Annotated in this window: 213 protein-coding genes, 1 tRNA gene and 1 pseudogene (2 of these 215 only partly in view); 133 read left to right on the top strand and 82 right to left on the bottom strand. The window is 62.4% G+C overall.

Annotated features, from left to right (window positions below; all coding sequences use genetic code 11):
* Together J0O65_RS01815 and J0O65_RS01810 are read left to right on the top strand one after the other, a co-directional pair.
* On the top strand, positions 1-1,384 hold the 3' portion of the coding sequence (locus J0O65_RS01815; protein WP_251373225.1) for an alpha-amylase family glycosyl hydrolase. Its footprint begins 497 nt before the window's first position; only the last 1,384 of its 1,881 coding nucleotides appear in the window; the start codon falls outside the window, past its left edge; it ends in the stop codon at positions 1,382-1,384.
* A complete protein-coding gene (locus J0O65_RS01810) occupies positions 1,381-2,709 on the top strand; it encodes an MFS transporter (RefSeq protein WP_215403499.1) in 1,329 nt (442 codons plus the stop codon). The genes J0O65_RS01815 and J0O65_RS01810 overlap by 4 nt, the downstream gene beginning before the upstream one ends.
* 55 nt (positions 2,710-2,764) lie before the next feature.
* On the opposite strand, the gene bfr is transcribed toward J0O65_RS01810, so the two are convergent.
* Positions 2,765-3,241, bottom strand: a complete 477-nt coding sequence (gene bfr, locus J0O65_RS01805; protein ID WP_152250661.1) for a bacterioferritin — start codon at positions 3,239-3,241, stop codon at positions 2,765-2,767.
* 422 nt (positions 3,242-3,663) lie between these two features.
* On the opposite strand from bfr, the gene J0O65_RS01800 reads away from it, so the two are divergent.
* Complete coding sequence (locus J0O65_RS01800) at positions 3,664-4,344, top strand: Fe2+-dependent dioxygenase (protein WP_035822772.1); 681 nt, start codon at positions 3,664-3,666, stop codon at positions 4,342-4,344.
* A gap of 222 nt (positions 4,345-4,566) precedes the next feature.
* Here J0O65_RS01800 and J0O65_RS01795 read toward each other — a convergent pair whose 3' ends face one another.
* Complete coding sequence (locus tag J0O65_RS01795) at positions 4,567-5,268, bottom strand: energy transducer TonB (RefSeq protein ID WP_215403497.1); 702 nt, start codon at positions 5,266-5,268, stop codon at positions 4,567-4,569.
* Between the two features lie 17 nt (positions 5,269-5,285).
* A complete protein-coding gene (locus J0O65_RS01790) occupies positions 5,286-5,501 on the bottom strand; it encodes a (2Fe-2S)-binding protein (protein ID WP_152250664.1) in 216 nt (71 codons plus the stop codon).
* Between the two features lie 414 nt (positions 5,502-5,915).
* Between J0O65_RS01790 and J0O65_RS01785 the strand changes: the two genes are divergently transcribed.
* The 4 genes from J0O65_RS01785 to J0O65_RS01770 all read left to right on the top strand — a co-directional run bounded on the left by J0O65_RS01785 (position 5,916) and on the right by J0O65_RS01770 (position 8,621).
* Positions 5,916-6,200: a FeoA family protein gene (locus J0O65_RS01785; RefSeq protein WP_131688439.1), complete on the top strand. Its 285-nt coding sequence runs from the start codon at positions 5,916-5,918 to the stop codon at positions 6,198-6,200.
* A 2-nt stretch (positions 6,201-6,202) separates the two neighbouring features.
* Positions 6,203-8,104, top strand: coding sequence for a ferrous iron transporter B (gene feoB / locus J0O65_RS01780; RefSeq protein ID WP_215403495.1), 1,902 nt, complete (start codon positions 6,203-6,205; stop codon positions 8,102-8,104).
* A 9-nt stretch (positions 8,105-8,113) separates the two neighbouring features.
* Positions 8,114-8,395 carry a hypothetical protein gene (locus J0O65_RS01775; protein WP_215403493.1) on the top strand — a complete coding sequence of 94 codons (282 nt, stop codon included), beginning with the start codon at positions 8,114-8,116 and terminating at the stop codon, positions 8,393-8,395.
* A gap of 64 nt (positions 8,396-8,459) precedes the next feature.
* Entirely contained in the window at positions 8,460-8,621 is a 162-nt protein-coding gene (locus J0O65_RS01770) for a hypothetical protein (protein WP_193316615.1), read from the top strand.
* Between the two features lie 35 nt (positions 8,622-8,656).
* Here the strand turns inward: J0O65_RS01770 and J0O65_RS01765 are convergent, their stop codons facing one another.
* Positions 8,657-9,577, bottom strand: a complete 921-nt coding sequence (locus tag J0O65_RS01765) for an AraC family transcriptional regulator (RefSeq protein WP_215403491.1) — start codon at positions 9,575-9,577, stop codon at positions 8,657-8,659.
* A 138-nt stretch (positions 9,578-9,715) separates the two neighbouring features.
* Between J0O65_RS01765 and J0O65_RS01760 the strand changes: the two genes are divergently transcribed.
* On the top strand, positions 9,716-10,696 hold the full coding sequence (locus tag J0O65_RS01760) for an oxidoreductase (RefSeq protein WP_215403660.1): 981 nt from the start codon (positions 9,716-9,718) through the stop codon (positions 10,694-10,696).
* 45 nt (positions 10,697-10,741) lie between these two features.
* On the opposite strand, the gene nagZ is transcribed toward J0O65_RS01760, so the two are convergent.
* The 4 genes from nagZ to J0O65_RS01740 form a co-directional block, all read right to left on the bottom strand.
* On the bottom strand, positions 10,742-12,283 hold the full coding sequence (gene nagZ / locus J0O65_RS01755; RefSeq protein ID WP_215403489.1) for a beta-N-acetylhexosaminidase: 1,542 nt from the start codon (positions 12,281-12,283) through the stop codon (positions 10,742-10,744).
* Between the two features lie 180 nt (positions 12,284-12,463).
* Positions 12,464-14,074, bottom strand: a complete 1,611-nt coding sequence (locus J0O65_RS01750; RefSeq protein WP_215403487.1) for an FMN-binding glutamate synthase family protein — start codon at positions 14,072-14,074, stop codon at positions 12,464-12,466.
* Positions 14,075-14,178: 104 nt separating this feature from the next.
* Complete coding sequence (locus J0O65_RS01745; RefSeq protein ID WP_215403486.1) at positions 14,179-15,192, bottom strand: M48 family metallopeptidase; 1,014 nt, start codon at positions 15,190-15,192, stop codon at positions 14,179-14,181.
* A gap of 1 nt (position 15,193) precedes the next feature.
* Positions 15,194-16,246, bottom strand: coding sequence for a YjgN family protein (locus tag J0O65_RS01740; protein WP_353056142.1), 1,053 nt, complete (start codon positions 16,244-16,246; stop codon positions 15,194-15,196).
* Positions 16,247-16,410: 164 nt separating this feature from the next.
* Between J0O65_RS01740 and J0O65_RS01735 the strand changes: the two genes are divergently transcribed.
* From J0O65_RS01735 to J0O65_RS01725, 3 genes are all read left to right on the top strand, one after another.
* On the top strand, positions 16,411-17,082 hold the full coding sequence (locus tag J0O65_RS01735; protein WP_215403482.1) for a glutathione S-transferase: 672 nt from the start codon (positions 16,411-16,413) through the stop codon (positions 17,080-17,082).
* 71 nt (positions 17,083-17,153) lie between these two features.
* The gene (locus J0O65_RS01730) at positions 17,154-17,927 is read left to right on the top strand and encodes a 5'-3' exonuclease (RefSeq protein ID WP_215403481.1); all 774 of its coding nucleotides are present in this window, start codon (positions 17,154-17,156) and stop codon (positions 17,925-17,927) included.
* A gap of 45 nt (positions 17,928-17,972) precedes the next feature.
* Positions 17,973-18,380 (top strand): response regulator, encoded by a 408-nt coding sequence (locus J0O65_RS01725; protein ID WP_034779039.1) that lies wholly within the window; start codon positions 17,973-17,975, stop codon positions 18,378-18,380.
* On the opposite strand, the gene mnmA is transcribed toward J0O65_RS01725, so the two are convergent.
* Both mnmA and J0O65_RS01715 read right to left on the bottom strand, forming a co-directional pair.
* Complete coding sequence (mnmA, locus tag J0O65_RS01720; protein WP_215403479.1) at positions 18,377-19,498, bottom strand: tRNA 2-thiouridine(34) synthase MnmA; 1,122 nt, start codon at positions 19,496-19,498, stop codon at positions 18,377-18,379. The two genes, J0O65_RS01725 and mnmA, sit on opposite strands and share 4 nt — an antisense overlap.
* A gap of 29 nt (positions 19,499-19,527) precedes the next feature.
* A complete protein-coding gene (locus J0O65_RS01715) occupies positions 19,528-20,007 on the bottom strand; it encodes an NUDIX hydrolase (protein WP_152250675.1) in 480 nt (159 codons plus the stop codon).
* A 412-nt stretch (positions 20,008-20,419) separates the two neighbouring features.
* Here J0O65_RS01715 and J0O65_RS01710 point away from each other — a divergent pair, with 412 nt between their 5' ends.
* From J0O65_RS01710 to J0O65_RS01700, 3 genes are read left to right on the top strand one after another with little or no spacing between them, the layout of a single operon-like run.
* On the top strand, positions 20,420-21,532 hold the full coding sequence (locus J0O65_RS01710; RefSeq protein ID WP_215403477.1) for a Re/Si-specific NAD(P)(+) transhydrogenase subunit alpha: 1,113 nt from the start codon (positions 20,420-20,422) through the stop codon (positions 21,530-21,532).
* A 24-nt stretch (positions 21,533-21,556) separates the two neighbouring features.
* On the top strand, positions 21,557-21,871 hold the full coding sequence (locus J0O65_RS01705; protein ID WP_035822749.1) for an NAD(P) transhydrogenase subunit alpha part 2: 315 nt from the start codon (positions 21,557-21,559) through the stop codon (positions 21,869-21,871).
* A gap of 8 nt (positions 21,872-21,879) precedes the next feature.
* Positions 21,880-23,334 (top strand): NAD(P)(+) transhydrogenase (Re/Si-specific) subunit beta, encoded by a 1,455-nt coding sequence (locus tag J0O65_RS01700; RefSeq protein ID WP_215403657.1) that lies wholly within the window; start codon positions 21,880-21,882, stop codon positions 23,332-23,334.
* Between the two features lie 48 nt (positions 23,335-23,382).
* Here J0O65_RS01700 and J0O65_RS01695 read toward each other — a convergent pair whose 3' ends face one another.
* From J0O65_RS01695 to J0O65_RS01675, 5 genes are all read right to left on the bottom strand, one after another.
* A complete protein-coding gene (locus J0O65_RS01695) occupies positions 23,383-24,336 on the bottom strand; it encodes a GGDEF domain-containing protein (RefSeq protein WP_215403475.1) in 954 nt (317 codons plus the stop codon).
* 110 nt (positions 24,337-24,446) lie between these two features.
* On the bottom strand, positions 24,447-25,589 hold the full coding sequence (locus J0O65_RS01690) for a UbiH/UbiF/VisC/COQ6 family ubiquinone biosynthesis hydroxylase (RefSeq protein ID WP_215403473.1): 1,143 nt from the start codon (positions 25,587-25,589) through the stop codon (positions 24,447-24,449).
* Positions 25,590-25,598: 9 nt separating this feature from the next.
* Positions 25,599-26,921: an aminopeptidase P N-terminal domain-containing protein gene (locus tag J0O65_RS01685; protein ID WP_215403655.1), complete on the bottom strand. Its 1,323-nt coding sequence runs from the start codon at positions 26,919-26,921 to the stop codon at positions 25,599-25,601.
* On the bottom strand, positions 26,921-27,649 hold the full coding sequence (gene murU / locus J0O65_RS01680; protein WP_215403471.1) for an N-acetylmuramate alpha-1-phosphate uridylyltransferase MurU: 729 nt from the start codon (positions 27,647-27,649) through the stop codon (positions 26,921-26,923). The genes J0O65_RS01685 and murU overlap by 1 nt, the downstream gene beginning before the upstream one ends.
* A 74-nt stretch (positions 27,650-27,723) precedes the next feature.
* Positions 27,724-28,791 (bottom strand): aminoglycoside phosphotransferase family protein, encoded by a 1,068-nt coding sequence (locus J0O65_RS01675; RefSeq protein ID WP_215403469.1) that lies wholly within the window; start codon positions 28,789-28,791, stop codon positions 27,724-27,726.
* Positions 28,792-28,889: 98 nt separating this feature from the next.
* Between J0O65_RS01675 and J0O65_RS01670 the strand changes: the two genes are divergently transcribed.
* The 4 genes from J0O65_RS01670 to rsmA all read left to right on the top strand — a co-directional run bounded on the left by J0O65_RS01670 (position 28,890) and on the right by rsmA (position 34,525).
* Positions 28,890-31,127: an LPS-assembly protein LptD gene (locus J0O65_RS01670; protein WP_215403467.1), complete on the top strand. Its 2,238-nt coding sequence runs from the start codon at positions 28,890-28,892 to the stop codon at positions 31,125-31,127.
* A gap of 103 nt (positions 31,128-31,230) precedes the next feature.
* Entirely contained in the window at positions 31,231-32,625 is a 1,395-nt protein-coding gene (locus tag J0O65_RS01665; protein WP_251373223.1) for a peptidylprolyl isomerase, read from the top strand.
* Between the two features lie 19 nt (positions 32,626-32,644).
* Positions 32,645-33,694: a 4-hydroxythreonine-4-phosphate dehydrogenase PdxA gene (gene pdxA / locus J0O65_RS01660; RefSeq protein ID WP_251373221.1), complete on the top strand. Its 1,050-nt coding sequence runs from the start codon at positions 32,645-32,647 to the stop codon at positions 33,692-33,694.
* A gap of 51 nt (positions 33,695-33,745) precedes the next feature.
* Positions 33,746-34,525, top strand: a complete 780-nt coding sequence (rsmA, locus tag J0O65_RS01655; protein WP_215403461.1) for a 16S rRNA (adenine(1518)-N(6)/adenine(1519)-N(6))-dimethyltransferase RsmA — start codon at positions 33,746-33,748, stop codon at positions 34,523-34,525.
* A 14-nt stretch (positions 34,526-34,539) separates the two neighbouring features.
* Here the strand turns inward: rsmA and J0O65_RS01650 are convergent, their stop codons facing one another.
* Entirely contained in the window at positions 34,540-35,457 is a 918-nt protein-coding gene (locus tag J0O65_RS01650; RefSeq protein ID WP_034778821.1) for a LysR family transcriptional regulator, read from the bottom strand.
* Positions 35,458-35,682: 225 nt separating this feature from the next.
* Here J0O65_RS01650 and J0O65_RS01645 point away from each other — a divergent pair, with 225 nt between their 5' ends.
* The 7 genes from J0O65_RS01645 to J0O65_RS01615 are packed head-to-tail and all read left to right on the top strand — an operon-like array spanning position 35,683 to position 42,610.
* Entirely contained in the window at positions 35,683-36,798 is a 1,116-nt protein-coding gene (locus tag J0O65_RS01645) for a porin (RefSeq protein ID WP_251373220.1), read from the top strand.
* Positions 36,799-36,855: 57 nt separating this feature from the next.
* On the top strand, positions 36,856-37,878 hold the full coding sequence (locus J0O65_RS01640) for an ABC transporter substrate-binding protein (protein ID WP_251373219.1): 1,023 nt from the start codon (positions 36,856-36,858) through the stop codon (positions 37,876-37,878).
* 21 nt (positions 37,879-37,899) lie between these two features.
* Positions 37,900-38,739 (top strand): ABC transporter permease, encoded by an 840-nt coding sequence (locus tag J0O65_RS01635; protein WP_215403459.1) that lies wholly within the window; start codon positions 37,900-37,902, stop codon positions 38,737-38,739.
* On the top strand, positions 38,736-39,515 hold the full coding sequence (locus J0O65_RS01630; protein ID WP_215403457.1) for an ABC transporter permease: 780 nt from the start codon (positions 38,736-38,738) through the stop codon (positions 39,513-39,515). The genes J0O65_RS01635 and J0O65_RS01630 overlap by 4 nt, the downstream gene beginning before the upstream one ends.
* A 13-nt stretch (positions 39,516-39,528) precedes the next feature.
* The gene (locus tag J0O65_RS01625; RefSeq protein ID WP_215403455.1) at positions 39,529-40,560 is read left to right on the top strand and encodes an ABC transporter ATP-binding protein; all 1,032 of its coding nucleotides are present in this window, start codon (positions 39,529-39,531) and stop codon (positions 40,558-40,560) included.
* An 18-nt stretch (positions 40,561-40,578) separates the two neighbouring features.
* Positions 40,579-41,523 (top strand): nucleoside hydrolase, encoded by a 945-nt coding sequence (locus tag J0O65_RS01620; RefSeq protein ID WP_251373218.1) that lies wholly within the window; start codon positions 40,579-40,581, stop codon positions 41,521-41,523.
* 25 nt (positions 41,524-41,548) lie between these two features.
* Complete coding sequence (locus J0O65_RS01615; RefSeq protein WP_215403453.1) at positions 41,549-42,610, top strand: adenosine deaminase family protein; 1,062 nt, start codon at positions 41,549-41,551, stop codon at positions 42,608-42,610.
* Here the strand turns inward: J0O65_RS01615 and J0O65_RS01610 are convergent.
* Complete coding sequence (locus tag J0O65_RS01610; protein WP_215403451.1) at positions 42,607-43,992, bottom strand: short-chain fatty acyl-CoA regulator family protein; 1,386 nt, start codon at positions 43,990-43,992, stop codon at positions 42,607-42,609. The genes J0O65_RS01615 and J0O65_RS01610 overlap by 4 nt on opposite strands.
* A 157-nt stretch (positions 43,993-44,149) precedes the next feature.
* Here J0O65_RS01610 and J0O65_RS01605 point away from each other — a divergent pair, with 157 nt between their 5' ends.
* The 5 genes from J0O65_RS01605 to mmsB are packed head-to-tail and all read left to right on the top strand — an operon-like array spanning position 44,150 to position 49,658.
* Entirely contained in the window at positions 44,150-45,658 is a 1,509-nt protein-coding gene (locus J0O65_RS01605; protein WP_215403450.1) for a CoA-acylating methylmalonate-semialdehyde dehydrogenase, read from the top strand.
* A 9-nt stretch (positions 45,659-45,667) separates the two neighbouring features.
* On the top strand, positions 45,668-46,828 hold the full coding sequence (locus J0O65_RS01600) for an acyl-CoA dehydrogenase family protein (protein ID WP_215403448.1): 1,161 nt from the start codon (positions 45,668-45,670) through the stop codon (positions 46,826-46,828).
* Positions 46,825-47,610 carry an enoyl-CoA hydratase gene (locus J0O65_RS01595; protein WP_215403446.1) on the top strand — a complete coding sequence of 262 codons (786 nt, stop codon included), beginning with the start codon at positions 46,825-46,827 and terminating at the stop codon, positions 47,608-47,610. Before J0O65_RS01600 ends, J0O65_RS01595 begins: the two co-directional genes overlap by 4 nt.
* Positions 47,603-48,733, top strand: coding sequence for an enoyl-CoA hydratase/isomerase family protein (locus J0O65_RS01590; RefSeq protein WP_215403444.1), 1,131 nt, complete (start codon positions 47,603-47,605; stop codon positions 48,731-48,733). Before J0O65_RS01595 ends, J0O65_RS01590 begins: the two co-directional genes overlap by 8 nt.
* 22 nt (positions 48,734-48,755) lie before the next feature.
* Positions 48,756-49,658, top strand: a complete 903-nt coding sequence (gene mmsB / locus J0O65_RS01585) for a 3-hydroxyisobutyrate dehydrogenase (protein ID WP_215403442.1) — start codon at positions 48,756-48,758, stop codon at positions 49,656-49,658.
* A gap of 187 nt (positions 49,659-49,845) precedes the next feature.
* Here the strand turns inward: mmsB and J0O65_RS01580 are convergent, their stop codons facing one another.
* Positions 49,846-50,427 (bottom strand): hypothetical protein, encoded by a 582-nt coding sequence (locus tag J0O65_RS01580; RefSeq protein WP_215403440.1) that lies wholly within the window; start codon positions 50,425-50,427, stop codon positions 49,846-49,848.
* Positions 50,428-50,463: 36 nt separating this feature from the next.
* On the bottom strand, positions 50,464-51,063 hold the full coding sequence (locus J0O65_RS01575; RefSeq protein WP_215403438.1) for a hypothetical protein: 600 nt from the start codon (positions 51,061-51,063) through the stop codon (positions 50,464-50,466).
* A gap of 244 nt (positions 51,064-51,307) precedes the next feature.
* On the opposite strand from J0O65_RS01575, the gene J0O65_RS01570 reads away from it, so the two are divergent.
* Together J0O65_RS01570 and hrcA are read left to right on the top strand one after the other, a co-directional pair.
* Entirely contained in the window at positions 51,308-52,033 is a 726-nt protein-coding gene (locus J0O65_RS01570; RefSeq protein ID WP_215403436.1) for an HAD family hydrolase, read from the top strand.
* Between the two features lie 101 nt (positions 52,034-52,134).
* On the top strand, positions 52,135-53,151 hold the full coding sequence (gene hrcA / locus J0O65_RS01565; RefSeq protein ID WP_215403434.1) for a heat-inducible transcriptional repressor HrcA: 1,017 nt from the start codon (positions 52,135-52,137) through the stop codon (positions 53,149-53,151).
* A 39-nt stretch (positions 53,152-53,190) separates the two neighbouring features.
* Here hrcA and fur read toward each other — a convergent pair whose 3' ends face one another.
* Positions 53,191-53,622 (bottom strand): ferric iron uptake transcriptional regulator, encoded by a 432-nt coding sequence (gene fur, locus J0O65_RS01560; RefSeq protein ID WP_071075246.1) that lies wholly within the window; start codon positions 53,620-53,622, stop codon positions 53,191-53,193.
* A gap of 216 nt (positions 53,623-53,838) precedes the next feature.
* Here fur and J0O65_RS01555 point away from each other — a divergent pair, with 216 nt between their 5' ends.
* Genes J0O65_RS01555 through J0O65_RS01545 form a run of 3 tightly spaced genes read left to right on the top strand, consistent with a single transcriptional unit; the run spans position 53,839 to position 55,611 of the window.
* Positions 53,839-54,447: an outer membrane protein assembly factor BamE gene (locus tag J0O65_RS01555; RefSeq protein WP_353056141.1), complete on the top strand. Its 609-nt coding sequence runs from the start codon at positions 53,839-53,841 to the stop codon at positions 54,445-54,447.
* A 19-nt stretch (positions 54,448-54,466) separates the two neighbouring features.
* Entirely contained in the window at positions 54,467-55,276 is an 810-nt protein-coding gene (gene dapB, locus J0O65_RS01550; protein ID WP_215403432.1) for a 4-hydroxy-tetrahydrodipicolinate reductase, read from the top strand.
* Between the two features lie 8 nt (positions 55,277-55,284).
* Positions 55,285-55,611, top strand: coding sequence for a barstar family protein (locus J0O65_RS01545; protein WP_215403430.1), 327 nt, complete (start codon positions 55,285-55,287; stop codon positions 55,609-55,611).
* 37 nt (positions 55,612-55,648) lie between these two features.
* Here the strand turns inward: J0O65_RS01545 and J0O65_RS01540 are convergent, their stop codons facing one another.
* Together J0O65_RS01540 and J0O65_RS01535 are read right to left on the bottom strand one after the other, a co-directional pair.
* On the bottom strand, positions 55,649-56,896 hold the full coding sequence (locus tag J0O65_RS01540; protein WP_215403427.1) for a CaiB/BaiF CoA transferase family protein: 1,248 nt from the start codon (positions 56,894-56,896) through the stop codon (positions 55,649-55,651).
* Positions 56,896-58,074 (bottom strand): acyl-CoA dehydrogenase, encoded by a 1,179-nt coding sequence (locus tag J0O65_RS01535; protein WP_215403425.1) that lies wholly within the window; start codon positions 58,072-58,074, stop codon positions 56,896-56,898. The genes J0O65_RS01540 and J0O65_RS01535 overlap by 1 nt, the downstream gene beginning before the upstream one ends.
* A 159-nt stretch (positions 58,075-58,233) precedes the next feature.
* Here J0O65_RS01535 and J0O65_RS01530 point away from each other — a divergent pair, with 159 nt between their 5' ends.
* Positions 58,234-59,139 carry a LysR substrate-binding domain-containing protein gene (locus J0O65_RS01530; RefSeq protein ID WP_215403423.1) on the top strand — a complete coding sequence of 302 codons (906 nt, stop codon included), beginning with the start codon at positions 58,234-58,236 and terminating at the stop codon, positions 59,137-59,139.
* Here J0O65_RS01530 and J0O65_RS01525 read toward each other — a convergent pair.
* Complete coding sequence (locus tag J0O65_RS01525; protein WP_251373217.1) at positions 59,136-59,537, bottom strand: VOC family protein; 402 nt, start codon at positions 59,535-59,537, stop codon at positions 59,136-59,138. The two genes, J0O65_RS01530 and J0O65_RS01525, sit on opposite strands and share 4 nt — an antisense overlap.
* A gap of 49 nt (positions 59,538-59,586) precedes the next feature.
* Entirely contained in the window at positions 59,587-60,375 is a 789-nt protein-coding gene (locus J0O65_RS01520) for a helix-turn-helix transcriptional regulator (protein WP_251373216.1), read from the bottom strand.
* Positions 60,376-60,524: 149 nt separating this feature from the next.
* Here J0O65_RS01520 and leuS point away from each other — a divergent pair, with 149 nt between their 5' ends.
* From leuS to J0O65_RS01385, 27 genes are all read left to right on the top strand, one after another.
* Complete coding sequence (leuS, locus tag J0O65_RS01515) at positions 60,525-63,164, top strand: leucine--tRNA ligase (protein ID WP_215403421.1); 2,640 nt, start codon at positions 60,525-60,527, stop codon at positions 63,162-63,164.
* Positions 63,165-63,166: 2 nt separating this feature from the next.
* A complete protein-coding gene (locus J0O65_RS01510) occupies positions 63,167-63,766 on the top strand; it encodes an LPS-assembly lipoprotein LptE (RefSeq protein WP_215403419.1) in 600 nt (199 codons plus the stop codon).
* Positions 63,767-63,776: 10 nt separating this feature from the next.
* Positions 63,777-64,793, top strand: a complete 1,017-nt coding sequence (holA, locus tag J0O65_RS01505) for a DNA polymerase III subunit delta (RefSeq protein WP_152250703.1) — start codon at positions 63,777-63,779, stop codon at positions 64,791-64,793.
* 23 nt (positions 64,794-64,816) lie between these two features.
* Positions 64,817-66,088: a glutamate-5-semialdehyde dehydrogenase gene (locus J0O65_RS01500; RefSeq protein WP_215403417.1), complete on the top strand. Its 1,272-nt coding sequence runs from the start codon at positions 64,817-64,819 to the stop codon at positions 66,086-66,088.
* 70 nt (positions 66,089-66,158) lie between these two features.
* Positions 66,159-66,596 carry a CopD family protein gene (locus J0O65_RS01495; protein ID WP_034745744.1) on the top strand — a complete coding sequence of 146 codons (438 nt, stop codon included), beginning with the start codon at positions 66,159-66,161 and terminating at the stop codon, positions 66,594-66,596.
* Between the two features lie 10 nt (positions 66,597-66,606).
* Positions 66,607-67,224, top strand: a complete 618-nt coding sequence (locus J0O65_RS01490; protein ID WP_215403415.1) for a 2-hydroxychromene-2-carboxylate isomerase — start codon at positions 66,607-66,609, stop codon at positions 67,222-67,224.
* Positions 67,225-67,505: 281 nt separating this feature from the next.
* A complete protein-coding gene (locus J0O65_RS01485) occupies positions 67,506-68,708 on the top strand; it encodes a THUMP domain-containing class I SAM-dependent RNA methyltransferase (RefSeq protein WP_502793529.1) in 1,203 nt (400 codons plus the stop codon).
* Between the two features lie 180 nt (positions 68,709-68,888).
* The gene (locus J0O65_RS01480) at positions 68,889-70,169 is read left to right on the top strand and encodes a multidrug effflux MFS transporter (RefSeq protein ID WP_215403413.1); all 1,281 of its coding nucleotides are present in this window, start codon (positions 68,889-68,891) and stop codon (positions 70,167-70,169) included.
* Positions 70,170-70,372: 203 nt separating this feature from the next.
* A complete protein-coding gene (locus tag J0O65_RS01475) occupies positions 70,373-72,544 on the top strand; it encodes an HDOD domain-containing protein (protein WP_251373215.1) in 2,172 nt (723 codons plus the stop codon).
* Positions 72,541-74,745: an EAL domain-containing response regulator gene (locus J0O65_RS01470; RefSeq protein ID WP_215403411.1), complete on the top strand. Its 2,205-nt coding sequence runs from the start codon at positions 72,541-72,543 to the stop codon at positions 74,743-74,745. Before J0O65_RS01475 ends, J0O65_RS01470 begins: the two co-directional genes overlap by 4 nt.
* A gap of 2 nt (positions 74,746-74,747) precedes the next feature.
* A complete protein-coding gene (locus J0O65_RS01465) occupies positions 74,748-76,337 on the top strand; it encodes a tetratricopeptide repeat protein (protein ID WP_215403638.1) in 1,590 nt (529 codons plus the stop codon).
* A 181-nt stretch (positions 76,338-76,518) separates the two neighbouring features.
* Positions 76,519-77,223, top strand: a complete 705-nt coding sequence (locus J0O65_RS01460) for a DUF4197 domain-containing protein (protein ID WP_215403409.1) — start codon at positions 76,519-76,521, stop codon at positions 77,221-77,223.
* 380 nt (positions 77,224-77,603) lie between these two features.
* Positions 77,604-80,537: a YjbH domain-containing protein gene (locus tag J0O65_RS01455; RefSeq protein ID WP_215403636.1), complete on the top strand. Its 2,934-nt coding sequence runs from the start codon at positions 77,604-77,606 to the stop codon at positions 80,535-80,537.
* A gap of 301 nt (positions 80,538-80,838) precedes the next feature.
* Positions 80,839-82,509 (top strand): SLBB domain-containing protein, encoded by a 1,671-nt coding sequence (locus tag J0O65_RS01450; protein ID WP_215403407.1) that lies wholly within the window; start codon positions 80,839-80,841, stop codon positions 82,507-82,509.
* 109 nt (positions 82,510-82,618) lie between these two features.
* On the top strand, positions 82,619-83,830 hold the full coding sequence (locus tag J0O65_RS01445) for a GNVR domain-containing protein (protein WP_215403406.1): 1,212 nt from the start codon (positions 82,619-82,621) through the stop codon (positions 83,828-83,830).
* 71 nt (positions 83,831-83,901) lie between these two features.
* Positions 83,902-84,681 (top strand): glucose-1-phosphate cytidylyltransferase, encoded by a 780-nt coding sequence (rfbF, locus tag J0O65_RS01440; RefSeq protein WP_215403405.1) that lies wholly within the window; start codon positions 83,902-83,904, stop codon positions 84,679-84,681.
* Positions 84,682-84,715: 34 nt separating this feature from the next.
* Positions 84,716-85,960 carry an oligosaccharide flippase family protein gene (locus J0O65_RS01435; protein ID WP_215403404.1) on the top strand — a complete coding sequence of 415 codons (1,245 nt, stop codon included), beginning with the start codon at positions 84,716-84,718 and terminating at the stop codon, positions 85,958-85,960.
* Positions 85,961-85,962: 2 nt separating this feature from the next.
* On the top strand, positions 85,963-87,063 hold the full coding sequence (rfbG, locus tag J0O65_RS01430; protein ID WP_215403403.1) for a CDP-glucose 4,6-dehydratase: 1,101 nt from the start codon (positions 85,963-85,965) through the stop codon (positions 87,061-87,063).
* Positions 87,051-87,488 (top strand): dTDP-4-dehydrorhamnose 3,5-epimerase, encoded by a 438-nt coding sequence (locus tag J0O65_RS01425; RefSeq protein WP_215403401.1) that lies wholly within the window; start codon positions 87,051-87,053, stop codon positions 87,486-87,488. Before rfbG ends, J0O65_RS01425 begins: the two co-directional genes overlap by 13 nt.
* On the top strand, positions 87,485-88,351 hold the full coding sequence (locus tag J0O65_RS01420; protein ID WP_215403399.1) for an SDR family oxidoreductase: 867 nt from the start codon (positions 87,485-87,487) through the stop codon (positions 88,349-88,351). The genes J0O65_RS01425 and J0O65_RS01420 overlap by 4 nt, the downstream gene beginning before the upstream one ends.
* Before the next feature lies 1 nt (position 88,352).
* Positions 88,353-89,621, top strand: a complete 1,269-nt coding sequence (locus J0O65_RS01415) for a protoporphyrinogen/coproporphyrinogen oxidase (protein ID WP_215403397.1) — start codon at positions 88,353-88,355, stop codon at positions 89,619-89,621.
* A gap of 62 nt (positions 89,622-89,683) precedes the next feature.
* Entirely contained in the window at positions 89,684-90,622 is a 939-nt protein-coding gene (locus J0O65_RS01410) for a glycosyltransferase family 2 protein (protein WP_215403396.1), read from the top strand.
* A gap of 103 nt (positions 90,623-90,725) precedes the next feature.
* On the top strand, positions 90,726-91,862 hold the full coding sequence (locus tag J0O65_RS01405; RefSeq protein WP_215403394.1) for a glycosyltransferase: 1,137 nt from the start codon (positions 90,726-90,728) through the stop codon (positions 91,860-91,862).
* A complete protein-coding gene (locus J0O65_RS01400) occupies positions 91,862-92,557 on the top strand; it encodes an acyltransferase (protein ID WP_215403392.1) in 696 nt (231 codons plus the stop codon). The genes J0O65_RS01405 and J0O65_RS01400 overlap by 1 nt, the downstream gene beginning before the upstream one ends.
* The gene (locus J0O65_RS01395; protein WP_215403390.1) at positions 92,554-93,807 is read left to right on the top strand and encodes a hypothetical protein; all 1,254 of its coding nucleotides are present in this window, start codon (positions 92,554-92,556) and stop codon (positions 93,805-93,807) included. Before J0O65_RS01400 ends, J0O65_RS01395 begins: the two co-directional genes overlap by 4 nt.
* A gap of 84 nt (positions 93,808-93,891) precedes the next feature.
* Entirely contained in the window at positions 93,892-95,031 is a 1,140-nt protein-coding gene (locus J0O65_RS01390) for a glycosyltransferase family 4 protein (protein ID WP_215403388.1), read from the top strand.
* A gap of 41 nt (positions 95,032-95,072) precedes the next feature.
* The gene (locus tag J0O65_RS01385; RefSeq protein ID WP_353056144.1) at positions 95,073-95,495 is read left to right on the top strand and encodes an NAD-dependent epimerase/dehydratase family protein; all 423 of its coding nucleotides are present in this window, start codon (positions 95,073-95,075) and stop codon (positions 95,493-95,495) included.
* Here the strand turns inward: J0O65_RS01385 and J0O65_RS01380 are convergent.
* Positions 95,490-95,705 (bottom strand): hypothetical protein, encoded by a 216-nt coding sequence (locus tag J0O65_RS01380; protein WP_215403384.1) that lies wholly within the window; start codon positions 95,703-95,705, stop codon positions 95,490-95,492. The genes J0O65_RS01385 and J0O65_RS01380 overlap by 6 nt on opposite strands.
* Positions 95,706-96,003: 298 nt before the next feature.
* On the opposite strand from J0O65_RS01380, the gene J0O65_RS01375 reads away from it, so the two are divergent.
* The 3 genes from J0O65_RS01375 to J0O65_RS01365 all read left to right on the top strand — a co-directional run bounded on the left by J0O65_RS01375 (position 96,004) and on the right by J0O65_RS01365 (position 100,417).
* Complete coding sequence (locus J0O65_RS01375) at positions 96,004-96,921, top strand: glycosyltransferase family 2 protein (RefSeq protein WP_215403382.1); 918 nt, start codon at positions 96,004-96,006, stop codon at positions 96,919-96,921.
* A gap of 537 nt (positions 96,922-97,458) precedes the next feature.
* Positions 97,459-99,009, top strand: a complete 1,551-nt coding sequence (locus J0O65_RS01370) for an alkaline phosphatase family protein (RefSeq protein ID WP_215403380.1) — start codon at positions 97,459-97,461, stop codon at positions 99,007-99,009.
* The gene (locus J0O65_RS01365; RefSeq protein WP_215403378.1) at positions 98,993-100,417 is read left to right on the top strand and encodes a class I SAM-dependent methyltransferase; all 1,425 of its coding nucleotides are present in this window, start codon (positions 98,993-98,995) and stop codon (positions 100,415-100,417) included. The genes J0O65_RS01370 and J0O65_RS01365 overlap by 17 nt, the downstream gene beginning before the upstream one ends.
* Before the next feature lie 58 nt (positions 100,418-100,475).
* Here J0O65_RS01365 and J0O65_RS01360 read toward each other — a convergent pair.
* From J0O65_RS01360 to J0O65_RS01315, 10 genes and pseudogenes are all read right to left on the bottom strand, one after another.
* A pseudogene (locus J0O65_RS01360) lies at positions 100,476-101,356 on the bottom strand (IS3 family transposase); the annotation flags it as partial.
* 158 nt (positions 101,357-101,514) lie between these two features.
* Positions 101,515-102,060 carry a dTDP-4-dehydrorhamnose 3,5-epimerase gene (gene rfbC / locus J0O65_RS01355; RefSeq protein WP_215403374.1) on the bottom strand — a complete coding sequence of 182 codons (546 nt, stop codon included), beginning with the start codon at positions 102,058-102,060 and terminating at the stop codon, positions 101,515-101,517.
* 23 nt (positions 102,061-102,083) lie between these two features.
* Positions 102,084-102,977, bottom strand: a complete 894-nt coding sequence (rfbA, locus tag J0O65_RS01350) for a glucose-1-phosphate thymidylyltransferase RfbA (protein WP_215403371.1) — start codon at positions 102,975-102,977, stop codon at positions 102,084-102,086.
* Entirely contained in the window at positions 102,977-104,053 is a 1,077-nt protein-coding gene (rfbB, locus tag J0O65_RS01345) for a dTDP-glucose 4,6-dehydratase (protein ID WP_215403369.1), read from the bottom strand. Before rfbB ends, rfbA begins: the two co-directional genes overlap by 1 nt.
* Before the next feature lie 50 nt (positions 104,054-104,103).
* The gene (tmk, locus tag J0O65_RS01340) at positions 104,104-104,760 is read right to left on the bottom strand and encodes a dTMP kinase (RefSeq protein ID WP_215403367.1); all 657 of its coding nucleotides are present in this window, start codon (positions 104,758-104,760) and stop codon (positions 104,104-104,106) included.
* Positions 104,750-105,355 carry a sugar transferase gene (locus J0O65_RS01335; RefSeq protein WP_215403365.1) on the bottom strand — a complete coding sequence of 202 codons (606 nt, stop codon included), beginning with the start codon at positions 105,353-105,355 and terminating at the stop codon, positions 104,750-104,752. The genes tmk and J0O65_RS01335 overlap by 11 nt, the downstream gene beginning before the upstream one ends.
* 58 nt (positions 105,356-105,413) lie before the next feature.
* Positions 105,414-106,343, bottom strand: coding sequence for an NAD-dependent epimerase/dehydratase family protein (locus tag J0O65_RS01330; protein ID WP_215403363.1), 930 nt, complete (start codon positions 106,341-106,343; stop codon positions 105,414-105,416).
* Between the two features lie 322 nt (positions 106,344-106,665).
* Complete coding sequence (locus J0O65_RS01325) at positions 106,666-108,081, bottom strand: mannose-1-phosphate guanylyltransferase/mannose-6-phosphate isomerase (RefSeq protein ID WP_215403361.1); 1,416 nt, start codon at positions 108,079-108,081, stop codon at positions 106,666-106,668.
* 250 nt (positions 108,082-108,331) lie between these two features.
* Positions 108,332-108,688: a diacylglycerol kinase gene (locus J0O65_RS01320; RefSeq protein ID WP_215403359.1), complete on the bottom strand. Its 357-nt coding sequence runs from the start codon at positions 108,686-108,688 to the stop codon at positions 108,332-108,334.
* 302 nt (positions 108,689-108,990) lie between these two features.
* Positions 108,991-109,230: a hypothetical protein gene (locus J0O65_RS01315; protein WP_215403357.1), complete on the bottom strand. Its 240-nt coding sequence runs from the start codon at positions 109,228-109,230 to the stop codon at positions 108,991-108,993.
* A gap of 299 nt (positions 109,231-109,529) precedes the next feature.
* Here J0O65_RS01315 and J0O65_RS01310 point away from each other — a divergent pair.
* The 3 genes from J0O65_RS01310 to galE all read left to right on the top strand — a co-directional run bounded on the left by J0O65_RS01310 (position 109,530) and on the right by galE (position 111,545).
* Positions 109,530-109,603: transfer RNA gene (locus J0O65_RS01310), tRNA-Gly, on the top strand.
* A gap of 92 nt (positions 109,604-109,695) precedes the next feature.
* Positions 109,696-110,376: a tRNA (guanosine(46)-N7)-methyltransferase TrmB gene (gene trmB / locus J0O65_RS01305; protein WP_152250712.1), complete on the top strand. Its 681-nt coding sequence runs from the start codon at positions 109,696-109,698 to the stop codon at positions 110,374-110,376.
* Between the two features lie 149 nt (positions 110,377-110,525).
* Positions 110,526-111,545: a UDP-glucose 4-epimerase GalE gene (galE, locus tag J0O65_RS01300; protein WP_215403355.1), complete on the top strand. Its 1,020-nt coding sequence runs from the start codon at positions 110,526-110,528 to the stop codon at positions 111,543-111,545.
* Between the two features lie 16 nt (positions 111,546-111,561).
* Here galE and rfbD read toward each other — a convergent pair whose 3' ends face one another.
* From rfbD to J0O65_RS01250, 10 genes are all read right to left on the bottom strand, one after another.
* The gene (rfbD, locus tag J0O65_RS01295) at positions 111,562-112,434 is read right to left on the bottom strand and encodes a dTDP-4-dehydrorhamnose reductase (RefSeq protein ID WP_215403353.1); all 873 of its coding nucleotides are present in this window, start codon (positions 112,432-112,434) and stop codon (positions 111,562-111,564) included.
* A 274-nt stretch (positions 112,435-112,708) separates the two neighbouring features.
* Positions 112,709-113,995: a Glu/Leu/Phe/Val family dehydrogenase gene (locus J0O65_RS01290; protein WP_215403351.1), complete on the bottom strand. Its 1,287-nt coding sequence runs from the start codon at positions 113,993-113,995 to the stop codon at positions 112,709-112,711.
* A gap of 162 nt (positions 113,996-114,157) precedes the next feature.
* Positions 114,158-115,135: a LysR family transcriptional regulator gene (locus J0O65_RS01285; RefSeq protein WP_215403349.1), complete on the bottom strand. Its 978-nt coding sequence runs from the start codon at positions 115,133-115,135 to the stop codon at positions 114,158-114,160.
* Positions 115,136-115,179: 44 nt separating this feature from the next.
* Positions 115,180-115,674, bottom strand: coding sequence for a hypothetical protein (locus tag J0O65_RS01280; protein ID WP_215403347.1), 495 nt, complete (start codon positions 115,672-115,674; stop codon positions 115,180-115,182).
* Positions 115,674-117,497 carry a DNA helicase RecQ gene (recQ, locus tag J0O65_RS01275; RefSeq protein WP_215403345.1) on the bottom strand — a complete coding sequence of 608 codons (1,824 nt, stop codon included), beginning with the start codon at positions 117,495-117,497 and terminating at the stop codon, positions 115,674-115,676. The genes J0O65_RS01280 and recQ overlap by 1 nt, the downstream gene beginning before the upstream one ends.
* A gap of 6 nt (positions 117,498-117,503) precedes the next feature.
* Positions 117,504-118,349, bottom strand: a complete 846-nt coding sequence (locus J0O65_RS01270) for an undecaprenyl-diphosphate phosphatase (protein ID WP_215403343.1) — start codon at positions 118,347-118,349, stop codon at positions 117,504-117,506.
* Positions 118,350-118,517: 168 nt separating this feature from the next.
* Complete coding sequence (locus J0O65_RS01265) at positions 118,518-119,666, bottom strand: MFS transporter (protein WP_215403341.1); 1,149 nt, start codon at positions 119,664-119,666, stop codon at positions 118,518-118,520.
* Between the two features lie 33 nt (positions 119,667-119,699).
* The gene (locus tag J0O65_RS01260) at positions 119,700-120,470 is read right to left on the bottom strand and encodes a DeoR/GlpR family DNA-binding transcription regulator (protein ID WP_215403339.1); all 771 of its coding nucleotides are present in this window, start codon (positions 120,468-120,470) and stop codon (positions 119,700-119,702) included.
* A 91-nt stretch (positions 120,471-120,561) separates the two neighbouring features.
* The gene (locus J0O65_RS01255) at positions 120,562-120,834 is read right to left on the bottom strand and encodes a YkgJ family cysteine cluster protein (RefSeq protein ID WP_215403337.1); all 273 of its coding nucleotides are present in this window, start codon (positions 120,832-120,834) and stop codon (positions 120,562-120,564) included.
* Between the two features lie 71 nt (positions 120,835-120,905).
* Positions 120,906-121,775: a head GIN domain-containing protein gene (locus J0O65_RS01250; protein ID WP_215403335.1), complete on the bottom strand. Its 870-nt coding sequence runs from the start codon at positions 121,773-121,775 to the stop codon at positions 120,906-120,908.
* A gap of 303 nt (positions 121,776-122,078) precedes the next feature.
* Between J0O65_RS01250 and J0O65_RS01245 the strand changes: the two genes are divergently transcribed.
* The 4 genes from J0O65_RS01245 to J0O65_RS01230 all read left to right on the top strand — a co-directional run bounded on the left by J0O65_RS01245 (position 122,079) and on the right by J0O65_RS01230 (position 125,359).
* Complete coding sequence (locus J0O65_RS01245; RefSeq protein ID WP_215403333.1) at positions 122,079-122,729, top strand: TetR/AcrR family transcriptional regulator; 651 nt, start codon at positions 122,079-122,081, stop codon at positions 122,727-122,729.
* 169 nt (positions 122,730-122,898) lie between these two features.
* Complete coding sequence (locus J0O65_RS01240; protein WP_215403331.1) at positions 122,899-123,549, top strand: protein-L-isoaspartate O-methyltransferase family protein; 651 nt, start codon at positions 122,899-122,901, stop codon at positions 123,547-123,549.
* A 13-nt stretch (positions 123,550-123,562) separates the two neighbouring features.
* A complete protein-coding gene (locus J0O65_RS01235; protein ID WP_034745954.1) occupies positions 123,563-123,886 on the top strand; it encodes a rhodanese-like domain-containing protein in 324 nt (107 codons plus the stop codon).
* Between the two features lie 141 nt (positions 123,887-124,027).
* Positions 124,028-125,359, top strand: a complete 1,332-nt coding sequence (locus J0O65_RS01230) for a TolC family outer membrane protein (RefSeq protein ID WP_215403329.1) — start codon at positions 124,028-124,030, stop codon at positions 125,357-125,359.
* A gap of 68 nt (positions 125,360-125,427) precedes the next feature.
* On the opposite strand, the gene J0O65_RS01225 is transcribed toward J0O65_RS01230, so the two are convergent.
* On the bottom strand, positions 125,428-125,592 hold the full coding sequence (locus J0O65_RS01225) for a DMT family transporter (RefSeq protein ID WP_215403327.1): 165 nt from the start codon (positions 125,590-125,592) through the stop codon (positions 125,428-125,430).
* Between the two features lie 17 nt (positions 125,593-125,609).
* On the opposite strand from J0O65_RS01225, the gene J0O65_RS01220 reads away from it, so the two are divergent.
* The gene (locus J0O65_RS01220; RefSeq protein WP_215403325.1) at positions 125,610-125,900 is read left to right on the top strand and encodes a type 2 periplasmic-binding domain-containing protein; all 291 of its coding nucleotides are present in this window, start codon (positions 125,610-125,612) and stop codon (positions 125,898-125,900) included.
* 4 nt (positions 125,901-125,904) lie between these two features.
* Here J0O65_RS01220 and gloA read toward each other — a convergent pair whose 3' ends face one another.
* The 3 genes from gloA to J0O65_RS01205 form a co-directional block, all read right to left on the bottom strand.
* Entirely contained in the window at positions 125,905-126,312 is a 408-nt protein-coding gene (gene gloA, locus J0O65_RS01215; protein ID WP_152250728.1) for a lactoylglutathione lyase, read from the bottom strand.
* A gap of 114 nt (positions 126,313-126,426) precedes the next feature.
* Positions 126,427-126,849 carry an OsmC family protein gene (locus J0O65_RS01210; protein WP_215403323.1) on the bottom strand — a complete coding sequence of 141 codons (423 nt, stop codon included), beginning with the start codon at positions 126,847-126,849 and terminating at the stop codon, positions 126,427-126,429.
* A gap of 106 nt (positions 126,850-126,955) precedes the next feature.
* Positions 126,956-127,222, bottom strand: a complete 267-nt coding sequence (locus J0O65_RS01205; protein ID WP_215403321.1) for a hypothetical protein — start codon at positions 127,220-127,222, stop codon at positions 126,956-126,958.
* 256 nt (positions 127,223-127,478) lie between these two features.
* Here J0O65_RS01205 and J0O65_RS01200 point away from each other — a divergent pair, with 256 nt between their 5' ends.
* From J0O65_RS01200 to can, 7 genes are all read left to right on the top strand, one after another.
* Positions 127,479-128,450, top strand: a complete 972-nt coding sequence (locus J0O65_RS01200) for an NAD kinase (protein WP_226939476.1) — start codon at positions 127,479-127,481, stop codon at positions 128,448-128,450.
* 50 nt (positions 128,451-128,500) lie between these two features.
* A complete protein-coding gene (gene recN / locus J0O65_RS01195; protein WP_215403319.1) occupies positions 128,501-130,168 on the top strand; it encodes a DNA repair protein RecN in 1,668 nt (555 codons plus the stop codon).
* A 135-nt stretch (positions 130,169-130,303) separates the two neighbouring features.
* A complete protein-coding gene (gene hemH, locus J0O65_RS01190) occupies positions 130,304-131,413 on the top strand; it encodes a ferrochelatase (protein ID WP_215403317.1) in 1,110 nt (369 codons plus the stop codon).
* A gap of 352 nt (positions 131,414-131,765) precedes the next feature.
* Entirely contained in the window at positions 131,766-132,287 is a 522-nt protein-coding gene (grpE, locus tag J0O65_RS01185) for a nucleotide exchange factor GrpE (protein WP_215403315.1), read from the top strand.
* A 90-nt stretch (positions 132,288-132,377) separates the two neighbouring features.
* Positions 132,378-134,321: a molecular chaperone DnaK gene (gene dnaK / locus J0O65_RS01180; RefSeq protein WP_215403313.1), complete on the top strand. Its 1,944-nt coding sequence runs from the start codon at positions 132,378-132,380 to the stop codon at positions 134,319-134,321.
* Between the two features lie 162 nt (positions 134,322-134,483).
* A complete protein-coding gene (gene dnaJ / locus J0O65_RS01175; RefSeq protein WP_034745985.1) occupies positions 134,484-135,617 on the top strand; it encodes a molecular chaperone DnaJ in 1,134 nt (377 codons plus the stop codon).
* A gap of 136 nt (positions 135,618-135,753) precedes the next feature.
* A complete protein-coding gene (gene can / locus J0O65_RS01170) occupies positions 135,754-136,425 on the top strand; it encodes a carbonate dehydratase (RefSeq protein ID WP_215403311.1) in 672 nt (223 codons plus the stop codon).
* An 18-nt stretch (positions 136,426-136,443) separates the two neighbouring features.
* Here can and J0O65_RS01165 read toward each other — a convergent pair whose 3' ends face one another.
* Positions 136,444-136,929: a tetratricopeptide repeat protein gene (locus J0O65_RS01165; RefSeq protein ID WP_215403309.1), complete on the bottom strand. Its 486-nt coding sequence runs from the start codon at positions 136,927-136,929 to the stop codon at positions 136,444-136,446.
* A gap of 212 nt (positions 136,930-137,141) precedes the next feature.
* On the opposite strand from J0O65_RS01165, the gene J0O65_RS01160 reads away from it, so the two are divergent.
* The 4 genes from J0O65_RS01160 to J0O65_RS01145 are packed head-to-tail and all read left to right on the top strand — an operon-like array spanning position 137,142 to position 140,788.
* Entirely contained in the window at positions 137,142-138,026 is an 885-nt protein-coding gene (locus J0O65_RS01160) for a TauD/TfdA dioxygenase family protein (RefSeq protein WP_215403634.1), read from the top strand.
* A 32-nt stretch (positions 138,027-138,058) separates the two neighbouring features.
* On the top strand, positions 138,059-139,072 hold the full coding sequence (locus J0O65_RS01155; RefSeq protein WP_215403307.1) for an ABC transporter substrate-binding protein: 1,014 nt from the start codon (positions 138,059-138,061) through the stop codon (positions 139,070-139,072).
* A 1-nt stretch (position 139,073) separates the two neighbouring features.
* Positions 139,074-139,919, top strand: a complete 846-nt coding sequence (locus J0O65_RS01150) for an ABC transporter ATP-binding protein (RefSeq protein WP_215403304.1) — start codon at positions 139,074-139,076, stop codon at positions 139,917-139,919.
* A complete protein-coding gene (locus J0O65_RS01145) occupies positions 139,916-140,788 on the top strand; it encodes an ABC transporter permease (protein WP_215403302.1) in 873 nt (290 codons plus the stop codon). Before J0O65_RS01150 ends, J0O65_RS01145 begins: the two co-directional genes overlap by 4 nt.
* On the opposite strand, the gene J0O65_RS01140 is transcribed toward J0O65_RS01145, so the two are convergent.
* Complete coding sequence (locus tag J0O65_RS01140; RefSeq protein ID WP_215403300.1) at positions 140,789-141,682, bottom strand: HTH-type transcriptional regulator ArgP; 894 nt, start codon at positions 141,680-141,682, stop codon at positions 140,789-140,791.
* Positions 141,683-141,820: 138 nt separating this feature from the next.
* Here J0O65_RS01140 and J0O65_RS01135 point away from each other — a divergent pair, with 138 nt between their 5' ends.
* From J0O65_RS01135 to J0O65_RS01115, 5 genes are all read left to right on the top strand, one after another.
* Complete coding sequence (locus J0O65_RS01135) at positions 141,821-144,256, top strand: penicillin-binding protein 1A (protein WP_215403298.1); 2,436 nt, start codon at positions 141,821-141,823, stop codon at positions 144,254-144,256.
* A gap of 4 nt (positions 144,257-144,260) precedes the next feature.
* On the top strand, positions 144,261-144,884 hold the full coding sequence (locus tag J0O65_RS01130; protein WP_071075300.1) for a trimeric intracellular cation channel family protein: 624 nt from the start codon (positions 144,261-144,263) through the stop codon (positions 144,882-144,884).
* A gap of 100 nt (positions 144,885-144,984) precedes the next feature.
* Positions 144,985-146,898, top strand: a complete 1,914-nt coding sequence (locus J0O65_RS01125) for a beta-propeller domain-containing protein (protein WP_215403296.1) — start codon at positions 144,985-144,987, stop codon at positions 146,896-146,898.
* Between the two features lie 49 nt (positions 146,899-146,947).
* On the top strand, positions 146,948-147,514 hold the full coding sequence (locus J0O65_RS01120; protein ID WP_251373212.1) for a sigma-70 family RNA polymerase sigma factor: 567 nt from the start codon (positions 146,948-146,950) through the stop codon (positions 147,512-147,514).
* Positions 147,511-148,149: a hypothetical protein gene (locus tag J0O65_RS01115; protein WP_215403294.1), complete on the top strand. Its 639-nt coding sequence runs from the start codon at positions 147,511-147,513 to the stop codon at positions 148,147-148,149. Before J0O65_RS01120 ends, J0O65_RS01115 begins: the two co-directional genes overlap by 4 nt.
* A gap of 6 nt (positions 148,150-148,155) precedes the next feature.
* Here the strand turns inward: J0O65_RS01115 and J0O65_RS01110 are convergent, their stop codons facing one another.
* Positions 148,156-149,544: an MFS transporter gene (locus tag J0O65_RS01110; protein ID WP_502793528.1), complete on the bottom strand. Its 1,389-nt coding sequence runs from the start codon at positions 149,542-149,544 to the stop codon at positions 148,156-148,158.
* Positions 149,545-149,583: 39 nt separating this feature from the next.
* On the opposite strand from J0O65_RS01110, the gene J0O65_RS01105 reads away from it, so the two are divergent.
* The 9 genes from J0O65_RS01105 (at position 149,584) to J0O65_RS01065 (ending at position 159,665) form a co-directional block, all read left to right on the top strand.
* Positions 149,584-150,351 carry a gamma-glutamyl-gamma-aminobutyrate hydrolase family protein gene (locus J0O65_RS01105; RefSeq protein WP_215403291.1) on the top strand — a complete coding sequence of 256 codons (768 nt, stop codon included), beginning with the start codon at positions 149,584-149,586 and terminating at the stop codon, positions 150,349-150,351.
* Between the two features lie 67 nt (positions 150,352-150,418).
* Positions 150,419-151,789 carry a glutamine synthetase family protein gene (locus J0O65_RS01100; protein ID WP_086137893.1) on the top strand — a complete coding sequence of 457 codons (1,371 nt, stop codon included), beginning with the start codon at positions 150,419-150,421 and terminating at the stop codon, positions 151,787-151,789.
* 12 nt (positions 151,790-151,801) lie between these two features.
* The gene (locus tag J0O65_RS01095; RefSeq protein WP_215403289.1) at positions 151,802-153,262 is read left to right on the top strand and encodes an aspartate aminotransferase family protein; all 1,461 of its coding nucleotides are present in this window, start codon (positions 151,802-151,804) and stop codon (positions 153,260-153,262) included.
* A gap of 137 nt (positions 153,263-153,399) precedes the next feature.
* The gene (locus J0O65_RS01090) at positions 153,400-154,548 is read left to right on the top strand and encodes an ABC transporter ATP-binding protein (RefSeq protein WP_215403287.1); all 1,149 of its coding nucleotides are present in this window, start codon (positions 153,400-153,402) and stop codon (positions 154,546-154,548) included.
* Positions 154,549-154,555: 7 nt separating this feature from the next.
* A complete protein-coding gene (locus J0O65_RS01085) occupies positions 154,556-155,497 on the top strand; it encodes an ABC transporter permease subunit (RefSeq protein ID WP_251373211.1) in 942 nt (313 codons plus the stop codon).
* A complete protein-coding gene (locus J0O65_RS01080) occupies positions 155,494-156,345 on the top strand; it encodes an ABC transporter permease (RefSeq protein ID WP_215403285.1) in 852 nt (283 codons plus the stop codon). The genes J0O65_RS01085 and J0O65_RS01080 overlap by 4 nt, the downstream gene beginning before the upstream one ends.
* Positions 156,346-156,375: 30 nt before the next feature.
* A complete protein-coding gene (locus tag J0O65_RS01075) occupies positions 156,376-157,863 on the top strand; it encodes an aldehyde dehydrogenase (protein WP_215403283.1) in 1,488 nt (495 codons plus the stop codon).
* A gap of 175 nt (positions 157,864-158,038) precedes the next feature.
* On the top strand, positions 158,039-159,331 hold the full coding sequence (locus J0O65_RS01070; RefSeq protein ID WP_251373210.1) for a type II toxin-antitoxin system HipA family toxin: 1,293 nt from the start codon (positions 158,039-158,041) through the stop codon (positions 159,329-159,331).
* A gap of 1 nt (position 159,332) precedes the next feature.
* The gene (locus tag J0O65_RS01065; RefSeq protein WP_215403281.1) at positions 159,333-159,665 is read left to right on the top strand and encodes a helix-turn-helix transcriptional regulator; all 333 of its coding nucleotides are present in this window, start codon (positions 159,333-159,335) and stop codon (positions 159,663-159,665) included.
* A 14-nt stretch (positions 159,666-159,679) separates the two neighbouring features.
* Here the strand turns inward: J0O65_RS01065 and panB are convergent, their stop codons facing one another.
* The 6 genes from panB to J0O65_RS01035 all read right to left on the bottom strand — a co-directional run bounded on the left by panB (position 159,680) and on the right by J0O65_RS01035 (position 165,128).
* On the bottom strand, positions 159,680-160,555 hold the full coding sequence (panB, locus tag J0O65_RS01060) for a 3-methyl-2-oxobutanoate hydroxymethyltransferase (RefSeq protein WP_215403279.1): 876 nt from the start codon (positions 160,553-160,555) through the stop codon (positions 159,680-159,682).
* 109 nt (positions 160,556-160,664) lie between these two features.
* Positions 160,665-161,141 carry a 2-amino-4-hydroxy-6-hydroxymethyldihydropteridine diphosphokinase gene (folK, locus tag J0O65_RS01055; protein ID WP_215403277.1) on the bottom strand — a complete coding sequence of 159 codons (477 nt, stop codon included), beginning with the start codon at positions 161,139-161,141 and terminating at the stop codon, positions 160,665-160,667.
* Complete coding sequence (pcnB, locus tag J0O65_RS01050; RefSeq protein ID WP_215403275.1) at positions 161,141-162,511, bottom strand: polynucleotide adenylyltransferase PcnB; 1,371 nt, start codon at positions 162,509-162,511, stop codon at positions 161,141-161,143. The genes folK and pcnB overlap by 1 nt, the downstream gene beginning before the upstream one ends.
* Positions 162,504-163,175, bottom strand: coding sequence for a histidinol-phosphatase (locus tag J0O65_RS01045; protein ID WP_215403626.1), 672 nt, complete (start codon positions 163,173-163,175; stop codon positions 162,504-162,506). Before J0O65_RS01045 ends, pcnB begins: the two co-directional genes overlap by 8 nt.
* Entirely contained in the window at positions 163,175-163,843 is a 669-nt protein-coding gene (hda, locus tag J0O65_RS01040; protein WP_086145907.1) for a DnaA regulatory inactivator Hda, read from the bottom strand. Before hda ends, J0O65_RS01045 begins: the two co-directional genes overlap by 1 nt.
* Before the next feature lie 202 nt (positions 163,844-164,045).
* Entirely contained in the window at positions 164,046-165,128 is a 1,083-nt protein-coding gene (locus J0O65_RS01035) for an AI-2E family transporter (RefSeq protein ID WP_215403273.1), read from the bottom strand.
* A 188-nt stretch (positions 165,129-165,316) separates the two neighbouring features.
* On the opposite strand from J0O65_RS01035, the gene purM reads away from it, so the two are divergent.
* A complete protein-coding gene (gene purM, locus J0O65_RS01030) occupies positions 165,317-166,360 on the top strand; it encodes a phosphoribosylformylglycinamidine cyclo-ligase (protein WP_215403271.1) in 1,044 nt (347 codons plus the stop codon).
* Between the two features lie 64 nt (positions 166,361-166,424).
* Here purM and J0O65_RS01025 read toward each other — a convergent pair whose 3' ends face one another.
* Positions 166,425-167,756 carry an MFS transporter gene (locus tag J0O65_RS01025; protein WP_215403269.1) on the bottom strand — a complete coding sequence of 444 codons (1,332 nt, stop codon included), beginning with the start codon at positions 167,754-167,756 and terminating at the stop codon, positions 166,425-166,427.
* A 126-nt stretch (positions 167,757-167,882) separates the two neighbouring features.
* A complete protein-coding gene (locus J0O65_RS01020; protein WP_215403268.1) occupies positions 167,883-169,499 on the bottom strand; it encodes a GMC family oxidoreductase in 1,617 nt (538 codons plus the stop codon).
* A gap of 163 nt (positions 169,500-169,662) precedes the next feature.
* Here J0O65_RS01020 and J0O65_RS01015 point away from each other — a divergent pair, with 163 nt between their 5' ends.
* On the top strand, positions 169,663-170,460 hold the full coding sequence (locus tag J0O65_RS01015) for an IclR family transcriptional regulator (RefSeq protein WP_251373209.1): 798 nt from the start codon (positions 169,663-169,665) through the stop codon (positions 170,458-170,460).
* Positions 170,461-170,506: 46 nt separating this feature from the next.
* Here the strand turns inward: J0O65_RS01015 and J0O65_RS01010 are convergent, their stop codons facing one another.
* The 5 genes from J0O65_RS01010 to J0O65_RS00990 all read right to left on the bottom strand — a co-directional run bounded on the left by J0O65_RS01010 (position 170,507) and on the right by J0O65_RS00990 (position 176,471).
* On the bottom strand, positions 170,507-171,733 hold the full coding sequence (locus J0O65_RS01010; protein WP_215403266.1) for a 6-phosphofructokinase: 1,227 nt from the start codon (positions 171,731-171,733) through the stop codon (positions 170,507-170,509).
* Positions 171,734-171,849: 116 nt separating this feature from the next.
* Positions 171,850-173,898, bottom strand: coding sequence for a sodium:solute symporter family protein (locus J0O65_RS01005; RefSeq protein WP_215403264.1), 2,049 nt, complete (start codon positions 173,896-173,898; stop codon positions 171,850-171,852).
* Entirely contained in the window at positions 173,895-174,221 is a 327-nt protein-coding gene (locus J0O65_RS01000; protein WP_502793527.1) for a DUF4212 domain-containing protein, read from the bottom strand. The genes J0O65_RS01005 and J0O65_RS01000 overlap by 4 nt, the downstream gene beginning before the upstream one ends.
* A complete protein-coding gene (locus tag J0O65_RS00995; protein ID WP_353056139.1) occupies positions 174,202-175,740 on the bottom strand; it encodes a sensor histidine kinase in 1,539 nt (512 codons plus the stop codon). Before J0O65_RS00995 ends, J0O65_RS01000 begins: the two co-directional genes overlap by 20 nt.
* Positions 175,737-176,471: a response regulator gene (locus tag J0O65_RS00990; protein ID WP_215403260.1), complete on the bottom strand. Its 735-nt coding sequence runs from the start codon at positions 176,469-176,471 to the stop codon at positions 175,737-175,739. The genes J0O65_RS00995 and J0O65_RS00990 overlap by 4 nt, the downstream gene beginning before the upstream one ends.
* A gap of 241 nt (positions 176,472-176,712) precedes the next feature.
* On the opposite strand from J0O65_RS00990, the gene recA reads away from it, so the two are divergent.
* The 7 genes from recA (at position 176,713) to J0O65_RS00955 (ending at position 183,791) form a co-directional block, all read left to right on the top strand.
* Entirely contained in the window at positions 176,713-177,816 is a 1,104-nt protein-coding gene (recA, locus tag J0O65_RS00985; RefSeq protein WP_215403258.1) for a recombinase RecA, read from the top strand.
* Between the two features lie 135 nt (positions 177,817-177,951).
* Positions 177,952-178,407, top strand: coding sequence for a recombination regulator RecX (recX, locus tag J0O65_RS00980; protein ID WP_100428358.1), 456 nt, complete (start codon positions 177,952-177,954; stop codon positions 178,405-178,407).
* A gap of 201 nt (positions 178,408-178,608) precedes the next feature.
* Positions 178,609-180,147, top strand: a complete 1,539-nt coding sequence (locus J0O65_RS00975; RefSeq protein WP_215403256.1) for a class I SAM-dependent methyltransferase — start codon at positions 178,609-178,611, stop codon at positions 180,145-180,147.
* 267 nt (positions 180,148-180,414) lie between these two features.
* Positions 180,415-180,975, top strand: coding sequence for a DUF2889 domain-containing protein (locus tag J0O65_RS00970; protein WP_215403254.1), 561 nt, complete (start codon positions 180,415-180,417; stop codon positions 180,973-180,975).
* A 72-nt stretch (positions 180,976-181,047) separates the two neighbouring features.
* Positions 181,048-182,217 carry an ADP-forming succinate--CoA ligase subunit beta gene (gene sucC / locus J0O65_RS00965; protein ID WP_076565928.1) on the top strand — a complete coding sequence of 390 codons (1,170 nt, stop codon included), beginning with the start codon at positions 181,048-181,050 and terminating at the stop codon, positions 182,215-182,217.
* A gap of 13 nt (positions 182,218-182,230) precedes the next feature.
* On the top strand, positions 182,231-183,112 hold the full coding sequence (gene sucD, locus J0O65_RS00960; RefSeq protein ID WP_076565931.1) for a succinate--CoA ligase subunit alpha: 882 nt from the start codon (positions 182,231-182,233) through the stop codon (positions 183,110-183,112).
* 214 nt (positions 183,113-183,326) lie between these two features.
* On the top strand, positions 183,327-183,791 hold the full coding sequence (locus J0O65_RS00955; RefSeq protein ID WP_215403252.1) for a pilin: 465 nt from the start codon (positions 183,327-183,329) through the stop codon (positions 183,789-183,791).
* Between the two features lie 21 nt (positions 183,792-183,812).
* On the opposite strand, the gene J0O65_RS00950 is transcribed toward J0O65_RS00955, so the two are convergent.
* Complete coding sequence (locus J0O65_RS00950) at positions 183,813-184,535, bottom strand: flagellar brake protein (protein WP_215403250.1); 723 nt, start codon at positions 184,533-184,535, stop codon at positions 183,813-183,815.
* A 175-nt stretch (positions 184,536-184,710) separates the two neighbouring features.
* On the opposite strand from J0O65_RS00950, the gene J0O65_RS00945 reads away from it, so the two are divergent.
* The gene (locus J0O65_RS00945; RefSeq protein WP_215403248.1) at positions 184,711-185,091 is read left to right on the top strand and encodes a DUF6713 family protein; all 381 of its coding nucleotides are present in this window, start codon (positions 184,711-184,713) and stop codon (positions 185,089-185,091) included.
* Here J0O65_RS00945 and moaC read toward each other — a convergent pair whose 3' ends face one another.
* A complete protein-coding gene (moaC, locus tag J0O65_RS00940; protein ID WP_034746095.1) occupies positions 185,092-185,598 on the bottom strand; it encodes a cyclic pyranopterin monophosphate synthase MoaC in 507 nt (168 codons plus the stop codon).
* Positions 185,599-185,796: 198 nt separating this feature from the next.
* Here moaC and J0O65_RS00935 point away from each other — a divergent pair, with 198 nt between their 5' ends.
* Positions 185,797-187,386, top strand: coding sequence for a M48 family metalloprotease (locus tag J0O65_RS00935; protein ID WP_215403246.1), 1,590 nt, complete (start codon positions 185,797-185,799; stop codon positions 187,384-187,386).
* Positions 187,387-187,389: 3 nt separating this feature from the next.
* Here the strand turns inward: J0O65_RS00935 and J0O65_RS00930 are convergent, their stop codons facing one another.
* From J0O65_RS00930 to J0O65_RS00915, 4 genes are all read right to left on the bottom strand, one after another.
* Entirely contained in the window at positions 187,390-187,980 is a 591-nt protein-coding gene (locus tag J0O65_RS00930) for a DUF2946 family protein (protein WP_215403244.1), read from the bottom strand.
* Positions 187,973-188,998, bottom strand: a complete 1,026-nt coding sequence (locus tag J0O65_RS00925; RefSeq protein ID WP_215403242.1) for an alpha/beta fold hydrolase — start codon at positions 188,996-188,998, stop codon at positions 187,973-187,975. Before J0O65_RS00925 ends, J0O65_RS00930 begins: the two co-directional genes overlap by 8 nt.
* A complete protein-coding gene (locus J0O65_RS00920) occupies positions 188,998-189,423 on the bottom strand; it encodes a YybH family protein (RefSeq protein ID WP_215403240.1) in 426 nt (141 codons plus the stop codon). Before J0O65_RS00920 ends, J0O65_RS00925 begins: the two co-directional genes overlap by 1 nt.
* Positions 189,424-189,498: 75 nt before the next feature.
* Entirely contained in the window at positions 189,499-189,693 is a 195-nt protein-coding gene (locus J0O65_RS00915; RefSeq protein ID WP_034780619.1) for a zinc-finger domain-containing protein, read from the bottom strand.
* Positions 189,694-189,951: 258 nt separating this feature from the next.
* Here J0O65_RS00915 and J0O65_RS00910 point away from each other — a divergent pair, with 258 nt between their 5' ends.
* From J0O65_RS00910 to J0O65_RS00860, 11 genes are all read left to right on the top strand, one after another.
* Positions 189,952-190,698 (top strand): AzlC family ABC transporter permease, encoded by a 747-nt coding sequence (locus J0O65_RS00910; RefSeq protein WP_215403238.1) that lies wholly within the window; start codon positions 189,952-189,954, stop codon positions 190,696-190,698.
* The gene (locus J0O65_RS00905) at positions 190,691-191,041 is read left to right on the top strand and encodes an AzlD domain-containing protein (RefSeq protein ID WP_215403237.1); all 351 of its coding nucleotides are present in this window, start codon (positions 190,691-190,693) and stop codon (positions 191,039-191,041) included. Before J0O65_RS00910 ends, J0O65_RS00905 begins: the two co-directional genes overlap by 8 nt.
* Before the next feature lie 77 nt (positions 191,042-191,118).
* Positions 191,119-192,330: a phosphoglycerate kinase gene (locus J0O65_RS00900; RefSeq protein ID WP_215403235.1), complete on the top strand. Its 1,212-nt coding sequence runs from the start codon at positions 191,119-191,121 to the stop codon at positions 192,328-192,330.
* Positions 192,331-192,443: 113 nt separating this feature from the next.
* Complete coding sequence (gene pyk / locus J0O65_RS00895; protein WP_215403233.1) at positions 192,444-193,904, top strand: pyruvate kinase; 1,461 nt, start codon at positions 192,444-192,446, stop codon at positions 193,902-193,904.
* A gap of 78 nt (positions 193,905-193,982) precedes the next feature.
* On the top strand, positions 193,983-195,047 hold the full coding sequence (gene fba, locus J0O65_RS00890; protein ID WP_010401625.1) for a class II fructose-bisphosphate aldolase: 1,065 nt from the start codon (positions 193,983-193,985) through the stop codon (positions 195,045-195,047).
* 107 nt (positions 195,048-195,154) lie between these two features.
* A complete protein-coding gene (locus J0O65_RS00885) occupies positions 195,155-196,048 on the top strand; it encodes a phosphoribosylaminoimidazolesuccinocarboxamide synthase (RefSeq protein WP_215403231.1) in 894 nt (297 codons plus the stop codon).
* 1 nt (position 196,049) lies between these two features.
* A complete protein-coding gene (purE, locus tag J0O65_RS00880) occupies positions 196,050-196,547 on the top strand; it encodes a 5-(carboxyamino)imidazole ribonucleotide mutase (protein WP_215403228.1) in 498 nt (165 codons plus the stop codon).
* A gap of 15 nt (positions 196,548-196,562) precedes the next feature.
* A complete protein-coding gene (locus J0O65_RS00875) occupies positions 196,563-197,771 on the top strand; it encodes a 5-(carboxyamino)imidazole ribonucleotide synthase (RefSeq protein WP_215403226.1) in 1,209 nt (402 codons plus the stop codon).
* Positions 197,768-198,790 (top strand): L-threonylcarbamoyladenylate synthase, encoded by a 1,023-nt coding sequence (locus J0O65_RS00870; protein WP_215403224.1) that lies wholly within the window; start codon positions 197,768-197,770, stop codon positions 198,788-198,790. The genes J0O65_RS00875 and J0O65_RS00870 overlap by 4 nt, the downstream gene beginning before the upstream one ends.
* A gap of 238 nt (positions 198,791-199,028) precedes the next feature.
* Entirely contained in the window at positions 199,029-200,423 is a 1,395-nt protein-coding gene (locus J0O65_RS00865; protein WP_215403222.1) for an SGNH/GDSL hydrolase family protein, read from the top strand.
* A 99-nt stretch (positions 200,424-200,522) separates the two neighbouring features.
* Positions 200,523-201,209, top strand: a complete 687-nt coding sequence (locus J0O65_RS00860; protein WP_215403220.1) for an OmpW/AlkL family protein — start codon at positions 200,523-200,525, stop codon at positions 201,207-201,209.
* Positions 201,210-201,248: 39 nt separating this feature from the next.
* Here the strand turns inward: J0O65_RS00860 and J0O65_RS00855 are convergent, their stop codons facing one another.
* The gene (locus J0O65_RS00855; RefSeq protein ID WP_215403218.1) at positions 201,249-201,755 is read right to left on the bottom strand and encodes a flavin reductase family protein; all 507 of its coding nucleotides are present in this window, start codon (positions 201,753-201,755) and stop codon (positions 201,249-201,251) included.
* Positions 201,756-201,932: 177 nt separating this feature from the next.
* Between J0O65_RS00855 and msrA the strand changes: the two genes are divergently transcribed.
* The gene (gene msrA, locus J0O65_RS00850; RefSeq protein ID WP_215403216.1) at positions 201,933-202,466 is read left to right on the top strand and encodes a peptide-methionine (S)-S-oxide reductase MsrA; all 534 of its coding nucleotides are present in this window, start codon (positions 201,933-201,935) and stop codon (positions 202,464-202,466) included.
* Between the two features lie 16 nt (positions 202,467-202,482).
* On the opposite strand, the gene J0O65_RS00845 is transcribed toward msrA, so the two are convergent.
* On the bottom strand, positions 202,483-203,730 hold the full coding sequence (locus tag J0O65_RS00845; RefSeq protein ID WP_215403213.1) for a class I SAM-dependent methyltransferase: 1,248 nt from the start codon (positions 203,728-203,730) through the stop codon (positions 202,483-202,485).
* A gap of 127 nt (positions 203,731-203,857) precedes the next feature.
* The gene (pdxH, locus tag J0O65_RS00840) at positions 203,858-205,075 is read right to left on the bottom strand and encodes a pyridoxamine 5'-phosphate oxidase (protein ID WP_215403211.1); all 1,218 of its coding nucleotides are present in this window, start codon (positions 205,073-205,075) and stop codon (positions 203,858-203,860) included.
* Between the two features lie 112 nt (positions 205,076-205,187).
* Between pdxH and tcdA the strand changes: the two genes are divergently transcribed.
* Complete coding sequence (gene tcdA / locus J0O65_RS00835) at positions 205,188-206,042, top strand: tRNA cyclic N6-threonylcarbamoyladenosine(37) synthase TcdA (RefSeq protein ID WP_251373208.1); 855 nt, start codon at positions 205,188-205,190, stop codon at positions 206,040-206,042.
* Here tcdA and thpR read toward each other — a convergent pair.
* A complete protein-coding gene (gene thpR, locus J0O65_RS00830; RefSeq protein WP_215403209.1) occupies positions 206,039-206,557 on the bottom strand; it encodes an RNA 2',3'-cyclic phosphodiesterase in 519 nt (172 codons plus the stop codon). The two genes, tcdA and thpR, sit on opposite strands and share 4 nt — an antisense overlap.
* 95 nt (positions 206,558-206,652) lie before the next feature.
* On the opposite strand from thpR, the gene J0O65_RS00825 reads away from it, so the two are divergent.
* The gene (locus J0O65_RS00825; RefSeq protein WP_215403188.1) at positions 206,653-207,117 is read left to right on the top strand and encodes an FKBP-type peptidyl-prolyl cis-trans isomerase; all 465 of its coding nucleotides are present in this window, start codon (positions 206,653-206,655) and stop codon (positions 207,115-207,117) included.
* 84 nt (positions 207,118-207,201) lie between these two features.
* The gene (cysK, locus tag J0O65_RS00820; protein WP_215403186.1) at positions 207,202-208,134 is read left to right on the top strand and encodes a cysteine synthase A; all 933 of its coding nucleotides are present in this window, start codon (positions 207,202-207,204) and stop codon (positions 208,132-208,134) included.
* Here the strand turns inward: cysK and J0O65_RS00815 are convergent.
* Positions 208,095-209,384: an SGNH/GDSL hydrolase family protein gene (locus J0O65_RS00815; protein ID WP_215403181.1), complete on the bottom strand. Its 1,290-nt coding sequence runs from the start codon at positions 209,382-209,384 to the stop codon at positions 208,095-208,097. The two genes, cysK and J0O65_RS00815, sit on opposite strands and share 40 nt — an antisense overlap.
* Before the next feature lie 99 nt (positions 209,385-209,483).
* On the opposite strand from J0O65_RS00815, the gene J0O65_RS00810 reads away from it, so the two are divergent.
* Positions 209,484-210,389: a LysR family transcriptional regulator gene (locus tag J0O65_RS00810; protein ID WP_215403180.1), complete on the top strand. Its 906-nt coding sequence runs from the start codon at positions 209,484-209,486 to the stop codon at positions 210,387-210,389.
* A gap of 89 nt (positions 210,390-210,478) precedes the next feature.
* On the top strand, positions 210,479-210,880 hold the full coding sequence (locus J0O65_RS00805; protein WP_215403178.1) for a ribosomal maturation YjgA family protein: 402 nt from the start codon (positions 210,479-210,481) through the stop codon (positions 210,878-210,880).
* Positions 210,881-210,882: 2 nt separating this feature from the next.
* Here the strand turns inward: J0O65_RS00805 and J0O65_RS00800 are convergent, their stop codons facing one another.
* From J0O65_RS00800 to J0O65_RS00790, 3 genes are all read right to left on the bottom strand, one after another.
* The gene (locus tag J0O65_RS00800; protein ID WP_215403176.1) at positions 210,883-213,717 is read right to left on the bottom strand and encodes a M16 family metallopeptidase; all 2,835 of its coding nucleotides are present in this window, start codon (positions 213,715-213,717) and stop codon (positions 210,883-210,885) included.
* A gap of 77 nt (positions 213,718-213,794) precedes the next feature.
* A complete protein-coding gene (gene traM, locus J0O65_RS00795; RefSeq protein ID WP_215403174.1) occupies positions 213,795-214,145 on the bottom strand; it encodes a conjugal transfer transcriptional regulator TraM in 351 nt (116 codons plus the stop codon).
* Positions 214,146-214,874: a P-loop NTPase family protein gene (locus J0O65_RS00790; RefSeq protein ID WP_215403171.1), complete on the bottom strand. Its 729-nt coding sequence runs from the start codon at positions 214,872-214,874 to the stop codon at positions 214,146-214,148.
* Between the two features lie 213 nt (positions 214,875-215,087).
* Here J0O65_RS00790 and J0O65_RS00785 point away from each other — a divergent pair, with 213 nt between their 5' ends.
* Positions 215,088-216,860, top strand: a complete 1,773-nt coding sequence (locus J0O65_RS00785) for a GGDEF domain-containing protein (protein WP_353056138.1) — start codon at positions 215,088-215,090, stop codon at positions 216,858-216,860.
* Here the strand turns inward: J0O65_RS00785 and J0O65_RS00780 are convergent.
* Entirely contained in the window at positions 216,850-217,332 is a 483-nt protein-coding gene (locus tag J0O65_RS00780) for a CinA family protein (RefSeq protein ID WP_215403167.1), read from the bottom strand. The genes J0O65_RS00785 and J0O65_RS00780 overlap by 11 nt on opposite strands.
* Positions 217,333-217,554: 222 nt before the next feature.
* Here J0O65_RS00780 and J0O65_RS00775 point away from each other — a divergent pair, with 222 nt between their 5' ends.
* From J0O65_RS00775 to J0O65_RS00765, 3 genes are read left to right on the top strand one after another with little or no spacing between them, the layout of a single operon-like run.
* Positions 217,555-218,160, top strand: coding sequence for a TOL_0243 family YfiR-like periplasmic protein (locus tag J0O65_RS00775; protein WP_215403165.1), 606 nt, complete (start codon positions 217,555-217,557; stop codon positions 218,158-218,160).
* On the top strand, positions 218,161-220,191 hold the full coding sequence (locus J0O65_RS00770) for a sensor histidine kinase, YfiR-like protein-associated (protein ID WP_215403163.1): 2,031 nt from the start codon (positions 218,161-218,163) through the stop codon (positions 220,189-220,191). It begins immediately after the preceding gene.
* The gene (locus J0O65_RS00765) at positions 220,188-222,764 is read left to right on the top strand and encodes an EAL domain-containing protein (RefSeq protein WP_215403161.1); all 2,577 of its coding nucleotides are present in this window, start codon (positions 220,188-220,190) and stop codon (positions 222,762-222,764) included. The genes J0O65_RS00770 and J0O65_RS00765 overlap by 4 nt, the downstream gene beginning before the upstream one ends.
* A gap of 3 nt (positions 222,765-222,767) precedes the next feature.
* On the opposite strand, the gene thiL is transcribed toward J0O65_RS00765, so the two are convergent.
* Positions 222,768-223,748 carry a thiamine-phosphate kinase gene (thiL, locus tag J0O65_RS00760; RefSeq protein ID WP_215403159.1) on the bottom strand — a complete coding sequence of 327 codons (981 nt, stop codon included), beginning with the start codon at positions 223,746-223,748 and terminating at the stop codon, positions 222,768-222,770.
* Positions 223,749-223,864: 116 nt separating this feature from the next.
* On the opposite strand from thiL, the gene J0O65_RS00755 reads away from it, so the two are divergent.
* On the top strand, positions 223,865-224,431 hold the full coding sequence (locus J0O65_RS00755; protein ID WP_215403157.1) for a hypothetical protein: 567 nt from the start codon (positions 223,865-223,867) through the stop codon (positions 224,429-224,431).
* Here J0O65_RS00755 and J0O65_RS00750 read toward each other — a convergent pair.
* Positions 224,428-224,949 (bottom strand): MarR family winged helix-turn-helix transcriptional regulator, encoded by a 522-nt coding sequence (locus tag J0O65_RS00750; RefSeq protein ID WP_215403155.1) that lies wholly within the window; start codon positions 224,947-224,949, stop codon positions 224,428-224,430. The genes J0O65_RS00755 and J0O65_RS00750 overlap by 4 nt on opposite strands.
* A 121-nt stretch (positions 224,950-225,070) precedes the next feature.
* Here J0O65_RS00750 and J0O65_RS00745 point away from each other — a divergent pair, with 121 nt between their 5' ends.
* Positions 225,071-225,128, top strand: partial view of an MFS transporter gene (locus J0O65_RS00745; protein ID WP_215403153.1) — the start only. Its footprint extends 1,136 nt past the window's final position; only the first 58 of its 1,194 coding nucleotides appear in the window; its start codon is at positions 225,071-225,073; the stop codon falls past the right edge of the window.

The following is a 225,128-nucleotide window of genomic DNA, read 5'->3' as shown; positions in this document are numbered from 1 at the left end:
CGGCATCAGCCTGTGCTCGGACCTGATCCTCAATCACGTGGCCGACGACCATGCGTGGGCGCTGGGCGCCAAGGCGGGCGATCCGCTGCTGCGCGACTTTTTCCACACCTATCCCGACCGCGCGCAGCCGGACCGCTACGAGCAGACCGTGGGCCAGGTCTTCCCGCAGGCGGCACCCGGCAATTTCACCTTCGTGCCGGCGCTGCAGCGCTGGGTCTGGACCACGTTTTACCCGTATCAGTGGGACTTGAACTATGCCAATCCGGCCGTCTTCGCGGCCATGGCCGGCGCCATGCTGGGCCTGGCCAACAAGGGTGTCGAGGTGTTCCGCCTCGATTCGACGGCCTTCCTGTGGAAGCGCGAAGGCACGGACTGCATGAACCAGCCCGAAGCCCACAGCCTGCTGCAAGCCTTGCGGGCGATTGCCGCCATCGTGGCGCCGGGCGTGCTGCTCAAGGCCGAAGCCATCGTGCCGACGTCCAAGCTGCCCGCCTACTTTGGCAGCGATGCCGCACCCGAATGCCATATCGCCTATCACAGCAGCCTGATGGCCGCCGGCTGGGGCGCGCTGGCGGAGGAAGGCACGGACTTGCTGCGCCAGGTGATCGCCGCCACGCCGCCGTTGCCGCCGGCCGCAAGCTGGCTCAGTTATGTGCGCTGCCACGACGACATCGGCTGGAACGTGCTGCTCAATGAGGCGGGCGCGGACGGGCCGGCGCGCCTGGCGCGCATCGCGCAGTTCTTTGCCGGCACGCCGGGCACCGGCAGCTATGCGCGCGGCGCCGCCTTCCAGAGCAGCAGCGTCGACAAGGCGCATGGCAGCAACGGCATGGCCGCCTCGCTGGCCGGCCTGGAAAGCGCCACCACGGTGCAGGAGCAGGAATACGCGTTGCGGCGCCTGCTGCTGCTGCATGGCCTGGCCTTGAGCTTTGGCGCCTTGCCCGTGTTGTACATGGGCGATGAACTGGGCATGACCAACGATGACAGCTACACGCAGCGGGCCGACCGGGCGATGGACAGCCGCTGGCTGCAGCGCCCCGCGTTCGACGACAGCCTGCTGGCATGGCGCCACGATGGCGTGAGCGCCAGCGGGCGGCTGTACCTGGCGCTGCGCCAGCTGATCGAGGCGCGCAGGCGCTTGCCGGCCCTGGCCGCCGCCGCGCCGCGCAGCGTGCTGCCGGCCGACACGCCGGCCGTGCTGGCGCTGCTGCGCGGCGACGCGTTCCTCAATCTGAGCAATTTCAGCGGCGCCAGCCAGCGTTTCACTTTACCCGCGGGCGAATGGCGCAACAGCCTCGATGGCAGCGTGCTGGCCGGCACGGTGGGCCTGCAGCCATGGCATATGCTGTGGCTGGAACTGGAGCAGAAACGGGAACAGTCATGAGCGACGCCAGCGCACACCGTCCGCATCTGTCGTTCTGGCAGATCGTCAACATGAACGTCGGTTTTTTCGGCATCCAGTTCAGCTTTGGCCTGCAGCAGAGCAGCATGAGCCCCATCTACAAATACCTGGGCGCCGACGAAGCGAGCCTGCCGTACCTGTGGCTGGCCGGCCCCATGACGGGGCTGCTCGTGCAACCGCTGATCGGCGCCATGAGCGACCGCACGGTGACGCGCTGGGGCCGCCGCACGCCGTACTTCCTGATCGGCGCCATCCTGTGCAGCCTGGGCCTGCTGGCCATGCCGTTCAGCCCCACCCTGTGGATGGCCGCCAGCCTGCTGTGGATACTCGACGCGGCCAACAACGTGACGATGGAGCCGTACCGCGCCTTTGTCAGCGATAAGCTCGACAAGAAGCAGCACTCGCTGGGTTTTCTCACGCAAAGCGCGTTTACGGGGCTGGGGCAAACGCTGGCCTACCTGACGCCGTCGCTGCTGGTCATGCTGGGCATGAACAAGGATGCCGTCAATGGCAGCCATATCCCGCATATCGTCATCGCCGCCTTCCTGATCGGCGCCGTGTTCTCGCTCGCCTCGGTGCTGTGGACCCTGAAGACGACGCCGGAAAACCCGCTCACGGCGGCCGAGCTGGCGGCCATCCGCAGCCGTCCGCCGGGCTGGCGGCATACGCTGGCCGATATCGGCGCGGCCCTGCGCGACATGCCGCCGACGATGCGGCAGCTGGCCATCGTCAACCTGTTCCAGTGGTACGCCCTGTTCTGCTACTGGCAGTACATTGCGCTGTCGCTGTCGGCCACCCTGTTTCACACGACGGACCCCGCGTCGCAAGGATTTCGCGACGCGGGCCTGCTGAACGGGCAGGTGGGCGCCTTCTACAATTTCGTCGCCTTTGTCGCCGCCTTCGCGCTGGTGCCGTTCACGCGCCGCTTCGGCCCCAAGCGCATGCACAGCCTGTGCCTGTGCGCGGCCGGCGTGGGCATGCTGAGCATCCCGCTGATCCACAGCCCGGCGCTGCTGTTGCTGCCCATGCTGGGCGTGGGCCTGGCTTGGGCCAGCATCATGGGCAATCCCTACATCATGCTGGCCGGCTGCATTCCGCCCGAGCGCACGGGCGTCTACATGGGCATTTTCAATATGTTCATCGTCATCCCGATGATCATCCAGATATTTACTCTGCCCCTGTATTACCGCAGCTGGCTGGGAGGCAATCCGGAGAACGTCATCCGGCTGGCCGGCGCCCTGTTGCTGTGCGCGGCGGTGGCGGTGCTGTTCGTCAAGCTGCGCCCGCCGCAGGCCATAAAGACTTGAGGACGGACGAAAAAAAACCGGCAGGTTGCCGGTTTTTTTATGCATGCCGAAAAAATTATTCCTCAATAGCCATTTGACTTTGCAGGTAATTCTGGATACCGACCTTGTCGATCAGGTCGATCTGCGTTTCGAGCCAGTCGATATGCTCTTCCGTGTCTTCCAGGATCATCAGGAACAGGTCGCGCGAGACGTAGTCGCCCGCCTTTTCGCTGATGGCGATGCCTTCCTTGACGGTGGTATGCGCGGCGCGTTCCAGCTTCAGATCGCATTCCAGCATTTCCGGCGTGTTCTCGCCGATCAGCAGCTTGTGCAGCGCTTGCAGGTTCGGCAGGCCGTCGAGCATCAGGATGCGGTCGATCAGCTTGTCGGCGTGTTTCATTTCGCCGATCGATTCTTCGTATTCCTTCTTGCCCAGCTTTTCCAGGCCCCAGTGCTTGTACATGCGCGCATGCAGGAAGTACTGGTTGATGGCCGACAGTTCGTTGGTGAGCTGTGCGTTGAGCATGCGGATGACTTCTTTATCGCCCTTCATGGGATGTCCTTTGTTCTGTGTCGCGTTCGATGATGAAACCGCAGGCTGCTGGCGTTCACTGCCGGGTGGCGCATGGCTGCCTGGTGGCGCGCAGGTTGCCGGTTTCGCTATGCCCGCATGATAGCGCAAAATGTCGGCGATTTCCGGTGCCAAACGGCCTTTTTCCGTCTTTTTAACGTAAATATCGTGCGAATAAAACCCATTCTCAAGTGGATTCTCCCATTGCGCCGTTTTTTATTTGTTAAGGAAAATGCGGGCCATTCTCATTCGCGTTCCTGGCGCTCTTTTGCAGCCGCCGGCGCGCCTGCACGGCCGCGCTGGAAAGGCGGGAAATGTTTGGCCATTCTTGCTTTTGTGTCTTCTTGGCCGTTGCCGGCGATGCGATAATCAGTCAGCGTTTTTTACTGAAAAAGGATAGCAAGATGATGCTGCACATACCCGGCGTGCTGACGCCGGAACAGGTCACGCAGTTTCGCCAGCGCCTGGCGCAGACGGACTGGGTCGACGGGCGCGCCAGCGTCGGGGCGCAAGGCGCGCAAGTCAAGCGCAACCGTCAGCTGGCCGAGGGCTCGCCGCTGGCGCTGGAATTGGGCGAGATCGTCAGCCGCGCGCTGATGGCCAATCCGCTGTTCTTCGCCGCCGTGCTGCCGCTGCGCATCCTGCCGCCGTTCTTCAACAGTTACGCGGGCGGCGAGCACTATGGCTTGCATATCGACGGCGCCATCCGCACGCCGAAGAACGGCATGCAGTCGATGCGCGCCGACGTCTCGTCGACCGTGTTCCTGAGCGAGCCGGACGAGTACGAAGGCGGCGAGCTGGTGGTGGTCGACGCGTATGGCACGCATGAAGTGAAACTGCCGGCCGGCGACGTGATCGTGTACCCGTCGAGCAGCGTGCACCAGGTGCTGCCCGTCACCAGCGGCGAGCGTATCTGCTCCTTCCTGTGGACGCAAAGCATGGTGCGCGAAGACTGGAAGCGCAGCATGCTGTTCGAGCTCGATCAGAACATCCAGAGCGTGCGCGCGGAGCACGGCGATTCGCCGGCGACGGTGGGATTGACGGGGCATTATCACAACCTGCTGCGGATGTGGGCGGAGATGTGATCGTGGCGGTGTCGGATTACGCGTGGCCTTTGGCCGCGCTAATCCGACCTACGATACAGCGTGAAGCACCGGCAAAAAAAAGTCTGCCTGGCCCGGGGATGTAGGCTGGCAGACTGAAACAAGCAGTTGCTTGACTGGTACAGAAAACAGGGCGCAAAAAAGCAAGCAGGGCACGGGGTGCGGTGCTTGCGGGCTGGCAGCGGCGCGCAGGCCGCCGGGAGGCTAGCTCAGTTGGAAGGTCAGCGGTACTAAAACGTAGACGGGCACGGGCTTGCCGTTTTCGATCATCGGCTTGAACAGCGCGCGCTGCGCGGCCTGGCGGCCCGCTTCATCGAGGTTGCCGTAGCCGGTCGATTTATGGATCAGGATTTGCTCCGGCAAACCCTTCTCATTGATCAGGATGCGCAACACCACGGTGCCGCTTTCGCCCAGACGGCGCGACAGATTCGGGTAGACCAGTTGCGGCGCCTTGATGTATTCGACGCTGCTGACGGTGCGCGGCGTCGATGGCGCCGGTGGCGTCGGCGACGGTGCCGCGGGGGCCGTCGGCGCGGCGGTGGCGACAGGCGCCGCTTCGGCGCGCGTCGGCTGCGGCGGCGTGATCGTCGGTTCGCTCGGCGCCACGGCGATCAGCGGCAGCGGCGGGATCACGGCGCGCGGCACGGGCGCGCTCAATTCCACGGTTTTCGGCACGGATGGCGCCGGCGGCTTGGGTGGCGCCGGCGGAGCGATGATGCTGATGGTGGTGATGGTCGGCATGGCGGCCGTGACGACGCGGCTCAACAGGCCGCTCTGGATGGCGTAAAAGCCGGCGACATGCAGGACGACGATGGCCATCAGCGGCGCGAATTTGTTGCGCTTCTTGTCGAAGTCGGCAAATTGCGGCACGGCCTGCACCGTTACGGGCGGGGGCATCATCGTCATGGCGTGTATCGCTTTCTTTAGTTTGTCAGTACGGCTCGCATCAATACGGTTTCTTGCAGCGCCACGGTGGCGGTCAGGTGATCGTTCAGCACTTCCCGCGCGCAGGTATGGCATTTGCCGCAGCAGGTGGCCACGCCCAGGTCGCGGCGCAGTTCGGCCATGCTGGACAGGCCAAGATCGACGGCTTGACGGATTTCACGATCAGATATGTTGTTGCAGACACATACAATCATTGATACACCTTCTGGCTGGAGGATGAACAGACACTAGTGCTATGAAGCATTGTTGCTAGTGTTTTAATGAGAATCATTATCATTACGTTTCATTGTCGCGCAAAGTGCGGGACAATGCAAGCGATTTTGATCAAGTGTGCGGCGCCTGGCGGCCTGGCGCCGCGGCTGGATATGCCGTTCGCCCGCATGACGCAGCCCTTGACGGGGGGCGGCTCTCCGGGCTAAATAAAAACTATTCGCATTCATGTTTATAATGCTGGTATTGTCTCGGACGGCCACCGTCTGGACACATTGAAAGGCCGCTTGTCGGTAATGCGCAACAGTTGCGTTTTACCTCACGACACCCACGTCAAACGCGATGCGCCACGCGCAGCAGTCTGTCCCCGGTGTTCTTAATTTGAACGGAATTTGCTCATGACCCTAGTTCCACCCCTGATGACGCTCGACGCGCTGGCAGTCGGCCAGAGCGGCACGGTATTGCATATCACGCCCCACGCGGCAGGACAGACGGAGGACGGCGTCGACCTGGCCCGCCGCTTGATGGAGCTGGGATTCGTTCCCGGTGAACGCATCCGCATGCTCAAGCGCGGCATACCCGGTGGCGATCCGCTGGCGATCAAGGTCGGCAATGCCACGTTCGCGCTGCGCCGCTTCGAAGCGGCGCTGATCACGATTCAACCGCTGCTTCAACCGGAATGACCATGGGCGCCGTCGAAACTATCGTCGATGCGGGCGTGCACAAGCCGTCGCATCAGCCACAAATTGCCTTGCTGGGCAATCCGAACTGCGGCAAGACCGCCCTGTTCAACCGTTTGACGGGCGCGCGCCAGAAAGTGGCGAACTACGCCGGCGTGACCATCGAGCGCAAGGAAGGCCATTTCACGTCGCCCGCCGGCAAACCCGTGCGCCTGCTCGATTTGCCGGGCGCCTACAGCCTGTCGGCCACCACGCCCGATGAAGCCATCACACGCGACGTGGTGGGGGGATTGCGCAAGGGCGACCCGCGTCCGGACGCCATCATCTGCGTCGTCGACGCCACCAACTTGCGCCTGAACCTGCGCCTGGTGCTGGAAGTCAAGCGCCTGGGCTTGCCCATGCTGCTGGCGCTGAACATGACGGACGTGGCGCGCAAGCGCGGCATGCTGATCGACACGGCCAGGCTGGCGCAGGAACTGGGCATGCCCGTGGTGGAAACCGTCGCGGTGCAGCACGACGGCGAAAAAGCCTTGTTGCATGCCATCGACGCCATGCTGCCGCTGCCGGCCGTGGACGCGAAACCGCTGGCGGCCATCGATGCCGTCAGCGTCGAAGAAACCCAGCGCGAAGTGCGCCGCATCCTGGCCGCCGTCAGCAATGACACGGGCGACAGCGGCAACCTGACGGAAAAGATCGACGACGTGGTGCTGCACCCCGTGTTCGGCCCCTTCATCCTGGCCGTGCTGATGTTCCTGATCTTCCAGGCCGTGTTTGCCTGGGCCGCCACGCCGATGGAAATGATCACCGATGGCGTGGGCCACCTGGGCGCCGTGCTGACGGCGAACATGCCAGACGGTCACCTGAAAAGCCTGCTGGTGGAAGGCATCATCGGCGGCGTCGGCAGCGTGCTGGTATTCCTGCCGCAAATTTTGATCCTGTTCTTCTTTATCCTCAGCCTGGAAGACTGCGGCTACCTGCCGCGCGCGGCCTTTCTGCTGGACCGCCTGATGGGCGGCGTGGGCCTGTCGGGCCGCGCCTTCATCCCGCTGCTGTCGAGCTTTGCCTGCGCCATTCCCGGCGTGATGGCGGCGCGCACCATCCAGAACCCGCGCGACCGTCTGGTCACCATCATGATCGCACCACTGATGACGTGTTCGGCGCGCCTGCCCGTGTATGCGCTGATCATCGCCGCCTTCATCCCCGAGCGCCAGGTATGGGGTTATCTGAGCCTGCAAGGCCTGGTGCTGTTCGTGCTGTACTTCGCCGGCATCATCTCGGCCATGGCCGTGGCCTGGGTCATGAAGCGCGGCATGGGCGTGCGCGGCAACCAGCCGCTGATGCTGGAACTGCCGGCCTATCACTGGCCGCACCTGCGCAACCTGGCCGTCAGCCTGTGGGAGCGCGCGAAGATCTTCCTCACGCGCGTCGGTACCATCATCCTGAGCCTGATGATCATCCTGTGGTTCCTCAGCACCTTCCCCGGCCCGCCGGACAACGCGATCCACCCGCCGATCTATTACAGCCTGGCCGGCATCCTGGGCCGCGGCCTGGAAGTGATCTTCGCGCCCATCGGTTTCAACTGGCAGATCTGCATCGCGCTGGTGCCGGGCATGGCGGCGCGCGAAGTGGCCGTCGGCGCCCTGGGCACCGTCTACGCGCTGTCGCAGACGGGCGACGCCCTGGCCTCGACCTTGGAACCGCTGATCGCCCATTCGTGGTCGATGGCCACCGCGCTGTCCTTGCTGGCCTGGTATGTGTTCGCGCCGCAGTGCCTGTCGACCCTCTCCGTAGTGAAACGCGAGACGGGCGGCTGGCGCTATCCGCTGCTGATGGCCGGCTACATGTTCGCCCTCGCTTACGCCGCCTCGTTCATCACGTACCGCCTCGCCCTGTTGCTGGGCGCTTAGGAGAAAACCATGTGGCAAACCCTCATCGTCGCCCTGATCGTCGCCGCCGCGCTGCTGCATTTCTCGACCAAGTACCTGCCGGCGGGCGTGCGCCGCGCCATCGTGCGCGGCCTGGTGCGCTGCGGCCTCGATGAGGCCAGGCTGTCGACCTTCTTCAAGGTGGCGCCCGGTTGCGGCAGCGGCTGCGGTTCCTGCGGCTCCTGCGACAGCCCGCCGCCGCCGTCCAACACGCCGCCGGCCGACGGCAGCAGCAAGCGCGTGATCCTGATGCAGGTGCAGCGCCAGGATTGATGTACGTCTGGCCACGGGCGCGCCCGTGGGCTACACTGGGCTTTCCGCATGGCAAGGAGTGGCAATGGCGATACTGTTGATCTTCATGTTTTTGTTTGCCGTCGCCACCTGGCTGCTGGCCAGCCGGCGCGGCCGCCACGGGGGGCTCTGGTTCGGCATCGGCCTGTTGCTCGGGCCCTTTGCCTTGCTGGCGGTGGCGGCCCTGCCGCCCGTGCCGACGCGCTGACCCTGTATTGTTACAACCCGCCATCGCGGGTTTTTTTACGCTTGCGCGTCCGCGTGGCGCAGCCGGTACTGGCGCGGCGAGCAGGCCATGACGCGCTTGAAGGCGTGGCTGAAGGCGCTGTCCGAATCGTAGCCCAGCGCCTGCGCGATCGACGTCACTGTCGCGCCACTATCCCTCAGGCGCCGCGTGGCCAGGCGCATGCGCCAGCGCAGCAGGTAGTCGAGCGGCGTCACGCCCACCCGGTTCTTGAAATGCAGGGCAAAGGCCGAGCGCGACTGCCCCGCGACGGCGGCCAGCTGCGGCAAGGTCCAGCGCCGCGCCGGCTGCGCATGCATGGCCTCGATGGCGGCGCGCAGCCGCGGATCGGCCAACGCGAACAGCCAGCCCACCGGATGCGACGCCTGTGCTGCCAGGTACTGGCGCAGCATCTGCAGCAGCATCATGTGGCCCAGGTGGCGCGTCATCAGCGCCGCACCGGGCGCCGTCGCCTGCAATTCCTGCGCCAGACGCTGCAAGGCCCAGTGCAGCACGCTGGCCTGGTCCGTATCGCCATGCACGTGCAGCAGCGGCGGCAGGCAGTCGAGCAGGATGGCCGCCTCGTCGCCAAAGCTGAAGCGTCCACCGATGAGGAAGAAATCGTGTTCCGGCGCGCCGTGACGGGCCACGCCCTGCTGCGCTTGCCGGTACACTTCCAGCGCCGGCGCGGCCGGCAAGCCGGGCGCGCTGGCCAGGGTAAACGCGCGCCCGGGCGCCAGCAGGAAGCAGTCGCCCGTCCGCAGCCGCACGGGCGCGTCGATGCCCGCGACCGTCAGCCAGCAAGTACCTTCGATCACGGCGTTGAACTTGATGCCGTCCGGCGGCGGGAAGTCGATGGCCCAGTCGCCGCCCGCCTTCAGGCCGGCAAAATAGGAGCTGCGCGTATCGAGCAGCGACAGTACATCGGAGAGCAAATCCATGGCGGGGTGCAATTCTGGACGATGGCGATAGTATTGCGGATTTTACGCCATTCACAGTCCTGTTCCTGGCACACACAATGTCCATCTCGCCAGCGATTCGGACTGGCGCCACTTGCAAAGGCAGACCCCATGGACAGCATCGGCAACAAACAAATTCCCCTGCACTCCGGCTTCGACGCCGGCACGACCGCCACCGAGGCGCTGGCCGGCCGCGACCTGTCCGGCGTGCAGGCCATCGTCACGGGCGGCGCATCGGGCCTGGGGCTGGAAACGGTGCGCGTGCTGGCCGGTGCCGGCGCCCGCGTGGTGGTGCCGGCGCGCGACCCGCATCAGGCGCAAGCGGCCTTGAATGGCATGGCCGGCGTGGAGGTCGCCGCGCTCGACCTGCTCGATCCGCAGGCCATCGACAGCTTTGCCGCCGCTTTTCTGGCCACCGGCCGCGCCCTGCACGTGCTGGTCAACGGCGCCGGCATCATGGCCACGCCCTTGCTGCGCGATGCGCGCGGCTACGAGGCGCAGTTCGCGACGAATCACCTGGGGCATTTCCAGCTGACGGCGCGCCTGTGGCCCGCCTTGCGGCAGGCGCGGGGCGCGCGCGTCGTGTGCGTGTCGTCGCTGGGCCACCGGCAGGCGGGCGTCGACCTGGACGACCCGCATTTCCTGCGCCAGCCGTACGATAAATGGCGCGCGTATGCGCAGTCGAAAAGCGCCAACGCCCTGTTTGCCGTGGAGCTGGACCGGCGCGCTGCGGCGCACGGCGTGCGCGCCTTTTCGCTGCATCCGGGCGCCATCCTGACGCCGCTGGTGCGCCACCTGGACCTCGACGACTTGCGCCGCGTGGGCGCGCTCGATGACGAGGGTCAGGTGAATCCGCCGCCGCAATCGGGTTTCAAGAATGTGGCGCAGGGCGCGGCCACGGCCGTCTGGTGCGCTGCCAGCGCGCAGCTTGACGGCATGGGCGGCGTGTATTGCGAGGATGGCGATATCGCTCCCTTGGTGGCGGACGACAGCATGGGGCCGGGCGTGCGGCGCTGGGCCATCGATCCCGAGCAGGCGCGCCGGCTATGGGCGCTGAGCGAACGGATGACGGGCGTGCGTTTCGATTGCGACGCGGCATAAAAAATGCCGGGCAATGCCCGGCATGTGCAGGAGGGCGGCGTGAACTTACGCCTTGCCCGCCAGCTTGTCGACCACCGGCACCAGCGCGGCCGGGCGGCAGCCGAAGGCGGCCAGGCGGCCTTGCGCGTGGGGCGCCAGGTCCAGGTCGTACGGCAGCCGGCCCGCCACCAGCCACAGTTTATCCTGCGGCAGGGCCTCGACCAGGCGGCGCTGGCCGTCGACGAACATGGCGTTATACGTCTGCAGCACGATCTGTTGCGCGCCTTGCGCAAAGGCGATGGCGGCGTCGACCTCGTCGTCCAGCGCCTCGGCCGACAAGGCATACTCGCGCACGTCGAGACCCGCTGCCAGCAGCGCCGGCAGCATGGAGCTGCGCGCTTCCTTGTTGCGGCCCAGCGCCACTTCGTCGATTTCGCTGCGCGAGCGCACTTCCACCGTCAGCAGGGTCACGGGCAGGCTGGGGTCGAGCGCGCGGTAGTCGCCTTGCACGCGCAATGCCGCTTTTTGCAGCAGCTGCGACAGGGCCATGGCGGCCGGCTGCATCAGCGCCGGCGGCGTGAGCGGGCGCGCGCGCCAGTCGCGCACGGCGCGGTTGCGCTTGAGTTCAGCCACGCGGGCACAAGCGGCGTCGATGCGGGAGAGCGCAATGTCGCCGCGCTCCACGGCGGCGATGACGGCGTCGATGGCCGCCGTCTGCTGCGCTTCGCGGTGCGAGATGAGGACGATGTCGGCGCCCGCCTGCAGGGTGGCGATGGCGCCCTGGGCGATGCCGATGCCGTCGGCGATGGCCGCCATTTCCAGGCAATCGGTGATGACGACGCCCTGGTATTTCAACTCGCCGCGCAGCAGGTCCGTCAGCACGCCTTTTGACAGCGTCGCCGGCACGCTGGTGTCGGCCTCGAAGGCGGGGAAGACCACGTGCGCCGTCATGATGGCGTCCACGCCGCCGGCGATCGCCGCGCGGAAGGGCGCCAGTTCCACGGCGCGCAGGCGTTCCTTGTCGTGCGGGACCAGCGCCATGGCGTAATGCGTGTCGGTGGCCGTGTCGCCGTGGCCGGGGAAGTGCTTGGCCGTCACGGCCATGCCGCTGGCGCGCTGGCCGCGCATGGCCGCCATGCCGTAGTCGATGACGGTGGCGGCATCCTCGCCATACGCGCGCACGCCGATGACGGGGTTGTTGCGGTTGTTGTTTACGTCCAGCACGGGCGCCAGCAGCAGGTTGATGCCCACCTGGCGCATTTCATCGCCGCTGATCTGGTTCATGCGTTCGCAATCCTCGATGGAACCGGCCGCCTGGAAGGCCATCGCGGCCGGAATCGGCGTGACGCCCTGCTCGATGCGCATCACCATGCCGCCTTCCTGGTCGATGGAGATGAGCAGCGGAATGTCGGATACTTCCGCGTTGATCTCCTGCAGTTCGCGGCACAGGGCCGACACTTGCGCGGGCGTGTGCACGTTGCGGCGGAACAGGATCACGCCGCCCACCTTCTTTTCGCGTATCAAGGTCTTGATATGCTCGTCCGCCTGCAGGGCGTCGAAGCCCACCATGAACAACTGTCCTACTTTCTCGCGCAAACCCTGCTCCATGCTGCAACTCCTCCGGTATGTATTGTGACGACGGCATACGTATTCTGGCACCGTGGTGGCGCATCGTGGCGGTCACCGGAAAGCTGCCTTGGTTTTGTACTTGTTTTGGTATTGTATTGGATTTGGGTTTTTGCGCAAGTGGTTATTAAGTGGTATTACTCCGCTGGCGCAAAGGCCGTATCAATCCAGGCGCTGGAACGATGCCGATTGCGCCTTGGGCCAGTACAGGCCGAACACGGGCGGCAGCTGCGGCAGCTGGCTCGGGTCGAGCAGCTGGCCCGCTTCCAGGAAGGGCAGCAGGGCCGACGCCAGCTTCACCTGGTTGGGCGAGATGCGCCGCACCAGGTGGTGCGGGCGCAGTTCCTGCGGATGCGCCAGGCCGGCGGCGGCGATCAGTTCGGCCAGCGCCTTCATGGTGTTCTGGTGGAAGTGCGCCACGCGCGAGATCTTGTCCGACACCACCAGTGCGCGCTGGCGCTGCGGGTCCTGCGTGGCCACGCCGGTGGGGCAGCGGTCCGTGTGGCAGCTTTGCGACTGGATGCAGCCCAGCGCGAACATGAAGCCGCGCGCCGAATTGCACCAGTCGGCGCCCAGCGCCAGCAAACGGGCGATGTCGAAGGCCGTGATGATCTTGCCCGAGCAGCCGATCTTGATGCGCTCGCGCAGGTTGGCGCCCACCAGGGTGTTGTGCACGAGCACCAGCGCTTCCTGCAGCGGCGTTCCCACGTGATCCGTGAATTCCAGGGGCGCGGCGCCCGTGCCCCCTTCGCTGCCGTCGACGACGATGAAGTCGGGTGTGATGCCCGTTTCCAGCATGGCCTTGACGATGGCGAAAAACTCCCATGGATGGCCGATGGCCAGCTTGAAGCCCGTCGGCTTGCCGCCGGACAGATTGCGCAGGCGGTCGATGAAGTGCAGCATTTCCAGTGGCGTGGAAAAGGCGCTGTGCGCGGCCGGCGAGACGCAATCCTCGCCCACCATCACGCCGCGCGTGGTGGCGATCTCGATCGTCACTTTCGGCCCGGGCAGCACGCCGCCGTGGCCCGGCTTGGCGCCCTGCGACATTTTCAGCTCGATCATTTTCACCTGCTCCGAGCTGGCGTTGGCGATGAAGCGTTCTTCCGAAAACGTGCCGTCCTGGTTGCGGCAGCCGAAGTAGCCGGAACCGATTTCCCATACCAGGTCGCCGCCGTTTTCGCGGTGGTAAGGGCTGATGCTGCCTTCGCCCGTGTCGTGCATGAAGCCACCGCTGCGCGCGCCGCCGTTCAGGGCCAGGATGGCGTTCGCCGACAGGGCGCCAAAGCTCATCGCCGAGATATTGAAGACGCTGGCCGAATACGGTTTGGCGCGCGGGCAGTCCGGGTGGTTGCCGATCTCGATGCGGAAGTCGTGGCCCGTCACCTTGGCGGGGGCGATGGAATGGTTGATCCATTCATAGCCCGCCTCATACACGTCGAGCTGGGTGCCGAACGGGCGCTTGTCCGTCTGCTCCTTGGCGCGCTGGTAGACGATGCTGCGCTGGCTGCGCGAGAACGGCGTCGCCTCGCTGTCGCTTTCCAGGAAATACTGGCGGATCTCGGGGCGGATGCTCTCGAAAAAGAAGCGGAAGTGCGCGAGGATGGGGTAGTTGCGGCGCAGGGCGCGCTTCGTTTGCAGCAGGTCGCTGATGCCGACCAGGGTCAGCGCGCCGGCCAGCACGGGCAGCCAGTAGTGATCGTAGTAAAACAGGGACAGGACAAAGATGGCTGCCGTCGCAATGAAGGTCAGGTAGCGAAATGGTACTAGGTGCATGGGCACTCCGGTGAAGTCAGACTGATAACTGATGAGTCTACCTTCGATTTGCGGAACGTGCTGGCGGGAAAGAACGCGGCGCCCGGCGGACGCCGCGTGGGTGCTTAGCGCTGAGCGGCGCGGATGCGTGCGACGCGTTCGGCGCTGGCCGGATGGCTCGACAAATAGGGTGTGCCCTCGTCCAGCTTGCCCAGGGCGACAAACACCTGCGCCAGGTGTTCCAGCGCGATGCCGTTCTGGCGCAGCATGGCGATCGCGTAGTCGTCCGCCTCGCGCTCGACGTCGCGCGAATATTTCAAGTCCAGCAGCAGCGGCGGCAAGGTCGCCACCACGGTCGATACGTCGCCGAACAGCAGCGCCGCGCCGGCGCCCACGGCCGAGGTCTGGATCAGGCGGCGCGTCAGGTGGCGCTGCTGCAAATGCCCCAGTTCATGCGCCAGCACGCCCATGATGGCGTCGTCGTCCGGCATCAGCTCCACCATTTCATCGGTCAGCACGATGTCGCCGGACGGCAGGGCAAACGCGTTCGGACCGATCTTGCTCTTGCGGAAAACGATGCGGTGCACGGGCGCGCTCTCGCCGGGCGTGGCCAGGCGCGCGAAGCGGGCGCGCAAGGCTTGCTGGCGCGCGCCATCGAGCTGGCTGGGCGCGAAGACATGGCGGTCCAGCATATCGAGCACGCCCTGGCCCAGCTGCCGTTCGACCGACTGCGGCAAGGCATACGCGATGCCCTTGGCCGCCAGCGGCAGCAGGTATTGATAGCTGAGCCACAGGGCCACGACGGTGGCCACGGTGGCCAGCAGGGCGCCGCGCCAGCTTTGCTGCAGCCGCACCACCCAGCCGTCGCGGTGGCCCGTGTCGTGCAGCATGTCGTTGAAGGCCGCCTGGTCGGCGATTTCCAGGTAGGCGCCATCGGCAAAGCTGATCTTGCGCACGGCGTGGCGGCTGCGTTCCGACACATGCAGCTCGCCCAGCGGGCAACTGCGTTCGATGTCGCCTGCCAGCACGGCCTGGCCATCGCGCACGCTGAGCGTGACGTGGTACAGGCGCGAGGTCTGGCCATCGAAATAGCGCGCGGGCACGCCGGCCGCGCCTGGCGCGTCGTGGTCGGGCGTCATGCTACAGCGACAGGTCGAAGTCCAGCAGGTCGACCATGCCTTCGCCCGTGGCCGACACTTGCTGCCCCGTGGCGGCGACAAACTCGTCCAGGCTGCCATGCACCAGCATCGAGGTCGCCTCCAGGCGGTACTTCAGCCAGCGCACGTGGGCGAATGGCGTAAACAGGCCCAGGGTGACGACGATGCCCAGCAGGTTGCTCAGCATGACGAAGGTGGTGCGGCCCCACGTCAGCTGCGACTGGAACTGGTGCTGCTGCAAGCGCGTATGGTTCCAGATCAGGTTCTGGATCATGGTCAGGAACAGCGGCAGCACGGTGAACGCCCACAGGTACAAGGCGCCGATGGCAAACAGCAGGCTGCCAATCTTGGTCTTGTCATTCGCATTGGCCGCGAACGAGGCGAACACGCTGCCGAAGACGACGAAAATCAGGACCAGCAAGCCGCCCAGCAGCAGCGCGAAGAACAGCAGATAGGTTTTATAGAAGCTGCCGACCGTGGCGTCAAAGCTGAAATGGGTGGCGCCGAAACGGCTTTGCGTGTGCTGGAAGCGCTTCAGGCGCTGGTGCAGGAAAGGCGTCATCAGGCCGCCCGTGAAGGTATTCAGGATGGGCAGCCACAGGAAGTACTTATAGGCTTCCCTGGCGCTGCCGCCGAAGCCGAAGCGGATGCCGCGGTAGCTGGTGTTGTACAGCTTGAATTGCAGGCTTTTCCAGACCAGCCACGGCAGGATGGCGGCCAGCAGCACGAACATCAGCAAGCCGACGATGGGCGAGACCTGGAAGGCGATGTTGTAGCCGGCGATCAGCACCACGGCGGCGATGCGGCCTTTCAGGATGGCCACGGCGTTGCCGTGATACTCGAAGCTGCCGCCGGCCAAATGGGTGCTGGAATAGAAATAGCGGTTGCGGCGCACCTTGGCCCAGGCGGAATAAATGCCCAGGGTGACAATGCTCAGCAGCAGGTTGACGATCCAGATACGGAAGTATTCGCTGCCGGTGGCGCTGAAGGTGATGGCTTCTTGTCTGGGAGGTGTGTTGTTTGCGTCGAAATCCACAGGGGTTTCCTTACTTATTGGAAACAAAGCACGATAAGGGAATCCTGAAAAGTTATCAATTGAAAATACTGTTTCTCGCAATTTTTCTTGCCGATCCGCTTGCGCCGACCCGATCCGACCGTCCCGGCTATACTGGAACTCAACCATTGCCTAACGGGAAAGCCATGATCGTCGTCCACCATCTGAATAATTCGCGCTCGCAGCGCGTGCTCTGGCTGCTCGAGGAACTGGGCCTCGACTACGAGGTCAAGCGCTACCAGCGCGACCCGAAGACCATGCTGGCGCCCGCCTCGCTGCAGGCCGTGCATGCGCTGGGCAAGTCGCCCGTGATCACGGATGGCGCCAACACCATCGCCGAATCGGGCGCCATCATCGACTATCTGGTCGAACGCTACGGCAATGGCCGCTTGATCCCGGCGGCCGGCACGCCGGACAAGCTGCGCTGGACCTACTGGCTGCACTTCGCGGAAGGCTCGGCCATGCCGCCGCTGCTGCTGAAACTGGTGTTCGACAAGGTCGAGTCGTCGCCGATGCCGTTTTTCGTCAAGCCGATCGCGCGCGGCATCGCCAGCAAGGTCAAGAGCAGCTTCATCATGCCCAATATCAACAGCCAGCTGGCCTACATGGAAGCGGAGCTGGAGAAAACCAAATGGTTTGCCGGCAATGAATTCACGGCGGCCGACATCCAGATGAGCTTTCCGCTGGAAGCGGCCGCCATGCGCGGCGGACTCGACGAGCGTTTGCCGAAGCTGACCGCGTTCCTGCAGCGCATCCACGCGCGCCCGGCCTACCAGCGGGCGCTGGAAAAAGGCGGGCCCTACGATTTCGCCAAATAAGGGGCATGCAAGCCCGATGTGCGGGGAACCATACGGTAAAATGCCCGATTCAACCAGCATCCACTTACCGCATGGCCAGACTCCTCGCTATCGACGGCTTGAATATCGTACGCCGCGTCTACGAAGCCAGTCCTGAACCCGATTCCGACCTGAAGGCGGAGATCGCGCTGCGCCATGCGCTGTCGTCGTTCCGCACCCTCATCAACGACCACGAGCCGACGCACATCCTGCCGGCCTTCGATTTCGGCGGCCCGACCTGGCGCCACGCCCTGTACGCCGGCTACCGCGAAGGGCGCCAGCCCATGCCGCAGGTGCTGCGCGACGCCTTGCCCGGCTTCTACGCCACCCTGGCCAGCTTCGGCATGCACGTCGTCAGCATTCCCGAGGTTGAGGCGGACGACGTGATCGGCACGGCCGTCATGCGCTGGCTGCACGAGGGGCGCGGCGCGGCCGTCATCGCCACCACCGACAAGGATTTGCATGGCCTGATCGCCCACGGCGCGCTGGTGTGGGACCACTTCAAGGGCGTCTGGCACGACCACGCCTGGGTCGAGAAAAAGTTCGGCGTGCCGCCGGAACTGCTGCCCGACCTGCTGGCGCTGATGGGCGACGTCACCGACAGTATCCCCGGCGTGTCGAAGATCGGCCTGAAGACGGGCGCGAAACTGTTGCGCGCCTACGGCAATATCGACGCCGTGATGGCCGGCGCGGGCATTTTGCCCGGCGCGCTCGGTGAAAGCCTGCGAAAAGAGCGGGAAATACTGTATCTTTCAAGAAAGTTGGTAGAACTCAAGACCGACGTCATTTTAGGCGTGACCTGGAACAAGCTGGCGTGGGAGAAGTAAGCGCCGGCGTAACACAAGAACAATCAAGCAAGGGATGTAATCATGATGTTAAAGACAGTCCTGATCGACAGCAGCGCCGTGGCGCGCGGCCTGCTGAACACGGTCCTGACCGATGGCGGCTACGATGTCTGCGGACAGACGCATACCAGCGCGCTGGGACTGGCGCTGCTGGTCAAGCACCACCCGCATTTCGTCTGCATCGCGCGCGAGCAGGTGGAGGATGGCAGCAACGTGGTGCAAACCATCCGCGCCCAGTATCCGAAGACGCTCATTTTCATGGTCTCGGGCGGCATCGACGCCGCCTCGCTGCAGGCGGCCCACGCCATGGGCGTGTCGGGCTTCATCGTGAAACCCTTCATGGCCGACACGGTCCTGAAAACCGTGCGCAACACCGTCATTGCCATGGTGCGCAAGCAGCAGGCACTTGCCGCTGCCGCACAAGGCAATTCCTAGACGCCAGCCAGGCCCGTCGCGCTGGCGATGATGCCGCCACCCAGGCACACGTCGCCGTCGTACAGCACGGCCGACTGGCCTGGCGTGACGGCCCATTGCGCCTGGTCGAACGCCAGGCTGAAATGTTCATTCCCATCAGGCAGCAGCTGGCACGCCACGTCGGCCTGGCGGTAGCGCGTCTTGGCGCTCAAGGCGCCCGCCTGCGGCGCCACGCCCGCGATCCAGCTGGCCTGGTCGGCCGTCAACGATGGCGACAGCAGCCACGGGTGGTCGTGGCCCTGCACCACCCACAGGGTGTTGTTGGCGATATCCTTGCGAGCCACATACCAGGCGTCGCTGCTGCCGTCGGCGTTCTGGTACGACTTCACGCCGCCGATGCCGATGCCCTTGCGCTGGCCCAGCGTATAAAAACTCAGCCCCACGTGTTCGCCCACCGTCTTGCCGTCGGCCGTCTTCATCGGCCCCGGCTTGTACGACAGGTAGCGGTTCAAGAATTCGCGGAACGGGCGTTCGCCGATGAAGCAGATGCCCGTCGAATCCTTCTTCTGCGCGTTCGGCAGGGCCAGTTGCTCGGCGATCTGGCGCACTTGCGTCTTCGGGATTTCCCCGAGCGGAAACAGGGTCTTCGACAATTGCGCCTGGTTCAGGCGGTGCAGGAAGTAGCTCTGGTCCTTGCTGGCGTCGACGGCTTTCAGCAGTTCATAGCGGCCCGCGTCCGTTGGCGCCTGGCGCACGCGCGCGTAATGGCCGGTGGCGATCAGGTCGGCGCCCAGGGTCATGGCGTGGTCGAGGAAGGCCTTGAACTTGATTTCGGCGTTGCACAGCACGTCCGGGTTCGGCGTGCGGCCGGCCTGGTATTCGCGCAGGAAATCGGCGAACACGCGGTCCTTGTATTCGGAGGCGAAATTGACGGCTTCGATATCGACGCCGATGACGTCGGCCACGCTGGCCGCGTCGATCCAGTCCTGGCGCGTGGAGCAGTATTCCGAATCGTCGTCATCTTCCCAGTTTTTCATGAACAGGCCGATGACTTCATAGCCTTGTTCCTTCAGCATCCATGCCGCGACCGAGGAATCGACCCCGCCCGACATGCCGATCACGACTTTCTTCTTGCTCATCTTGCTTTCCAGTGTACTTAATAATAATGCTATGCGCTGTTAAAAACGGACGCATGCGTGTGCAGCAGGGCCAGCGGCGCGCGCCGGCCCGCCAGGTATTCGTCCACGCACTGCAGCACCAGCGGGCTGCGGTGGCGTTCCTGGCACGCCGCCAGCTCGTCGCGCGTCATCCACAGGGTGCGGATGATGCCTTCGTCCAGCGGGCGGTCATGCTCGGCGCCGGCCGTGCCGCAAAAGGTGAAGCGCAAATAGGTCACGTCCTCGCCCGTGCGCTGTGACTGGTAGCGCGACATATACATGCCGACCAGTGCCGTGGGGATGAAATCGAAGGCCGCTTCTTCCAGCGTTTCGCGGATCACCGCCTGCTCCAGCGACTCGAACGGGTCGAGGTGGCCGGCCGGCTGGTTGAGCTTGATGCCTTCGCTGGTCTCTTCTTCAATCAGTAAAAACAGGCCGTCGCGCTCGACGATGGCGGCAACGGTGACAGAGGGTTTCCAGATTCTCGGCATGATTCCATCCTTGAAAGAGCCGACATTTTATCTTGTTCTGCGCGCGCGGTTTGAAGCCGGCCTTTTGTTGCGCGGACATATTGATAAATGACAACGTTTTAGCAAATAGCGGTGGGAGGTACTTACGTCTTTCCCTGGGAGCGCACTAGCATGGGGGCTTTGGCGGCAAGATGGCAGGAAGCGCCCGCTAATATAGGCTTTCCCTGTGGTCAAAACAAGCGCGCACGCTTGCCCGACTGTGGTGAGATTGACACAGCTTTCTCACAATATGGGCGCCGCGCCGCATGGTGAGACGAAGCGGGGGATGCTGGTGGAATTAGTGTCGTACGACTAAAAGTTGCTGGTTCACAAACGTTTAACGCGCTGCTTTCCGTGTTAGATTCTAGTCAGTTTATCAATTAGCGGAGGCATCATGAGGATAGGCATACCGGCCGAAACACGGCCTGGTGAAACACGGGTGGCAGCGACGCCCGAGACAGTCAAGAAGCTGGCAGCCAAACATCAGGTCGTCGTGCAGTCGGGAGCGGGCCTGCAGGCGTCGATTCCCGACGACGCCTATGCCGCCGCCGGCGCGCAGATCGGCGGCGCCCAGGAAGCCTATGGCTGCGCCATCGTGCTCAAGGTGCGCGCGCCCGATGCCGAAGAACGGGCCTTGATGGCCAGCGGCACGGTGCTGATCGGCATGTTGAACCCGTTTGACGCGGACAATATCGCCGCCATGGCCACGGCCGGCCTGTCCGCCTTCGCGCTGGAAGCCGTGCCGCGCATCACGCGCGCGCAGTCGATGGACGTGCTGTCGTCGCAGGCCAACATCGCCGGCTACAAGGCCGTGCTGGTGGCGGCGAATACCTACCAGCGCTTCATGCCGATGCTGATGACGGCGGCCGGCACCGTCAAGGCGGCCCGCGTGCTGATCATGGGCGTGGGCGTGGCAGGCTTGCAGGCGATCGCCACGGCCAAGCGCCTGGGCGCCGTCATCGAGGCGTCCGACGTGCGCCCGCCCGTCAAGGAACAGGTGGAGTCGCTGGGCGCCAAATTCCTCGACGTGCCTTTCCTCACCGACGAAGAAAAGGAAATCGCCAAGGGCTCGGGCGGCTATGCGCGCGCCATGCCGGCCGACTGGATGCGGCGCCAGGCCGAACTGGTGCATGAACGGGCGAAACTGGCCGACATCATCATCACCACCGCCCTGATCCCCGGCCGCGCCGCGCCCGTGCTCATTTCCGAAGAGACGGTGAAAGCCATGAAACCGGGCTCCGTCATCGTCGACCTGGCCGTGGAGCAGGGCGGCAACTGCCCGCTGTCGGAACTGGGCAAGACGGTGCTGAAGCACGGCGTCTACATCGTGGGCGAGCCGAACCTGGCGACCCTGGTGGCGGCCGACGCCTCGGCCCTGTATGCGCGCAACGTGCTGGACTTTTTAAAGCTCATCATCGACAAGGACGACCAATTGCTGATCGACCGCGAGGATGAAATCATCAAGGCCAGCCTGGTGTGTGCAGGCAGTGAAATCTTACGTAAATAACGCGGCGCCGGAGAGAACAACATCATGGAAATCAGTCACACCATCACCAACCTGATCATCTTCGTGCTGGCCATTTATGTCGGCTACCACGTCGTCTGGACCGTCACGCCGGCGCTGCATACGCCGCTGATGGCCGTCACCAATGCCATTTCCGCCATCATCATCGTCGGCGCCATGCTGGCGGCCGGCCTGACGCAAGGCCCGCTGGCGCAGGCGGCCGGCACCCTGGCCGTGGCCCTGGCCGCCGTCAACGTGTTTGGCGGCTTCCTCGTCACGCAGCGCATGCTCGAGATGTTCCGTAAAAAAGAACCGAAGGCCAAGCAAGGAGCAAAAGAATGAGTCACGCCATGAGCTTCGTCACCATGAACCTGGTGACGATGATGTACCTGATCGCCTCGGTGTGCTTCATCCAGGCCTTGAAAGGCCTGTCGTCGCCCTCGACGGCGCGCCGCGGCAATGTCTTCGGCATGAGCGGCATGGCCATTGCCGCCGTCACCACCGTGGCGCTGATCCTGAAACTGAAGGAACAGCAAACGGGCGGCATGGGCTTGAGCCTCGTCATCGTCGGCATCGTCACGGGCGGCGCCATCGGCGCCTACCTGGCGAAGACCGTGGAAATGACGAAGATGCCGGAACTGGTGGCGGCCATGCATTCGCTGATCGGCCTGGCGGCCGTCTGCATCGCCGTGGCGGCCGTGTCCGAGCCGTGGGCCTTCAATATCGCCAAACTGGGCGAGGCGCTGCCCATCGGTAACCGCTTCGAGCTGTTCATCGGCACCTTCGTCGGCGCCATCACCTTCTCCGGTTCGGTGATCGCCTTCGGCAAGCTGTCGGGCAAATACAAGTTCCGCCTGTTCCAGGGCGCGCCCGTCAGCTTCAAGGGCCAGCACATGCTCAACCTGGTGCTGGCGCTGGTGATGGTGGGCCTGGGCCTGGTGTTCTGCTTCGCCGACGGCGTGGAGCCAGCCTGGACGCCGTTCATCGTCATGACCGTCATCGCCTTTGCGCTGGGCGTCTTGATCATCATTCCGATCGGCGGCGCCGACATGCCGGTGGTGGTGTCGATGCTCAACAGCTATTCGGGCTGGGCCGCGGCCGGCATCGGCTTTTCGCTGAATAACTCGATGCTGATCATCGCCGGTTCGCTGGTGGGGTCCTCGGGCGCGATCCTGTCGTACATCATGTGCAAGGCCATGAACCGTTCGTTCTTCAACGTCATCCTCGGCGGCTTCGGCGGCGATGCGCCGGCGCAAGGCAGCGCGGGCGCGCAGGAACAGCGTCCCGTGAAATCGGGTTCGGCCGACGACGCCGCCTTCATCATGGGCAATGCGGAAACCGTCATCATCGTGCCCGGCTACGGCCTGGCCGTGGCGCGCGCGCAGCACTCCTTGAAGGAACTGGTGGAAAAGCTCACGCACAAGGGCGTCACCGTCAAGTATGCGATCCATCCCGTGGCCGGGCGCATGCCGGGGCACATGAACGTGCTGCTGGCCGAGGCGGAAGTGCCGTACGACCAGGTCTTCGAGATGGAAGACATCAACGGCGAATTCGGCCAGACGGACGTGGTGCTGGTGCTGGGCGCGAACGACGTCGTCAATCCGGCGGCGAAAGACCCGAAATCGCCGATCGCCGGCATGCCGATCCTGGAAGCCTACAAAGCCAAGAGCATCATCGTCAACAAGCGCTCGATGGCGTCCGGCTATGCGGGCCTGGACAACGACCTGTTCTACCAGCCGAACACGATGATGGTGTTTGGCGACGCCAAGAAGGTGATCGAGGATATGCTCAAGGCAGTTGAGTAAGGCAATGCCTTAGTCAACTGAAGATGGCCCGCCTTGCGCGGGCCGTTTTTATTGGCTGGCCGCCGCCGCGACGACCTGGTTGCGTCCCTGGTGCTTGGCCGCATACAGGGCCTTGTCGGCATCCGATATGGCCGCGTCCAGGCTGGCGCCTTGCACCAGTTGCGCCACGCCGATGCTGATGGTGACGTGCAGCGGACCGCCGTCGGGCAGCACGGTGACGGCCGCCGCCACGGCCGCGCGGATGCGTTCGGCCACCTGGTGCGCCTGCTGCAGGCTGGCGTCGGGGAACAGCAGGCCGAACTCCTCGCCGCCGAGGCGCGCCGCCACGTCGGTGATGCGTCCCGTGTCGCGCAGCGCCTGCGCCACCGTGCGCAGCACGGCGTCGCCCACGGCATGGCCATAGCGGTCGTTGATCTTCTTGAAGTGGTCGAGGTCGGCCACGCCCACGCTCAGGGCGGCGCCGTTGCGCGCCGCGCGCGCCATCGCCTGCGCGGCCTGCGCTTCATAGGCGCGCCGGTTCGGCAGCGACGTCAGCGCATCGTGCAGCGCCTGTTGTTCCAGCTGCGCCAGCAGGCTGGCGTTTTTCGCCGCCAGTTCGCGCCGCTCGCGCACGTCGAGCAGGAAGGCGCCGAAATAGCGCATGCCGCCGACCACGCCCAGGTCCAGCGCCTTCATTTCGATGGGGATCATCTGCGTGTCGCGGTGGCGGATGGCGAATTCGCGTATCTTGCCCAGCACGCTGGAAGTGCGCGAGCTGCGGATGTAGTTGATCACGTGCTTGTCGTGCTGCGCGCCGACGGCGTCGGGCAGCAGGCCGTTCAGGGTCTGGCCCAGCAACTCCCCGCTGGCATAGCCAGACAATGCCTGCATGGCGCCATTGATATAGCGGATGCGGCAATGTTCATCGATGATGATGACGGCGTCGAGGGAATCTTCCAGCAGGCGGGAAAAGAGTACTTCGGGAAGTGCGGCAGGCGGTGCTGCGGTCAAAGCATCTGTCATGGAACGGTCGCCGAAAGCCAGGTGACAGCCATTGTCGCATCCGCGGGCCGTTTACTCCATGCCGGATATCTCGCCTGTTTCTTTTTCGCCCGTGCCCTGATCACCGAGGTTCAGCGGCGGCCGTACATCATCAGCTCGGCGAGCGTCTTGCGCGCCGGGCTGACAACGTCCAGCAAACCCAGCGACAGTCCCAGCAAGCCTTGCGTGGGCGCGCTGCCCGTGAAGATGCGCGCCATGGTGTCGGTCACGCGCACGGTCAGTCCGCGGTCGGCCTGGCGCAGGCTGGCGTAGCGTTCCAGCCCGGCCGGGCTGCTGTCCTGCGCCAGCACGCGGGCCAGCACGGCGGCGTCGCGCAAGCCCAGGTTCAAGCCTTGTCCCGCCACCGGGTGCAGGGTTTGCGCCGCATTGCCGATGGCGACCGTGCGCGCCGTGCCGTTCGCCTGCGCGTTCAGGCCCAGCGGATAGGCCAGGCGCGCCGTCGCGTGGCTAAAGCGTCCCAGGCGGCTGCCGAAGGCGGCGCCCAGGCGCGCCAGGAAGGCCGCGTCGTCCAGCGCCAGCAACTGCTCGGCGCGCGTGGGCGGCACGCACCACACCAGCGCGTAGCCGTCGTCCTGCGGCAGCAGCGCCAGCGGGCCTTCGTCGGTGAAGCGCTCATACGCGCGGTGCGCGATGGGGCTAGTTACGCGCACGTGGGCGATGATGGCGCTTTGGCCATAGTCGCGGCTGACGGCGCGTTCCGGCTGCTGGCCGAACAGGCCGCCCTCGGCCTGCACCAGCAGGCTGGCGCGCAAGCTGGACGCGGCGCCGGCTTGCTCTATCTGCACGCACACGCCATCGGCGTCTTCGCAGCTAGCAGTCACCAGGGCCGGGCGCAGGCTGGCCACGCCCAGGCGCTCGCACACGTCGGCCAGCGCGCTGACGACGGCGCCGTAACGCGCCACGTAGCCGAGCGCCTCGACGCCATGCTCGCCGCGCTCCATCAGGCTGCGCCCGAACTGGCCGCGGCGCGAGACGTGAATCTGGTGGATAGGCGTCGCTGCCACGGGCCAGGCGCCCGCCTCCTCGAGAATCTGGCGGCTGCCGTGCGACAGGGCGATGGTGCGCGGGTCGCGCCTGGCGTGGTCGAGGGATTTGGCGTCGAGCAGGGCGATGCCGGCGGCGCGGCTGCCCCGCTGCGCCAGCAGGGCGGCCAGCGCCATGCCGACGGGGCCGGCGCCGCAGATGGCGAGATCGAAAGTGGACGGTGTTTGCATGCGGCGGCGTTAATCCTGTGACATCAGTTGTTCGATTTCAGCGACGCTTTTTGGCGCCGTGCTGAAGACTTCATGGCCTTGCGGCGTGACCAGCACATCGTCCTCGATGCGGATGCCGGTATGCCAGAACTGCTCCGGCACGCCCGCGCTCGGGCGCACATAGATGCCCGGTTCCACCGTCAGCACCATGCCTGCTTCGAGCGGACGCCACGGCTTGCCCGGCGCGGTGGTGTCGCGGTAGGCGCCCACGTCGTGCACGTCCATGCCCAGCCAGTGGCTGGTGCCGTGCATGTAGAACGGCACATAGCTCTTGTCGGCGATGACGTCCTGCGCGTTGCCGCTTTTCTGGCGGTCCAGCAGGCCCAGGTCCAGCATGCCCTGCGCCAGCACCTGCACGGCCGCTTCGTGGATGGCGCTGTGCGGCAAGCCGGGGCGCACCATATCCAGCGACGCCTGCTGCGCCGCCAGCACCAGTTCATACAGGGCCCGCTGCGGCGCGCTGAAACGGCCGTTGACGGGCCAGGTGCGCGTGATGTCCGAGGCGTAGCCATCGAGTTCGCAGCCGGCGTCGATCAGTACCAGCTGGCCATCCTGCAGGACGGCGTCGTTGGCGCTGTAGTGCAGGATGCAGGCGTTGCCGCCACCGGCCACGATGGAGGAATATGCGGGAAACTGCGCGCCGCTGCGCCGGAATTCGTACAGCAGCTCCGCTTCCAGCGCGTATTCGTGCATGCCGGGCCGCGTGGCGCGCATGGCGCGCACGTGGGCCGCGCTGGAGACGGCGGCCGCGCGGCGCATCAGGCCTTGTTCTTGCGTATCCTTCAGCAGGCGCATGGCGTCGAGCATGCCGTTGATGTCATGCGCGATGGCGGGCGCCGTGACGCCGCTGCGGGCCTTTTGCCGCACGTTGTGCCGCCAGACCTTGACCTGTGCATCGAGGCTGCCGCCCAGCGCATAGTAGATGGCGGGCGCGTCGGCCAGCAGGCGCGTCATTTCCACGTCGAGTTCCTCGATGGGGAAGGCGCCGTCAAAACCGAAGCTGGCGCGCGCCGCCTCGGGGCCGTGGCGGAAGCCGTCCCAGATTTCCCGTTCCGTGTTCTTGGCGCGGCAAAACAGGATGGCGCGCGCCGGCGCCGTGGCGCTGGCGGCCACGAGGGCCACGGCGCTGTCGGGTTCAGTAAAACCGCTCAGGTAATAGAAATAGCTGTCGTGGCGATACGGATAATCGCAATCGCTGTTGCGCGGCACTTCGGGCGCCGTGGCGAGGATGGCCACGCTGCCCGGCAGCATCTGCGCCAGCAGCGCCGCGCGCCGTGCCGCGTAATTGGCCATCATGCCGCGGGCGCCTTCGTGCCGGTGCTGGCGACGCCGTTAAGCACGTCGAGCTGCGCCGGCGTGCCCACATTCGTCCACTCGCCAGTATAGACTTCGCCGCCCACGCGGCCCAGGTCCGCGTACTGGCGCAGCAAATCGCCCAGCTTGGCGTGGCTGCCGGGTGTGATGCCGTCGAACATCTCGGGACGGTACACGCCGATATTGGCGAAAGTCCACTTGGTGTCGTCCGTATTGTTGATCGAGAACAAGGTCAGGCCGAAGTCGCCCTTGGGATGGAAGTCGGGATTGGGCACCAGGTACGTCCAGGCGATGTCGCGCTGGTCGGCCGGATATGGCGTGCCCAGCACATCCTTGTCGGCCAGCACGTCGAGTACCTGCTTGAAGTCGAAATACGGGCAATAGATGTCGCCGGAAATGGCGAGGAAAGGTTCCTCTCCCAGCAAGTGGCGCGCCTGGGCGATGCCGCCCGCCGTTTCCAGCGGCGTGGTCTCGGGCGAATACGCGATGCGCGCGCCATACGCGCTGCCGTCGCCCAGGGCTGCCTCGATCAGATGGCCCAGGTGGGAATGGTTGATGACGATGTCCGTGATGCCGGCGCGCACCAGGTTCAGCACATGCCAGACGATCAGTGGACGGCCGCGCACTTTCAGCAGCGGTTTGGGACAGGTATCGGTAAGCGGACGCATCCGTTCACCGCGGCCTGCGGCAAAGATCATGGCTTTCATGGTGGAACTCGTTTTCTGTGCAATAAGTGAAAGGCGGGGCCGTGGCCCCGCAGCGGACGGGTCAGGTGCGCCGATTAAAAAGTGTAGCCGACTTGCGGCGTTTTATTTTCGAGGGCATCGAGCAGACGCACCAACGGCTTGAGTTCCGTATAGCGGTTGGCTGTCTTGCGCACGTAATCGAGCACGGTTGGCAGGTCGCCCATGTACAGGTCCTTGCCATCGCGGTAATTCAGGCGCGCGAACAGGCCGAGGATTTTCAGGTGGCGCTGCAGGGCCGTGAATTCGAAATCGCGGTAGAAGGCGTCGATGTCGGGATTCACGGGCAAGCCCAGCTGCTTGGCCCGCTGCCAGTAGCGGATCACCCAGTCGAGCACCAATTCCTCATCCCACTGGATATACGCGTCGCGCAGCAGCGAGGCGATGTCGTAGGTGACGGGGCCGAAGACGGCGTCCTGGAAGTCGAGGATGCCGGGATTGGGGAGCGAACCGTCGTTGATATGCATCAAATTGCGCGAATGGTAGTCGCGGTGCATGAATACTTGTTGCTGCGACAAGATGTTCGCCGTGATGGCTTCGAAGACCTTGTCCAGCTGGGTTTGTTGCACATCCGTCAAGGTGGCGCCCAGGTGCTTGCCGATAAACCATTCCGGGAACAGATGCATTTCGCGCAGGATGAAGGCGCGGTCGAATTCGGGCAAGACGTCGGGCTGGCTGGCCAGCTGGATTTTCATCAGCGACTCGAGCGCTTCGGCGTACAGCACGCTGGCGTTATCATGGTTCAGGGCGTCGAGGTAGGTGGTCGTGCCCAGGTCGGAGAGCAACAGGAAACCGTTGTCCAGGTCTTGCGCGATGATCTCGGGCACGGACACGCCGGCGCCTTTCAGCAAGCCGGCGACCTTGACGAAGGCGGGCACGTTTTCGCGCTCGGGCGGCGCATCCATGGCGATCAGTGTACTTCCTGGCAATTTTTCATTGCCAGGCAGCACGTCGAGACGGTAGTAGCGGCGGAAGCTCGCATCGCTGGAAGCGGGGCGGGCGGATTCGGGCGCGACGAGGTTCAGCGGGGCCAACCAGGCTTTCAACAGGGTCAGGCGAGCGTCGGCGGAGGCCGGCGCGGCAGGGGAATGGGGGGAGAATGACATTAAGCGGCCTGTGGAATCGGGTTGATGGTGCAGATTCCCATATAATAAGGGATTCAAATCAAAAAATCGCCTGTCATGGTGCTTGCCCCTTCCAATTCATGAGCTGGTTTTCGGCCTCCCCCCCTTCGCAGCGCTGGGCTTTCGCCATCAGCGCGCTCGTCGCCGCCACGACGGTGCCTGTCCACGCCCAGAAAGCGCCACGCCCGGTGCATGTGGAAGATCCCGACGCGCCCACCGTCATGACGGCGAACAGCATGAACGGACGCCCCGAAAGGGAGCTCAATCTCGATCAGAATGTGGTGATTGAGCGCGGAAAAACCACAAAAATGACGGCCGATACAGCTTGTTACAAACAAGTTGAAGATGAGTTCGACGCCGAGGGCCACATCAAGATGTGGCGTTTCGGCGATTACTACACGGGTGACGTCTTGAAGCTGAACATGGAGACTGGCAAGGGTTTCCTGCTCAATCCGACGTACCGATTCGCCGTGGGTGGCGGCCAGGGCAAGGCCGAGCGCGTCGACTTCATCAATCCCGACGAAGCCAATGTCATCGACGGCACCTACAGTACTTGCGAAGGACCGAATCCGGACTGGTACCTGAAATCGAGCACCCTGAACCTCGATACGGGCCGCGACGTGGGCACCGGCAGCAAGACCATCATCTATTTCAAGGACGTGCCGATCCTGGGCACGCCGGGCATCTCGTTTTCGCTGTCGGGCGCGCGCCGCTCGGGCTGGCTGGCGCCCACGCCGGGCTTTGCCTCGAAGAACGGTTTCGAGCTGCTGATGCCGTATTACCTGAACATCGCGCCGAACCGCGACCTGACCCTGTTCCCGCGCTATATACAGCGGCGCGGCATCCAGCTTGGTGCGACGGGCCGCTACATGGGCGAGACGGATGCAGGCTTGTACCAAGGGGAGACGTCGTTTGAGTTTTTGCCTAACGACAAGCAGACCAAGACCAACCGCTACATGATCAAGTCCAAGCATGAGCAGGCGCTGGCCAAGGGCTGGAGTTACAGCTGGGATTTGCGCGAGGCGTCCGACAATAATTATCCGAACGATTTTTCGAAAACCGTCGCCACCGCCACCGAGCGCCAGTTGCTGCGCGAATTGCGCACCGATTACCGCACCGAGGACTGGAGCCTGACGGCGCGCGTGCAGAATTACCAGGTGCTGCAGGACCCCGATCCCACGGTGGTCGTGCCGCGCCCGTATGACCGCTTGCCGGCGGTGAACTTCCACGCTGGCAAATACGACGTCTGGGGCGGCTTCGACTGGACCTTCGACGCGGAAGCGACGCGCTTCGCCCACCCGACTCTGGTGCAAGGGTCGCGCCTCGTGGCCGTGCCGCAGGTGAGTTTCCCCATCCTGCGCCCTGGCTACTTCATCACGCCCAAGCTGATGCTCAATGCCAGCGCGTATCAGCTCGACAACGACGCCAGGACCAAGGCGAAGTTTGCGGAGACGTCGTTTACGCGCGCCGTGCCGACCTTCTCGGTCGACAGCGGCCTGGTGTTTGAACGCGACACGAATCTGTTTGGCGCCAAGGGCGGCACGCAAACCCTGGAGCCGCGCCTGTTCTACGTCTACACGCCGTACCGCGACCAGTCGCAATTTCCGAAATTCGATACGGCTGCCGGTACCTTCAACCTGACGCAGATCTTCACGGAAAACCGTTTTGTCGGCAGCGACCGCATCGGCGACGCCAACCAGGTCACGGCCGCCCTGGTATCGCGTTTCCTGCAGTCGGACGGCACGGAGCGCATGCGCCTGACCTTCGGCCAGCGTTTCTATTTTGCCGACCAGCGCGTGCAACTTGATTCGACCACGCCCGTCAACCAGTCGCGTTCGGATATCCTGCTGGCGGCAACGGGCCGCGTGTCCGAGACTTGGACCGCCGACAGCCTGGTGCAGTACAATCCCAGCGATCGCCAGTTAATGAGCTACAACTACACCCTGCAATATCAGCCTGGTGCCAAGAAAGTACTGAATTTCAGTAACCGTTTCCAGCGTGGCGTCCTGCGCAATGCGGAAGTGTCGAGCCAATGGCCGTTGACGGACCGCCTGTATGGCGTGGGGCGCATCAGTTACTCCTTGAAGGATCGCAGCATGCTGGAAAGCCTGGTCGGCCTGGAATACAAGGGCGACTGCTGGGTGTTCCGCATGGGCGCGCAGCGTTTCGTGACGACGACCAAGACGGTCTCGACGCCGATCTTCTTCCAGCTGGAATTGACGGGCTTGTCGAATGGCCTGGGTCTGGGCGCGAATGGCCTGGAAACTTTTACAAAAACCATCCCTGGTTACCAGACAGTGAGCCAGCCACTCCGTTAAGATAGGCACCGTTGCCGCCGCCGGCGTTCCCGGCGCTGGCACCAACCGGTTTTTTTATTCACCTGAACTCATGAGCGCTCTACACATTATGCGTAATGCCAGTATGCACCAACTCAAAATTGCAACGGTCTTGTTGTGCGCCATTTCCGGCGCCACGACCAGTAGTGTCTGGGCGCAACAGGCTGCGCCAGCGCCTGCGGCCAAGCCCGCTGCCGCCGCGCCAGCGCCGGCCAAGGGGTTCACGCCCCCCGCGTCGAGCAGTGGCCGGACCATCGACTCCATCGCCGTCGTCGTCAATGACGAAGTGATTACGCGCAATGAAGTGGCGGCCCGTATCAAGAGCGTGGAGCAGCGCATGAAGGCGCAGAACGTGCCCTTGCCCGATCCGGCCGACCTGCGTCGTCAATTGCTGGAGCGCATGATTGTCGAGCGCGCACAAATGCAGCTGGCCAAGGAAATGGGCGTCCGCGTGGATGACCTGACCCTGGACCGCGCCATCGGTCGTATTGCTGAACAGCAAAAGATGACGGTGCAAGAACTGCGCAACCAGATGGAAAAAGAAGGCACGCCGTTTGCGACCTTCCGCGAAGAAATCCGCGATGAAATCATCATGCAGCGCCTGCGCGAGCATGAAGTCGACGCCAAGATCCAGATTTCCGATTCCGAAGTGGATAACTTCCTGGAAGCGGAAAAAGCGGCCGCCAGCGAACAGGTGGAGCTGAACCTGGCGCAAATTCTCGTGCGCATTCCGGAAAACTCCAGCCCCGAACAGATCGCCGCGCGCCGCGCACGCGCCGAAGAAGTCAGCCGCCAGTTGCGTACGGGCGCCGATTTCGCCAAGATGGCCGCCACCTATTCCGACGCCAGCGATGCGCTGAGCGGCGGCGATATTGGCTGGCGCAACAGCGACCGCCTGCCGCCCCTGTTCACGGAGCAATTGCTGAAATTGAAGCCGGGCCAGATCACGCCTATCATCAAGAGCAACACGGGCTTCCACATCCTCAAGCTGGTGGACCGCCGCAGCGCCGCCGAGGCGCAAGCCGTCGCCGCCGTGCAGCAGACGCATGCGCGCCATATCTTGCTGAAGGTAACACCGACCCTGTCGGCGGCCGAAGCCAAGCGCAAATTGCTGGAACTGAAAGAGCGCCTCGATAACAAGGCCGCCAAGTTCGAAGACCTGGCCCGCTTGTTCTCGAACGACGGTTCGGCGGCCAAGGGCGGCGACCTGGGCTGGCTGTATCCAGGCGACACCGTGCCGGAATTCGAAACGGCGATGAATGCGCTGAAACCGGGCGAAGTGAGCCAGCCGATTGAATCGAGCTTTGGCTTCCACTTGATCGAAGTGTTGGAACGCAAGAGCGACGACGTCTCGAAAGAGAAGCAGCGCGCCGCCGCCCGCAACGCCTTGCGCGAACGCAAGCTGGAAGAAGCGACGGAAAACTGGGCGCGTGAAGTGCGCGACCGTGCCTACGTCGAATTCCGCGCGGATGACCAGTAATGCCGCTGATTCATTGCGCATGAGTAACTTGCCCCTTGCCCGCCGCCCGGCCATCGCCATCACTTGTGGCGAACCGGCCGGTGTCGGCCCGGAAATTTCGATCCGCGCCGCCTGGGCCATGCGGCATGAGGTCAACTGCATCTTGCTGGGCGACGCCGCCTTCCTGGCGCTGACGGCCAGCCTGATCGATCCGGACATCCGCCTGGCGGCGTTGTCGCTGCAAGCCGTGCGCAACAGCGGCCTGCCCCAGTTCGGCCCAGGCCGCCTGGCCGTGATCGATATTCCCACGGTCAACAATGTCATTCCTGGCGTGCTGGACAAGGAAAACGGGCGTTCCGTGCTCGCCACCCTGGACGCGGCCGTGGAAGGCATCGCCGCCGGCTGGTTTGGCGCCATGGTCACGGCGCCCTTGCAAAAGAGCACGATCAACGACGCCGGCGTGGCCTTTTCCGGCCATACGGAATACCTGGCAGAAAAAACCAACACAGCGCAGGTGGTGATGATGCTGGCCGGCGAACCCGGCCATGGCGAACCGACCCTGCGCGTGGCGCTGGCCACCACGCATCTGCCATTGAAGGACGTGTCCGCCGCCATCACCCTGGACAGCCTGGCCGTCACCCTGGACATTCTCCAGCGCGACCTGCAACGGAAATTCGGCATCGCCGCGCCGCGCATCCTGGTCACCGGCCTGAACCCGCACGCGGGCGAGGGCGGGTATCTGGGACGCGAGGAAATCGATGTCATCGCCCCGGCGATTGCCGCGGCACAGGCGCGCGGCATCGATGCGCGCGGGCCGTATCCGGCCGACACCTTGTTCCAGCACAAATACCTGGCGGACGCCGACTGCGTGCTGGCCATGTACCACGACCAGGGCTTGCCCGTGCTGAAATACGCGACCTTCGGGCGCGGCATCAATATCACGCTGGGCTTGCCGCTGATCCGCACCTCGGTCGACCACGGCACGGCGCTGGACCTGGCCGCGCAAGGGTTGGGCCTGGCCGACGGCCACAGCATGGAACACGCGCTGCAAACGGCGCTCGACATGCTGCTCGCCAGCACCGCCGCCTGATACCCACCGGTTTTACCCCGCTACACCGCCTCTAGAATAGAAAAACAGAATATGAAACACGTTGCCCGCAAACGCTTTGGCCAGAACTTCCTGCATGACCGCTTCGTCCTCGACGACATCACGGCCGCCATCGCGCCGCAGGCGGATGATGCCATGGTCGAGATCGGCCCCGGCCTGGGCGCCATGACGGAGCAGCTGCTGCGCCACCTGAAGCACATGCACGTGGTGGAACTGGACCGCGACCTGATCGTGCGCCTGGAAAAGACTTTCAACCCGGCCAAGCTGACGATCCACTCGGGCGACGCGCTGAAATTCGATTTCGCGCAAATTCCCGTGCCGGCCGGCCAGAAGCTGCGCATCGTGGGCAACCTGCCATACAATATTTCCAGCCCGCTGCTGTTCCATCTGGCGGACTTCGCGCCGCTGGTGCAGGACCAGCATTTCATGCTGCAAAAGGAAGTCGTCGAACGCATGGTGGCCGAACCGGGCAGCAAGGCGTATGGCCGCCTGTCCGTGATGCTGCAATGGCGCTATGACATGTCGCTGCTGTTCATCGTGCCGCCGACGGCCTTCGATCCGCCGCCGAAAGTGGAATCGGCCATCGTGCGCATGATCCCCGTGGCCGAGCGCCTGGCCTGCGACCAGGCCACGCTGGAAGCGGTGGTCATGAAGGCCTTCTCGCAACGCCGCAAGGTAATCCGCAACTGCCTGGCCGGCATGTTTACGGAAGAGCAGATCAAGGCGGCCGGCATCGATCCGACCCTGCGTCCGGAAACCGTGGGCCTGGAGCAGTATGTGGCGCTGGCAAATCTGTTGAAGGCGCCCGCCTAAGCCCCTGGTTTAACTTAAAACCACTGGTCGACCTGCTGCAGATCTTGCCGCAACGCTGAAAAGCAGTCGTCGACATGGTGGTTGCGGCTGATCTCATTGCGCCGCATCAAGGCGATCTTGCGCTTGCAGGTGGGCTGGCGCAGCGGCGCCACGTGCAGGTCCTCGTCGTTGAGGAAGGTCGTGTACAGGCTGGGCATGATGCCCACGGCGATGCCGGCGCGCACCACGCCGTACAGCGACTCGCTGTGGATCATCTGGTACAGGCTCGACGGGCTCAAGCCATGCTGGCGCAGGGCGCTCGAGGCGAACTCCCAGATGCTGCCCTTGGTAAACACGACGATTTCCTGCCCGGCCAGCTGCTCCCAGCGCACTTCCTTGAGCGGCGCCAGCGCATGGCGTCCCGCCGTCACCAGCACCAGCTCGTCCTCGAACAGGCCGACGCTTTCCAGCGACACGGAACCGGGCACTTCGATGCCCACGCAAAAGTCCAGCTGGCCCGAATGCAGGGCGTGCAGCAAGCCATCGTTGGGCATGTCCGACAGGACGATTTCCACTTCGTCGCCATGCTGCTCGCAGTAGCGCGCCACCACCACGGCCGTCATCGCCATGGCCGACGGGATGGCGCCGATGCGGATGCGGTGCCGGCCGCTGCCGATGGCGCGCTGGATATCGGCAAACGTGTTGCTTGCCGTATTCAACAAATGCGTGGCGTAATCGAGCGCCAGCTTGCCTTCGCGCGTCAGCTCCAGCTGGTGGGTTGTGCGGTTAAACAACTTTTTTCCCAGTTGATTTTCCAGCAGCTTGATCGAGGCGCTGAGGGCCGGCTGGGTCACGCACAATTCCTGTGCAGCCTTGCTGAAGCTGTTTACCCGGGCTAGGGTGGCAAACGCTTGTAAATGTCGTAAGGAAATTTTCTTGCTCAACTCATGCATGGCTTTGCTTATTAGAAAAAGTAATGGATTTATAAAAATAAACAAATTTTCTTATCCCGCAATTTACCATATTCTGGACTGGTCTTTACTTGTCTCGAAGGCAACAATCTTCGGAGAAGCGCTTGCCAGGCGGCGCCGGTACTCGCGGCGGTGCGCCAGGCAAGGGACGCATCAATCAAATAATTCCAAAAAAACTCAGGGTTTATTCTTTTTAGGGTGGCGGCGATGAACAAATGGATGACGGGAACGATGGTAGTGGGTGGCTTGCTGGCGGCGCAGGGCGCCGCGCAGGCGCAAAGCAGCGTGCAAGTGTATGGCTTGCTGTCGGCCGGTATCGGCTATGTGTCGGATGAGGGGAACGGCAGCCGCACGCATGCGCTGAGCGGCACGAACCAGAATCCCCGCATCGGTTTCCGCGGCCAGGAAGACCTGGGCAACGGCACCAAGGCGATCTTCGTGCTGGAAAACGGTTTTAACGTGATGACGGGCACGGCTTCGCAAAGCGGCCGTCTGTTCGGCCGCCAGTCGTATGTGGGTTTGTCCAGCAACGACAAGGGCACCCTGACCCTGGGCCGCCAGTACGAAGCCGTCAAGGATTTGCTGGGCCCGGTGGTCATCGCCAGTAACGGCGTGCACATCGGCGACAACGACAATGGCTACAACAACCTGCGCGTGCAAAACGCCGTCAAGTACGTCAGCCCGAACATCAGCAACCTGTCGTTCACGGGCTTGTATGGTTTCAGCGAGAACCCGGCCGATTCCAACCGCAACCGCGTCTACAGCATGGGCGCCGGCTACAAGGTCGATGCCTTCAGCTGGGCCGTCGCCTACACCAGGATGGACCACCCGAACAGCCCGGATGCGCCGAATGGCGCCATCGGCAATGACTACGGCAGTTCCCTGTTGATCTTCAACAAGAGCGCCGTCAAGGGCGCCGGCGTGGACAGCCAGGCCATCGCCGGCACGGGAGGCTTTTATAATGTCGGCAAGACCAAGTTTGGCGCGCTGTACACCAACGTGCGCTACCACTACCTGGATCAAAGCAATCTGACCTTGCAAAACGTGGACCTGAACGTGAACCACAAGCTGACGGAAGCGTTGAACCTGGGCGCGTCGTATTTCTTTACCACTGGTAAATATGACGTGATCAACAAGACGCCGAAATGGCATCAGGTCAATTTCCAGGCCGATTACTTCCTGTCCAAGCGCACCGATGTCGCCGTCACCTGGAGCTACCAGAAAGCGGCAGGCGATGCGACGTTCGCGCGCGTGTTCGGCTTCGGCGCCTCGGGCGGCAAGACGCAAAGCGTCCTGATCGTCGGCATGCGACATTATTTCTGAGTCTGATTCATCTTTACAGGCGCTGTCCCGCAGCGCCGTCCCCTGAAAGGAAGCATCTTGAAAAAGCACCTCATGTTGGCGTTGAGCCTAGGCTTGCTGGCTAACGCCGCCCACGCGGAAAAGCGCGAGCTGGTCATTTCGGCCTACCCGATTGCCCAACCCTTGTTCATGAAGTATGTGTACGAGCCGTTCAAGGCCAAATGCGGTTGCGACATCAAGGTGGAAACGGGGAATAACGCGGACCGCATCGCCAAGCTGGCGGTGCATGCGAAGAACCCGGTGATCGACCTGGTGCTGCTGTCCGATTCCGGCATGCTGGAAGCGGCGCAAAAAGGCGTCATCCAGCCCATGGATTACTCCAAGCTGAGCAATTACAAGGCCCTGTACGACGTGGCGAAAAACCCCATCGGCGGCAACTACGCCGTCGGCTACACCTTGTATTCGGTCGGCCTGGTGTACCGCAGCGACAAGATCGCCCCGCTGACGTCGTGGAAAGACCTGTGGCGCCCCGAACTGAAGGGCCGCGTGGCCTTCCCCGACGTGAGCACCACGCAGGGTCCCCTGATGCTGCGCATGGCCGATGCGGCCTGGGGCGGCAAGACGGACGACTACGCGACCGGCTTTGCGAAGATCGTCGGCATGAAGGGCAACGTCGTCACCTTCTCGAAAAACAGCGCGCAGCTGGCCGCCCTGTTCGCGCAGGATGAAATCTGGGCCGCGCCCGTGGCGCGCTTCACCTGGTCGCAGATGCTCAAGACGGGCCTGCCCCTGAAGTGGAGCATCCCGGCCGAAGGCCAGGCGGCCGGCATGAACGTGATGGGCATCGTCGCCGGCTCGAAGAATGCGGACCTGGCCTACCAGCTGATGGATTTCTGGCTGTCCAAGGAAGTGCAGACGCAGCTGGCGACCAACCTGGTCGACTCGCCCGTCAACAAGGACGTGCGCCTGTCGGTGGCCGCCGCGCAATTCAATACCTATGGCGCCGACCAGATCAATTCGCTGAAATTCGTCAAGCCGGAAACCATCATCAAGCAGCGCACGAATTGGATGACGCAGTGGAACAAGGCGATGAGCAAATAGTGGTGACGAGGAGAGAACACCATGTTTGCTGATCCAAAAAAGCGCCTGGGACTGCTGCTGGTCCTGCCGGCGCTGATCTTCATCGTCGTCTGCTTCCTGCTGCCCGTGCTGGCCTTGCTGGTCGACGCCTTCCGCGTCGGCGACGGCATGCAGTGGGGCGTGGACCGCTTCATTGAATTCTTTTCGCAGGAATTTAACCGCACCATCTTCTGGCGCACGCTGCGCATCGCCGCGCTGGTGACCCTGGCCTCCATCGTCCTCGGCTACCCGGCCGCGCAAGCCGTGGCGCGCGTGTCGCCGAAGTGGCGCGGGCTGGTGGTCGGCATGATGATTCTGCCGCTGATGGTCTCGCCGATCGCGCGTACCTACGCCTGGATCGTGCTGCTGGGCCGCAACGGCGCCGTCAACGCGGCGCTCGTCAACATGGGCTTGACGGAAGAGCCGCTGCGTTTGCTGTTCAGCGAATTCGCCGTCTTTGTCGGCTTGCTGCAATTGCTGCTGCCGCTGATGCTGATGTCGCTGGCGGGCGCGCTGGAAAACCTGCCGCGCGACGTGGAACCGGCCGCCGCCACCCTGGGCGCCAATCCCTGGCAAGTCTTTTGCAAGGTCACCCTGCCGCTGACGCAGGAAGGTCTGGTGGTCGGCGGCACGCTCGTATTCACGGGCTGCGTGACGGCCTACGTGACGCCGGCCCTGCTGGGCGGCACCAAGGTGCTGATGCTGGAAACCCTGCTGTACCAGAAGGTCAGCGTGGAGAGCGATTTCGGCGCCGCGAACGTCATCGCCGTCATCCTCGTCTGCATGACCCTGCTGGTCAATGCCGGCCTTAAACGTATTTCCTCGAGCCGGAGTTCCGTATGAAAGAAAGTGTCTTTTCGCGCGCCGTCCTGTGGCTGGTGTTCCTGTTCCTGCTGGGGCCTTTCGCCATCGTCGTGCTGGCCGGTTTTAGCGGCGGCGAAACGCTGGCCTTCCCGCCCGAGTCCTACTCGCTGCGCTGGATCATCGAAGTGTGGGCTGCGCCCGAGTTCCGCCGCGCCTTCCAGACCAGCCTGGAAATCGGCCTGATCGCCACCGTCATCGCGCTGTTGCTGGGCATTCCCGTCGCGTACGCGTTTTCGCGCATGCCGCCGCCGGGCATCGGCGCCATCCGGCAAATCCTGACGTCGCCGCTGATCATCCCCGCCATCCTGGTCGGCCTGGGCTTGCTGCACCACCTGGTGCTGACGATTAACGCGCCCGTCTACGTGGGCCTGTTGATCGGTCACGTCGCGCTGCTGATCCCGTACTCGGTGCGCGTCGTGTATGCCAGCCTGGTGAACCTACGCGTGGATATCGAGGATGCCGCCATCACCCTGGGCGCGTCGCGCCTGCGCGCCTTCTTCATGATCGTGCTGCCGAACATCCGCAATGCCGTGATCGCCGCCTTCTTCCTCGCCTTCGTCACCTCGTTCAACCAGGTGCCCGTCTCGCTGTTCCTGACGGGGCCGGGCATCAGCACCTTGCCGATCGAGATGCTGGGGCATATGGAAAACAGCTTCGATCCGTCGATCGCTGCCCTCTCGACCTTGCTGGTCTTGTTCACCATGGCGTTCGTGATGGTGACCGAGAAGGTGCTGGGCATTTCTAAATACATGTAAGAGGCAACACACGATGAGTTATCTGGAACTGCACAAGCTGAACCTCGGCTACGCCAAGAACACGACGTCCGTGAAAGACCTGGACCTGCACGTCGAGCAGGGCGAACTGATTTCCCTGCTGGGCCCCAGCGGCTGCGGCAAGACCACCACCATGCGCGCCATCGCCGGCCTGATGCCGCTGCAGTCGGGCCGCATCGTGCTCGACGGCCGCGAGATCGGCAAGCTGGCGCCGAACAAGCGCAATATCGGCATGGTGTTCCAGTCGTACGCGCTGTTCCCGCACCTGAACGTGTACGACAACATCGCTTTTGGTTTGCGCCTGCGCAAGGTGGCGCCAGCCCTGCTGAAAACGAAAGTCGAAGCCGTGATCGCGGCCGTGGGACTGACGGGTTTCGAGACGCGCCTGCCGGCGCAGATGTCCGGCGGCCAGCAGCAGCGCGTGGCGCTGGCGCGCGCCATCGTCGTCGAGCCGGCCCTGCTGCTGCTCGATGAGCCGCTGTCGAACCTGGACGCCAAGCTGCGCGTGCAGATGCGCGCCGAGCTGCGGCGCATCCAGCGCGAGCTGGGCATCACCATGCTGTACGTGACGCACGACCAGGAAGAAGCGCTGGCCCTGTCCGACCGCATCGTCGTCATGAATGGCGGGCGCATCGAGCAATTGGCCGCGCCGGAAGCCGTCTTCAACACGCCGTCGACGCGCTTCGTCGCCAACTTCATGGGTTTTGAAAACCTGTTCGACTACCGCGACGGCGCGCTGCACCACGCGGGCGCCAGCTTGCCGTACACGTCGCCCGTTGCTGCCGGCACCACGGTGCTGGGCTGGCGTCCGGACAAGGTGCGCGTCTGCGCAGCCGACGACGCCAACGCCCAGTATCCGGGCACCGTGCTGGCGCGCGGCTTCCTCGGCGACACCGTCGAATACCTGCTGCAAACGCCTCTGGGCCAGGTCAAGGGCATTTGCGCGGCCGGTGGCGCGGCCTGGCGCGAAGGCACGGCCGTGTCCTTCGTGCTGCCGTCCGACAGCGCCCTGTGCCTGGCCGCCTGACTTTCCTGTGAGAGCATCATGGACAAATCCTTGAAGAAGATCTGGCTCGATACCGACCCCGGTTTCGACGACTGGCTGACGATGCTGCTCCTGGGCAGCAATCCCGATATCGAGTGGCTGGGCGTGAGCGTGGTGGCGGGCAATGCGCCCGTAGCCATCACCTACGACAACGCCTTGCGCATCAAGGCCCATGATGGCTTGACGGTACCGATCTACCGCGGCTGCGAAGAACCGCTGGCCGGCGTCATCGAGACGGCGCAGCGCATCCTCGGCGACAGCGGCATGCCGACGACCGGCGACATCCTGCCGCCCGGCGCGGCCAGCGACGCTGCCGGCCACGCCGTCGACGCGCTGATCGCCGCCGTGCGCAAGCACCCTGGCCAGATCACCATCATGGCGATCGCGCCGATGACCAACCTGGCGACGGCATTGGCGAAGGCGCCCGATATCGCGGAAAAGATCGTCGAGATCATCCTGATGGGCGGCTCGACCGACCAGGGCAACCACACGGCGGCGGCGGAATTCAATATCTACGCCGACCCGGAAGCGGCGGCCCAGGTATTCCAGTCCGGCATCCCGCTGCGCATGTTCGGCTTGAACCTGTGCCGCCAGTTGCTGGTCACTACACTGGAAGTGGAGCAGCTGCGCGCCATCGGCACGCCGCGCGCGCAGCGTCTGGCCGGCTACCTGGAAGCGTATGTGCGCATCCGCAGTGCCGACGGTTCCGTGCCCATGCCCATGTACGACCCGGTGGTGGCGCTGTACCTGGAAGCGCCGCAGCTGTTCCAGTTCCAGAGCGCCCACGTGGCCATCGAATTGACGGGCGAACTGACGCGCGGCATGACGGTGTGCGAATTCCGCGTGCCGCGCCGCGCGCCCGTCAACACGCAGGTGGCGATGCTGGCCGATGGCCCGGCCGCCATCGAGCGCTTGATGAGCCGCCTGGCCGCCATTCTCGTCTGACCCACTTCATTACGAAACGAGCTTCATGTCTAATTCCCCCCTGAGCATCGAACAGTTTTTACGCGCCATGCCGAAAGTGGAGCTGCATTGCCACCTGTTCGGCACGGTGCGCCAGGCAACCTTCCGCGCGCTGGCCGCCAAGGCGGGCAATGCCGTCACCGCCGAGGAGATCGACGCGTTCTATACGCGCGGCGACAAGCCCGTCGGCGTGTTGCGCGTGCTGCGCGCGCTCGACGCGCACCTGATCGTCTCGCCCACGGACCTGTATTGCCTGGCCTACGAATACCTGGAAGACGCGCATGGCCACGGCGTGCGCTATGCGGAGTTTTTCTGGAATCCGACCGGCACCGTGCGTGTCTCGGGCATCCGTTACGATTCGGCGCAGGACGCCATCGTGGCCGCCATTCGCGACGCGCAGCGCGACTTTGGCGTCATCGGCCGCCTGATCCCCAGCATCGACCGTGAAGCCGCTCCCGCCGAAGCCATGCAGATGGTGGAATGGATGAAGGCGCACCGCGCGCCGGAAGTGATCGGCATCGGCATCGACTATCGCGAAAACGACCGCCCGCCGGAGCTCTTCATCGAAGCCTACCGCGCCGCGCGCGAGGCGGGCTTCAAATGCACGGCGCACGCCGGTGAATTCGGCATGCCGTGGATGAACGTCGAGACGGCCATCGAGCGGTTGCAGGTGGACCGGGTCGACCACGGCTACACGATCGTCGACAATCCTGAACTGGCGCGGCGCTGCGTGGAACGGGGCCTGGTCTTCACCGTGGTGCCGACCAATTCGTATTATCTGCGCACCCTGGCGCCCGAGCGCTGGGCGCTCGACCACCCGATCCGCGCCATGGCCAAGCTGGGCTTGAAACTGCATCCGAACACGGACGACCCGACCCTGCACCACGTGACGCCGACGGGCGCCTGGATGATGATGCGCGAATTCGGCTTCGGCCTGGACGACATGCGCGGCTTCATGTTGAATGGCCTCGACGCGGCCTGGATCGATGAATCCACGCGGCGCGACTGGCGCGCGCAATTTGCGCGCGAATTCGACGCCTTGCGCGCAAGGGTCGTCGACGCCTCCTAAGCCGATACGGGCGGCACTGCCAGCAGCAGCGACGGAAACGCCCGCTGCGGGCAGCTTTGCCGCTCGCATACCTTGCAGCCCGTGCCGATCGGCGTGGCGCTGGAAGGGTCGTGCAGATCGAGTCCCTTCGAGTAAATCAGCCGGTGCGCCTGTGAAATGTCGCAGCCCAGCGCCACGGCAAAGGTCTTGCCCGGCGCGCGGAAACCGGGCGAGGCCGTGCTGACCTGGCGCGCGATCCACAGATAGGTGCAGCCGTCGGGCATGCTGGCCACTTGCGTGAGCACCTGGCCCGGATGGCTGAAGGCGTCATACACGATCCACAGCGGACACGTGCCGCCCACCCTGGAAAAATGGAAGTCCGTGGCCGACTGGCGCTTCGAGACATTGCCGGCCCGGTCCACGCGCACGAAGAAGAAGGGCAAGCCCGCCGCCTCGGGGCGCTGCATGGTGCTCAAACGGTGGCACACGGCCTCGAAACCCACGCCGAACTGGTGCGCCAGGCGCTCGATATCGTAGGCGCGCGTTTCCGCCGCCTGCAAAAAGCGCTGGTACGGCATCAACAGGGCGCCGGCAAAGTAATTCGAGAAGGCCAGGCGCGCGCCCGTTTGCGCGGCTGCGCCGGACAGTCCCGCCGCCAGCACCAGGGCGTCGATCAAGTCGCTGTGTTCGAGCAGGCTGATTTGCGCCGCCATCTGGAAGGCGCGCTGGCCGCCCGTCAGGGTGTCGGGCAGCCACAGGATGTGTTGCTGGGCATCGTAGCGGTGCTTGCGCACCATGCCCGCGTCGCCATCGGACAAGCGTACCTCGATGCCGTGGCGCTCCAGCAGGCGGCCCTGCAGCGCGTCGAGTGTGCGCAGGGCGGGATCGAGTTCGCCCGCCACCAGCTCCGCCGCCCGGTCCAGTTCATCGATGTAGTTTTGCCGCCGGTTCAGGTATTCGCGCACTTCCTCGTCCGTTGACGGGGCCGCCGAACTGGCGCCGCGGCTGCCGTCGTCGAGGCGCGCGGCCAAAGTATCTGCCCGTTCCGCCATCACGCGGTAGCGCCGTTGCAGCAGCAAAATCGAGCGCGCCAGTTCCGGCATATTCTCCACCAGCATTTTCAATTCCGCCATCGAGGTGGGCGGCGCGTCGGGCAGCTCGCCGAACACGTCGCGCACGTCGGCCACCAGGCTGGCGCTGTCGTGTTCGGAAAAGATTTGCGGATCGACGCCCAGCACCGTGCCGATGCGCAGCAAGATCGGCACCGTCAGCGGGCGCTGGTTGCGCTCCATCTGGTTCAGGTAGCTGGGCGAAATGCCCAGGGACTTGGCCAGCGCCACCTGTGTCATGCGCCGTTCCTCGCGCAGGCGCTGCAGGCGCACGCCCATGAAAACCTTCGCCATCGCGTCTCCTCTTCCCCGGTTTGTGGAATCTGCAAATTTACAATCTTTGCAGATTAACAGATTCAGCTTTGCATTATCTCGCATTTTCACGCCTTGTTCGTGGCGGCGATTGTGCGAATAATGCAAACAGACCCATACCCACACAAGGAGACACCGAGTGACCACGCAAAACGCTATTCCGACCGTTCCCCTCTTGATCAACGGCGAGTGGGTGGAATCCCGCACCACCGTCTGGCGCGACGTCGTCAACCCCGCCACGCAGGAAGTGCTGGCCCGTGTGCCGTTCGCCACGCCGGACGAAGTCAATGCCGCCATCGCCTCGGCCCAGCGCGCTTTTAAAACCTGGCGCAAGACGCCGATCGGCGCGCGCGCGCGCATTTTCCTCAAACTGCAGCAACTGATCCGCGAAAACATGGCCGACCTGGCCGCCACCTTGACGATGGAACAGGGCAAGACCCTGCTCGACGCGGAAGGCGACGTCTTCCGCGGCCTGGAAGTGGTGGAGCACGCCGCCAACATCGGCACCCTGCAAATGGGCGAATTCGCGCAAAACGTGGCCGGCGGCGTCGATACCTACAGCGTGATGCAGCCGCTGGGCGTGTGCGCCGGCATCACCCCGTTCAACTTCCCCGCCATGATCCCGCTGTGGATGTTCCCGATGGCGATCGCCTGCGGCAATACGTTTGTCTTGAAACCATCGGAACAAGATCCGCTGGTGACGGAAAAGCTCGTGCGCCTGGCGTTGCAGGCGGGCATCCCGGCCGGCGTGCTGAACGTGATTCACGGCGGCGAAGACGTGGTCAACGCCCTGTGCGACCACCCGGACATCAAGGCGATCTCGTTTGTCGGCTCCAGCAAGGTGGGCACGCATGTGTACCAGCGCGCCAGCCTGAACGGCAAGCGCGCGCAATGCATGATGGGCGCCAAGAACCACGCCGTCGTCTTGCCGGACGCAAATAAAGAACAGACCCTGAACCAGCTGCTGGGCGCGGGTTTCGGCGCGGCCGGCCAGCGCTGCATGGCCGCTTCCGTCGCCGTGCTGGTGGGCGAGGCGCGCGAATGGTTACCGGAACTGGCGGCCAAGGCGCAAACCTTGACGGTGGGCGCGGGCAAGGACAACCCGGACCTGGGCCCCGTGATTTCCTGCGCGGCAAAGGAACGCGTGCACAGCCTGGTTGCCAGGGGTATCGAACAGGGCGCCGTGCTGACCCTGGACGGGCGCGACGTGAAGGTCGACGGCTATCCGAATGGCAACTTCGTGGGACCGACGATCTTGTCTGGCGTGAAACCCGGCATGGTCGTGTATGACCAGGAAATCTTTGGCCCCGTGCTGATCGTCGTCGAAGTCGATACCCTGGACGAAGCGATTGCCCTGGTGAACGCGAATCCGAACGGCAATGGCACGGCGCTGTTCACGCAAAGCGGCGCGGCCGCGCGTTACTTCCAGGAAGAAATCGACGTGGGCCAGGTCGGCATCAACGTGCCCATCCCCGTGCCCGTTCCCCTGTTCAGCTTTACGGGTTCGCGCGGCTCCAAGTTGGGCGACCTGGGCCCGTTCGGCAAGCAAGTCGTGCTGTTCTACACGCAGACGCAGACGATCACCCAGCGCTGGTTCACGGACGCGGCCTCGGTGGGCAAGGTCAACACCACCATCAGCCTCAAATAAGGAGCTGGCATGGACTTTGAACTGAGCGACGAGCAGCGCGAGTTCCAGCAGGCGGCGCGCGCGTTTGCCGACGGCGAACTGGCGCCGCACGCGGCGCATTGGGATGCGGAATCGATCTTCCCGGTGGAAACCATCGCCAAGGCGGGCGAGATGGGCTTTTGCGGCCTGTACACGCCGCAGCGCTGGGGCGGCCTGGGCCTGTCGCGCCAGGACGCGGCCATCGTCTTCGAGGAGCTGGCGGGCGGTTGCACCTCGACCACGGCCTACATCACCATCCACAACATGGCCACCTGGATGCTGTCGCGCTGGGGATCGGAAGCCCTGTGCGACGAATGGGTGCCGGCCCTGGCCGCCGGCCAGAAGCTGGCCAGCTATTGTTTGACGGAACCGCAATCGGGTTCGGACGCGGCCTCCCTGCGCACGAAAGCCGTCAAGGATGGCGATTTTTACGTACTCGACGGCACGAAGGCGTTCATTTCCGGCGCGGGCCAGACGGATATGCTGATCGTCATGGCGAGAACCGGCGGCGAGGGCGCGGCCGGCATTTCCGCATTTGCCGTGCCGGCGAATTTGCCCGGCATCGTGTATGGCAAGAAGGAAGAAAAAATGGGCTGGAACAGCCAGCCCACGCGCATCATCAGCTTCGACCAGGTGAAAGTGCCGGTTGGTAACTTGTTGGGCGCGGAAGGCGAAGGCTTTGCCATCGCCATGAAGGGCATCGATGGCGGACGCATCAATATCGCCGTGTGTTCGGTCGGCACGGCGCAGGCGGCCTTGACGCGGGCGCAGGCCTACATGAAGGAGCGCACGCAGTTCGGCCGCGAGCTGGCGCAATTCCAGGCCCTGCAATTCAAGCTGGCCGATATGCTGACGGAGTTGGTGGCGGCGCGCCAGATGGTGCGCCTGGCGGCCTGGAAACTCGACCAGGAAAGCCCGGACGCCACGGCGTATTGCGCCATGGCAAAACGTTTCGCCACGGATGTGGGTTTTAATGTCGCCAACGACGCGCTGCAACTGCACGGCGGCTACGGCTACATCCGCGAGTATCCGCTCGAGCGCCACGTGCGCGACACGCGGGTGCACCAGATCCTGGAAGGGACGAATGAAATCATGCGCCTGATCGTCGCGCGAGCGATCTTGAAAGACGGCGCCACGGAGACCTTACGATGACAAAAGTGTATACGAATTTGCTGCTGGAACGCCGTGGCCACACGGCCCTGGTGACCCTCGACAACCCGCCCGCCCACACGTGGACCCTGGCCAGCCTGCGCGCCCTGAAGGAGCTGGTGGCCGACCTGAATGCGGACCCGGACGTGTACGCTCTCGTGATCACGGGCGGCGGCGCCAAGTTCTTCTCGGCCGGCGCCGACCTGAACGTGTTTGCCGACGGCAACAAGGACACGGCCTTCGCCATGGCCGCCGCCTTTGGCGAAGCGTTCGAGGCGCTGTCCGCGTTTCGCGGCGTCAGCATCGCCGCCATCAATGGCTATGCCATGGGCGGCGGACTCGAATGCGCGCTCGCTTGCGACATCCGCATTGCCGAGGAACACGCGCAGATGGCCTTGCCGGAAGCGTCCGTCGGCTTGCTGCCGTGCGCGGGCGGCACGCAGCATTTGCCGTGGCTGGTGGGCGAAGGCTGGGCCAAGCGCATGATTTTATGTGGCGAGCGCGTCGATGCGGACAAGGCCCTGGCCATCGGCCTCGTCGAGGAAGTCGTACCAACCGGCAAGGCTGCCGCCACGGCGCTGGCGCTGGCCGCCAAGGTGGCGCGCCAGAGCCCCAGCAGCGTGACGGCGTGCAAGACCCTGATCCAGGGCGCGCGCAGCCATCCGCTCGTCGATTCCCTGCCCGATGAACGCACCTTGTTCCTGGGTTTGTTCGATACGCAAGACCAGAAAGAGGGCGTGCAGGCGTTCCTGGAAAAACGTGCCGCGGAGTGGAAGAATGGCTGAAAGCACCCTCATTGACACTGTAAAAATCGAGGAACGCGACTGTCCCGGCGGCATGAAGCTGGGCGTCATCACCCTCGACGCGCCGAAGTCCTTGCATGCATTGACCCTGGAGATGATACGCGCCATCGATGGCGCCCTCGTGCGCTGGGCCGGTGATGCGCAGATTGCCTGCGTGGTGCTGCAATCGTCGACCGACAAGGCCTTCTGTGCCGGTGGCGACGTGCGCAGCCTGCGCACGGCCGTCGCCGAGCAGCCGGACGTTGTGCCGAACCCGCAGGCGCTGGCCTTCTTTGCCGAGGAATACCGGCTCGACCACCGCATCCATACCTATGCGAAACCGCTGCTGGTGTGGGGCGGCGGCATCGTCATGGGCGGCGGCCTGGGCCTGATGGCCGGCGCCAGCCACCGCGTGGTCACGGAAAGCACGCGCATCGCCATGCCGGAAATCACCATCGGTCTGTTCCCCGACGTGGGCGGCAGCTGGTTCCTGGGCCGCATGCCGGGGCGCAGCGGCCTGTTCCTGGGCTTGACGGGCGCGCCGATGAACGCGGCCGACGCCCTGTTCGCGGGCCTGGGCGACTATTTCCTGCGCCAGGAAGAGCGCGCCATGGTGCTCGATGCGCTGGCGCTGGCGCAATGGCAAGCCAGCCCGGCGGCGAATCACCAGCAACTGAGCCGCTTGCTGCGCGGTTTCTCGGCGCCGTCATCCATGCTGCCCGTGTCCGAAGTGCGCGCCAACTTCGACGCCATCGCCGCCTTGACGCAAGCGCCCACCTTGCCCGAAGTGGTGGCCGCCATCGCCGCCTATGACGGCGATTCGGCCTGGCTGCAAAAGGCGGCCCACTCGCTGGAAAAGGGCGCGCCCAGCTCGGCCGCCCTCGTGTGGGCCATGCGTGTACGCACGCGCCACATGAGTCTGGCGCAAGTGTTCCAGCTGGAACTCATCGTTGCCGTGCAATGCTGCGCCCATGCCGACTTTTCGGAAGGCGTGCGCGCCTTGCTGATCGACAAGGACAACGCGCCGCAGTGGCAGCCGGCCAGCCTGGCCGAGGTCGGCGATGCGTATCTCAATGCCTATTTCACGGCGCCGTGGGATAGCCATCCCTTGCGCGATTTACATTAAAAGAACAACAGGAGACAGACACATGCAACATATCGCTTTTATCGGCCTGGGCAACATGGGCGCGCCGATGGCCCGCAACCTGGTGGCCGCCGGCTTCCACGTATCCGTGTTCGACCTGGCGCCGGCGGCAGTGGCGTCGCTGGTCGAGGCGGGCGCCACGGCGGCCGCCTCCGCCAGCGCGGCCGTGCAGACGGCTGACGCCGTCATCACCATGCTGCCTGCCAACAAGCACGTGCAGGAACTGTACCTGGCCGCAGGCGGCGTGCTCGATTCGGCCAAGCCGGGCGCCCTGTTCATCGATTGCAGCACCATTGCCGCCGACGTGGCGCGCCAGGTGGCGCAGGCGGCCAGCGAGCGCGGCTTTGCCATGATCGACGCGCCCGTCTCGGGCGGTACGGCGGGCGCGGCGGCCGGCACCCTGACCTTCATCGTCGGCGGCAGCGAAGCGGCCTTGCAGCAGGCGCGTCCCCTGCTGGAAAAGATGGGCAAGAACATCTTCCACGCGGGCGAGGCGGGCGCGGGCCAGGTAGCGAAGATTTGCAACAACATGCTGCTGGGCATTCTGATGGCGGGGACGGCCGAGGCGCTGAACCTGGGCGTGGCGCATGGCCTGGACCCGAAAGTGTTGTCCGACATCATGGCCAAGAGTTCGGGCCGCAACTGGACCCTGGAAGTGTACAACCCGTGGCCCGGCGTCATGGACGGCACGCCCGCGTCGCGCAATTACACGGGCGGCTTCGGTACGGCGCTGATGCTGAAGGACCTGGGCCTGGCGCAGCAGTCGGCCTTGTCTGCGAACGCGCCCACGCCCTTGGGCGGCCTGGTGCGCCAGTTGTACCAGATGCATGCGCAAGCCGGTTATGCGCAGCAGGATTTCTCCAGCATCGTGCAGATGCTGCAGCCGGGCTTGAATCAAGCCGCCTGAGGAATTTTTGGGCAAAAAAAAGCCCGCTGGTGAAAGCGGGCTAAATCCAATTCTTGGAAGAGTTGGAGGAGACAGATGCATTATGCTGCATCGCCACATATAACTCCAATTTATCTTTGGAATATCAACTATAAATTGCTGTGATATCTCTTCCCGGTAGCCGCGCAGCGGCTACCGCTCCCGCCGCTCAGCCTGGATTGCAGGCGATCTTCACTGCCGTTACATTCGCTTCGCCCATGGTGCCGCCGCCTGTGCCCGACTGTACGACGCACAGCAGACCCTTCGGCTGAACGGAGACGCTGACGCCATAGGTGTCGCCATAGGCGACTGAGCCGGCCATGGTAAAGGTCGTGGCGTCCTTGGCCACCGTTGTTGTTGTGCTACCGTTAATCAGCACCAGGCCGTCCACGGTCAGGCCGGAAATCGTGCCGCCCACGGTATAGCTGTTTTGCGAGCAAGTAACCGCGGCGCTGATATTGATGTAATGGCCAGCCGAGCCGGAACCACCGCTGATGCCGCAAGTCATGTGGGCCGGTTGTTGCTGGACGGTGATGTCGTACTGGGTGCCGTAGTCGATGCGCTTGGCAAAGGTGAACGACGTTTTTCCGGCAGGAATCGGCAGGGGCTCGCCGCCATTGGCGAGGATCAGTCCTTCATTGTTCAAGCCGGAGATCGTGCCGCCAACCTCATACGAGGCCTTGCCGCCGCAAGCGGCCAGTCCCAGGGTCAGCAGCAGCGCGGCGAGTGGGCGCAAGCAGGATAACTTCATGTATTTCTCCAAAAAATAAGTGACGGATCGCAAGGATTACTGCGGCGTGCAGTCAAGTGTGGCCGCGGTCGTGGCGGCAGAACCCATCGTGCCGACCGTATCGCTGCCGTCGGCACTCTTTGAACCCTGGAAGCGGCACTTCAGGCCCGTTGGCTGAGCCAGGATGGAAATACCGTATGCGGCGCCGTCATCAACGCTTTTGAATTCGTAGGTGGTGGCGCCAGTCAGCGGGCTGATGCCGTTGGAGCCCATTACCAGGCGCAAGCCATCGGCGCTCAAGCCCGTGATGGCGCCGCTCAGCGGATAGGAATTGGTCACGCAGCTCACGAAGGCCGTGGTCACGGTATAGCTCGATGCCTTGCCGGCGCCATTGGTAATCGTGCAGACGGCGCCCTTGGGCTGTTGCGCGATGGTGATATCGTAACGGTCATCGGTGCTGACCAGCTTGGTGAAAACAAAGGAAGTCTGGCCGGCGGAAACCGGCAAGTTTTCGCCATTATTCAGGAGAATCAGGCCATCTTTTGCCAGATTGGAGACTTGGCCACTCAGATACAGGTTGCCGCCGCTGCCGCCGCAAGCTGCCAGTGTGACGGCGCAAGCCGCCGCCAGCATCGAGCGCAGGTACAAATTTTTCATACATTCTCCAAGACGAATTAGGTTGGGTAGCGCAACGCGGACGCTGGCGCCGCATTGGAATGGCGCCTATTTTAGTCTATCTGGCAAGCTGGATGACCTTGCCTTGTATCACCCTGTAACAATTTTTCGCCGGGAAGCGCTGGCCCGGCCCCATTTCATGGGGGCGCAGCCATGCCGGCGGCGGCGATCGGTGCGACAATAGATGCAGGCTGCGCACTGTGGCGCGGCATCCACCGTGAGTCCCATGTCCCTTGCTCCTGTAAAACCTGCCGTGCCGCCCAAGGCCATCCTGTTCGACCTCGACGATACCTTGTGGCCCATCGCGCCCGTGATTGCCGCCGCCGAAACCCTGCTGCACGACTGGCTGGCCACGCATGCACCCAAGGTGGCGCAGCAGTTTTCCATCGAGCTGCTGCGCCAGCACCGTCTGGCCATGCTGAACGAACAACCGCATTTCCATGGCAACCTGATCGAGTTGCGCCGCGCGGGTCTGCTGGCCGCCTTCGAGGCTGCCGGCGAGGATGCCGCCCTGGTCGACGGGGCCATCCTGCAATTTTTGGCCGCGCGCCATCGCGTCCAGCCGTATGACGATGTCTTGCCCGGCCTGGCCTGGATGGGCCAGCGCATGCTGCTCGGCTCGATCTCGAATGGCAATGCGGACCTTGAAATTATCGGCCTGGCGCAGCATTTTAAGGTGTCGATTGCCGCCAGCGATTTCGGCGTGGCCAAGCCCGACGCCAGCATCTTCCTGGCCGCTTGCGCCGCGCTGGGCGTGGCGCCCCATGAGGCTGTGTATGTCGGCGACGATCTGTATTTCGATGTGACGGGAGCGCAAGGGGCGGGCATGCGTGCCGTGTGGATGAACCGCAAGGGCAGCGACGCCCACCTGGCCGCTGGCGTGCAGCCCGATGCCATCTGCGCCAACTTTGATGAATTGCTGTTGTGGCTGCAGGGGCAACTGGAAGATTGATCGCCGCCGGCCGGGCGAACGTGCATAATAGGCGCTGTTGCTGCACGTTCGGCCGCTTTCGTTGCCGCTTGCTTAACAAAATACTTGCCTAATTAAAAACCATGCAACTCGATACACGTGCCCAAACACTGCTGAAAGCCCTGGTCGAGCGATATATCGCCGACGGCCTGCCGGTCGGTTCGCGCGCCTTGTCGAAAATTTCCGGCCTCGACCTGTCGCCGGCCACGATCCGCAACATCATGGCGGATCTGGAAGAGCTCGGCTATGTGTCCAGTCCGCACACCTCGGCCGGACGCATCCCCACGCCGCGCGGCTACCGCATCTTTGTCGACACCTTGCTGACCGTCCGGCATCTGGACGAACACCTGGTGGAACCGCGCATGCGCCTGCAGACGCCGCAACCGCAAAAAACCATCGCCAACGCGGCGCAGATGCTGTCGTCGCTGTCGCAGTTTGCCGGCGTCGTGCTCAGTCCGCGCCGCGAATCCGTGTTCCAGCAAATTGAATTCCTGCGCCTGTCCGAAAAACGCATCCTGCTCGTCATCGTCGCTCCCGGCGGCGACGTGCAGAACCGTTTATTGCTGACGGAGGCCGACTATACTCCGGCGCAACTGGTGCAATCGGCCAATTACATCAACCAGAATTATGGCGGCCTGTCCTTCGACGCCGTGCGCCTGCGCCTGCAGGGGGAATTGCGCCAGTTGCGCGACGATATGGGCAGCCTGATGCAGGCTGCCGTGGAGGCGGGCAGCGAAGCGATGGCCGACCATAGCGATGACATGGTGATTTCCGGCGAGCGCAACTTGCTCAGCGTGAGCGATTTGTCATCGAATATGCATTCGCTGCGCCAGATGTTCGACATGTTCGAGCAAAAGACGGGCCTGATGCAGCTGCTCGACGTGTCGAGCAAGGCGACGGGCGTGCAGATTTTCATCGGCGGCGAATCGAACCTGGTGCCGATGGATGAGATGAGCGTGGTGACGGCGCCGTATGAAGTCAACGGCAAGATAGTGGGAACGCTGGGAGTGATCGGACCGACGCGCATGGCTTACGAGCGCGTCATCCCGATTGTCGATATCACGGCGAAATTGCTGTCCAGCGCACTTAGCCAGCATTGAGCGTGATGCCAACCGCCCCATGGGGGCGGCCGGCCTGGGTCAGGCGGTTTTGTGCGGGCAAGCCGTCTTGATGCAGTTGCCGTAGATGGCCAGCGCGTGTTCGGCGATCTTGAAGCCGCGCTCTTCGGCCACTTTTTGCTGGCGGATTTCGATGTCTTCGTCGAAGAATTCCTCGACCCGGCCACAGTCGAGGCACACCAGGTGGTCGTGGTGGGAACCTTCGTTGAGCTCGAAAATCGCCTTGCCGGTCTCAAAATGGTTGCGGTTGAGCAAGCCTGCCTGTTCGAATTGCGTCAGGACGCGGTAGACAGTTGCCAAACCGACATCCATATTGTCGGCCAGCAGAATCTTGTAGACGTCTTCCGCGGTCAGGTGGCGTACCGGGCTACTCTGGAAGATATCGAGTATCTTCAGCCGTGGCAGGGTGGCTTTCAGGCCGCTTGCCTTGAGATCACTAGGATTGTTACTCATGTTTGTTGCTCGTATGTGGGTCAGGTGCTTTATCATATAGCGTTTTGTCGGGGAGTGCCAAAATATGCATTTTCTGGCGGGCCGGTCACTCCTGGCGTTTTGTTCATCCAATTGAGGTCATTTATGCGCGTAACACCGGCTGTATTGCCATCTCTCTGGCACCGTATTTCATTTCGAGCACCAGTCGTGGCAGGCATGGTTTGTGTCGCGTTGGCCATGTCCGGCTGCGCCAGCCGTGGCATCCTGGGCGAAAAGCCGGCAGCCGCTCAAAAAGAAGGCAAGGAACTGGTGCCCGAGCAGGGCGCACAAACGACCACCATCACGCCGCTGCAAAAGTTCATGTGGTTTTTCTCGCCCTACCGTCCTGACATTCAACAAGGCAACTTTGTCTCCGAAGAGATGCTGGCCCAGTTGAAAGTGGGCATGACGCGCGACCAGGTACGTTTCGTCCTCGGCACTTCCTTGCTGACCGATATCTTCCATGCCGACCGCTGGGATTACCCATTCCGCCTGGCGCGGGGCAGTGGCGAAACCACCAGCAGCCGCGTGGTCGTGTACTTCGGCAAGGATGGCAAGGTGGAACGTTTCGAAGGCGGCAACTTGCCGACGGAAAAAGAATACATCGACCGCATCGCCGGCCCATCGCCGTTTGCCAAGGTCGCCAAGGCCGACGTGCCTGCCGCCGCCGTGCCGTCGCCCGTGGCGCCGAGCGCCGTGCCGGTGCCGGCCGATGCCGCGCCCGCCATTCCTGTGAGCAAGCCTGAAGTTGTGCCGGCGCCTGCCGCCGAACCTGCACCGGCACCCACTGCCGAACCCACCAAATAAGTTGCTGTAAGAGAATAAAATGACTGAACTGAAAATTGCCATCGCTGGCGCCAGCGGCCGCATGGGCCATATCCTGATCGAAGCGGTCAGCAATGCGCCGGACGCCGTGCTGGCCGGCGCGCTCGACCGTGCCGGTTCGCCATCGATCGGCCAGGATGCCGCCGCCTTCCTCGGCAAGCCGGCCGGCGTGCTGACGGAGTCCGACCTGGCGCAGGGCCTGGCGAACGCCGATTTCCTGATCGACTTCACGCGTCCCGAAGGCACCTTGCAGCACCTGGCGTATTGCGCCGAGCACGGCATCAAGATGATCATCGGCACCACCGGTTTCGATGAGGCGGGCAAGGCGGCGATTGCCGCCGCCGCCGAAAAGACGGCCATCATGTTCGCGCCGAACATGAGCGTGGGCGTGAACGTCACCATGAAATTGCTGGAGCTGGCGGCGAAAAGCCTGTCCGAAGGCTATGACATCGAAATCATCGAAGCGCATCACCGCTTCAAGGTCGATGCGCCGTCGGGCACCGCCCTGCAAATGGGAGAAGTGGTGGCCGGCGCCCTGGGCCGCGACTTGAAGGAATGCGCCGTGTACGGCCGCGAAGGCGTGACGGGCGAACGCGACCCGTCGACCATCGGCTTTGCCACCATCCGCGGCGGCGATATCGTCGGCGACCATACGGTGCTGTTTGCCGGCATCGGCGAGCGCATCGAGATCAGCCACAAGTCGAGCAGCCGCGTCACCTACGCCCACGGCGCCCTGCGCGCCGCGCGTTTCCTGGCCGACAAGCCGACCGGCCTGTACGACATGCAGGACGTGCTGTCGCTGAAGAACTGAGGAAGACCATGGCCACTGCCATCCTGAATGGAAAAGACATCACCGACGCGGCGAGCTTCCACGCGCAATGCGTGCAAGCCTTCGGCTTCCCCGCGTTTTACGGCAACAGCATGGACGCCTGGGTCGATTGCCTCAGCTATCTGCGCGACGATGAAAACATGACGCAGTTCCGCTTGAAGCCGAACGAAGTGCTCGACATCGTGGTGCAAGACGCCGCAAGCATGAAGGCGCAAGTGCCTGATTTATTGGAAGAAATCACGTTTTGTATCGCCGGCATCAACGAGCGCTATGAAGATTACGGTGAAAAGCCGGCGTTGAAGTTGACCCTGGAATAATTTCGGGGTCAGACCCGCCGGGTCTGACCCCAGCTTTTTACACCACCTTGCGTTCGCGCAAGCCGTCAATCTCCGCACGGTCCAACCCCAGCCACTGCTGCAGCACCTCCTGCGTATGCTGCCCCAGCAAGGGCGGCGGCAAACGGTATTGCACCGGCGAAGCTGACAGGCGCACGGGATTGGCCACCAGCGCCACCGTGCCCGCCGTCGGATGCGGCATTGTCACTTTCAAGCCGCGCGCCACCACTTGCGGGTCGGCAAAGACCTGGTCGATGCGGTTGACGGGGCCGCACGGCACGGCTTGTGCCTCGAAGGCGCTGATCCACTCGGCCGTCGTGCGCATGACCGTGGTCTGGCGCATCAGGGGGATCAGGATCGCACGGTGCGCCACGCGCTGCGGATTGGTCATGAAACGCTCGTCCTGCGCCCATTCCGGGTGGCCGGCGACGGCGCAGAAGCGCGAGAACTGCCCATCGTTGCCGATCGCCAGTATCATGTCGCCATCGGCCGTCGGGAAGTCTTGATAGGGCACGATGTTCGGATGCGCATTGCCCATGCGCTGGGGCACTTTGCCGCCGCACAGGTAATTGGCTGCCTGGTTGCCCAGCGCCGCCACTTGCACGTCCAGCAAGGCCAGGTCGATATGCTGGCCCAGGCCCGAACGCTCGCGCTCGCTGAGGGCCGCCTGCACGGCGATGGTGGCGTACAAACCCGTCAGGATGTCCGTCTGCGCCACGCCCACTTTTTGCGGCCCGGCGCCCGGCTGGCCGTCGGGCACGCCCGTGATGCTCATCAGGCCGCCCATGCCCTGGATCAAGAAGTCATAGCCGGCGCGCGCCGCGTACGGCCCGTCCTGGCCGAAGCCGGTAATCGAGCAATACACGAGGCGCGGGTTGAGCGCCAGCAAGCTGGCCGCATCGAGGCCGTATTGCTTCAAGCCGTCCAGCTTGAAGTTTTCCAGCAAGACATCCGCTTCGGCCGCCAGCTTGCGCACCAGCGCCTGGCCTTCAGGTGACGCCAGGTCGATGCACACGGAGCGCTTGTTGCGGTTGGCACACTGGAAATAGGCGGCCTCGGCCGTGTCGCGGCCGTCTTCATCCTTCAAGTAGGGCGGCCCCCAAGAGCGCGTGTCGTCGCCGCGGCCCGGCTGTTCAACCTTGACCACGTCGGCGCCCAGGTCGGCCAGCATTTGCCCGGCCCACGGGCCGGCCAGCACGCGCGACAGGTCCAGCACGCGCAAGCCGACCAAAGGCGCGGGCCGCAAGGTGGAAGCCGCGGTGTCCATCAGTTGAACGCGGCGATGCCGGTGATGGCGCGGCCGATGATCAGCGCGTGCACGTCGTGCGTGCCTTCGTAGGTGTTGACCACTTCCAGGTTGACCAGGTGGCGGATGACGCCGAACTCGTCGGAAATGCCGTTGCCGCCCATCATGTCGCGCGCCATGCGGGCGATGTCGAGCGCCTTGCCGCAGCTGTTGCGTTTCATGATGGAGGTGATTTCCACGGCGGGCGAGCCTTCATCCTTCATGCGGCCCAGGCGCAAACAGCCTTGCAAGCCCATGGTGATTTCCGTCAGCATGTCGGCCAGTTTCTTTTGCACCAACTGGTTCGCCGCCAGCGGACGGCCGAATTGCTGGCGGTCCATCGTGTACTGGCGTGCCTTCAGGTAGCAGTCTTCGGCCGCGCCCAGCGCACCCCAGGCGATGCCGTAGCGGGCGCTGTTCAGGCAAGTGAACGGACCCTTCAGGCCGCGCACATCGGGGAAGGCGTTTTCTTCCGGGCAAAATACTTCATCCATGACAATTTCGCCGGTGATGCTGGTGCGCAAGCCGACCTTGCCGTGGATTTCCGGCGCCGACAGGCCTTTCCAGCCTTTTTCCAGCACGAAGCCGCGGATCGCGCCTTCATCGTCCTTGGCCCAGACGACGAACACATCGGCGATGGGGCTGTTGGTGATCCACATCTTGGCGCCGGAGATACTGTAGCCGCCCGGCACCTTGCGCGCGCGCGTGACCATGCTGCCAGGGTCGGAGCCGTGGTTCGGTTCCGTCAAGCCGAAGCAGCCGATGTATTCGCCCGTCGCCAGTTTCGGCAGGTATTTCTGTTTCGTTTCTTCATTGCCGAAGGCATTGATCGGCACCATCACCAGCGACGATTGCACGCTCATCATCGAACGGTAGCCCGAATCGACGCGCTCGACTTCGCGCGCGGCCAGGCCGTAGCAGACATAGTTCAGGCCTGCGCCGCCGTATGCTTCGGGAATGGTCGTGCCCAGCAAGCCCAATTCTCCCATTTCGCGGAAGATGGCGGCGTCCGTGCGGCCATGGCGGAACGATTCGAGGACCCTTGGCACCAGGCTGCCCTGGCAATAGTCGCGTGCCGCTTCCAGCACGGCGCGTTCATCGCCCGTCAGTTGTTCTTCCAGCAGCAGGGGGGAATTCCAGTCGAATACGGTTTTGCTCATCACAGGCCTCGCAGGTGAGCGCCGGTGATCGGCGCAAGATTGAATAGGGCTCATGGTAGGTTTTTGCCTAGCCTTGCGCAAACGATTTATTTGCACCCAGACATGCGTGTGACGCATATCTTGCGGCATACTAGGGGTCTTTCACCGGCCGGATACCTCATGTCACGCAAAATCCCGATGCTGCAGGCGCTCAATTGTTTCGAGGCGGCCGCGCGCCACCAGAGCTACACGCACGCGGCGCGCGAACTGTCGCTGACGCAAAGCGCCGTGTCGCGGCAGATTTCGTCCTTGGAAAGCTTTCTTGGCGTCCAATTGTTCCAGCGCACGCGCCATGGCGTGCTGCTGACCAGCGCCGGCGCCGCGTATGCGCGGCAGATCGCGGCCCGCCTCGATGGCCTGGAGCGCGACACGCTCGACACCATGGCGCGCCAGGGCGGCGGCGGCGCCTTGCAGATCGCCTCTGTGCCCACGTTTGCCACGCGCTGGCTGATGCCACGGCTGTCGACACTGGCGGACTTGCACCCGGACATCGTCGTGCATATCGACGCGTATACAAAACCGTTCATGTTTGCCGATACGGAATACGACGGCGCCCTGTACGCGGGTACGCCCGAGCAACTGGCGCGCTGGCCCGGCACGCGCGCCACCTTGCTCATGCACGAAGAAATCGTCCCCGTCGCCAGCCCGCGCCTGCTGGCGGCGCGCAGCGACTGGCAGCCGCAGGACTTACTGGAATTGACCTTGTTGCAACAAAGTACGCGCCCGGGCGCCTGGCGCCAGTGGTTTGACGCCATGCAGGTCGAGGGAGAGGGGCGCGACGGAGCGCACTACGGCGCCCGCTATGAACTGTTTTCCATGCTGGCCATGGCGGCCGTGCAAGGGCAAGGCGTGGTCTTGCTTCCGCGCATGCTGGTCGAGGCGGAACTGGCGCGTGGCGAACTGCGCATCGCGTGCGAGCGCCCACTGCGCGGCCAGCGGGCGTATTACCTGATCACGCCCGAAACGGCGCATGAAAAGACGGCCTTGCAGCAATTCCGCCTGTGGCTGCAAGGCGAAGCGGCTTAAACGACCTTGGCCGTATCGAAATGCGGATTGTCGATCAGACCGATCTGGTTGCCGAACGGGTCGAGCAATTCCACCGTGCGGATGCCGTCACCCACGTCCGTGATCGGATGGTGCAAGGTGCCGCCCAGCGCGACGATGCGTTCGACTTCCTGTTCGATGCCGTCCACGCCCCAGTACGTCACGCTGCCCTGCGTGCCCGGCTCGCCACCGGGCATCAGCCCAAGCTCGAAGCCGCCGATGGCAAAGCCGACATAGAACGGCTGGTCGAAATACGGCGTCGTAGTAAACACTTGGCTGTACCAGGCCTTGGCCTGGTCCAGGTCGGGGACGGGATAGGTGACGGTGCGCAAGCCCTTGATCATGTTTTGCTCCTGGTGAATGAAGAATAACGCCATCATGCCACCGGCGCGCGCCGCGCGATTGGAAAAATGGAAGGTGCTCAGGTGCTCACGCGCGCCGGCCCGTCAGCCACGCCTCGGGCGAGCTGCGGGCGAAATCCTGGAAGTCGTGGATCAGGTGCGACTGGTCGAAATAGCCGTATTGCAAAGCCACGTGCGCCCAGTCCGCTTGTTGCGCCAGGCGTTTCAGTCCCTGGCTGGCGGCCCGGAAACGGCAGATGCGGGCAAACAGCTTCGGGCTGATGCCCACTTGCTGGCGAAATTGCTGCGCCAGGTGCTGGCGCGACACGCCCAGTTGCCGCGCCAGGCCCTCCACGCGCAGCATGCCCTGCGCGCCTTCGATGGCGGCAATGGCGTGCTGGGCGACGCCTGCAGGGCGCGGCGGAGGTCCCTGGCGCAGGCGCAGCAGCAGATAATCCTGCAAGATGGCAATGCGTTGCAGATTGGATAGGGCGTCGCTCCACAGCGCGTCGCCCAGGCGCGCCGCCAGTTCACGTCCCCATAGCTGTTGCAGGTCGCTGCGTCCATCGTTGAGCTCGCACAACGGCAGCTGGAAGAAGCGGGCCGCCGCGCCCGGCTTGAAGCGGGCCGCCACCGTCTGCACGAGGCCCTGGCTGACGACGGCGATCGGCGCCGTCATCATGCCGACGGCAAAGCTGGCGTCCTGCTGGTCCTGGCACAGGATGTCAATGCAATTGTCCGGCAAGACCTGGTGCGTCAGGGGCGTGGCGCCCGTCTGCACGCGGCACGTCCAGACGCAGTCCAGCCACGGCCGCAGGGCGGGGATGGGCGGATATTCCTGGTAGACGATCATGGTCGGCGTTGATGCAAAGAACAAGATTGTGGCATACGACACGGCATAATTGCGCGCCGGCCAAAATATGCGACACCGGGCCGCCGGCGCGCCATGCTATCGGGCGGCGACAACCAGTATAATGCTCGGTTCATATCCACTATTGGCCGGGCCACGCTGGTCGCACATCCATTATGCAAGATAAATATAGTCCCGCCGACGTCGAACAAGCCGCCCAATCGCACTGGAAGGCGATCGACGCCTATAAAGCCGTCGAACACGACCCGCGTTTCCCAAAAGGCAAGTATTTTGCCTGCTCGATGCTGCCTTACCCTTCGGGCAAGCTGCACATGGGTCACGTACGCAACTATACGATCAATGACGTGATGTACCGCTACCTGCGCATGAATGGCTACAACGTGCTCATGCCGATGGGCTGGGATGCGTTCGGCATGCCGGCGGAAAACGCGGCCATGGCCAACAACGTGCCGCCCGCGCAATGGACGTATTCGAACATCGCCCACATGAAGCAGCAGATGGAATCGATGGGCCTGGCCATCGACTGGTCGCGCGAAATGACCGCCTGCAAGCCCGAATACTACAAGTGGAACCAGTGGATGTTCCTCAAGATGCTGGAAAAAGGCATCATCTACAAGAAGACCGGTACCGTGAACTGGGACCCGATCGACCAGACCGTGCTGGCCAACGAACAAGTCGTCGACGGCCGCGGCTGGCGTTCGGGCGCGCTGATCGAAAAGCGCGAAATCCCCATGTATTACGCGCGCATCACCGATTACGCGGAAGAATTGCTGGCCTATGTGGACGACAAGCTGCCGGGCTGGCCCGAGCGCGTGCGCATCATGCAGACCAACTGGATCGGCAAGTCGACGGGCGTGCGCTTCGCCTTCCCGCATGACATCAAGGACGCGGATGGTGCCCTGATCGGCGACGGCAAGCTGTATGTGTTCACCACCCGCCCGGACACCGTCATGGGCGTGACCTTCTGCGCCGTGGCCGCCGAACACCCGCTGGCCATCCACGCGGCGCAAAGCAATCCCGCGCTGGCCGCCTTCAACGCCGAGTGCAAGCTCGGTTCCGTCATTGAGGCGGACATGGCAACGATGGAGAAGAAGGGTATGCCGACCGGCCTGTTCGTCACCCATCCATTGACGGGCGCGCAGGTGGAAGTGTGGGTCGGCAACTACGTGCTGATCACCTACGGCGACGGCGCCGTGATGGGCGTGCCGGCACACGACGAGCGCGATTTCGGCTTCGCCAAGAAATACAATCTGCCGATCAAGCAAGTGATCGAGGTCAAGGGCCAGGAGTTCTCGACGGACGCGTGGCAGGAATGGTATGGCAGCAAGGATGGCGTTTGCATCGCTTCCGGCAAATACGACGGCCTGCATTTCGCCTCCGCCGTCGACGCGGTGGCCGCCGACCTGGCGGAGCTGGGTCTGGGCGAGAAGAAAACCACGTTCCGCCTGCGCGACTGGGGCATTTCGCGCCAGCGCTACTGGGGCACGCCGATCCCGATGATCCATTGCGCCGACTGCGGCGTGGTGCCGGTGCCGGAAAAAGACTTGCCGGTGGTGCTGCCGGAAGACTGCGTGCCGGACGGCACGGGCAATCCGCTGAACAAATACGAAGCCTTCCTGCAGTGCGACTGCCCGCAGTGCGGCAAGCCGGCACGCCGCGAGACGGACACCATGGATACCTTCGTCGATTCGTCGTGGTACTACATGCGCTATACCTCGCCAGGCTCGAACGACGCCATGGTCGACGCGCGCAACGATTACTGGATGCCGATGGACCAGTACATCGGCGGCATCGAACACGCCGTCATGCACTTGCTGTACGCGCGCTTCTGGACCAAGATCATGCGCGACTTCGGCCTGGTCAAGTTCGACGAGCCGTTCGTCAACCTGCTGACGCAAGGCATGGTGCTCAACGAAACCTATTATCGCAAGGACGCGGCGGGCAAGACCACGTGGTTCAACCCGGACGACGTGCGCCTGTCGCTCGATGACAAGGGCCGCCCGCAGTCCGCCATCCTGGTGGCCGACGGCCAGCCGGTGGAAATCGGCGGCACGGAAAAAATGTCGAAGTCGAAGAACAACGGCATCGATCCGCAAGCGCAGATCGAGCAGTATGGCGCCGATACGGCGCGCCTGTTTACCATGTTCGCCTCGCCGCCGGAACAGACGCTGGAATGGTCGGGCAGCGGCGTCGAAGGCGCGAACCGTTTCCTGCGCCGCGTATGGAATTTCGGCTACGCCCAGTCGGCCACGATCCAGGCCGCGCTGGCTGGCGGCGCCGCACCGGCCACGGGCGACGCGCAGAAAAACCTGCGCCGCGAATTGCACAAGCTGCTGCAGCAAGCCGATTACGACTTGAAGCGCATCCAGTACAACACCGTCGTGTCGGCCTGCATGAAGATGCTCAACACCCTGGAATCTGCCAAGCTGGACGATAGCGCGCAGTCGAAGGCCCTGATCGCCGAAGGCTTCTCCATCTTCCTGCGCCTGCTCAACCCCGTCGCGCCGCACATCACCCACGTGCTGTGGCAGGAACTGGGCTACGCTGGCGTGCACGGCGACCTGCTCAACGCCGCCTGGCCGCAAGTCGACCCGGCCGCATTGGAGCAGTCCGAGATCGAGATGATGATCCAGGTGAACGGCAAGCTGCGCGGCTCGATCACGGTGGCCAAGGATGCGGACAAGGCCAGCATCGAAGCGGCCGCGCTGGCGTGCGAAAGTGTGCGGAAGTACGTCGAGACCACGCCGAAGAAAATCATCGTCGTGCCAGGCAAGTTAATCAGCATCGTGGTGTAATCATGACGACTTCCTCTCAAGTATCGCTGTTGGGCCGCCGCGCCGCGCTGGCGCTGGGCCTGACTGTTTTGCTGTCGGCCTGCGGCTTTCATTTGCGCGGTTCGAACGGCAGTTTCATGCTGCCGTTCGCGACGATGTACATCGACTTGCCCGACACGTCGCCGCTGGCGATTGGCCTGAAGCGCTATATCCGCGCCATTGGCGGCACGGAGGTGGTGGGCACCAAGGATGGCGCCGACGCCGTCCTTGAAGTGCTCAGCGACCCGGAGAGGAATCGTACCAAGACCATTTTGTCGCTGAATCCCAGTGGCCGCGTACAAGAGTACCAGCTCGGCTACTCGATCAATTTCCGCGTGGTGGACAAGGCCGGCAACCAGTTGCTGGCGCCGACGACCATCAGCCTGGTGCGTCCGATCACCTTCGACGAATCGCAGGTACTGGCCAAGGAAACCGAGGAAGCGGCGCTGTACCGCGACATGCGCAACGACCTGGTGCAGCAGATCATGCGCCGCCTGGCCGCCATCAAGCCGGTGCTGCCGGCCATGTCGGTGGCGCCAGTGGCGCCCGTGACGCCGGTCGCGCCGGCCGCCCCGCAGCAGTAACGGGGACGTCATGCAATTGCGGATAGACGCGCTCGATGGGCATGTGGCCAAGCCGCTGGCGCAGCTGTATGTGATCACCAGCGACGAGCACCTGCTGGCGCTGGAAGCGGCCGACAAGATTCGCCGCGCGGCGCGCGCGCAGGGTTACTCCGAGCGCGACGTGCTGACGGTGGAGCGCAGCTTCAAGTGGGGCGAACTGCTGGCGGCGAACCAGGAGCTGTCGCTGTTCGGGGACAAGAAAATGATCGAGCTGCGCATCCCCACCGGCAAGCCGGGCAAGGATGGCGGCGCGGCGCTGCAAAGCTATGCGAAAAACCTCAGTCCCGACAACCTGACCCTGATCACCTTGCCGAAGCTGGATTGGGCCACGCAGAAGGCGGCCTGGGTCGCCAGCCTGCAGCAGGCGGCCGTGTATATCGAGATCCCGAATGTTGAGCGGGCGCAGTTGCCGGCCTGGATAGGCCAGCGCCTGGCCGCGCAGGGGCAAAGCGCCGAACGGGCCAGCATCGACTTCATCGCCGAACGGGTGGAGGGCAATTTGCTGGCGGCGCACCAGGAAATCCAGAAACTGGGCTTGCTGCACGCCGCGGGCAAGCTGACGTATGAACAAGTGCAGGACGCGGTGCTGAACGTGGCCCGCTACGATGTCTTCAAGCTGTCCGAAGCCATGCTGGCCGGCGACCCGGCGCGCCTGGTGCGCATGCTCGAGGGCTTGAAGGGTGAGGGCGAGGCGCTGCCGCTGGTCTTGTGGGCCGTCTCCGAAGAAATCCGCACGCTGTTAAAATTGAAGGCCGGCATGGCGCAGGGGCGTCCATTGGGTGCGCTGCTGAAGGAATACCGCATCTGGGGTCCGCGCGAGCGGATGATGGAGCCGGCCCTGCGGCGCATTTCGCTACCCGTGCTGGAAGCGGCGCTGCAGCAGGCGGCGCAGGTGGACAAGATGATCAAGGGCTTGCGCGCCAAGGGCTACGCGGGCGATGCCTGGGATGCCATGCTGCAGCTGGGCCTGAAGATCGCCCGAGGCTAGTTTTTTACTATATGGATACGAGCATGGACATCACAGAATATATGCAGGACGTGGGCGCGCGCGCGCGCGTCGCCTCGCGCGCCATGGCGCGTGCCGACAGCGCCACGCGCAACCGCGCCTTGAGCCTGATCGCCGCCGCCATCGTGCGCGATGCCGACCTGCTGCGCGCCGCCAACCAGCGTGACCTCGACGCCGCGGCGGCCGCCGGCCTGGCGCCGGCCATGCTCGACCGCCTGACCCTGTCCGACGCCGCCATCGCCACCATGGTCGAAGGACTGACGCAGATCGTCGCGCTGGCCGACCCGATCGGCGAGATCTCGAACATGAAGTTCCGTCCGACGGGCATCCAGGTGGGCCAGATGCGCGTGCCGCTGGGCGTCATCGGCATCATCTATGAGGCGCGTCCGAACGTGACGGTGGACGCGGCCGGCCTGTGCATCAAGAGCGGCAACGCGACGATCTTGCGCGGCGGTTCGGAAGCGATCCATTGCAACCGCGCGCTGGCCAGGCTGGTACAGGAAGGGCTGGCCGGCGCCGGCCTGCCGGCCGATGCCGTGCAAGTCATCGACACCACCGACCGCGCCGCCGTCGGCGCCCTGATCACCATGCCGCAGTACGTGGACGTCATCGTGCCGCGCGGCGGCAAGGGCCTGATCGCGCGCCTGATGGCCGAGGCCACCGTGCCGATGATCAAGCACCTCGACGGCATCTGCCACGTCTACATCGACGCCAAGGCCGATATCAAAAAGGCGATCGATATCGGCTTCAACGCGAAGTGCCACCGCTACGGCACCTGCAACACCATGGAAACCCTGCTGGTGTCGCGCGCCGTCGCCGCCACCGTGCTGCCGCAGCTGGCCGAACTGTATTTGACCAGGCAGGTGGAACTGCGCGCCGATCCGGAAAGCCATGCGATCCTGGCCGCCGCCGCTTATCCGCACCTGGTGCCCGCCACCGAGGAAGACTGGTCCACCGAATACCTGGCGGCCATCCTGTCGGTGAAGGTGGTCGACGGCATCGACGAAGCGATGGACCACATCAACCGGTATTCATCGAAGCACACGGAGTCCATCATCACGGAAGACTACAGCGATGCGCTGCGCTTCCTGCGCGAAGTCGATTCCGCCTCGGTGATGGTGAACGCCTCGACGCGCTTCGCCGACGGCTTCGAATATGGCCTGGGCGCCGAGATCGGCATCTCGAACGACAAGCTGCATGCGCGCGGCCCGGTGGGACTGGAAGGCCTGACCTCGCTCAAGTACGTGGTCTTCGGCCACGGCGAAGTACGCAAATAGTCTCTTTCGCGGGCGGCCCACAAGGCGGCCCGCGCTCTCCTTTTTCGATACCTCTGACACTGGGAATCCCATGCTCTTTCTCTGGACCAAAGCCTTCCACATCATCTTCGTCATGTCCTGGTTTGCCGGCCTGTTTTATTTGCCGCGCATTTTCGTGAACCTGGCGATGGAGACGGAAACGGTGGCCACCGAGCGCCTGCTGCTGATGGCGCGCAAGCTGTACCGCTTCATGTCGCTGCTGGCGCTGCCGGCCATGGTGCTGGGCCTGGCGTTGATGTGGATGCTGTATGGCGGTGGCGAAGGCCGCATGAAGATGCCGGGCTGGATGCACGCCAAGCTGACGTTCGTGGTGCTGCTGCTCGGCTACCACCACGCCTGCGGTTCCATCCTGCGCAAGTTTGAAAAAGGTCTCAACAAGCGCAGCCACACCTGGTTCCGCTGGTTTAATGAAGTGCCGGTGGTGATGCTGCTGGCCGTCGTCGTGCTGGTCGTGGTCAAGCCTTTCTAAGGGAGTCGAGATGAGTGCAAGCCAGAGCAAAGTCGTGCAGTATTTCTTCGCGCCCCATTCGCCATGGACCTACCTGGGCCACGCGCGCCTGATGGCCATCGCCGCGAAAACGGGCGCGCAGATCGACGTGCGGCCCTTCGACCTGGGCAAGGTCTTCAGCGTCTCGGGCGGCCTGCCGCTGGCCAAGCGCGCGCCGCAGCGCCAGGCTTACCGCCTGGCCGAACTGGCGCGCTGGTCGGCCTTCCTGCAAGTGCCACTGAATCTGCAGCCGAAGTTTTTTCCCGTGTCGCCGGAAGCGGCGGCCAAGCTGATCATCGCCACGCGCCTGGCGCATGGCGTGGAAGCGTCGCTGAACCTGGCCCACGCCATCATGCGCGGGCTGTGGGCGGAAGAGCGCAATATCGGCGACGAAGAAACCCTGGTGCAGATCGCGCTTGACGCGGGCTTCGAGGGCCGCCAGTTGCTGAAAACGTCGGAAACGGCCAGCGTGCAGGCGGAATATGACGCCAACACGGAAGCGGCCACCGCCGCTTCCGTCTTCGGCTCGCCGTGGTACATCGTCGATGGCGAAGGATACTGGGGCCAGGACCGCCTCGATTTTGTCGAGCGCGCGCTGGAGAAATCGTAAGAAAGCAGGATGTAGGTCGGATTAGCGCCCCGCGCGTAATCCGACAGGCTCAGTCAGCGGCGCATGTCGGCTGGCAGTGAAGTAAGTCAGCATTAGTTTTAGCAGAGTAGTTTTTTTAATGCAGTAAAAGTAACGACACCCGCAGGCACCGTCGCGAGCGGATCGCCGCTTGTCCGAGAAGCGCGGCCGTACGAAGGTACGGCGAGCATCGCCGGGCGAGCGCCGTACCGCGCAGCAGGTGCCTGCGGGTGTTCACTACAACGGATAAAGGGTACACCACCATGGCTTCATATTTTTGCCCATGCCCACGCGGCATGGAAGCGGCGCTGGCCGAGGAACTGGGCGAGATCGCCCAGGATAGTTCGACCATGAAGGTCCATAACCAGGTACCGGGCGGCGTACACTGCTCGGGCGACCTGCTGGACGCTTACCGCATCAACCTGCATTCGCGCATCGCTTCGCGCGTGCTGATGCGCATGGCCCATTCCGGCTACAAGACGGAAAACGATATCTATGACCTGACCCTGGCGCAAGCCTGGGAAGACTGGTTCGGCGTGCACCACACGATCCGCGTCGACGTCACGGCCGTGAAGTCGCCGCTGCGCAGCCTGGAATTCACGACACTGAAAATCAAGGATGCGATCTGCGACCGCTTCCGCGACCAGTTCAACGAGCGCCCATCGGTCAACACCAAGACGCCGGACATGCGCATCGTCGGTTTCCTCGACGCGCACACCTTCACCGTCTACCTCGACACCTCGGGCGAAGCCTTGTTCAAGCGCGGCTGGCGCGAAGAGACGGGCGACGCGCCGCTGCGCGAAAACCTGGCCGCCGGCCTGCTGCGCGTGTCGGGCTGGAAGCCTGGCATGGTGCTGTTCGACCCGATGTGCGGTTCCGGCACCATCCTGGCCGAAGCGGCGCAGATGCTGCAGGGGATTCCGCCGGGCGCCTCGCGCCAGTTCGCGTTTGAAAACTTCCACGACTTCGATCCGGCGCCGTGGAATGCCATGAAGAACGCCATCAAGGTCAATCCGCTGCCGGCCGAACCGACCATTTTCGGCAGCGACATTTCGGGCGACATGGTCGCCATGACGCGCCACAACCTGCGCTGCGCCGGCGTGCGTTTCGAGGTGCCCTTGAAACAGATCGAGGCGCAGGAAGTCAAGCCGCCAAGCGAGGTGCCGGGCATCATGCTGACCAACCCGCCGTACGGCGAGCGTATCGGCGTGCGCGGCGACAGCACCATCCCGGAAGATGAACTGTCGACCTCTTTCTATTCGGCCATGGGCACGACCCTGAAGCAGCGCTTCGCCGGCTGGACCGTGTTCCTGTTCACGGCCGACCTGGGCCTGCCCAAGCTGCTGCGTTTGAAAGAAGCGCGCAAGACGCCATTCTTCAACGGCGCGCTGGAATGCCGTTTGTTCCGCTTCGATATGGTGGCGGGATACAACCGTAGAGAAGAAGCCAAACCAAAAAACATCTGATTAAACCTACTGCGCGTTGCCACTTGCGGCTTGCGATGCTCACCGTACTTTCGTACGGTTGCGCTTCTCGGCCACAATTGGCGGCCGCTCGCTACGGTTTTCTCAGATGTTTTACGCGCTAAAAAATGCTGTATCACGCGCGCGGACTCATGCCGGTCCGCGCGCCACCTTGGACCCACCATGTTTCCCACCCCTCCGGCCGATGTGCCGCCCGACCCGGTCACGCCCGTTCCGCCTCCCACCCCGAGCCACATGGCGCCGCTGAGCCGCGGTGCGCTGGCCATGATGCTGGCCGGGCTGTCGATGCTGGGACCCCTGTCGATCGACACCTACCTGCCCGCGTTTGGCGCGATCCAGGGTTCGCTGCAGGCGTCGCCGCTGGAAGTGCAGCAGTCGCTGACGTTCTACATGCTGGCCTTTGCCGGCATGGTGCTGTGGCATGGCGCGATCTCGGATACCTTCGGCCGGCGCAACGTCATCCTCGTGTCACTGCTGATGTTTGCCATCGGCTCGCTCGGCTGCGCTTCGGCGCACACGGTGCACTATCTGTGGTTCTTCCGCATCATGCAGGGCGTCTCGGCCGGCGCCGGCGTGGTGATCAGCCGCGCCATCATCCGCGACCTGTATGCCGATGCGGCGGCGGCGCGGCTGCTGTCGCTGGTGACGATGATCTTTTCCATCGCCCCGGCCGTGGCGCCGATCCTCGGCGGCTGGATCGTCATCTGGTTCGACTGGCGCTCGATCTTCCTCTTCCTCGCCTTTTACACGGTGGTGCTGCTGGCGTTTTGCTACTGGCGCCTGCCCGAAACCCTGCCGATGGAAAAGCGCCAGCCGTTCAATCCCCGCTTCCTGGCGTCGAGCTATGGCCAGATCCTGCGCTCGCCCCTGTTCCACATCAAGGCCGGCATCGTCGCCCTCAATTTCGCGGGCCTGTTCCTGTTCATCACGGCCGCGCCGGAAATGCTGCCCAAGCAGCTGGGCCTGGGGCCATCGCAATTCGGCTGGCTGTTCATTCCCTGCGTGAGCGGCATCTTCATGGGCGCCGCGGCGGCCAACCGCATCGCCGGCAAGGTCACGTTCGCGCGCCAGATCGGCATCGGCTTTGCCTTCCTGCTGTGCGCCGCCAGCGTCAATGTCGTGTACCACCTGTTCCTGCCGCCCTCGCTGCCCTGGTCGGTGCTGCCCCTGTTCTTCTACACCTTCGGCATGTCGCTGGTGGGGCCGGGCGCGACCCTGCTGGCGCTCGATCTGTTCCCGCATATTCGCGGCACGGTGGCTTCATGCCAGTCGTTTGCCAGCACCTTGCTGGGCGCCGTGGTGGCCGGCGTGATCTCGCCGCTGCTGTCCGGTTCCGTGCTGTGGCTGGCCTCGGGCCAGCTGGCGTTTACGGGCCTGGCGCTGGCCATGTGGCTGATGTCGCGGCGCTTCCGCCACCGTTTGCTGGGTTCCTTCAAGGCATAAGTTTCCATCGCAGAACGCTGGATTTATTTCAACTTAATTTTCTATATTGCAAGTAATATCCGGCGCTTATGATAAGATGACTTTTTCCCGGCATCCTCTCAGGCGATTTTTTTTTTGGGTTACAGGAGTGGAGGATTCCTCTGAACGTGGCCGCGCTTCGCTGCTGAGCGCTCATCCTTTTTGAACCGGCACTGCCTGATACGATGCATCAATCTGATCAAGATATTCGCAATCGCCTGCTGATTGCCCGCCTGCCGGCCATGCCGCAGATCCTCATCAAGCTGATCGCCCACCTGCAGGCCGACGATGCCGGCATGCCGGAGCTGGCCGCCCTGATCGCCAAGGATGCCGGCATGACCAGCAAGATCCTCGGCGTGGCCAACAGCTCGGCCTACCATCGCCAGGGCAAGGTCGTCAGCCTGGAGCAGTCGCTCGTGTCGCTGGGCACGGACATGATCAAGACCCTGGTCATCAGCGAATCCGTGTTCCAGACCTTCAACAGCTTTCCCCATTCCGGCAGCACGGATTTGCGCGCCTTCTGGAAAAGCTCGCTGTCCGCCGCCGTCATGGCGCGCGCGCTGGCCAAGGCCATGGCGTATCCGCACGTCGAGGAAGCGTATCTGGCGGGCTTGCTGCACAACGTGGGCCGCCTGGCCTTGCTGGCCACGGCGCCGAAGGAATACGCGTTCAATTTCACGGCGCGCGACGATGCCGCCCTGTGCGCGGTGGAGCAGCGCACCTTGCAGATCACGCATGCCGAAGCGGGCGCCTGGCTGATCGAGCGCTGGCATCTCGATTCCTTCCTGGCCGACAGCGTGCTGTATCACCATGAACCGCTGGCTCGCCTGGAAGCGAGCCATCCCCTGATTCGCATCGTGCGCCTGGCGCACCTGCTGTGCTGCCACGCCGACGATGCGGACGAGGCCGAGTCCATCGCGCAGGCGGCAAGCCTGTGCGCGCTGGACGTTGAAGTACTGCAAGACCTGGCCGGCAGCGTGGCGCGCCAGGTGGCGCAGGCCGCGCAGCACCTGGGCATCGACCTGGCCGGCGTGGACGATGTCGCCACGCCGCCCGCATATGCGCCGCCAGCCGTCGATCCGGTGCAGCAGCGCCTGTCCGACGAAGTGCGCAACATGGTACTGGTGTCCGAAGTGGGGCAGACCTTCGCCCGGCAGCAGGACGAGAGCAGCCTGCTCGAAGCCATCACGCGCTCGGCGCGCATCCTGTTCGATTTCGACACCGCCGTCATCCTGCTGCAAAACCCCACCGGCCATGCATTGGTCGGCGTGGCGGCGGGAGAACATCAGCAGCGCCTGGCCGGCTTCTCTATCCCGCTGGCCAAGGGCGGCCCGCTGGCCGCCTCGGCGCTGGAGTGCCGGCTGGCGTGCCTGAAACGCGACATGCCGGCGCTGGGCATCGTCGAGGAACAGCTGTTCCGCATTCTCGGCACGGACAGCCTGGTCTGCGTGCCTTTGGCGTCGGGCCAGCGCAGCCTGGGCGTGTTGATCGGCGGCGTGGCGGCGTGGCAGATTCCCGCTTGCCAGAAGCGCGAGGGTTTCCTGCGCGCCTATGCCAACCAGGCCGCCACGGCGCTGGAAGCGGCCATCAGCGCGCGTGGCCTGGCACGGCGCCAGCTCGATCACGTGGCCGAGGAATACCGCGCCGCATCGCGCCGCGTCGTGCATGAAGTGAATAACCCGCTGTCCATCATCAAGAACTACCTGAGCGTGCTCGATCACAAGCTGGAGAAACAGGAGGCGGTCACGGGCGAGATGGCTATCCTGAACGAGGAAATCGACCGTGTCGGCCAGTTGATCGGCGGCCTGGCCGATCTGCAGCCGGTGGCGGCCAGTGGCGTGACCGATTGCGCGCGCGTGGTCGACGATGTGCTGCGCCTGTTCCGCGCCACCGATTTCCTGCCGCCGAAGGTCGAGGTGCTCACGCGCATGCAGGACGCGCCATGCGAGGTGGAGGCCGATGCCGACATGCTCAAGCAAATCCTGCTCAACCTGCTGAAGAACGCCGTCGAAGCCTTGCCCGATGGCGGGCGCATCGAAGTGGCGAACCGTGGCCACGTCAACCGCGACCGTCGCCTGTATCTGGAACTGTGTGTCAGCGACAATGGCGCCGGCCTGGCGCCCGAAGTGCTGGCCAATCTGTTTTCCCCTGTGCGCAGCAGCAAGGAAGGGGCGCATCATGGCCTGGGCCTGTCCATCGTGCATGACCTGGTCACCCGCCTGCATGGCGTGATCGGCTGCCGCAGCGGCAAGTCCGGTACCGCGTTTGAAATTCTGCTGCCCGTTCCCGTGCCGGCGAGCGCTGCGGCCGCGCTGCCCGCGCCCGGCAATACCGCCTTGTCTTCGCAACGTCCATGAATTCCTCCGCCATTCCATTCGACCTGGAAAACAGCCCGCGCATCCTGCTGGTCGACGACGAGCCCCGCCTGCTCGCTTCCCTCCACGAATTGCTGAAGGACCGCGGCTACCAGCTGTACACGGCCACCTGCGGCAGCGAGGCGCTGGCGCAGTTGTCGAAGCTGCGCTTCGACCTGATCCTGCTGGACTTGCGCCTGCCCGACATGAGCGGCCATGAAATCATGGACCACATCAACCGGCGCGGCATCGAGGGCGACGTGATCGTCATGAGCGGCGACGTCGGCATCGAGGCGGCCATCGGCGCCTTGAAACGGGGCGCCTACGATTATCTGCGCAAGCCGTACAGCCGCGAGGAGCTGCTCAAGACGGTGGAGAACGCGCTGCAGAAGCGCAAGCTGGCGCTGGAAAACGAGCGCATCGCGCTGCAGCTGGAAAATTCGGAAAAGATGTACCGCTACCTGGTCGACAGCTCGCCCGACATCATCTATACGCTGAACCACGAAGGCCGCATCACCTTCATCAACGACCGCGTGCACCAGTTGCTGGGTTTTAGCCGCGAGGAACTGATCGGCAGCCATTATTCCATCCTCGTGCACGATGAGGACCAGGAGCGCGCGCGCTATGCCTTCAATGAGCGCCGCGTTGACGAGCGCGCCTCGCGCAATGTGGAGCTGCGCCTGAAGTGCCACAGCGGCAGCGGCAGCGACCGCACCTTCAACAACACGCTGATGACGATTCCGCTCAACTCGATCGGCGTGCACAGCGACGATCACGAAACGAAGAAGCAGGAATACTTCGGCACCTACGGCGTGGCGCGCGACATCACCGACCGCAAGCGCGCCGAAGAAGTCATCTCTTACCAGGCCTACCACGACATCCTGACGGACCTGCCGAACCGCATGCTGTTCAAGGACCGCCTGGGGCTGGCCGTGATCCAGGCGCGGCGCAAGCTGACGGAACTGGCGGTGATGTTCATCGACCTCGATCGTTTCAAGCTGGTCAACGATACCCTAGGCCACGTCAAGGGGGACGAGTTGCTGCAGCAGGTGGCGCTGCGCCTGAAGGATTGCCTGCGCCGCGGCGATACCCTGGCGCGCCAGGGCGGCGATGAGTTCACCATCGTGCTGCCGGAACTGCGCGACCGCCAGGATGCGCGCCTGATTGCCGACAAATTCCTCGAGTGCCTGCACCAGCCCTTCGACCTCGATGGCAACCAGGTGCATATTTCGGCCTCCATCGGCATCGCCATCTATCCGGGCGACGGCGAGACCATCGACGAGCTGCTGCGCCACGCCGACATCGCCATGTACCAGGTCAAGGCGCTGGGCAAGAACGGCCACAGTTTTTATCACGAGTCCATGCTCGATGTGTCGCACCAGAAGATCGCGCTCGAACAGAGCCTGCGCAAGGCGCTGGAATTGAACCAGCTGGAGATGTATTACCAGCCGCAGGTGGACGTGATGACGGGCCGCATCGTCGGCGCCGAAGGTTTGATGCGCTGGAACCACCCGCAGCGGGGCTTGCTGACGGCCGGTGAATTTTTGCCGTTCGCCGAGGAAAACGGCCTGATGCTGCCGATCTCGGACTGGATGCTGGGCGCCCTGTGCCGCGACCTGCTGCAGTGGAACGCGGCCGGCGGCGAAGCCGTGCGCCTGTCGCTCAATTTGTCGCCGCAATACCTGGACCGTGGCGACTTTTTCGAGAAGATGCGCGGCGCGCTGACGCGCTATGGCATCGCGCCGGAAAAGATCGAAGTGGAAATCACGGAAAACATCTGCATCCGCAACCCGCAGTATGCGATCGAGCAGTTGAACAAGCTGTGCCAGTTGGGCGTGTCGGTGGCCATCGACGATTTCGGCACCGGCTATTCCTCGCTGTCGTACCTGCACCGCTTCCCCATCCACACGATCAAGATCGACCAGTCGTTTGTGAAGGAAATCCACGACGAGCACGGACACTATCCCGTCATCCTGGCCATCATCTCGATCGCGCGCGGCCTGGGCCTGCACCTGATCGCCGAGGGCGTGGAAACGGAAGGCCAGGCGCGCTATCTGCAGGACAAGGGCTGCACCACGATGCAGGGTTACCTGTATCACCGGCCCATTTCGCTGGGCAGCTTCATCGGCGTGCTGCAGGAGCAGAATCGCCTGATCGCCGATGCGGCTCCCGCGCTGTCGCCAACGCTGGCCATCGAGGCTTGACCGTGCCGCCTGCCGCTCCCCGCTCCGCGGCCGCGCATTCCACGGCTGCGCATTACACAGCCGATTACCTGCGCCTGAAAGGGCTGGCCGAGAAGGGCAATGCGAACGCCCAGCACAGCCTGGGTTTCATGTATTTCAATGGCCAGGGCATCGAACAAAGCTATGCGCTGGCGCTGCACTGGTATGGCCTGGCCGCCGCGCAGGGGCTCGAACACGCGCAATACAACCTGGGCGTGATGTGCCAGAAGGGGCAGGGCGTGGCGCAGGATTTTGCGCAGGCGGCGCACTGGTACCAGCAGGCGGCCGAGCAGGGCTACGCGGCGGCGCAGTACAACCTGGGCTGGCTGTATGCCAAGGGCCAGGGCCTCGCGCAAGATAGCGGGCTAGCCATGCTGTGGTTCAGCCGCGCGGCGGAACAGGGCGACGCGGGCGCGCAAAACAATCTGGGCATGATGTATGACAACGGCAAGGGTGTGCCGCAGGATTTCGTGCAAGCCATCGCCTGGTACCGCAAGGCGGCCGAACAGGGTTATGCGCGGGCGCAGTTCAACCTGGGCCTGCGCTATGACAATGGCCAGGGCGTGCGCCAGGACCGCCAGCAGGCGACGGCCTGGGTGCGCAAGGCGGCCGAGCAAGGCTATGCACCGGCCCAGTTCAACCTGGCGCTGCGCTATGAAAATGGCGACGTGCTGCCGCAGGACAGCCGGCAGGCGATCAGCTGGTACCGGCGCGCGGCCGAGCAGGGCCACGCCAGTTCGCAGTTCAACCTGGGCCTGATCTACGACAATGGCCAGGGCGTGCCCTGCGATAAACAGGCCGCACTCGCGTGGTACGTGAAGGCGGCCGGCCAGGGGCACGCGGCGGCCCAGCACAACCTGGGCCTGCACCATGAACATGGCGCGCAGGACTATCCCCGGGCGCAGATGTTCTACCGCCAGGCGGCGGAGCAGGGCTTTCCCGCCGCGCAGTATCAGCTGGGACTCCTGCATGAGCACGGGCAGGGCATGCCTGCCGATGCGCAGGAAGCCATCTTCTGGTACCGCAAGGCGGCCGACCAGGGGCATGTGCGGGCGCAGTTCGACCTGGGCCTGCGATATGAACATGGCCAGGGCGTACCGCAGGATCTGGCGCTGGCGCTGGAATGGTACCGCCGCGCCGCCGAGCAGGATTACGCGCCGGCGCAATACATGCAGGGCGTGCTGCACGACCGCGACGACGGCCCGGCGCCCGACAGCCAGCTGGCCTGCGCCTGCTATTGCCGCGCCGCCGCGCAAGGCCACAGCCTGGCCCAGTTCGCGCTGGGCCTGCGGCATGACAATGGCCAGGACGTGCCGCAGGACTATGCCGCCGCCTGGGACTGGTATGCGCTGGCCGCGCGCCAGGGGCATGCGCGGGCGCAAATGAATCTGGGCCTGATGGCGGCCAGCGGCCAGGGTGGCCCGCTCGATTTGCAGCAGGCGTATATCTGGCTGTCGATGGCGGCGGCGGCCGGCGTGGCCGGCGCGGAAAAATCCTTGCGCCAGACGGCGGCGCGCATGCGCGAGACGGATCTGGCGCGGGTGCGCGAACAGCTGGCAGCGATAGCAGGCTGAACCACACCGCCGGCGTTAGCGTGCGCGGATACAACAGCCGGTACGGTATAGTCCTTCCCCTCCGCCATCCGCGGACCCCCTTGTTTGCCCCGGACACAAGAAAAAGCTGCAGTATTTGCGGTTTTGATGTGCTAAGGTTCCAGCAGAAGGTGGTCTGTCTATTCTTTAGAAGAGGAAAACCATGTGCCTGAACCTGTTCCCTGGCCGTCCGGCCGCCATCCTGTGTGCCTTGGCATTGCTGTCGTCTGGCGCAGGCACTGCCGGTCCCCTGGATGCCCTCAGCAACCAGGATGCCAGCAATGGCTTGAAAGCGGCGCTGGAAGCGGGATCGGCCGCCGCCGTGGCCAAGTTGGGCGTCGAAAATGGTTTCCTGAACAATGACAAGGTCAAAATCAAGCTGCCCGGCATCCTGGAGCAAGCCAAGCCCCTGCTGAAAATGACGGGCCGCGGCCAGCAATTGGACGACCTGGTGGTGGCGATGAACCGTGCCGCCGAGTCGGCCGTGCCCATGGCTAAGCCCTTGCTGCTCGACGCGGTCAAATCGATGAGCGTGAGCGACGCGAAAAATATCCTGTCCGGTGGCGATACTTCGGTGACGGACTTTTTCCGCCAGAAGACCTCGGCACCCTTGGCCGTCAAATTCCTGCCCATCGTGAAATCCGTGACCGACCGTTCCGGCCTGGCCAGCAAATACAACAGCACCATGAGCCAGATCGGCAAGACGGGACTGGTGCCGCAGCAGCAAGCGACGGTGGAAGGTTACGTCACCGACCGCGCGCTTGACGGCCTGTACCTGATGATTGGCGAGGAAGAGAAAGCCATCCGCAGTAATCCGCTCGCGTATGGCAGCAAGATTATCGGCAAAGTATTTGGCAGTTTGAAGTAACGACTCCCGCCTGCCGCAGTGCCGCAGGCGGTGTCTGCGCCGCATGGGCAAGTGTGGCGCAAGGGAAACAAGTTAAGCATTTGCTACAAGAAAACAATGTTAAAATTCTGCGACCTGTATTTCCGAGGCATGATCAAGCAACGATCAGCTGGCCGGGAGTGCCCGGTCTTAGTGGCGAACTGATGCGTGGCATTGCTTGATGCCCGTCGGTTGGCCTTTTTTCGTTTTATTCACGTTTCCCCAAGCTCATTGATTTTCTGAACATATTGTCAGGAATTCCAAGTGCAGGATATGTTAGGTAGCCGGATTTGTTAAGCGTACTCAGAAAATCAATCAAATATACCTGGTGTGGCTGTCTGGTGCTTGGCGCGCCTTCGGTGATGGCCGCGACGCCGAATCATGGCGGGCAATCCGGCTATATCAATATGCCCAGCGCCGTGGTGGAAACGGACGGCACCTTCAGCGTCGGCTACAGCTACGACAGTCCGTACGGCCAGTTATGGGCGACGGCGAATATCCTGCCTTTCCTGCAAATGACGGGACGTTATGTATCGATAACGGGTATTCCTGCATTTGGAAACAGTGATCCAGAATATGGCAAAGGATACGGCCGCTATAAAGATAAGGTAGTCGACGGGAAATTACGCCTGTGGACGGAAACGGAGTGGATGCCGTCGGTCGCCGTCGGCATGACGGACTTGTTCGGCACCGAGCTGTTCAAGGGACAATATGTGGTTGCCACCAAGACTTTTGGTGCTAGCAAGAATATCGAAGCAAGCCTCGGCTATGCGCACAGGCGCCCGGATGGCGTGTTCGCCGGTGTGCGCTGGACGCCGACCGCGCTGCCGCGCTGGTCCGTGGTGGCCGAGTACGATACAACGAATTACTTGCGCGACTTCCGCGCCAGCGAAACGAATGCGGACAAGCGTCGCAAGGGTGCTTCCGTGGGCCTGGAATACCGCTGGGGTTGGCTTGCCCTGCAAGCGGCACGCAGCCGCGACCAGTTCAGCGTGAACGCCTTTGTCAGCATTCCGTTTGGCGAACGCGAATTCGTGCCCAAGGTGTATGAACCGCCGTATTTCGTTGACGACAAGAATCCGCCGCCGCTGCCGAGCAAGGAAGAATGGCACCGCGATCCCGTGTATGGCGCCGACCTGGTCAATGCGCTGGTCAAACAGGACTACAAGAATATCCGTGTCGAGCAGGAAGGCAATGTCCTGAGCCTGAGCCTGACCAACAGCCGGATCTCGAACATGGGCCGCGCCGTTGGCCGTGCCGCGCGCACCGCCGTTGCCTTCACGCCGAAGGGCGTGACGACCCTGCGCATCACGTATACCAAGCTGGACCAGCCAATCGCCACCTACGAATTCTTTGACTTGCCAAAACTGAACGACTATTTGGCAGGCAAGATCGACCGCAAGGCCTTCCTCGACGTCGTGCTGCTGCGCTATCCGGAGAAAAGCGATGTCATCCGGGACGATCAGCAAGGCTGGCTGCAGGAATTCCTCGACCAGCCGGCGCCCGTCGTGGCCGCAGCACCGGCTCCGGCTCCGGTACCTGCCGCCGCATCGGCTCTGGCCATTGCGCCCACTGCGCCTGTCGTTGCAGCAACAGTGCCCGCGCCCGCAGCCGTCAAGGCAGCCAACGTCCTCAAGGACGACGGCAAGCTGGCCGTCGGCCTCGGTGTCGATGGCGACGTGGTGCAGATCAAATCGCTGGACCGGGAGGCGAACCGTTTCAAGATCGCTCCCAAGGTGGGCTTCTTCTTCAATGACCCGAGCGGCGCCTTCCGTTATTCGATTTCGGCCGTGGCCAATTACGACCGCCGCCTGGGCGACGGCCTGTACCTGAATACTGCCGCCAGCCTGCAGTTGCTGGAAACGGTATCGGGCGTCAAGCAGCCATCGAACAGCAACTTGCCGCACGTGCGCACGGATGTGGCGGAATACTTGCGCGGCGGGCGTTTTTCGCTGAGCCGCGTCTTGCTGAACAAATATGACAATCCCGCCGAGCGCGTGTATACCCGCATGTCGGCCGGCCTGTATGAAGATATGTTCCGTGGCGTCGGCGGCCAGGTATTGTACCTGCCGAAAGACAGCCGCTGGGCGGCCGACGTGGCCGTCGATGCCTTGCAGCAGCGTGGATTCAAGGGCTTGCTCGATTCGCATGACTACAAGACGGTGACGGCGATCGGTTCCCTGCATTACCGCTTGCCGCACGAGATTACCGTGACGGCACGCGCCGGCCGCTTCCTGGCCAAAGACACGGGCGTGCGCGTGGAATTCAAGCGCCGCTTCCAGTCCGGCATCGAAGTCGGCGCCTGGTACACGCATACGAACGGTAACGACATCACCAGCCCGGGCACGCCGTCGAAGCCGTACCAGGACCGTGGCATTTTCCTGTCCGTGCCGTTGAACAGCATGTTGCCGATGGATACGCAATCGACGGCCGGCTTCGCCCTTGCGCCATGGACGCGCGACGTGGGGCAGATGGTGGCGTCGCCGGGCGACCTGTACGACATGTTCGAGCGCCCGCGCGCCGACATGCACAGCTACGATGGCCTGGGCAACTTTGCCGAGCGTCCTGACGAACAGCACCTGCCTGCCGTCAATCCACCGGACCGGCCGTTTGTCAGCCCATGGCCCGCCATGCGCGCGCGCCTGGAGCAATCCGCCTCCGCCACGCCGAGCGCCCCTGAATGGCTCAAGGCGACGGCGGTGGTCGGTGGCGTGGTGCTGGCATCGGCCCTCAGCGACAAGCCCGTCGACCGTTTCGTCAAGAAGCACGAGGATTCCAAGGTCTACCGTAACTGGGACAAGCTGGGCAAGGCCATGCCGTATGCGGCGGTCGGCGCCGCCGCTGCCGCTTTCGCCCTGGGCGATGAGCGCATGCAAAATACGGGACTCATCTCCCTGCAATCGGTTGCTGCGGCAACGGGCGTGGCGGTGGCCGGCAAATATGCGTTTGGCCGCGCCCGTCCAGAGGAAGACCTTGGAGCATGGAGCCGCGTCGGCAGCGGCAGTTCCCGCTCGAATTCCTCCTTCCCTTCCGCGCATGCCGCCATTGGTTTTGCCGCCGTGACGCCGTTTGCCAAGGAATACGATGCGCCATGGCTGTACAGCGTGGCCGCCGTGGGTTCCGCCGGCCGCGTATTCGGCCGCAAGCATTGGGTCTCCGACACGGTCGCAGGCGGCATCGTCGGCTACGCGATGGGCAGCTGGCTGTGGCACGCGCAGCGCGACCAAAGCAAATCGGGCCTGTCGATCAATCCCGGACCGAAAGAAATCAGCGTGACCTGGCAGGGCAAGTATTAAGCGCGCATGGCGCTCTCCCTTTACTCATACAACATTCATCCAGACAAAGACCAGCATGAAAAAGCAATTTCGTACTTCCTCGCCTTTTGTGAAACACGTGATTTTCTCGGCCTGCCTGCTGGGCGCAACTTCTGCCTATGCCGCGGAGCAGGAACTTGGCGCGAATGACATGCCTCGCACGGACCTTTCCCGTGCTCAGGCGAATGAAATGGGCAGCAGCAGCTTGCCCAGCATTCGCAGTGGTCGCGGCGAGCAGCGGCAAGTTAAATCTTTGCCGGCCAACACAAGCACCAAACGCAGCGTGGCAGATGCCGACGCGCCAGTCGGCGCTTTCGAAGAGTATGTCGATGGCGTGACGGGCAAAAAACTGAGCATCTTCGGCAAGGATCTGTTCGGCGATGTGCCTTCCACCTTCGCGCCGCTTGATGGCGTACAAGTAAACCAGGAATACGTGATCGGCACGGGCGACGAGTTGCAGGTACGCGGCTGGGGCATGGTCGACATCGACGTCAGCGCCACGGTCGACCGCAGCGGCGCGATTTTCATTCCACGCGTCGGTTCCATCAAGGTCAGCGGCGTGCAGTACAAGGATTTGCAGGGCTATTTGAAAAAGGCCATCAGCAAGATCTACACCAATTTCGACCTGACGGCCAGCATCGCGCAAACGCGCGCCGTGCAGGTCTACGTGGTCGGCCATGCGGTACGTCCTGGCACGTATACCCTCAATTCCATGAGCACCTTGCTCAACGCCTTGTTCACCTCGGGCGGTCCGGATGCCACCGGCAGCATGCGCAATATCCAGCTCAAACGCGGCAAGGATACCGTCAGCACGTTCGATTTGTATGACATGCTGGTCAAGGGCGACAAGAGCCGCGACGTCACCCTGCGCGATGGCGATGTCATCTACATTCCTGAAGTGGGCCCGCTGGTGGCCTTGACCGGCAACGTGAAGCAACCGGCCATTTTTGAGTTGAAAGGTAGCGCGACACTGGCCGATGTACTGAGCTGGGCCGGCGGCTTTGATTCGGCAGCGGAAACGAAGCAAGTGATCGTTGAAAAGAACGTCGACAATCAATACAAGACGGTGGTGGAACTGATCGCCGACAAAACCGTCACCGGCACCCAGCTGGCGAGTATTCAGGTGAAACCGACCGATGTGCTGCGCGTGTTTGCACCAGGCGCCGTGCCGGTGCAGGCACAAATTCAGAACGAGTACGTGCGCGTGGCCGGCGAAGCCAAACAAAGCGGCATTTTCCTGCTGAAGAAAGGCGAAACTCTGCGCGAGTTGATCGCCCGCGTGGGCGGCGCCAATGAAAACGGCTACCTGTACGCCACCCAATTGAATCGCGAATCGGTACGGCGTGCCCAGCAAGCCAAGTTGAATGAAGTCGCGGACCGTTTTGAACGCGATCTGGAGTCGAATGCCACCCAGCGCATGACCGCCTCTGGCGACAAGGAAAATGCGGCAAAAACCGCCGCCGAGGTGGAGCAGCAGCGCCGCATCGTACAGAAACTGCGCACCATCAAGGCCGAGGGCCGCATCGTGCTCGATTTGCCTGGCGTCGACACGCAAATCAAGAACTTTCCCGACTTGCCCCTGCAGGATGGCGATACCATTGTGATCCCGCGCCGCCCAGGCACGGTGGATGTGCTTGGCTCGGTGTTCCAGCAAAACGCATTTGTCTACCGCCCGCAGCGCACGGTGAACGATTATGTCCAGCAAGCTGGTGGTATTACCGTCACGGCGGATAAATCCGAAATGTACGTGATACGCGCCGATGGCACGGCGCGAAGCGGGCAAAGTATGGGCTGGTTCAGCGGCCTTGGAGGCACGGCATTGAACCCGGGTGATACCGTGGTGGTGCCAGAAAAGATCGATCGCAGCACGTTTATGCAGAGTTTGAAAGAATGGACGTCTATCTTTTATCAATTTGGATTGGGTGCGGCTGGGTTGAAAGTGTTAAAAAATTGAGGGCATTTCGCGTGATTGGATTTCGTAGTAATTTTTATTGACGGTATATGCACTTCCAAACAAATGAATCAAAACGACACTTTGAAAATATATGATATGAAAGCGAACAATGTCTGAGTCTGTAAAACCTGCAGCGCAAGATGTGCTGGTCAGCCGTTCGAATGAAATTCGCATGGTCGATATTCTTATCGCTATGGCACGTCAGAAAACCTTGCTGATCAGCATGCCAATCATCGGTGGAGCTATTGCGCTGGCGATTACGTTGATGCTCAAGCCGGTATTTACCAGCAGCGCGGTGCTTTTGCCGCCACAACAGCAATCATCAGGAATGTCAGCCGTTCTGGGACAATTAGGGGGGTTGGGTGGCATGGCCGGTGGCTTGGGTAGTCTGAAAAATCCTGGCGATCTCTATATCGGCATGTTACAAAGCCGCACAGTTGCCGACATTTTAATTGATCGATTCAAGCTGAAAGAACGCTATGGAACTTCGACCATGGCGCGCACGCGGAAAACTCTGGAAGATTCTACAAAGATCGGTGCCGCTAAAAGTGGACTGATCACAATTGATGTGGAAGACCATGATGCGCAGGTGGCTGCGGATTTGGCCAATGCCTATGTCAAGGAACTCACGTTGATGACCGAAACCATGGCTGTCAGCGAAGCGTCGCGGCGCCGTGTGTTCTTTGCCAGGCAACTTGAAAGTGCCAAGGATAAATTGTCTGATGCCGAGGTTAATCTGAAAAAGGTGCAAGAAGCTACTGGCATGATCGAGTTGGCAGGTCAGGTTAAGGGCTTGATTGCGAATACTGCGCAATTGCAGGGGACGATCGCCGCGAAAGAGGTGCAGCTTTCTTCGATGCGTAGTTTTGCAACGGCTAATAATCCGGAGTTGATTCGCGTGCAAGACGAGATACGCGGTTTGAACGATCAGTTGTTCAAGTTGAATAAAGGCCAGCTATCCAAGAACGGCGATATCGCCATTCCGACCGGAAAGATACCCGAAGTTAGTATTGAATATATTCGTTCGTTGCGAGATGTGAAATATTATGAGACCATTTTTGAGTTGCTGGCGAAGCAGTTTGAAATGGCAAAAATTGATGAGGCCAAGGATGCGAACCTGATTCAAGTGTTGGATAAGGCGCTGCCGGCGGAAAAGAAATCGCGCCCGAAATCACAGCTCATTGTTCTGGGCGGCATCCTGGGTGGAGCGTTGCTTGGTGTAATTCTGGCCTTGTTCAGGGATTTTCTGCACCGTTCGAAATTGCAAAATCCGGATGAGCAGCGCTGGCAAGAATTGCGTGCGGCTCTGCGAAGCCGCTGATCAGCATGTCGCGCCACGAAGAAGTTCGTGCTGACTGGTCAAAATTATTTTAATTTATCAATTGGAAAAAAATGAAAGCTGTAATTCTTGCCGGGGGACTGGGCACCCGTATTAGTGAGGAAACTTCGACCAAACCAAAACCTATGGTGGAAATTGGCAGTAAGCCGATTTTGTGGCACATCATGAAAAGTTATTCCTCGCATGGCGTGAATGATTTTGTCATCTGCTGCGGTTACAAGGGCTATGTCATTAAGGAGTATTTTGCGAATTATTTTCTGCATACCTCCGACGTCACGTTCGACATGCAGAATAATCAGATGGAAGTGCATGCGCGTAATGCCGAACCCTGGAAAGTCACGCTGGTCGACACTGGCGACGAAACTATGACCGGTGGTCGCCTCAAACGCGTCGCCCCATATTTACGCGACGAAGAAAGTTTTTGCTTCACCTACGGGGACGGAGTCAGCGATGTTAACATCACCGAATTGATCGCTTTCCATAAGGCGCACGGCAAACTGGCGACCTTGACCGCGACTCAGCCGCCGGGACGTTTTGGCGCACTCAATCTGGATGGCCAGAAAATCAACAGCTTCATGGAAAAGCCGCAGGGTGACGGCGCCTGGATCAATGGCGGCTATTTCGTGCTGTCGCCAAAAGTCATCGATTATATTGATGGCGACGCTACCACTTGGGAAAAAGAACCGATGGAACGCCTGGCGCTGGCAGGCCAGCTCGATGCGCATTTCCATCATGGCTTCTGGCAACCAATGGATACCTTGCGTGACAAGATCCACCTGGAAGATTTGTGGCAGAAGGGTAAAGCGCCATGGAAATCCTGGGGCAATACATGATCAGTAACGAATTCCTGTTCTGAGCGGATCGATTTTGCTTGCAAAGAACATATTGATATTGAGCCTGGTGCATATAGTCCGTCTGGTGCTTCCGCTGTTGATTATTCCGGTATTGACCCGGCGCATCGGAGATAATGACTTCGGCATCTACATGTATGCCATTGCCTTTGCCGCCTGGCTATCGATTTTTGTGGAGTACGGATTCAATATCTCGTCCACGCGTGAAATCGCCTGCACGTCGGACCAAAAAGAGACCTGCAGGGTCATCCAGGGCACCCAGTCAGCCAAGCTGATACTGGCGCTGCTAACGCTTCCCCTGCTCGCAGGCGCGGTATTGTTCGTGCCGGTGTTTCAGGGGCATGCATACTGGGCCCTGGCAGCATGGCTGCTGGGCGTCTTGTCTGCATTGTCGCCCGTGTATTATTTTCAGGGCCGCGAGAGCTTGCGCCTGGTGGCGATTGCCGAGGCGTTATCGGGCTTGCTGACGCTGTTACTTGTGTTTTTCTTGATTCTGGGGAAAGCCGACTTTTACCGGCTGCCGATCATTATGGTCACCGCCCGGGGCGTGGGCTTGCTTATCCTGACCAGTCGCATGTATGCCAGTGCCGGTATGTCGCAGGTTCGCCTGTTTGATTTCGGCGCCGGCATACCGCTACTCAAGAGCGGATTTAACCTGTTTGTGTTCCAGGGGGCGATCAGTTTTTATACGTCTTTCAACGTGGTGTTCCTGGGCTTTATGTGTTCGCCGGCACAGGTCGGCGCGTATGCAGCGGCGGAACGCCTTATGCGCGCGGGGCTGGGTTTTATCGCGCAAGGCTCGAGTGCCATCTTCCCGCGCTTGAATGCGTTGAGAGGCCAGCAGGAGGCTAAGATGCGGCGCTTGCGCTTTCAGGTACTGATCGGTTTTATCGCGCTTGGCTTTGCCGGCATGGCTGCGACCTGGGTGATTGCGCCGTTTATTGTGAAGTACATGTTTCCAGGAAATTTTGTGGCGGTAGAAAATATCGTCGTCACCTTGGCCCTGGTGATTCCGGCTATCGCCATCAGCAACGTGCTCGGATTTCAGTATCTGTTGGTGGAGCGGCATGAGAAATTGTTTAACGCCATCATTGCCAGTGCTGCTGGCGTGAATATAGTGATGGCATACTTTCTGGTGAAACGCTATGAGGTGCAGGGCATGGCGGTGTCCTGGGTTGTGATTGAATGGGGAATTGCCGGCGCACTCGCCGTTGCGGTTTTCGTACTTAGAAAAAATAGAAATTCTCTTATTACAGGTTGATTATGTTCGGAAATATCTATAGTGGAAAAAAAGTACTTGTCACCGGCCATACCGGTTTCAAGGGAACCTGGCTGACGGCTTGGCTGCTGAAAATGGGCGCGCACGTCGCTGGATTTTCGGACTGCATTCCGACCAATCCATCTGTATTTGAAGAAACCGGCATGGCGGCGCGCATCGAGCATCATTTTGGTGATGTGCGCGACTTGCCGGCGGTGATGGCGGTGATCGACAGTTTCAAGCCGGACTTCATTTTCCACCTGGCGGCCCAGCCTATCGTCTCGGTGTCGTACAGTGATCCGGTCGACACGATCACCACGAATGTGGTCGGCACGGCGAATGTACTCGAAGCGTTGCGGATACTGAATCCGGAATGCGTCGCGGTGATGATCACGTCCGACAAGTGCTATGAAAACGTCGAATGGCTGTGGGGCTACAAGGAAACCGATCACCTTGGCGGGCGCGATATCTACAGCGGGTCGAAAGGGGCAGCCGAAGTCATCATTCACTCCTACTATTACTCGTTCTTCCGCAAGCCGGACTGCAAGGTGCGTATCGCCACCGGCCGCGCCGGCAATGTGATCGGCGGCGGCGACTGGGCAAAGGACCGCATCGTCGTCGACTGCATGCGTAACTGGTCGGAAGGGCGCCAAGTTGAAATCCGTAGCCCGTCCGCGACCCGTCCATGGCAGCATGTGCTCGAACCGCTGAGCGGCTATCTGACGCTGGGCGCCGCACTGTATGCCAATCCGAAACTGACGGGCGAATCGTTCAATTTCGGTCCGCGCTCGGAGCAGAACCGCTCGGTGCTGGAGTTGCTCAGCGACCTGAGCAAACATTGGCATTTCAAGCAGCCGGAAGAGGCGTACTCGGTGACCGGCAACATTCCGTTCCATGAAGCGGGCTTGTTGAAACTCAATTGCGACAAAGCGCTGTTCGAATTGCGCTGGGAAGCCAACCTCGGCTACAACGATTGCGTGCGTCTGGTCAGCGACTGGTACTACAAGTACTACAAGGAGTCGGCCGATATGTATTCACTGACCATGGGCCAGATCGATGAGTACGAGACACTGGCCGGCCAACGAGGTCTGGTATGGACCAAGTAAGCGATGCCCTGCCGGCGCCGCTGTTGACGCCGCTCAAGCAGATTTTCCATCCAAAAGGCGATGTCTACCATGCGCTCAAGGCCACCGATGCCGGTTATGCCGGCTTTGGCGAAGCCTATTTCACCACCGTGATCGAAGGGGAAACCAAGGGCTGGAAAAAACATCTGCGCATGCAGATGAACCTGGTGGTGCCGGTCGGGCAGGTGTGTTTTTATGTATATGACGAAAACACCGGCGTGACCACGCCTTACCTGCTCGGCACCGGCAACTATGCCCGGCTGACCGTGCCGCCTGGTTACTGGATGGCTTTTCGCGGCATGTCGGCCGGTACCAACTTGGTCTGCAACCTGGCCAGCATCGCACATGATCCGCTAGAAGCGATGAACGTGGCGCTGGAAACCTACCCGTTTGAGATACCAGCATGAAAATTCTTCTGACCGGCGCCAACGGCCTGCTCGGCAGCGCGATCATGGAGCGGGCGCGCCAGCTCGGGATCGCCTGCGAACCGATGGCGCGCCCCCAGCTGGGACGCGACACGGTGCAGCTGCTGCAGTCGAGTCTCGATGGATACGACGTGGTGATACACGCGGCAGCCAATACGAACGTGGAAAAATGCGAAGTCGAGCCAGAGAACTGCTATGCAGACAATTTCCTGTTGACCGAACTGATCGCCCAGGGCGCGGCCAAGGCCAGCGTCAGGATGGTATTTATCTCGAGCACCGGCATCTATGGTGCCTGGCAGGATACTCCGTACCGCGAGTATGACGCTGTGCTGCCGACCACCCATCACCACTGCAGCAAGCAGATGGGTGAGCAGGCAGTGCTGGCTGCGCATGGCGCCAACCTGGTGGTGCGCACCGGTTGGCTGTTCGGCGGCCCGGCCGCGAACCCGAAGAATTTCGTCGCGCGCCGCATCGAAGAAGCGCGGGGCGCCAGCGCCGGCTTCATCAGATCGAATCGCGAGCAGCGCGGCGTGCCCTGCTACAACGCCGACGTCGCGCAGCGCATCATCGAACTGTGCCAGTCGGATGCGGCCGGGATATACAACTGCGTCAACAGCGGCAATGCGTCGCGCCTGGAGTATGTGCAGGCGATCGTCGAGCTGGCAGGCCTGCAGGTCGAGGTGCGCCCGTCCGACGCCGCCAGCTTCAATCGCAAGGCGAAGGTATCGAACAATGAGATGGCGGAATGCTGGAAATCGGCCGCGCTGGGCTGGCCGGCACTGCCGTTGTGGCGCGACAGCTTGGCGCGCTATTTGAATGGCGAGTTAAAAGATTTTGGGAAATGATATGGGTGTCGAAACAATTGAGGTCGCTATCATCGGCGGTGGTATCGCCGGTTTGGGCGCTGCCCTGAAGGCGCGGGAGTCGGGCCAGCATGCTGTCATTTTCGAGGCGCGCCCCGCGGCGGGCGGCTTGCTCGACAATTTCGTAATCGACGGTTACCGTTTCGACCATGCGGTGCATCTGAGCTTTGCCAGCGAGGAAAAAGTGCGCGCGATTTTCGACCGTACGCCATACCTGACCCATCCGGCAGACTCGAATTGCTTTGATCAGGACCGCTGGCTCAAGCATCCGGTACAAAACAATCTGTACCCGCTGCCGGCCGACGACAAAGTGAAGCTGATCAAGTCATTCCTGGCACGCCCGGAAGAGCTGGGCGGCACCGATTATGAAAGCTGGCTACGGCACCAGTACGGAAATGGTATCGCGGAGCGTTACCCTATCCGCTACACGCAAAAATACTGGGCCACGCCCGCAGCCCAACTGTCGACCACCTGGATCGGCAATCGCATGCGCCGCGCCGAACTCGATGAAATCCTGTTCGGCGCGCTGTCTGCGCAGACGCCAAATACGTATTACACCAAAGAAATGCGCTATCCGGAAAAAGGCGGCTACAAGGCGTTCATCCAGCCGCTGATCGACGATGCCGACATACGGCTCGGTCATAAGGCTGTGCACATCGACGGCGAACGCAAGGAAATCACGTTTGAAAACGGCCACAAGGTTGCTTACCGGAGGCTGGTCAGCACCTTGCCGCTGCCGGTGCTGGCGAAGTTATTCGCCCCCGTGCCCGCCCCCGTGCTGCAGGCGGCCGGTACGCTGGCGGCGACCTCGATCGATCTGATCTCGGTGGCGTTCAACAAGCCGCTGGTCAAGGATCTGTGGTTCTACATCTACGACGACGATATCCTGGCCAGCCGCGCCTATTCGCCCTCGGTGAAGTCCCCTGAGAATGTCCCGACGGGCTGCAGTTCGCTGCAATTCGAGATCTACAGCAGGGGTACCAGTTCCCGCTTCGATGCGCAGCAGCTGAAAGAAAATACCCTGTATGCGCTGAAAAAAATGCAGATCGCTGATGAAGACGACATCGTTTTCATGGATCATCGTTTTCTTCAATACGGCAACGTGATATTCGATGCCGACATGGAGGCCAACCGCAAGGTGGTGCTGGACTGGGCACGCCAGGCTGGCGTCATGAGTTGCGGCCGCTTCGGCGAGTGGGATTATCTGTGGAGTAATCAGTCTTTCCTGAGCGGCTATAACGCTTTGACATGACGCTCGGTTTTGCTACCCACTTGGTAGCAGAAATTAAATAGATCATATAGCAGGTAATTTGTATGAAACGTGAATTTTCAATCATGATTCCAACCTTTGGCAGGCCACTGCTGTTGGAGCATGCCATCAAAAGCGCGCTGAGCCAGGATGCTGGAATTGACCTGGAAATCATTGTCGTTGACAACGACCATGACAGTAAATTCGACTCTGAAAAGGTGGTAAAAAAATTCTCTGACAAACGGCTCAGCTATGTCCGCAACCCGGTCAATCTGGGCATGTGTGGCAACTGGAATAAATGCATCGAGTTGGCCAGCAGCGAATGGATGACTATTCTGCACGACGATGATCAGCTGCACTCGGCCTATGTGGCCACGATCCTGCAGCGGATAAAAAAGACGCCTGAGCTGTCGATCATTGGTTGCGGCGTACGCCAGATTACCGATGCCTCCTTTGCCGATGAGGCTTTGCTCGACGTCAGCAATGCCACCGCCTATCTGCATCTGAACAGTATGGATGTATTGCGTTGCTGTCCGTATTATCCGGTGGGCGTGGCGTTCAACAAGGCAGCGGCCAGCAAGATCAACGGTTTCGATGCGGCGAAATATCCGTGTTTGGACTATGACATGTGGTATCGCATGTTGCGTGACTACCAAGGTGGCTTGCTTTCCGCGCGGCTGGCGTTTTACCGCAAGTTCGAGAACGAATCGGCGCGCGGCGACGTCCTGGCGGGTTTCCTGCTTGAATCCTACCAGATTCGGCAACAAGTGATCGCTACCTTTCCGGCTCCGTTGGAGTACTTTCTGGAGGTCTATAGCCAGCGACGCATCATGGCCGACAAGGAAAACTTGGAGAGCGTCTGGGGTACGCCGATCGATATGGCCCTGGTGGACAACATAGAGCATCAAACGCGGCCGGGATTCATCGAGAAAGTGGTCTCAACTGTAGTCAAGGTGCTGGTAGTTGCCTGCTCGGGACGCAAGTCTTACAAATTGGCGGTTTGACGCGCTGCCCTGTCGGCTGGCAGTTACCGACGCGCGCACGGCGCTGCAAAATATGCAAGATCGCCAGGATAAGGCGTTGCTGTTCACATTTCAAAGGTTTTAGATGAAGATATTGTTTTTTGATGATGCGTATACATTCGGCGGCGCGCAAGTCGCTGCTGTCAGTATGGCCAAGTATATGCAGGAAAGGATGGGACTCGAGGTTTCTTTCACGTGTTCACCCGGTAACAAGCGTTTGATCGAGCGCTTGCAGCAGGTCGGCGGCATCGATGTCAAGCATGATGGCTATTCGGCAAAGCCTTTATTTATCGTAAGCCATCTTTTGATGCTGTGGAAACTGCCTGGCATTATTTCGCGCATGCGCGAGGCCAAGGGCGATGTAGTGATCATCAATATGGCCGGCCTGGAATTTGGCTGGCTGTACATTTATGCCACCAAGATTCTCAAGATCAGAAGACTGTACTGGCTGCATAATCCGTTTCTCTATACTGACCTGCTGCAGCGCAGCGGATGGCGCCATACGATAGATCGTATCCGGGACCGGTTGGCGGACCTGTTTGCGAAAACGATCTTGCCTGACCTGGGCACGGTGTCGCAGTCGGGTCGCGAAAGCCTCCTGCGCCGATGGGGGCTCAGTTCCGGCGTCAAGGTCATGGGCAATACCATTACCGTTCCACCGCCGCGCATTCGGGGAGAAGTCAATCTGGCGCGCGCGGTGTTGAATGGCTACCCGGCCAAGACTATCGCGGTGGTGCCCGGACGAATTTCGTTCGGCCACAAGGGCCAGGACAAAGTTGTGGATTGCCTGCCTGAATTGGAACGCAATTCGGTCGCGGTCATTTTTATCGGCGATGGAGAAGATCTTGACGCGCTGAAAAAGTCATGCGCCGGCCAGCCCAACGTATTCTTTGTCGGCTGGCAAAATACGGTTTCCGACTACATGCAGGATGCGGACCTGGTGTTGATGCCGTCCAGATTCGAGACGCAGCCGTTGATCACGATGGAAGCGATGTATCTGAACGTGCCGATGCTGACCTCGGGCATTCCTTCGTTTGAAGAATTGATCGGACAGCAGTTCACCGCAAATTTCGATAACCCCGCCGAGCTGTGCGCAAAAATTGAATGGCTATGCAAACAGGACCGGAAGTGGCTGGAAAGTGTCTATGCGGCCCGCCTGGAGATTTGTTGCGGCAGTCAATACCAAAACGGCATCATGCGTACCCTGGAAGGGAGCAATTAGTGATTGCCTTCCTTTACAAACTGGTAAAAAAACGGGATCTGGTTTTCGCGGAAGGTGTCGGCACGCGTGAAATATTTCTGTTCATGTTGACGCGAGGCGCGCTGCCGTTCCTGCGTGGCCTGTTGGCCTATCCTTTCCTGGCCAAAATGCAGGGCTCGCTGTTTCTCGGCCGTGGCGTGGAACTGCTGTACAAACACAAGCTCACGATAGGCTCCGGCTGCTATATCGGTGACTATTCGTATATCAATTGCCTGTCCAAGGGAGGCGTCAAGCTTGGCAATGGCGTGACCTTGCGCGAGTGGGCATGGCTGCAATTGAGCAGCGGCTTGAATAATGTCGGTGAATACATTGAAATTGGCGACAATACCTATATTGGACCACGCTCCATCCTCGGTGCTGGCGGCCCCCTGAAAATCGGTGCCAACTGCCAGATCGGTGCTGGCGTGAACTTTATTGCTGAGAACCATGTCTACATGGGGGAAGGCGCGATTGCCGAAAAAGGCGTGACCAAGCTCGGTATTGAAGTGGGTGAAGATTGCTGGATAGGAAACAATGTCATTATTTTTGATGGTGTTCGCATTGGGCGCAGCTGTGTCATCGGTGCAGGGTCGGTCGTAACCAAGGATGTACCTGACTTCCAGGTCGCCGTCGGATCGCCCGCACGCGTTATCAAAAGCAGGATCGATACAGCATGAAAAAATTTTCCAACGGCCTGCTGACGTATTGCGCCCTTGTTTTTATCATTTCGCTTTTTTCGTTCAAGATTAATATCTTGGAAATCGGTGGCAGTGGTATTCGCCTGGATGACTTGTTGCTTTTTTCCTCGTTGCCGCTGTTTTTGTTTATTTTTGATAAGGTAAAAATTCGTCCTGAATTCAAATACTTTTTCCTGTTCATCGGCTTTTCCCTGCTTTCCCTGATCCTTGGCGTCTTCTTCAACCGCATTTCGTTTTTAGAGGGGGCTTTTTATTGGTTCAGGAATATTCAATATATGTGCTTTTTCGTCTTCGGCATGGTACTGGCATCGCATGTTAATATTGACCGGGTCTTCAGATACTACGTAATTTATGTGGTGATATTTCTGTTGCTGCAATATTTTTCCCTGATACCTACCTTCAGTCTGTTCGTCGGATCAGGGCGCGCGGTCGCCAATACCAGCGGTCCTTATGAATTGGCAGTATTGATGGGATTGACGGCCTTTTTTTTCTGGTTCGAGTCGCCAAGAAAAATTTATATCGGCTTATCCATCCTCATCCTGTTCTTCACACAGTCGCGTATTTCTCTGGTAGCGCTGATTCTGATTTTGTTTTTCACCGCCTTCAAGATGCGGGGACGACTGGTCTTCCTAGGTCTTTGTGTGGCCGGCGTGTTTGTTGTGAGTGTATCGGATATTGGTGCGCTGGACCGTTTTACGCTGCTGTTCGACCAGAAAACGCTCGATTCCTTCGGCATCATTTTTAATGGTATCCCGCATTTCAACAATACCTGGGCTTATCGTGACTGGGCCTTTGTCGACTATGTCGATGTCTTGGCTGGCACGGAAGGAGACAAGAGCACGTATATCAGATTGATCAGGCAGTATTCTCTATTTCAGTCGATTAAGGAATGCGGCGCCAGTTGCGCGCTGTTCGGTCTAGGACCATCCTTTGCTTCGGCGGCAGTCGATGGCAATCTGACCCGTCTGCTGGTTGAATATGGTGCGGTCGGCACCGGCCTGTTTATTTTCGGTATCTGGAAAGTGGTGGCAGCCACCGGCAAAAAAGCAGTGAAGTATTATTTCTTTTTGCTACTGATTACCGCGATTGCCATCGATATTCTGGTTTCCTCAAAAGCCATGTTCTTGCTATGGTTCTTGTGTGGATACTATTGTCACAACAATCGATTTTTCGTCATAAAGACACAGCCCTTGCCGCCTATGCTGCTGGAAAAGTCGGAAACTGCTTGACCACGGCGCACTGATAGAACTGGCATGCCGCCGCCATGAGTCAGTTTTTAAATAATACTAATTGAAGTACTGCGAGGCTCGATTTTGAAGATATTGATTCATCTGCGTTCCGATGCCAACGCGAAGCATGGCGGCGATGTCGCGCTGGCACGGCAATACAAGAAAATCCTCGAGGATGGCGGCCACAGTGTGGATATTACGACTTCGTCGCTGGCGTTTGAAGGTCATTACGACCTGGCCCTTACCTTCAACCTGGATCGTCCTTTTGAACCCGCACAATTCATTGACAACTGTAATAAAAAAAATATTCCAGTCATGATTTATGCGTTGCATCACCCGACCGCGGGTGTGGCGCAATATCTGAAATTCGGCACCAAGGGACTGCGAAGGGTCTTCGCAATGCTGGCCGGTTGTCGTCCGGCACTATATGAATCCATCCTGGCGTTGGTTAAGGCTGCCAGCGGACAGATGAAAATTCAGCGTGCAGCCAATCTAAAGTTCCTATATGCCTCGATTGCCCAGCGTTTCATACTGAACAATGTCAATACTATCCTGGTGTCGACGCAAATGGAATTGAGCAAAACAGCCGAGGAATTCCAGGTTGCGCAAGACAGATTTGCAGTCGTGCCGCATATACTGGACATCGCGCCAGTTAGCAGCCCGCTGCCAACTGGTCCGGCGAGGCAGATCGATGTCGTCTGCGCCGGACGTTTTGAAAGCAGAAAAAACCAGTTGCTGGTAGCGCGCCTAGCAAGGAAGATGACGACCACGAAATTTGTATTTGTCGGTACTCCCAGCAGCACGGAGGCCAGGTACTTTGCCGAATTTCAGGCAGAAATCGCAGGCCTGGATAATGTCGCCTATCATCCTAGCCTGCCGCTGGACGAATTACGCGCCATGTTCCGCAATGCGCGCCTGTTTATTTCATTGAGCTGGTTTGAAGTCGTCTCCCTGACTGAGATGGAAGCGATGGCATGCGGCTGCCAACTGCTGGTGGGCAAGAACAGCTACGCCGAATATTTCACGGGTGATCGAGCCATTTTCGTCGAACCTGACGCGCTGGAATCGGTCGGCCAGGCAATGCAAGCATGGCTGGATCAGGATCGCAAGGCTGCGCCAGCTTTTGCCGGACTGACGGCCGACGACCGCATATTTGAAATGGCACCGGCACAGGTGGCGCGGGCATTTTCAAGCACTTTTGATAAATTGAAGGTACGGTCATGAAAGTACTGGTGACGGACGCGGGTGGCTTATTATGATGCAACCTGGTATCCCAACTGGAAGCGGAGGGCTGTGATGTGGTTGCCACGTCAAGACCGGCCAGCGTTCCCGGTAGATCGGGACGCGTGTTTATGCCATTAGACCAGGCTGGCATAGAGCCGGATCTGTTGCTCCTGCTGCTGGGGACTGATGTGGTGGGGCATCTGACCTCGGGCTCCACGCCCGGCGTTTCCAGCGACAATCCACTGGCTAATTTTTTAATCAATACTATCGGCACCGTGCGCCTGTTTGATGTCTGTGCCAAGGCGGGTGGGGCGCGGATTATGTTTGCTTCCAGCGGCGGCCAGGGATATGGCGAGCTTGACTGTGATCAGATCTCTGAATCCGACACCAATAATTCGAATTTAGCCTATGGCTTGGGCAAGTTAAGTTGCGAGAAGTATCTGGCTTTGTTCAGCAATTTATAGGGGATCAGCGGTATTTCGTTGCACGTCGCTAACCTGTATAACCCAGGCCTGCTGTTGAAGGATGCGTTTGGCGCCGTTTCTACGTTTTTGACACGCCTGCGCGATGAGAAAACCATCAACCTGTTTGGCGGTGACCGGTATGTACGTGACTTTGTGTAGATCGATGATGCCGTCAATTGGTTCGCGAAGACCATCATCTTCAATGAGCAAGGGACGTTAATATTTCATCAGCGGCCGGTGTGTCGATTCGCGATATCGTCTCCATGCCGGAGCAGGCCATCGGTATTAGCGCCAAGTTGAATTTCTTGCCGGCGCGGCACGCTGATCCATTAATGGTCGTGTTTGAGAATAGCAAGGCCCACCAGTGATTTGGCTGGAGTCCGCAAATCGGTTTTGCCTACGGCCTGGCATTGACATTCCAGTTTGAACAGCAAAAAGCGGCCCTGCTGGCACTTGCATCCTGACACAAATTTTCAGATATTTAATTCTAGACAGGTTTTTTACAATAATGAATGCATACCGAGTTGGCCTCATCGTTCCCACGTTAAATGCCGGAAGCCAGTGGAATGACTGGCTCGAGGCCGTCCAGCGGCAGTCAGTTCAACCTCACAGAAAACTGGTGATCGACTCCAGTTCCAGCGACAATACAAGGCAACTGGCCGTACAGTTTGGCTTTGAAGTGATGACCATCGACAAGATGGAATTCAATCATGGAGGCACGCGCGACCTTGGTATCAAGCATCTGATCGATTGCGATATTCTGGTGTTCCTGACACAGGATGCGTTGCTGGCCGATGAAAAGTCGATTGAAAACATGCTTTCGTCGTTCGACGATCCGCAGGTCGCGATCGCTTATGGACGCCAGTTGCCGCATCCAGATGCGGGGCCGATTGGTGCCCACGCCCGGCTGTTCAATTATTCCACTGTCAGTGCCACGAAAACTGCTGCCGATATTCCTGTACTTGGCGCCAAGACATTTTTTTGTTCAAACTCTTTCTCTGCCTATCGCCGTGACGATTACAACGCGATCGGTGGCTTCAAGCGCGACCTGATCTTCGGCGAAGATGCGCATATCGCCGGCCGTCTCATTCTGGACGGGAGAAAGGTTTTTTATAATGCCAAGGCCACGGTGTATCACTCGCATGATTACTCGTTCCGCGAAGATGCACGCCGTTACTTTGATATCGGTGCTTGGCATGCCCGCGATCCCTGGATGATGGAGAAATTTGGAGGTGCCACTGGCGAAGGTATTCGTTTTATTAAATCCGAAACTGCTTATCTGTTGAAACACGCGTGGTATCTGTTGCCATCGGCTGGGATACGGACTTTCATCAAATTCGGTTTTTATCGCCTGGGACGGATGGAGGCATGCTTACCATTGAAATTAAAACGCCTGACCAGCATGAATCGCCGTTACTGGAAGTAGTACCCACAGCCATGACGACTGGCAACCTGTAACGCATGCGACCATGCAACCCGGGTTGCATGGTCGGCAAAACAACTCGCTTGTAGACAAATTAATTGCAGTAATGGCAAGTTGGTGTTGCGATTCCATACCGTGCTTTGCAGATTGCAGCAGATTGCTGGGTGCAAGGAGGTCTCCGGTATATAATAGGGACAGGTACGCAATCACGAAGCTGCTCTCCCCCTCTCCGGTTCAGTAGAAATTCTCTTCATGCAATATTTAAATATTGATTTATGATAATTTGGATTTCAACTATTTACGTGAATTTATTTTCCAATTATATAACTATTGTATGCGCAAAAGAAAAATAACTATTTTAGTTGCGGTCATTCTCCTATTTCCTGGTGCCGCGTCTGCATACGTGGATCCAGGAACCGGTGCTTATGTGTTGCAACTGTTGATTGCTGTATTTGGCGCTGCGGTTTTTTATATATCTAGGCCAGTCCAGTTATTCAGATTGATTCGCGATTTTTTTACAAAAAAAATAAAGAAAAAATAATGTCCCGTCTTGCTTTGGCGATCGGTCTGTCGCTGCTATATGCATCGGCTTATTTTCTTGCTTTTCTAAACCCATATGCGCTTTACTTTATCCCATCTTTTTTTGGATATATTGTTTATCCATCGCTGATCAGCATATTCTGCCTCGTGCCATTTTTTTTGCTGGCAACCAGTTCGATCGTGGGCAACCGAGTCAGGCGCGCGCTGGTTTTTTTGGGCGCCATCATTCTCACCGTCATCGCGATAAAAAGCACTTTTGATGCGGCTGGTTATCCTTGGGTGAATATTCTGACGCTGGTCATGCCGGCCTCCTCTGCAGTATCCGATAACTTCCGCATAGAAAGAATCATCCTGGTTGGCCTCGCCATTGCCGGTAGCTTTGTCTTCGTCTATCTGATTCGTAAAAGATTATCGAAATGGCTGCGCTGGTTGTCCACGCTGGGATATGCCTTTGTTGTTCTCGCCATTTATCGTTGTGTCGTTTCCGGTTTTATTTTTCATGCACCCGTGCCAGCTTCCGTGGCCGCCGCGCCCCAGACCGCAGCGCCACTGGAACGGCGGGTGGTGTGGGTGATTTTCGACGAGATGGATTACAGCTTGAGCCTGGCGCCGGACTCGGGCATGGCGGCGCGCATGCCGAATTTTTCGGCGCTGTTAGCGCACGCTACCAGCACCAGTCAGGCGTATGCGCCCGGTCGCGACACCTTGTATTCGATCCCTGCCTTGCTGACCGGGACCGCTTTGTCCGGCGTTACGATACGTCCGCAAAACAGGCTGGAGTTGATCAACCTGCAGCAAAAAGTAATCCGTTTTGGCTCAGATAGCGCCGTGTTTTCGCAATTGCCGGGAGGCCCGCGGTCTGCCACGGTACTGGGATTTTATCATCCTTATTGCAAGCTCTTTCCGACTTTGCAAGATTGTCACAGTACATACCTGGGCAATGCCGGGCGATGGTTCGACAGTCTGGCATTCTTCAGTGACGCCGTTTTCTCTGCCATCAGGCATATTAAGTGGGCCACTCCGCTTGTGCCTGAATTCATGCTATTCCATTTTGACCCGATGTACCGGGTTTCGAAGAATGTTCTGCTGCAACTCGACGGAACGCTTGTTAATGTCCACAGTTCCTTGGATTTCATTCATGTGAACGTCCCGCATTTGCCCAACGTGTATGTGCAGCGCCTGTTGAAACAGCCAGTCAGCAATGATGTCGAGGGCTACCGGCAGAATCTGGCCGGAGCCGACATGGTACTTGGACGTATCCTCGAACAACTGCGCTTACAGGCTGCGAAACAGAACATTCTTTTGATTGTGTCTTCCGATCATTGGTTGAGGACACATTCCAAGCAAGCTGCACCAGTCCCTTTTATTGCCTGGAAGGTTGGCGCCAGCGCTCCTTCGGTTCTGCCGGCGCCGTTCAGTACAGTGCACAGCAAGCAACTGGCGCTAGATTTTCTTGCTGGGCGGGTGGATACGCAAGCGGAGGTGACGCAAGCGTTACGTCAGACAACTTATTACGCAACTTGGAGCGCCCCCGATGGCTACCCGTATTGAAACGTTGGAAAAGATTTCATGGCGCGATCCGTCAGGCTTTGTCGCAAAAAAAGATGGCCGTATTTTTCGTGCGGTGAGTACCGCCAGCATTCCCGACGTCCAGCGGTTACTGGAAGCACGCTGGTATCGGCAAGGAGTAGCCGATGGCTGGTTTCCGGAGTCGGAGTGGGTCGCTGGCCGGGTGCCGTTCGTTGTCGATACGAGCCAATTTGGTTGGCTGGAACATCGCGCCTTGGCATTCCCATGCTATGCCCATGAAATTACTGCGCTGCAACTGTACGACGCAGCCAAACTGACGCTGGCCATCGCCAGAACTGCGCTGGAACACGGCTGGACGATCAAGGATGCATCCGCATGGAACATTCTGTTCGAGCATGGAAAGCCGCGGTTTTGCGATATTCTGTCATTTGAACGGGCTGACAACTCCGGCATATGGATCGCCTATGCTCAGTTCTGTCGGCACTTCCTAATTCCGTTGCTGCTGTATCGCGATGCCGGCATGCTGCCTTCCTCGCTGTTTGTACTGCACCGTGATGGCGTGCAACCCGAGCAGGCCAGGCGGATTCTCGGTGGCTGGCGTGCGTATGTTCAGCCTACGCTGGAAGCGGTAACCTTACCGGCATTGTTTGGCCGCATGGAGCAGTCGCGCACCAGCGGCGGCGCGCAGGGACCCAAGGCCAAATCAGCCGAACTTGCAAAGTTCCTGTTGGGGCGAACGCTGAAACGGCTTGAAAAGCTTATTGATGCGCTCAAGCCAGCAGCGTCTGCAAAGCCAAGCAAGTGGGAGAATTACGAAGCGGACCGCGATCATTACAGCGCACCCGACGTGGTGGTCAAGACCAATTTCGTACGGGAAGCCGTGCAGCAGCCCGGCATCAACACAGTGCTCGATCTAGGCTGCAATGCTGGCGAATTCAGCAAAGTCGCGGCGCATGCGGGGAAGACTGTGCTGGCCGCCGACTATGATCATGGCGCTCTGTCGCGTCTGTATCAGGAGCTGCGTTGCGCGACACTGGCGATCTCCCCCATATTGCTCGATATTGGCCGGCCGACCCCGGCAGTGGGCTGGATGAACCGGGAAGTGGAAAGCTTCATGGTACGCGCCAGCGGCAAGTTCGATTGCATCATGGCCTTGGGACTGGTGCATCATCTGCTGGTTTCCGAACGTGCTAGTCTGCGCATGATTCTTGAGTTTTTTCTGTCGCTTGATGCGCGTTTTTTGGTGCTGGAATGGATTGACCCGCAGGACCGACGCTTTACGGAAATTGCTGGTGTCAATGAACAACTGTATTCAGACGTATCGATCGAGAGTTTTGAACATATATTTTGCGAAAAATACGTGATAGAGAAAAAGGAGCAAATCCTTGCCGGTAACCGTATTCTATATTTACTAAAAAGGAAAAACTGATCACTAAGTAATCCTCGGGAAATTAGTGTGAATTTATGACGAACAGGACCGGATGCTGTTAAGTGGCCAAGGCAAGCTTCTGTTTTGGCGTGCTACCGCCAAGCGCCATGTTGGGCCGGTCGTGATTGTAAGTCCACAGCCAGCGGGTTGCAAAATCCTGAATCTCATCAAGCGTTTCAAACATATGAGGGGCCAGCCAGTCGTAGCGCACCGTGCGGTTATAGCGCTCGACATAAGCAAGCTGCTGCGACTGGCCAGGCTGAATGAAGTCGATGCGTATGCCGCGCTTGGCGGCCCAGGCCCGCGTCACGGCGCTGATGTACTCCGGGCCGTTATCGCAGCGAATGACGTGGAGTTTGCCACGCCATTCGATGATCCTGTCGTGGGAGCCCTCGATGCCGAGCCCATCACGGTTGTAATCGTCGATCACATTGAACAAGCGGATGCTTCTGCCGTCGGCCAGCTGGTCATGCATGAAGTCCATCGACCAGGTGTCGTTAATCTGTGCAGCTACGGCCAGCGGCAGCGGCTTTTCCCGCACCAGCCGATGGCGTGGCTTGATTCGCAGATTCAGTTCCAACTCGCGATAGATCCGATATACGCGCTTGTGGTTCCATTTAAAACCCTTCACGTTGCGCAAATACAGGAAGCACAGGCCAATGCCCCAGTTGCGCTGGTTGTTGGTCAGGCGTACCAGCCAGTCAGCCACGACTGCGTTTTGCGCGTCGAGCTTGGTGCGATAGCGATAGCAGGTCTGGCTGATGCCGAACGCCTGGCAGTCCAGTCCTATGGTGACTGAACGCTGAGCCACGGCCCATTGCGCCATCTCCCGCCGCTGAGATGGCGTTACCACTTTTTTGTCAGGGCTTCCGCGACGATCTCGGCTTTCAAGCGCTCCTCGGCATACGTCTTCTTCAGGCGCCGGTTTTCGTCCTTCAGTCCCTATCAGCGATCACCAGCCACCCACCAAGTTCGGTGACAACACCCCCCGGATCATGGACGACTGGGGGCAGCAATCATGCCGAACTTGGCTGGCCAAAACCTTGAGGATCAAGGTCTGTATATAGTAACGGGGGGGGGGGGCAGTGTTGCAGTGCTCAGGCGAAAACGTCGGCATTGGCCAGCAACGTGCCGACTTTGTCCTTGCCAGACAGTAACGGTTCGCCGTCCAGCGGCCAGTCTATACCGATCGCCGGGTCATTCCACAGGATGCTGCGCTCGAATTCCGGTGCCCAATAGTCGGTGGTCTTGTACAGGAACTCTGCATTGTCGCTGGTCACCACGAAGCCGTGAGCGAAACCTTCAGGTATCCATAACTGGCGTTTGTTGGCGGCCGACAGAACGACGCTGGCCCACTTTCCGAAAGTTGGCGAGCTTTTACGCAGGTCAACGACGACGTCAAATACTTCGCCAGCGGTGACGCGCACCAGTTTGCCTTGTGGCTGCTGGATCTGATAATGCAGGCCGCGCAACACACCCTTGACGGACTTGGAGTGGTTGTCCTGCACGAAGTCGCGCGTGACGCCAGTCAGTTCGGTAAAGCGTTTCTGATTGAAACTCTCATAGAAAAAGCCACGATCATCGCCAAAGACAGTAGGCTCGATGATCAGGACGTCCGGAATTGCTGTGGTTTGAATTTGCATGGTATGGATGAGCCGTTAAGGCCTTAATATATTTTTTCTTCGAGCAGGCGCAGCAGGTATTGGCCATACGCGTTTTTCTTCAACGGCTGGGCTAGTTGCTCCAGCTTAGCGGCATCGATGTAACCCTTGCGATAAGCAATTTCCTCCGGGCAGGCGACTTTCAAACCCTGGCGATTTTCGATGGTAGCGATGAACTGCCCCGCTTCCAGCAAGGACTCATGCGTGCCAGTATCGAGCCAGGCCATGCCGCGCCCCATCAGTTCGACGTTCAGTTGACCGCGCTCCAGATAAATGCGGTTGACGTCGGTGATTTCCAGTTCGCCGCGCGGTGATGGTGCGATGCCGGCGGCGATGTCGCATATCTGGCTATCGTAGAAATACAGACCGGTGACGGCGTAGTTCGATTTTGGCTTGAGCGGCTTCTCCTCGATGCTGATGGCGCGCCGTTGCGCATCGAAATCGACGACGCCATAGCGTTCCGGATCGGTGACATGGTAGGCGAATACGGTGGAGCCGCTGGTGCGTGCGGATGCTTCCCGCAGTTGCGATTCGAAGTCGTGGCCGTAATAGATGTTGTCACCCAGGATGAGGGCCGATGGCGCGTCGCCGACGAATTCGCGGCCGATGATGAAGGCCTGCGCCAGGCCGTCAGGCGTGGGCTGCACGGCGTAGCTGAGCTTGATGCCCCATTGGCTGCCATCACCGAGCAACTCCTGGAACCGCGGCGTATCTTGCGGCGTGGAGATGATCAGGATGTCGCGTATGCCGGCCAGCATCAGGGTGGTCAGCGGATAGTAAATCATCGGCTTGTCATACACAGGCAGCAGCTGCTTTGATACGGCCATGGTGACGGGATACAGGCGCGTACCTGAACCACCGGCCAGGATGATGCCTTTGCGTTCGATCTGCTCGGCCATTACACACCTTCCTTGCTGTCGCGGGACGCGTAATTTTTTTCCAGCCAGTTCTGGTAATCGCCGGACTGCACGTTACGCACCCATTCCTGGTTGTCGAGATACCACTGGACGGTCTTGGCGATACCCGACTCGAACGTCTCGGCCGGCTTCCAGCCCAATTCACGCTCGATTTTGCGGGCATCGATGGCATAGCGGCGGTCATGGCCAGGGCGATCCTGTACATAGGTGATCTGGTCGCGGTAGCTGCCTGCCGCTTTCGGCGTCAGTTTGTCCAGAATGTCGCACAGCGTATGGACTACTTCGAGATTGGCTTTTTCGTTCCAGCCTCCAACGTTATACACTTCGCCAACGCGGCCAGCTTCCAGTACGCGCCGAATTGCCGTGCAGTGGTCGCCCACATACAGCCAGTCGCGGATCTGCTGTCCGTCGCCATAGATCGGTAGCGCTTTGCCATCGCGCGCATTGCTGATGATCAGCGGAATAAGCTTTTCAGGGAAATGGAAACCGCCGTAATTGTTGGAGCAATTCGTGGTCAGGGTTGGGAAGCCATACGTGTGGTGATACGAACGGACGAGATGGTCGGACGCTGCTTTCGAGGCCGAGTAGGGGCTGTTTGGCGCATATGGCGTGGTTTCGGAGAATGGCGCATCGTCTGCGCCCAGGCTGCCATACACTTCGTCGGTCGACACGTGCAGGAAGCGGAAACTCTCTCGCTCGGCGCCCGACAGGGTATTCCAATAAGCGCGGGCGGCCTCCAGCAGGCTGAAGGTGCCGTTGACATTAGTCGTCACAAATGCGCCAGGATTGTGAATCGAGCGATCGACATGGCTTTCCGCTGCAAAATGGACAACCGCGCGAGGCTTGTATTGCTCAAATAATTGCGACAGCAGTGCCGTATCGTTGATATCACCCTGGACGAAAATATGGCGCGGATCGTCGCTGATGGACGCCAAATTGTTCAGATTTCCGGCATACGTCAGTTTGTCAAAATTGACGACTGTTTCAATGCTCTGTGCCAACCAATCCAATACGAAATTTGAGCCGATAAAGCCAGCACCGCCTGTAACGAAAATCATTTTCTGCTTCCTTATTAACAAAATTATTCCAATGGCCGGAGTCCGACGATCTAGTTTTTTTCCATCAGCAACTTCTTGACCAGCGGTGACAGCGCGTCTCTGACCGCGCCCATGCTCTGGTTGCTATTGATGATCGCGTAGCGGTCGGGATGCTGTGCCGCGCGCATGATATAGCCATCGCGTACGCGGGTAAAGAAGTCCACAGATTGACGCTCAAATTTGTCCGCCACGCGGCTGTCAGCCAGGCGTTGTGCGGCAACCACAGGGTCGCAGTCGAAGATGATGGTCAGCGTCGGCTGCAAGTCCGCATGAACCCAGCTTTCCAGCTCGACTAGCTTTTCGAGGGGGAAGCCACGGCCATATCCTTGATACGCAAAAGTGGAATCGGTGAATCGGTCGCACAGCACCCAGTGGCCGTTTGTCAGTGCTGGCTGAATGACGGTCAGGACATTTTCCTGGCGTGCGGCAAAAGCCAGCAAGGCTTCCGTAGCTGATTGCATTTCATCGTTCAGAATAATGTCGCGAAGTTTTTCGCCGAGTGGCGTACCGCCCGGCTCGCGGCTCGACACGACAGAAATGCCATTCTGCGTAAGCTGCTCCAGCAGCCAGGAAATGTGGCTGGACTTACCTGCGCCGTCAATTCCTTCGAAAGAAATGAATTTTCCTGACTTGCCGTTCTCGGAAGAACTATTCAATTTAATAAACATTTTTCTTCAAAATAACTTGCGTAAAAGTGGTCAGTAGAATTTGAATGTCTTTTTTTAGGCTTCGTGTACGGATGTAGTTCAAATCCAGTTCGATGGTTTCCAACTTTGTCAGCGTGTCACGGCCAGAAATTTTTGACAAGCAGGTAATACCTGGTTTGACTGAAATGTACTCTTCCTTGAATTGCTCATATTTCTGCAGAATGTCAGGAATCTCGGGACGTGGACCGACCAGTGACATGTCACCCATGACCACATTGAAGAAATTCGGCAGCTCATCGATGCTGTATTTTCTGATGATATGTCCAGTTTTGGTGACGCGTGGATCATGTTCATAGTGAAAATGAAAATCAAGCGTGGTATTGGCGGAATAGTCATACAACTCTGGAAAGCGTGCGCGTGCGTCGATGAACATGCCGCGCAATTTGAATATCTTGAATGGCTTGCCGCGCAGGCCGATGCGTGTCTGGAAAAAGAAAGGGGAACCTTTTGATTCAAATCTGACAATGATTGCCGTGATCAAGATGATGGGCAGAGAAATAATGAAAAGTATTGTACCGCCAACGATGTCTAAAAGACGCTTGAAAAATTTATACATGGTTCCTATTGTTTTATATTGTTGTGATCTTATTCTTTATGAATCTTGCCGTCGATAATTAAATTGACATTGTCGAGTATTCATTCAGCCAATTGATAGTGTTGTTCAATCCTGTTTTCAACGACACTGAGGGTTTCCAGTTTAGTGTTATTTCAGCATTCGTGCAGTCCAGAATAATCCTGGGAACATCGACCCCGCGCTCGGGCAACCATACCAGTTCCGGTTTGCGATTGGTCTGTACCGCGAGGATGTCGACCAAATCCTTGAGGGAAATACCAATACCTGAACCAATGTTGCAGATACCGTTTTTGGTACTGTAGGCAGCCTGGAAACATGCGGTGGCGACGTCGGAAACATAAATGAAGTCTCTGACAATATTCCCGTCACCCCAGATTTCTATTTGCTGTTCATTCAATATCTTATGCAGGAAGACTGAAATGACACCCTGCTTGGAAATGGGATTTTGCCGCGGTCCATATGGATTGGAAATCCTTAACACAGTATAGTTTAATCCATGTAGTTTTTCATACATGTATAAATACTTCTCGGCTGCAAGTTTGGTAATCGCATAGGAGCAAATCGGAAATACCGAATCACTTTCATTATGAGTTTCGGTGTCCGAGTCGCCATAAATTGAGCCGCCACTGGATAAGTAAATAATTTTCCCCGTCCTGTGTCGGGTACAGATATCCAGCAGATTTACGGTCGGGATCAGATTTGATGCAATATCAAATTCCGGATCGTCATTCGACGTCTTTGGAGTCGTTGTTGATAAAGAGTAAATTATAACATCAAAGTTTCTTGCTACGATGCTTTCAAGAAGCACCTTATTTTTTATATCGCCTGCTACAAACGTGAAACCCGCAAGTTCCGGGCGAAATATTTCACGTTGCCTGTCAAAAACAGTAACTTCCCAATTTTCTTTAAGGAATTTATCAACAATATGTGATCCAATAAATCCTGATCCACCGATAATAAGTACTTTCATGTAAATTCCTAAATTTTATGCAAGAAAATATTTGATTTTTCATTTTTGGTGATGCCGAAAATGAGTTTATTTATCTGATCTATATGGCAAATAGAAATTAGTTAAATTTTAGAAAATATTTTCATGGATAGGTGATAGTGATAATCTCTGATTTTATATAATCTGAATGATGTATCTGGAAAATTGGTAAAATATTGTTATGTTTTTTTTGGTTTGTTAAAAACGAAAAAATAATAATATAACGTCTTTTGGACCTTGCTGGGCAACTCCGGAGCTTAAGTCCCGCTGTTAAATTGGTAGCAGCTTTGCGCTCCTTCATTCGTTAGGCCCGTCCGTAGCGGTCTTCAAAGCGAACGATATCGTCTTCCCCAAGGTAGCTACCCGATTGAATTTCAATCAATTCCAGCGGTAGTTTGCCTGGATTGGCCAGAGAATGGACGACGCCAAGGGGGTATAGGTGGACTGTTTCGGTCAGCAGATATTCCTTGTCGCCATTGGTGATCTGGGCCGTGCCTGATACCACGATCCAGTGCTCGGCGCGGTGGTGATGCATTTGCAATGACAGCTTGGCATCAGGCTTGACGGTGATCCGCTTGACTTGGAAGCGCTCGCCGTTGCCGATGGAATCGTACGATCCCCACGGTCGGAAGACTTCACGGTGCATGGTGGCCTCGGGGCGCTCCCTGGGAACCAACTGCGCGACCATGGTTTTCGTCTGTTGTGCCTGATCCGCATCCATGACCACTACGGCGTCGGCGGTTTCCACGATGACGGTATTGCGCATGCCGATGGCGGTGACCAGGCGGCTAGTGCTGTGCACCAGGCAATCGTTGCAATCCTGGATCAGCACATCGCCGTTGGCGCTATTGTTATCGGCATCCTTTTCCTCCACGTCGAGGACGGCTTTCCATGAGCCGACATCATTCCAGCCCGCATCGAGGACGATGGTCGAGGCATGGCTGGTGCGCTCCATGACGGCGTAGTCGACGGCGATATCAGGGCTGGCGGCGTAGGCATCCTTGTCCAGGCAAATGAAGTCGAGGTCGCTCTTCGCGGCGCTGATGGCAGCGCGGCACGCGACCAGGACGGCGGGTTGGAAGCGTTCCAACTCTTCCAGGTAGCGGCTGGCGCGGAACAGGAACATGCCGCTGTTCCAGAAGTAATCGCCGCTGTTAATATATTGCTCTGCAAGCGCCGAGGCCGGTTTTTCCACGAATTCAACTACGCGCTGGACCTGTCCCGCTGGCTCTCCTTCGACGCGGATATAGCCGTACCCTGTTTCTGGTCCCGTCGGCGTGATACCGAATGTCAGCAAATGACCCGCTTCAGCGGCAGTACGCCCCAGTGCGATTGCGCGATGGAACGCCGGGGTATCCAAAATGACGTGGTCCGATGGCAGCACCAGCAGGAGCGGATCTTCGCCATTCTCCATCGCATGCAAGGCGGCTGAGGCGATCGCCGGCGCCGTATTGCGGCGCATGGGTTCAAGCAGCATGCGACTATTTTCCAGGCCGATCTCACGCACTTGCTCTGCGACAATAAAACGCGACGATTCGTTACATACCAGTAGTGCTGGCGACACGGTATCGATGCCCGCCAGGCGCTGCAGCGTTTGCTGCAGCATGCTGCCCTGAGTCGACAAGCGCAGAAACTGCTTTGTGAATGCCTCGCGCGAAAGCGGCCATAAACGTGTGCCGGAACCGCCGCAAAGAATTACCGGTAGGAGGGGAATAGTCATTGATGCTGTAATGTAGATTTAATATTGGATAGAACTGAATAATTCGATATTCGTTATGCATTATAAAACCTGTCCGGCTTGCCGCGCTTGACTGCGGCTACGTACGTACCGGAAAAAATCCATATTGCCAACATGGACAATGCTTTAATAAATTGCAGGAATCTTTGTATTTTCTCCCGACTCTATAGAATCTGAGAAGCAGGTACTTTGGCGTGTCCTGTATTGTAGTTCGCAACCACGGTATTCCTACTCAGCGCGCAACGTTTTCAAGCAAAAAAGCAACAAACACGCATATGGCGGTCAAACTGAGGAGCAACACTGCTCCTGCTGCGCAGTCCTTGGCAATCTTGATGCTCGGATGGAGGGAAGGATGGAGGTGATCGATCAGGTGTTCCAGCGCAGTATTCAACAATTCCGCCGCCAGGACCATACCGCAATTGAGCAATAGCATGGCCCACCATATCAACGGAGGTCGGACCCAACAGAGTACGATGGTCACCATCAGGGCGGCCAGGCACTGCAGGCGAAAGCTCGATTCCATGCGGGACGCAGCGCTTATGCCTTGCAGGGCAAATCCCATGCGCTTGAAGAAAGGCTGGTTCTTCATGGCAACTGAGGCGATGGCGCGCGATATTTTACTGACATGAAGGCGGATCTCTCAATGAATAGATGAGGATCGCAGGCATGGCCATACGATATGACATCATTCGTCCACAGCAGAAAGACTGGTGCCAATCTTCTTGATGTTTGATAAAAAGTAAAAAAAGCCCGTTTTCAAATGAAAAGGGCTTTTATTGCAATAGTTTGCATATTAAAGCATATGAACTATTACGGTGCTGGGCCTTCACCTTTCGGCTCTACATCAAGCTGCAGGATGGGCCTACCTGTCGCTGCCTGGGCAGCCAGGTATTAATGGTGGGTTGGGGTCGTGTGCGCGGTGGTCGAATCCGAGCTTGCTGCACCGGCCACAACGGCAACTGCTGCGCCGATTGCGATCAGGGCGCTCGTGCTCAGGCCGGCAACAGTGCCGGCGGCGGCAGCGCCAGCTGCTGGCGCAGCTGCTACTGGTGCAGGAGCTGGTGCCGTTTGAGCCATGGCTTGCGCGGAAGCGAAGCACAGGATTGCCGAAGCGATCAGAATTTTCTTCATGGGATATCCTTTTAGGTTGAACAGCGAAAATGCTAAACTGTCACACGATTGTAGCAACATTTCTCCTGCTAGTCAGCGCTACACCGTTCGCGACGCAAATAATTTCACTTATTTTAGCCGTATACCGGGCCAATCACCGTGCCAAGGTAGCTGCGTTGTTGTTCTCTATCAACAAAAACGCTGACGTGCCGATGCGGCCGAATTATTTTTCTGTTAATTGTCGTGAGAATGCCTGATGCTTGCGAAAGCGCCGCACAAGTTTGCCAAGTGCTTGCCATCCCGCGTAAAATGCAGGCTTCGCGGGTGTAGCTCAATGGTAGAGCAGAAGCTTCCCAAGCTTACGACGAGGGTTCGATTCCCTTCACCCGCTCCATTTTTCGCTGGCGCCTGGCTTGATGCGGCGCAGCCACTTATTTCTCCATTCCCATGTCTTCTGATACCCCAGCAAACGGCCCGGCGCGGCCGATGATGTACGATCCGACCGAACACCGCATCCGCAGTTTCGTGACCCGCGCGGGACGGCTTTCCGTGGCGCAGGCGCGCGCGCTCGAGACTCTGGGGCCGCAGTTCCTGGTGCCTTTCGCTAAGGAACCGATGGATTTCGAGCAGGTATTTGGCCGCAAGGCGCCCGTCATCCTGGAAATCGGTTTTGGCATGGGCGCGACGACTGCGCATATCGCCAAAGCCATGCCGGAGAAGGATTTCATCGGCGTCGAAGTGCATACACCCGGTGTCGGCAGCCTGTTGAAGCTGATCGGCGAGGAGTCGCTGACGAATCTGCGCCTGCTGCAGCACGATGCGGTGGAAGTGCTCACGCACATGATTCCCGCCAATTCGCTGGCCGGTATCCACGTTTTCTTCCCCGATCCATGGCACAAGGCACGCCATAACAAGCGCCGCCTGATTCAGTCGCCGTTCGTCAAGCAATTGACCGATCGCCTGGCGCCGGGCGGCTATCTGCATTGCGCCACGGATTGGGAAGATTACGCGGTGCAAATGCTGGACGTGCTGGGCGCGGAGCCGCAACTGCGCAATAGCGCCGACGCTTATGCGCCGCAACCGGCGTATCGTCCGCTGACCAAGTTTGAAAACCGTGGCTTGAAGCTGGGCCATGGCGTGTGGGATCTGGTGTTCATCAAGAAGTAACCTGGCGGTTTGCCCGTCTGTGCCGTTTGCGCGAGAACAAGCCTGCCGCGGCGACGCCGCAGGCTTTTTTGATGCGCGCGCTATCGTGCGCTGGCTAGGCAGGGCGGGGGAATTACGGTAGTCTTATCTTTTTTACATTGATTGATATTATGTCCAAGAAAATACTCGTGACGGGCGCATCCGGTTTCATCGGTTCGCATACCTGTGTCGAATTGCTGGCTGCCGGCTTTGAGGTCGTCGCGGTGGATAATCTGTGCAATAGCGCGCGCGAAGCGATGGCGCGCGTGGAGCGTATCTCCGGCAAAAGCGTGCCTTTCTATGAAGCGGACGTGCGCGACCGCGCGGCCATGACGGCCGTCTTGCGCGAGCACGCCATCGATGCCGTGATCCATTTTGCGGGCTTGAAGGCGGTGGGCGAATCCGTGGCGCAGCCGCTGATGTATATGGACAACAATGTGTCTGGTACCGTGGCGCTGCTGGAAGTGCTGGCGGCGGCGAATGTGAAGCGTTTTGTCTTCAGCTCGTCGGCCACCGTGTATGGCGACCCGGAAGCCTTGCCGATCCTGGAATCGTCGCGCCTGTCCGTCACCAACCCCTACGGCCGCTCGAAGCTGATGGTCGAGCAGATCCTGGCCGACCTCGTGCATGCCGATGCCCAATGGCAAGTCGGCGTGCTGCGCTACTTCAATCCGGTCGGCGCGCATGCCAGCGGCTTGATCGGTGAAGATCCGGCCGGCATCCCGAACAACCTGATGCCCTTCATCGCCCAGGTGGCCGTGGGCCGCCGCGAACGCCTGGCCGTGTTCGGCAACGACTACGCCACGCCGGACGGCACGGGCGTGCGCGACTATATTCACGTGGTCGACCTGGCGCTGGGCCACGTGGCCGCGTTGAACCGCCTGTTTGCTACCGAGGGCGGCTTTACCGTCAACCTGGGCACGGGCCACGGCTTCAGCGTACTCGATACCGTGCGCGCCTTCGAGGCCGCCAGCGGCCGCCAAGTCCCGTACGACATCGTGCCGCGCCGCCCCGGCGACATCGCCAGCTGCTACGCCTCGGCCGACAAGGCGAAGGAACTGCTGGGCTGGCAGGCGCAGAAAAACATCGACGACATGTGCCGCGACCACTGGCGCTGGCAGCACCAGAATCCGCAAGGCTACGCTGCCTGATAGAGGATTGATGTCTCTAGTTTTGGCACAGCAGTAATGCATCCTGCCAGTTAGGCAAGCCGCAGAAAGTCTCCATCAGTTTCTGCGACGACAATACCGAATTGGCTGGTCGCTGTGCCGGAACCGGGTACTCGGATGCCAGTATCGGTGTCAGCCGCGGCTTTTTCGTGACCGATGCATGGGCCATGATCGCTTCGGCAAAACCGAACCACGTGGTTTTTCCTTGGGCCGTCAAATGGTAGAGCCCGGAATGCTTGTTCCACCACGCTTGCTGGTCGGCTGCGGCCAGGCTTTGCGCTACGATGTGCGCGGTAGTGTCGGCGATGGTACGGCTCCATGTGGGAGCGCCGAATTGATCCGACACGATGTTCAGCGCGTCGCGCTCCTGGGCCAGGCGGCGCATGGTGAGCAGGAAGTTTTTGCCATGCGTGCTGTAAACCCAGCTGGTGCGCAGTATAAGATGGGCTACGCCACTGGCTTGAATGGCCTGTTCGCCTGCCAGCTTGCTGCTGCCGTAAACATTCAGCGGGCAGGTCGGATCCGTTTCCAGATAGGGGATGTCTTTGTTGCCGTCGAACACGTAGTCGGTGCTGTAATGTATCAATGTGGCGCCAAGCTTCTTGGCCTCTTCAGCCATGACACCAGGTGCCTCACCATTGATGCGCAGTGCAAGTTCCGGCTCACGTTCCGCCTGATCGACTGCGGTGTAGGCCGCAGGATTGACGATCAGCGTAGGCTTCACAGTGCGAATGACGTCCCGTACCTGTTGCAGATTGCTCAAGTCCATTTGACTGCGATCGAGCGCGATGATTTCTCCCAAGCCTTGCAGGCTGCGCTCGAGTTCATAGCCTACCTGGCCAGTTCTTCCGGAGATTAAAATTCGGCTCATGAGTATTCCTGTCTATATTGGTGCCAATAGTATGCCTGAAGGCTGCTGGATTGAGTGAATAGCCGGCTAGTTTTTCGGTGCCTTGTCTGGGGAGAGTTGCCATGCGCCGCCCATAAAAAATCCCGCTCACACGTCAGTGTGGCGGGATTTTTTTTAGAGCGCCAGCAACCCGATGGCGCCTGAAAAATGTCTGGGACTAGGCGCAAAGCCGAAGACAGTACGCAAGTACGGCGAGGCGAAGCAACAACGCCCCAGGCATTTTCTCAGGCAGCCATTAAGGGTACAGGCCGCGCACTTCGCGAGCCTGCAGGACGCGGGTGCATGCCAGGATGAAGGTGGCCGTACGCATCGACACCTTCTTCTCTTGCGACACTTGCCATACCGCGTCGAACGCTTCGCGCATGATGCGGGTCAGGCGGCTGTTGATTTCTTCTTCCGTCCAGAAGAAGCTCGAGAAGTTCTGCGCCCACTCGAAGTAGCTGACGGTCACGCCGCCGGCGTTGGCCAGCACGTCCGGCACGATCAATACGCCACGGTCGGTCAGGATGTCGTCCGCTGCCGGCAGGGTCGGGCCATTGGCGCCTTCCAGGATGATCTTGGCGCGGATGACCTGTGCGCGTTCCGCCGTGATCTGCTGTTCCAGCGCGGCCGGGATCAGGATGTCGCAATCGATGCCCCAGAAATCTTCGCGCGGCACGAATGCCTCGGCGCCCGGGAAGCCTTCGACGCTGCCCACTTCGGCCACGTGCGCCAGCAATTGCGGAATGTTCAAGCCGCCGGCATGCACCACGGTGGTCTTGTGGTCTTGTACCGCGACCACTTTCGAGCCGGCTTCAGCGAACATGCGTGCGGCGACGCCGCCCACGTTGCCGAAACCTTGCACGATGACTTTCGCGCCTTCGAGCGACATGCCGACCTTGGCGGCCGCATCGCAACCGACGACGAACACGCCGCGGCCCGTCGCATCGCGGCGACCCAGGCTGCCGCCCAGCGAGATGGGTTTGCCCGTCACCACGCCGGTCGACATATTGCCGCCGATCATGGCGTAGCTGTCCATCATCCACGCCATGACTTGCTCATTCGTGTTGACGTCCGGCGCCGGGATATCCTTGTTCGGTCCGATGATCATGCTGATCTCGCTCGTGTAGCGGCGGGTCAGGCGTTGCAGTTCGTTGCGCGACAAGGTCTTCGGATCGACACGGATACCGCCCTTGGCGCCGCCGTATGGCACGTTGACGGCCGCATTCTTGACCGTCATCCAGGCCGACAGGGCCATCACTTCCGACAGGGTCACGTCCTGGTGGAAGCGCACGCCGCCCTTGCCTGGACCGCGCGACAGGTTGTGCTGCACGCGGTAGCCTTCGTAGTGGGCAATGGTGCCGTCATCGCGCTCGATGGGCACGTCGACCGTCAGGATGCGCTTTGGACGCTTCAGCGTTTCCACCCAGCGCGACAGGTTGCCCAGGTACGGCGTAACGCGGTCGATCTGCTCGAGGTAGACGCCCCATGGGCCCAGATCTTCGGAATTGAGGTAAGAAGGAAGTGCGTGCTTGCTGGTCATGCTTGATAAGCTCCTGGACAATACGAATACGTTAGAGGCACAGCCGAGATGCGGCTGCGCGCAGCGGAACCGCATCGTAGGCGATAGCCTCATGCCCCGGCCAATGCTTTGTGCGCATCCGGTTATGCATTTATTGCATAGTTGTATTGCCAGGATTGCCAGTCAGGACTGGCTGGCCTCGATGGCACGTTTGCGGCGCTTGCCGGCGCGCGCCTTGCCATCCTGCGCCTGCACCAGGTATTGCCACAGGCTTTCGACGATCTGCTTGCCGGGCCGCAGGCTGGACGGGCGTTCGCGGTACAGGCGGATTTCCAGCTCGATTTCCCAGCCCGGCGCGCCACCGTCGGCGCGCGCCAGATGCTTGTATTTGACGTCGCGCATGACGGCCGATTCGGGCAGGAAGGCGATGCCGCGGCCTTCCAGCGCCATCATCTTCAAACCTTCGGCCATGTCCGTTTCGTAGCAGGTCTCGAGGAACAGCGGTGCCTTGGCGTCGGCCACCAGCAACTCCACCATGCGTCCCAGGTAAGCGTTGCTGGTGTAGGAGAGGAAGGGCAGCGGTTCCTTGGCGCTGCCCGGCAGGACGAAGTCGGGAACCTTGTCCTGGCCGCAGCGCGCATAGGCGCGCAGGGTTTCGCGGCCCATCACCAGCATGTCGTAGCGGCCCGGGTCCAGCTGCACCGGCTGGCGCGGATGGTGGTAGCACAGCAGCAGATCGCAGCCGCCGTCGACCAGCTGCAGCACGGCGTCGTGCACGTTCAGCGCCATCAGGCGGCTGTTGATCGGCGCGAAACCGTCTTCCAGCGCCGTCAGCCACTTCGGCATGAAGGTCAGCGACAGGGTATGCGGCACGGCGAAGTCGACGCTCGTTTGCGTGGCCGCCCGTTTGCCGCGCAACAGGGCGCGCACGCCATTGATCTGCCCCAGCATTTCCAGCGCCTGCTCGTAAAACACGGCGCCGGCCGGCGTCAGGCGTGTGGGATAGGAGGTGCGGTCGACCAGGTCGATGCCGAGCCAGTTTTCCAGCGACTGGATGCGCCGCGAGAAGGCGGGCTGGGTGACGTGGCGCAGGGCTGCGGAACGGCTGAAGTTATGCGTTTCAGCGAGTGAAATGAAGTCTTCCAGCCATTTGGTTTCCATCGCGGCAGCGTTCCGTTATCAAGGGCAGGGGCAAGGTGAGGTGCTCAGGGCGTCTCGGTCGATGCCGCCGGCTGGTACAGGGCGGCGGGCAAGCCGAAGAAGGAGGGCGGACCCAGGGTCGTGCCGTCGAGCGAGTCGCCCGCGTTCAGGGCCTTGTTGATGGCCGACAGCAGGGAGCTGCGGTCGGCCAGGTTTTGCATCAGCGCGCGCGGGCCGTTGTGAAAGGTGTGCTGGGCGATGTCCAAGGCGACGACAAAGATCGGTTCGCGGCGCATGGGAAACTCCACCCACTCGCCGTCCTCGTCCTGGGCGCAGAAGGTGTCGGGCAGGGTCATGGTATCGGCGCCGGGAAGGTGCGACGCCAGCACCAGGCCGAAGGCTTCCGGCACCACGTCGGCCAGGCGGCGCATGGTGAGGTCGTCGCCGACCAGGGCGCGGACTTGCGCTTCCACCGCGTCTTCGGCGTCGGGCTGGGCGCCGAGGATTTTCACGGCCTGATAGATCAGGTCGGACGAGAGTGCTTCCATCAAATCTTCCATCAAATCATCTCCAGGATCATGGCGACGATTTCGTCGCCGTACGAGGCCAGTTTTTTCTCGCCCACGCCGCTCACGCCGCGCATCTGCTCGAGCGAGGTGGGCTTGGCCTTGGCGATTTCGCGCAGGGTGGCGTCGACAAAAATGACGTAGGCCGGCACGTTGTGCGTGCGCGCCGTCTCCACGCGCCACCAGCGCAGCTTGTCGAAGATGGCCTGTTCGCTGGCGGACAAATCCGTCTCGACGTAACCCTTCGCCACGCTGGTACTGCGCTTGCTGGTTTTCACCGGCTTCTGGTATTGGCGCAGCTGCACCTTCTGGCCGCCCTTGAGCACGGGGCGCGAGGCGTCCGTCAGTTTCAGCGAGCTGTATTGTTCATGGTCGACCGAGACGAGGCCCAGCGCGATGGCCTGGCGCAGGATCGCCTTCCATTCCGCTTCGCCCAGGTCCGAGCCGATGCCGAACACGGACAGCGAGTCGTGGTGCCAGGTCTTGATGCGTTCCGATTCCACGCCGCGCAGCACGTCGATCACGTGGCCGCCGGCGAAACGCTGGTCGACGCGGTAGATGGCCGACAGCAGTTTTTGCACGGGCACCGTGCCGTCGAACGAGATGGGCGGCACCAGGCAGGTGTCGCAATTGCCGCACGGCGAAGCCGGTTCGCCGAAGTATTCGAGCAGGCGCATGCGGCGGCAGCTGAGCGTTTCGCACAGGCCCAGCATGGCGTCGAGTTTCACGCCCAGCACGCGCTTGAACGTGTCGTCCGCTTCCGATTCATCGATCATGCGCCGCTGCAGCACCACGTCCTGCAAGCCGTACGCCATCCAGGCGTTGGCGGCCATGCCATCGCGGCCCGCGCGACCCGTTTCCTGGTAATAGCCCTCGATGCTTTTCGGCAGATCCAGATGCGCGACGAAGCGCACGTCGGGCTTGTCGATACCCATGCCGAAGGCGATGGTGGCGACCATGACGATGTTTTCCTCGCGCAGGAAGCGTGCCTGGTTGGCGCTGCGTTTGGCGTACTCCATGCCGGCGTGGTAGGGCAGGGCGCGGATGCCGCTCTGGTTCAGGAATTCCGCCGTCTCTTCGACCTTCTTGCGCGACAGGCAGTAGACGATGCCGCAGTCGCCCGCGTGTTCCGTGTTGATGAAGTCGAGCAGCTGCTTGCGGCCATTCGCCTTTTCCACGATCTGGTAGCGGATGTTCGGCCGGTCGAAGGACGAGACGAACTGGCGCGCGTCTTCCAGCTGCAAACGCAGGGCGATTTCGGCGCGCGTCTGCGGGTCGGCCGTGGCCGTGAGCGCGATGCGCGGCACGTCCGGGAACTGCTCGTGCAGCACCGACAGCTTGATGTATTCGGGACGGAAGTCGTGGCCCCACTGGGCCACGCAATGCGCCTCGTCGATGGCGAACAGGGAAATCTTCGAGGCCTGGAACAGGTCCAGGCAGCGCTGCGTCATCAGGCGCTCGGGCGCCACGTAGACGACGTCGATGCCGCCCGTGCGCACCAGGCGCTCGATGCGGCTCGCTTCCTCGTAGGTTTGCGTGGAGTTGAGGAAGGCGGCGCGCACGCCGACTTCCTCCAGCGCGTCCACCTGGTCCTGCATCAGCGCGATCAGCGGCGAGACGACGACGCCGACGCCGTCGCGCAGCAGGGCGGGAATCTGGTAGCACAGCGACTTGCCGCCGCCCGTGGGCATCAGCACCAGCGCGTCGCCGCCATGGCTGACGTGGTCGACGATGTCGGCTTGCTGGCCACGGAAGGCCGGGTAGCCGAAAACGGTTTGCAGCAGGTGCAGCGCGCGCTGCTTAAGATCTTGATTCATAGTGCCTTATTCTGCCCAAACAACCCAGCCGTAGTGGGCGCTGGCCAGGACCAGCAAGCCGAACACGATGCGGTACCAGGCAAAAAACGTGAAGTCGTGCGAGCTGATATAGCGCAGCAGCCAGCGCACGCACAGGAAGGCGGAAATGAAGGCGGCCACGGTGCCCAGGCCGAACAGGGGCGCGTCGGTAGCCGACAGGATGTCGCGCGCTTTGTACAGCGAGTAGAGGGTGGCCGCGAACAAGGTCGGGATGGCCAGGAAGAACGAGAATTCGGTGGCCGTCTTGCGCGACAGGCCCAGCAGCATGCCGCCGATGATGGTCGAGCCGGAACGGCTGGTGCCGGGGATCAGCGCAAACGCCTGCGCGCAGCCCACCTTCAGGGCGTCGAACGGCGTCATTTCATCGACCGAGTTGACGCGCACGGTGACCGGGTTGGTGCGCGCGCGGCGCTCCACCAGCAAGATGATGATGCCGCCGATGATGAAGGCCATGGCGACCGGTACTGGCTTGAACAGCGCATGTTTGATCATCTTGCCGATGGCCAGGCCGATGATGGCCAACGGCAGGAAGGCGATGGCCACGTTCAGCACGAACTTGCGCGATTTGACCTCGGTGCCGAAGGTGGTCAGCACGCTGCCGATGCGCTGGCGGTATTCCCAGCACACGGCCAGGATGGCGCCCGCCTGGATGGCGATCTCGAAGACATCCATGACTTCTTTCGAGACATCCTTGGTAAAGTCGAGCAGGCTGCCGGCCAGGATCAGGTGTCCCGTGGAGGAAATCGGCAAGAATTCGGTAAAACCTTCGACCAGCCCCATGATGATGGCTTTTAACGCAAGAATGAGATCCATAGATGTATAAAAGGGTATAAGTACGGGTATAAGTGACAGGATGGGGTGAGCGCGTAGCGCCAGCAATGTGCGCGGGGTCGAAGCTTACCATGCCGCAGGCCCGGCCAGCCGATTTGGACGCTGGCGGGCGGCGCTTTTTTAGCGCCGTCCGCCAGGCAGAAGGGACGCTCAGGAGGGCTGTTTTGCCGGCGCCACCAGGCGCGCGCTGGCCGCCACCAGCAGCAGGGCGGCGCCCAGCATGGCGAAGGCGATATTCAGGCTGGTGGCGTGGGCGACGAAGCCGATCACGGCCGGGCCGGCCAGGATGCCCGCGTAGCCGATGGTGGTGATGGCCGCCACCGCCAGGCTGGCCGGCATGGCGTGTTGCTGTCCGGCCGCCGTGAACAGGATGGGCACGATGTTCGCCGCGCCCAGGCCGATCAGCACGAAGCCGGCCATGGCCAGGCTGGCGTGCGGCGCCAGCACGGCCAGGAAGAAGCCTGCCGCCGCACACAAGCCGCCGAAGGTAAGCACACGCTTGCCGCCAAAGCGGCTGACCACCTTGTCACCCGTGAAGCGGCCCACCGTCATGGCGATGGCGAAGGCGGCGTAGCCGAGGCCGCCCTTGGCTTCCGCCACGCCGCGCGTGGTGGTGAGGAACAGGGCGCTCCAGTCGAGAATGGCGCCTTCGGCCAGGAAAACGATAAAGCACAACAGGCCGATGAAAATGACGGCGCCATGCGGCATGACGAACAGCGGCGTCTTTTCGCCGGAGGCGGAGGCGGTCGGCAGCAGATGGCCTTGCGCGGCGCCCAGCACGCCGCACAGCAGCAGCATCACCACCGCGCACGACCAGGCCGGCGTCAGGCCCAGCCACAGCAGCAAGGCCATGCAAGCCGCGCCGGCAAAGCCGCCCACGCTGAAGAGCGCATGAAAGCCCGACATCATGGCGCCGCCGTTGGCCTTTTCGATGATCACGGCCTGGATGTTGACGGCCACGTCAAACGTGCCCATGGCCGCGCCGAACACCAGCAGCACCAGGCCCAGCTGCAGCGGCGTGGCGGCCAGCGCCAGGCCGGGCAGCACGGCCGTCAGCAGCAGGCCGGCGCCGACGATGACCTTGCGGCAGCCGAAGCGGGCCGCGAGCATGCCCGTAAACGGCATCGCGCACAGCGAGCCGGCGCCCAGGCACAGCAGCAAAATGCCGAGCGTCGCTTCATCGAGGCCCAGGCGCGACTTGGCGTAGGGAACCAGCGGGGCCCAGGCGGCCATGCCGAGGCCGGCGGCGAAGAAGACCAGGCGCGTGGCGCGTTGTTGCAGGGTGCCGGTGAGATGCATGAGGGAACTTTTCAAAGGTCGGGGTGGATAACATCAGGCACGGGCGCGCAACACTTGCACGCCCAGCCGTTCAAAGGCGGCCGCGTGGGCCGCGTCGGCATCGGCTTCCAGCACCAGGTGCTGCAGCAAGCCCGTGGCCAGCACGCCGAAGGGGGCGGCCGTGCCCAGCTTGTCGCTGGTGACGGCCACGACGACGGCCTTGCTGGCGCCGGCGATGCTGCGCTTGAACTCGGCCTCATCGTAGTTGAACGCCGTCACGCCCGCGTCCGCATCGGCGCCGCAAGCGCCCAGGAAGCACAGGTCGGGATGCATGCGCTCGACCGTGCGCAAGGCCTGCGGGCCCAAGCTGGCGCCGGCGCGCCGGTCGACCCTGCCACCGGCCATGATCAGTTCGATTTCCGGGCGCTCCATCAGCGCCAAGGCAATCGCGGGGGCATTGGTGATGACAGTGAGCGCTAACTCTGGCAAGGCGCTGGCGATGGCGAGGTTGGTCGAGCCCGCATCGAGAAACAGCACCTGGCCCGCGCGCACGAGCGACACGGCGGCCTGCGCCAGGCGCGCCTTGCGTTCCGGCGCTTCCTGCTTGCGCTGCATCAAGCTGCCGCCGTCCGGCGCCAGCGGCAGGGCGCCGCCATACACGCGCTGGCACAGGCCGGCCGCCGCCATCTCGCGCAGGTCGCGCCGTATCGTATCTTCGGACACGTCGAGCTGGCGCGCCAGGTCCAGCGCCAGCACGCGACCGTCGGCATGCAATTGTTGCTGGATCAGCGCGTGGCGTTGTTTGAGGAGCAGGGTGGCGGACATGGTGAACCTATAAACGTGCATGAATGTGCATGAATATACGCAAACGTGCAAATTTGGTCAACCCTTATCTGGCAGCCGCCGCCGTCGCCGCTCAGGGCGCCGTCAGCCGTTCCAGCTCTGCCAGCCAGCGCACCGCATGTTCGCGGCTGTCGCCGCACATGTCCTCGGACGGTTGCAAGCCGCCGCAAAACGCGGGTCGCTCGGGCAGGCCAAAGATCTTGCAGCGGTTGTCGTCGGCCAGCTGCACGCAGCGCACGCCCGCCGGCTTTCCATCCGGCATGCCTGGAATCGGGCTGGTGATGGACGGTGCGGTGCAACAGGCGCCGCAGGAGGGGCGGCATGCCAGGGGGGCAGAAGGTGACATGGGAGTTCAGGCGGGCGGGTGAGGAGCCGACAGTATAGCAAGCCGGCTCCCGTGCGTCGCCACAGGCGCGTTCAGCGCACGATGCTGACGCGTTTGCCGGACAAGGTACGGCGGGCCGGGTCGCCATGCACGGTGATGCGGCCGGAACCGCCGGCGCGGGCGTTGACTTCATTCTGGACGGTGACGTCGATGTCGCCGGAACCGTTGCTCGCCAGATAGGCAACGTCGCTGCTCAGCGCCGCCAGGTTGATATCGCCCGAGCCATTCACGTTGGCGTCGAGGCGCTGCACGGCGCCGTTGGCGCTGATGCTGCCCGAGCCGTTCAGGGCCACGTTGAGGCGTTCGCCGCGCACGCTGCCCACCTGGATGCTGCCCGAGCCGTTCTGCACGGCGTCCGTGTTGCCGCTGACGAGGGCGGCCGCGTTGACGCTGCCCGAGCCACTGTTGGCGACGTTGAAGCGTCCGACCGTGCCCGACAGTTCACTCTTCATCGATCCGCGCTGCTCCAGGCTGAAGTCGTCGCCTTTGAGGCCGCTGACCACCAGGCGGCCCGAGCCGGAAATGTTGATTTTCTTCAATTGCGGTGTCGTATAGATGACGTGGATGCCATTGCTGCTGCGAATGTTCGTATCGCTCCAGAGGCGCAGGGTGTTGCCGTTTACGTCGCTATGGATCAGCGGCTGCAGGTTGCTGTCCGCTTCGATCACCAGCGATGCCGTGGGGCCGACGCGCACGTCGATCTTGATATCGATGCGCTTCATGTTATCGATGTCGAGCGCGTTGATGTTGCTGACCTGGCGCACGTCGCGGCTCACTTGCCCGTTGCCCTGGATGGCGTTGCCGCCCGAGTCGGCGTAACGTACTTCGCCATCGTTGGGGTTGATGACGATGGCGCAACCGCCGAGGGCAACGGCACAGCACAGGGCCAGCAAGGTACGCATGGTGATTCCTTTATGATGGTTTAGTTCAGGACAAGAAAAAAGCCGGCTGCCGCGCCGCGGCTGCCGTGCTGTCGATGACAAGGTAGCAAATCCGGCATGCTTGCTGAGTAGAAATGCGACGAACTGCGCAAAACGGGGGGTGAAACGCATTCTGCTTCACCCGGCGCCACAGGTCCGGCGCCAGAGGAGGTGTCGCCAACGCCGGCACGGAGCGTACAATACCCGTGTTCGGCTGGCCGCTTGACCTTGACGGTAGACCGGTCTACCATTAATGACTCAAAAGTAAGTTACTTGGAAAGATACATGCAAGCCCCGATTGATACCAAGCCCCGCTGGGAGCGGCGCAAGGATGCCCGCCCGCAGGAATTGCTCGCCGCCGCCCTCGACCTGTTTGTCGAACGGGGCTTCGCGTCGACGCGCCTGGAGGATGTGGCCAAGCGGGCCGGCGTGTCGAAAGGCACCCTGTACCTGTACTTCGAGAACAAGCAAGAGCTGTTCAAGGCCGTGGTGCGCGACAATATCGTGCAGTCGATCGGCGAGGCGGAAGACAGCATGGCCGCCTCGGACAGCAGCAGCGCCGAGTTGTTGCGCAAGGTGATGATGCAGTGGTGGGAAGAATTCGGCGCCACCAAGCTGGCCGGTTTGACCAAGCTGATGCTGGCCGAAGCGAACAATTTCCCGGAACTGGCGCAGTTTTACAACGAAGAGGTGGTCGCGCGCGGCAATGCGCTGGTCGTCACCCTGCTGGAACGGGGCATGCAGCGCGGCGAATTCCGCCAGGTCGATCCCGTGCTGGTCAGCACCATCCTCAGCGCGCCCGTCACCATGCTGATGATGTGGACGCACTCCTTCCTGCCATGCGAGGTCAAGAATATCGATCCGCTCGCCTACATGGATGCCTTTATCGACATGAGCTTGCGCAGCCTGCAGGTGGAGGCGACCGCGAAACCTTGATATGCAGAGCTTGTCTCTACCGTTCAGTTGCCCCTTTTCCAAGGTTCGCCCCCTCAAATCTGCAGATCGTCGCAAATTTCCTCCATTCCCCGTCTTTATGGTTAACATGTGCTTTCAGCCAGTTCAACGATAAAATGGCGGATTATTACTTCACTTACCGAGTCCAAAGATGAATATCGAACAAGCCCGCTTCAATATGATCGAACAGCAGATCCGTCCATGGGACGTACTGGATATCGACGTCTTGGAGCTGTTGAACGTGGTCAAACGTGAAGATTTCGTGCCGGCCGCCTATAAAAACCTGGCCTTCGTCGATACCGAAATTCCACTGGGCGGCGGCGAATGCATGTTCACGCCGAAGCTGGAAGCGCGCATTTTGCAAGACGTAGCCGTCAAGAAGCATGAGAATGTGCTGGAAATCGGCACCGGCAGCGGCTACATGGCCGCCTTGCTGGCGCACAAGGCGCGTCATGTGACGAGCGTGGAAATCGTTCCCCAATTGAAAACCCTGGCCGAGCAGAACCTGGCCGCCAATGGCGTGACGAACGTCACCGTGGAACTGGGCGACGGCGCCCAGGGCTGGAGCAAGGGCGCACCGTATGACGTGATCGTCGTGTCCGGCGCCCTGGCCGTGTTGCCGGAAGCACTGTTGCAACAAGTGAAAGTCGGCGGCCGCATCCTGGCCATCATCGGCGAAGCGCCGATCATGTCGGCGCACCTGATCACGCGCAGCTCGGACAAGGCTTACGACACGCGCAAGCTGTTTGAAACGAATGTCACGCCGCTGCAAGCCGTGGCACCGTCGCATTTCCAGTTCTGAGGCGACCGATTCGATGGAGCATTTGAGTGCACCGCAGCTGGCCGCCTGGCTGGCTGACCCTTCCCGCCCGCGCCCCTTGTTGCTGGACGTGCGGGAACAGTGGGAGTTCGACCTGTGCCACCTCGACGGTGCCACCCTGATGCAGATGAATTCGATTCCCGCGCGCATCGATGACCTCGATGAAGACGCCGAAATCGTCTGCATCTGCCATCACGGCATGCGCAGCATGCAAGTGGCAGCCTTCCTGGAGCGCAATGGTTTTGGCAAGATCAGTAATTTGACGGGCGGCGTGCATGCCTGGGCGCTGCAAGTCGACAGCGCCATGCCTAAATACTAAGTTATGTTGCAGTAGATGCACCCAGGCATGTTTTCCTGCATGCCTGCGGAGGCCTGTACCTCGCTTACCCGGCGGGCGCAAGGCAAGCGGTAGCAGATTTTTGATTCCATCAACTTTTGACGACTCCAACGGAGAAATGCAATGCGGAAACCCCTTATCGCCGTGCTGATGACCAGCGCCTTTGTCTCGATGACATGCTCGCTGCAAGCGCAGGCGGCCGATCTCATCCAGGTGTACCAGCAGGCGCTGGCCAATGACGCGCAGTACGCCAGCGCGCGCGCGGCCCTGTCGGCCGGGATGGAGCGGGTTCCGCAGGGGCTGGCAGGCTTGCTGCCGCAAATCTCCGCGTCGGGCAGCAATACGCGCGGCAATCAGGAACCGATCGTATTGAGTCAAGGCAATAAGATCACCATGCCGACCGTTAACGTGCACACGAATACCTACAACCTGACCCTGGCGCAGCCGCTGTTCCGCTGGGATCGCTGGGAGACCTATCAGCAAAGCAAGCTGGCGCAGGCGATTGCCGAAGCGCAATTTGCGCAAGTCCAGCAAGACCTGATCACCCGCGTGGCGCAGGCGTATTTCGACGTGCTCAGCGCGCAGGACAACCTGGGCGCCACGCAGGCGCAAAAAGTGGCGACGACGGAGCAGCTGGCATCGGCCAAGCGCAACTTCGAAGTCGGCACGCAAACGATCACCGACACGCACGAAGCGCAAGCGGCCTACGACTTGGTGGTGGCGCAGGAATTTGCCGCCATCAATGACCTGGCCAACAAGCGCAGCGCCTTGCAAACCATCATCGGCGAAGCGCCAACAAGCTTGGCGCCGATGCGCACGGGCGTGGTCATCAGCGCGCCGGAACCGGCCGCCGTCGAACCGTGGGTGAGCTCAGCGGAAGAGCAGAACTACGGCGTCGTCACGGCCCAGTTCAACGTGGAATCGGCCAAGCGCGACATCGGCCGCAACCGCGCCGGCCACTACCCGACCCTGGACCTGATCGCCAACACGGGCCACACTTACACGACGGGCGGCGCCGGCGGCGCCAACAACAATGCCATCGGCGTGCAGTGGAGCATCCCGATCTTCAGCGGCTTTGCCGTCACCAGCAAGGTGCGCGAATCGATCGCGCTGGAAAACAAGGCCCGCAACGACCTGGAAACGGCGCGCCGCGCGGCATCGCAAGGCGCGCGCCAGGCTTTCCTGGGCGTCAACAGCGGCCTGGCGCAAGTCAAGGCGCTGGAAGCGGCGGAAGTGTCGAGCAAGTCGGCGCTGGAATCGAACCAGCTTGGTTATCAAGTGGGCGTGCGCATCAATATCGACGTCTTGAATGCACAGAAGCAATTGTTCTCGACGCAAAAAGACCTGTCGAAAGCCCGCTACGACACCATCATGAACGGCTTGCGCCTGAAGGCTGCCGCCGGCACCCTGAAGGAAACGGACTTGATGCCCGTCAACGCCTTGCTCGACAAGTAAGCGCGGTCTTGCCTTGAATGAAAACCAGCACCGGCGACGGCGCTGGTTTTTTTTGTCTTGCCGTGTTATCACACGGCGCGGCTGTTGGCCACTTGCGTCAGGATCACACCCGCCACCACCAGGTCCGCGCTGGCCCAGTGCAGCGGAGAAATATGCTTGACGGCACAGTCCAGCAAGCCGTAGCGGTCGATGGCCAGCGCGGCCAGCATTTGGCCGCCGATGACGGCCGCCATGAAGGGACCGGACCCCATTGGCGGCCGAAGTCGACGCGGCCCTGGCCCGGCTGGGCCAGACGCGCCGCATCGCTGTGCGTGTACCGTACTGGACGGTCGCACCGGAGGTGATGAGGGGGACGGACCTGATCCTGACGGTGGCGCGGCGCGCCTTGCAGGCAAGCGCGGCGCAAGGGCTGGCGCTGCATGCGGCGCCATTTGCCGTCGCGCCGTTTGCGTTTGAAATGATACGGCACCGCCGCACGGAGGGCGATGCGGACATCGCCTGGCTGCGCGCGGCCATTGCGCGGGCCGCCGAGCCAGGCTGAGGTATTACAAGCCGCCGCCCTGGCCGTCGAACTGGCGTTCGATCAATTCGATTTTGTAGCCGTCCGGGTCGGTGATGAAGGCGATGACGGTGTTGCCACCTTTCACGGGGCCCGGTTCGCGCGTGACGTTGCCGCCATTCGCCCGTGCCGCGTCGCAAGCGGCGACGATATCGTCGGCCGAGATGGCGATGTGGCCATAGGCCGTGCCCAGCTCGTAGCTGGTGGTGCCATAGTTATACGTCAGTTCGAGTTCCGCGTGGTCGGGATTTGCGCCATAGCCGACGAAGGCCAGCGTGTACTGGTACTCCGGGTTGTCGCTGGTGCGCAGCAATTTCATGCCCAGGACCTTGGTGTAAAAATCGATGGAGCGCTGCAGGTCGCCGACCCGTAACATGGTGTGCAAAATACGCATCGTGTGTCCTTGATGATGATGGGGGAATGGCAGGATTTTATGCGTTTTACGGCTTTCGTGCCGAGACCGCCCCGGCCGCCCGCTGGCACGGGGGCGCGGCGTACGGCGGCTTGCCTACTCCAAATGGGCGTCCAGCGTGATTTCCGTGGCCAGCAACTTGGACACTGGGCAGCCGAGCTTGGCGCGCAGGGCCGCGTCCTGGAATGCTTCGTCGGTGGCGCCGGGGATGGTGGCCACCAGGGTCAGGTGCACGGCCGTGATGGCATAGCTGCCATCGATTTTTTCCAGGCTGACGTCGGCCGTGGTTTTCAGGGCCGTGGCGCGCAGGCCCGCCTCGCCCAACTGGCCGGACAGGGCCATGGTGAAGCAGGCGGCATGGGCGGCGCCGATCAGTTCTTCCGGATTGCTGCCGGGACCGTCTTCGAAGCGCGTGTTGAAGCCATAGGCTACATTATCGAGCGCGCCGCTTTGGGTGGAAATAAACCCTTTGCCATCCTTGAGGCCGCCACTCCAGACGGCTGATCCTGCTTTTTTCATGATGTACTCCTTGCGTGGTTCGAGCGTCCATCATGCGCGCCAGGGCTTGCCGCTTCCGTTCGTTGCGTCACACTGCGGGAGCATGCGCGGTCCACGACAGTTCGACTCAGCGCGCCTTCTCTGGTTCCAGTTCTGCGTCGGGGCGGGCCTGCCGCGGTGCGGCCGGCTTGACCTTTTCCACGCCGGGCTGGGCGTGCCGGTCGGTGTCGACCAGGCCCTGCTCCAGGTCGCTGGCCGCCTGCTGCATGATCTTGCGTGGACGCACGTTTTGCGCATCGGGCGATTCGTCGCGCTCGTGCGGCAGGCGGTCGACGCCGTCATTGCCGACCTTTGCATCCGTATTGATCTTGCGTTCGCTGGGTGGGGTACGCATATGGCCTCCTGACAGTAAAGTGAAGCCAGTGTCCCGCCGCGCCAGGCTGACCGCAAGCGGATATGTCCGTGCTGGGAGCGCTGGCGCACGCAGGGACGATTCTTTTTCTGCGCTACACTGCGTGCAACACCAAGAACGCCCCTTGCGGGCACACGGCAGCCGCACTATACTGTGCATATATACAGTATCATGCGATACCGGCGTGCGACGCGACAGCCGGGGGCGGTTTGCCACCGAATTCATTACCGAGACTCTTATGCCCGTCGATACACCCGCCGAACAGCGCGCCGAACAGCCATCCGCGACCTTGCCAGCCCCGGGCGAGCGCTTCAACCTGGGCGCCAAGACCATCGCCCTGGTCGTGCGCCAGAATACGGACGGTATTGCCGAGCCCGTGAAAAGCATCGTCGATTTCCTGCAAGTGCTGGGCCACACGGTGGTCTTCGAGGCGGAGACGGCCGCGCACCTGAACCTGGCGTTTCCCGGCGTGCGCGCCATGTCGCCGGCCGAGATCGGCGCCGCCGCCGATTGCGCCATCGTCATGGGCGGCGACGGCACCATGCTGGGCATTGCGCGCCAGCTGGCGCCATTCGACGTACCTTTGATCGGCATCAATCAGGGACGCCTGGGGTTCATGACGGATATTCCGCTCGAGCGTATGCTGCCCGTGCTGGCGCAAATTCTCGGCGGCCGCTTCAAGGCCGAGCGCCGCACCTTGCTCGAAGGCAGCGTGCTGCGCGACGGCGAGTCGATTCACGTGGGCATGGCCGTCAACGATGTCGTCGTCTCGCGCGGCGGCGGCGCCGGCATGGCCGAATTGCGCGTCGAGGTCGATGGGCACTTCATGTACAACCAGCGTTCGGATGGCTTGATCATTTCCACGCCCACGGGCTCGACGGCGTACTCGCTGTCGGCCGGCGGGCCCTTGCTGCACCCGACCCTGGGCGGCATCGTGCTCGTGCCGATCGCCCCGCATGCGCTGTCGAACCGCCCCATCGTCTTGCCCGATTCCAGCCAGATCGTGGTGGAAATCGTGCGTGGGCGCGATATCAGCGTCAATTTCGACATGCAGACTTTCGCCAGCCTGGTGCAGCAAGACCGCATCCTCATCCGCCGTTCGCCGCACACGATTACCTTCCTGCATCCGGAAGGGTGGAGCTACTACAACACCCTGCGTGAAAAACTGCACTGGAATGAGTACCCGTCAGGCGAGGGCAAGCTCAGCTAACATTTTCTTTACGCCAACCCGCGGCGCGCCGCCGCCTAACCACAAAAGCCATGCTCCATACACTGTCCATTCGCGATTTTGTCATTGTCGATACCATTGAACTGGAATTTTCCGCCGGCTTCAGCGTGCTGACGGGCGAGACGGGCGCCGGCAAGTCCATCCTCATCGATGCGCTGACCCTGGCGCTGGGCGGGCGCGGCGACGCCAGCGTGGTGCGCGAAGGCGCGGCCAAGGCCGACATCACGGCCGATTTTTCCGTCAGCGAAGTGGCGCAGGCCTGGCTGGTCGCCAACGAATTTTCCAACGACGAGGGCGGCGCCCTGCTGCGCCGCGTGATCGACAACGCGGGCCGCTCGAAGGCGTACATCAACGGCATTCCCGCCACGGCCGCGCAGCTGCGCGAACTGGGCGACATGCTGGTCGACATCCACGGCCAGCACGCGCACCAGTCCCTGTTGAAAAGCGAGGCGCAGCGCGCCCTGCTCGACGGCCAGGCGACGGCGCGCGAGGCGGGCGCCGAGCAGGATGCGCGGCAAGTGGCGACCTTGCACAAGCGCTGGCGCGCCCTCGTGCGCCAGCGCGAGGAATTCGAAACGAATGCCGCCAACGTGCTGTACGAGCGCGAACGCCTGGAATGGCAGGTGGGCGAACTGGAAAAGCTGGCCGCCAAGCCCGGCGAGTGGACGGAGATCACGAACGAGCACAGCCGCCTGTCGCACGCGGCCAGCCTGCTGGAAGGGGCGCAGGAAGCGCTGGCGATCATTTCCGAGCAGGAAGACCACCCGATCGTGTCGCAACTGTCGGCCCTGAACCAGAAGCTGGGCAAGCTGGTGTCCGTCGACGCGGAATTGCAGCCCATCGTCGACCTGATCGACTCGTCGCGCATCCAGCTGCAGGAATCGGTTTATGCGCTGAACAATTACCTGGACCGGGTCGAGCTGGACCCGGAACGGCTGCACCAGCTCGACGCGCGCATGGAAGCCATGCACAGCACGGCCCGCAAGTTCCGCGTCACGCCCGAGGAGTTGCCGGAGGAACACGCCAAGCTGTCGGAAAAGCTGCAGCACCTGGCCGACGCTTCCGACATCGAAGGCTTGCTGCGCCAGGAAGCGAAGATCGAGGCGGAGTACCGCGCCGTGGCCGAGCGCCTGTCCGCCACGCGCCGCGCCGCCGCGCTGGAGCTGGGGCAAGCCGTCACGCGCGCCATGCAGGAACTGAGCATGACGGGCGGCAGCTTCGAGATCGCCCTGCACCCGTGCGAACCGGCCGCCCACGGCCTCGAACAAGTGGAATTCCTCGTCGCCGGCCATGCGGGCACGGCGCCCCGCTCGCTGGCGAAAGTGGCGTCCGGCGGCGAACTGGCGCGCATCGCGCTGGCCATTTCCGTCATCACCTCGCACGCCACCACCACGCCGACGCTGATCTTCGACGAGGTCGACAGTGGTATCGGCGGCGCCGTCGCCGAAGTCGTGGGGCGCCTGTTGAAACGCCTGGGGCAAGGGCGGCAAGTGCTGTGCGTGACCCACTTGCCGCAAGTGGCCAGCCAGGCGAATCAGCACTTCCAGGTGGCAAAAAGCACGCTGGACAATGGCAAGACGGCGTCGCGTATCGACATGCTCGACGCCAAGGCCAGGGTGGAAGAAGTGGCGCGCATGCTGGGCGGCCTGGAAATCACGGCCACCACGCGCAAGCACGCGCGTGAACTACTGGCGATTTAAACCCGGGGTCAGACCCGGCGGCTCTGACCCCAGCCTTTGCTATGGGTGAATTGCGTCAACATCCGTCCTCCCCGATGTTGACGCAATGTAACTATAATGGTTGGACTATCCCTCCAACGCTATCGAAGAGCCTTCATGTCATTTCAAACAGAACCGCCGTACACGCATGGCAGCATCGACCGCAGCGCCGTGGTGCTGGTCAACCTGGGCACGCCCGATGCGCCGACCTCGTCGGCCGTGCGGCGCTACCTGAAGCAATTTTTGTCGGATCCCCGCGTGGTGGAGATTCCCCGCGCCGTCTGGTGGTTCATCCTGAACCTGATCATCCTGCCATTCCGCTCCGGCCAGTCGGCCAAGAAATACGCGTCGATCTGGACGCGCGAGGGCTCGCCCTTGAAGGTGCACACGCAAAAGCAGGCCAAATTGCTGGCCGGCGCGCTGGCCGAGCGGGGGCATGACGGCGTGACGGTGGCCATGGCCATGCGCTACGGTTCGCCTTCCCTGCCCGAGGTGCTGGCCAGGCTGAAAAGCGAAGGCTGCGAGCGCATCGCCATCCTGCCTGCCTATCCGCAATATTCGGGCACGACGACGGGGTCCATCTACGACGCCGTGTTCGCCCATTACGCCACGGTGCGCAATGTGCCGGAATTGCGTTTTGTTAAGCAATATCACGAGCACGACACGTATATCGACGCCTTGCGCGATTCCGTGCTGAACCACTGGGAAGCGCATGGCCGTCCGGAAAAACTGGTGATGAGTTTTCATGGCGTGCCCAAGCGCACCTTGCTGCTGGGCGACCCCTACCACTGCCAATGCCTGAAAACGGCGCGCCTGCTGGCGGAAAAGTTGAAATTAACTAAAGAGCAATATGTGGTGACCTTCCAGTCGCGCTTTGGCAAGGCCGAATGGCTGCAGCCGTACACGGCGCCCACCCTGGTGGCCTTGGCGCAACAGGGCGTCAAGCGCGTCGACCTGCTGTGCCCGGGCTTTACCAGCGATTGCCTGGAAACGCTGGAAGAGATCGCCATGGAAGCCAAGCATGATTTTGAAACGGCCGGCGGCCAGCAATTTCATTACATCGCTTGCCTGAACGAAACGCCAGCATGGATCGCGGGCCTGGCGGAAATTGCCGAACAGCACATGATTGGCTGGCCGACGATGCGGACGGCGGCGCAGCGCGAAGCGGACAAGAGAGCGGGTGCGCAGGCGCGCGAGGCGGCGCTGGCGCTGGGCGCGGCGAATTAAACTGCCGCCGCCGCTACCCAATATCATCAAGAAAGCCGCGCTTGCGCGGCTTTGTCATGTCTGGCGGGGACACCAAGTTTTCCAAATGGCAACACCGCCAGTGGCGATGGCGGCCGCCGGGCTGGTAGAATGCCCGCTTTGCCATGGGAAGCCTGGAACATCAAGGGGCGTGCGCACGGATCGCTGTCCGGAACAGGACGCGTTTTGTAATAAGCTGTAACATGGATTGATGTCATCCCTGGTTTTGCCGCGCATACCCCTTGAAACAATAGGATATAGCCCCATCTGCCCGTTAGTGTTGTAAAGATTTTAGACTAACTCATTTAAGTCATTGATTGTAGGAGCTTTTCAGATGCAAGATCAGGAAAACCAAGCTGTACCTAATCCGCAGGCGGACGCCGCGGCTCCCGCAGAGCCTACTTTGGAAGAGCAGCTGGCAAGTACCGAAGCGCGTCTTGCAGAGATGCACGATGCCTTCATGCGCGCCAAGGCCGATGGCGAAAATATCCGCCGCCGCGCGCAGGAAGATGTTGCCAAAGCACATAAATTCGCAGTGGAAAGCTTTGCCGAAGCCATGGTGCCGGTGAAAGACAGCCTGGAAACGGCGCTGACGGTGGAAGCACCGACCATCGACTCGCTGAAAGAAGGCGTCGAGATGACCTTGAAGCAACTGAACGCCGCGTTCGAGCGCAACCGCCTGGTGGAAGTCTTGCCAGTGCAGGGTGAAAAGCTCGATCCGATGAAACACCAGGCCGTTGCCGTGGTGCCAGCGGACCAGGAAGCCAATACCATCGTGTCAGTCCTGCAAAAGGGCTATATGATTGCGGACCGCCTGCTGCGTCCAGCCATTGTCACGACCGCGCAAGCAAAATAATCAGAGTGCGGCATCAAGCAAGTCTTGAAACCATGCCGCTTTGCCACATATAAGAACCATCTGAAATCTAGCAAATAAAAGGAAAAAATCATGGGTAGAATTATCGGTATCGATCTGGGAACCACGAATTCCTGCGTTTCCATCATGGAAAACGGTCAACCAAAGGTAATCGAAAACGCTGAAGGCGCACGCACGACGCCGTCGATTATTGCTTATCAAGAAGATGGCGAAATTCTCGTCGGCGCGCCAGCGAAACGCCAGGCCGTGACCAATCCGAAAAACACGCTGTACGCAGTCAAGCGTCTGATCGGTCGCAAGTTCGACGAAAAAGAAGTGCAAAAAGACATCGCCTTGATGCCGTACCAAATCATCAAAGCCGACAACGGCGATGCATGGATCGGCGTACGCGACAAAAAACTGGCGCCGCCGCAAATTTCGGCTGAAGTGCTGCGCAAGATGAAGAAAACGGCGGAAGACTACCTCGGTGAAGAAGTCACCGAAGCCGTCATCACCGTGCCTGCGTACTTCAACGATTCGCAGCGCCAGGCCACCAAGGACGCCGGCCGTATCGCTGGCCTGGACGTCAAGCGCATCATCAACGAGCCAACCGCGGCAGCGCTGGCGTTCGGCCTCGACAAGACCGAAAAAGGCGACCGTAAAATCGCCGTGTATGACTTGGGTGGCGGTACGTTCGACGTGTCGATCATCGAAATCGCGGATGTTGATGGCGAAAAACAATTTGAAGTGCTGTCGACCAACGGCGACACCTTCCTGGGCGGCGAAGACTTCGACCAGCGCGTCATCGATTACATCATCGACGAGTTCAAGAAGATCAACGGCATCGACCTGAAAAAAGATCCGATCGCCCTGCAGCGCATCAAGGCTTCGGCCGAGCGCGCGAAGATCGAATTGTCGTCGTCGCAGCAAACCGAGATCAACGAGCCGTACATCGCCATGGCGAACGGCGCACCGGTGCACTTGAACCTGAAGATGACCCGCGCCAAGCTGGAATCCCTGGTGGAAGAGCTGATCACGGCCACGATAGAACCATGCCGCACCGCCATTAAAGATGCTGGCGTGAAAGTATCGGACATCGATGACATCATCCTGGTCGGCGGTATGACCCGCATGCCGAAGGTGCAGGAAAAAGTGAAGGAATTCTTCGGCAAGGATCCACGCAAGGACGTGAACCCAGACGAAGCCGTCGCCGTGGGCGCAGCGATTCAAGGTTCGGTCCTGTCGGGCGAACGCAAGGACTTGCTGTTGCTGGACGTCACCCCTCTGTCCCTGGGCATCGAAACCCTGGGCGGCGTGATGACCAAGATGATCCACAAAAACACGACGATTCCGACCAAGTTCAGCCAAGTGTTCTCGACGGCCGACGACAACCAGCCTGCGGTGACCATCAAGGTCTTCCAGGGTGAGCGCGAAATCGCCGCCGGCAACAAGGGTCTGGGCGAATTCAATCTGGAAGGCATCCCGCCAGCAGCACGCGGTACGCCACAGATCGAAGTGACCTTCGACATCGACGCCAACGGCATCTTGCATGTCGGCGCGAAAGACAAGGCCACCGGCAAGGAAAACAAGATCACGATCAAGGCCAATTCCGGCTTGACCGAGGCTGAAATCCAGAAGATGGTCAAAGACGCCGAGTTGAACGCGGAAGAAGACAAGAAGGTCAAAGAATTGGCCGAGTCGCGCAACCAGGCCGATGCTCTGGTACACTCGACCCGGAAATCCTTGACCGAATACGGCGACAAGCTGGATGCGGGCGAGAAAGAGAAGATCGAAGCGGCAATCACCGACCTGGAAGCAAGCATCAAGGCGGGCGACAAGGCTGAGATCGACGCCAAGGTGGAAGCACTGTCGAGCGCATCGCAGAAACTGGGCGAAAAAATGTATGCCGACATGCAAGCGCAGCAAGCTGCCGGCGGCGCGGAAGGTGCACAGCAAGCTGCTGGCGCATCGGACGCAGGCGCCAAGCAAGACGACGTTGTCGACGCTGACTTCAAGGAAGTCAAAGACAGCAAGTAATGTCTTGCGCTCCCATGAACTGGGGGTAGCCGGGCTGAACGCTACATCGCGGGATTAGCCGCGAAGACCGGCCGAGCCGAGTCGCTGCGCCGAGCGCAGCGCTCGACTCGGCTTTTTCGTGTAATTTTTACATCAGTAGATAGACTGCAAGGTGCCGACAACATGGCAAAGCGTGATTTTTACGAGACACTCGGTGTCGCAAAAAATGCTTCGGAAGAAGAGATCAAAAAGTCTTACCGTAAACTGGCGATGAAATACCATCCGGACCGCAATCCGGATAGCAAGGAATCGGAAGAAAAGTTTAAGGAAGTCAAAGAAGCCTACGAGATGCTGACCAATCCGGAAAAGCGCGATGCGTATGACCGTTATGGTCACGCTGGCGTGGACCCGAACATGGGCGGCGGTGGCGGCTTCGGCGGCGGTGCTGGCGGCTTTGCCGACAGCTTCGGCGATATCTTCGGCGACATCTTTGGCGGTGGCGGTGGACGCAGCCGCAATGCGGGTCCACAGGTGTACCGTGGCGCCGACTTGCGCTACAACCTGGAAATTACACTGGAGCAAGCTGCTCACGGCTTCGACACGACCATCCGCGTGCCGAGCTGGGACAAGTGCGACACCTGCCACGGCAGCGGCGCCAAGCCGGGCACGTCGCCCACCACTTGCGGTACTTGCGGTGGCCACGGCCAGGTGCGCATGCAGCAAGGTTTCTTCAGCATCCAGCAAACCTGCCCGAAATGCCATGGCAGCGGCAAAGTCATCACCGACCCCTGCACGCCATGCGGCGGCGCCGGTCGCATCAAGCGCAACAAGACGCTGGAAGTGAAAATTCCAGTCGGTATCGACAACGGCATGCGTATCCGTTCGTCCGGCAACGGCGAACCGGGCACGAATGGCGGTCCGTCGGGCGACCTGTATGTGGAAATCCACATCAAGCCGCACGCCGTGTTCCAGCGCGAAGGCGACGACCTGCATTGCGAAATGCCGATCTCGTTCACCAAGGCGGCCCTGGGCGGCGAAATCGAAGTGCCGACCCTGAACGGCAAAGTGTCGTTCACGATTCCCGAAGGTACCCAGTCGGGCAAGACCTTCCGCCTGAAAGGCAAGGGCATCAAGGGCGTGCGCTCCGGTTATGCGGGCGACCTGTTCTGCCACGTGGCCATCGAAACACCGGTGAAACTGACGGAAAAACAAAAAGACCTGCTGCGCGACTTTGAAAAGTCGACGACCGAGGGCGGTGCCAAGCACAGTCCGCAAAGCAAGACCTGGAAAGACAAGGTCAAGGACTTCTTTGAGTAAGCACACGTAATACCATGCGCCGGGATGCTGAAACATCCCGGCGTTTTTTTCACTACGACTGAGAAATGTGCGCGCATCGCCGGCCTATGGGCGCGATCTGCCGCCTACGCATTCGTACATACACAATGGGAGCGATATGACCGAACAGAAAAATGGCCCGGCCCTGGCGGAACTGCTGCAGCGTAACCGCCGCTGGGCCGACTCGATGGTGGCGAAAGACCCGAACTTCTTCAAGAACCTGGAAGCGCAAACGTCGCCCGAATACCTGTGGATCGGCTGTTCCGACAGCCGCGTGCCCGCCAACGAATTGCTGGGCATGGCGCCGGGCGACGTGTTTGTGCACCGTAATATTGCCAATGTGGTCGTGCATTCCGACCTCAATTGTCTGTCCGTCCTGCAATTTGCCGTGGACGTGCTGAAAGTCAAACATATCATCATCGTCGGCCATTACGGTTGCAAGGGCGTGCATGCGGCCATGACGGGCACGCGCATCGGCCTGGTCGACAACTGGCTGCGCCACGTCCAGGACGTGGGCCAGAAGCATGAACGCTACCTGGGCGACGTGCTGACGAGCCGCCAGCGCGGCGACCGCCTGTGCGAACTGAACGTGGTCGAGCAAGTCTTGAACGTGTGCCAGACCACCGTCGTGCAAGATGCGTGGGAACGGGGCCAGGAACTCAGCGTCCATGGCTGGGTCTATGGCTTGAAGGATGGCTTGCTGAACGACCTGGAAGTGACCGTCACGGCCGGCCACGAGCTGGCGCCGCGCATGGCGACCCGCCTGGCGCGCTACGAGGCGACGGCGTAAGTCACGCTGGCGCCGCGCCTATGGCGTGGCGCCCTCCAGGCGACCCAGGTAATCGGCTGCCTCCGGCACGCCCTCCCGCGCCGCCCGGCGCAGCCAGGTTTTGGCCTGGGCAATGTCCTGCGGCGTGCCGCGGCCCTCGGCCAGCGCCACGCCATAATGGTAGCGGGCCAGCCGCGCGTAGGCGGCGTCATCGTCGGTATGTGCGCCGCGCCGCATCAGCGCCGTCGCCTGCGCCAGGTCCTTCGTCACGCCGATGCCCGTTTCATACAGCTGGGCCAGCCAAATCATCGAATACACATCGTTCCAGCGCCGGATGCAATCTTCAAAGATGGCGACGGCGGCCGCATGGTCGCCCGTCTTGTCGGCCGCATAGCCGTACAAACACTTGATGCGCTTGTCACTGTGCACATAGGCTTTGTAGCTGAGATCACTTTCACCCTGGCTATCCTGGGCGTGCACGGAAGCAGGGAACAGCAAGGCGAGCAGCAGGGCGTAGGTGGGCATGGCTTTCCTGGGCTAGGGTTAAAGCTTGGTAGATAAGCAAGTTGCGTGCTAGCGCCATTCCCTGGCAAGGCCGGCACTGCTGTGCCATTGCGTGACAGTGCCTGTGGCAGTGTGGCGCAACGCGCCGCGCATATCCATATCAGAAATGCTTCGTTTGCAGGATGGGCGAGCGGGCATACAGTGGACTTCCCTTGTTCACTGATGAAGCCATCATGTCGGCCGTCCTGAAACCCAAGTATTCCAGCAGCCATTTCCGTATCGAGACGTTCGACGCACCGCTCGGCGCGCAAGTGCTGGGACTGGACCTGTCGCAGCCGCTGTCGCTGGGCGACTTCCAGCGCCTGCACCATGCCCACCTCGACCACCACGTGCTGGTGTTCCGCGAGCAGCGCATCACGCCGCGGCAGCAAGTCGATTTCAGCCGCCGCTTCGGCCCGCTGCAAATCCACGTGCTGCACCAGTTCCAACTGCCCACGCAGCCGGAAGTGCTGATCATCTCGAACATCGTCGAAAACGGCCAGCCCATCGGCCTGGGCGACGCGGGCCATTTCTGGCATTCCGACCTGTCGTACAAGGCAGTGCCCAGCCTCGGTTCCATGCTGCACGCGCAAGAGTTGCCGGACGAGGGCGGCGATACCGTGTTTGCGAACATGCACCTGGCCTGGGAAAGCTTGCCGGCCGCGCTGCGCCACGCCGTGCGCGGCACCCGTGCCGAGCACAGCTATCTGAGCCAGTACGAGGAATTGCGCCGCCGCAACCCCTGGCGGCCCGCCCTGACGCAGGCGCAGATCGATGAAGTCAAACCCGTCACCCACCCCGTCGTGCGCGTGCATCCGGAAACGGGCCGCCGCGCCCTGTTCGTCAGCGAACACTTCACCACACGCATCGTCGGTCTGCCCGACGATGAGAGCCGCGCCCTGCTCGACGAACTGTTTGCCCACAGCGTGCGCCCGGAGCACTTATATGTGCACCGCTGGCAGCCACATGACCTGGTGTTCTGGGACAACCGCTCGCTGATGCATCTGGCGACGGGGTGCCCTCCCGACCAGCGCCGTAAACTCTACCGCACCACCATCGAGGGCGATGCGCCGTACTGATTTTGACTGTTGATTTAACCCAAGGAGTGTCCATGTTGCCGATTGTTACCTTTGCCCGCCGCCTGCTCGCCACCATCGCCCTGCTGTGCATGGCCATGCCCATGGCCCGGGCCGAAGGACAGATCCGCATCGCGGGCCAGCATGGCATCACCTTCTTGCTGCTCAATATTGCGCAGGAACAAAAGCTGATCGAAAAGCATGGCAAGCAGCAAGGTGTCGACGTGAAAGTCGAGTGGATCACCCTGTCCGGCGGCCCGGCCATCAATGATGCTTTGTTGTCCGGCAATATCGATATCGCGGGGGCCGGCCTGGGGCCGCTGCTGACGATCTGGGACCGTACCAAGGGAAGGCAGAACGTGCGCGGCGTGGCTTCGCTGGGCAACTTCCCCTATTACCTGGTCAGCAATAATCCGAAGGTGAAGACCCTGGCCGACCTGACGGACAAGGACCGCATCGCCTTGCCCGCCGTGTCCGTCTCCGTCCAGGCGCGCATCCTGCAAATGGCCGTGGCGAAACAGTGGGGCGACAAGGAATTTGCCCGCCTCGATAAAATCACGCAAACCCTGCCGCACCCGGACGCGGCGGCCGCCATCATCGCCGGCGGCACGGAGCTGACCGGCCACTTCGGCAACTCGCCGTTCCAGGAGCAGGAACTGGCGCAGAACCCGAATGCCCACGTCATCCTGAACTCGTACGATGTGCAGGGCGGGCCCAGCTCGTCGACCCTGCTGTATGCGACGGAAAAATACCGCAAGGACAATCCGAAGACGTATCGCGCCTTCATCGCCGCCTTGGCGGAAGCGGCGCAGTATGCGAGCAGCAACCGCCAAGGCGCAGCCGACATCTATATCAAGGTCAACAGGAGCAAGGTAGACCGCAACCTGCTGCTGAAAATCTTTGCGAATCCGCAAGTGCAATTCAAGATCGCACCGCAAAACACCCATGGCCTGGCGCAATTTTTGCACCGCGTGAACGCCATTCGCAACCTGCCCGACAGCTGGCGCGATTACTTCTTTGACGACCCGGCCATCACGCAAGGAGGCTGACATGCACGCACCCGCCTTTCACCTCGTGCGCCCGCCCGCAGCGGTGGTACCCTTGCTCAGCGTCAAACACGTCAGCCTGGAATACCGCACGGAGCAGCGCACCGTGCGCGCCACGCACGACGTCAGTTTCGACGTGTTCCGCGGCGACCGTTTCGTGCTGCTGGGGCCATCGGGCTGCGGCAAGTCGTCCCTGTTAAAAGCCGTGGCCGGCTTCATCGTGCCGCGCGCGGGCAGCATCGCCATGCAGGGCCAGCCCATCCAGAAACCGGGGCCGGACAGGGTCGTCGTGTTCCAGGAATTCGACCAGTTGCCGCCGTGGAAAACGGTACTGGACAACGTCATGTTCCCCTTGCTGGCCAGCAAGCGGCTGGACAAGGCGGCGGCCCGCGAGCGCGCCCATCACTGGATCGCCAAGGTGGGCCTGGCCGGCTTCGAGGATGCCCATCCGCATACCTTGTCGGGTGGCATGAAGCAGCGGGTGGCCATCGCCCGCGCCCTGGCCATGCAGCCGGAAGTGCTGCTGATGGACGAACCGTTCGCCGCCCTCGACGCCTTGACCCGGCGCAAGATGCAGGAAGAGCTGAGCCGGCTGTGGGAAGAGCTGCGTTTTACCCTCGTCTTCGTCACGCATTCGATCGAGGAAGCCTTGGTCGTGGGCAACCGCATCCTGCTGCTGTCGCCCCATCCGGGCAGGGTGCGCGCCGAGCTCAACAGTCATCAATTCGGCTTGCACAGCGCGGGCAGCGCGGAATTCCAGGCCGCCGGCAGCCGCATCCATGGTTTGCTGTTCGACGAGGAGGTTGCTCCTGTGCCGCAAGCAGAGCCGGCCCACCGGGAGGCCGTATGAGCGCGCTGCTGGAGCCGCCGATCCGCCAGGAATTCGTGTATGCGGCGCCGCCGCCGGCCGGCGTGGCCGTCGAGCGGCCGCTGTCGCGCTGGCAGCGTTTGACTCAGCATGCGCTGTGGCGCAAGGCCTTCATCTTGCTCAGCCTGGCCCTGCTGTGGGAAGGCGCGGCGCGCTGGACGCACAACGATTTGCTCTTGCCCGGTTTTATCCAGACGTCACAGGCGTTTATCGGCGGCATTATCAGCGGTGAATTGCTCACGCGCACGGCCGCGTCCCTGGTCGTCTTGCTGCAAGGCTATGCGGTGGGCGTATTGGCCGCCTTCGTGCTGACCCTGCTGGCCGTCTCCAGCCGCATCGGCCGCGACCTGCTGGAAACCCTGACGGCCATGTTGAACCCTTTGCCGGCCATCGCCCTGCTGCCGCTGGCCTTGCTGTGGTTCGGCCTGGGGCGCGCCAGTCTGATCTTCGTCATCGTCCATTCCGTGATGTGGCCGCTGGCCCTGAACACGTATGCGGGCTTCCAGGGCGTGCCGGAAACCCTGCGCATGGCGGGGCGCAACTACGGGCTGAGCGGCTTGCGCCTGGTGCTGCACATCCTCGTGCCGGGCGCCTTGCCCTCCATCGTCTCGGGCCTCAAGATCGGCTGGGCGTTTGCCTGGCGCACCCTGATCGCGGCCGAGCTGGTATTTGGCACGACCTCGGGGCAGGGCGGCCTGGGCTGGTATATCTTCCAGAACCGCAACGAGCTGTACACGGACAAGGTGTTCGCCGGCCTGGCGGCCGTCATCGTCATCGGCTTGCTGGTGGAAAACATCGGCTTTCGCAGCCTGGAGCGCGTGACTCTCAAGCGCTGGGGCATGCAGCGATAGTTACTTCAACATGGTGCGCGCCGCCGCGACGATCTGCCGCGACAGCTGCTCCATGCGCGGCGACTGCACCTTCCACGTGTGCCAGTACAGGGCCACGTCGGCCGGCGTCTTCGGCGTGAGCCTTTCCACCAGCTCGCCATCCGCGTTCGCCTGCAGCAGCAGTTCCGGCACCATGCCGTAGCCGAGGCCATAGCGGATGGCGTTGAAGTGCGAGGTGGCGCCCGGCACGTAATGGCAGGGGTAGGCCCCCTCGGGCAGACCCAGCGCGTCTTGCAGGAACGACGATTGCAGGGTGTCCTTGCGCGTGTAGGCGACGACGGGCGCCGCGCGCGCCGCCTTGCGCGTCAGACCATGCGGGAACCATTGCTGGCGGAACGCGGGCGTGGCCACCAGCCAGTAGCGCATCACGCCCAGCGGCTCGGCCGTGCAGCCGCGCATGGGTTTCGCTTCCGTGCTGATGCAGCCGATCGCCATGCCCGTTTCCAGCAAGGTGTAGGTGTGGTCCTGGTCTTCCACGGTCAGGTCCAGCAGCACGCGCTCGCGTATCAGCACCTGGGACAGGGCGGGGAAGAACCAGGTGCCCATGGAGTCCGCGTTCAGCGCCAGCACCAGGGTCAGCGGGGCATCCTGCTGCACCGCCAGTTCCGCCTGCAAGTCCGCTTCCAGCAGCTTGGCGCGCTTCAAATACTGCATCAGGCGCTGGCCCATGCGCGTGGCGCGCGCGGGACGGCTACGCACGATCAGCGCATTGCCCAGCTGGCTTTCCAGCGCGCGCACGCGCTGCGAAATGGCGGGCGACGTCAGGTGCAGCCGCAGCGCCGCCTGCTCGAAGCTGCCCGTTTCGACGACGGCGCGGAACGCTTCCGTGTGCTTGGGATTGAGATCCATGGTCACCGCCTGACATAAGAAAAATTTATCAATACTAAATAATACTTACTTTTTATAAGGATGAGTGTGTTGCAGTGCACAATGCCTCTTTGATGGAGTACCGCGCGCCTGCGCGCCGTCTCCTGGCAGCAGAGGAATCACTACATGCAAGCACAAGCGAACGACAGCACCACTCCCCCCCGCAAGCCCTTATCGACGCTGGCGCGCAAGCTGAAATTCGGCCTGGGATTGACCCTGGGCCTGGGCCTGGCCGGCGCGCTGGCGGGCGGCTGGTGGCTGCGCCAGGCGTGGCAGGATTTGCCCGCCGTCGAGCACCTGGCGCAGTACAAGCCCGCGCTGCCGCTGCGCATTTTCTCCAGCGAAGGCGAGCTGCTGGCCGAATACGGCGAAGAGCGCCGCGAATTTTTGCCCTTGAAGGATATCCCGCTGCGCATGCGCCAGGCCTTGCTGGCCATCGAGGATGCGCGTTTCTATGAACACGGCGCCGTCGATTTCTATGGCCTCACGCGCGCCACGCTGGCCAACGTCGTCACGGGCCACCATGCGCAGGGCGCCAGCACCATCACCATGCAGGTGGCGCGCGACTTCTTCCTGTCGCGAGAAAAAACCGTGCAGCGCAAGCTGACGGAGATGCTGCTCGCCTACAAGCTGGAACAGCACTACGGCAAGGACAAGCTGCTGGAGCTGTACATGAACCAGATCTACCTGGGCGAGCGCTCCTACGGTTTTTCCTCCGCCTCGAACATTTATTTCGACAAGCCGCTGGCCGATGTCAGCATCGCCGAGGCGGCCATGCTGGCCGGCTTGCCGAAGGCGCCGTCGGCCTACAACCCCGTCGCCAATCCGCAGCGCGCCGCCGTGCGCCAGCACTACATCCTGCAGCGCATGCGTGAACTGGGCTACATCACGCCGGCCGAATACACGGCCGCCGTGGCGGAAAAGCTGGCCCTGAACAAGGACCGCAACAGCTCCGTGCACGCGGCCGCGTATGCGGTGGAGGAAGCGCGCCAGCTGATCCTGCAAAGCTATCCCGAAGGCGCCTACAGCATGGGCCTGGACGTGACGACCACCATCCGCATGGCGCCGCAGCGTGCGGCCGACCAGTCGCTGCGCGATGGCTTATTGAATGCGCAGGCGCGGCGCGGCTATCGCGGCCCGGAAGCGCGCCTGGCCGCCTCCGCGGACGGCGTGGCGCGTCAGCTGGCCCCCTACCCGGACAGTGGCGAACTGCGCGCCGCCCTGGTGCGCAAGGTGGAGACGAGCGGCAAGCGCCAGCTGACGGCGCAGCTGCGCAATGGCGACGAGATCGTGCTGACGGCGTCGGATGCGCGCCTGGGCGGCAAGCTGCAATGGGATGGCAAGCGCGCCATCGTCGAGGGCAGCGTGATCCGCGTGACGCACGACGCGGCCAAGAAGCGCTGGCTGGTGAGCCAGCTGCCCGAGATGGAGGGCGCGCTCATTTCCGTCGAGGCGCACAGCGGCGAAATCGTCGCCATGGCGGGCGGCTTCGATTTCTACCGCAATCACTACAACCACGCAATGCAGGCCTACCGCCAGCCTGGCTCCAGCTTCAAGCCCTTCGTGTATTCGGCGGCGCTGGAAAAGGGATACTTTCCCGGCACGGCCGTGGACGATACGCAGCGCCTGCTGCTGCCGCGGGAAACGGGGGCGCAGCCGTGGCGTCCGCGCAATTACGGCAACAACTATGAAGGCTTCATCAGCGTGCGGCGCGGCCTCGTGCGTTCGAAAAACCTGGTGGCCGTCAGTCTGATGCAGGCGGCCGGTCCCGGCTACGTGCAGCACTACGCCACGCGCTTCGGCTTCGAGGGCGCGCGCAATCCCGTCTCGCTGCCGCTGGCGCTGGGCGCGGGCGCCGTCACGCCGCTGCAACTGGCGCAGTCGTATGCCGTGTTCGCCAACGGCGGCGTGCAGATGCCGCCGAAATTGATCAAGGAAGTGCGCAGCCGCAGCGGAGAAGTGCTGTTCAGCGATGCGGCGCCCCGCGCGAAAGGCGCGCCGGCACCGGGCACGCAGGTCATCTCCACGCGCAATGCCTACGTCATGGACAGCATGCTGCGCGATGTCGTCAAGAGCGGCACGGGACGCGGCGCGCTGGCGCTGGGACGCGGTGACGCGGCCGGCAAGACGGGGACATCCAATAACGCGTACGACGCCTGGTTCGCCGGCTATTCCTCGGGCCTCGTCTCCGTCGTCTGGCTCGGCTACGACCAGCCGAAAAGCCTGGGCAACGCCACCGGGGGCACCCTGGCGCTGCCCGTCTGGCGCGACTACATGCAGGTGGCCGTGCAGGGCCGCCGCGAGCAGGTGCTGGCTGAACCGCCAGGCCTGGCCCTGCTCGACGGCGATTACGTGTATGCCGAATACCTGGCCGGCGACTGCCTGCGGGATAACTTTGCCTTTATCCACAGCAGCGTCAGCTGCGGCAGCGGCGCAGCGGACACGCGCCTGGCGCACGGTGAAGCTGGCGATGGCGGTTCCAGCACTGGCACGAACGAGGCGCGCACCCTGAGCGAAGCGCGCGAACGCGAACAAATTCTCAAATCATTTTCGGAAGAGTAAGACCATGCTGTTATATACGATTTACCTGGTGGCGATCGTCGCCGAAGCGATGTCCGGCGCCATCATGGGCATGCGGCGCGGCATGGATTTGTTCGGCATCTGCATGATCGGCACCGTCACGGCGCTCGGCGGCGGCACCGTGCGCGACGTCCTGCTGGGGCACTATCCGCTGGGCTGGATCGCGCATCCCGAGTACCTGCTGTTTACCATCGGCGCGGCCGTCGTCACGGCCTTTGTCGCGCGCTACTTGCACCATCTGCGCGCCATCTTCCTGCTGGTCGATGGACTGGGCCTGGTGGCGTTTTGCGTGATCGGCTGCGACATCGCCATGTCGGCCAAGATGCATCCGGCCATCGTCGTGCTGGCGGGGATGATCACGGGCGTCTTCGGCGGCCTGCTGCGCGATATCCTGTGCAACCAGATTCCCCTCGTGCTGCAGCGCGAAGTGTATGCCACCGTGGCCCTGTTTACGGGCGCCCTGTATGTCGGCCTGCTGCACTTCAAGGTCGACAGCTCGGTGGCGCAGCTGGCGTCCATCGGCGCCGGCTTCCTGTTCCGTTTCCTGGCCCTGCATTTCGAATGGCGCCTGCCGAATTTCAATGGCGACCGCATACGGGGATTTGAATAGGGTGGGCGGCAGCTTCCTGATTATTTTTACGCGCGCTTAACCCCTTTTTCTGCGCCGCCGCGTTTCATGTTGGACACCCCAGCCAACCGGAGAAGAAGCGATGTCCAGCGCCCTCAAGATCACATTGATACTGTCCCTGCTGCTGTCGGCAGGCAGCCACGCCGCCGGCACGGCGCCGCGCAAGACCCTGGCGCCGTTCGCCAGCGAGCAAGCGTTGGGCAGTTACCTGCAGCAGCTGCAGGCGCGCCAGGAGGCCCTGCTGAGAGAGCAGCGGCAACTGCAGCGGGCCACGTCGCAGTACGCGGCGCAGCCCATGGCGGCGCCCCCACCGGCACCACCGGCCGCGCCGATGGCGGCGAAAGCCGCGCCGGTAGCCTCGGCAGAGGCGGCGGAATCCGTCACCAATGTGCAGACGGCGGGCGTGGACGAAGGCGGCATCGTCAAGCTGCATGGCAAGCACCTGGTGATGCTGCGGCGCGGCAAGCTGTTCACCGTGCAGGTGGGGGGCAATGCCTTGCAGCCCGTCGCCTCGCTCGACGCGTTCGCGCCGGGCAGCGACCCATCGGGCAGCTGGTATGACGAAATGCTGATCGATGGCGATACGGTGGTGGTGATCGGCTACAGCTACAGCCGTGGCGGCACGGAGATCGGCCTGTTCGACGTCAATGCGGACGGCAAGCTGGCCTACCGCGCCACCTACCACCTGCGCTCCAACGATTATTATTCCTCGCGCAATTATGCGAGCCGGCTGACAGGCGGCAAACTGGTGTTTTACTCGCCCCTGTCGCTGAACCTGCACCGGGGCGACCCGTTCGGCGGCTTCCCGGCGCTGCGCCGCTGGCGTCCGGACGCCGTGCCATCCGACTTCAGGCGCATCGCCCCGGCCACGCGCATCTACCGCACCGATGAAGAACCCGAGATCGGCGCCGGCCTGACCCTGCACACGGTCACCGTATGCGACCTGGCGCAGCGCGACATGCGCTGCGCTGCGACCGCCGTGATGGGGCCTCAGGGCCGCGTATTTTATGTGTCGGGCGAATCCGTTTTCGTGTGGACCACGCACCGGGGCCGCGACTCGGGCGTGTTCCGCATTCCCCTCGATGGTTCGGCGCCCAGCGCCCTGAAGGTGGCGGGCGCGCCCGTCGACCAGTTCTCGTTTCTGGAAAGTGCGGACGGCCACCTGAACGTCTTGCTGCGCGCCGAAGGCCAGGGCGACGCCATGTGGGATGGCGCAAGGGGGCGCGGCGACATGGCCTTGCTGCGCGTGCCATTGGCGTCGTTTTCCGATGGCCGCGACAGCGCACCCGCCGACAGCTACAAGGCGCTGCCCGGCGGTGGCGGCTACGGCCTGCAGAACCGCTATGTGGGGTCCTATCTGTTGTACGGCAATCCGGGAAACCCCGGACGCCGCCAGGCGGACCAGGCGTGGCCGCGCCAGCCCCTGTATGCCGTGCGCTGGGCCGATGCGGGCCGCGTGCAAGCCTTGTCCCTGCCGCACGGCGTGGAACGCATCGAGGCGCTGGGCGATGACGCCGTGGTGATCGGTGCGCAAGGAAAGGATCTGCACTTCAGCAGCATCCGCCTGGGGGTGCAGGCGGCGATTGCCGCGCGCTACATCCGCGTCGACGCGGCGCAGGGCGAGTCGCGCAGCCACGGCTTTTTCTACAAGCCGCAAACGGCCGGCGAGGGCATGATCGGCCTGCCCATCCTGGGCGCGGACGAGCGGCCTGGCCTGAACAAGTCCTCCGCGTCCGTGCTGTACCTACGTAACAGCGGCTTGCAGTTGACGGAACTGGGCGCGCTGGCGGCACGGCCGGGCCAGGCGCCAGACGACGGCTGCCGCGCGTCCTGCGTGGACTGGTACGGCAATGCGCGGCCCCTGTTCCTGCAGGGCCGGGTCTTCGCCCTGCTCGGCTATGAAGTGGTGGAAGGGGCGCTCAGGGATGGACGGATCCGCGAAGTGCGCCGCATCAGCTATGCGCCCATCGCGTCCATTGCATCCACTTTACGCTGAAGGAGCAGGGAAATTGTCGCCGCCGCGTAGTTCGGCTACACTGGTCCGCATGCCCGACACTTTACTCACCGCGACGGATGAAGAGCTGATGCTGCGCTACGGCGCCGGCGACCTGCCGTCGTTTCGCGAATTGTACCGGCGCCATAGCCAGGGCCTGTACCGCTTCGTGGCCTGGCGTTCGCCGCGCCGCGCATGGGTGGACGAGATCGTGCAGGATGCGTGGGCCAGCCTGCATGCGGCGCGCGGCGCTTACCGGCCGCAGGCGGCGTTCCGCACCTATCTGTACCAGATCGCGCGCAACCGCCTGATCGACCTGCTGCGCCAGCGGGAAGGCCAGGAACACGACGACGCGGGCGAACTGGCGGACGAGGGCGCATCGCCGCCGCAATCGCTGGAGCAGAAACAGCAGCACGCGCGGCTGCATGCGGCCATCGCCGCGCTGCCGGTGGAGCAGAAGGAAGCGCTGGTGCTGCAGCAGTTCAGCGGCATGAGCATCCTCGACATCGCCGTGGTGACGGGGGCGGAAGCGGAAACCGTCAAGAGCCGGCTGCGCTACGCCATGCAGAAATTGCGCGCGGGCTTGGACAGCGCCGCTGGCGCGGGAGGACAGGCATGAGTACGCACGATCAAGATCACGACGAACCGAATGACGAGGAATTGAATGCGCTGCTGGCCAGCCTGCCGCAACCGGCGCCTTCCAGCGCGCTCGATGCGGCCATTCTGGCGGACGCGAAAAAGGCCCTGCAGCAGCCGGCGGCCGCGAACGACAGCGCCGATGGCGTGCTGCGCACCTTGCCGGCCAAGAAATCGCCCGACTACCTGCAGCGCTGGCGCGTTCCACTGGGGCTGGCCGCCGCCGTGCTGCTGACGGTGAACCTGATCGGCGTGGACTGGTTCGGTTCGAAGCCGGCGCAGTTTCCCGTGGTCGGGGAGCCGGTCACGCAGGAAGTGATGCCAGCGGCGCCGGCACCGCGCACCATGGCGGTAGCCAAACCAGCGCTAGCGCCAGCGACGGACACGCATCAGGCCCCGGCACAGCGGGCGCTGGCCATGCCCGCGCCCGTCGCGGCAAAGCCGGCGCCGCTGCCGTCGCCGGCAAAACTCGACGCTTCCGTGTGGCTGGTGAAGATCGACGCCCTGCTCAAGGCAGGCGAGAGCACGTTGGCGCAGGAGGAGTGGACGGCGTTCCGGCACGCATATCCCGACTATCCGGTGGCCGAGGAGCTGCGGCAGCGGCTGGAGAAAAAGTAAAAAACGCTAGACGATCCCCTTCCGGCGTTCCCACACGGCGCTGCCGACGAAAATCGCGGCGCACACCCACATCACGGCCGGCAGGGCGTTCACGCCCGCCGACTGCATCAGCACCCCCGTCAGCAGCGGGCCGCCGCCGCTGGTGACGCCCCAGGTGGCGTTGACGATGGCGCTGGCGCTGGTCAGCGACAGGCCCGTGAAACGCTCGCCGCACGCCACCAGCGCCAGCATGTAGATGCCGCCCGCCGCCGCGCCCAGCAACAGCAGCAGGGTCCACCACAGCCACGGCGTGCCGACGGCGAACGGCAGCAGCGGCAGCAGCAGGCAGACGGCCACGCCGCAGCCCGCGTGGACTTTGGCGCGGCCGAAGCGGTCGGCCATCCAGCCCAGCGCGAATTGCAGGCCCGTGTCGCCCACCAGCACCACGGTGGCCGACAGCAGGGCCAGGTCCGTGACGATGCCATGCTCCATCGCGTACAGCGGCAGCAAGCTCAAGGCCAGCGTATCGAACAGGGCGAAGAAGGCGGCGCCCAGCACGATCATCGGCATGCGCGGCAGGATCAGGGTCCACTTGACGCCCTGTTCTTCCGGCTCGCGTTCCGGGCCGCCGTTCGAGATCAGCATCAGGCCCGGCACGGCCAGCAAGAACAGCAGGCCGCAGGCGGCGAAGCTCCAGCTGATCTTGTCGTTGAACAGCGCCACGAGGGCGGGGCCGATCAGCTGGAAGAAGGTAAAGCTGGTGGTGTACATGGCCACGACGCGCCCGCGCGAGTTGTCGGGCGCCAGGCGGTTGACCCACGCTTCGCCGATGGTAAACAGCACGCCCATGGCGCCGCCGAACAGGAAGCGCAGCACGCTCCACGCCAGCAGGTGGTCGGTACACTGCATGGCGATCGTCGCCAGCGAAGCTACCCACACGGCGCCCAGCATGGTGGCGCGCGCGCCGAAGCGCCCCACCCAGCGCGAGACGAAGGGCGAGGCGGCCAGGATGCCGAGGGCGCTGACGGCCGTGATCATGCCGATGATGTCCGTGCCCACGCCGCGCTGGTGCAGGGTCAGGGCGGTGAGCGGCATGGTGGCGCCCAGGCCCAGGCCGACCACGCCGATGCTGACCACGAGGGCGAAGAAGTCGCGCCACGGCATGTGCTTCATGGCTGCTCCCGCAGGGTGGGAAAGGTGCTTGTGAAGACTGGTAAACGGTGTGGATGCATGGGAAAGTAGGGGACTTTGCCTGCGGCGCTGGTGTTTGGCGCCGGACGGGCATATGATGATTTTAATAGAGGCAATATTGCAAAGCCGTAGTGTAGGCGATGTGTGCCGCCGCTGGCCACGTCCATCGGTGTGGCCGACTCTACCGGCTCTGCTGTACAGTGAAGCGAGCGGCAGCGCCGTCATGGTGCTGTCATTGGATCGTCACGCCAGCGAGGTAGCTCCATGCGCCGTCCCATCGTTCTCGTTCCCGCTTGCCAGCGCCAGCTTGGCAGTCACGCCTGGCACATGGCGCAGGACAAATATCTGCGCGCCGTGCTGCGCGGCGCCGGCTGCATGCCGCTGCTGTTGCCGGCCCTGGGCGCGGATGCGGACCTGGAAGCGGCGCTGCTCATCGCCGACGGCGTCATGCTGACCGGATCGGCCTCGAACGTCGATGCGCGCCTGTATGGCGAAGACATCCTGCATCCCGACTTGCCGCAAGACCCCGCGCGCGACGCCACCACCTTGCCCCTGATCCGCGCCGCGCTGGCGCGCCAGCTGCCCCTGCTGGCGATTTGCCGCGGCTTCCAGGAAGTCAACGTGGCCCTGGGCGGCAGCCTGCACCAGGCCGTGCACGCGGTGCCGGGCATGCAGGACCACCGGGAAAACGTGCTCGACCCGCTGGCGCGCCAGTACGCACCCGCGCACCGCATCAAGCTGATGCCCGACGGCTTGCTGTCACGGCTGCTGGGTGGCGAGAGCGAGATGCTGGTCAATTCCCTGCATGGCCAGGGCATCGCCAGGCTGGCCGATGGCTTGCTGGTGGAAGCGCTGGCCGACGACGGCCTGGTGGAAGCGTACACGGTGGCCAGCGCCGCCGGTTTCACCCTGGCCGTGCAATGGCACCCGGAATGGCAGGTGGAAGACAACCCGCAGTCCATGCGGCTGTTCGATGCCTTCGGCCAGGCATGCCGCGATTACCAGGAACAGCGGCACAGAAAAAAAGAATGACAGGACGGGATGACAGGCGCGCCGCCCGCAGTACGCGGTGTTTGATCAAGACCAACGAGAGGGAAACATGGCAATACGCGAAAATTTCACCTATACGGACATGGATTTGTGGCTCAATGAAAAGCGCGTCACGGAAATCGAGTGCCTGGTGCCCGATTTGACGGGCGTGGCGCGCGGGAAGATCCTGCCGCGCGGGAAGTTCACCCAGGAGCGCGGCATGCGCATCCCCGAAGCGGTACTGGGCATGACGGTGACGGGCAATTACCCGGTCGACGATGGCGGCTACGACCGCGCCATTTCCAGCACCGACCGCGACATGATCTTGAAGGCCGACCCCACCACCATCACCATGGTGCCGTGGGCTACGGACCCCACCGCGCAAGTCATCCATGACTGTTATTTTTCCGATGGCATGCTGGTCGATTTCGCTCCAAGATCCGTGCTGCGGCGCGTGCTGAAACTGTATGCGGACAAGGGCTGGAAACCCGTGGTGGCGCCCGAGCTGGAGTTCTACCTGACGGCGAAGAACATGGACCCCGACCTGCCCCTGAAGCCGCCCATCGGGCGCAGCGGCCGGGCCGAGACGAGCCGCCAGGTGTACAGCATCGACGCCGTCAACGAGTTCGATCCGCTGTTCGAGGATATCTACGATTACTGCGAACTGATGAACCTTGACGTCGACACCCTGATCCACGAGATCGGCGCGGGGCAGATGGAAATCAACTTCCTGCATGGCGACCCGCTGGGCCTGGCCGACAAGGTCTTCTTCTTCAAGCGTACCCTGCGCGAAGCGGCCCTGAAACACGATATGTACGCCACCTTCATGGCCAAGCCCATGGCGGGCGAGCCGGGGTCCGCCATGCACGTGCACCAGAGCGTGACGGATGCGAAGACGGGCCTGAATATCTTCAGCAACGAGGATGGCTCGGCCGCGCCCATCTTCAAGCATTACATCGCGGGCTTGCAGCGCTACATGCCGTCGGCCATGGCCATCGTCGCGCCCTACGTCAATTCCTACCGCCGCATCGTGCGCCATACGGCCGCGCCCATCAACATCCAGTGGGGCCTGGACAACCGCACCGTGGGCTTTCGCGTGCCCGAATCGGGCGTGCAGGACCGCCGCGTGGAAAACCGCATCATCGGCGCCGACGCGAATCCCTACCTGGCCCTGGCCGTGACCCTGGCCTGCGGCTACCTGGGCATGACGGAGCAGCTGGAAGCGACGCCGATGATGGTGGGCAGCGCCTACGACATGAAGTTCGAACTGCCGCAAGGCTTGCCCGAGGCCCTGCAGCTGCTGCGCGCGGAAGACAAGCTGCGCACCGTGCTGGGCGAGCGCTTCATCGACGTGTATGCGGCCATCAAGGACCTGGAGCACCAGGAATTCATGACGGTGATCAGTCCGTGGGAGCGCGAACATCTGCTGCTCCACGTTTAAGAAAGGACCGCAATGAACACATCCAACAATCCGCTGGCGCCAGGCGCCGCTTTTGTCGCCTCCGTGGCGCAAAAGAACGCGGCGCCGCAGGTGTACGACACGGCCGCCATCCAGCAGATGGACTCGGCCCATTACCTGCATCCCTTCACCGATTTCCAGGACCTGGCCAGCAAGGGCGCGCGCGTGATCGTGCGCGGCGATGGCGTCTACCTGTGGGATAGCCAGGGCAGGAAGATCGTCGACGGCATGTCGGGCCTGTGGTGCGTCAACGTGGGCTACGGCCGCACGTCGATCTCGCAAGCCGTGTACCGGCAGATGGAGACGCTGCCCTTCTATAACAGCTTCTTTGGCACGACCAACGTGCCGGCCGCGCAGCTGGCGGCCAAGCTGGCGCGCATCTCTCCGCCGCAATTCCAGCACGTGTTCTTCACCAGTTCCGGTTCCGAGGGCAACGACACGAATGTGCGCATGGTGCGCCGCTACTGGGATATCCTCGGCCACAAGGAGCGTCACACCATCATCAGCCGCCACAACGCGTATCACGGCAGCACGGTGGCGGGAGCGTCGCTGGGCGGCATGGACGGCATGCACGCGCAGGGCGGCCTGCCCATCCCCGGCATCGCGCATATCGGCCAGCCCAATTACCTGGAGTCTGGCCATGGCTTGACGCCGGAAGCGTTCGGCCTGAAGGCGGCCGGCTGGCTGGAAGACAAAATCCTGGAAATCGGCGCCGGCAAGGTGGCTGCCTTCATCGGCGAGCCGGTGCAGGGCGCCGGTGGCGTCATCATCCCGCCATCGACTTACTGGCCCGAGATCCAGCGCATCTGCGACAAGTACGGCATCTTGCTCATCGCCGATGAAGTCATCTGCGGCTTCGGCCGCCTGGGGCGCTGGTTCGGCTCGGAGCTGTTCGGCATCAAGCCCGACCTGATCACCTTTGCCAAGGGCGTCACCTCGGGCTATGTGCCGCTGGGCGGCGTGCTGGTGGGCGACAGGGTGGCCAAGGTGCTGATCGAGCAGGGCGGCGAGTTCACGCACGGTTTCACGTATTCCGGCCACCCCGTCGCCTGCGCGGCCGCGCTGGAAAACATCCGCATCATCGAGGAAGAGCAGCTGGTGGCGAAGGTGGCCGAGGATACGGGACCCTACCTGCAGCAGTGCTTCGCCAGCCTGGGCGAACATCCGCTGGTCGGCTACGCGGACAGCTGCGGCCTGGTCGCGGGCCTGAACCTGGTGCGCAGGAAGGGCGCCACCGTGCACGAGAACGAGCTGTTCGACGAGAGCCTGGGCGTGGGCATGATCTGCCGCGGCCACATGTTCGACAATGGCGTCATCATGCGCGCCGTGGGCGAACGCATGATCGTCGCCCCGCCGCTGGTGATGACGCGCGCGCAGATCGATGAGATGGTGGCGTTAATACGCCTGTGCCTGGACAAGACCCATGCGGACGTGAAAGCGAAGGGCTGGGTGTAGGTTTTTGCCCCATTTTGCCGCTATCTGCGCATTTTTTGGACCAGAATCGCGGCAGTTCCGCTAAACTTCCATCCTGGCCGCTCGTTGTAGCGGCCAGTTTTTCATTTTGACACCCTCTTACCCAGAAGCTACCCACAATGACGATAGCAACACCAGCCGCGTCGGCCAGCGACGCCCCAGCGCCTTTCTTGCTGATTGATCAATTGGTCAAGGAATTCGATGGCGTGCGCGCCGTCAATGATATTTCCGTGACGATCAACAAGGGCGAGATTTTCGCCCTGCTGGGCAGTTCAGGTTGCGGTAAATCGACCCTGCTGCGCATGCTGGCTGGCTTCGAGACGCCGACGTCGGGGCGCATCGCCCTGGCCGGCAACAGCATCGTCGATGTGCCGCCGCACCAGCGGCCCATCAACATGATGTTCCAGTCGTACGCGCTGTTCCCCCATCTGTCCGTGTGGGACAACATCGCCTTCGGCCTGCGCCGCGACGGCTTGCCGAAGGCGGAAGTGGCGGCGCGGGTCGAGCAGATGCTGGCGCTGGTGCAACTGGGCCAATATGCGAAGCGCAAGCCGCACCAGCTGTCGGGCGGCCAGCAGCAGCGCGTGGCGCTGGCGCGCAGCCTGGCCAAGCGGCCGCAGTTGCTACTGCTCGACGAGCCGCTGGGCGCGCTCGACAAGAAACTGCGCGAGCGCACGCAGATGGAACTGGTGAACATCATCGAGCAGGTGGGCGTCACCTGCGTGATGGTCACGCACGACCAGGACGAGGCCATGAGCATGGCCACGCGCATCGCCGTCATGAGCGAAGGGCGCATCCTGCAGGTAGGCCCGCCCGGCGAAATCTACGAGACGCCGAATTGCCGCTTCGTCGCCGACTTCATCGGCAGCGTCAACCTGTTCGACGGCCGCATCACGGAAGATGAACCCGATCACGTGGTCATCGACACGCCCGACGGCCGCCAGTATGTCGCGCACGGCATCACGGGCAACCTGGGCATGGATGTCTCGGTGGCCGTGCGCCCCGAAAAAATCGGCATCCAGATCGCGCCCCCCGCGCTGGAGGAGCGCGCGTCGCCGGCGGAACACGGCTACAACTGCGCCCAGGGCGTGATCGTCGCCATGGCGTATTTTGGCAATGAAACCAGCTACCACGTGCGCCTCGACAGCGGCACGGTGGTGAAAGTCTCGCGCACCAACGCGGCCCGCCACGACGCCGCGCGCCTCGAGCGCGAGCAGCGCGTGTGGGTGTGGTGGGATGGCGCCGACATCGTCGTGCTGACCAGCTGAGGCCATCATGACGTCCATTTTGCAAGCGCTGCGCCACTTTGTCACCCTGCGCTGGATCACGGGGAAAAATGCGGGCCGCACCGCCGTCATCGCCGTGCCGTCGCTGTTCCTGGCGGCCGCCTTTCTGGTTCCCTTCCTGATCGTGCTGCGCATCAGCCTGTCCGACATGGACACGGCGGGCAGTCCGTTCGGCGGCTTGCTGTCGTATGTCGACGGCATCGTCGTGCTGAAGGTCAAAATCGCCAACTACCTGTTCATCGCCGCCGATGAACTGTATCTGCTCACCTACCTCAGTTCCATCAAGTATGCGGCCATCACCACGGCCATCTGCCTGTGCATCGGCTACCCGTTCGCCTATTTCATGGCGCGCGCCAAACCGTCCATCCGGCCCGTGCTGATGATGCTGGTGATGCTGCCGTTCTGGACCTCGTTCCTGCTGCGCGTGTATGCGTGGAAGGGCATCCTGGCCAACCACGGCCTGCTCAACGACCTGCTGCTGGCGCTGGGCGTGGTGAGCGAACCGCTGCACATGATGAATACTTCGTTTTCGCTGGTGGTCGGCATGGTGTACGCCTATCTGCCCTTCATGATCCTGCCCCTGTACGCCAACCTGGTCAAAATGGACATGCGCTACCTGGAAGCGGCGGCCGACCTGGGCGCCACGCCGTTGCAGGCGTTCTGGCGCATCACGGTGCCGCTGTCGAAGTCGGGCATCATCGCCGGCGCCATGCTGGTGTTCATTCCATCCGTTGGGGAATACGTGATTCCCGAGCTGCTGGGCGGCCCGGAAACCTTGATGATCGGCCGCGTGCTGTGGGATGAATACTTCACCAATAACGACTGGGCCATGGCTTCGTCGGTGACGGTGCTGGTGGTCTTGCTGATCCTCGTGCCGATGGCCATTTTTAACAAATACAAGACGGACCAGGACGCGGAGGAGCGCTCATGAACGGACGTACCTTTTTGCAGCGCTGGTTCGGCCGCGGCTGGCTCTCGCTCGGCTACCTGTTCCTCTACCTGCCCATCATCGTGCTGATCGTCTTCTCGTTCAACAGCTCGCGCCAGGACATGGTGTGGAGCGGCTTTTCGCTGCGCTGGTACCAGGAGCTGATGAGCGACACGGAAATCATCTCGGGCTTCGGCTTGTCCCTGAAGATCGCCTTCATGTCGGCCACGTCTTCCGTCATCCTCGGCACCTTTGCCGCCTTTGCCTTGAACAGCTATCAGCGCTTCCGTGGCCGCACGCTGTTTTCGTCCATGGTCAGCGCGCCTTTGGTGATGCCGGAAGTGATCATCGGTCTGTCCCTGCTGCTGATGCTGGTGTCCATGCAAAAAGTCTTCGGCTTTCCCGAACGGGGCGTGCTGACCATCTGGCTCGGCCACACCCTGCTGGGCATGGCGTATGCGGCCGTGGTGGTGCAGTCGCGGCTGCAGGAAATGAGCAAGTCCCTGGCCGAAGCGGCGATGGACCTGGGCTGCCGCGCGCACCAGGTGTTCTTCCTCGTGACCCTGCCGAACATCACGCAGGCGCTGGCATCGGCCTGGCTGCTGACGTTTACCCTGTCGCTCGACGACGTGGTGCTGTCGGCCTTCCTGTCCGGCCCCGGTTCGACGACGATGCCGCTGGTGATCTTCTCGCGCGCGCGCCTGGGACTCGACCCGCGCGTGAACGCCATCGCCGCGCTGACCATCCTGGTGGTGACGCTCGCCGTGATCGCGTATGCCGTGATGCTGGCGCGCGCCGACCGCAGGCGGCGCAGGCAACTGTCCGCGGCCTATTCGGCGGATCAGGAGTAAGCTGGCGTTTTCACCTTGCAGGAGACGACCATGACGGAAAACACCAGCTGGCACGCACGTGCCGCAGAGATCGCAATCGATGGCCGCGCCGTCATCAACGGCGAGCGGGTCGCGGCCAGGTCCGGCCAGACCTTCGACAATCTCTCGCCCATCGATGGGCGTTCGCTGGGACCGGTGGCGCGCTGCGATGGCGCCGACGTGGAGGCGGCCGTGCAGGCCGCCCGCGCCGCCTTTGACGACCGCCGCTGGGCAGGCAAGTCGCCCGCGCAGCGCAAGCGGATATTGATCAAGTTCGCCGACCTGGTACAGAAATACGGTCCCGAGCTGGCCCTGCTGGAAACCCTGGACATGGGCAAACCGATCAAGTACAGCCAGAGCGTGGACGTGGGCGCCACGGCCAACTGCCTGCGCTGGTATGGCGAGGCGATCGACAAGGTCTACGATGAAATCGCCCCCACGCCGGCCAACAGCCTGGCCCTGATCACGCGCGAACCGGTGGGCGTCGTCGCCGCCATCGTGCCGTGGAATTACCCGATGATCATGGCCGCCTGGAAGATCGCGCCGGCCCTCGCCGCCGGCAACAGCGTGATCTTGAAACCGTCCGAAAAATCCCCGCTGACGGCCTTGCGCCTGGCCGACATCGCGCTCGAAGCGGGCGTGCCGAAAGGCGTGTTCAACGTGCTGCCCGGCTACGGCAACGAGGCGGGCGCCGCGCTGGCGCTGCACATGGATGTCGATTGCATCGGTTTTACGGGCTCCACGCGCACGGGGAAATTGATCGTGCAGATGGCGGGCCAGTCGAATCTGAAACGGGCGTGGACTGAGCTGGGCGGCAAGTCCGCCAACATCGTCTGCGCCGATTGCCCGGACCTGGACAAGGCCGTGGCGGCCGCCGTCGGTTCCATCTTCTTCAACCAGGGCGAAAGCTGCAATGCGCCCTCGCGCCTGTTCGTGGAAGAATCGATCAAGGAGGAATTCCTGACAAAGGCGCTGGCCATGCTGCCCCGCTTCCAGCCCGGCGATCCGCTCGACGAAGCCACCGTCATGGGGGCCATCGTCGATGCCACGCAGATGCAAACAGTGATGGGCTATATCGCCTCCGGCAAGCAGGAAGGCGCGCAGCTGCTGGGCGGCGGCGACGCCGTGCGCCTTGAGACGGGGGGCTACTACGTGCAGCCGACCATCTTCGGCGTGGACGCGGGCATGACGATCGCGCGCGAAGAGATCTTCGGCCCCGTCCTGTCCGTGCTGGGCTTTACGGACATCGCCGAGGCGGTGCAGCAGGCGAATGCCACGCCGTACGGCTTGCAGGCGGCCGTGTGGACCTCCGACATTACCAAGGCCATCCAGACGGCGCGCGCCCTGCGCGCCGGCACCGTGCACGTCAACCAGTACGACGGCGACGACATCACCGTGCCGTTCGGAGGCTACAAGCAGTCAGGCAACGGGCGCGACAAGTCCTTGTACGCGCTGGACAAATACACGGAGCTGAAGACGACGTGGATACAGGTGGGATAATTTCTATAATGGTTCTTAAAAGGACTAATTATTGTTGAAAATGGCTTGAAATAGTTCTTTTAAGACCTAATATATTTTTTCATGGCGATGTGTTTTTTGAAATTTGGATCGTATAAGTGCTAATTTAAGGATAAACTGAACACAATTAGCTACTATAAGACCCATTGGAGCCGCCATGCAGTGCCATTTTCAAATTTTTCATGATGATGCGTGGCACGATTGCGCATCGCTGACTTTGCTTGAGCCTGCAGGCGGCAATCCACGCACAGCCGCCCTGTTCGAGTATGACCTCGATTATGCCTTCTTCAAGCTGGAGAGTGGACCTGTCTCGCTGCGTTTTCCCGTCACGGCAGAGATGCAGAAGCTGGCGCAATGGCCAGCGTTCCTCTTTGATCTGATTCCCCAGGGAAGCGGACGGCAGTATCTGCTTGGGCAGCTTCAATTGGCCGATGGTCCGGCTGCCGATTTTCCGCTGGCATGTGCCGGCGCATTCAATCCCGTCGGGCGCGTGCGCATCGCCGAGGCCGTGCAGTACTACGCACAGCATATTGCCCGTCATGACAAGGGCAAGCCGCTGACCGGCTTTTCACTGGACGAGATCATAGGTCGCGGCGATGCCTTCAATGAGCGCATGCTGATGCATGCCATGCTGGCCGCCGGCAGTCTGGGGGTGCAAGGAGCGGCGCCGAAATATCTGCTGACCACCGACCATGCGGGTCTCTGGCATGCTGATGGCGCCCTGGCGGACCAGGACGCAGCCGCCCATTTCATCGTCAAGCGTCCGCGCGGAAAGACCGCCAGCGACGCCAAGGTGTTGAGGAATGAAGCCGCATACATGACTGTGGCGCGCGCGGTGGGCTTGCGCACCGAAGGCCAGCTGCGCTACCAGGACGATACCTTGTTCATTCCCCGTTTTGATCGCCGCATCCGGGACGGAAAAGTACTGCGGCTGCATCAGGAAAGCGCCGCTTCGCTGGCAGGTATCGTTGGCTTTGAAGCCACGCCCAGCCAGTTCGACCTATTGCAGGCGCTGCGCGCCGTCGTCAGCGACAAGACGGTGGAAACCATCGAATTTCTCAAGCGCGATATCTTGAACCTGGCCATGCGCAATACCGATAATCACGCACGCAATACGGCGGTACAGCAAGTTGGTGCCGAGGTGCGCCTCACGCCGCTGTTCGATTTTGCGCCGATGTACCTGGACCCGGATGGGATACCACGCGCGGCGCGCTGGTATCACCCGGATACCAAAAACGAGCTGCATGACTGGACGACGATACTGGCTACGATCGGCATGCAGGACGTGGAGCGCCAGCAGATCCGCCTCGCCCTATACGGATTTTCCCGGCACTTGCTTGCGCTGGAACAGCATATGCAGGAGGCCGGCGTGGATGATGACATCATTGCTTTCCTCCGGCCGCATATCGCCGGGCAGATCGAACAGCTCAAGGCATTGGGGGAGCACTGACATGGCGCGCACCAAAAAGACCGTTGACAAGGAAGAGTTGCGGCAGCGCAGGGCGGTGCTTTACGAAGCCATTGAAGCGGGAGCCGTCACGCTACAGCACGCCGTCAGGGAAATGCGGGCCATCTCGCGCCTGACGCAGGCCCAATTTGCGGAACACCGAGGGGTCAGCCTGAAAACCATCAAGGAGATCGAGAGCGGCAAGGGCAATCCGACCATCCAGACGCTGAACCGTATCGGGCAGTTCTTTGGCCTGGAGGTGGCCTTTGTACGAACAGAAACGCTGCGCGACAAAAAAATCGCCCCGGCGAGTAGCGGGGCGATATCGCCTCAATAGGAGAGATCAGAAGATCAGAAGCAGTGTTCCAGCGCCGGGAAGCTGCCATCCTTGACGGCCTTGACATAGCCGGTGACGGCGTCGTCGATGCTGGCCGCGCCTTCCATGAAGTTGCGCACGAAGCGCGCCTTGCGGCCTGGGAACACGCCCAGCATGTCGTGCATGACGAGCACCTGGCCCGAGCAGTCGGGACCGGCGCCGATGCCGATGGTGGGGATCGTCAGCATGTCGGTCACTTCCTTGCCCAGCTGCGTAGGCATGGCTTCCATCAGCACGATGGCGGCGCCCGCGTTCTGCAGCGCCAGCGCGTCGTTCTTCAGCTGCGCGGCGCTTTCCGTGCTCTTGCCCTGCACTTTATAACCACCCAGCTGATGCACCGATTGCGGCGTCAGGCCGATGTGGGCGCAGATGGGGATGCCGCGCTCGGTGAGGAAACGGACGGTCTCGGCCAGCCAGGCGCCGCCTTCGATCTTGATCATGTGCGCGCCCGCCTGCATCAGGATGACGGCGTTGGCGTACGCCGTCTCGGGCGTGCCATAGGCGCCGAACGGCAGGTCGGACATGATCATGGCCGACTTGGCGCCGCGCGCCACGGCAGCCGTGTGGTAAGCCAGTTCGGCCACGGTGACGGGCAGGGTGGAGTTGTGGCCGTTGCAGACCATGCCGAGCGAATCGCCGATCAGCAGGATCTCCACGCCGCAGCGGTCCATCAGGGACGCGAAGCTGGCGTCATAGCAGGTCAGCATGGTGATCTTTTCGCGGGCGGCGCGCAGCGTGGCCAGCGTATGGATGGTCACGGCCTTGTTGGCGACAGGCTTGGATGGCGCCGGCGCCGGCGTGGCAGCCTTGTCTTTTGCGGCCAGATCTGTTCCTTGCAAATAAGCGGACATAGGTATTCTCTAGAGTGAATGGGGGTGATGCGATTGCGACGCCGCTAGTGTAGTACTTTATGCAGCGTGCTGCAGGAGCGGCATTGTAGTGTATGTCTGGAGCCGTGGCTCAGAGCTGGCGGATGGCCTGGTCCGCGACGCTTGCCAGGTAGTCCTGCGCCGGCCCGCGTCCCGGCACGACGATGGCGGGGGCCAGGGCCAGCAGCGGCACCAGCACGAAGGCGCGCTCGGTGATGCGCGGATGGGGCACCGTCAGGGTGGCGCTGGCGATCTGCTCATCGCCATACAGCAGCAAGTCCAGGTCCAGGGTGCGCGGGGCGTTGCGGTAGGGCCGCTCGCGCCCGTGCGCCGCCTCGATGGCGTGCAGGGCCTGCAGCAGTTCCTCCGCCGGCAGGGTGGTGGTCAGGCGCGCCACGGCGTTGATGTAGTCGTCACCGCTCGAAGCGATGGGCGCCGTGCGGTAGCTGGCCGAGGCGTCCACCAGGGACGCGCCGGGCAGGCGCGCCAGGCGCGCGATGGCGTCCTGCACATTCGCGCGCGCATCGCCCAGGTTGGCCCCGATGCCGATGTAAGCGGTGACCGTCATTATTCGCCGCTGGTGCTGCCGGTGGTCGAGCCGCCACCCGTCCTGCTGCGCGTGCTGCGGCGTGGCGGACGTTTTTTCTTGACGGCGCCTGGCGCGGCATTGGCGCTGACGAGCAGCGCTTCGCGCGTTTCCTCGTCGCCTTCGTAAAAGGCCGTCCACCATTCGCCGATGTCCATGTCAATCTCGCCCGAAGCGCAGCGCAGCAGCAGGAAGTCGTAGCCGGCGCGGAAGCGCAGGTGCTCGAGCAATTTGTACGGCGCCTTGCCGACGCGGCGCTCGAAGCGCGGCTGCATCGACCAGATGTCGCGCATGTCGGAACCGATCTTGCGCTGCAAGGCCAGTTTTTCCGTCTGCGAATCGAGCACGTCGTCGGCCGCCAGGTGCAGCGCGGGGATGGTCGATTCGCCGGCGGCGCGGTAGGCCGTCCATTTTTCCAGCACCTGGTGCCACAGCAGCGAGGCGAACAAAAAGCCCGGCGAGACGGTCTTGCCGGCGGCGATGCGCTGATCCGTGGCGTCCAGCGCCAGGGTGACGAATTTCGCGCCCAGCGGCTGTTCCAGCACCACGTCGAGCAGCGGCAGCAGGCCATGATGCAAGCCTTCCTTGCGCAGCTGCTGCAGGCAGGCCAGCGCGTGGCCGCTCATCAGGAGCTTGAGCATTTCGTCGAACACGCGCGGCGCGGGCACGTTGTTGATCAGCGGCGCCATGACGGGAATCGGCGCGGCCGTGTGCGGCTCGATGGTGAACTTCAGCTTGGCGGCGAAGCGCACCACGCGCAGCATGCGCACGGGGTCTTCGCGGTAGCGCTCTTCCGGCTTGCCGATCATGCGCAGGGTCTTGGCGCGAATGTCTTCCACGCCGCCGTGGTAATCGAGCACTTCCTGCGTAGCCGGGTTGTAGTACATGGCGTTGATGGTGAAGTCGCGGCGCAGCGCGTCTTCGTGCTGCAGACCGAAGGTGTTGTCGCGCAGGACGCGGCCATGTTCATCCTTGGGCGCCGAATCGGCGCCGGCGCCGCGGAAGGTCGTCACTTCCAGCAGGTCCTGGCCGAACATCACGTGCACGATCTGGAAGCGCTTGCCGATGATGAAGGCGCGGCGGAACAGGCGCTTGACCTGTTCCGGCGTGGCGTTGGTGGCGATGTCGAAGTCCTTGGGCTTGACGCCCAGCAGCAGGTCGCGCACGGCGCCGCCGACGACAAAGGCCGCAAAACCGGCTTCCTGCAGGCTGCTGGTGACGCGGATGGCATTCGACGACACCAGTTTCGGGTCGATTCCGTGTTGCGCAGGACCGAGCACGACGGGTGCCGTGGTGTCGCGCGCTGCCTCTTTTTTAACGCCGAGGATCTTGCGGATGAATTTTTTAATCATTGAATAAGTGGAGTGATGGCCAGCCGTGGAGGGATGCGTGTGCTGTCAGAGCAGCATTGGGATTGGTTGCAACAGGGTGGGTCACGACCGACAGCAAGGGGATGTCGTTGTGCGAATCGCTGTAAAAATAGCTGCGCTCGAACTGCCCCAGTTCCTTGCCCATCTTTTCCAGCCAGGCGTGGGTGTGGGTCAGCTTGCCCGCGCCCAAGGTCGGCGTGCCCAGCAGCTTGCCCGTGACATTGCCGTCGGCGTCATATTCGGGCATGGCCGCCAGCAGGTGCTCGACGCCCAGCGCGTCGGCGATGGGCTTGGTGATGAAATGGTTGGTGGCCGTGACGATGGCCAGCAGGTCGCCCGCGTCCTGGTGCTGCTTGAGCAGGGCCACGACTTCCGGGCGGATGGCCGGCAAGACCACTTCGGCCATGAATTGCCTGTGCAGCGCTTCCAGGCGCTCGCGCGGGAATTGCGCCAGGGTGCCGAGGGAAAATTCCAGGTATTCCACCGGATCGAGCGTGCCGGCCTGGTATTGCGCGAAAAATTCGTCGTTGCGGCGGGTGAATTCGGCGGCGTCCACGGCACCGATGCGTACCAGGAATTCGCCCCACTCGTGATCCGAGTCGATGGGCAGCAGGGTGTGGTCGAGGTCAAACAGGGCCAGATTCATCATTCTTTCGCTTCCGCCTGCAGCAACTCGCGCAACAATGGCAAGGTGATCGGGCGTTGGGTTTCAAGGGAGTAGAGGTCGAGAGAGTCCAGCATCGTCGACAGCGAACGCATGTCGCGCCGGAAATGGGACAGCAGATAGGGTAACACGCCCGGCGACAAGGTCAAGCCGCGGGTGGCGGCCGCCTGGGTCAGGGCGGCGATTTTTTCATCGTCGGTCAAGCCGTGGATTTGATAGATCAGGCCCCAGCCCATGCGGGTGCGCAAGTCTTCGCGCACGGGCAGCACGGCGGGCGGCACGGCGCCGCTGCACACCATGAACGCCTGGTTGGCGCGGATTTCATTGAACAGGGCAAAGGCGTCGATCTGCGCCAGCGGCGACAGTTTTTCGCAATCGTCGAGCAGGTACAGGTCGACGTCGGGCGAATACACGAATTCGGACTCGATCGAGAATGGCGAAATGTAGCGCGCGCGCTCGGTGCTGGCCAGGGCCTTGAGCAGGTGGCTCTTGCCGGCGGCCAGTTCACCCCACAGGTAGGCAAAATGTTCGCGCGACGTGCGCGCGGCGAACTGGCGCATCAGCTGCGCCACTTCGGCATTCTGTCCCACCTCGAAGGTATCGAGGCTGTGCGCCTGGTCTGTGCCTAAATCGAGCACCAGTTGTTTCATGGCGTACGCCTTGTCCTGTTTTTCATTACTGCGTATGCGTCGTCGTCGCTGTTGTTGGTTTCATATTGTAATCATATCGGGTGCCTGACAGAAGCGTAGCGAGCGGCAGCAATTTGTGGCCGAGAAGCGCAACCGTACTGTAGTACGGTGAGCATCGCCGGCCGCAAAGTGCGACGCGCAGTAGCTTATGTCAGTCACCTTGTCATGCATTATAGAAGCTGCTGGAGAGGTAGTGGCGTCTTAGATGCTTAAAAGCGACCATCAGGACGGCAGAAGCGGGTAAAGCGAGCAAAACGCCGACGAAACCAAATAGTTGTCCGAAGGCCAATAAGGCGAAGATCACGGCCAGCGGGTTCAGGCCGATGCGCTCGCCGACCAGGCGCGGCGTGAGGAAAAAGCCTTCGATGACCTGGCCGCAGCCGTAGATGACGGCCACGGCGATGACGCCGCTCCAGTCGGCGAACTGCAGCAGCGCGGCGATCAGCGCCAGCATCAGCCCCAGGCCGAAGCCCAGGTAGGGGATGAACACCAGCAAGCCCGTGATGATGCCCACAGGCAATGCCACTTCAAAGCCGGCGATGGCCAGCGCCACCGAGTAATACGTGGCCAGCACCAGCATGACGAGGAGTTGGCCACGCAGGTATTGCGCCAGCAGGGTGTCGACTTCCTGCGCCATGCCCACCGTGCGGCCGACCCAGCGCCGCGGCACGGCGCCGGCGATGCGCGCCAGCATCGGATGCCAGTCCAGCAACAGGTAGAACAGCACCACGGGAATGAGCACGACGGTGGCCAGCCAGCCCAGCACGGCCGTGCCGCCGATGCGGGCCGAGGCCAGCACGGTGCTCCAGATTTCATCGCCGCTGGTGGCCATCTGCTGGCTCAGCATGCGCTTGATGCCCGTGCCGTCGAGGCGCACGCGGATGCCCAGGTCGCGCAGTTTCGGCGCAATCAATTCATTGGCCTTGCTGAGAAATTGGGGAATCTGCGCCTGCAGCAAGGGAATTTCCTTTTGCAACACGGGCACGACGATCAGCACCAGCGCCGTGATGGCGAGGAAAAACAACACTACGACGACCAGCACGGCCAGCGGACGGGGCACGTAAAAGCGCTTGTAATGGAGGCGCTGCAATCGGTCGACGCCGGGATTGAGCACGTAGGCGAGGATGGCGGCGGCCAGGAAGGGCGTCAGGATGGGGCCCAGGCTGACGAGCAGCAGCAAAAATGCCAGCCAGACCGCGATCCAAAATGCTGTTTGCTTCTGTTCGGCGGTGATGGCGAATGGCATGGAGTTTGTGCTGTTGCGTTAAAAAAAGGCAGTTAATTACGAAATGGCGGGGCAGTTTGATAAAATAGCGACTTGATCGACCGAATTCACCCGCTGGCGTCCTGCCGCACGATGTTGAAAAACATGCTTGCGCGCGCGTGCCGGCGGGTATCCGCCTTCTATTTTACCGCCTCCGCTGCCACCACACCATGAACCAGACTTCTAATGTTTCCCTTTCCTACCGTGACGCTGGCGTCGATATCGACGCAGGCGACGCTTTAGTCGAAGCAATCAAGCCGTTTGCCAAGCGCACCCTGCGCGAAGGCGTGATGGGCGGCCTGGGCGGTTTTGGCGCCATGTTTGAAATCAGCAAGAAGTACAAGGAACCCGTGCTGGTCTCGGGCACCGACGGCGTGGGCACGAAATTGCGCCTGGCGTTCGAACTGAACCGCCATGACACGGTCGGCATCGACCTGGTCGCCATGAGCGTCAACGATATCCTGGTGCAAGGCGCCGAACCGCTGTTCTTCCTCGATTACTTCGCTTGCGGCAAGCTGGATGTGGCCATCGCCACCGACGTCATCAAGGGCATCGCCCAGGGTTGCGAACAAGCCGGCTGCGCGCTGATCGGCGGCGAAACGGCGGAAATGCCGAGCATGTACCCTGCCGGCGAATACGACCTGGCCGGTTTTGCCGTCGGCGCCGTGGAAAAATCGAAAATCATCGACGGCAGCAAGATCGCCCCGGGCGACGTGGTGCTGGGCCTGGCCTCGTCGGGCGTGCACTCGAACGGTTATTCGCTGGTGCGCAAGATCATCGAAGTGGCGAAACCGGACCTGGAAGGCGACTTCCACGGCCGTAAACTCGCCGACGTGCTGATGCAGCCGACGCGCATCTACGTCAAGCCGCTGCTGGCGCTGATGGACGCCATGGAAGTCAAGGGCATGGTGCACATCACCGGCGGTGGCCTGGTGGAAAACATCCCGCGCGTGCTGCAGCCTGGCCTGGTGGCCGAGCTGGACTCGAAGGCGTGGACCATGCCGCCGCTGTTCACGTGGCTGCAACAGCACGGCGGCGTGGCTGACGCCGAGATGCACCGCGTCTTCAACTGCGGCATCGGCATGACCGTCATCGTCTCGCAGGAAAACGCGGACGCCGCCATCGCCCAGCTGCAAGCGGCCGGCGAAACCGTCTCGCGCATCGGCACCATCCGCGCCCGCGTGGGCGACGAGCATCAGACAGTTGTTATCTAAACTGTAGCTTGAACAAACAAGGCAGGCACTCGCGAGAGGCCTGCCTTTTTTTACGTGCCTGCGCCTACCTTGCGTGCGCCGGCTTCATGCGCCCCTCCGGCTGCGAACCGTCCCTGCCGATCATGGCCACGCTGACGGCCGAGACGAGGGAGGCGAACAGGATGTAGCCGACGATGTGCCATGGCTCGCCATTGCCCGTTTTCAGCAGGTAGGTGGCGATGATGGGCGTCAGGCCGCTGGCGAAGATGCCGGAGAACTGGTAGACGAAGGAGATGCCCGTGTAGCGCACCCTGGCGTCGAACAGGTCGCAGAACAGGGCCGCTTCCGGGCCGTACACGGCCGAATACAGCACGCCCAGCGGGATGATCACGGAACACCACAGCAGCAGCGGATTGTCGGCGTGGTTGAGCATAATCCAGAAGGCGGGAATGGCCGACACGCCCGTGATCAGGGAACCCCAGAAAAACACCTTGCTGCGGCCGATGCGGTCCGACAGGCGGCCGAAGAAGGGGATGCAGAAGCACATCACGACGGCCGACGCCATCACGCCCATCAGCGCTTCCGTGCGGTCTATCTTGATGGTGTTGGTCAGATAGGTGATGGAAAACACGCCGAAGATATTGAAGAATACGCCGTCGATATAGCGCGCGCCCATGCCCTTCAAGACGTTGCCCGGATAGCGTTTCAAGAGGTCGAAGAACGGGATCTGCGTCTCCGCGTTCTTTTCCTTGACGGCCTGGAATTCCGGCGTTTCCATCACGTTCAAACGTATCCACATGCCGATGAAGACCAGGGCCGCAGATAAAATGAAGGCCACGCGCCAGCCCCACGACAGGAACTGCGCATCGCTCAGGCTGTAGGACAGGATGGCCACCACGCCGGAAGCGAGGCACAGGCCGATGGCCAGGCCGATCTGCGGCAGGCTGGCGTAGAAGCCGCGCTCTTTTGGCGGCGCATATTCATACGCCATCAGCACGGCGCCGCCCCATTCGCCGCCCAGGCCGATGCCCTGCAGCACGCGCAGGAACAGCAGCAGGCCCGGCGCCCAGTAGCCGATATGGTCGTAGGTCGGCAGCACGCCGATCAGGAAGGTGGAGATGCCCATGATCATCAGGGTCATCACCAGCATGCTCTTGCGGCCGATCTTGTCGCCGAAATGGCCGAAGATCACGCCGCCGATGGGGCGCGACAAAAAGCCCACGGCGAAGGTGCCGTAGGCCAGCATGGTCGAGACGAGCGGATCGCCGCCCGGGAAATACAGCTTGCTGAACACGATGCCGGCCACGACGCCGTACAGGAAGAAGTCATACCATTCGATGGTGGCGCCGATCACGCTGGCCATCACGACTTTCCGCAGCTCTTTGGCCTTTTTCGGATGGTTCGGATTGTTGTCCATATCTAGTCTCCAATCGATATCGATTATGTGTGTTTTTTTGATGCCTGGCTTGTCGCCGGATCATTGGAGGCGGGGCCGTCTGCCCGCCGCTGACATCCTCCCGGGTGAGGTGGAATGGGGCGCGGCCTAGGCCGCCTGCGGCAGGCGCACGGCGTCCGCCAGGATCATGTCGGCGGCTTTTTCGGCGATCATGATGGTGGGCGCATTCGTGTTGCCCGAGACGAGTTCCGGCATGATCGATGCATCGACCACGCGCAGGTTCTGCATGCCGTGCACGCGCAGGCGTGCATCGACGACGGCCATGGCGTCGTGGCCCATCTTGCAGGTGCCGCTGGGGTGGTAGATCGACTGGCTGAAGCGCCGCGCCGCGTCCAGCAGCTGCGCGTCCGTCTCGAACTGCGGGCCGGGCACGAACTCGGCAATGATGTGCGGCGCCAGCGATGGCGCGGCGGCGATTCTGCGCGCCACGCGCAGGGCGGCGATCGCCGTGCGCTGGTCGCGCGGGTCGGACAGGTAGTTCGGGTAGATGCCCGGATAGGCGAGGGGATCGGCGCACTTGATCGATACGTGGCCGCGGCTGTGCGGGCGCAGCTGGCACACGGACGACGTGAACGCGGAAAACGGATGCGCGCCTTCGCCCGGCTTGTCGGCGCTCAGCGGCTGCATGTGGAACTGGATGTCGGGCCGCGTGACTTCCGGCGACGACCTGGTAAATACCGTCACCTGGCTGGCCGCCAGGGTCAACGGCCCCGAGCGGGAAAACACATATTGCATGCCCACCCACAGCTTGCCCCACAGGCTGTTGACTTCATCGTTCAGGGTTTTCAGCCGCGTCTTGAAGACGAGGCGGATTTGCAAATGGTCTTGCAGGTTCTGTCCCACGCCGGGCAAGTCGTGCACGAGAGGCACGCCCACTTCTTCCAGCAAGGCGCGCGGCCCCACTCCCGAGCATTGCAGGATCTGCGGCGAGCCGATGGCGCCCGCGCATAAAATCACTTCGCCGCTGGCGCGCGCCTGACGCAGCTGGCCATCCTGGCGGAACTCGATGCCGACGGCGCGCTTGCCCTCGAACAGCACGCGCGTGATTTGCGCCCGCACTTCCACGCGCAGGTTGGTGCGCTTGCGGGCCGGCCGCAAAAAGGCTTTCGCCGTGCTCCAGCGCAAGCCCTTGCTGGCCGTCTGCTGGAAGTAGCCCACGCCTTCCTGCGTGGCGCCGTTGTAATCGGCATTGAAGGGGATGCCGCTTTCCGTGGCGCCGGCAATGAAATGTTCGGCGATCGGGCGGCGCAGCCGCAGGTCCGACACCTTCAATGGACCGCCCACGCCGTGGTAGTCGCTGGCGCCCCGTTCCTGGTCCTCCGATTTCTTGAAATACGGCAGCACCTCGGCATAGCTCCAGCCCGGGTTGCCCAGTTCGGCCCAGCGGTCGTAGTCTTCTTTCTGGCCGCGCACATACAGCAGGCCGTTGAGCGAGCTGGAGCCGCCCAGGACCTTGCCGCGCGGCCATTGCAACTGGCGCCCGGCGATGCCGGCGTCCGCTTCCGTGCGGTAGCACCAGTCCAGCTTCGGGTCGTGCATGGTCTTGAAATAGCCGACCGGCACGTGTATCCAGGGATTGTTGTCCTTGCCGCCCGCTTCCAGCAGCAATACCTGCTTGCCGCTGTCGTGCGACAGGCGGTTGGCCAGCACGCAGCCAGCCGAACCGGCGCCGACGACGATGTAGTCGTAGTGTGTTTGCAACATGGTGCTTGTCTCCTGCGTTGCGGTATCGCTTGCCTCGACGGGCGTTTTTTGCGATACACTGGTCTTTATTGATTATTTTTTGGAACGTCTGGTTCCATTTATAAAAGACGTGCAGCACGGGGACAAGCGGAAAGCACCGCATACGCGAGAGGTGAAACAGAACATGCATGATGCGTTTCAAAAACGGCCGGGCGAGGCCGAAGAGGGAACTCAAACGGGCGGCCAGGCCGGTGCCAGCACGGCGGCCAGCCATGGCGACGAGGCGCGGGGCTTGCGCGTGCTGCGTCTGATCGAGCACCTGGCCAGCGCCAGCCAGCCCTTGACCCTGTCGCAGCTGGCCGCGCGCATGCAGGTGCCCAAGGCCAGCATGATGCGCCTGCTCGATACGCTGGAGCAACACGGCTATGTGCTGCGCACGCCCGTGGGACGCGGCTACGTGCCGGGTGCCGCGTCCACCAACCTGGCGCTGGCCACCCTGCGCAACAATGCCCTGATCCGCGTCAGCCGCAGCATCCTGGGCAGCCTGGTGGCGGCCACGGGCGAGACGTGCAATCTGGCCATTCCCGAGGGCAATGCGATCGTCTACGTGGACAGGGTGGAAACCCAGGAACCATTGCGATTGCACCTGGTGCTGGGCACGCGCGCGCCCATGCATTGCACGGCCAGTGGAAAATTATTCCTGGCGCACATGTCGCTGCTGGAGCGGCGCGCATTGCTGGCCATGCTGAGCCTGCAGGCGCGCACGCCGAAAAGCATCACCGACCCGGCACTGCTGGAACGCGAGATCGTGCGCATCGCCCGCCTGGGGATCGGCATCGACGACGAGGAATTCGTGCACGGCATGGTGGCCGTGGCCGTGCCCATCTGCGCGGCCGACGGGCGTATCGTGGCGGCCGTGGCCTGCCACGCGCCTGTGGCGCGCAAGTCCGTGGAACAGCTGCTGCAGCACGTGCCGCAGTGAAGGACGCGGCCGCGAAATTGCGGCCGCTCTTGCTGGCAGAAAACAGCTAGGGTTTGAGCACCTTTGCCACCTTGGCCGCGCGCAGGCGGAAGGCGTCCGGCATGCCGGAACCCAGCAGCGGGCGCAGGTACAGGCGGAAGGCATCGGTGACGTCCGTGCCGCTGGCGCTGATGAACTCGTCGTCCATGGTGCGCGTCTTGCCCGCCACGTCGGAAAGGGGCAGCAACGCGTAATCGACGGAATAAAAGCCCGTGCGCTTGATGGCGACGGAACCGTCGCGCTCGCCCCACATGGCGAATTGCACCGCCTTTTCGCCCACTTCGCGCGCCTCGCGCTGGTCCACGTCGGAGACGCAGCCGATGAAGGAGCGCTGCAGATAGCCGAAGGTATCGCCGCGCACGCGCTTGATGCCGAGCTTGGCCTTGATCTCGTCGCACAGCAGGTCGGCCAGCGCGCCCGTGCCGGACAATTGCACATTGCCGTGCGCATCGCGCTCGACTTCGTTGCCCACCTGTTTGGCCAGCAGGCTGGCGATCGGTTCGCCCGACGCGTCGTGGATGCCTTCCGAGACGGCGATCACGCAGCGGCCGTATTTTTCATAGGTGGCCTTCACGTCGGCAAGAAATTGCTCCAGCACGAAGACGCGCTCGGGCAGATAGATCAGGTGCGGGCCATCGTCGGGGAACTTCTTGCCCAGCGCCGAGGCGGCCGTCAAAAAGCCCGCGTGGCGGCCCATGACGACGCCCACGTAGACGCCGGGCAAGGCCGCGTTGTCCAGGTTGGCGCCGGCGAACGCTTGCGCGACGAAACGCGCGGCCGAGGGAAAGCCGGGCGTGTGGTCGCTGCCGACCAGGTCGTTGTCGATGGTTTTCGGGATGTGGATGCAGCGCAGCGGATAGCCGGCCTTGTGCGCTTCCTCGCTGACGATGCGCACCGTGTCGGACGAGTCATTGCCGCCGATATAAAAGAAGTGTTCGATCTCGTGCGCGCGCAGCACGGCGAAGATTTGCTGGCAGTAGGCAATATCGGGTTTGTCGCGCGTGGAGCCGAGGGCCGACGAGGGCGTGGCGGCCACCAGTTCCAGGTTATGGCTGGTTTCCTGCGTCAGATCGACGAATTCTTCATTGACGATGCCGCGCACGCCGTGCAGCGCGCCATACACGCGCGTGACATGCTGAAAGCGCCGCGATTCGAGCACCACGCCCACCAGCGACTGGTTGATGACGGCGGTGGGGCCGCCTCCCTGGGCAACAAGAATTTTTCCAGACGGCATGAGGTCTCCTCGTAGTGGAACGGCCCTCCAGCCTACTCCTTTTTTACCGGGGCGCTGTCTTTTCCGATAGTTCTGCCCTGGATTTTCTCCACGTCATCCCCGGCCTCGATGCGTTTTCATTCCGGCGACCGGATATGTTCGACCAGCCCCGTGCTGCGCCGTCCCGGCGCGGGCGTCAGCCAGCTGACCAGCATGGCGGCGGCCAGGCCGGCTGGCACGCCGAAGATGCCGGCGGAAATGGGCGCGATGTGGAACCATTGACCGCTGGCATTACCGCCCAGCATGGTGCTTGTGTGCAGCATGTAATACAAGCACACGCCAAAGCCCGTCAGCATGCCGGCCAGCGCGCCCTGATAATTGGCGCGTTGCCAGAACACGCCCAGCACCAGCGGCGGAAACAGGGTCGAGGCGGCCAGGGAGAAGGCCACGCCCACCAGCGACAAAATGTCCGCCGGTTTTTGCGAAGCGGCATAGGCGGCGATGAAGGCCACGGCCAGCAGCAGCAATTTTGAAATCGTCACGCGCTTTTGCGTCGAGGCGCTGGGATCGACCACCTTGTAATAGACGTCGTGCGACAGGGCGTTGGAGATGGCCAGCAGCAAGCCATCGGCCGTCGACAGGGCGGCGGCCAGGCCGCCGGCCGCCACCAGGCCGGAAATCACGTAGGGCAAGCCGGCGATCTCGGGCGTGGCCAGCACCAGCACGTCGGCGTCGATGGAAATTTCCGCCAGTTGCACGATGCCGTCGCGGTTGACGTCGACGATGCTGATCAGGGGGCTGAGCTTGTCCACATTGGCCCAGTACGACACCCAGGTGGGCAGGTGCGTGTATGGCGTGCCCACTAGTGCCGAGTAAATATCGTACTTGACCAGCACGGCCAGCGCGGGAATCGTGAGGTAGATCAACAAGATGAAGAACAGGGTCCAGAACACGGACACGCGCGTTTCGTGCACGGAGGGCGTGGTGTACGATCGCATGAGGATGTGCGGCAGGGCGGCCGTGCCCAGCATCATGCAAAACACGAGGGCCAGGAAATTGTTGCGCTTGATGTCGGACTGCGCCCGGTCGGCGGCGGGAAACGGCTGTGCGTGCGGAATGATCGGCTCGGCGCGTTTCTGGTTTTGCGCCTGCGCGGCCTGCCACAGCACGCGTGCCTCGTCCGGGCTCTTGGGATAGGCGATCAGATAGCGTTCCGCGTTGCGGATGTCGAACAGCGAGGCATTGCGCTGGCGCAAACTGTCGAGCTGGCGCTGGGCCGCCAGGCGGCCTTGTTCCCAGGAGGCGGGCAAGCCGTCGATGCGCGCCTGATAGCTTTGCGCGCGCTGGCGGAAGATGGCGCGCACCTCGTTCTCTTTCGGATCCGTTTCCAGCACGTGTTCGCGCGCGCTCAGTTGCGGCAGCACCTTGCCGTAGGCGAGCTGCGGCACGGGATTGTCCGCATGCTTGACCGACAGCCACATGGCGGGAATCAGGAAGGCGACGAGGATGATGATGTACTGCGCCACCTGTGTCCAGGTGATGGCGCGCATGCCGCCCAGAAAGGAGCAGACGAGGATGCTGGCCAGGCCCAGGAAGATGCCGACGGAAAAATCCACGCCCGTGAAGCGCGAGGCGATCAGGCCGACGGCGTAGATCTGCGCCACCACATAGGTAAACGACACGATGATGGTGGCGGCCACGGCCACCACGCGCACGCTGGCGCCCCGCTTGTCGGCGCCGCTGCCGTAGCGGGCCGCGAGAAAATCGGGAATCGTGTACTGGCTGAACTTGCGCAGGTAGGGGGCGATCAGGAGCGCCACCAGGCAATAGCCGCCCGTCCAGCCCATGATGAAGGCCAGGCCGTCGAAGCCGTTCAGGTACAGGCCGCCGGCCAGGCTGATGAAGCTGGCGGCCGAGATCCAGTCGGCGGCCGTGGCCATGCCGTTGAACATGGCCGGCACCCGGCGTCCCGCCACATAGTATTCGGTGACGTTCGAGGTGCGGCTGATGACGCCGATGGTGGCGTACAGGGTGATGGTGACGAGCATGAACAGGTAGCCGATCCACGCGCGCGGCATGCCTTCCTGTTCCAGCACCGACAGGGCCAGCAGGAAGGCGGCGAAACCGGCGGTAAACAGCAGGTAGTAGCGGCACAGGCGTGCAAACAAGCTGCGCTGGCCGCTCATGCGTGCTCCTCGGCATGAAAATCCCGGTCGAGGCGCCGCATGCGCCAGGCGTAGAAGGCGATGATGGCCAGGTACACGAGCGAGGCGCCCTGGGCCGCCATATAGAAGGGCAGCGGCCAGCCGAACAGGTTCAGGTGCACCAGCTCGCGCGCATAAAACACGGTCAGGAAGCCCGTCAGCAGCCAGACCAGCAGCAGGATGGCCGTCAGGCGCCGCGTCTTGCGCCAGTGCCCGTCGCGGCGCGCCTGCAGCTCGGGGCCGGGCGCGTGCGCCGGCCGCGCGGGAGGAGCGGGTGGGCTCGGTTTATCCATACGTGACCTCATCCTCTTCTGGCGCGTCCGGCAACAGCAGGGCGATGCTCAGGCGCAGCAGGGTGCCCGGCAGCTTCGGCGACTGCGCGCGCGGATTGTTAAAGATATCGACTTCGGCGCCATGCTGCTGGGCAATTTCGCGCACGATGGCCAGGCCCAGGCCGCTACCGTCGACATTGCTGCCGAGAATGCGGTAAAAGCGTTCGAACACGTGCGCCCGCTCCGCCTGCGGTATGCCGGGGCCCGTATCTTCCACTTCCAGGATGGCCAGCTCCAGGGTGCTGCGCACGCGCACCGTGACGCTGCCGCCCGTCGGCGTGTAGCGCAAGGCATTGTCGATCAGATTGCTCAGCAGTTCGCGCAGCATCATGGCATTGCCGGAGATCATGATCGAATACGCGGGCTGCTCGAAGCCCAGGTCGATATGCTGGGCAAACGACGCTTGCACCCAGTCCTGCACCACGCCGCGCGCCAGTTCACTGAGTTCGATCGGTTCGAACGCCGTGCCCGCCTGCGGCTGGTTTTCCGCGCGCGCCAGGGCCAGCAGCTGGTTGACCAGGCGCGTGGCCGCTTCCGAACTTTTCGCCAGTTGCAGCAGCGAGCGGTGGATCTCGTCGTTGTCGGTCTGGCGCAGGGCCAGCTCCGATTGCATGCGCATGCCGGCCAGCGGCGTTTTCATCTGGTGCGCGGCGTCGGCGATGAAGCGTTTCTGCATGTCGATCGACAGCGACAGCCGCGCCAGCATCTCGTTGAGCGAACCGACCAGCGGCGTGATTTCCTCGGGCACCTGGCCCGATTCGATGGGACTCAGATCGTCGGGCGGGCGGGCGCGTATGCGCTCCTGCAATTGCGCCAGCGGCGACAGGCCGCGCGCCAGGGCAAACCAGACCAGGGCCAGGATCACGGGCAGGATGATGAACTGCGGCAAAATCACGCCCTTGATGATTTCATTCGCCAGCTGGGCGCGTTTTTCCAGCGTCTCGGCCACTTGCACCAGCGCGCGGCTGGGCTCATCGTCGTTGCCGGAAGGCGTGTCGAGATAGCTGAACGCCACGCGCACGGGCGTGCCATGGATGGTGTCGTTGCGAAACAGCACCATGCCGCTGCGGTATTTGTCCGGGTCCTGCGGCGGCGGCAAGTCGCGGTCGCCGTCCAGGTATTCGCCGCGCGGCCCCACCACCAGGTAATACAGGGTGTCGATATCGTCGCCGCGCAGGAAGTCGCGGCCGCTATTCTTGCCGTTCTTTTCCGGCGCGCGGCGCAGCATGGCGCCGTCGGCCTGCTTGACCTGCTGCGTGAGCACCGTCACGCTGTCTTCCAGCGCATGGTCGAACGGCTGATTGGCGATGCCCTTGGCCACCAGGTAGGTGATGGCGATGCTCATCGGCCACAGCAGCAGCAGGGGCGCCAGCATCCAGTCGAGGATTTCGCCGAACAGCGAATGCTCGATGGTGTCATCCTGTTCCGTGGTGGGCGGCTCGAACCAGTCGTCGTCGTCCGCCTCGTCCGCTGGCGCCTCGCGCGCCTTCACTTGCTGGCGGGTCCGCTGGCCGGGCTTGCCGACTCGCCCGCTTCGGCGTTCAGGCGCGCCGCTTCCGAGTATTTTTCCAGGCAATAGCCGAGGCCGCGCACGGTGGCGATGCGCACGCCGCCCACTTCGATCTTCTTGCGCAGGCGGTGCACATATACTTCGATGGCGTTGTTCGACACTTCTTCACCCCATTCGCACAGGTGGTCGACCAGCTGCTCCTTCGACACGAGGCGACCGGTGCGGCCCAGCAGGATTTCCAGCAAGCCCAGTTCGCGCGCCGACAGGTCGAGCATCTGGTCGTGGATGTAGGCGCTGCGCCCCACCTGGTCGTAGCTGAGGGGGCCGTGCTTGATGATGGTGGCGCCGCCGCCGGCGCCGCGGCGCGTCAGGGCGCGCACTCTTGCCTCCAGTTCCGACAGGGCGAACGGCTTGGCCATATAATCATCGGCACCCAGGTCGAGGCCATTCACGCGTTGTTCGATGGAATCGGCGGCCGTCAGGATCAGCACGGGCAGCAGCGAGGCGCGCGCGCGCAGGCGGCGCAGCACTTCCAGGCCGGACATCTTCGGCAGGCCCAGGTCGAGGATCAGCAGGTCGAATTCCTGGGTGGACAGGGCCGTATCGGCTTCCTGCCCCGTCTTGACGTAGTCGATCGCATAACCGGACTGGCGCAGCGAGCGGGTCAGGCCATCGGCCAGCACGCTGTCATCTTCGGCAAGTAAAATACGCATGGTGCACTTCCTATGCTTGCGGCGGTAGAAGCTTGTATTGTGTTTCATTTCCCGCAAGGTGGCGAGTTTTTGTGAAAAACCAGGCTTGTATTGATCTGTTTCAAAACAAATCCACGTTCCGCTTGCATTGATCACTGTTTTTTTATACAGTACTGTCTGTATAAAGAATTTAACCCACTGGCGCTATCGCAGTCTGCAGGATCCCAGTGAATCCGCAACTGTAGAACGGCTGAAAGAACATATGGACGATAAAAAAGCTGTAGTACCCGCATCGGAAAAAGCCAAGGCGCTCGCCGCCGCACTGGCGCAGATCGAGAAGCAGTTTGGCAAAGGTTCGGTCATGCGCATGGATTCCAGCGCCCCGATCGAAGAAGTGCAAGTCGTATCGACCGGTTCGCTCGGCCTCGATATCGCGCTGGGCGTGGGCGGCTTGCCGCGCGGCCGCGTGGTGGAAATCTACGGTCCGGAATCGTCGGGTAAAACCACGCTGACCCTGCAAACCATCGCCGAAATGCAAAAACTGGGCGGCACCTGCGCCTTTATCGATGCCGAGCATGCGCTCGACGTCGGTTACGCGCAAAAGCTGGGCGTGAACCTGCATGAATTGCTGATCTCGCAGCCGGACACGGGCGAGCAGGCGCTGGAAATTTGCGACGCCCTCGTGCGTTCGGGCAGCGTCGACCTCGTCGTCATCGACTCCGTGGCCGCGCTGACGCCACGCGCCGAGATCGAAGGCGATATGGGCGATTCCCTGCCAGGCCTGCAAGCGCGCCTGATGTCGCAAGCCTTGCGCAAGCTGACCGGTTCCATCAACCGCACCAATACCCTGGTCATCTTCATCAACCAGATCCGCATGAAGATCGGCGTGATGTTCGGCAGCCCGGAAACGACCACGGGCGGCAACGCGCTGAAATTCTACGCCTCCGTGCGCCTGGACATCCGCCGCACCGGCTCGATCAAGTCCGGCGATGAAGTGATCGGCAATGAAACCAAGGTCAAGGTCGTCAAGAACAAGATCGCGCCACCGTTCAAGGAAGCGCACTTCGACATCCTGTACGGCGCCGGCACCTCGCGCGAAGGCGAAATCCTGGACCTGGGCTCGGATGCCAAGATCGTGGAAAAATCCGGTTCGTGGTACAGCTACAACGGCGAACGCATCGGCCAGGGCAAGGACAACGCCCGCGCCTTCCTGCAAGAGCGTCCGGCGCTGGCCCGCGAAATCGAAAACAAGGTCCGCGCTTCGCTGGGCGTGCGCGAACTGCCGCCGCTGGCTGCTGAAAAACCGGAAAAAGCGGATAAGGCCGCCGACAAGGCTGCCAAGGCGGAAGCCAAGGCCGCCGAGTAAGCTGCCGTCAGCCGTCATTCACGCTTGTGTATGGTGGCTGGCAAGGTGTGACCATGATCGCCGTCCCGCGCTGTTGCGCCGGGCGGCGATTGTGTTTGGGTGCTGTGATCGTGGAATGAAAGACAAGGTGGGGGTATGGCCGCAGTACAACTAAGCCTGAAGGGCAGGGCGCTACGCTTTCTGTCAATGCGCGAGCACAGCCGCATGGAATTGCGGCGCAAGCTGCAGCGGCATGCGCAGGAAGGCGACGATGTGGAAGCCTTGCTCGACAGCCTGGAGCAAGCCAACTGGCTGTCGCAGGAGCGCTTTTCCGAGTCGCTGATTCACCGCCGTTCGGCACGCTTCGGCAACAGCCGCATCATGGCGGAGTTGCAAAGCCATGGCATCGGCGGCGAAGCGCTGCAGGAACTCAAGGCGGGCCTGGCCGAAGGGGAAGTGGCGCGCGCCTGCGAAGTATGGCGCCGCAAATTCGGGCAAGTGGCGCAGGATGCCGAGCAGCGCAGCAAGCAGATGCGCTTCCTGATGCAGCGCGGCTTTTCCCAGCGCGCCGTGCAGGTGGCCTTGAAGGGGCTCGAGCCCGACGAGGAGTAAGGCCGTCGCGAGCGGGCCGGCACTGCGGCATGCCGTCACGGCAGGTCATTCTAGCGGTCTTGCGGCCTTCCGCCCGGGCCAGGGGGGAACTGCGCTTTCAGCCGCCCTTTGTTTGCGCTACTGCACCATCGTGATATCGGGTATTCTGGCGCTCGAACCGGTGCGCCGCGTGCACCGCCACTGATCGAGACAGGAAGCGCAATGAGCAACTGGAATGCCGGCTACATGGCCGAGGTCGCCTATACCTATGGCTATTACGAAGAATTGAATCCCCTGCGCCTGCGCCTGCCACTGCTGGCCGCCGGCTTGGTCCTGCCCGCCAGTGGCACGGCCTGCGAACTGGGCTTCGGCCAGGGCGTCAGTGCCAACCTCCACGCAGCAGCGTCCGCCACGCGCTGGTATGGCAATGACTTTAACCCTGCCCAGGCGGCATATGCCCAGGAGCTGGCCAGTGCCGCTGGCGCCGGGGCGCAGTTCACGGACGAATCGTTCGAACAGTTTTGCCACCGCGACGACTTGCCCGATTTCGATTTTATCTGCCTGCACGGTATCTGGAGCTGGATTTCGGCGGAAAACCGCGCACTGATCGTGGACTTTCTGCAGCGCAAGCTGAAAGTGGGTGGCGTCGCCTACCTCAGCTACAACACCCAGCCTGGCTGGGCAGCCATGATGCCGCTGCGCGACTTGCTGGCCGAGCATAGCCGCGTCATGGCTGCCCCGGCCCAGGGCGTGCTGACGCGTATTGACGGCGCCATCGATTTCGTCGACAGGATGATTGCCACGCAGCCGCGTTATCTCGAGGCCAATCCCTTGCTGGCCGACCGCTTCGAGAAGTTGAAATCGTTTGAACGTCATTATGTTGCACATGAGTATTTCAATGCGGACTGGCAGCCGATGGCTTTTTCCCAGGTGGCTGCCATGTTGAGCGAAGCCAAGCTGGAGTTCGCCGCTTCCGCCACCTATACCGAGCATGTCGACATGCTCAATCTGACGGCCGCACACCAGCAATTCCTGGCCGAGATTCCCGATCCCATCTTCCGCGAAACGACGCGGTCTTTCCTGACCAACCAGCAATTTCGCCGGGATTACTGGATCAAGGGTGCGCGCACGCTGACGCCGTTCGCCCAGGCCACGGCCTTGCGGGCCGTGCGCGTGATGCTGGCGGTGCCGCGCGATACGGTGGTGTTGAGCGTGCATGGCGTGCTGGGTGATGCCGATATGGATGAGCGCGTGTATGCACCCGTGCTCGATGCCCTCGCCGATCATCGCGTGCGCACGATCGGGGAACTGGAGCAACAATTGGCTGGCACCGAAGTCAGCCTGGCCGCCTTGTTGCAGATCATGTTGATTCTGATCAGCAAGGGGAGTGTCTCCGCCGTACAGGACGATGCCGACATTGCCGTGGCACGGCCGCAGACGGCGCGCCTGAACGCGTATTTGCTGGAGCAGGCGCTGGCAAGGTCCGACCTGTATAGTCTCGCCAGCCCGATGACGGGCGGTGGCGTGTTTGTACCGCATTTACAACAACTGTTCCTGTGGGCGAAAATGCAAGGATGGCAAGAGCCGCAGGAATGGGTGCGCGAGACATGGCCCGTGCTGATACGCCTGAACCAGTTGCTGTCGAAGGATGGACAGCCATTGCTGACGGAAGAAGAGAACCTGGCCGAACTGGGGGAGCATGCCCGCCAGTTTGCCGAGCGTACCTTGCCTGTTTTGCGCGCCATGGGCGTGACCGACTGAGACCGTGTGTTGGCGTGTCCGTGCAAGGCCATTTGTTATATGGATTGTGAATGATGGTCATTGATTTTGCAATTCGTATCAATAATTGCATGCGGGCGACCAGACTGATGAAAAATTATGTTGCGGCGCAACCAGCGCCCAATGTGCTACACTTTTAGGGTTTTTGCGGCGCCGCAGGTGCGGTTGCTGTTCGTAGAAGCTGCGAACAGAGTGCTTTAGGCACATGGCTGCTTACTAAATTATGGCCGCGCAAGCGGCATCGGTCTTATGCCCCTGTCAACTCCCGTATCCCGGCGCGCCCTCCGGCACTCCCGCGTTATCGACGTCCAAGCGTATGTGCGCGACGACGGCCTGTGGGATATTGACGCCCATATCACCGATATCAAAAGCTTTGACGCGACCCTGGCCTCCGGCCCCCGTCCCGCCGGCTCCCCTCTGCATGACCTCCACTTGCGCATTACCGTCGATCGCGAACTGAACATCGTCGAGGCCGAAGCTGCCTCCGATGCCGTGCCCTATCCCGGTTTTTGCGATACCATCGGCCCCGCTTACCGGGCGCTGATCGGTTTGAACTTATTGAAGAATTTCCGCCGCGACTTGAAACAGCGCCTGGCGGGAATCGCCGGCTGTACCCATTTGACCGAACTGGCGCAAGTCTTGCCGACTGCGACGGTTCAGGCATTTGCCGGCGATGTCTGGTCGACCCGTGACGGCGAGAATGCTGACTTGTCGCATGAAAAGCCGTTTCAACTCGACAAATGCCACGCCTTGCGCACCGATGGCGGGGCAGTTGCACAGTATTACCCGCGCTGGGTAGCCAAGGCGTGACCCCGGCGCTTTCCTGTTTTTTTTGCACCACTAACCGTATTTTTACACATCAGTATCAGAAGGGAAGCCAGCATGAAAATCCATGAGTATCAAGCCAAAGAAATCCTCCGGCAGCACGGAGTGACGGTACCACGCGGTATCCCGTGCATGTCCGTCGAAGAAGCCGTCAAGGCTGCGGAAACCCTGGGCGGCCCGGTGTGGGTCGTCAAGGCGCAGATCCACGCAGGTGGCCGCGGCAAGGGCGGCGGCGTGAAAGTGGCAAAATCGATGGAACAGGTCAAGGAATACGCTGACCAGATCATGGGCATGCAGCTGATCACGCATCAGACCAGCGCCGAAGGCCAGAAAGTCAACCGCCTGCTGGTGGAAGAAGGCGCCGACATCAAGCAAGAACTGTACGTTTCGCTGGTCACCGACCGCGTCACCCAGAAAATCGTCCTGATGGCGTCGTCCGAAGGCGGCATGGACATCGAAGAAGTGGCCGAGAGCCACCCAGAGAAGATTCACCACGTCACCATCGATCCAGGCGTAGGCCTGACCGATGCCCAGGCAGACGACATCGCGACCAAAATCGGCGTGCCTGCCGGTTCCATCGTCGACGCGCGCGTCAACCTGCAAGGCCTGTACAAAGCGTACTGGGAAACCGACTGCTCGCTGGCCGAAATCAACCCGCTGATCGTCACCGGCAGCGGCAAGGTCATCGCCCTGGACGCCAAGTTCAACTTCGACCCGAACGCCCTGTTCCGTCATCCGGAAATCGTCGCCCTGCGCGATCTGGACGAAGAAGATCCAGCTGAAATCGAAGCGTCGAAATTCGACCTGGCCTACATCTCGCTCGACGGCAACATCGGCTGCCTGGTGAACGGCGCCGGCCTGGCCATGGCCACCATGGACACCATCAAGCTGTTCGGCGGCGAGCCAGCCAACTTCCTGGACGTCGGCGGCGGCGCCACGGCAGAAAAAGTGACCGAAGCGTTCAAGATCATGCTGAAAAACCCAGGCCTGAAAGCCATCCTGGTGAACATTTTCGGCGGCATCATGCGTTGCGACGTGATCGCCGAAGGCGTCATCGCCGCGGTGAAAGCCGTCTCGCTGAACGTACCGCTGGTGGTGCGCATGAAGGGCACCAACGAAGACCTGGGCAAGAAGATGCTGGCCGATTCCGGTCTGCCTATCATCGCAGCCGACACCATGGAAGATGCAGCCAAGAGCGTCGTTGCCGCTGCTGCCGGTCAAGCTTAATTAAGGAATCAACATGTCCATTCTGATCAATAAAGATACCAAAGTTGTCACCCAAGGGATCACCGGCAAGACCGGCCAATTCCACACCCGCGGTTGCCGCGACTACGCGAACGGCAAAGCTGCCTTCGTGGCAGGCGTGAACCCGAAGAAAGCCGGCGAAGACTTCGAAGGCATTCCTATTTTCGCCAACGTCACCGAAGCGAAAAAAGAAACCGGCGCCAACGTTTCCGTGATCTACGTGCCGCCAGCAGGCGCGGCAGCGGCGATCTGGGAAGCTGTCGAAGCTGAAATGGATCTGGCCATTTGCATCACCGAAGGCATTCCCGTGCGTGACATGATGGTCCTGAAAGACCGCATGGCTAAAGCCGGCAGCAAAACCTTGCTGCTGGGCCCTAACTGCCCAGGCCTGATCACGCCAGACGAAATCAAGATCGGCATCATGCCAGGTCACATCCACAAGAAGGGCCGTATCGGCGTGGTGTCGCGTTCGGGTACCCTGACTTATGAAGCAGTGGGTCAATTGACCGCACTGGGCCTGGGCCAATCGTCGGCAGTCGGCATCGGCGGCGACCCGATCAACGGTCTGAAGCACATCGACATCATGAAGATGTTCAATGATGATCCAGATACCGACGCGGTCATCATGATCGGCGAAATCGGTGGTCCGGACGAAGCCAACGCGGCTTATTGGATCAAAGACAACATGAAAAAACCGGTCGTCGGCTTCATCGCCGGCGTCACCGCTCCTCCAGGCAAGCGCATGGGCCACGCCGGCGCGCTGATCTCGGGCGGTGCCGATACGGCACAAGCCAAGCTGGAAATCATGGAAGCTTGCGGCATCACCGTGACCAAGAACCCGTCGGAAATGGCGCGTCTGCTGAAAGCCATGCTGTAATTTCAGCCCGGTTCATGCAGTACAAAAAAGGAGCTTCGGCTCCTTTTTTTTGTCCGCAAGACAAACCGATTCCCGGCCCTGGGGCGACGGCGCTGGTCCGAACCGGCCCAAATGCGTCGCTTTTCTTTCCACTGATGCCGCCGCTGCCCGGGCGCGCCGCTGGCATGGCGCTTGCACCGTAGCTGGCGTGAGCAATGCACCATGGGAGGATACGATGCGCGCGCAAAGCGGATTTACCCTGATAGAACTGATGATCGTGGTGGCCATCGCCGGCATCCTGGCGGCCGTGGCCATTCCCCAGTATGGCGACTATACGATGCGGGCCAAGGTCAGCAATGTGCTGGCCGCCGCTGCCCCGTTGAAAACGGCCGTGGCCCTGTGCGTGCAGGAAAGCGGCGGCACCGCTACCGCCTGCAGCACGCCCACCGAGGCCGTGCCCAGCGCCATTCCCATGTTCAACCCGACGCGCGAGGTGGCCGGCGCCAAGGTCGACAAGGGCAATATCGAGCTGACCCTGGCCGGCGACCTGGGCAGCGGCATGGGCGGCCAGACGGTGAACATGGAGTTGCAGCTTGGCTCCAGCAGCCTGAGCTGGTTTAACAGTACCAGCGTGACGAATGCGGCGGCCAGGGAAGCCATTACCAAGAGCAATATTCCGAAGGTGGTGGCGACGCAGTGAGCGGCGCCCGCCGCCCCAGTGTCAGACGATTTTTTGCCGGTCCGCGATCATCGCCTCATAGGTGAGGTTTTGCAGCAGGGTGTAATGGGTCGGTTCCAGGTCGATGAATTGCACGCCATACGTATAGATGTCCGCCGCCTCGGCGCCGCGGCCATTCGACGGCTTGCCCACGCTGACGTTCTGGATGCGCGCGCGCGTATTGACGCGCATCTGATGCTGGTTCGGCTGCACCAGCAGGGTAAAGCTGAGCGCCACGCCGTCGTCGTCCGGCGTGAGCATGCTGGGCGCCTCGATCAGCGCGCCCGAGACGCTGAGGTTGACGATAAACACGGGCACGGCCGCCACGTCGCGGTAGCTGAGCTGCGCGGGAATGTCCACTTTCACGCGCATGGCCGTGCGCAGGCTGGTACCCTGGATGGCGTCGGGAAAGCTCAGGTGGACATAATTGAGCGGTCGGCCGAAGATGCGCAGCACGCTGCAGGAAAACGAACAGACGGTGACGCCGGAAAACACGCGGATGGTCAGCTTGTCACCCTCGTTGAGCACGATGGACGCGCCGTTTTCCATGGGAATCTTGACGATCAGGTACTCATCCTTCACATAGCCGATGACGGTCGAGAAATGCTGGATGGGCTTGATGGTGCGGTGCGTGATGAACTGGATGCGTCCCCCCACCTGCAGATGCATGGCCTCGAAGTCGAAGTCCTGGAGCTTGCTGTCCGCGGCGGGCCTGTTGCTAGTCATCCGATGCTCATTTGAATATTGTCGACTCGCAGTATGCATGATTTCTTGATGAAAAAGCACTTATATCAATGAAATTCATAGTGGCCTGGAAAAATACCAAAGGCACGTGCGGGCGCATGTGCAGGAGCGCGGCGCAGGTTTTATAATTGCACCAATATTGACGAATGCAAATCTTATGCCGCGCAGCTACTTCTGGACCATGTTGTTCCTGATCCTGCATCAAATCGACGCCGCCTACTGGAAAGAGTGGGAGATGTTTCAGTTGCCGGGCGGCGTGCAGGGTTTCCTGGTGTTTAACCTGGCGGCGATTTCCCTGGTGCTGCTCGGTTACCGGCACGTGCTGCTGAACACCACGCGGGCGCGGTGGTATGCGGCAGTGTGCGCCGCGCTGGGCGTGGCCACCTTCCTGATCCACGCCGGCTTCGCGCTGGCGGGACTGGAACAGTTCCACTTGCCCCTGTCGATCGCCATCATCGCGCTGTGCCTGGCGTGCGCCGCCTGGCTGCTGCGCGACTTGCGCCGGCTCAAGGGCCAGCTGGCGCGCCAGGCCGCATGATTACACCTCGGCGTGCCAGTCGCCCGACTTGCCGCCATGCTTTTCCAGCACGCGCACGTTCGTCATGACCATGCCGCGGTCGACGGCCTTGCACATGTCGTAGATCGTCAGCAAGCCGATTTGCACGGAAGTGAGCGCTTCCATTTCCACGCCTGTCTTGCCCGTGGTGTCGACCTGGGCGCGGCAGTGCACGCTGTTGGCCGCCTCATCCACTTCAAAATCGACGGTGACGCGCGTCAGGGCCAGCGGGTGGCACAGGGGGATCAGGTCGCTGGTGCGCTTGGCGCCCATGATGGCGGCGATGCGGGCGATGCCCAGCACGTCGCCCTTTTTCGCATTGCCGGAAATGATCAAGGCCAGGGTGGCCGGCTGCATGCGGATGGTGCCGGCCGCCACGGCGCTGCGGCGCGTGTCTTCCTTGCTGCCCACGTCCACCATGTGGGCCTGGCCCGTGGCGTCGAAATGGGTCAGTTCCCCGGCGGGGGCTTGCTTGTCTGCTGTTGTCATGGCGTCAAAATAGGTGAGGAAATCGGGAGGGCGGCACGCCGGGCCACGCCGTCATGCCACCGGCAGGGTGCATGCTTGTTGCGTGGGAATGGGCGCCGCGAACAAGGTATGATAGCACCCGTGAATTCAAAAACTTCCCTTCCGATCGTCCTTGAAAACGCCGCTGCGCCATGGCGGCGCGGCGCCCGGCGCGCAGCCATGCTGGCTGCCTTGTCGCTGGCGGCGCCCTGTGCGCTGGCGCAAACCTATACGTCCACGCCGGTGGCGCCCGCCGCCAGTGCGGTGGCCAAGCAGGGAAGCAGCTGGACGCCGCCGGCCGTGCCGCCAGCGCCGAATCTGCCGAACCTGGGCGATACCTCGCGCGAAGACCTGTCGCCGGCGATGGAGCGCAAGATCGGCGAGGAAATCATGCGCGGCATCCGCGGCGACCGCGATTACCTCGACGACGCGCCCTTGCTGGAATACCTGAATACCTTCGGCAACGCCCTCGTGGCGGCGCGCCCCAGCGTGCGCGGCGAAACGAATTACGACTATTTTTTCTTCGCCGTGCGCGATCCCCAGTTGAACGCGTTTGCCTTGCCGGGCGGCTTCATCGGCGTGCACTCGGCCCTGGTGCTGGCGGCGCAAACGGAGGCGGAACTGGCGTCCGTGCTGTCGCACGAGATCGGCCACGTGGCGCAGCGCCATATCGCGCGCATGCTGGGCCAGCAGCGCCAGGACGCCCTGATGCCGCTGGCCGCCATGTTGCTGGCGGCGCTAGCTTCGCGCGCGGGCGGCGACGTGGCCATGGGCGTGTTTGCCGCCGGCCAGGGCCTGGCCATCCAGCGCCAGCTCAATTTCGGCCGCGACGCCGAACGCGAGGCGGACCGCATCGGTTTCCAGATCATGGGCGAGGCCGGTTTCGACACGACCGGCATGGTGGCCTTCTTCGGCCGCATGCAGGCGGCCAGCCGTTCGTACAGCGACCTGATGCCCGCCTACCTGCAGACGCACCCGCTGACGACGGAACGCATCGCCGACATCCAGGCGCGCATCCGCGAGCAGCCGTACAAGCAGCGTGCGGACAGCCTGAGTTTCCACTTGGCCCGGGCCCGCGCCCGCGTGCTGCAGGATGAAAGCGTGCAAGGCTTGCTGAATGCCAAGGCTGTCTTCACGACGCAGCTGGAACAGCAAAGCCGCTTCCAGGTGGTGGCCGCCCATTACGGCTTGTCCTTTGTCGCCGTCAAGCAGGGCAAGCCGCTGTATGCGCAAAAGGAACTCGATGCGGCCAATGCGGCCCTGCACCAGCCGGCCGCGCCGAATGTGTTGACTTCGGGCGGCACGCAAGCGCCCAATTCCCTGCTGGCGGCGATGGGGCTGGAAGTGCTGCTGATGCCGTCGCAGAAGAAGGACGTGGCGCAGCAGGCTTTGAAGGCGGCCGACGCGGCGCGCCAGCAGTTCCCCCTCTCGCGCGGCATTGCCCATCAGTATGCGGAAGCGCTGATGGCGGCCGGCAAGCTGGAGCAGGCAACCCTGTATTTGCGCGAGCAGGTGCAGCTCTACAAGGAAGAGCCGGAACTGTACGATTTACTGGCGAAAGCGTATGCGGACCAGGGCAAGATGACCTTGCAGCACATGGCGCTGGCCGAATCCTACGTGCTGCAGGGCGCCACCATGGCCGCGCTGGATCAGCTGACGATCGCCCGCAAATCGACGGACGCGACCTTTTATGACCAGGCCGTGATCGATGCGCGCGAGCGGGAATTGCAGGAAAAGCGCCGCGAGCAGATCAAGGACCAGAAGGGCTAAGCCTTATTCGGCTTGCGGCATCGGCTGGAAGCCGAAGGTCTGCGGCACGGCAGCGTAGCGCAGCGGCTGCACGGCAATCGCCTTGTCGTCATGCCATAGCGTCAAGTTGCCTTGCGCATGTTCCAGCCAGCCCAGCAAGGCCTCGTCGCTCAAGGGCAGCCCGTCGACGCGCAGCGCGGCCAGCACGTGGGCCATGTCGCGGTCATCGACCTGCGCCACGCTATCGCCGTGGCGCAGGATCAGCGCGCCGTTGTCGCACAGCCAGGCGGCATCGATGGCCGCCAGCGGCGTACCCGTCTGCAAGACAAACCCGTGCTGCGGATCGCTGCGGGCGATGTACGGCGTCGCTTCCAGGTTCACATACACGCGCTGCGGGCCATTCTGGAAAAACCAGCAACCCCGTTCGTCCTGGTCGTAATTGCGGTTGATAAAGTTCAACAGGGCCGCGTGGGCGATCTTGTCGCCAGGCAGTTGCTGTTGCTGCGCGCGCTGGTCGCGCATGCGCCAGTGACCGCGCGCGTCCAGGCCCAGCCAGCCGTAGCAGTGGGGCACGTTCGGCCATTTGGCCAAGGCCTGTTTGACGAGTTCATCCATGTGGTGCGTTTTCCGTGTGCGTTTGCGAACTGCCAGCGTGACAGGTTTGCGGCGCCGATGGCGCCGTGTTGCCGCCTTCAAAAAAATGCATCAGGCGCTGCGGCAGCCAGCGTGTGCTTCCTGGCAACTTGCCGGTGGCGAAGCCGACGTGGCCGCCGTGGCGCGGATACTCGAGCGTGACCCTGGGCGCGGCGCGGCGCGGCAGGAAACGCCCGGGCAGGAAGGGATCGTTCTGCGCATTCAGCACCAGGGTCGGCACGGTGATGTCCGGCAAGACGTGCTTGGCGCTGGCGCGGTGCCAGTAATCGTCGGCGTCGCGGTAGCCGTGCAGGGGCGCCGTGACGACATTGTCGAAGGCGTGCAAGTCGCGCGCGGCCAGCATGGCTTCGCGCGCGAACAGGCCGGGAAACTGTTCCAGCTTGGCCAGGCATTTCGGTTTCAAGGTGTTCAGGAACATGCGCGTGTACAGCCGGTTGGCGCCCGAAGACAGGGCCTTGCCCCCTTGCGCCAGGTCCAGCGGGGCCGACACGGCCGCCGCCGCATCGATGAAGTCGGCCTGGTGCTGCGACTGGCCCAGCCAGCACAGCAGGGCGTTGCCGCCCAATGAGACACCGGCTGCGTACAATTTTCCCGTCGCGCGCGGGCGCAGGCGCTGCACGATCCAGTCCACTTCCTGCGCGTCGCCCGAATGGTAAAAACGCGGCGCCAGGTTGGCTTCTCCCGAGCAGCCGCGAAAATGCGGCACGGCGCCCGACCAGCCGCGCGCCGCCACTTCGCTCATCAGGGCGCGCGCGTAGTGACTGCTGGATGAGCCTTCCAGCCCGTGGAACAGCACCACGAAGGGCTGGCCCGGCTGGCCGTCGACCAGGTCGACGTCGACGAAGTCGCCATCGGGTGCCTGCCAGCGTTCGCGGCGGAAGGCCACGGCCGGCTTGGCGAGGCACACGGCCGGATAAATCGTCTGCGCGTGGCCGCCAGGCAGCCAGAGCGGGGCGGTATAGGACAGTGACAAGGACATCAGTGCAGGATCTGCGTCCCCGTGGCGTCGGCCGGCGCGCCGCCCGGGGCGATGGACGCGTGGTGCAGCACGATGCGCCAGCCGCGCGGCGTTTTCACGTACACGTTCGTGGCCAGCAGGTGCGCCGGGCCGCCTTCTGCCTGGGTGACGCCTTCGATCACCGTATGCACGGAACTCATCAGGTTGTGCGTCTCATGCAGCTGCGCCGGCACGATGTGCAGGCCGCCGCCGGCCAGGATGGTTTCCCACGAGGCGCGGATGGCGGCATGGCCGATCAGGCGCGCGCCGCCCGGGTGGATACAGACGATCTCTTCATCGTCGGCCCACAGCGCCATCAGCGCTTCGAGGTCGGCGCGGTGCAAGGCATCGTAGAACGCCGCTTCGACTTCGGCGGCGCTGCCATTGAGTTCTTTCAGACGTTTCATGACGACTCCGGCTTGAGCGGTATGGATGACAGGTGCAAATGAAAACGGCGCGCTGGTGGCGCGCCGCTGGGCAGTTTAATGATGGCCGGCGCTGGCGCCTTCCTTCAGGGTGTACGCCGTGCCGCAATACGGGCACTTGGCGATACCGTCCTTGTTGAATTCCAGGAACACGCGCGGATGCGACGACCACAGCGGCATGGCCGGGTTAGGGCAGTGGGCTGGCAAGTCTTTACTGTCGAGTTCGACCGCTGGCTGGGTGGTTTTTGTCATCTTGTCATGCTCCGTGAGGCTGTATGGAAGGAAGTCGGCGGCTGCCAAAAGCACGATTTTAACGGATTCAGGCAGACAGCAAAAATCATGGCTAAAATGGCGGCTCGATCATCTTCGGCTGCGGCGCGGATTTTTGCGCAAATATGGCAGCTGCAGCGCCACACTGACTGGATTTGCCTTGCCGGTATCACCATTGCCGCCCTTGTCGTCATGCACCATTGTTGTGCAGTTACCACACTCAGCCTGCCGGGGGCGCGCATGAACACCCGCGCGAACGCCGTCCCGGCCGCCAGCGACGATGCCCTGCTGAAAGATGCCTGGCGCGCCGGCCTGAACCTGGGCGCGCCCACCTTGCTGGGCATCGCCGCCTGGGGCATGGTGGTGGGCGTGGCCATGGTGAAAAGCGGCCTGACGGTGGCGCAGGCGGGGGCCATGACCCTGTTCGTCTTTGCCGGATCGGCCCAGCTCGCTTCCTTGCCCCTGCTGGCCGCGCATGCGCCCGTGTGGGTGATCTTCGCCACGGCCCTCGTCGTCAATTTGCGTTTTGTTATCTTTTCCGTGCTGCTGGCCCCCCATTTCGCCCATCTGCCGTGGCGCCAGCGCTTTGCGCTCGGCTATGTGGCCGGCGACATCACCGTGGGCCTGTTCCTGCAGCGTTACCCGCACGAAACGCCGGACCCGGCCAAGCTGCCTTTCCTGAAAGGCTTGATCTACCCCAACTGGCTGGCCTGGCAAATCGGTTCCTTCATCGGCATCGTGCTGGGCGCCGTCGTGCCGGCCGAATGGGGCCTGGGTTTTGCCGGCACCCTGGCGATCCTGTGCGTGACCGTGCCGCTGATCCTCAGCCGCGCGGCCCTGTGCGGCGTGCTGGTGGCGGGCGCGGTGGCCGTGCTGGCCTACGGCCTGCCATATAAACTGGGCTTGCTGGTGGCCGTGCTGGTGGGCATGGTCAGCGCCATGGCCGTGGAAGAATTGACAGAGAAATGGACAAAACGCCATGTTTGACGGCATAGACTGGGGCAGGGCCGACGTGTGGATCGCCATCGCCGTGCTGGTGGTGGCGACAGCGGCCACGCGCAGCACCTTCTGGCTGGTCGGCCACCACATCACCATTCCGCGCCGCGTGGGCGAGATGCTGCGCTATGCGCCGGCCTGCGCGCTGGCGGCCATCATCGCGCCCGATATGCTGATGGAGGGGCAGCAAGTCCACTTCGAATTGTCGAATTTGAAACTCTTGTCCGGGATTGCCGCCACGCTCTTTTTTGTGATTCGCCGCAATATGTTGCAAACCATTGTGTTCGGCATGCTGGTTTTCACGGGCTTGCGACTGTTGCACGTTTTTCAGTAAAGCAGGACAAATCGGGGATTTGCTCTGGTCATTGCGGTAAAATAGCGCACTTCCTTCCACTCGTCATCTGGATCGCCATGTCAGCTGTTCTCAACTTCATCCGTCTGCAAGATTTGATCGCCCAAAATGCACTGCAAGGCAAGCGCGTGTTTATCCGCGCCGACCTGAACGTCCCGCAAGATGACAGTGGCAAGATCACCGAAGATACGCGCATCCGCGCCTCGGTGCCGGCCATCCGCGCCGCGCTCGACGCTGGCGCCGCCGTCATGGTGACGTCGCACCTGGGCCGTCCGACGGAAGGCGAGTTCAAGCCTGCGGACAGCCTGGCGCCCGTGGCCGCCCGCCTGTCCGAGCTGCTGGGCCAGGAAGTGGCACTGAAACAAAACTGGGTCGACGGCGCCGGCCTGGAAGCCCTGGCTGCCGGCCAGGTCGTCCTGCTGGAAAACGTGCGCGTCAACAAGGGCGAAAAGAAAAACAGCGATGAGCTGGCGCAAAAAATGGCGAAATTGTGCGATATCTACGTCAATGACGCGTTCGGCACGGCCCACCGCGCCGAGGCGTCCACGCACGGCATCGCCAAGTTCGCCCCCGTCGCCTGCGCCGGTCCGCTGCTGGCCGCCGAACTGGACGCGCTGGGCAAGGCCTTGCACGCGCCAGCCCACCCGCTGCTGGCGATCGTTGCCGGTTCGAAAGTGTCGAGCAAGCTGACCATCCTGAAAGCCCTGTCCGACAAGGTCGATAAGCTGATCGTCGGCGGCGGCATCGCCAACACCTTCATGAAGGCCGTCGGCTTGAACGTCGGCAAGTCGCTGGTGGAAGCGGAACTCGTCGAGGAAGCCAAGGCCATCATCGACATCATGGCCCAGCGCGGCGCGCAAGTGCCGATTCCCGTCGACGTCGTGTGCGCCAAGGAATTCTCGCCCACGGCCGCCGCCACCGTCAAGGACGTGGCCGACGTGGCGGACGACGACATGATCCTCGATATCGGTCCGAAAACGGCCGCCCTGCTGGCGCAGCAGATCGCCGCCTCCGGCACCATCGTGTGGAACGGCCCCGTCGGCGTGTTCGAATTCGACCAGTTCGGCAACGGCACCAAGACCCTGGCCCTGGCCATTGCCGACTCGACAGCATTCTCCATCGCCGGCGGTGGCGACACCCTGGCGGCGATTGCCAAATACGATATTACCGATCAAATCAGCTATATCTCGACCGGCGGCGGCGCCTTCCTGGAGTTCCTGGAAGGCAAGACCCTGCCGGCCGTGGAAATCCTGATGCAACGCGCCGCTTAAGGCGCTGCCGTCAGCAGTTCAGTACCAAGCGCAGCCTGACCGCTGCGCTTTTACCTTGCCGGGCGGTTCAGCCGCCAGGTCTTGCTCACCTTCGCTCGCGCACAAGGACTCCTATGCCACGCGGTACAAAAATCGTAGCAACAATCGGCCCCGCCTCCACCGACTTCGATATCCTGGTGAAGATGATACGTGCGGGCGTCGACGTGGTGCGTTTGAATTTTTCCCACGGCAAGGCGCAAGACCATATCGACCGCGCGGCACTGGTGCGCCAGGCGGCGGCCGAGTGCGGCCGCGAAGTGGCCATCATGGCCGACATGCAAGGGCCGAAGATTCGCGTCGGCAAGTTTGAAAACACGCGCATCGAGCTCGAAGCGGGCGCGCGCTTCATCCTCGACGCCAAGTGGGGCGAAAACGGCGAACTGGGCAACCAGGAGCGGGTCGGCCTCGACTACAAGGCCTTGCCGCGCGACCTGCACAAGGGCGACGTGCTGCTGCTGAACGATGGCCTTATCGTGCTGATCGTCGAGCGCATCCACGGCAGCGAAATCCACACCACCGTCAAGATCGGCGGCGAGTTGTCGAACAACAAGGGCATCAACCGCCAGGGCGGCGGCCTGTCCGCGCCCGCGCTGACGGCCAAGGATATGGAAGATATCAAGACGGCCATGAGTTTCCAGGCCGACTATCTGGCCATTTCCTTCCCGAAATGCGCGACCGACATGGAAATGGCGCGCCAGTTGGCCAATATCGCCGGCGAGCCGTATCACCACAAGCCGATGATGATCGCCAAGATCGAGCGCGCGGAAGCCATTCCTGCGCTGCAAGAAATTCTCGACGCGTCCGACGGCATCATGGTGGCGCGCGGCGACCTGGCCGTCGAGGTGGGTAACGCGGCCGTGCCGGCCTTGCAAAAGCGCATGATCAAGATGGCGCGCGCGTCGAACAAGCTGGCCATCACGGCCACGCAGATGATGGAATCGATGATCGTCAACGCCGTGCCGACCCGCGCGGAAGTGTCCGACGTGGCCAATGCCGTTCTCGATGGCACGGACGCCGTCATGACGTCGGCCGAAACGGCCTCGGGCAAGTACCCGATCGAGACGGTGGAAATGATGGCCGCCATCTGCGTGGAAGCGGAACAGTCCGAATACAACAAGCTCGATGCCGATTTCCTTAACGTCACGTTTACCCGCATCGACCAGTCGATCGCGTATGGCGCGCTGTTCACGGCCCATCACCTGCGCGTGAAAGCCATCGTGGCGCTGACGGAATCCGGTTCCACCGCCTTGTGGATGAGCCGCCACAGTATCGACACGCCGATTTACGCGCTCACGCCCAGTGTGACGACTTTGCGCAAAGCCGCGCTGTACCGCAATGTTCGGGCGTATCATCTGATGCAGAACGCCCCCAGCGCGCAAGTGCTGAAGCAGGCGGAAGACCTGCTGGTCGAGCAGGGCATCGTCCGCAAGGGCGACATGATCGTCGTCACCTGGGGCGAGCCGATGGGCCAGGTGGGCGGTACGAATGCATTGAAAATTGTCAAAGTCGGCGATCTTGAATCCGTGCTGATTTGATGTAAAGAATTCAGGCGCCGGCGCGGCAGTTGGCCGCGCGGCGCCGCAACAGTTTCTATTGTTCTCTGGAGTATTACCATGTCTCTCGTATCCATGCGTCAACTGCTGGACCACGCCGCCGAAAACGGTTATGGCATTCCTGCTTTCAACGTCAACAACCTGGAGCAAGTGCAAGCCATCATGGCCGCCGCCGACGCCTTGAACTCGCCGGTGATCATGCAGGCGTCCGCCGGTGCGCGCAAGTACGCCGGTGAAGCGTTCCTGCGCCACCTGATCGACGCCGCCGTCGAAGCGTATCCGCACATCCCCGTCGTCATGCACCAGGATCACGGCCAGTCGCCGGCCGTCTGCATGGCCGCCATCCGCTCGGGTTTCACTTCCGTGATGATGGACGGCTCGCTGGAAGCGGACGGCAAGTCGGTCGCTTCCTACGAATACAACGTGGAAGTGTCGCGTGAAGTGGTGAAATTCTCGCACGCCATCGGCGTGACGGTGGAAGCGGAACTGGGCGTGCTCGGTTCGCTGGAAACCATGAAGGGCGACAAGGAAGACGGCCACGGCGCCGACGGCACCATGACCCGCGAGCAACTGCTGACGGACGTGGCGCAAGCGGCCGACTTCGTGCAGCGCACCCAGTGCGACGCCCTGGCGATCGCCATCGGCACCTCGCACGGCGCCTACAAGTTTACCCGCAAGCCGACGGGCGACATCCTGGCCATCGACCGCATCAAGGAAATCCACGCGCGCATCCCGAACACCCACCTGGTGATGCATGGTTCCTCGTCGGTACCGCAGGAATTGCTGGCCATCATCCGCGAATTCGGCGGCGACATGAAGGAAACCTACGGCGTGCCAGTCGAGGAAATCCAGGAAGGTATCCGTCACGGCGTGCGCAAGATCAACATCGACACCGACATCCGCCTGGCGATGACGGCCGCGATCCGCAAATACCTGTTCGAGAATCCGTCGAAATTCGACCCGCGCGACTTCCTGAAGCCAGCCCGTACCGCCGCCGAGCAAATCGTGCGCGCGCGCATGCAAGCCTTCGGCTGCGAAGGCCAGGCGTCGAAGATCAAGGTCATCACGATGGAAAAAATGGCCGAGCGTTACAAGGCCGGCGAGCTGTCGCAAATTGTGAAGTAAAATTCTGTCTGGAACGGGCCGGAAGCCGTATCTCCGTGCCCGATTTTCTCGACCGGCGGGCGCTTTCCCTGCCTGCCGGTTTCGTTTCATCCAACTATTCCCCCGCTATGAACAGCCTCTATCAGACTTCCATCCACTCCCTGCCATTGCTGGGCCACGGCAAGGTCCGCGACAACTACGCCGTTGGCGACGACAAGATCCTGATCGTCACCACGGACCGCCTGTCGGCCTTCGATGTCGTCATGAACGAGCCTATCCCCGGCAAGGGCAAGGTGCTCAACCAGATGAGCGACTTCTGGTTCGAGAAACTGGGCCACATCGTGCCGAACCACCTGACCGGCGTGGCGCCGGAATCCGTGGTGGCGCCCGAGGAAGTCGAGCAAGTCAAGGGCCGCGCCGTCGTGGCCAAGCGCTTGAAACCGATCATGGTCGAGGCGGTCGTGCGCGGCTACATCATCGGTTCGGGCTGGAAAGATTATCAGGACACGGGCAGCATCTGCGGCATCAAGCTGCCAGCCGGCCTGCAACAGGCGGAAAAACTGCCGGAGCCGATCTTCACCCCGGCGGCCAAGGCCGAGCTGGGCGAGCATGATGAAAACATCAGCTTTGCTGAAATGGAACAGCGCATCGGCGCCGACCTTGCCGCCAAGATGCGCGACGTCGCCATTGCCCTGTACAAGACGGCCGCCGAATATGCGGCCACGCGCGGCATCATCATCGCCGACACCAAGTTCGAATTCGGCCTGGACGACCATGGCGTGATGCACCTGATGGATGAAGTGCTGACGGCCGACTCGTCGCGCTTCTGGCCCGCCGATTCCTACCAGCCAGGCATCTCGCCGCCGTCGTTCGACAAGCAATTCGTGCGCGACTACCTGGAAACGCTGACCTGGGGCAAGACCGCACCGGCGCCCGCGCTGCCGGCCGACGTCATCGAAAAAACCCAGGCCAAGTACTTCGAAGCCATCGAACGCCTGACGGGCGAGAAGCTGAAGGCCTGAGATGACTGAGCACAATAAGCCGCTGGTCGGCGTCATCATGGGTTCGTCCTCGGACTGGGACGTGATGCAGAATGCGGTTGCCATCCTGAAACAGTTTGGCGTGCCGTACGAAGCGCAAGTCATTTCCGCGCACCGCATGCCCGACGAGATGTATGCGTACGCGAAAAGCGCGCGCGCGCGCGGCTTGCGCGCCATCATCGCCGGCGCCGGCGGCGCGGCCCACCTGCCTGGCATGGTGGCGGCGATGACCATCGTGCCCGTGCTGGGCGTGCCCGTGCCGTCGAAATACCTGCGCGGCGAGGATTCCATGCTGTCCATCCTGCAAATGCCCAAGGGCGTGCCGGTAGCCACCTTCGCCATCGGCGAAGCGGGCGCGGCGAATGCGGCGCTGACGGCGGTGGCGATGCTTGCCGCCAACGACGACGCCCTGGCCGACAAGCTCGAAGCCTTCCGCGCCACGCAAACGGCCGCCGCCAAGGCCATGGTCTTGCCTGAATAATGTGTTTGAAAAATAATGAATAGTAAATCGACTTTCCCATTGCTGCCCGCCGCCAACCCACCGGCGTGGCTGGGCGTGATGGGCGGCGGCCAGCTCGGCCGCATGTTTGCCCAGGCCGCCCAGAGCATGGGCTACCAGGTGGCAGTTCTTGAACCTGTGCTGGAGCCGGCCGCCACTTGCCCCGCGGGGCAGGTGGCGCAGCGCCTTGTGAATGCCGGCTACAGCGATGCGGCCGGCCTCGACGCGCTGGCGGCGCAATGCCTGGCCGTCACCACGGAATTCGAGAATGTGCCGGCCGACAGCCTGTCGCGCCTGGCCGAACGCGTGTTTGTCGCCCCCAACGCCCACGGCGTATCGGTGGCGCAGGACCGCATCGCGGAAAAGCGTTTCTTTGTCGACTGTGCCAGCAAATCCGGCGTGCTGCCGGCGCCGCATAGGGTGATCGCCACGCAAGACGATATCGACGGCATTGCCGACGACTTGCTGCCGGGTATCTTGAAAACCGTGCGCATGGGCTATGACGGCAAGGGCCAGTTCCGCGTGCGTACGCGCGACGAGGTGCGTGCCGCGTTCGCGGAAATGGGACAGGTAACTTGCCTGTTGGAAAAAATGCTGCCGCTGGCGTATGAAGTGTCCGTGCTGACGGCGCGCGGCGTGGATGGCGCATCGGTCGTGTATCCGATCGCCGAAAACGTGCACCGCGACGGCGTCTTGTTTACCACCACGGTACCGGGCCCGAACGTGTCGGACGACTGCGCCGCCAGGGCGCAGCGGGCGGCGCAAGCCATGGTCGCCGAACTCGGCTATGTCGGCGTGTTGTGCATCGAATTTTTCGTGCTGGAAGATGGCAGCCTGGTGGTCAACGAGATGGCGCCGCGTCCGCACAACAGCGGCCATTACACGATGGATGCCTGCGTCACCAGCCAGTTCGCACAGCAGGTACGGGCCATGGCGCGTCTGCCGCTGGGCGACGTGCGCCAGCATTCGCCGGCCGTGATGCTCAACATCCTCGGTGACGCCTGGTTTGCCGACGACGGCGATGTTGCCAGCGAACCGGCGTGGGACCAGGTGCTGGCGCTGCCAGGCGCGTGCCTGCACCTGTATGGCAAGGATGATCCGCGCCGTGGCCGCAAGATGGGCCACCTGACCTTCATCGCGGCAACGTTGCCGCAGGCGCAGCAGCGCTTGCGCGACGCTTGCCTGATCCTGGGAATCGCGCCGTGAGCGTGCCCGCACACGACCTGGCGGCGGCCGCCGCCGTGCTGGAAGCGGGCGGCCTCGTCGCTTTCCCGACAGAAACGGTGTACGGCCTGGGCGCCGATGCGGAAAACCCGGCCGCCGTGGCGCGCATCTACGAAGCCAAGGGCCGTCCCTCGGACCACCCCGTGATCGTGCACGTGGCGCCCGGCGCCGACCTGGCGCACTGGTCCGACGATATCCCGCCCGAAGCGCGGCAGCTGGTGGCCGCCTTCTGGCCCGGTCCGCTGACCCTGATCGTCAGGCGCGCCGTGCATATTCCCGACGCCGTGTCCGGCGGCCAGGACACGGTGGGCTTGCGCTGCCCGTCGCATCCGATGGCTATCGAACTGCTACGCACCTTCAAGGGCGGCAAGGGCGGCCTGGCGGCGCCGTCGGCGAACAAATTCGGCAATGTCAGCCCCACCACGGCGCAGCACGTGCGCGATGAATTCGCGACGGAACTGGACAGCGGCTTGCTGGGCCTGGTTCTCGATGGCGGGCAGAGCGACGTCGGCATCGAGTCGACCATCGTCGACCTGTCGCGCCTGGCCACGCATGGTCCCGTGCTGTTGCGTCCCGGCCATATCAGCAGCGAGCAGATCGCCGCCGTCATCGGTCGCGCACCGGCCGTGGCGGACGCGGCCGCGCCGCGCGCCTCGGGCACGCTGGAATCGCATTACGCACCGCACACGCCTGTTGCGATGCAGCACAGCGACGACGTGCGCGCCACCTTGAACCGCCTGCTCAACGACGGGCGCCGCGTGGCCCTGATTCACTATTCGGACCTGCCGCCGGCCAGCGCCAGCGTACGCCTGGCGGCCAGCCCGGAAAATTACGCACATGCGCTGTATGCCTCGCTGCGCACGATGGACCAGGTCGGCGCCGAGCTGATCCTCGTCGAAGCGCCGCCCACCGGCCCCGCGTGGCTGGGCGTCAACGATCGTTTGCGGCGTGCCGCCTTCGGCTCAAGTGGTATCTTGCAGCAATTTCTGTCCGCATCATAAAAGCCCCGCAAGGGGCTTTTTCTTGATGCAGCGCAATAGAGATGCTTGCCACGAAACATCTTATATCCTCCATAATTCAGCGGATCGCCCGGTCGTGACGGGGCGCTGGTGGTGTTGTTATTTCGTTGATTTTTAAAACATATTTTCTATACAAGCCTGAGGAACGATGGCATATTAGTTGGGTAGCGAATAGCACGCCCGTTCGTTTAGAAACCAGAAAAAAGACCGAGGAGACAAAATGCATCAAACCAAATTCGCGCTGGCCGTGCTGGCTGCGGCTGTCCTGGCAGGTTGCGGCGGCGCCAGTGGCGGTGATCAAACCTTGAAAGTCAAATACACGGCGCAGGTGTCGTTCGGCGACAGCCTGTCCGATGTCGGTTCGTATGCCGTGGGCACGGTGGCGGCGAAAGGTGGCGGCAAGTTCACCATCAATGGCGACAATACCAAGATCAATCCTGAACTGACGGGCAAGAACTGGACCGAACACCTGGCCGCGCAATTCGGCCTGGCCGCGCCATGCGCCGCCGAAACGGGCCTGGAAGGCAATGCGGCGAAAGGCTTGTCCGTGCCGCGCGTCAAGCATGCCGGCTGCTACGGCTACGCCATGGGCGGCTCGCGCGTGACCAATCCGGTTGGCCCGAACAACCAGGCGACGGGCAGCGAACTGGGCGCCCTGACCGTGCCCGTGGTGACGCAGATCGCCAATCACCTGGCCGCATCTGGCGGCAAGTTCAGCGGCACGGAAGCCGTCTTCGTGATGGCCGGCGGTAATGACGTGCTGTATCAGCTGGGTGCATTGCAGGCGGGGGCGACGGCTGCTGGCAAGGCTGCCGGCGCGACCGCTGGCGCGCAGGCTTTCGCCACCAATCTGACCATGGCCCTGGCGGCCGGCGCCACCAATCCTGCCACGGCAGCAGCAGCCATCGGCGCCGCCATCAAGACGGCCAGCGCGGCGCCTGGCGCCACATCGACATCGATCGTGCAGGCCGCTATCCCGGTCGCTGCCACTCAGCAGGGTAATTCCGCAGTGGGTAGCCCTGCCGTGTATGGCCCGCTGGTCGCCAAGGCGCAAGCCGATGCGACGGTGACGGGCAATGCCGCCGGCGCCAAAGCCGGTGCCGATTACGCTGCGGCCCAGGGGCCGTTGCTGGTTGCTGCGATGAAACAAGCGGGCACCGAACTGGTGGCGCTGGTGAAGGAGCAGATCATCGCCAAGGGCGCCAACTATGTCATCGTCAACAACCTGCCGGACGTGGCCGGTACGCCATCGGGCTTGAGCAAGGATGCCAACACCAAGGCCCTGATCAATGCCATGGTCGGTGCCTTCAATGGCGAACTGAGCACCGGCTTGAACGGCAACGCGAAAGTCTTGCTGGTCGACGTGTTTGCCGTCAGCCATGACCAGGGCGTCAATCCTGGCCCGTATGGCTTGACCAACGTCAGCGAGACGGCATGCGACCTGAGCGCGCCGGGCAATATCCTGGGCAGCTCGCTGGTGTGCAATGGCTCGAACCTGAAAGCGGGCGACGTCAGCCACTACTCGTATGCCGACGATGTGCACCCTACGCCGTTCAACAACCTGTTGCTGGCCCGTTATGTGGCCAAGGACATGGTCGTGCGGGGCTGGCTGTAAGCAATGGCCGCGCCGGCTGCGTCCCCGGGACGTGGCTGGCGCCGGCAGCGACAGGACTCGAAAGCGGAACATTCCGCATATATTGAATCAGGAGACAAGATGAAGAATCGTTTGAATACCGCTGTACGCGTGCTGGCCGCGGCCGCCGCGATGGCCATGGCGACGGGCGCTTCGGCGCAAAGCGCAGGCACCTGGATGGCCAAGGTCGGCGTCAACAAGATCACGCCGCACGTGGACAGCGGCGACATTTCCGCGCCAGCATTGCCGGGCACCAAGGCCGACGTCAAGTCCGATACCAAGCCCATCCTGACCTTTGCCTACATGATCACGGACAATATTTCCGCTGAAATGATTTTGGGCGTGCCGTACAAGCATGACCTGATGGGCGACGGTGCCATCAAGGGCACGGGCAAGCTGGGGACGGCGGAAGCCCTGCCGCCGACGGCCTTCATCCAGTACCGTTTCTTCCAGCCCAATGCGATGATCCGCCCTTACGTGGGCGCGGGCCTCACGTATGCCTATTTCCAGAAGGAAAAAGGCTCGGGCCAGATGACGGCCTTGCTGGATCCGGGTGGATCGCCCGTCACCTACCGCCTGGACAACAAGCTGGCAGGCAGCCTGGTGGTCGGCAGCACCCTGGCCTTCAAGGAGCGCTGGTTTGCCGACGTGGCCGTGGTCAAGACGTTCCTGAAAACCAAGGCGAAATTCTCGACGGGGCAGACGCAGGACATCAAGCTCGACCCGCTCGCCGTGAGTGTCAGCATCGGGTATAAATTCACCCTGTAAAACAAAAAATCCGCCTCGGCGGATTTTTTTTCGTCCAGCTCAGGCTGGCGGTGTATTGAACTTTCCATTGTGGAAGATCAAGGGCGGCTGCGCGGCAAACGCGCATTGTTCCACTTCGCCCACGAAAATCACGTGGTCGCCTTCCGGATAGCGGCTGCGGTTGTGGCATTCGAACCAGGCCGACGCGCCTTTCAGGATGGGCTGGCCCGTGCGCGACAACTCGTATTCGACGTCGTCGAAGGGATTGGGCGTGCGGCGTGAAAAGCGTGTCGCCAGTTCCGCCTGGTCGGCGCCCAGCACATTGATGACGTAATGCGAGTTGCCGCTGAAGATGGGCATGCTGTTCGCCACGGAACCGAGGCTCCACAACACCAGCGGCGGCGACAGCGAGACGGAATTGAAGGAACTGGCCGTCAAGCCGCGGAAACTGCCGTCGGCCAGGCGCGTCGTAATCACCGTCACGCCGGTGGCGAACTGCGACAGTGCCTTGCGGAAATGGGTGGTATCGAATTCTTGCGCTGGCGCGCGGGGAGAGCGTGTGTTCATGGGTGACCTGTCTATTTGCTGACATTATGCCAAAAATCGGCCGCGCCAGCGCAATCGTGGCCGGCATGCCCCTTATGTGCGGTGCACCACGCGCCGTTTCAAGCGGCGCTGCAGGCCGGGGCGCTTTACGTTACAGTGATGAAATGATACGTCGCAGAGGCGTTGCGGGAGGACATCATGAATCAACAGACGGAAGTGGCGGTATTGGGCGGTGGCTGTTTCTGGTGCCTCGCTGCCGTGTACGCGCAAGTGCGTGGCGTGACGCGCGTCGAGTCCGGCTACATGGGTGGCAGCGTGCCCGATCCCACATATGAACAGGTATGCGCGGGCGAGACGGGCCACGCGGAAGTGGTGCGCCTGGAATTCGATCCCGCCATCATCGCTTACCACGACTTGCTGGAAATCTTTTTTACCTTGCACGACCCCACCACCCTGAATCGCCAGGGAAATGATGTCGGCACGCAATTCCGCTCCGTCATCTATTACCAGTCGACCGGGCAGGAAAGCGTGGCGCGCAAGGTACTGGCCGAGATGGCCGGCGTGTGGGATGCGCCCATCGTCACGCAGCTGGCGCCGGCCACCACCTTTTATCCGGCCGAGGATTACCACCAGAATTATGTCGAGCAGCATCCCTTGCAGGGCTATTGCGCCCTGGTCGTCGTGCCCAAGGTGGAGAAGTTCCGCGCCATGTATGCGGGCCGCCTGAAGTGAAGGCCGTGCGCGCCAGTCATGGCGTGCACACGGCCGCCGGCCTTGTCTCCTGCGTATTCTCCTGCGCATACATGTAGTTGCGCGACCACGGCAGGGTGGAAGAGCGCCGGCCCGCCTTCACGCAGACGATCTGGTACAGGCTGATCAGATCTTGCTCGAAGGCATAGGCGCAGCCGGCCAGGTAGACGTGCCAGATGCGGAAGCGCCGTTCGCCTGCCAGCGGGCGGATCTGCTCGGCATGGGCTTCGAAATTTTCCGTCCACAGGGCACAGGTGCGCGCATAGTGGCGGCGCAGGTTTTCCACGTCCAGCACTTCCAGCCCCCCCTGCTGCATGGTTTTCAGCACATTGCCGACGTGCGCCAGCTCGCCGTGGGGAAACACATATTTTTCGATGAATTCGCCGCCGCCATATGGCGTTTCGCCATTCTCCGGGTCGGTCGAGGTGATGCCGTGGTTCATCGCCATGCCGTCCGGCGCCAGCAGCTTGTTGATGATGGCAAAGTAGTCGGGCAAATGTTTCAATCCCACGTGCTCGAACATGCCCACGCTGGTGATGCGGTCGAACTGGCCCGTGACGTCGCGGTAGTCTTGCAGGCGGATATCGATCAGGTGCGCCAGGCCGGCCGCCGCCACGCGCTCGCGCGCCAGCGCGTACTGGTTTTCCGACAGGGTCACGCCCACGCAGCGGGCGCCATATTGCTGTGCGGCACGCATGACGAGCGCGCCCCAGCCGCAGCCGATGTCGAGCAGGGTCTGGCCCGGCTGCAGTTGGATTTTCTTCAGGATATGGTCGATCTTCTTGACTTGCGCCTGCGCCAGGGTTTCATCGCCGTGCTCGAAATAGGCGCAGGAATACACGAGGGCGGGGTCGAGAAACTGTTCATAAAACGCGTTCGACACGTCGTAGTGGTAGCGGATGGCTTCGGCATCCTTGCTCTTGTCGTGCGTAAAGCTGCGCACGATGCGTGCCAGCTTGCCTTCCGGCTTCAAGGTGGTGCGCGCCAGGGCATTGCAGATGGAAATCATGTCCATCGCCGTGCCCTTGACCTCGATATTGCCTTCCACATAGGCCGAGCCCAGGTTGGCCAGCGACGGGTTCAGCAGGTAGCGCGCCGAGGCGACGGTCGGCAGGCGGATGGTGACCCTGGGCGCTTCGCTGGACAGGTCGACATGCTGGCCGTTCCACAATTCTATGCGCAGCGGCAAGGCGGTCTTGCTGCGGATGCCGGCGATCCAGGATTTGAGTTGGTTTTGTACAAACAAAATGGCCTCCAATGCAGCGACCCCAGCTGGGGTCGCAAATTGAGAAACAATGTCATTTAGTAACTTCTACCCTCATAGCCTACACCTATATTGTCCAGCTTGCTTTGCGCGGCCTTGGCTATCCTGATTATGGTTGCAAGCGCTGCATGTTCCATTGCCCATCAGCATCGCGCGTAAACACGATGCGGTCGTGGAAGCGCGAACGGCGCCCCTGCCAGAATTCGATGCGTTCCGGCTGCAAGCGGTAGCCGCCCCAGTGGGCCGGGCGCGGCGGCTGCGCGTCGCCGACGGCAGCGGCCACGGCCTCGTAATTGCTTTCCAGCGCGGCACGGTTGGCGATGGGGGCGCTTTGCTGCGAAGCAATTGCCGACAGCCGGCTTTGCAGGGGCCGCACATTGAAATATTCGTCGCTCTCGGCCGCCGTGGTTTTTACCACCGTGCCTTCGATGCGCACTTGCCGCTCCAGTTCGCGCCAGAAGAACAGCAGGGCGGCGTGCGGGTTGTGCTCGAGCTGCTGGCCCTTGTCGCTGTGGTAATTCGTGTACCAGGTAAAGCCGCGCTCGTCGAACTGCTTGATCAGCACGATGCGCGAGCTGGGCTTGCCGTCGGGACTGACGGTGGACAAGCTCATGGCGTTCGGCTCGCTGACCTGGGCCTTGAGCGCTTCGTCGAACCATTTTTCAAATTGCGCAATCGGGTCGCGCTGCACGTCTTCCTCCGACAAGAGCTTTTGCACATAGTCGACGCGCATGGCGGCCAGGGTGGCGGCATCGTGCACGGGGACGGCGGAAGCGGCTGCGGCGGCTTCTTCCGGCGCGATGCCGCGGCGGCGCTGCATGGCTGTGCCCAGTTGCGCCATCTGCTGCGCGCTGAACAGGCGCTTGGCCATGGGCGCCAGCTGGCCCTCTTCCTTGCTCATGTGGGCCTGGTAGGCGGCGACATAGTCGCGCACGCCATCGGCGGACAGCTGCGTGCCCGTGCCGGCCGCGATGGCGTCCAGTGCCGGGCGCAAGGTCAGCCAGGCCTGGTCCATGCGCTGGTGGTCGGCCAGGATTTCCGGCACCAGGGTGACCAGCAGGGCGGCATCGTCGCCCGTGGCGGTCGTTTGCAGCATGGGCATCAAGTCCTGCTCTTCATCGTCATGGTGCAAATGGGCGGCTTTATTGAAATATTGCAGCACCGCCTTGGCCGCCTGCTGCGCGTCCGCCGTGTTGCCGTGCTGGGCCAGGTGGCCCAGCAGGTTTTGCAGGGTCGTCAGTTGCTTGCGGATCTTGTCATGGCAATGCTTGAGCACGGCGATGGGCTGGTCAAAGCCGGGAACGGAGTCGAACAGGGGAGAGGTCATGGCGAGTTCTCGTGGTGGACGGTGTGGGGGCGCGGCGACATTGCGGCTTGTCGCTGTGTCAATTCGGCTATTTTAGAATATCCGCCAGCGCAGTGTCCGTTAAAATGGCGCCATGCATACCTCCACCAATGAACTTATTTCCATGGACTTGACCGAGATCGATTTTGAGCGGCGTTTCGGCGGCATTGCCCGCCTGTACGGCGCGCCCGCGTTGGCGCGCTTCCGCGCCGCCCATGTGTGTGTGATCGGCGTGGGCGGCGTTGGTTCCTGGATCGTCGAAGCGCTGGCGCGCAGCGCCATCGGCCGCCTGACCCTGATCGACCTCGATAATGTTGCCGAATCGAACATTAATCGCCAGATCCAGGCCATGAGCGACACCATCGGCAAGGCCAAGATCACGGCCCTGGCCGAACGCATCGAATTGATCAACCCGTTTTGCCAGGTCACGCAGATCGAGGACTTCATTGCCCCCGATAACCTCGATCAATTGCTGGGCGGGCGCGATTTCGACTATCTGGTCGACGCCATCGACAACGCCAAGGCCAAGGCGGCCGTGATCGCGTATTGCCGGGCGCGCAATGTGCCGATGCTGACCATCGGCAGCGCGGGCGGGCAGACGGACCCGACCCTGATCGCCGTGCGCGACTTGTCGAAAACGGAACAGGAACCGCTGCTCAAGCGCGTACGCAAACTGTTGCGCACCGAATATGGTTTCCCTCGTGGCATCAAAAACAAATTCAATGTCGACGCCGTGTTTTCCATGGAACCGTTGAGCACGCCGGAAAGCGCGGAAGCGTGCGCCATCGATGGCACGGCCGCCGGCGTCACGGGCTTGAATTGCGCCGGCTTCGGTTCCAGCGTGGTGGTGACGGCCAGCTTCGGCATGGTGGCCGCCGCGCATGCGCTGAAAAGCTTGCGCCAGGACACAGTTGCCGCAGTGCCAGTGCCAGTACCGGACGCCGCCTAGATCAGCTTCCTGCTGACCAGGATGCGGTAGTCGCCGCTGCTTTTCAGCGATTCGACCAGCACCAGTTCGTCCGCCTGCCAGGCGACGGGCGCGAAGTCCTGCACGGCGGGCGGCGGCGCCTGGCGCGCCAGGGTCACGTGCGGCGTGAAGCGGTCGTGCTCGAAGCGGGGCGCCAGGCCCTGTTGGGCCAGCGCCTGCATGCAGGTCGCGCGCAAGGCGAGCAGGGCGGGCGAGGATTGCGCCAGGGCGGCCCAGGTCAGCGCCTGCTGCGCAAAGTGGCCGGCGTGATCGAACAGCAGGGGCATGGCGCGCGCCGGTAATTGTTCCAGGAGGTCGCGCAGGGCCGGCAGCTCGCTGGCCGGGCGCTGGCCCAGGAAGGCCAGGGTCAGGTGCAGCTTGTCGGCGCGCACGGGTTTGCCGTCCAGGCGCGCCTGCCAGGCGGCCAGGGCCGCGCGCGTGGCCGCATCGGGCCACAGGGCGTAAAAGAGACGGGGGCAATGTGTGTCGGGCGACAAGTTTTTCCTATCGTTGCGGCGGTTTGCTATGATTGGCGTTCCCTGCCGGTTGGCTGGCGCAGGGATCTCACCGAAACTCAATGAAAGAATACATCATGACGCGTAGCTCCGTTTTGTTTGCCCTGATTTGCTCCGTCGCCGCGTCGCTGGCGCAGGCACAGGCGCCAGCGCCTGTTCCCGCCTCCGCCGTCTCGCTGAGCCCCGGCCCCGTCGCCGATAAATTGATCCTGATCGACAACAAGGTCGGCACGGGCAAGGAAGCGACCGCCGGCAGCAACGTCACCGTGCACTACACGGGCTGGTTGTACCGTCCGCTGGCGAAAGATTCGCGCGGCAAGAAGTTCGACAGCTCCGTGGGCCGTGGCCCGTTTGACTTCCCGCTTGGCAAGGGCATGGTCATCAAGGGCTGGGACCAGGGTGTGGCCGGCATGAAAGTGGGCGGCAAGCGCACCCTGATCATTCCAGGCGAACTGGCGTATGGTCCGCGCGGCGCCGGCAATGGCGACATTCCGCCGAACTCGGCACTGATCTTCGACGTGGAATTGCTGGACGTGAAGTAATTGTTCAGTTTGGCGGCGGCGCATGCTCGCGCCGCCGCTAAAAGCGGTAGACTGGGGTTTCTTGAAATAGCGGAGCTTCCTTCCATGAACATCGCCAACGACGTCACTGAACTGGTCGGCAACACCCCCCTGGTGCGCATCAACCGCATCGCTGCCGGCTGTAATGCCACCATCCTGGCCAAACTCGAATTCTACAATCCGGCGCACAGCGTCAAGGACCGCATCGGCCTGTCCATGATCGTCGCGGCCGAAGCGGCAGGCAAGATCCATCCCGATACCGTTATCGTAGAACCCACCAGCGGCAACACGGGCATCGCGCTGGCCATGGTCTGCGCCGCGCGCGGCTACCGCTGCACCCTCGTCATGCCCGACACCATGAGCCGCGAGCGGCGCATCCTGCTGCGCGCCTACGGCGCCGAGCTGGTGCTCACGCCGGGCAGCGAAGGCATGCTGGGCGCCATCCGCAAGGCCGAGGAAATGGTCGCGGCCGACCCGCGCTATTTGATGCTGCAGCAATTCAACAATCCCGCCAATCCCGCCATCCACCGCGCCACGACGGCCGAGGAAATCTGGCGCGACACGGACGGGCAAGTGGACATCGTCGTGGCCGGCGTGGGCACGGGCGGCACGATCACGGGCGTCGGCGAAGTGCTGAAGGAACGCAAGCCCGGCGTGCAAGTGATCGCCGTGGAACCGGAAGCGTCGCCGATGTTGTCGAAAGGCACGAAAGGACCGCACCCGATCCAGGGCATCGGCGCCGGTTTCGTGCCGCAGATTTTGAACACGGCCATCTACGACGAAATCATTTGCGTCAAGAACGATGACGCGTTCGCCACGGCACGCCTGGCCGCCAGCGATGAAGGCTTGTTGGTCGGCATCTCGTCGGGCGCCGCCCTGTGGGCCGCCCTGCAAGTGGCGCGCCGTCCGGAAAACGCGGGCAAGACCATCGTCACCATCATCCCGTCGTTTGGCGAGCGCTACTTGAGCACGGCCTTGTACGCAGGGCTGGGCGACTGATGCAATAGCAGCTGCAGGGCTATCCCTTCCGCCAGCGCCCGGTTGCCCGCGTCACCCGGGTGCAGGTGGTCGCCCGAGTCGTAGGCGGGCAGCAGGCGCTGCGGATGGGCCGGGTCGCGCGCCCACGCATCGAAGTCGAGCACGGCGTCGAACGTGCCGCTGGCGCGTATCCATGCATTGAGTCGCTGGCGCAGCGCATCCTTGTCAAGCTGGTAATAGTCGCTCAGCGGCGTGCCGGACAGGGCGCCTGCGAACGGCGTCAGCGTGGCGCCGACCACGCGCACGCCGCGGCGGCGGGCCTGGGCGACCAGCCGGGCGTAGCCGCTGCTCAGTTCCTCCAATGTCGGCCTTGGCGCCCGTGGCGCAAACGCCGTGCCGGGCCAGCTGATGTCATTGATCCCCAACAAAACGACGACCGTGCGCACGCCCGGCTGCGCCAGCACGTCGCGCTCGAAGCGCGCCAGGGCGTTCTCGCCCATGCCGTCGGACAACAGGCGTGCGCCGGAAATGCCCGCATTGATCACGGCCACGCCCTGCGGCGCCAGGCGTTCCGCCAGCACGTCGGGCCAGCGCGCATCCTTGCCCAGGCTGGCGCTGGCGCCATCGGTGATGGAATCGCCGAGGATGGCCACGGCTTGCGCCCCCGGCACCGCTTCCACCTCGATGGCACTGAGTAAAAGACGCGCCGTGGTGGTCTGCACGCCGGACGCCTCATCGATGCGCGCGACCCGCGTCTGGTCCTGCGGGGCGATCCACGCCGTCTCGCGGCCATCCCAGTGAAACGTGGAAGTCGGGCTGGCTTGCGGCAGGTGGAGGCTCACCGTCAGGCGCGCCAGGTCCGGCACGGACAGCTCGACGGGGTCGCTGACCAGGGGCGCGCCCGGCGCCACGCTGGCCGAGGGCTGGCCGGCAAACGTCAGCGTGCGCAGGCTGCCCGCTTCGATGGCCGAACCGGAAGCGGCCAGGGCCACGGTGGCCGCGCCGATGCGCAGCGGCACCTTGCCGTAGGCGTTCGACAGCACGATGCGCACGCGCGGGCCGCCCACGCTGAGGCGCGCCACCTGGCGCACTGTCTGCGCTTGCAGCACGGCGGGTACGTTGGATGGGAAGAGGAAGTCGCTGCCCCACACGGCTTGCGGACTGGCCATCCAGCTGGCCAGCCAGGCGGTCGCTGTATCGGCGGCCTGGACCGGGCTGGCGCCGAGTGCCAGGCTCAGCAGGGCGGCGGGGAGGAGGGATAATCGTTGCATGGCGGCTCGCTTCATCAAGGGGAATGTGCGCATGATGAAAGCAAAGCCATTTATGCACTAGACTATCTCATCGAAGAACATTTATGAGTTGAATTCACAATGGCCAGACTGGATGTCAACCGCTCCGGCGAGCTGGAGGTGTTTGTGCGTGTGGTCGAGCTGGGCGGTTTTTCCGCCGCCGCGCGCGTTTGCCGCATGACGCCGTCGGCCGTCAGCAAGCTCGTCTCGCGGCTGGAAGAGCGCCTGGGCGCGCGCCTGCTGAACCGCTCCACGCGCCAGTTGCAGCTGACGGCCGAAGGCTGCGGCCTGTATGAGCGGGGACGGCACGTGCTGGAAGCCCTGGACGAGGCCGAGCGTTGCGCGGGTGTGCAGGATGTGCCGCGCGGCAAAATACGGGTGAATGCGAACGTGCCGTTCGGCCAGCATTTCTTGTTGCCGCTGGCGCCACTGTTTCTCGAACGCTATCCGCAGGTGACGCTCGACATCGTGCTCACGGATGCCGTGGTCGATATCCTCGGGCAGCGCACGGACGTGGCCGTGCGGGCCGGACCCCTGAAAAGTTCCAGCCTGCTGGCGCGCAAGCTGGGCCAGACGCGCATGGCGATCGTCGCGTCGCCATCCTACCTGGCGCGGCGCGGCAGGCCGCTGGCGCCCGCCGAGCTGGCAGCGCACAATCTGCTCGACGCCAATTACGCGCGCGCCCGCTCCGGCTGGCCGCTGCGCCTGCCCGAGGGGGACGTCGTCGTGCCGGTCACGGGCAATGCGCAGGCCAGCGATGGCGAAGCCTTGCGGCAACTGGCGCTGGCGGGGCTGGGACTGGCGCGCCTGGCCGCCTTCCAGGTGCGCGCCGATATCGCGGCCGGCCGTTTGCTGGCCGTGCTGGAAGAATACAATCCCGGCGACAGCGAGGAAGTGCATGCCGTCTTTGTGGGGCAGGGCGGGCATGTGCCGCTGCGCGTGCGCGTCTTGCTCGACTTCCTGGCGCAGCACGTCGACTTGACTTGATGCGATAGGCTGCAGGCGGACGCGGCCGCGCAGTACAATATCGGACGGGCCGCAATGGTTCGGCCCGTATCGTGCCTTTGAATGGAAATATGTTCCTGGTAAAACCTGAACGCCGCCGCCTGCTGCAGGTGGGCGCAACCGTGGCTGTCATCGCGCTGGGCCTGGCCTCGCGCGCCTTTCCCCAATTCGTCCCCGCCGCGCTCGGCAAATATCCGGGCGACGCCCTGTGGGCCATGATGATCTTCTTTGCGCTGGGCATCATCGCCACGCGCATGCGCACGTGGCAGCTGGCGCTGACGGCCTTGCTGATCTGCTTTGCCGTGGAATTCGGCCAGCTGATCCAGGCGCCGTGGCTCGTCGCGCTGCGCGCGCATCCGCTGGGCCACCTGGCGCTGGGCTCCGCCTTCGGCTGGGTCGACCTGATCGCCTACACGGCCGGCGTGGCCGTGGCGGCGATCATCGACAAGCTGGCGCTGTTCAAGCGCCGCTAGTCTTATTTCACGTTACCCTCCGCGTCGCGCAATTCCACGGGCGCCAGCTTCAGCTTCGACAATTGCGGGGCGATCTTCGCCTTGTCGCCCACGCCGATGACGATCAGCTGTTCCGGCTGCAGGTATTTTTTCGCCACCTGCTGCACCTGCTTGTCCGTCACGCTGGCAAAACGCTGCGGCAAGGTCGTGTAATAGTCGAGACCCAGGCCGTAGATATACGCGTTCGCCATGCTGGCGCTGATGCTGGCGTTCGTCTCGAACTGGCCCGGCAAGGACAGCACTTGCGAATTGCGCGCATTCGCCAACTCCTTGCCGCTCAAGGGCTTGGCGATCATGGCGCGCAGTTCCTTGAAGGTTTCCGACACGGCCGGGCCCGTCACATCGGTGCGCACGCCTGCCGCAATCGAGAACGGTCCAGGCTGGCTGCGGTACTGGAATTGCGAGCGCACGCCATAGGTATACCCCTTTTCTTCGCGCAAGTTGGTGTTCAGGCGGCTGGTAAACAAGCCCCCCAGCGCCGCGTTCATCACTTGCAGCTGCGCGTAATCGGGCGTGGCGCGCGGCACGGCGATGGCGGACAGGCGCACGGCCGTTTGCGGCGCGCCGGGCTTGTCGACCAAAATCAGTTTTGCCTTCGTCGTCTGCGGTGCGGCGGCCACGGCCGGCGCCACCGCGCCCGCCTTCCAGCTGCCGAACTTCGCTTCGGCCAGCGCCCTCAATTCCGCTTCGCCGATATCGCCCGAGACGATCAGCGCCGCATTGTTGGGCAGGTAATGCTGCTGCCAGAACGCTTGCAGGTCGGCACGGCTGGCCGCTTTCAGGGCCGCTTCCGTGCCCAGCTGGATATAGCCGTACGGATGTTGCGGGCCATACAGGGCCGCCGCTTCCACGCGGGCCGCCACCGCGCCCGCGTTTTCGCGCTGCTGCGCCAGCTGGCCGAGGCGGCTGGCGCGCTGGCGTTCCACCTCTTCTTGCGGGAATTGTGGGTGCAGCACCACGTCGGCCAGCACGTCGAGCGCTTGCGGGAACGTGGCTTTGAGCGACGTCAGCTGGGCGAACGAGGCATCCGTGCCGGAACCGGTGCTCAGCAGGGCGCCCAGCTGCGCCACGTCATCGGCGATCTGCGGCGCGCTGCGCGTGACAGTGCCTTCCTGCAGCAATTGCGCCGTAAAGCTCGACAAGCCCGGCTGCGCCGGCGGATTGGCTCCCGAACCGCTTTTTACCACCAGCTGGCTGGAAACGAGGGGCACGGCCCCGTTGTAGTGGTGGATCACGGTCAGGCCGTTCGCCAGGGTGAACGATTTTCCTTGCGGCAACACGATCTTCGGCGCGGGACCGGCCTTGGGCACGGCATTGCGCCATGGATCGTCCGCATTGATGGCCGTGCCAGGCGCAGGCTTGACCTTGCCCGGCGCCGGCGTCGGCACTTCCGGACCCAGGTCCGGCGTGCCCGGCACGCCGTAGACGACGACGCGCGACTGGTTCTTCAGGTAGGTGTCCACGGCGCGCTGCACGCCGGCCGCCGTCACCTGGCGGTAGCGCTCGATATCCTTGGCCAGGTAGCCGGGGTCGCCTACGTACTGGTTGTATTCGTTGAGCAAGTTGGCCACGCCGCGCCCGCCCATTTTTTCCACCTGGCTCAGCATGGTGGTTTCGATGCTGTTGCGCGCCCGTTCCAGTTCCTTCTCGGTGGGGCCCTTGGCGCGCAATTGCTCCAGCTCCGCCTGCAGGGCTTGCTCGATTTCCTCGGGCTGGTGGCCCGGGCGCGCCGTCGCGTCGATGGTGAAGATGGAAGTGAGGGCGTTGGAACCCTGGCTGGCGCCCACGTCCTGGGCGATCTGCTTGTCGTACACGAGGGATTTGTACAGGCGGCTGGACTTGCCGCCGGCCAGGATGTGCGCGGCCATCGACAGTTCCGCGTCATCCGTGGTGTAGGCGGACGGCGTCAGCCAGGCCATGAAGACGCGCGGCAACTCGACCCTGTCCTGCACCACGATGCGGCGTTCCTGCGTGATGGGCGGCGTCACGACGTCGGGTTTCGGCACGGCCGGGCCGCTCTTGAAGCTGCCGAAGTATTTGTTGACCAGTTCCTTGGTCTTCGCCTTGTCGATGTCGCCAGCGATCACCAGGCTGGCATTGTTGGGGCCATAGTATTTGCTAAAAAATTCCTTGATGTCGGCCAGTTTCGCGTTCTGGATATCCGCGTGCGAACCGATGACGCTGGCGTAATACGGATGGGTCTTTGGAAACAGCTGATGGTACAGGGCTTCCTGCACGATGCCGTACGGCGCGTTTTCCACGCTCTGGCGGCGTTCGTTGCGCACCACGTCCTGCTGGTTCGTCAGCGCCGTCTGGTCGAGCACGTCCAGCAGGTAGCCCATGCGGTCGGAATGCGTCCACAGGGCCAGTTCCAGCTGGTTCGACGGCACCGTGTCGAAATAATTGGTGCGGTCGAAATCCGTGCTGCCGTTCGAATCGGTGGCGCCCGCGCCTTCGAGCAACTGGTCGGCCATGCCGCGCGGCACGTGCTTGGTGGCGGCAAACATCATGTGCTCGAACAAATGCGCAAAGCCCGTCAGGCCCGGCGCTTCATTCGCGGGACCCACGTGGTACCAGATATTGACGGCCGTGACGGGCAATTTATGGTCTTCCACGAGAATGACGTCCAGGCCGTTCGGCAAGGTGTATTTTTCGTAGGCGATCTGCGGCACGGATGTCGCGCCCAAGGGAGCCAGCGTGGCGGCCTTGGCCGCATCGGCGGCGTGGGCCAGGCTCAAGGGGGCGCCGTACAGCGACAGCAGCAGGGCGGGGAGGGCCAGCAGTTTGATCGGTTTCATGCATGCTTCCAGGGTAGGTGGAGAAGACGCTGCGGCTCGCTCGTGGCTGGCGCAGCGCGACGGTGCTACGGTCGGTGCTACAGTTTATACAGCAGGGCCGCGCCGCCCAGCACCAGCAGCGCGCAGGCGATGGAGACGATGGCGGCAGCGCCCAGCAAACGCCATTCGCGCGGCGTGAAGCCGGCGGTGGGCGCCGCCTTGTCGGCAAGGCTGGCCAGGGACGCTGGCGGCAGCTCAGGCAAGCCGCCCGCCGCGCGCGCCTGCGCCGCCAGCGCCTGCGTGGCGGCGTCCAGCAGGGCCAGCTGGCGCTCGACGGTTTCAGCCAGCACGGCTTCGTTCAGCGCCACGAGGGCGAATATCGGGTCGTCGACGTCGACCTTGATGCCCGTCTTGTCGAACACGTGGCTGCGCAGTGTGTGCCGGTCCATCTACCACTGCACCTTGTCGAGCTGTTCGAAGATGTCGCGGTAGACGACCTTGATGCGCTGCTTTTCCATGATGTTGAACTTGTCGTTCTGCAGCACTTCCTGCATCGTCAGGCGCGCCGTGTTCATTTTCTTGACGTCCGCGCCGAAGGTGTCGGGATTGCGCTGGCTCAAGGTGATGCTGCCTTTCACGCGCGCGCGGTTGTCGCCGTACGACTGCGATTCGACGAATTGCTTGCCGGACGCCGATTGCAGCAGGCCGAAATGTTCGTTTTGCCACAGCACCAGCGGCACTTTCGTCGCTTGGGCCGTGGCGACAAAGCCCGTGGCCGTGTCGTGCAGGGTGTCGCCGCCGCCGACGATGGTGTGGATGTACACCTTGCGGCCCGATTCTTCCAGCAGGGAAAAACAGTCGTTTTCCAGCAGATAGCCCATCAGCGGCGAAAACGTGTTCGCGCCATTGTCGACCACGCAGTTGCCGTCCGTCTCGAGGATGTCGATCATCAGCGCGTCGAAGCGTTTCGGGTCGATGTTGCGCGCATCCGTCATCACGGGCACGTGCTTGACCTGCATCGCCTTGTAGCGCGAGAACGTGGCGTTTTCCTGATCGGTGTCATAGCAGCGCAAAGGCGTGTCGTCCTTGCCGCCTATCCACTGGGCCAGCAGGGTCGAGACGAGGGTCTTGCCGATGCCGCCCTTGCCCTGCAGGATGAAATGTACCGTGTTTTGCATTGCGACTACTCCAAGTTGTTGCGTCAGTGACAATCAAAGATCCGTGACGGCGGCGCTGGCGCCGGGCCAGGCCACGACTGGCATTTTTACCACATTCCTTTGCAAATATGCCATGCGGAACAGCGAATCTGGTTATGATGTTAATCAGGATACCATTGATGCAGAGCAAGTTTTGTGTGAAAAATTCCGCCCCAGAGTGTGAACGAGGACGCAGTGCCGATCTCCAGTCTCGATAAAGCCGACATTGACCGTCTGAATCAGCAAGCCCTGTCTTGCCTGGTCGGCAACCGCCGCCAGGCGCGCCGGCTGGCGCAGATGGCGCTGGCGGCGGCGCAACGGCAGCAGTATGCGCGCGGCGGCGCGTATGCGGAACTCAATCATTGCTGGCTGGCGTATTACGCGGGCGAGGCCGAACCGTCGTGCGAGCGCCTGGGCGCATATTTCCAGCACAGCGGCGACCTGGAAGGGGGCATGGAAGTGGCCGCCCTGCAAGGCGCGTATGCGAGCCGGCGCGGCGATTTTGCCGATGCCGAGCAGCATTTCCTGCAGGCGCGCAGCCAGGCCGCGCAGATCCCCGACTCGCTGCACAAGTTCATGCTGTATGCGCGCCTGGGCGTCGATGCCCTGAACCGCGGCGACACCCAGGACGGTCCGCGCAATTTCCTGCTGGCGCTCGACATCGCCGAGCGCTTCGGCAGCCCCGCGCACCGCGTCAACAGCCTGTCGAACCTGGCGTCGTCGCAGCATGACCTGGGCAACGATGAAGACGCCATTCCCCTGCTGGTCGAGGCGCTCGACATCATCGGCACGCAAAAGCTCAAGTACCAGCAAACCATCGTCTCGGCCAACCTGGCCATGTGTCTGCTGGCCACGGGCAAGCCGGCCGAGGCGCTGGCGCTGGTGGAACCGTTTTACGAATGGCCGGAAGAAGACCTGGCCGTGCGCGCCTTCCTGTTCTGCATCGCCGCCCACGCCGCCATCCTGCTGCGCCAGCCCGAGAGCGCCTTGCAACTGCTGTTGCGGGCCGAAGACTATGCGCGCCGCGGCCAGGACCTGGAAGAGCAGATGCATGCGTGGCTGGTGCGCGGCAAGCTGGACCTGCACGCAGGCCAGACGGCGCAGGCGCTGGCGTCCCTGACGCAGGCGCACAGCCTGCTGAGCTGGACGCGCAACCCGTTTCACCAGCAGCAGATTTTGCGGGGCCTGGCCGACATCAATGCCCAGCTGGGCGAATGGCAGGCCGCGTATGGTTTCCTGCAGCAATACCAGGCCGCCTACGAGGCCAGCAGCAAGTCGGCGCGCGCCTCGCGCAGCCTGATGCGCAACCTGGAAAAGGAAATGCACAGCCTGAAAGCCGAGCGCGACAAGGCGCTGGAACTGCAGGCGGCGCGCGAGACGGAAAACGCCAAGCTCGAGCACCTGAACCGCGAACTGGCGCACCAGATATTGCACGTCAACTCGCTGCAGGACAGCCTGAAGGAACAGGCCATGCGCGACCACCTGACGGGCTTGTACAACCGCCGCCATTTTGAAACTTGCCTTAATGCTATCCTGCACGAGGCCGATGCGGATGCGCCCGTGGCCATCGCCATCATCGACCTGGATTTCTTCAAGCGCGTCAACGATACCTACGGGCATAATTTTGGCGATGAAGTGCTGATCCAGTTCGCGCGCCTGGTGGAGGGCCAGTTGCGCGGCAGCGACATGCTGTGCCGCTACGGCGGCGAGGAATTCTGCCTGCTGTTGCGCGAAGCCGACAGCGTCGTCGCGGCGCACAAGATCGACGATATCGCCGCGCGCTACCGCCAGCTGCTGATCCGGCAGGCGCCGCACAGCTTGTCCGGCTGCACCTTTTCCGCCGGCATCGCCGAATACCCGCGCCACGGCGCCGGCCGCCACGAGTTGCTGATGCGCGCCGACAGCGCCCTGTACGCGGCCAAGCAGGCGGGCCGCGACCGCGCCTGCATCGCCGACGCTACTGGATGAAACGCAGCAATTCGCGCAGGGCGTGCGCCACGGCCTGTTCGCGCACGGCCTGGCGATCGCCGGCGAATACCCGGCGCTGCGTCTGCACGCGCCCGTCCATGGCCCAGCCGAAGCAGACGGTGCCGACGGGCTTGCCTGGCACGCCGCCCGCGGGCCCGGCGATGCCCGTGGTCGACACGGCCACCTGGGCTGCGCTGTGGGCCAGGGCGCCTTGCGCCATGGCGGCGGCCACTTCCTCGCTGACGGCGCCGTGTGCGGCGATCAGCTCGGCGGGCACGCCCAGCATGCCGGTCTTGGCGCCATTGGAATAGGTGACGAAGCCCCGTTCGAACCAGGCGCTCGAGCCTGCAATGTCGGTGACGGCCTGCGCCACGCCGCCGCCCGTGCACGATTCAGCCGTGGCCAGCAGCAGGCCTTTCGCCTGCAAGGCCAGGCCGAGCGCGGTGGAGAGGGGGACGAGTTCGTTGCTCATGGATGACTCCTGCATGCGGTGAAAATGGTGGCAAGACTGTAGCATGGCCAATGGTAAAAGAAACTTTCCCCGGTCACAGCGAAAATGCGTACACTCTTTTATACATTTGCTACCACTTCGGGCCGGCAGGCGCTCTGTCGCTGCGCACCCTGGTGCGCATCGCCCGAACCGGCAAGCGGCATGGTGCCGCGCCTTCGTATGCATTATCTTTACTCGGTTGTCATGGCAATTCTGAACTGGACCTGGTGGCGTCATCCTGGCCCCCTGCGCCGCTCTCTCCGCTGGGGCTGGCTATTGCTGCTCCTCGGCGTGCTGTGCGGCGCGGCGCGGGCGCAGGTGCCGCTACCGGTACCGGGGGAGCTGGAGCGCCAGGTCAAGGCCGCTTATCTGTACAAGTTTGCCGGCTTTGTCGAATGGCCCGAGGGCAGCTTTGCCCGACCCGACTCGCCGCTGGTGATCGGCGTGGCGGGCGCCGATGGGTTGGCCGAGCAGCTCGAACAGAGCGTGGCCGGGCATAGCGTCAATGGCCGCGCCGTGCAGGTGAAGAAAGTGCGCCGCGGCGACGCGCTGGCCGGGCTGCACGTGCTGTACCTGGGGGCGCTGGACAAAACGGCGCTGCAGGAGATGCTGGCCGCCAGCCGTGGCCTGGCATTGCTGACGGTGTCCGATTCGGATGAGGTCTACGCGATGGGCAGCATGATCAATTTTGTGATGGCCGAGGACAAGGTGCGCTTCGACGTGGCCCTGAAGCCCGTGGCGCAGGCGCATATCCGCATCAGCGCGCGCATGCTGCTGGCCGCCTACCGCGTGCAGACGGGAGGCGCCTAGATGATACGACTGCGTTCCATCCGCCGCAAACTGATGTCGGTGGTCTTGCTGACCACCCTCGTGGCACTCGTCATTTCGCTGGGCACCATCGTCGTCTACGACTTGCGCGCCTACCACCGCAACCTGGTGGCCGACATCAGTACCCAGGCCGAGCTGCTGGGGCACATGAGTTCGGCCGCGCTGGCCTTCGACGACGAACGCCTGGCGCTGGAAAACCTTCACCTGATGCGCATCCGCCCGCGCGTGACGGCCGGCGCCCTGTACAAGGCCGATGGCAGCCTGTTTGCCAGCTACCGCGCAAATGAGCGCGTCGGCGAGCTGCCGGAGAAGGTGGGCAAGGAAGGCGAAAATATCACCGGCAGCTCGGTGGAACTGTTCAAGCCCATCGTCGACAATGGCGAACTGCTGGGCACCGTGTATCTGCGCGCCGATTACGAGCTGGCCGGCCGCACGGCCGATTACCTGGTCATCGCGCTGGGCGTGACGGTGCTGGCGCTGCTGGTGGCCTTGCTGCTGCTGCGCCGCCTCGACTACGTCATTACGCAGCCCATCCTCGATATCGCCGACGTGGCGCGCGAAGTGATCGAGACGGGCGATTACTCGCGCCGCGCGCGCAAGCTCAGCGTCGACGAAGTGGCGCAGCTGGTCGATTCCTTCAACAAGATGCTGGCCGAGATCGAGCTGCGCACGCAGGCGCTGGAACGCTCGAACGGCGAGCTGGCGCGCGAAGGCGAGCGGCGCACCCAGGCGCAGCAGGAAGTCATGCGCCTGAACCAGGAACTGGAAGTGCGCGTGCACGAGCGCACGATGCAGCTGGAAATGACGAATGGCGAGCTGGCGATGGCGATGGAAGAGGCGCGCAGCGCCAACTACGCCAAGTCGGCCTTCCTGTCGTCGATGAGCCATGAATTGCGCACGCCGCTCAACGCCATCCTGGGCTTCGCGCAAATCCTCAGTTCCGACCGCCTGCCGTCGACCCTGGAGCAAAAGAAGGAGTTCGCCGGCCATATCCTGAAATCGGGGCGCCACCTGCTGACCCTGATCAATGAAATCCTCGACCTGGCGAAGGTGGAGTCGGGCACGGTCAGCCTGTCGCTGGAACCGGTGGGCCTGGACGCCATCTTGCAGGAATGCCGCGACATGATCGCGCCGCTGGCCAGCCAGCGCCGCATCGGCATGACCTTTCCCGACGCCTGTCCCCTGAACGTGCTGGCCGACCGCACGCGCCTCAAGCAGATTCTGTTGAACCTGCTGTCGAATGCGCTCAAGTACAACCGCGAGCAGGGGCAGGTGACCATCGCCTGCGCGCCGCAGGCGGGCGGACGGGTGCGCATCAGCGTGCGCGACACGGGCGCAGGGCTGAACGGCGAACAGGTGGCGCTGCTGTTCCAGCCCTTCAACCGGCTGGGGCAGGAGGGCGGCACGGAAGAGGGCAGCGGCATCGGCCTGGTGGTCACCAAGCGCCTGGTGGAGCTGATGGATGGCAGCATCGGCGTGACCAGCGCACCGGGCGAGGGCAGCACCTTCTGGATCGAGCTGCGCGTGGTCGACGCCTTGCCCGCGCCGGCAGCCCTGGCCTTGCCGCGGCCGGACCTGGCCGGGGCGCTGCTCGAGCACAGCGCCCCCGTCACCTTGCTGTACGTGGAAGACAATCCCGCCAACCTGACCCTGGTCGAGGAAATCGTGCGCTATTGCCCGCAATTGCACCTGTTGACGGCTACGGATGGGCGCCTGGGCGTGGAGATGGCGCGCACCCACCTGCCGCAGCTGATCCTGATGGACATCAACCTGCCGCATGTGAACGGCACGGACGCGCTGAAAATGCTGCGCGCCGATCCGCGCACGGCGCACATCCCCGTCATCGCCCTGACGGCCAACGCCATGCCGGGTGACGTCGAGCGCAGCATGGCGCTGGGCTTTTACCGCTACCTGACCAAGCCGATCAACCTCGATGAGTTTACCGAGGCGATCAACAGCACCCTGGCCTATGTGGCGCAGCAGCGGCGGCAGAAGGGAACGGGCGCGCCATGATCAGCCAGGCCGACATCTATGCGGCGAAAATCCTCATCGTCGACGACCAGGAAGTCAATCTGCGCCTGCTCGAGCATTTGCTGCACAGCGGCGGCTACACGGCCATCAGCAGCACCCTCGACGCGCGCGCCGTGGCCGGCCTGCACCAGCGCCACCAGTTCGACCTGATCATCCTCGACCTGGTGATGCCGGGCATGAGCGGCTTCGACGTGATGGATGCCTTGCGTCCGCTGGAGCTGGAAGGCTACCTGCCCGTGCTGGTGATCGCCGCCGACCCGGACGCCAAGCTGGCGGCGCTGGAAGCGGGCGCGCGCGACTTCATCAGCAAGCCCTTCGATGCGCTCGAGGTGCTCACGCGCATCCGCAACATGCTCGAGGTGCGGCTGCTGCACCGCGCCGCGCGCCACTACAACACCTTGCTCGAACGCACGGTGGGCCAGCGCACGGCCGAACTGCAGCGCTTTCGCGGCGCCATGGACGCCACCACCGACGCCATCTTCCTCGTCGACGTGCTGGGCATGACCCTGGTCGACGTCAATGACGGCGCGTGCCGCCTGCTCGGCTATGCGCGCGCGGAGCTGCTGGCGCTGGCGCCGGGCACCTTGCTGCCGTCGCCGCCGGCCCCGCCCCTGGCCGCGCTGCCGGGCGGCGCGGCCCACCTGGCCACGGAAGTGACGGAATGCGAACTGGTGCGGCGCGACCTGAGCCTGGTGCCCGTGGAACTGGGCTGGCACTGGTATGCGCAGGCGCCCGTGGCGGGCGGGCAGGGGCCGGGCGGCCTGCTGCTGATCGCCGTGGCGCGCGACATCAGCGAGCGGCGCCAGGCGCAGGAGCGCCTGAAGCACATGGCCCACTACGATGGCTTGACGGGGCTGCCGAACCGCAGCCTGTTCTACCAGACCCTGGCCCAGGCCGTCGAACTGGCGCAGGAAAAAAGCTGGCGCATCGTGGTGCTGTTCATCGCGCTCGACCGTTTTAAAAGCATCAACGACACGCTGGGCGCGGCGCTGGGCGACGAACTGCTGCGCCAGTTCAGCAACCGCCTGGTCGAATGCGTGCGCCTGCGCGACACGGTGGGACGCCTGGGCAACGACGAATTCGCGCTGATACTGACTATGAGCCGCAACCAGCAGGAAGCCGTGGCGGTGGCCAACCAGGTGCGCGAAGCCTTGCGCGCGCCGTTCGACCTGCGCGGCCATGCGGCCACCCTGACGGCCAGCATCGGCATCGCCATGTATCCGGACGACGCCACCGACCCCGAAACGCTCATCAAATACGCGAATACGGCCATGGGCGGCGCCAAGCAGGCGGGCCGCGACGGCTACCGCTTTTTCACGGCCGGCATGAACGTGCAGGTGCTGGCGCGCCTGGACCTGGAACTGGCGCTGCGCCATGCGCTCGAACACGAGCAGTTCATCCTGTACTACCAGCCGAAGGTGGACTTGCGCACGGGCCGCATCAGCGGCGTGGAAGCGCTGCTGCGCTGGCGCCGTCCTGGCTACGGCCTGGTGGCGCCGGCCGAATTCGTGCCGGTGCTGGAAGACACGGGCCTGATCGTGCGCGTGGGCGCCTGGGTGATCCAGGCCGCCTGCCGCCAGATCGCCGAGTGGCGCGACAGCGAAGTGGGGCCCGTGCACGTGGCCGTGAATGTGTCGAGCCGCCAGTTTGCCGAAGGCGACCTGGAAGGCGAAGTGACGCGCGCGCTGGCGCGGCACGCGGTGGCGCCGGAACTGCTGGAACTGGAACTGACGGAAACGGCGCTGATGTCGAACGCCGAGCGCACCATCGTCGTGCTGGGCAAACTGAAGAAAATCGGCGTGAAGGTGGCCATCGACGATTTCGGCACCGGCTACTCGAGCCTGGCGTATCTGCAACGCTTCCCCATCGACAAGCTGAAGATCGACATCGCCTTCGTGCGCAACATCACCAGCAACCCGAACGACGCGGCCATCGCGCTGGCCATCGTCAGCATGGCGCACAGCCTGAAACTGAGCGTGGTGGCCGAGGGCGTGGAATCGCGTCCGCAGCTGGAATACCTGCGGCGCAACCGCTGCGATGAAATCCAGGGTTTTTATTTCAGCCGCGCCCTGCCGGCGCTGGAACTGGGCCAGATGATCGTCGCCGGCGCCGGCCTGCCGCCCGGCCACGACCCGGCCGCCCAGCCGGCGCAGACCTTATTGATCGTCGACGACGACGTCAACGTGCTGTCGTCGCTGCACCGCCTGTTCCGTCCCGAGGGGTATCACATCCTCACGGCCAGCACGCCGGCCGAAGGGTTTGAAATGCTGGCCCTGCACCGCGTGCACGTGATCGTTTGCGACCAGCGCATGCCCAGCATGAGCGGCACGGAGTTCCTCAGTAAAGTCAAAGAGCTGTACCCGGAAACCATCCGCATCATCCTGTCCGGCTACACGGGCCTCGAAGCCGTGCTCGACTCGATCAACCGGGGCGCCATCTACCGTTTTTATACGAAGCCGTGGGATGACACCCAGCTGCGCGACAACATCCGCCTGGCCTTCCAGCACTACTGGATGGTGAACCAGCCGGGGCTGGCGCGCGTGACGGCGCGGTAGAACTTATTCGCTGAAGTGGTCGAAGGACGATAAGCGCAGATCGAGCGGCTGCCCCGTTGCATCCACCAGCCGCAAGCCCGCCGGCGCCTCGATGCGGCCCACGCGCGTGACGGGTGTGCCGCAGCTTTCCGCCAGCGCGGCGATGGCGTCGCGCGAGGAAGCCGGCGCCGTGAAGCACAGTTCATAGTCGTCGCCGCCGGCGGCCGTGTAGCGGCGGCGTAGCGGCGTGTCTTGCCGCGCCAGCACGGGGCCGGCCGGCAGGGCGTCGACGTCGAGCGTGGCGCCCACCCGCGAGGCTTTCAAGATGTGGCCGAGGTCGCCCACCAGGCCGTCCGAGATGTCGATGGCCGCATGTGCGAGGCCCGCTTCGGCCAGCGCGCAACCGAGCGCCACGCGCGGCGTGGGCGTGTGCATGCGCGCCGCGGCCATCAACAGGTCGGCCGGCGCCAGTTCCTGTTCCATGCGGTAGCCGGCCAGCGCCAGGCGCGCGTCGCCCAGGGTGCCGCTGACCCAGATATCGTCGCCCGCCACGGCCGCGCCGCGGCGCAGGGCCTGGCCCGGCGCCAGTTCGCCGAACACGGTGATGCAGATATTGAGCGGGCCCTTGGTGGTGTCGCCGCCGATCAATTCGCAATCGAAGGCGTCGGCCAGCGCGAACAGGCCGTCGGCAAAGGCGGCCAGCCAGCCGCGCTCGGCTTGCGGCAGCGCCAGGGCCAGGGTAAAGGCCACGGGACGGGCGCCCATGGCGGCCAGGTCGGACAGGTTCACGGCCAGGCTTTTGTGACCGAGCATGCGGGCGTCGGCGCCGGCGAAGAAATGCCGGTCCTCGACCAGCATGTCCGAGGAGATGGCGATCTGCTTGCCGGCGCCGGGCGTCATCAGCGCGCAATCGTCGCCGATGCCCAGGGTGGCGCGGCCGGGGCGCTGGCGCACGAAATATTGTTTGATCAGGTCGAATTCGGAAAGCGCGTCGTGTGGGGCCATGGCGTGGTCTGTTCGTTGAATGATGGTGTGGCCCGGCTATTATAGGCTGGCCTACAATACGGGTCCTTGCCACCGCCGATCATGCGCCTATGCCCCTCCACGATATCCACGCCGTAATGCAATCCTATCTTGACGATGGCTGGCTGCGCGACCCGCACGCCGTCGGCCTGGCCACGTTCACGGCGCCGGAACTGCAGGCGCGCGGGTTTTACGAGCTGTGCGATGGCGGCCAGCTGTGCCTGTATGAGGATGAGCGCTGGTTCCGCCGCGCCAGCCGGGCCGTGCAAGCATCGTTCAAGGTGTATCTGCAAGGCGGCCGCTTGCACGCGAATGGACTGGAACTCGGTTACCAGGTGCGCCTGGCGTCCGTGCTGCGCGCGGCGCGGCGCCCCTTGCCGCCGTATCGCCTGCTGCTGGAGGCCGGGGCGCACAGCGGCGCGCTGCTGTTCGACAGCGGCCTGGTGCTGCAGTTCGCGACCAACCTGCATGGCGCGCCCCGCCATTATTTCCTGACCCTCGTCGAGGGGCAGTTGCCCGACCCCGGCGCGGGCGAGCTCGACCTGCGCGCCGCCAGCGAGGGCCACGTCCAGGCCCTGTATGGCCACTGTGCGCCGGAACAATTGCAGCGCCAGGCACGGCGCGGCCATGCGGCGCTGCGCGAGCTGGCGCGCGTGCTCGCTTAAACCTTCTTCGCCTGCGCCATGCCGTGCAGCAGCTTGGCCAGCAACTGGTCGAGCTGGCGCTGCTCGTCCGCGTTCAAGGGCGAGAGCATGGCGCGCTCGTTGTCCACATGCAGCAGCACCAGCTTTTCAATCAATTCCAGTCCCCTGGGTGTCAGGGCCACCAGCACGCCGCGCCGGTCCGTCGGATGCTTCTGGCGTTCGATCAGGCCGGCCGCTTCCAGGCGGTCGATGCGGTTGGTCATGCCGCCCGAGGACAGCATGGCCGCCTCGTACAGGGCCGTCGGCGTGAGCGCATATGGCGCGCCCGAGCGGCGCAATGTCGCCAGCACGTCGAATTCGCCCGGTTGCAAGCCGTGTTCGGCGAACAGCGGGTTGAGCCAGTCGCGCGCCATCAGCTGCGCCACCGTGCCCAGCTGGCCCACCAGCTGCATGGCGCGCGTATCCATCTGCGGCAGTTCGCGTTGCCATTGTGCCGCGGCAAATTGCGCGCGCGTGTGTTCTTGCAGGGTAGTTGTCATGGGGTGTCCATTTATCTTGGCCTTAAGATAGATTTCTATCTTTATGTTAAGATACTTTTCATCGAGTTATTTTATATGACGCATTAAACCATGTGCCTCCCAGCGAGGCAAGGACTATCCCATGCCCAACGCACGACCTGCCGCTCCCCTTTCTTCTTCCGCTTCCCCGGCCCTGCTGG

Source organism: Janthinobacterium sp. JC611, assembly GCF_018682595.1.
GTDB lineage: Bacteria > Pseudomonadota > Gammaproteobacteria > Burkholderiales > Burkholderiaceae_D > Janthinobacterium.
This window is presented reverse-complemented; position numbering and strand designations above follow the sequence as displayed.

What these genes read in the sequence shown, in the direction of transcription:
- J0O65_RS01330 (WP_215403363.1), bottom strand. Translation starts at nt 106,343, where the DNA reads ATGAAAGTACTTATTATCGGTGGATCAGGATTTATTGGATCACATATT.
- J0O65_RS01685 (WP_215403655.1), bottom strand. Translation starts at nt 26,921, where the DNA reads ATGGCCAATTACGCGGCACGGCGCGCGGCGCTGCTGGCGCAGATGCTG.
- J0O65_RS01045 (WP_215403626.1), bottom strand. Translation starts at nt 163,175, where the DNA reads ATGAATCTGGCCCTGTTTGACCTCGACCACACCCTGCTGCCCATCGAC.
- J0O65_RS01695 (WP_215403475.1), bottom strand. Translation starts at nt 24,336, where the DNA reads ATGACAGATGCTTTGACCGCAGCACCGCCTGCCGCACTTCCCGAAGTA.
- J0O65_RS01145 (WP_215403302.1), top strand. Translation starts at nt 139,916, where the DNA reads ATGAGCGCGCTGCTGGAGCCGCCGATCCGCCAGGAATTCGTGTATGCG.
- nagZ (WP_215403489.1), bottom strand. Translation starts at nt 12,283, where the DNA reads ATGGAGCAGGGTTTGCGCGAGAAAGTAGGACAGTTGTTCATGGTGGGC.
- J0O65_RS01230 (WP_215403329.1), top strand. Translation starts at nt 124,028, where the DNA reads ATGCGGAAACCCCTTATCGCCGTGCTGATGACCAGCGCCTTTGTCTCG.
- J0O65_RS01620 (WP_251373218.1), top strand. Translation starts at nt 40,579, where the DNA reads ATGGACAAATCCTTGAAGAAGATCTGGCTCGATACCGACCCCGGTTTC.
- J0O65_RS01555 (WP_353056141.1), top strand. Translation starts at nt 53,839, where the DNA reads ATGTCCGGCTGCGCCAGCCGTGGCATCCTGGGCGAAAAGCCGGCAGCC.
- tmk (WP_215403367.1), bottom strand. Translation starts at nt 104,760, where the DNA reads ATGTTTATTAAATTGAATAGTTCTTCCGAGAACGGCAAGTCAGGAAAA.
- pcnB (WP_215403275.1), bottom strand. Translation starts at nt 162,511, where the DNA reads ATGATTAAAAAATTCATCCGCAAGATCCTCGGCGTTAAAAAAGAGGCA.
- J0O65_RS01750 (WP_215403487.1), bottom strand. Translation starts at nt 14,074, where the DNA reads ATGCACCTAGTACCATTTCGCTACCTGACCTTCATTGCGACGGCAGCC.
- J0O65_RS00805 (WP_215403178.1), top strand. Translation starts at nt 210,479, where the DNA reads ATGTTCCTGGTAAAACCTGAACGCCGCCGCCTGCTGCAGGTGGGCGCA.
- J0O65_RS01540 (WP_215403427.1), bottom strand. Translation starts at nt 56,896, where the DNA reads ATGGACACCGCGGCTTCCACCTTGCGGCCCGCGCCTTTGGTCGGCTTG.
- J0O65_RS01105 (WP_215403291.1), top strand. Translation starts at nt 149,584, where the DNA reads ATGCGCCGTCCCATCGTTCTCGTTCCCGCTTGCCAGCGCCAGCTTGGC.
- J0O65_RS01590 (WP_215403444.1), top strand. Translation starts at nt 47,603, where the DNA reads ATGGCTGAAAGCACCCTCATTGACACTGTAAAAATCGAGGAACGCGAC.
- J0O65_RS01665 (WP_251373223.1), top strand. Translation starts at nt 31,231, where the DNA reads ATGCACCAACTCAAAATTGCAACGGTCTTGTTGTGCGCCATTTCCGGC.
- rfbD (WP_215403353.1), bottom strand. Translation starts at nt 112,434, where the DNA reads ATGAGCCGAATTTTAATCTCCGGAAGAACTGGCCAGGTAGGCTATGAA.
- J0O65_RS01370 (WP_215403380.1), top strand. Translation starts at nt 97,459, where the DNA reads ATGTCCCGTCTTGCTTTGGCGATCGGTCTGTCGCTGCTATATGCATCG.
- J0O65_RS01510 (WP_215403419.1), top strand. Translation starts at nt 63,167, where the DNA reads ATGACGACTTCCTCTCAAGTATCGCTGTTGGGCCGCCGCGCCGCGCTG.
- J0O65_RS01120 (WP_251373212.1), top strand. Translation starts at nt 146,948, where the DNA reads ATGCCCGACACTTTACTCACCGCGACGGATGAAGAGCTGATGCTGCGC.
- J0O65_RS00775 (WP_215403165.1), top strand. Translation starts at nt 217,555, where the DNA reads ATGGCAATTCTGAACTGGACCTGGTGGCGTCATCCTGGCCCCCTGCGC.
- panB (WP_215403279.1), bottom strand. Translation starts at nt 160,555, where the DNA reads ATGTCCGCTTATTTGCAAGGAACAGATCTGGCCGCAAAAGACAAGGCT.
- J0O65_RS01365 (WP_215403378.1), top strand. Translation starts at nt 98,993, where the DNA reads ATGGCTACCCGTATTGAAACGTTGGAAAAGATTTCATGGCGCGATCCG.
- rfbG (WP_215403403.1), top strand. Translation starts at nt 85,963, where the DNA reads ATGTTCGGAAATATCTATAGTGGAAAAAAAGTACTTGTCACCGGCCAT.
- J0O65_RS01765 (WP_215403491.1), bottom strand. Translation starts at nt 9,577, where the DNA reads ATGGATTTGCTCTCCGATGTACTGTCGCTGCTCGATACGCGCAGCTCC.
- J0O65_RS01010 (WP_215403266.1), bottom strand. Translation starts at nt 171,733, where the DNA reads ATGCCGTCTGGAAAAATTCTTGTTGCCCAGGGAGGCGGCCCCACCGCC.
- folK (WP_215403277.1), bottom strand. Translation starts at nt 161,141, where the DNA reads ATGACGGTCACCGCTTACATCGGCATCGGGGCCAACCTGGGCGATGCG.
- gloA (WP_152250728.1), bottom strand. Translation starts at nt 126,312, where the DNA reads ATGCGTATTTTGCACACCATGTTACGGGTCGGCGACCTGCAGCGCTCC.
- moaC (WP_034746095.1), bottom strand. Translation starts at nt 185,598, where the DNA reads ATGACAACAGCAGACAAGCAAGCCCCCGCCGGGGAACTGACCCATTTC.
- J0O65_RS01245 (WP_215403333.1), top strand. Translation starts at nt 122,079, where the DNA reads ATGCAAGCCCCGATTGATACCAAGCCCCGCTGGGAGCGGCGCAAGGAT.
- J0O65_RS01155 (WP_215403307.1), top strand. Translation starts at nt 138,059, where the DNA reads ATGTTGCCGATTGTTACCTTTGCCCGCCGCCTGCTCGCCACCATCGCC.
- J0O65_RS01670 (WP_215403467.1), top strand. Translation starts at nt 28,890, where the DNA reads ATGAGCTGGTTTTCGGCCTCCCCCCCTTCGCAGCGCTGGGCTTTCGCC.
- J0O65_RS00865 (WP_215403222.1), top strand. Translation starts at nt 199,029, where the DNA reads ATGCATCAAACCAAATTCGCGCTGGCCGTGCTGGCTGCGGCTGTCCTG.
- J0O65_RS01020 (WP_215403268.1), bottom strand. Translation starts at nt 169,499, where the DNA reads ATGTTGCAAACACACTACGACTACATCGTCGTCGGCGCCGGTTCGGCT.
- J0O65_RS01745 (WP_215403486.1), bottom strand. Translation starts at nt 15,192, where the DNA reads ATGACGCCCGACCACGACGCGCCAGGCGCGGCCGGCGTGCCCGCGCGC.
- hda (WP_086145907.1), bottom strand. Translation starts at nt 163,843, where the DNA reads ATGAAACAACTGGTGCTCGATTTAGGCACAGACCAGGCGCACAGCCTC.
- J0O65_RS01165 (WP_215403309.1), bottom strand. Translation starts at nt 136,929, where the DNA reads ATGCCCACCTACGCCCTGCTGCTCGCCTTGCTGTTCCCTGCTTCCGTG.
- J0O65_RS00800 (WP_215403176.1), bottom strand. Translation starts at nt 213,717, where the DNA reads ATGAAACCGATCAAACTGCTGGCCCTCCCCGCCCTGCTGCTGTCGCTG.
- fba (WP_010401625.1), top strand. Translation starts at nt 193,983, where the DNA reads ATGTCTCTCGTATCCATGCGTCAACTGCTGGACCACGCCGCCGAAAAC.
- J0O65_RS00900 (WP_215403235.1), top strand. Translation starts at nt 191,119, where the DNA reads ATGTCAGCTGTTCTCAACTTCATCCGTCTGCAAGATTTGATCGCCCAA.
- J0O65_RS00975 (WP_215403256.1), top strand. Translation starts at nt 178,609, where the DNA reads ATGAGCAACTGGAATGCCGGCTACATGGCCGAGGTCGCCTATACCTAT.
- J0O65_RS01095 (WP_215403289.1), top strand. Translation starts at nt 151,802, where the DNA reads ATGAACACATCCAACAATCCGCTGGCGCCAGGCGCCGCTTTTGTCGCC.
- J0O65_RS01325 (WP_215403361.1), bottom strand. Translation starts at nt 108,081, where the DNA reads ATGACTATTCCCCTCCTACCGGTAATTCTTTGCGGCGGTTCCGGCACA.
- rfbA (WP_215403371.1), bottom strand. Translation starts at nt 102,977, where the DNA reads ATGGCCGAGCAGATCGAACGCAAAGGCATCATCCTGGCCGGTGGTTCA.
- J0O65_RS01395 (WP_215403390.1), top strand. Translation starts at nt 92,554, where the DNA reads ATGAAAAAATTTTCCAACGGCCTGCTGACGTATTGCGCCCTTGTTTTT.
- J0O65_RS01575 (WP_215403438.1), bottom strand. Translation starts at nt 51,063, where the DNA reads ATGAAAAATTTGTACCTGCGCTCGATGCTGGCGGCGGCTTGCGCCGTC.
- J0O65_RS01085 (WP_251373211.1), top strand. Translation starts at nt 154,556, where the DNA reads ATGACGTCCATTTTGCAAGCGCTGCGCCACTTTGTCACCCTGCGCTGG.
- hemH (WP_215403317.1), top strand. Translation starts at nt 130,304, where the DNA reads ATGTCATTTCAAACAGAACCGCCGTACACGCATGGCAGCATCGACCGC.
- rfbF (WP_215403405.1), top strand. Translation starts at nt 83,902, where the DNA reads ATGAAAGCTGTAATTCTTGCCGGGGGACTGGGCACCCGTATTAGTGAG.
- pdxA (WP_251373221.1), top strand. Translation starts at nt 32,645, where the DNA reads ATGAGTAACTTGCCCCTTGCCCGCCGCCCGGCCATCGCCATCACTTGT.
- J0O65_RS00860 (WP_215403220.1), top strand. Translation starts at nt 200,523, where the DNA reads ATGAAGAATCGTTTGAATACCGCTGTACGCGTGCTGGCCGCGGCCGCC.
- J0O65_RS00765 (WP_215403161.1), top strand. Translation starts at nt 220,188, where the DNA reads ATGATCAGCCAGGCCGACATCTATGCGGCGAAAATCCTCATCGTCGAC.
- J0O65_RS01110 (WP_502793528.1), bottom strand. Translation starts at nt 149,544, where the DNA reads ATGACGGCGCTGCCGCTCGCTTCACTGTACAGCAGAGCCGGTAGAGTC.
- J0O65_RS01425 (WP_215403401.1), top strand. Translation starts at nt 87,051, where the DNA reads ATGGACCAAGTAAGCGATGCCCTGCCGGCGCCGCTGTTGACGCCGCTC.
- J0O65_RS01600 (WP_215403448.1), top strand. Translation starts at nt 45,668, where the DNA reads ATGGACTTTGAACTGAGCGACGAGCAGCGCGAGTTCCAGCAGGCGGCG.
- J0O65_RS01480 (WP_215403413.1), top strand. Translation starts at nt 68,889, where the DNA reads ATGTTTCCCACCCCTCCGGCCGATGTGCCGCCCGACCCGGTCACGCCC.
- J0O65_RS00930 (WP_215403244.1), bottom strand. Translation starts at nt 187,980, where the DNA reads ATGGATGAACTCGTCAAACAGGCCTTGGCCAAATGGCCGAACGTGCCC.
- J0O65_RS00875 (WP_215403226.1), top strand. Translation starts at nt 196,563, where the DNA reads ATGAATAGTAAATCGACTTTCCCATTGCTGCCCGCCGCCAACCCACCG.
- recN (WP_215403319.1), top strand. Translation starts at nt 128,501, where the DNA reads ATGCTCCATACACTGTCCATTCGCGATTTTGTCATTGTCGATACCATT.
- J0O65_RS01125 (WP_215403296.1), top strand. Translation starts at nt 144,985, where the DNA reads ATGTCCAGCGCCCTCAAGATCACATTGATACTGTCCCTGCTGCTGTCG.
- J0O65_RS01025 (WP_215403269.1), bottom strand. Translation starts at nt 167,756, where the DNA reads ATGGACAACAATCCGAACCATCCGAAAAAGGCCAAAGAGCTGCGGAAA.
- J0O65_RS01730 (WP_215403481.1), top strand. Translation starts at nt 17,154, where the DNA reads ATGGCCAGACTCCTCGCTATCGACGGCTTGAATATCGTACGCCGCGTC.
- J0O65_RS00935 (WP_215403246.1), top strand. Translation starts at nt 185,797, where the DNA reads ATGCTGGCTGCCTTGTCGCTGGCGGCGCCCTGTGCGCTGGCGCAAACC.
- purE (WP_215403228.1), top strand. Translation starts at nt 196,050, where the DNA reads ATGACTGAGCACAATAAGCCGCTGGTCGGCGTCATCATGGGTTCGTCC.
- J0O65_RS01285 (WP_215403349.1), bottom strand. Translation starts at nt 115,135, where the DNA reads ATGGAAACCAAATGGCTGGAAGACTTCATTTCACTCGCTGAAACGCAT.
- J0O65_RS01090 (WP_215403287.1), top strand. Translation starts at nt 153,400, where the DNA reads ATGACGATAGCAACACCAGCCGCGTCGGCCAGCGACGCCCCAGCGCCT.
- J0O65_RS01770 (WP_193316615.1), top strand. Translation starts at nt 8,460, where the DNA reads ATGGCGATACTGTTGATCTTCATGTTTTTGTTTGCCGTCGCCACCTGG.
- J0O65_RS01595 (WP_215403446.1), top strand. Translation starts at nt 46,825, where the DNA reads ATGACAAAAGTGTATACGAATTTGCTGCTGGAACGCCGTGGCCACACG.
- J0O65_RS01160 (WP_215403634.1), top strand. Translation starts at nt 137,142, where the DNA reads ATGTCGGCCGTCCTGAAACCCAAGTATTCCAGCAGCCATTTCCGTATC.
- J0O65_RS01690 (WP_215403473.1), bottom strand. Translation starts at nt 25,589, where the DNA reads ATGCAAACACCGTCCACTTTCGATCTCGCCATCTGCGGCGCCGGCCCC.
- J0O65_RS01210 (WP_215403323.1), bottom strand. Translation starts at nt 126,849, where the DNA reads ATGAAAAAAGCAGGATCAGCCGTCTGGAGTGGCGGCCTCAAGGATGGC.
- J0O65_RS00815 (WP_215403181.1), bottom strand. Translation starts at nt 209,384, where the DNA reads ATGCAACGATTATCCCTCCTCCCCGCCGCCCTGCTGAGCCTGGCACTC.
- J0O65_RS01445 (WP_215403406.1), top strand. Translation starts at nt 82,619, where the DNA reads ATGTCTGAGTCTGTAAAACCTGCAGCGCAAGATGTGCTGGTCAGCCGT.
- can (WP_215403311.1), top strand. Translation starts at nt 135,754, where the DNA reads ATGACCGAACAGAAAAATGGCCCGGCCCTGGCGGAACTGCTGCAGCGT.
- J0O65_RS01810 (WP_215403499.1), top strand. Translation starts at nt 1,381, where the DNA reads ATGAGCGACGCCAGCGCACACCGTCCGCATCTGTCGTTCTGGCAGATC.
- J0O65_RS00750 (WP_215403155.1), bottom strand. Translation starts at nt 224,949, where the DNA reads ATGACAACTACCCTGCAAGAACACACGCGCGCGCAATTTGCCGCGGCA.
- J0O65_RS00955 (WP_215403252.1), top strand. Translation starts at nt 183,327, where the DNA reads ATGCGCGCGCAAAGCGGATTTACCCTGATAGAACTGATGATCGTGGTG.
- J0O65_RS01570 (WP_215403436.1), top strand. Translation starts at nt 51,308, where the DNA reads ATGTCCCTTGCTCCTGTAAAACCTGCCGTGCCGCCCAAGGCCATCCTG.
- J0O65_RS01460 (WP_215403409.1), top strand. Translation starts at nt 76,519, where the DNA reads ATGTGCCTGAACCTGTTCCCTGGCCGTCCGGCCGCCATCCTGTGTGCC.
- J0O65_RS01785 (WP_131688439.1), top strand. Translation starts at nt 5,916, where the DNA reads ATGACCCTAGTTCCACCCCTGATGACGCTCGACGCGCTGGCAGTCGGC.
- tcdA (WP_251373208.1), top strand. Translation starts at nt 205,188, where the DNA reads ATGCATACCTCCACCAATGAACTTATTTCCATGGACTTGACCGAGATC.
- J0O65_RS01525 (WP_251373217.1), bottom strand. Translation starts at nt 59,537, where the DNA reads ATGATGGCGTTATTCTTCATTCACCAGGAGCAAAACATGATCAAGGGC.
- J0O65_RS01315 (WP_215403357.1), bottom strand. Translation starts at nt 109,230, where the DNA reads ATGAAGAAAATTCTGATCGCTTCGGCAATCCTGTGCTTCGCTTCCGCG.
- J0O65_RS01475 (WP_251373215.1), top strand. Translation starts at nt 70,373, where the DNA reads ATGCATCAATCTGATCAAGATATTCGCAATCGCCTGCTGATTGCCCGC.
- J0O65_RS00970 (WP_215403254.1), top strand. Translation starts at nt 180,415, where the DNA reads ATGCCCCTGTCAACTCCCGTATCCCGGCGCGCCCTCCGGCACTCCCGC.
- J0O65_RS01795 (WP_215403497.1), bottom strand. Translation starts at nt 5,268, where the DNA reads ATGACGATGATGCCCCCGCCCGTAACGGTGCAGGCCGTGCCGCAATTT.
- J0O65_RS01100 (WP_086137893.1), top strand. Translation starts at nt 150,419, where the DNA reads ATGGCAATACGCGAAAATTTCACCTATACGGACATGGATTTGTGGCTC.
- J0O65_RS00945 (WP_215403248.1), top strand. Translation starts at nt 184,711, where the DNA reads ATGCCGCGCAGCTACTTCTGGACCATGTTGTTCCTGATCCTGCATCAA.
- recX (WP_100428358.1), top strand. Translation starts at nt 177,952, where the DNA reads ATGGCCGCAGTACAACTAAGCCTGAAGGGCAGGGCGCTACGCTTTCTG.
- J0O65_RS00920 (WP_215403240.1), bottom strand. Translation starts at nt 189,423, where the DNA reads ATGAAACGTCTGAAAGAACTCAATGGCAGCGCCGCCGAAGTCGAAGCG.
- J0O65_RS01035 (WP_215403273.1), bottom strand. Translation starts at nt 165,128, where the DNA reads ATGCCATTCGCCATCACCGCCGAACAGAAGCAAACAGCATTTTGGATC.
- J0O65_RS01530 (WP_215403423.1), top strand. Translation starts at nt 58,234, where the DNA reads ATGTCACGCAAAATCCCGATGCTGCAGGCGCTCAATTGTTTCGAGGCG.
- rfbB (WP_215403369.1), bottom strand. Translation starts at nt 104,053, where the DNA reads ATGATTTTCGTTACAGGCGGTGCTGGCTTTATCGGCTCAAATTTCGTA.
- J0O65_RS01375 (WP_215403382.1), top strand. Translation starts at nt 96,004, where the DNA reads ATGAATGCATACCGAGTTGGCCTCATCGTTCCCACGTTAAATGCCGGA.
- galE (WP_215403355.1), top strand. Translation starts at nt 110,526, where the DNA reads ATGTCCAAGAAAATACTCGTGACGGGCGCATCCGGTTTCATCGGTTCG.
- J0O65_RS00905 (WP_215403237.1), top strand. Translation starts at nt 190,691, where the DNA reads ATGTTTGACGGCATAGACTGGGGCAGGGCCGACGTGTGGATCGCCATC.
- J0O65_RS01290 (WP_215403351.1), bottom strand. Translation starts at nt 113,995, where the DNA reads ATGACCAGCAAGCACGCACTTCCTTCTTACCTCAATTCCGAAGATCTG.
- J0O65_RS01675 (WP_215403469.1), bottom strand. Translation starts at nt 28,791, where the DNA reads ATGTCATTCTCCCCCCATTCCCCTGCCGCGCCGGCCTCCGCCGACGCT.
- J0O65_RS01610 (WP_215403451.1), bottom strand. Translation starts at nt 43,992, where the DNA reads ATGGCGAAGGTTTTCATGGGCGTGCGCCTGCAGCGCCTGCGCGAGGAA.
- J0O65_RS01070 (WP_251373210.1), top strand. Translation starts at nt 158,039, where the DNA reads ATGCAGTGCCATTTTCAAATTTTTCATGATGATGCGTGGCACGATTGC.
- cysK (WP_215403186.1), top strand. Translation starts at nt 207,202, where the DNA reads ATGAACATCGCCAACGACGTCACTGAACTGGTCGGCAACACCCCCCTG.
- J0O65_RS01015 (WP_251373209.1), top strand. Translation starts at nt 169,663, where the DNA reads ATGCATGATGCGTTTCAAAAACGGCCGGGCGAGGCCGAAGAGGGAACT.
- feoB (WP_215403495.1), top strand. Translation starts at nt 6,203, where the DNA reads ATGGGCGCCGTCGAAACTATCGTCGATGCGGGCGTGCACAAGCCGTCG.
- J0O65_RS01410 (WP_215403396.1), top strand. Translation starts at nt 89,684, where the DNA reads ATGAAACGTGAATTTTCAATCATGATTCCAACCTTTGGCAGGCCACTG.
- J0O65_RS01200 (WP_226939476.1), top strand. Translation starts at nt 127,479, where the DNA reads ATGCCCGTCGATACACCCGCCGAACAGCGCGCCGAACAGCCATCCGCG.
- J0O65_RS01405 (WP_215403394.1), top strand. Translation starts at nt 90,726, where the DNA reads ATGAAGATATTGTTTTTTGATGATGCGTATACATTCGGCGGCGCGCAA.
- J0O65_RS01545 (WP_215403430.1), top strand. Translation starts at nt 55,285, where the DNA reads ATGGCCACTGCCATCCTGAATGGAAAAGACATCACCGACGCGGCGAGC.
- J0O65_RS01080 (WP_215403285.1), top strand. Translation starts at nt 155,494, where the DNA reads ATGAACGGACGTACCTTTTTGCAGCGCTGGTTCGGCCGCGGCTGGCTC.
- J0O65_RS01075 (WP_215403283.1), top strand. Translation starts at nt 156,376, where the DNA reads ATGACGGAAAACACCAGCTGGCACGCACGTGCCGCAGAGATCGCAATC.
- grpE (WP_215403315.1), top strand. Translation starts at nt 131,766, where the DNA reads ATGCAAGATCAGGAAAACCAAGCTGTACCTAATCCGCAGGCGGACGCC.
- holA (WP_152250703.1), top strand. Translation starts at nt 63,777, where the DNA reads ATGCAATTGCGGATAGACGCGCTCGATGGGCATGTGGCCAAGCCGCTG.
- J0O65_RS01775 (WP_215403493.1), top strand. Translation starts at nt 8,114, where the DNA reads ATGTGGCAAACCCTCATCGTCGCCCTGATCGTCGCCGCCGCGCTGCTG.
- rfbC (WP_215403374.1), bottom strand. Translation starts at nt 102,060, where the DNA reads ATGCAAATTCAAACCACAGCAATTCCGGACGTCCTGATCATCGAGCCT.
- J0O65_RS01485 (WP_502793529.1), top strand. Translation starts at nt 67,506, where the DNA reads ATGGCTTCATATTTTTGCCCATGCCCACGCGGCATGGAAGCGGCGCTG.
- pyk (WP_215403233.1), top strand. Translation starts at nt 192,444, where the DNA reads ATGCCACGCGGTACAAAAATCGTAGCAACAATCGGCCCCGCCTCCACC.
- murU (WP_215403471.1), bottom strand. Translation starts at nt 27,649, where the DNA reads ATGAAAGCCATGATCTTTGCCGCAGGCCGCGGTGAACGGATGCGTCCG.
- J0O65_RS01280 (WP_215403347.1), bottom strand. Translation starts at nt 115,674, where the DNA reads ATGGAAGATTTGATGGAAGCACTCTCGTCCGACCTGATCTATCAGGCC.
- J0O65_RS01265 (WP_215403341.1), bottom strand. Translation starts at nt 119,666, where the DNA reads ATGCATCTCACCGGCACCCTGCAACAACGCGCCACGCGCCTGGTCTTC.
- J0O65_RS01495 (WP_034745744.1), top strand. Translation starts at nt 66,159, where the DNA reads ATGCTCTTTCTCTGGACCAAAGCCTTCCACATCATCTTCGTCATGTCC.
- J0O65_RS01255 (WP_215403337.1), bottom strand. Translation starts at nt 120,834, where the DNA reads ATGTCACCTTCTGCCCCCCTGGCATGCCGCCCCTCCTGCGGCGCCTGT.
- mnmA (WP_215403479.1), bottom strand. Translation starts at nt 19,498, where the DNA reads ATGAGCAAGAAGAAAGTCGTGATCGGCATGTCGGGCGGGGTCGATTCC.
- J0O65_RS01130 (WP_071075300.1), top strand. Translation starts at nt 144,261, where the DNA reads ATGCTGTTATATACGATTTACCTGGTGGCGATCGTCGCCGAAGCGATG.
- J0O65_RS01225 (WP_215403327.1), bottom strand. Translation starts at nt 125,592, where the DNA reads ATGGCGGCCGTCATCGGCGGCCAAATGCTGGCCGCGCTGGCCATCGAC.
- J0O65_RS01470 (WP_215403411.1), top strand. Translation starts at nt 72,541, where the DNA reads ATGAATTCCTCCGCCATTCCATTCGACCTGGAAAACAGCCCGCGCATC.
- fur (WP_071075246.1), bottom strand. Translation starts at nt 53,622, where the DNA reads ATGAGTAACAATCCTAGTGATCTCAAGGCAAGCGGCCTGAAAGCCACC.
- purM (WP_215403271.1), top strand. Translation starts at nt 165,317, where the DNA reads ATGAACCAGACTTCTAATGTTTCCCTTTCCTACCGTGACGCTGGCGTC.
- mmsB (WP_215403442.1), top strand. Translation starts at nt 48,756, where the DNA reads ATGCAACATATCGCTTTTATCGGCCTGGGCAACATGGGCGCGCCGATG.
- trmB (WP_152250712.1), top strand. Translation starts at nt 109,696, where the DNA reads ATGATGTACGATCCGACCGAACACCGCATCCGCAGTTTCGTGACCCGC.
- J0O65_RS01115 (WP_215403294.1), top strand. Translation starts at nt 147,511, where the DNA reads ATGAGTACGCACGATCAAGATCACGACGAACCGAATGACGAGGAATTG.
- dnaK (WP_215403313.1), top strand. Translation starts at nt 132,378, where the DNA reads ATGGGTAGAATTATCGGTATCGATCTGGGAACCACGAATTCCTGCGTT.
- J0O65_RS01065 (WP_215403281.1), top strand. Translation starts at nt 159,333, where the DNA reads ATGGCGCGCACCAAAAAGACCGTTGACAAGGAAGAGTTGCGGCAGCGC.
- sucD (WP_076565931.1), top strand. Translation starts at nt 182,231, where the DNA reads ATGTCCATTCTGATCAATAAAGATACCAAAGTTGTCACCCAAGGGATC.
- J0O65_RS01270 (WP_215403343.1), bottom strand. Translation starts at nt 118,349, where the DNA reads ATGGATCTCATTCTTGCGTTAAAAGCCATCATCATGGGGCTGGTCGAA.
- J0O65_RS01630 (WP_215403457.1), top strand. Translation starts at nt 38,736, where the DNA reads ATGAAAGAAAGTGTCTTTTCGCGCGCCGTCCTGTGGCTGGTGTTCCTG.
- J0O65_RS01150 (WP_215403304.1), top strand. Translation starts at nt 139,074, where the DNA reads ATGCACGCACCCGCCTTTCACCTCGTGCGCCCGCCCGCAGCGGTGGTA.
- J0O65_RS01635 (WP_215403459.1), top strand. Translation starts at nt 37,900, where the DNA reads ATGTTTGCTGATCCAAAAAAGCGCCTGGGACTGCTGCTGGTCCTGCCG.
- J0O65_RS01580 (WP_215403440.1), bottom strand. Translation starts at nt 50,427, where the DNA reads ATGAAGTTATCCTGCTTGCGCCCACTCGCCGCGCTGCTGCTGACCCTG.
- J0O65_RS00915 (WP_034780619.1), bottom strand. Translation starts at nt 189,693, where the DNA reads ATGACAAAAACCACCCAGCCAGCGGTCGAACTCGACAGTAAAGACTTG.
- J0O65_RS00910 (WP_215403238.1), top strand. Translation starts at nt 189,952, where the DNA reads ATGAACACCCGCGCGAACGCCGTCCCGGCCGCCAGCGACGATGCCCTG.
- J0O65_RS01240 (WP_215403331.1), top strand. Translation starts at nt 122,899, where the DNA reads ATGAATATCGAACAAGCCCGCTTCAATATGATCGAACAGCAGATCCGT.
- dnaJ (WP_034745985.1), top strand. Translation starts at nt 134,484, where the DNA reads ATGGCAAAGCGTGATTTTTACGAGACACTCGGTGTCGCAAAAAATGCT.
- J0O65_RS01705 (WP_035822749.1), top strand. Translation starts at nt 21,557, where the DNA reads ATGGAAATCAGTCACACCATCACCAACCTGATCATCTTCGTGCTGGCC.
- leuS (WP_215403421.1), top strand. Translation starts at nt 60,525, where the DNA reads ATGCAAGATAAATATAGTCCCGCCGACGTCGAACAAGCCGCCCAATCG.
- traM (WP_215403174.1), bottom strand. Translation starts at nt 214,145, where the DNA reads ATGGACCGGCACACACTGCGCAGCCACGTGTTCGACAAGACGGGCATC.
- J0O65_RS01645 (WP_251373220.1), top strand. Translation starts at nt 35,683, where the DNA reads ATGAACAAATGGATGACGGGAACGATGGTAGTGGGTGGCTTGCTGGCG.
- pdxH (WP_215403211.1), bottom strand. Translation starts at nt 205,075, where the DNA reads ATGACCTCTCCCCTGTTCGACTCCGTTCCCGGCTTTGACCAGCCCATC.
- J0O65_RS01625 (WP_215403455.1), top strand. Translation starts at nt 39,529, where the DNA reads ATGAGTTATCTGGAACTGCACAAGCTGAACCTCGGCTACGCCAAGAAC.
- J0O65_RS01700 (WP_215403657.1), top strand. Translation starts at nt 21,880, where the DNA reads ATGAGCTTCGTCACCATGAACCTGGTGACGATGATGTACCTGATCGCC.
- J0O65_RS01500 (WP_215403417.1), top strand. Translation starts at nt 64,817, where the DNA reads ATGGACATCACAGAATATATGCAGGACGTGGGCGCGCGCGCGCGCGTC.
- J0O65_RS01800 (WP_035822772.1), top strand. Translation starts at nt 3,664, where the DNA reads ATGATGCTGCACATACCCGGCGTGCTGACGCCGGAACAGGTCACGCAG.
- J0O65_RS01725 (WP_034779039.1), top strand. Translation starts at nt 17,973, where the DNA reads ATGTTAAAGACAGTCCTGATCGACAGCAGCGCCGTGGCGCGCGGCCTG.
- J0O65_RS01000 (WP_502793527.1), bottom strand. Translation starts at nt 174,221, where the DNA reads ATGAGGTCACGTATGGATAAACCGAGCCCACCCGCTCCTCCCGCGCGG.
- J0O65_RS01615 (WP_215403453.1), top strand. Translation starts at nt 41,549, where the DNA reads ATGTCTAATTCCCCCCTGAGCATCGAACAGTTTTTACGCGCCATGCCG.
- thiL (WP_215403159.1), bottom strand. Translation starts at nt 223,748, where the DNA reads ATGGCCCCACACGACGCGCTTTCCGAATTCGACCTGATCAAACAATAT.
- J0O65_RS01455 (WP_215403636.1), top strand. Translation starts at nt 77,604, where the DNA reads ATGGCCGCGACGCCGAATCATGGCGGGCAATCCGGCTATATCAATATG.
- recQ (WP_215403345.1), bottom strand. Translation starts at nt 117,497, where the DNA reads ATGAATCAAGATCTTAAGCAGCGCGCGCTGCACCTGCTGCAAACCGTT.
- J0O65_RS01005 (WP_215403264.1), bottom strand. Translation starts at nt 173,898, where the DNA reads ATGAGCGGCCAGCGCAGCTTGTTTGCACGCCTGTGCCGCTACTACCTG.
- J0O65_RS01790 (WP_152250664.1), bottom strand. Translation starts at nt 5,501, where the DNA reads ATGATTGTATGTGTCTGCAACAACATATCTGATCGTGAAATCCGTCAA.
- J0O65_RS00855 (WP_215403218.1), bottom strand. Translation starts at nt 201,755, where the DNA reads ATGAACACACGCTCTCCCCGCGCGCCAGCGCAAGAATTCGATACCACC.
- J0O65_RS00770 (WP_215403163.1), top strand. Translation starts at nt 218,161, where the DNA reads ATGATACGACTGCGTTCCATCCGCCGCAAACTGATGTCGGTGGTCTTG.
- J0O65_RS00810 (WP_215403180.1), top strand. Translation starts at nt 209,484, where the DNA reads ATGGCCAGACTGGATGTCAACCGCTCCGGCGAGCTGGAGGTGTTTGTG.
- J0O65_RS01205 (WP_215403321.1), bottom strand. Translation starts at nt 127,222, where the DNA reads ATGCGTACCCCACCCAGCGAACGCAAGATCAATACGGATGCAAAGGTC.
- J0O65_RS00925 (WP_215403242.1), bottom strand. Translation starts at nt 188,998, where the DNA reads ATGTCCTTGTCACTGTCCTATACCGCCCCGCTCTGGCTGCCTGGCGGC.
- J0O65_RS01535 (WP_215403425.1), bottom strand. Translation starts at nt 58,074, where the DNA reads ATGAGCAAAACCGTATTCGACTGGAATTCCCCCCTGCTGCTGGAAGAA.
- J0O65_RS00790 (WP_215403171.1), bottom strand. Translation starts at nt 214,874, where the DNA reads ATGCAAAACACGGTACATTTCATCCTGCAGGGCAAGGGCGGCATCGGC.
- J0O65_RS01320 (WP_215403359.1), bottom strand. Translation starts at nt 108,688, where the DNA reads ATGAAGAACCAGCCTTTCTTCAAGCGCATGGGATTTGCCCTGCAAGGC.
- J0O65_RS01235 (WP_034745954.1), top strand. Translation starts at nt 123,563, where the DNA reads ATGGAGCATTTGAGTGCACCGCAGCTGGCCGCCTGGCTGGCTGACCCT.
- J0O65_RS01135 (WP_215403298.1), top strand. Translation starts at nt 141,821, where the DNA reads ATGCAAGCACAAGCGAACGACAGCACCACTCCCCCCCGCAAGCCCTTA.
- bfr (WP_152250661.1), bottom strand. Translation starts at nt 3,241, where the DNA reads ATGAAGGGCGATAAAGAAGTCATCCGCATGCTCAACGCACAGCTCACC.
- J0O65_RS01650 (WP_034778821.1), bottom strand. Translation starts at nt 35,457, where the DNA reads ATGCATGAGTTGAGCAAGAAAATTTCCTTACGACATTTACAAGCGTTT.
- rsmA (WP_215403461.1), top strand. Translation starts at nt 33,746, where the DNA reads ATGAAACACGTTGCCCGCAAACGCTTTGGCCAGAACTTCCTGCATGAC.
- J0O65_RS01420 (WP_215403399.1), top strand. Translation starts at nt 87,485, where the DNA reads ATGAAAATTCTTCTGACCGGCGCCAACGGCCTGCTCGGCAGCGCGATC.
- dapB (WP_215403432.1), top strand. Translation starts at nt 54,467, where the DNA reads ATGACTGAACTGAAAATTGCCATCGCTGGCGCCAGCGGCCGCATGGGC.
- J0O65_RS01250 (WP_215403335.1), bottom strand. Translation starts at nt 121,775, where the DNA reads ATGCGTACCTTGCTGGCCCTGTGCTGTGCCGTTGCCCTCGGCGGTTGC.
- J0O65_RS01735 (WP_215403482.1), top strand. Translation starts at nt 16,411, where the DNA reads ATGATCGTCGTCCACCATCTGAATAATTCGCGCTCGCAGCGCGTGCTC.
- J0O65_RS00780 (WP_215403167.1), bottom strand. Translation starts at nt 217,332, where the DNA reads ATGAGCAACGAACTCGTCCCCCTCTCCACCGCGCTCGGCCTGGCCTTG.
- J0O65_RS00950 (WP_215403250.1), bottom strand. Translation starts at nt 184,535, where the DNA reads ATGACTAGCAACAGGCCCGCCGCGGACAGCAAGCTCCAGGACTTCGAC.
- J0O65_RS00755 (WP_215403157.1), top strand. Translation starts at nt 223,865, where the DNA reads ATGCAATCCTATCTTGACGATGGCTGGCTGCGCGACCCGCACGCCGTC.
- msrA (WP_215403216.1), top strand. Translation starts at nt 201,933, where the DNA reads ATGAATCAACAGACGGAAGTGGCGGTATTGGGCGGTGGCTGTTTCTGG.
- J0O65_RS00990 (WP_215403260.1), bottom strand. Translation starts at nt 176,471, where the DNA reads ATGCGTATTTTACTTGCCGAAGATGACAGCGTGCTGGCCGATGGCCTG.
- J0O65_RS01335 (WP_215403365.1), bottom strand. Translation starts at nt 105,355, where the DNA reads ATGTATAAATTTTTCAAGCGTCTTTTAGACATCGTTGGCGGTACAATA.
- hrcA (WP_215403434.1), top strand. Translation starts at nt 52,135, where the DNA reads ATGCAACTCGATACACGTGCCCAAACACTGCTGAAAGCCCTGGTCGAG.
- J0O65_RS00885 (WP_215403231.1), top strand. Translation starts at nt 195,155, where the DNA reads ATGAACAGCCTCTATCAGACTTCCATCCACTCCCTGCCATTGCTGGGC.
- J0O65_RS00825 (WP_215403188.1), top strand. Translation starts at nt 206,653, where the DNA reads ATGACGCGTAGCTCCGTTTTGTTTGCCCTGATTTGCTCCGTCGCCGCG.
- recA (WP_215403258.1), top strand. Translation starts at nt 176,713, where the DNA reads ATGGACGATAAAAAAGCTGTAGTACCCGCATCGGAAAAAGCCAAGGCG.
- J0O65_RS01260 (WP_215403339.1), bottom strand. Translation starts at nt 120,470, where the DNA reads ATGTCCGCCACCCTGCTCCTCAAACAACGCCACGCGCTGATCCAGCAA.
- J0O65_RS01710 (WP_215403477.1), top strand. Translation starts at nt 20,420, where the DNA reads ATGAGGATAGGCATACCGGCCGAAACACGGCCTGGTGAAACACGGGTG.
- J0O65_RS01490 (WP_215403415.1), top strand. Translation starts at nt 66,607, where the DNA reads ATGAGTGCAAGCCAGAGCAAAGTCGTGCAGTATTTCTTCGCGCCCCAT.
- J0O65_RS01715 (WP_152250675.1), bottom strand. Translation starts at nt 20,007, where the DNA reads ATGCCGAGAATCTGGAAACCCTCTGTCACCGTTGCCGCCATCGTCGAG.
- sucC (WP_076565928.1), top strand. Translation starts at nt 181,048, where the DNA reads ATGAAAATCCATGAGTATCAAGCCAAAGAAATCCTCCGGCAGCACGGA.
- J0O65_RS01415 (WP_215403397.1), top strand. Translation starts at nt 88,353, where the DNA reads ATGGGTGTCGAAACAATTGAGGTCGCTATCATCGGCGGTGGTATCGCC.